The following is a 230,686-nucleotide window of genomic DNA, read 5'->3' on the forward strand; positions in this document are numbered from 1 at the left end:
TATCGGTCTTGGTATTGCCCGTAAACGCGGCTTGAAAAAGTCATTTGTCGGCGGTTCATGGCTAGCAATTCTTTCTTCTGTATTATTAGTAACATTTTTACTAACGATTGACCCGACAACAATTTCATTCAGTAACTGGGGATTTGCAACCATTGCGTTCATCGTGCTTTATAGCATGTTGAAGGGCTTCGAAAGTTTAACAGGAAATATCGTTATTCCGATGATTGCCGATTGTGCAGACTATGAAACGTATAAATCAGGACGTTTCGTTCCAGGGATGTTGGGAACAGTATTCTCCTTTATAGACAAAATCATCTCGTCTTTTGCTGCATCAATTGTTGGTATCATGCTTGCGACAATTGGATTTAAAGAAGTTTTCCCACAGGTTGGCGATACACTAACAACAGGACTTCTAGTGATGACAATTGTTCTATTCTTTGGTATTCCAGTTCTTGGAAACATTGCATCTCTAATCGCAATGAAATTCTATATATTAGATGATAAGAAAATGGAAGAAATTCAAACTCAAATTGCTGAGATTAAAGCAAAAGGTGCAGTAGACAAAATTGCCTAACCTCTTTTGTAGCATTAAAAAATAGAGGGTTCCTTTTAGAACTCTCTATTTTTCATTTTCCTTTTCGATAATGAGATGGTGTCATACCCTTAAGTTTTTTAAACACCTTTGTAAAATAATTGACGTCATTAAACCCAACCATGAGAGAAATATCTGTAATAGACAAATGATGATTGTCGATAAGGTAGATTGCTTCTAGAATCCTTTGTTCATTAATGTAATCGGTTAGACTTTTGTTTGTTTGCTTTTTAAATTGCCGCGAAAGCTCATGCGGACTTGAATCAATTGCCGCGGAGATTGTGTTTAAGCTTAAGTCTTCACTAATATTGGTTCGGATATATTCAATAGCTTTGCGGATCTTATAGTTGTATTGCTTTAGTGAAAGCTTATTAACTGCCTCACAGTATTCATTCACCATTTGAGTTTCGATTCCCGAAATTTGGTTAAGGGTAGATGTTTTTTCTATTTTGATGGCAAATTTTTCTGAAATACTATCAATGTAGACAGGATGCAATCCCCCTTTTTCAGCAGCAATCCTTAACGTTGTGTTAAAAGCGAACGACATATTTTTCCTTGATCGTAAGGGGTCATTAGGAATGCGATCAGGGAGTTTTTCTAATAAGGCAAAATCCTCTCTGATTATTTTTTCCGCTATTTCACGATCGCCTTTTTCCACTGCATACATGAGCTCATTTTGAATCTCGTAACGTTTTTCTATTGTATCAAGAGACTGTTTTGTGTTTTCTTTTAACTGATGCGAAGGAACATTATTTTCCGCTTTAGCGGGATAGGTTTTGTGTTCAATTTGTGAGTCATCCAAAGTCCATAGGTGCATCTTGGTTGTATGATACGCGAGAAATTCAGCAATCATTTTGCCTTTATAGGGTGAAATAATAGGCAAAGACGAGAAATACTCTGTCAGGATATGTTTTAAGGAAATAGGGAGATTGTTTTCGAACAATACATCCTGTATGAAAAAAGAACCAGGTTCTTCTAATAGGTAGGGGCCAGTGACAATGGTACCCAAAATATTTCTCTCTTCATCATTCACCTCGGAAGAAATATAATTAGTCCTCAAGGAGCTAGTATGAAAGACAACCGTATGTTCTGAATGATTTTCATATAAATCTAGGAGGTCTATTGGGTCGCTAAAATAGGGCTTTAATGCTGTTGGTACCTTATTGTGACCCAACTCCCATTTTATATGATTCATTGAATCAACAAAAATGGTGTCCATGTTTGAAAAGAAATAGGTAAACTGACACATTTTCTCCAATGCTTTCTCTTTCTGTAACATTCTTTCACCTCCTCTCATCTAGTACTTATTTTATCATTTTTTAGAGATTTTATATATAAATTACTACTTTGCACAAAATTGTACGAGTGGTTGTTGGTTGTTTCACATATTATAGATATATAGAAACACTTAATAATTTTATTTGTAAACGTTATCAACACGATAGCATTGGAAATTTACTATCTAAAGCCAACGTTAAGAAAGAATGAAAATCTTCTCGTTGTAAGGAGGAATAGTGATTCATGAGTCAACAACAAAAATTATTGATTTCGGGATTTTCGGATGAAATTTCATCTGATTTTAATACTCAGCTTGAAGTCGTCTCGAACCTTGGTATGCGTTATCTCTCATTACGTGGAATTGATGGGAAAAATATTGGAGATTTCACGGTCGATGAGATAAAGGAAAATGTCCTTCCAAGGCTACAAAAGTGGGGGATTAAGGTTTCATCAATTGGTGCTCCGATTGGAAAAGTATTTATTGATGATGAAGAGGGCTTTGAAAAACAAACAGTAATGCTCGAGACTCTCTGCCAAATTAGTCATCTATTAGACTGCAAATATATTCGGATTTTCAGCTTTTATATTCCTAAAGGAAAAGAAGCAGATTTCTATAAAGATGAAGTTATCAGGAAGCTTAAAGTATTTTCAGAGATTGCTGAAAAACATCATGTGATTTTACTTCATGAAAATGAAAAAGACATTTATGGTGATATTGCCAGACGCTGTAATGATATCTTGAAAGGTGTTGCTTCTCCAAGTTTTAAGGCGATCTTTGATTTTGCCAACTTTGTTCAATGTGGGGAAGACACACAGGAAGCCTTTGATTTGTTGAAGGAAGAAGTTGTGTATATACACATTAAAGATGCTGTATCCACGGACAGCCAAAACGTAGTTTGTGGAACAGGGGAAGGGAAAATCCCTGATATTCTCACACAGCTTATTGAAAACGGTTACGAAGGGTTTTTAACATTAGAACCGCATTTAGTTTTATTTGATTCCTTAAAAGATTTGGAGCTTGAGGATGCCACAGAGGTAATAAAGGATAACAAGGGACTTGATGGTGCTGGTGGTTATAAGCTTCAATATGAGTCATTGTTAAATATTCTATCAACTATAAAAAGTGAGGCGACTGTGATATGAAACAAGTAAGATTAGGTGTAATTGGAATTGGAGCTCAAGGCGGAACATATGCAGGCTTTATTGCTGAAGGAAAAGTAAAGAATATGGTTCTTGGTGCGATTTGTGATACTGATCCAGAGAAAAAAGCGATGTGTGCCGAAAAGTACCCGGATGTACCTTTCTATGATAACTATATTGATATGCTTGAAAGCGGCAATGTTGATGCTGTTGTGACCACTGTCCCACACTATCTTCACCCAGAAATGGGTATTGAAGCACTTAAGAGAGACATCCATGCGTTATTGGAAAAGCCTGCGGGCGTTTATACAAAACAAGTAAAAGAAATCAATGAATTTGCTGCGACAAAGCCTGAATTAACTTTTGCTATTTTCTTTAACCAAAGAACAAACCCACTTTATCAAAAAGTAAAAGAAATCGTTGATAATGGTGAGATTGGTCCAATTCGTCGCACAAACTGGATGATTACGAACTGGTGGAGACCTCAAGCCTATTACAATCAGAGCGATTGGAGAGCAACTTGGAGTGGAGAAGGTGGGGGAGTGCTTGTTAACCAAGCGCCACACCAAATCGATTTATTACAGTGGATTTGTGGAATGCCGAAAAAGGTATATTCGAATGTGAAATATGGTTTCCAAAGAGATATCGTCGTAGAAGATGAAGTGACGACAATCCTTGATTATGGAAATGGTGCAACAGGTGTATTTATTACTTGTACCCATGACGTGATTGGGACAGACCGTTTCGAAATTCTTGGCGATAAAGGGAAAATTGTTGTCGATGATAGCAAGAAAATTACCGTTAAGCGCTTGAAAAAGTCTGAGAATGAGATGAATGCGGAAATGAGCTGGGCAGATGCAATGAAGATCTTCATGGGAGCGGATTTAGGAGAAATCTATGAAGAAGAAGTCATTGAATTCCAAAGTGTTTGGGGTCAACAGCATATCAGTGTATTAGAAAACTTTGCCGCAAACATTTTGGATGGAACACCGTTAATCGCTCCTGGTAGTGATGGAATTCATGGGGTTGGCTTAGCGAATGCCATTCATTTATCAAGCTGGTTAGGAAAAGAAGTAGAGCTTCCAGTTGATGAAGAACTATATTTTGCGGAATTGAACAAAAAGATAGAAGCAGAAAAGAAAGAGACAGTAACACAATAATCCTATGAAAAAAAGCAAACTCCTACTCTATTAGAGAGGAGTTTGCTTATAAGGAGATGGAATGATGCTTAGAGCAGCCGTTATTGGTCTTGGAGATATATCAAACATTCACATCCCGGCAATCCAAGCGAATCCAGACGTAAAGCTTGTAGCGGTTTGTGATCTTGATGAAGCATTAAAAAACAAAGTGCCGGATGTGAATTTTTATACGAATTACGAAACCATGCTTGAAACAGATGAACTAGATTGTGTGCATATTTGTTTACCGCACTATCTACACTATCCTGCGACAAAAGCATGTGTGGAAAAAGGGGTTCATGTTTTTCAGGAAAAACCTTTAGGGTTAAACCTAGAAGAGTCGCTAGCGCTGGCGAAACTAGAGGACGAGAATAAGGAGATAAAAATTTGTATCTGCTTGCAAAATCGCTATAATGAATCGTTTGAAAAGCTGCAGGAATTGGCTAGTAGCGGACAATACGGTGAAGTTACAGGGATAAAAGGGCTTGTCGCATGGTCTCGGGAAAAATCCTATTATGATGCGAAACCATGGCGAGGAAAAATGGAGCTTGCAGGTGGAGGCGTGATGATTAATCAAGCACTACACACCCTTGATTTAATACAGCTTCTTGGTGGAGAGATTGAGTCGGTAAGAGGTTCCATCGACCAATTACTAGATTATGAAATTGAAGTGGAAGATACGGCTTCAGCTAAAATTTCCTTTAAGAATGGTGCTCGGGGAATGTTTTTTGCGACAAACGCGAACGCAAAAAATTCGAGTGTTGAACTTCAAGTTATATTTGAAAAAGGCACATTCACGATTAAAGACAGTATTCTAACATTTGCGAATCAAGACGGAAAAAAGGAACAACTCATTGAGGATACGAAAATGCCTGGAACGAAGTTTTATTATGGGGCAAGTCATGTGAAATTAATTAATCTGTTTTATCGTTCAATCATAAATGATTCTGACGACTATGTTCATGTAAAAGATGCTTTGGCCTCGATGGAACTAATCGAAGGTATTCGTCAATCTTCAGAACTGAAAAAAGAAGTGAAACTAGGAGGCATACCTGTATGAATAAAGGAAAAATTGGCGTTCAAATGATGATGCTAAAAGGCAAGGTTGAAGAAATTGGTGTTTATGAAACGATGAAAGGGATTTATGACCTGGGCTATCGTGCGGTTGAGGTTTCACAGATACCAATGACAGCAGAAAATGTTGTAGAGCTAAAAAGAGCAAGCGATGATTTTGGAATTAAGATTGCAGCGATGTCTGCTGGATTAGAACCAATGCTTCCTGGTGCGCCTGGCGAAACATTATCAAATGACTTTGATAAAATTGTGAGCGATTGCAAAGCACTTAATTGTAATTTCTTACGAATCGGAATGATGCCGTTACACTTAATGGGTGATAAAGAGAAGATCATGGGGTTCATTGATCGCGCGGAAACAATGGCAGAAAGATTAGCTGAGTATGGAATTGAATTGTATTACCACACTCATCATCTTGAATTCCAAAAGTTTGATGGCGTCTATTTATTAGATTTAATTAAGAATAATACGACGAAGCTTGGTTTTGAGTTAGATGTTCACTGGATTCAACGAGCAGGGGAAAACCCAGTGGAGTTTGTAAAACAATATGCAGGGCGGATTTCACTGCTACACTTGAAAGATTATCGAATTGGTCAAATGGATTTAAGCGAAGTGGATTTTAATGATATGGCAAAATTCATGCATATCTTTACAAACACCATTGAATTTGCGGAAGTGGGCGAAGGAAACCTTAATATTCCTGCCATTATGGAAGCAGGTCTTGAAAGTGGGGCACAATATTTCTTAGTTGAGCAGGATGATGTGTATGGCCGCGATCCTTTTGATTGCTTAAAAACATCCGCTGAAAACTTACGTAAACTAGGTTATAGTGAGTGGTTTTAAAATAAATTAGTCTATAGTAAAAAATCAGGTGTATATTAGCCTGATTTTTTACTGTTTTATGATGCTGGAGTGTCGTTTTCAATTTCAGAAACTGAAAAAATTACCTTTGGACCGTCTAACAATCGTTGGATACCCAAGGCACAAGCCCCCATGACACACGCTGTATCACCAAGATTTGATAGAACGATTTTACAATATTGACTTACAGAAGAATGTAAATGGCTTTCCAGTTTGTTGACCGAATGATGATAACTAGATAAAATCTCACTATTAATGACAACTGTTTCAGGATTATAAAGATTAATTACATTATTAAGGCCAATTGCAATATAGACAATCCACTTTTCTACTTCTTCAATCGTAGTGGTGTCCTCTTCTGCAAGTAAGGTTAAGACATCATCACGACTTAAATCTGACCTGTCTAGTACAGTTGATAAGTGTTGAATTAGACTTGTTTCAGAGGCATACTGTTCCCAACACCCCTTGTTCCCACAACTACAAGGTCTTCCATCCACTGCGACTATCATATGGCCCATCTCACCTGCATAACCGTGATATCCACTTTGAATTTCACCGTCATTGATGATTCCAGCACCAATCCCGGACGTCAAAATAATATTGAATAGATTCTTACTAGTATGGTATTGATAAACATTTTCAGCAAAAGAAGATAAATTTGCGTTGTTTTCGATTCGTATATCTAGATTGAGTTTCGCTTGTAAATCTCTCCGTAAATCTTTATCATACCACTTATACGTAGGAATAAAATGGATCCGTTCATCTTTATTCACCGTTCCATGAACTCCAATCACCACACCCGCCATTCCAAAACGAGTGTCATCGCACTGTTTCTGAAACTTTTTAATTTGCTTAATTAAGTAACTGACAATGTCTTCATAATTCGTTGTTTGGAACTTCTCCGTGTGAGTAAGAACGGGATGGCCCTGTAAATTGGCTAGTGTAAAATCAATTTTTTGATAATCTAAATCAATTCCTAATACATAAGCGGCGTTGCTATTAATGGAGAGCATAATCGGCCTTCTGCCAACTGTATGGTGTTCGGGTGTTGTTTCACATATTAACTCCTCTTCCAATAAATCTGCTACTTGTACCGAAATGGTTGCCTTGTTCAAACCAGTGATTTTGGATAGATCTGCGCGAGATATCTGCTCGTGTTCCATAATTTTTTCTAAAATGATGCTTCGATTTATTTTCTTTATAAAGGCGCCATCACCTGTAACCACAATAAGTTCCCCCAGAGTTTAGTTAAGTACAATTGTATAACCGCTAGTTTTGTATGCTAAACAACAAAGTAAATTTGTTTATTAAGTAAACTATTCCACGAAAAGGATTATAACAAATAAATCGATACAATTGTATAAATAAAAAAAGATAGCCTAGTAGATATAGGCTATCCGTGTTTAAATTACAATTATTGTTGTGAATTTCTCTTTTCAGCTAAGTCAGCAGCAAGCTGAAGGGTACGCTGTTTGTTTAATGGGTATAAGAATACAATGATTAAGAAAATCAACAAGAAGATTACGGCAGGTAATAGAGTACCTAATGTGTGGATACCGTTCAATGTTTCTTGTGTTTGTTGTCCAATAGCTGCATTGTATCCAACAAAACCAATCAAGGCACCACCTAAACCACCAGCCACTGCTTGTCCAATTTTACGTGCCATTGAATAGATAGAGTAAACTGTTGCATCTTCACGTAAACCTGTTAGAAACTCATGATAGTCGATTACATCGGTTACGAATGCCCAAATCACTAGATTGAAAATTGCATTTCCAAACATACCAATTGTTATAATACTTACAAACTGTACTGCACTAATATCTTTAAGGAAGAATAATGCTAAATAAACAACCCCTGCAAGCAACATCCCGAATGCTGCAAGTTCTTTTTTACCGAATTTTTTAACAAGCGGGCTTAAGAATGGCATTAAAACAAATACTGTACCTGATGTTACAAAGTTAATCATACTTAAGGCACCGGTATTACCAAAATAATCTTTAAATAAATAAGTGTTAACCGTTTGAATAAGCATCGTACAAACCATGAAAGTTAGAGAAGCGACAAGGATCCAAATGAGTGGTTTATTTTTCACAAGACCTTTGATGGTTTCGTTTTTCTTACCTTCTTGCTTTGGTCTTTCAGGTGCTGTAATACGCTCAGTTGTTAATTTATAACATGCCATATAGCAAGAAATTGCAAGAACGCCGAAAACGATGGCTGCCATCAACATACGATTTGGATCAATCTTATTATCAACGAACACAATCATCGGTCCAATAACTCCAATGATTAAACCTGCTGCCTGCGCTCCCATTGTTCTCCATCCAGAAAGAGAAGTACGCTCTACTGGATCATCAGTAATAACAGAAGCCATTGACCCATAAGGGATATTAACGGTACTGTATAAAGTTCCCCATACAATATAAGTCACGAACGCCCAAGCTAGATAAAATCCATCAGACATTCCTGGAATCTTAACAAACATTAAAACACCCGTAATAACAAGAGGGAAGGACATTCTAAAAATCCAAGGCTTAAACTTTCCATTTGGGGTAGTCTTTCTAGTATCAATGAAACGTCCCCATGCTACGTCGGCAAAAGCATCCCAAAGTCTAGCAATCATAAATAGGACCCCAACTGTTGCTGGATTAATATGAAAAACATCCGTATAGAAAACCATTAAGAAAATAGCGACTAGAATAAAGAAGAAATCGTTTCCAAAATCACCAAAAAGATAACCTAATTTGTCTCTCCATCCAAACGGACGAGCTTCTGTTTCTGGTGTAAGTGGTTCTGTTGGCTTAAATGCGGGCTGACCCATGATATTACCTCCAAGGTTGTTATGAATTAATTAAGTATGACTTTCGTGCCAGAAAGGCGTTAAAGTATTGGATACAGAGCTTGAAATCATTATCAAGCACTATAAAGAATGAAACTTTTAAACTCGAGATTTTAATTAATTGGTTTGGTCAACAAACTAATTAATGTATTTGTAGAATAACATCCGCATTTTCGTTCGTCAACGATTTCTTGAAAGCGGTTCAGAAAAAAATGTTTTTTGTGAACGATTTGTTACGTAAGTTAGGTAAACATTGTTAATATACGGGATAAAGCGTTGTCAATTAGTGTGTAAAAAGATGGGGATCTGTTTAATTTGAAGTGTTTAAAAAGTTGGATTAACAAGGATATCCGATTCGTTTTTGACAATACTTTATGTTTTTACGTTCGTTTCATGCTAGGTGGATAAAGTTCAAACGTAATTATTATGAGTGGAGCATCATAATAAGGGTAAACGATACTGTAAAATTCTACTATTATAGAAGAAACTGATAAAGAAAGTTGTGAATAACTCTTTTTTTAGTTTGGAAATCAAACATATTAACTTAATATTGTAAGAAGAATAACGGCTCATTGTTGGCAGTTGCACTAGAATACGTTTTGGTTGTTTTTCCCTTTGAAGTTTTTCTCATGAAATGTCTTTTACATACTTTCTTTTGATGCTTCATTTCTTTTTTTGTACTTTATGCATGTTCTCATGAAAATTTGCTGTGTCCATTATCTAAAACAATAATTTGCTAATAGCGGCAATGAGGTTGATGCACGGAGTAAATATGACTGCTGGGGGTTATTTTTCCTATTAATAAAAAAATAAAAGGATGTATATCTTTTACGTCTGAACGGTAACAATATACTTATCCACACACATAATGTTAGGAAAAGGAAAACTTTAATCCAGGTTAACTTGCGTTAAGAGATAATATCTGTTATTCTAAGGAAGAATTATTTTTGTTTGTTCGACAAGGATGTTAAGTGATCAAAAACTTTCGACCTGAAGACGTAAGCAAGGATAGTAACAAAATGTGTGGAACACACACGAGGAGGAAACAAACAATGGAACAAGGTACAGTAAAATGGTTTAATGCAGAAAAAGGATTCGGATTTATCGAGCGCGAAGGCGGAGACGATGTATTCGTTCACTTCTCAGCTATCCAAAGCGAAGGCTTCAAGTCTTTAGACGAAGGTCAAAAAGTAACTTTTGAAGTAGAACAAGGTCAGCGTGGACCACAAGCTTCTAACGTTCAAAAAGCTTAATTAACTGATAAAGACACAAAAAGACTCTCTTGTAGAGTCTTTTTTTTATGCTCTTTTTTAGGTTGCTTTATTAAGGCAAAGTACCAAGTTTGTAGATAGGAATGGATTTTGTGTAGATAGAGCCTGAATTTATGTAGATAGATACCGTAAGTTTGTAGATAGAAGCTAAATTTATGTAGATAGTTACCGTAAGTTTGCAGATAGAACGTTGAATCGTGTTGTTGGCCGCCAGATTTTGTTTTAGAATGCCACAGTAATGTCCCCAACCTTAGTAAAAACCTTCCACATTAATATCCTATAAGTAAAAATGTCTCTTTGAGGAAAATAATAAACCTAGAAGGCTTGAAATTTCTATATAAGTGTTTTATTATATAATTGTTTGATTATATAACGAATTCCTTATATGTTGGTGCCTGGAGGTGAAGAATAATGGAAAAAGATTTAGAAGGAACGGCGGGAATTCTAAAGCTGATGGGGGATAAGACAAGATTATCGATGTTGGGTCTTCTTATCAAACATGATTGTTGTGTTTGCGAGTTTGTTGAGATTTTTAAAATGTCACAGCCTGCCATTAGTCAACATTTAAGGAAATTAAAGGACGCTGGTTTAGTGAAAGAAAACCGGAAAGGGCAATGGATTTTTTATTCTCTAAACCAAGAAAATGCCTATTATCCACTTGTTCAGGATGTTATTAAGCATATCCCTGATCAAGAGGAAAAATTGATTTCCTTAGAAAAACAGGGACTACGTATTTCGTGCAACTAATGGAGGTGTGATTTTTGACTCAAACAATATTAGCTTCAATTATTTTTATCGTCACGCTCATTTTAGTCATTTGGCAACCGAAAAATCTTTCGATTGGCTGGTCCGCTTGTGGTGGAGCGGTTTTGGCCTTGCTGGTTGGTGTGGTTGACTTCGGTGACGTCCTTGATGTTACAGGGATTGTCTGGAATGCGACACTGGCCTTCGTTGCCATCATTCTTATTTCCCTAATTCTTGATGAAATTGGTTTCTTTGAATGGGCAGCCCTACATATGGCAAGGGTTGCGAACGGAAATGGCGTCAAAATGTTTGTGTACGTATCAATTCTAGGTGCACTTGTGGCTGCGTTTTTTGCCAACGATGGTGCCGCACTAATTTTAACACCGATTGTTCTGGCGATGGTGCGCGCTTTAAAATTTGATGAAAAAATGGTTTTCCCTTTTATCATCGCAAGTGGTTTTATTGCGGATACGACCTCACTTCCGCTGATTGTCAGCAACTTAGTGAACATCGTTTCAGCTGATTTCTTTGGCATTGGGTTTGTCGAGTTTGCGTCACGAATGATCATACCAAACTTCTTCTCCCTTGGTGCAAGCATCTTGGTTTTATATTTATTTTTCCGTAAAAGTATTCCGAAGAACTATGATCTTGCTCATCTGAGAAAACCGGTAGAAGCGATTCGCGATAAAAAGATGTTTAACCTATCTTGGATTGTGCTTGCGGTGCTATTAATTGGCTATTTCGCCAGTGAGTTCTTAGGTGTTCCTGTTTCCATTATTGCCGGGATTGTCGCAATCTTTTTCTTACTAATGGCAAGAAAAAGCCCTGCCGTCAATACGAAAACAGTTATAAAAGGGGCACCATGGGCAATCGTGTTCTTCTCGATTGGAATGTATGTTGTGGTATACGGATTGAGAAATGCCGGTCTGACGAACGTTCTAACGGATGTCATTCAAGTGGTAGCCGATCAGGGGCTGTTCGCAGCAACCGTTGGGATGGGCTTTATTGCAGCAATTTTATCTTCAGTTATGAACAATATGCCAACCGTCATGATTGATGCACTTGCGATTGCTGATACCAACACAACCGGTGTGATTAGAGAATCCTTGATTTATGCCAATGTCATTGGTTCTGACTTAGGTCCGAAAATTACGCCGATTGGATCTTTAGCCACCTTGCTTTGGTTACATGTCCTTAGTTTAAAAGGAGTAAAGATTTCCTGGGGAACTTATTTTAAAACAGGAATTATCCTTACGATTCCCACATTATTCATCACGTTAGTGGGACTCTATCTATGGTTATTGATTATTTCTTAAATTTTAATTTTACTAAAAAGGAGAATACATTATGTCTAAAAAAACAATCTACTTCTTATGTACAGGAAATTCTTGCCGCAGTCAGATGGCTGAAGGTTGGGCGAAAAAGCATCTTGGGGATGAGTGGGATGTGAAAAGTGCGGGAATTGAAGCGCACGGGTTAAATCCCAATGCAGTTAAGGCGATGAAAGAAGCGGGAATCGATATTTCTGAGCAAACCTCTGACATTATCGATCCAGAAATTTTAAATAATGCTGACTTTGTTGTAACACTTTGTGGTGATGCGGCTGACAAATGCCCGGTAACACCACCGCATGTAAAAAGAGATCATTGGGGATTTGATGACCCAGCAAAAGCGGAGGGTACCGAAGAAGAAAAATGGGCATTCTTCCAACGCGTACGGGATGAAATTGGGGAGCGAATTCAGACGTTTAAAGAAACTGGCAAGTAAAGGAGCAGTGCCAAGAGGGTTGCTCCTTTTGGTATTTACTAAGGGAGGCTTCGTAAATGAATAAAGTAGAAATCTTTGATCCAGCACTATGTTGTCCAACTGGAGTGTGTGGTCCAAGTGTAGATCCTGAATTAACAAGAATGGCATCCGCAGTGTTTCTTTTAGAAAAAAAGGGCTTTGACATTACGCGTTATAACCTTGCTAGCGAACCTGCAAAGTTTGCTGAAAATGAAGCGGTCAACAAAGTTCTCCATGAAAAAGGTCCTGAAGCCCTTCCGATGACGTTGTTGAACGGCGAAGTTGTGAAGCGGGGAACATACCCTACAAATGAGCAGCTTTCCGAGTGGTTTGGTGTGGCTGAAGAAGAACTAAAAGAGAAAAAAGCAAATAAGTCGATTAGCTTATTATAAGGCTTTTTTCTCCTCGAGCTATTTTGAATTAGGGGTGAAATAAGTAAGGTTGTGTATAGTTCACCGGGAAACAAGCTTATTTAGGAGAAAAGAGCTTGTAAACTTTATTAGAGAGCACAAAATAGCATATCTTGCGTTAAAATCGGCATTTGGATTTTAACAACAATCTATTGGAATACAGCCTTATAGAAAGAAGTGAAAACCATGTTTCAACCTTTTGAACCGAAAAAAGTGATTCACACCCCTTTTCTCTTTTTTACAGGGAAAGGCGGCGTTGGGAAAACTTCAACAGCTTGTGCAACGGCCGTTTCATTAGCAGACGAAGGGAAAAAGGTGCTTCTGGTTAGTACTGATCCGGCATCTAATTTGCAAGATGTTTTAGAGATTGAGTTAAGCAATACGCCTAAGCCTGTGCCTACAGTCGCAAATTTATTCGCTTGTAATCTAAATCCGGAAGAAGCGGCGAAAGCATACCGAGAAAAGGTAGTGGGTCCTTACCGGGGGAAACTTCCGGATTCGGTGGTGGCAACGATGGAGGAGCAATTGTCAGGTGCGTGTACGGTTGAGATTGCCGCGTTTGATGAGTTCACAGGTTTGCTATCGGATGCGTCTATCGTAGATAGTTACGATCATATTGTCTTTGATACGGCGCCAACAGGGCATACCCTTCGTTTGTTACAACTTCCAACAGCATGGAGTGGCTTTTTAGAGGAAAGTACGCATGGAGCTTCGTGTTTGGGTCCACTTTCAGGTCTTGCAGAGAAAAAAATGATTTACGCGGAAAGCATGGAAGCATTGTCAGACGCTACGAAAACAAGCTTAATTTTAGTAGCCAGACCGGATGAGTCCTCACTGTTTGAGGCTGACCGAGCTTCGCAGGAACTAAGGGGAATTGGCATCAACAATCAATTATTAATTGTGAATGGACTCATGGAAACCTTTATTGCTGATGATCCTGTATCGTCCTCTTTTTATGAAAAGCAGCGAGCTGCAATCAATCAGTTGCCTGAAGGACTTAAAGAGGTTAAAACGTTTTCGTTGCCTTATGTGTCTTACTCGCTGACAGGTTTGGAAAGTTTACGCTATCTTTTAAAAAATGAAACAATGCTAGCCTCACAATCTGCCGTGGAACGTAAAAATCATAACCTTCCAGGTGTAAAGGACCTAATAGCTGATGTGTCTGAAAAAGGGACGAGGGTTATTTTTACGATGGGCAAAGGCGGAGTTGGTAAAACAACTATGGCGTCTGCGATTGCGGTTGGGTTGGTTGAAAAGGGACATAAAGTCCATTTAACGACAACAGATCCAGCGGCACATCTTGAATTGATGTTTAAAAACAGTGAGAATAATCAGCTTCTGAGTATAAGCAGAATTGATCCAAAGCAGGAAGTGGAAGCGTATAAACAAGAGGTATTATCGACTGCAGGAAAAGAGCTAGATGAAGGTGGCCTAGCGTATCTTGAAGAAGATTTAAATTCGCCATGCACCGAAGAAATTGCTGTTTTCCGGGCGTTTGCTGAGGTAGTTGAGAAATCTGAAGATGAGATTGTCGTCATTGATACAGCACCAACAGGTCATACCTTGCTTTTGTTGGATGCAGCTCAGTCATACCATAAGGAATTGGCACGTACTACGGGGGACGTTCCGGAAAGTGTACAAAAGTTATTGCCTCGGTTACGAAATCCACAAGAAACAAGTGTGGTGATTGTGACATTGGCGGAGGCAACGCCTGTGCTTGAGGCAAGTCGCCTTCAAGCAGATTTAGAGCGCGCCGAAATTTCACCTCAATGGTGGATCATTAACCAGAGCTTAAATGCAACCGATACAAAGGATCCTGTGTTGCAAGGCAGAGCGGTTGCCGAAGAACAATGGATTGAAAAAGTCGAAACACAATTGGCAAAGAAATGTGCGATTGTCCCGTTAATGCGTCAAGAAAAAACGGGATATGAGCAATTGAAAATGTATAGTTGAGAAATGATGGGAGTGAGGGGATGGTTCCCCTCACTCCTCTTATTTAAAGCTTAATCCACCAATTGTTTTGTTAATCTTTCAAGTTCTTCTGTGATTTTTTCAGTATCGATTCGTTCAAATAGTGGTTCCACATTTGTTAGTTGTTGTGACCGCACCAGAACGGAACTCCAGTCGGTTTCTCTGAAATGAATCATGTCCTTAACCTTTCTGCTTGAAAAAGGAAGGAATGGTGTTAGGACATGTGCTAAATTGGCAATCAGATAAACGCAATTGGCTAGTGTTTGTTTGCAAGCGTCAGGGTCATCTTTTATCTGTAACCAAGGCTGTTGTTCGTCGAAGTATTTATTCGAAAACCTAACAAGCTCAAAGATTTTTTCCAATCCAAGTTTGAATGAGGTATTTTCAATGCAATGCCCTACTTCCTCATACAGTTGTTCCACTTTGTCCTGAATTGCAGAAGGAATATCCTTTTCTGGAACTTCACCGTCAAAGGACTTGTGGATGAATTTTAAAGTCCGATTAACAAAGTTTCCATAGGCACCCAATAATTCGCTATTGTGACTATAAATAAATTCTTTCCAAGAAAAGTCGGCATCTCTTTTCTCTGGTGCGTTGATCGTTAAGAAATAGCGTATGGAGTCTGGATGGTATCTTTCTAAAATATCTGGAACCCACACCGCCCAATTTTTACTTGTAGATAATTTTTTCTTTTCTAAAGTCAGGTACTCGTTCGAAACGATGTGTGTTGGTAATGCTGCTTTTTCTAAACCAGCCAGAATTCCAGTCCAAATGATGGAATGAAACGGGATATTGTCTTTGCCGTGTACATAATAAGACGTTGTGGTAGAATCCCAGAATGTCGAGTCATCATGATTCGTCTCTTTCGCCCATAACTTACTGGCAGTATAATATCCTGAAACAGCCTCAATCCAAACGTATATTTTCTTTTCCTCATAACCGGCCACTGGCACACTCACTCCAATGGGTAAGTCTCTAGAAACAGCTCGGTCTTGCAAGCCTTCCCTTAAGTAACGTTTTGTAAGAGAAATGGCATTATCACGCCAATTTTTATTATTCTCAGCTCCTCGCGTATACTCTTCCAATAGCGTTTGCATGGAGCTTAAGGAAAAGTAAAACTGTTCCGTTAATCTTGTGGTAGGTGGGAATCCACAAATCTTACATTTTCGATCAAGTAACTCAAGTGGCTCTAATACAGTTGAACAATAATCGCATTGATCACCACGCGCATGGGCTCCACAATTCGGACAAGTTCCTTCAACATACCGATCGGGCAAAAATTGCTGATCATTTTCACAATACGTTTGTTCAATTTCCTTTTTATAAATAAGGCCTTTTTCAAGGAGTTCTAGAAATATCTCTTGGACGATTTTGTGATGGTGGTGAGTGTCTGTTCGTGTATAAATATCGTAAGAGAATCCTAACTTTCCTAAGCTAGATTCAAATTCTTGATGGTAACGGTTTGCAATCTCTTGTGGGGAAACTCCTTCTTGTTTGGCTCTAATTGTAATGGGTGTTCCGTTACAATCACTACCTGATACAAATAACACCCTTTCCCCTTTTAGACGATAATATCTGGCTAAAATATCCCCAGGTAACAAACTTGAAATATGCCCCAGATGTAAGGAGCCGTTTGCGTATGGCCAAGCCCCACCAATAAAAATACTCATCGATCTCAACTCCCTAAAGTAATGGTAAAAACAAAAAAAACTCGTCCCTAACTATAAATAGTTAAGGACGAGGTTTGGATTCCGCGTGATACCACCTTATTTCGCAAATGGTTCACACCACTTGCCTCTGCAAGTACGGAGTAATCAATTAATCATTTTTACTCTTATACTGTGACATTGATAACGAATGCCAAATCTCGTCGTATCCTACTTATACCGAAGTATGTTCAGTACGAAGCTCAGAGACCATTGTTCAAATGACTGTTTTTGCTTCTTTTCAGCTACCGAAGCTCTCTGTGTAAAAAAAGATCATTTTACTTTTTCTCTTCATTGCTTTTATTTGATAATTATCAATATTCTATTCAATGATGGAAGTAAAGTCAATTTAAAATTATATTTTGTCTCAAGTTTATTATATTTAAACCTAAATAAAATCGAATCTTATAGAAATAATAATAGGGTATTTGATTCTAATGGAGGGTACTCATAATGAAGAAAATTACCACAAAAGAGTTAGCGCAAAAACTAAAAAATGGTGAAAAAGTAAATATCATTGATGTTCGTGAAGATGACGAAGTAGCAGAAGGGAAGATTCAAGGAGCGCGTCATATTCGATTAGGAGATTTACCAGATCGTGTGAATGAATTAGATAAAAACGAGCATTATTATATAGCTTGTCGCTCTGGTGGAAGAAGTAGCATGGCTTGTGAATTGTTAACTTCACAAGGGTATGATGTAACCAATATGACTGGTGGAATGCTTTCTTGGGAAGGTGAGGTAGAGAAAGGATAAACTGTTAGGTTCTTACCATCCATACATATTTTTATTTTTTAAAAAATGCACCATGAGTGGTTCATGGTGCTTCAAATCATTCAAGCAAGAAAACCTACATGGTTCTATGAACCTTAAATTCCTCTTTTTGTTTTCCTGTGCGAAAGATAAATAATCCTCCATAAAGCAAGAAGGTTCCTATCATTAAAATTATCCCGATATACACACTCATCATGGTTGGAACGAGAAAAGCACCTATGATAATGGTTGTTCGTGCAATTAAATCAGCACCGCTAAAGCTTGTACCAGAAAACGCAGAATATGAACCCCGTTTATCCTCTGGCATCATATTTGCTTTTTCAGCGTTGGCAATGGGAGAATAAACAAGCTCTCCAATCGTTGCGACAAGATTAAATAAAATCAATACATACCAAACATTTGCGGATGTGATGACGGTGTAGCCAATACCATAAAGAATAAGCCCAACTAAAAGCATCTTCTTCTTATCAAATCGGTCGGTGATTTTTGTGACGATAAAAGTGAATAACACAACGAGTAGCATATTTTGAATGTTTAATAGACTTAACATTCTGACACCGGCGATTTCAAATCCCCCAACATATACCGCGCGGAACTCTTCTGCTAAACGGACCCCGATATAGCTGTTAAGTGAAAACTCGGCAGCGTATATACACATCCCGCCAACAACGGCCATCACGAAAGGCTTATCTTGAAGGGCTACTTTGTAATTGTTCGCTAAATCTAGAAAGATATTTTGGTGTGTTTTCGCTAATTGCTTCACAGATGAATCTTGTAACCAAATCAGATAAACAATTGGTAAACTTGCAGATACCAAGGTGAGGATGATAAATAGAGCCAGCTGGTGATGGACATAAAAGAGCCCCCCAAGGGCTGTACCAATCGCCATCGATAAATTAACGAGCCAATAATCTAAAGCATAAACGCCTTTTCGATTTTCAGCTGTCGTAGAATCAATGATAATTGCCTGCATCGCAGGACGCCCAAGGCTACTAGAAGCCATAAACATCATATAACTTACGGCAAATAACATGATCCACTTCTGTTCAGGAATCAAGCTAATGGTCATCAATCCAAACATCAAGCTACTACTAGCAGAGGTGAAAAGTAGGACTGTTTTTCGATGGAAACGGTCCGATATGTATCCGCCGATTAAATTGCTGAGGAATCCGATAAAAACGTTGATACCTAAGAAAATTCCTGCCCAAATCGCGCCTTTATGCTGTGCGAAAAAGAGGGCCATAAAGGGCATAACCGCACTCGAGATGGCTCGATTAAAAAAAGATGTAATTAGACGAACTTTTATGTTTTGTGGGTATTCTTTCCACTTCATATTGTCAGCCCCTTTCTATTTCTTTATATTAAAGGAGACGGATAGAATTAAAAATGAACTTTTTGAATAATTATGTCCACTTTTAAAGGAGCTTAGAATGGATCGCTATTTATTGTTACTCTATAACCATATTGAATCAGGGAGTATTAAAATAGAAAACATCGCTAAGCAATTGATGCTCAGCACGAAGCAAACTCGGCGAAAACTTCAGCAATGGCAGGAGGAAGGCTGGTTAAGCTTTCAATCTGGAAGAGGACGAGGGAATACATCGTCACTTCAGTGGAAACGAAATGTTGAACAAGAATATGAACAGCTTTTTTTAAAATACTTAAGAGCGGATGCAATCAAAGAGGTGAGCAAGCTCTTATTATTAGGCTGGTCTGTTGAAACGAAACAACGATTAATGATGGCCTTTCAAGCAAAATTCGGCTTTCATCAAGAAGACCAAGATCGTCTCATGATCCCGAGGTTTTATCCGTTTTTAACGGTTCATCCGCAACAGGCAGCGGATATACAAAGTGCGAACCTTGTTGCCAATCTATATAATCGCGTCGTTACATTGCATGCTGACAATACAATTACACCCGAACTTGCTCATAGTTGGGAGTACACCGATACTTCTTTACTCTTATATTTGAGGAAGGACGTCGCTTTTCACGATGGCTCGATTATGAGAGCGGAAGATGTCGTTGATACATTCGTTAGGATGAAAAACGACGAACATTACGAAGCGCTTTGGGAGCCTATTACAACGATTACCTCACCGGCACCACTTGTAGTCAAGCTAGAGTTTCCAACAGGCTGCACATACGTTCTACAGCTTATAAGTTTATTGACAGCTAGTATTTTTAAAGAAATAAACGGTAGATTACTAGGGACAGGGGGCTTTTACCTTGCTGAGGATTCTCCTGAGAAAACCGTTCTTTGTGCCTTTAAACAATATTTTGGCCACCGGCCCTTACTTGATCGCGTCGAGTTTATTCAGGTTCCGAGGGAGTTTCAGGTAGTCTATCAGGGCGCCCATGAATCGGGGAAGATCGATACCTTCGAGGTAGAAAGTGATTCCGGATTCGGAGTGGTGGTTATGAATCCTTATCGGAAGTCAGATATGGAGCGTAAAGAAGTTAGGGAATATATTCATACCATCATCGCACAACATCGTCATGAGCTTTCAGAGGTGAATTCGCGGATTAGAGGAAATCATGAAGGCTGCTTAATAGGTTTATCGGAGTCGTATAGGATGGAGGAGAGGCCAAAGCCCAAGATGACTGGACCTATTAAAATGAGGTTTGTTAACTATACAAGCGATACCTCGCATTGGTTAAAAGATAAGCTAGAGCACGCGGGAATCGAAGTCGAAATGGAGGAAGTGACCTTTTATGATGCCATTTATAATTCTCAAATTCATTTAGATTCCGACTTGTTCATCCATGGTGAAATTTTCGAGTTGAATCAAACTTTTTCTTATTTCTTCTTTTTAAAAAACAGCTTTTCACCATTGAACATATTGATTGAACGCGACAAGCATCTGCAAAGAGAATTAGAGGCATATAGCAAGATTCCCTTTGAAAATTGGAACAAACATCACCTGCGCATAGAACAGTACTTACAAAACGTATCATTATGTGTTCCGTTATATTACGTAAAAAGACAAATTCCATTTTCTATCAACCTCATGAATATAGAAATCAAACACTTTGGGTATGTAGATTTAACGAAGCTTTGGACAAAGCCGTGTATATAATGGAAGAGTTTGCGTAGTAAGGGCAGAGTTTACGCTCCTTTCATGCATAATCAGGGTGTTTTTGTAAAAAATACCAATGATAACGATGAAAAGGAGGAAACAAATGAAGAAAATAGGTATCGTAGCTACACTCATTCTATTATCAATAGGATTAGTGTTTACATCTGCTGCTGCCCAAACAGATCCAGAGACAGAAGAAACAAAAGAGGTCAAATTGACCGACGAACAAAAGAATGAACTAGCAAAGCTCTATGGAGAAGCCTTTGAGAAAAAGAAAGAGATTATCTCAAAGTATGTGGAATACGGAGTTTTCTCAGAAGAAAAGGGAGATAAGCTGGTTGAGCACATCGAATCTCATTATAAGAAGTTAGAAGAGAATAATTATATTCCGAAGTATGGACAACACAAGCATCATCACGAAAAAGGAAAACAATAATCGACCACAGTCCTAGGACTGTGCTTTTTTTTGTTCTGGACAACGTAAATAGACTCCTGACATGCCGATGGAACCATCCATTACTAGGTCTCATATGTTGGTAAAAAAGGAGTGAGTGTATGAGCATTACTGCATTTATCATTTCTGCTATCATTGCATTGGCCATTGGCATCGTGGCAGATAAGGTATCGCCATTTGACATGCCAGGAGGCTGGGCTGGGGCCATGGTTGCTGGTTTCATTGGAACTTGGTTGGGACAGGTTTTATTTGGGGCATGGGGTCCAATTGTTGCTGGTTATGCTTTAATTCCTGCTCTAATTGGAGCCGTTATCGTTGTCATCATTGTAGGAGTAGTGGCTAGAATATTTGATTAAAAAGCGTAGGGACTTATTTATGTGCCTCAACTCATTACCGGAGTTGAGGTCTTTTTATTTTTGGGTATGGAATGCGTTAATAAAAAAACGGTTCAATTGAACTATCTTTAATATTGGTATATAGGGATAAGGTTTCAGGAAAAATATTCTAATTATGTTAAACTACCATAGAATGGAACAAAGTTAGGTCTTCAAGTGTCGATGCTTTATCAGAAGGAACGATACATGTTTACTTCCAGGTTCCGAAAACAGTAGCAGAATCAGATAAACCATTAGTGCTTACTGTGAACATGTTTGGAGAACCATTCGAAATAGATATTCGATAAAAAATGATTTATAGGGGGAAGGTTCATCTGGAGCTTAGATGGAACCTTCCCCTTCTGTTTTAAAAATCGTTCTTCTTCTATAGAAAGCTAATAGAATGTAGATGGTGTTGCCCAATAAATTTAAACAAGTGGTTAGATGTTGTTTTTAATAAAAAAGATATAGTTGTAAAATATTTCTATTGTTTTGGTAGTAGAAAAGTGTTATTCTAATTTAGCTTCTTCGGTGGCGAAGGATATTCATTCACCTCTTAAAACTTCTTTTAAAAAAGTTGTTGACGAAATGAATTGGATAATGTAATATTAATTCTTGTCGCTGATAAAATGCATCAGCACAAATTGTTCTTTGAAAACTAAACAAACAAGCGTCAACAAACAATATTTATCATGTTTCTTCTATTAATATAGAAGAACATGAGTCAACGTTTTATTTTATGAGCTAATCACTCTACATTTTATTGGAGAGTTTGATCCTGGCTCAGGACGAACGCTGGCGGCGTGCCTAATACATGCAAGTCGAGCGGATCTGAGGGAGCTTGCTCCCAAAGATTAGCGGCGGACGGGTGAGTAACACGTGGGCAACCTGCCTGTAAGACTGGGATAACTCCGGGAAACCGGGGCTAATACCGGATAATTCATTCCCTCTCATGAGGGAATGCTGAAAGACGGTTTCGGCTGTCACTTACAGATGGGCCCGCGGCGCATTAGCTAGTTGGTGAGGTAACGGCTCACCAAGGCCACGATGCGTAGCCGACCTGAGAGGGTGATCGGCCACACTGGGACTGAGACACGGCCCAGACTCCTACGGGAGGCAGCAGTAGGGAATCTTCCGCAATGGACGAAAGTCTGACGGAGCAACGCCGCGTGAGCGATGAAGGCCTTCGGGTCGTAAAGCTCTGTTGTTAGGGAAGAACAAGTACCGGAGTAACTGCCGGTACCTTGACGGTACCTAACCAGAAAGCCACGGCTAACTACGTGCCAGCAGCCGCGGTAATACGTAGGTGGCAAGCGTTGTCCGGAATTATTGGGCGTAAAGCGCGCGCAGGCGGTCCTTTAAGTCTGATGTGAAAGCCCACGGCTCAACCGTGGAGGGTCATTGGAAACTGGGGGACTTGAGTGCAGAAGAGGAGAGTGGAATTCCACGTGTAGCGGTGAAATGCGTAGAGATGTGGAGGAACACCAGTGGCGAAGGCGACTCTCTGGTCTGTAACTGACGCTGAGGCGCGAAAGCGTGGGGAGCGAACAGGATTAGATACCCTGGTAGTCCACGCCGTAAACGATGAGTGCTAAGTGTTAGAGGGTTTCCGCCCTTTAGTGCTGCAGCAAACGCATTAAGCACTCCGCCTGGGGAGTACGGCCGCAAGGCTGAAACTCAAAGGAATTGACGGGGGCCCGCACAAGCGGTGGAGCATGTGGTTTAATTCGAAGCAACGCGAAGAACCTTACCAGGTCTTGACATCCTCTGACAACTCTGGAGACAGAGCGTTCCCCTTCGGGGGACAGAGTGACAGGTGGTGCATGGTTGTCGTCAGCTCGTGTCGTGAGATGTTGGGTTAAGTCCCGCAACGAGCGCAACCCTTGTCCTTAGTTGCCAGCATTCAGTTGGGCACTCTAAGGAGACTGCCGGTGACAAACCGGAGGAAGGTGGGGATGACGTCAAATCATCATGCCCCTTATGACCTGGGCTACACACGTGCTACAATGGATAGAACAAAGGGCAGCGAAGCCGCGAGGTCAAGCAAATCCCATAAATCTATTCTCAGTTCGGATTGCAGGCTGCAACTCGCCTGCATGAAGCCGGAATCGCTAGTAATCGCGGATCAGCATGCCGCGGTGAATACGTTCCCGGGCCTTGTACACACCGCCCGTCACACCACGAGAGTTTGTAACACCCGAAGTCGGTGGGGTAACCGGGGGCAAAACTTAGCATCTTATTATATTTAAAGGAAGCTAAGTTTTGCCCCTGGAGCCAGCCGCCTAAGGTGGGACAGATGATTGGGGTGAAGTCGTAACAAGGTAGCCGTATCGGAAGGTGCGGCTGGATCACCTCCTTTCTAAGGATAATGTCGTAAGGACATTCGGAATGCGAACCTTCGGTTCGTAATAGCAAATTTAAAAATTTGCACTGTTGACTGCTTGTTTGTTTAGTTTTGAGAGTGCAATTCTCTCAAAGCGTATTTATTTGTTCCTTGAAAACTAGATAATCGTAAGTAAGAAGGCAAAAGTAAAACACACATTTGTATCGCTTTTTTCTCTCTTTTATTAAAAAGAGAAACCCTAGACTTATTGTCTAATAGAGACGAATAAATTCGTCCATAGGTTAAGTTAGAAAGGGCGCACGGTGGATGCCTTGGCACTAGGAGCCGATGAAGGACGGGACTAACACCGATATGCTTCGGGGAGCTGTAAGTAAGCTTTGATCCGGAGATTTCCGAATGGGGAAACCCACTGTTCGTAATGGAACAGTATCTTTACCTGAATTCATAGGGTATTGAAGGCAGACCCGGGGAACTGAAACATCTAAGTACCCGGAGGAAGAGAAAGCAAATGCGATTCCCTGAGTAGCGGCGAGCGAAACGGGATTAGCCCAAACCAGAAGGCCAAGCCTATCTGGGGTTGTAGGACACTCAACATGGAGTTACAAAGGAACGGGGTAAATGAAGTGGTCTGGAAAGGCCCGTCAGAGAAGGTAAAAACCCTGTAGTTGAAACTTCGTTCCCTCCTGAGTGGATCCTGAGTACGGCGGGACACGTGAAATCCCGTCGGAAGCTGGGAGGACCATCTCCCAAGGCTAAATACTCCCTAGTGACCGATAGTGAACCAGTACCGTGAGGGAAAGGTGAAAAGCACCCCGGAAGGGGAGTGAAAGAGATCCTGAAACCGTGTGCCTACAAGTAGTTAGAGCCCTGTGCATATTTCCTTCGGAAAATGCCGGGTGATAGCGTGCCTTTTGTAGAATGAACCGGCGAGTTACGATTACATGCAAGGTTAAGTCGAGAAGACGGAGCCGCAGCGAAAGCGAGTCTGAATAGGGCGAATAAGTATGTGGTTGTAGACCCGAAACCAGGTGATCTACCCATGTCCAGGGTGAAGGTAGGGTAACACCTACTGGAGGCCCGAACCCACGCACGTTGAAAAGTGCGGGGATGAGGTGTGGGTAGCGGAGAAATTCCAATCGAACCTGGAGATAGCTGGTTCTCTCCGAAATAGCTTTAGGGCTAGCCTCACGAAGTGAGAGTCTTGGAGGTAGAGCACTGTTTGGACTAGGGGCCCTCATCGGGTTACCGAATTCAGACAAACTCCGAATGCCAATGACTTATCCGTGGGAGTCAGACTGCGAGTGATAAGATCCGTAGTCAAGAGGGAAACAGCCCAGACCACCAGCTAAGGTCCCAAAGTATACGTTAAGTGGAAAAGGATGTGGAGTTGCTTAGACAACCAGGATGTTGGCTTAGAAGCAGCCACCATTTAAAGAGTGCGTAATAGCTCACTGGTCGAGTGACTCTGCGCCGAAAATGTACCGGGGCTAAACGTATCACCGAAGCTGTGGGTGGACATCTTACGATGTCCGCGGTAGGAGAGCGTTCTAAGGGCGTTGAAGCTAGACCGTAAGGACTGGTGGAGCGCTTAGAAGTGAGAATGCCGGTATGAGTAGCGAAAGATGGGTGAGAATCCCATCCACCGTATGCCTAAGGTTTCCTGAGGAAGGCTCGTCCTCTCAGGGTTAGTCGGGACCTAAGCCGAGGCCGAAAGGCGTAGGCGATGGACAACAGGTTGATATTCCTGTACCACCTCTTTATCGTTTGAGCAATGGGGGGACGCAGGAGGATAGGGTAAGCGCACTGCTGGATATGTGCGTCTAAGCAGTTAGGCTGGTAACGAGGCAAATCCCGTTACCGTGAAGGCTGAGCTGTGATAGCGAGGGAAATATAGTACCGAAGTTCCTGATTCCACACTGCCAAGAAAAGCCTCTAGCGAGATAAAAGGTGCCCGTACCGCAAACCGACACAGGTAGGCGAGGAGAGAATCCTAAGGTGAGCGAGAGAACTCTCGTTAAGGAACTCGGCAAAATGACCCCGTAACTTCGGGAGAAGGGGTGCTTTTTAGGGTGTTAAAGCCTTGAAAAGCCGCAGTGAATAGGCCCAGGCGACTGTTTAGCAAAAACACAGGTCTCTGCGAAGCCGCAAGGCGAAGTATAGGGGCTGACGCCTGCCCGGTGCTGGAAGGTTAAGAGGAGAGGTTAGCTCACGCGAAGCTTTGAATCGAAGCCCCAGTAAACGGCGGCCGTAACTATAACGGTCCTAAGGTAGCGAAATTCCTTGTCGGGTAAGTTCCGACCCGCACGAAAGGCGTAACGATCTGGGCACTGTCTCAACGAGAGACTCGGTGAAATTATAGTACCTGTGAAGATGCAGGTTACCCGCGACAGGACGGAAAGACCCCGTGGAGCTTTACTGCAGCCTGATATTGAATTTTGGTACAGCTTGTACAGGATAGGTAGGAGCCTTGGAAGCCGGAGCGCCAGCTTCGGTGGAGGCGTCGGTGGGATACTACCCTGGCTGTATTGAAATTCTAACCCGCACCCCTGATCGGGGTGGGAGACAGTGTCAGGTGGGCAGTTTGACTGGGGCGGTCGCCTCCTAAAATGTAACGGAGGCGCCCAAAGGTTCCCTCAGAATGGTTGGAAATCATTCGCAGAGTGTAAAGGCACAAGGGAGCTTGACTGCGAGACCTACAAGTCGAGCAGGGACGAAAGTCGGGCTTAGTGATCCGGTGGTTCCGCATGGAAGGGCCATCGCTCAACGGATAAAAGCTACCCCGGGGATAACAGGCTTATCTCCCCCAAGAGTCCACATCGACGGGGAGGTTTGGCACCTCGATGTCGGCTCATCGCATCCTGGGGCTGTAGTCGGTCCCAAGGGTTGGGCTGTTCGCCCATTAAAGCGGTACGCGAGCTGGGTTCAGAACGTCGTGAGACAGTTCGGTCCCTATCCGTCGTGGGCGCAGGAAATTTGAGAGGAGCTGTCCTTAGTACGAGAGGACCGGGATGGACGCACCGCTGGTGTACCAGTTGTCTTGCCAAAGGCATCGCTGGGTAGCTATGTGCGGACGGGATAAGTGCTGAAAGCATCTAAGCATGAAGCCCCCCTCAAGATGAGATTTCCCATAGCGTCAAGCTAGTAAGATCCCTGAAAGATGATCAGGTTGATAGGTCAGAGGTGGAAGCGCGGTGACGTGTGGAGCTGACTGATACTAATCGATCGAGGACTTAACCAAATTGAAAAGCGAAGGCGACTGTTCAACTTCGACAGACGTTGGAGAGCCAGCCATGCAAATCCCGGTTTTGGATTTGTTTGGATGGATCGAAACGGCCGAGAAGTTAGGAGCCGTAGCTAGACAACGATACTTGTTTTACCATTAACTTCTTACACATTATCTAGTTTTGAGGGAATAAAGATTTTTGCGTCAGCAAAATATCTATCCTTTAATTACATAGTCTGGTGGCGATAGCGAGAAGGTCACACCCGTTCCCATGCCGAACACGGAAGTTAAGCTTCTCAGCGCCGATGGTAGTTGGGGGTTTCCCCCTGTGAGAGTAGGACGTTGCCAGGCAAAACGAAAGAACAGCTGATTATCGGCTGTTCTTTTTTGTTTGTGTAGAAAAACAATAAGCCGTATTTTCCGACTGAAGATAAACCAACCTGGGGATGTTTCCTGATGCTAAGTGTTGACGCGTGAGAGCTCAGCTTCATCAGACTGTTGAAGCTGCTATCTAGTAAGGAATTTGGGAACTCCCCACTTCATAAGACCGATGAACCCGAAAACGAAGAAGGAATCAGGAAGAACCCCACTTCATAAGACCGATGAACCCGAAAACGAAGAAGGAATCAGGAAGAACCCCGCTTCATAAGGCCGATGAACCCGAAAACGAAGAAGGAATCAGGAAGAACCCCACTTCATAAGACCGATGAACCCGAAAACGAAGAAGGAATCAGGAAGAACCCCGCTTCATAAGGCCGATGAACCCGAAAACGAAGAAGGAATCAGGAAGAACCCCGCTTCATAAGGCCGATGAACCCGAAAACGAAGAAGGAACTTGGCAAAAATCCGCTTCATAGGGTTGATGAACCCGAAATCGAAGAAGAAATCAGGAAGAACCCCGCTTCATAAGACCGATGAACCCGAAATCGAAGAAGGAATCAGGAAGAACCCCGCTTCATAAGGTTGATGAACCCGAAAACGAAGAAGGAACTTGGCAAAAAACCGCTTCATAGGGTTGATGAACCCGAAAACGAAGAAGGAATCAGGAAGAACCCCGCTTCATAAGACCGATGAACCCGAAATCGAAGAAGAAATCAGGCAAAATGAAAGAACAGCCGATTACCGGCTGTTCTTTTTTGTCTTTTATAGCTTTTTCTGAAAATAGGTCATTTTTAGTTTGGATAAAAGAGAATTTTATGCTTTCCATAATATTTTAGTTTCATCATGTCTAAGTATCCAATGCTGCAAATATAGAGGAAAAAAGAGTTCTTTTTAGTGAAAAGGTTTAACACTAAATATCTTCCCCTAGAGGAATTAAAATGCTTCAAAAATTTATAGTGAATATTTTCACTTTTTATAATAAAATAAAATCTTGCGAGGAGGAAAGAGAATGAATTTATTACATACGACATGGGAGCATTTTAAACCATATTGGAGAAAGTTATTGCTTGCTTTGGTTTTTTCGTTAGTGGGCGGGGCTTTTACGATTTTGCCTCCACTACTAGCGGGGAAATTGGTGGATGAAGTCATTGAAGGAGGGGAGATGTCTTTCTTACTCTGGATTGTTGGCGGTGTTTTGACTGCTTTCTTAGGGAAGTCATTGTTTGAGACCTTACAGGAGTTTGTTCAGGTTAAAATTGGCTTGGATGTGATTACCGACATGCAGATAAGGGCCTTTAAAAAATTGCATCGTACGCCGATGTCTTTTTTTAGTACAACACCAAGAGGAGATATGTTATACCGGCTGACACATGATGTTGAGTCGATTCAAAATTTAAATAACACGGTCGTTCCACGAATTTTACAACAGGTGATTAGTGCGGTTGCGGCGTTCTCTGCCGTTTTTGTTTTATATTGGCCAGCGGCGATTGTGATGTTTGCTGTTTTTGCTATTTATATTTTACCTTCATTTAAACTTGGGAAGACGATGAGGAAAATGAGTGCCGTTCAAAGAGAGATGAGCTCTGATATGTATCATCATTTGCAAGAAAGTATTGAAAGCATTCGGCTCGTTCGAACGTTTCAAACGCATGAGCAGGAAGTCGAAACACAACGGAAAAAACTCACCGACTGGAAAACTTACTCGATTCGTGCTGCATTAATTGGAAAGGTCAATTGGCGCCTTGGGAACTTGTTTAATATCGCGACTCCTGGAGTGGTGATGCTATTAGGAGGTTTTTCAATTTGGGAAGGCAATATCTCAGTAGGTACCTTAATTGCCTGCCTGAGTTATATCCCAATTATGTTTTTACCGGTTCGTTCATTGGCTGAAAATGCGTTGACGATTCAACAGGCGATTCCAGCCTTACAACGAATCTATGAATATTTTGACTTGCCTGAAGAACACCAAGCAGATCTACCATCGTTTGGGAAGGTAAAAGGGAAAATCGATTTAGAAAACATCTGGTTTACCTACCCTTCTAGTGATAAAAAAATTTTAAAAGGCGTTTCGTTGTCATTGGAGCAAGGGAACCATATTGGAATTGTAGGCACCAGTGGTGGTGGAAAAAGTACTTTAATTCAAATTTTACTAGGGTTGTATGAGCCAGAGAAGGGGACCGTTCACGTTGACGGGAAAAATCTCTTTGAATACAACCGGAATAGTTTCCGTCAACAAGTAGGAGTAGTTTCGCAGGAAACCTTCCTATTAAATAGCACGCTTCGAAATAATCTTTTATATGGAAAAACAGACGCAACTCAAGAAGAGCTGGATCAGGCTGTGGAAGCGGCAGGATTAAAAGAGTTAATTGAATCCCTAGAAGATAAGTACGAGACAGTAGTAGGGGAGCGTGGCTTAAAGCTTTCTGGTGGTCAAAGACAAAGGGTGGCGCTTGCTAGAGCGATTCTGCGTCAGCCACCTGTATTGATTTTTGATGAAGCTACGTCTTCTTTAGATGGGGAGACAGAGGAAAAAGTTCAGGAATCGCTTGAACAATTGATACCTGGTCGGACGACGATTACGATTGCTCACAGACTGGTTACTGTCCGAAACGCAGATATAATCATTCTCCTAGATCAGGGCATGGTGGCAGAACAAGGGACTCATGAAGAGCTTCTTGCTTTAAGGGGACAATACTTTGAACTTTATAAAGCCCAATATAGCGAGTTAGAAAAGGAGATGATTGGATGAGTAAAAATAATGTCTCCGCACAACCAAAAAAACGCGATGGAAGAAGGGTCCTGAACTTCCTTAGGCCGTATAAAAAATGGGTCATTGCTGACTCAATAGTAATTGCCATCAGTCAGGTTTTTTCTGCCTTAATTCCCACACTCGCCTTGGGTTGGCTAGTGGATACCATCATCCCAGGTGAAAATCACCAGTGGCTTTGGGGGTTAATGTGGCTTTTAATCCTTTCGGGGATACTCGATTTAGTAATGATGGTCATCGATGAGTATTTTTGTCATCAAACCGCAAAGACAGTGACCAATTGGCAGAAGCTTCGCCTGTTTAGTCACTTACAGGTGTTGCCGTTTTCTTTTTACCATAACAATTCCTCAGGGGAGCTGTTAGCAAGGGTGTCGGATGACCCTGATACGCTCCACAATTTCCTTGCTTGGGAAGGGTCAACCTTCATGGCGAGCGTTCAGGGAGTGTTGATTTACAGCTTAGTGCTCCTGTGGATTCACCCATACTTAATGATCACAAGTGTTGTGTTAGGGGTTCTGTTTTATTGGGCTTCCAACTATGTTGGAGCCAGAACACGTGCTGCTTCTGCAGACGCACGCGCCGAGGCTTCCCGCTATCTTGAGAGACTACGAGAATCAGTTACAGGAATTCACTTATCACGTGTGATGGGAGTCTCGGATAATGAAGTTGAAAGTGTTGTTAGCATTAGGAATTCTTTTGTCCAACACTCGATAAAAGAATTAAAAGCAAGAATGCAATCAGTGGTTGTGATTGCAAGCTATAATGGGTTTGCTCTGGGGCTTGTCTATTTTATTAGTACATTATTAATCTGGAATGATGGTTTGACGAGTGGGCAGATGCTGACAGCGGGTGGATTGGTGACCATTGCGGCAAATGAAATGCAGAAGCTGCTACGCAATTGGCTCTCTGTCAGAAGAACAGGTCCGGCCCTAGACCGCTCGGATCTCCTTCTATCGCATCCGACTGCTGAAGCTGAAACAAAAGCGGGAATCGTTGGGGAAAGGGCTAGCGGACAGATTAGCTTAAAAGACGTTTCGTTTGCGTATCCAGGGAAGGAAGAAACAGTATTGTCAGGTGTTTCTTTTGACATCCATGCTGGTGAAAAGGTGGCATTGGTTGGACCAAGTGGTTCGGGGAAATCAACAATCGTCGACCTGTTATTCAGATTATATGATACAGAAACGGGCCGAATCGAAGTGGATGATAGGGACATCTCACAGTGGGATACAGCCTGGCTACGCTCACAAATGGCGATTGTCACACAAGATGTCCTATTGCGAAGTGGCTCACTGGCGGAAAACTTACGTATTGGAAAGCCGAATGCGACCGATGAAGAGTTATTTAAAGCTTTGCATGATAGTGGTTTAGATGATTTGGTTGCGACCTTACCTGAAGGTTTAAATACAAAAGTCGGTGAACGAGGAAGTCTTCTCTCTGGCGGTCAAAAACAGCGGCTATCCTTGGCAAGGGCGATTCTCAAAGATGCACCAATCTTAGTCTTGGATGAAGCCAGTTCAGCACTCGACCCGATTACGGAAACGAAAATCAATGAAGCCGTTTTGAAAACAGGTAAGAAGCAAACCATCATCATTGTTTCTCACCGTCTGTCTACCGTACTCTCAGCGGATAAAATTGTTGTTCTTGAGAATGGAAAAATCGTTGAAATTGGCAGCCATGTAGATTTACTTAAAAACCAAAGTGGTGTCTACACTAGACTTTTCGGAAGAGAAGCAGGAATTGGTGAGAAAACCATCAATCATTCAGGGGCTCAAGTTCTTTTGTAAAAAAACTTTTCATAAATTACTAGAATGGATGGGCCAGCTCTTATATTTGAAAAATTATGAGTGGTTAAAATGAAGCCCAGTCTTAGGACTGGGTTTTTATGATTGAAAACAAATACTATTCAAAACCCCTAATTTTAAAATAAGTGTGATAGTGTCCACACCTTTAATACAGTGAATATGGTAAAGTGGATTTATTATTTGAAATATTAAAATTTTATAAAAACTAGGAGGGGAGAAACGATTGATTGAACTCATTATGCAAAAAGCGGAGAAACTTTTTCCAGGATATTTTGCGTTAATCATGGCTACTGGGGCTTTATCCATTGGAACACACCTACTGGGGATGGAGTTCATTTCCATGCTGTTATTGTATGTTAATGTGGTGGCTTATCTTACCTTGTGGATTCTAACGCTTATTCGTTTAACCAGATATTTTGCGAAAATCGTAGAAGATGTAACCAGCCATACACTTGGTCCTGGATTTTTCACACTTGTTGCAGGTACGTGTGTTTTCGGAAGTCAATTGATCATTGTCGCAGACATGGTTACAGTAGCGACATATCTATGGGCACTTGCGATTTGTTTATGGACCATCATTATGTATACATTCTTTACAGCTGTCACTGTACGAAAAGAAAAGCCGACCATGGCAGAAGGGATTAATGGGGCTTGGTTAATCGCAGCGGTCTCAACACAATCCATTTCGATTCTCGGGACCTTGCTGTCGCCATCCATAAGTAATGGGAAGGACATCGTCTTGTTTTTTACTTTGTGCATGTACTTTTTAGGGTGTATGTTGTATCTCAACATCATGACACTTATTTTTTATCGATTCACCTTTGTAGAACTAAAACATGCTGCTTTAACCCCACCTTACTGGATTAATATGGGCGCTGTTGCCATTACAACACTCGCAGGTTCAACGCTCATCCTACATTCAAATTTTTGGACTCTACTTGAGGAAATCACTCCCTTCTTAAAAGGTTTTACACTTTTTTTCTGGATAACAGGTACATGGTGGATTCCTTTGTTGTTTATTCTGATGATTTGGCGCCATCTTTATCACCGCTATCCATTATCGTATGAGCCGAATTTTGGGGAATGGTGTTCCCGCTTGCCATGTATACAACTAGTACTTATCAATTATCAAAAGCGTTAAAAGTTCCATTTTTAACCGTCATTCCTAGCTTTATGGTGTATATTGCAATAGCGGCATGGTTAACCGTGTTTGCCGGACTGATCCACCAAATGTATGTAACAACTAAGAATCATTTTCAAGCACCTAGAAAAGAGATAGGGTTCTGAGCAGCAACATAGTAAACGGAAATATCGTCATAAACCTGCAAAGTAGATGAAGTTTGTGAAAGAGTGTCCTTTAAGTAAGGGGATTTTAACGCGATTATCCCCTTACTAAAAGAAAAGCTCAGAATGGCTCTGAGCTTTATTACTTCCTATTTACTATGTGATTTAACACTAAGAAAAAGAAGCTTGGTGTTATAAGTTATCCACCATTACTGAACTCCTCATGCTAAGCTACCATCCTTTTAAACTTCGGTTTTACTAGACGTCTTCCCAACTAAAATCTTACTCTGCTTAGATTCTAAACTAGCTTGTCCCATTACGAATCTGGCTTCAGTAACAAAAGAAAACAAGAGTGTACCCACTGCTAAATGAAGAACGGCCCATGATAGGTCTAAGGAGGTCATGATGGTTAATATACCGATTACTAGTTGAACCAATACCGTGATAGATGCAAGGATAAGCCGCCATTGAAGCTGCGATGGCCATTTTTTTATAAAGGACCAACAGGTAAGAACGAAAAGATAAATAGCAGTTAAGATGGCAAACAATCGATGTAGCGATTGAATGATTCCTGGTCCATTCTCAGCATTAGGCAGGAAAGTTGGACCGCAATCTAGCCAACCGCAACCCAGTCCATATAATTCATGTTTCGTATAAGCTCCAAATGCTAGTGTTAACAATAACAATATGAGAATGAGATTTAAATGTAAAAGGATTGATTTTTGATTCCTTGTGATAGATGGCCGGTGTCGTTTGTTTTCACCGACTGTTCTCCAAATCCAAATAAGACTAGATAAATAAATCATCGCAATAATTAAGTGGGTTGAGACGATGATGGCTGGTAAATCAAGGATAACAACTATAGCCCCCATTAAAACTTGTACGACGAGCAAACCCATCATACAGAAACCGACGATCCGAATCAAAGGGGTAGCCTTTGACTGCACGATTTTTACCAGCAATAAGACACTTGTAAGTACAAGAAAAGCACCAATTACTCTATGGGAAAACTCAATCAAGGTATCTCCTTTTAGGGTTGGAATCACTTCGCCATTGCAAAGTGGCCATTCGGGTCCGCACCCCATCCCCGACTCTGAAGAGGCGACATAGCCTCCAAAAACAATTAAAAAATAGGTCAGCAAGATGGTCATAAAAGCCAAACGTTTAATAGTCAGAATACACATCCCCCTATATTAGTAAAATGGGATTTCAATTGATTTGGGAACCTACTAGGATGAATTAAATCTCTTTATAGATTCTGAGTTTAAATTAGGTTGGTTTCTCTACGCTCTTTAAACCGGCAAAGAATCTCAATGTGATAAGAATGGTCGCAAGGACTACGAAGATGCCGCTTACGGCACCAACTTGATCGGAGAGAACCCATTCTGGCATATGTTCTGCCCATCTTCTAGGTGTGCTAATGCTTCCGGCGTAAAGAAAGGAACCAACAATTCCCGTGAAAAAAGTGAAATATAAAGAGATACTAAATGTATCAAGCCGATTATGTTTGATGGAGCCTTCTGTTTTATTAAAGTAATACATGAAGCCAAGGATCATCGCAATCACCCCCATCCCCATATACGTATGGAAGTGACCTGGTACCCATTTCGTATTATGCATAACATGGTTGACCACAATCGTGGCATCGATAATCGCTGGTATGGCCCCTGCGACCCAGCCAAACATCGCTAAGAACAAGAGACTTGAAGCAAAGTCCCATTTGATGCCAGAACGGTAAACAATCATCAAAGCTCCATAAGCTGTTACGACCATTACTGGAAGTCCATTGGCGTAAGAAAATACCTGACCGATAATCAACATCCATGTTGGAACCGCAAAGTCCATTAATAAGTGGTGCGTATAAATCATCAGTGTAAATAAAGTGGAAGCGTTCCATGCAATTAAAAAGGCTTTATTTGATTTCCATGGACGTTTTGTATATTTTGATAAAACCTCATAAACAGCGATAACGGCCATGTAGATGGTGGCGTTACAGAATACATGTCCAAATGCATAGGTCAAATGTTTGGCGAGCATTGGATCCATCCGAATTGCTGGATTTAGAATATTGATGATTGATCCAATAATGACAATTGCCCCAGCCAGTACAGCTGTTGAATTCGTAATAATCACCATGGTAGTGGCAACAACCGCAGCCGGTGGACCATACCCTTTCTTTCCTCTAAAAATATAATCCCAGCCAAGGGACTTTCCAAGGCCTCCATACTCTCTTATTAATCGTTTAGCTAAATACATATACATGATTAAATAACCGATTCCTAAAATCAACACGCCAAACAGAAACAATAACGGACCTGCAACCCCATAAAACTGTGCTGATTGAGCAGGTAAAGGATATAAAAAAGTCCAGGCATCGGAAAAATCGAATCCGAATATGGCAATTAAGATCAATACAATCCCAATTAAAGAGAGGGTAAAATTCATTAAAAAAATAACAGGATTTAGTTTTACATATTTAGATAGGAAGTACCACATAATCGCGGTCCCCCCTAGGGCAGCAATCCCGACCATTCCGATTCCATGTGCAGTCATGATTTTGTAAAACCAAACAGCTGTGATCGTGATCATCTCACCTTGATTTAGAAGCATGATAACCCCGAGAATCATCATGAGGATTAACGTGATGCTAGTAGTCATTAAATAATAGATGACCGTTTTTTTCGCCAAAGGATGGATGCTAGTTTCCATTTGCTTGTCCTCCTTCAGGTTTGACAACAATTTCTTTCACCATCACATGGTGGCCAACGGAGCAGTACTCTAGGCAGAGGATTTTATACGTTCCCGGCTTTTCAAACGTATAATAAACAGAATTCTCATACTCTGGCATCGCTTGAGTCTGGGCAACCAATTCAAGGTTCTCATCATAGAGACCAAACCCATGTGTCACGTCTTTAGCAGTAACGTTAAATTCCACTTTATCCCCAACAGTAAAGCTCTCCTCGCTCATTTCCCAGTTGTATTGAAGACCCAACACATCTACAACCTTTACTTCCCCCGATGCTGACTCCTTTGCATGGGCGCTATGGTATGGCAAATCATCTAATGTTAGAAACGTAGCAATCCCCATTACCACTACTAGTCCAAAAAAATAATACTTTCGAATAGTATAGCCCTTCTCTTGGATAGGACCGTACTTAGATGTGCGCTTCGATTCACCATATACAAAGGCAAATGCGAGCGCAAGAAGAAACTCAAAAAAAACGGTTAAATACAAAGCAATCAATTGGTACATATGTACACCCCCATTTGAAATTGAAAAACCTCCCAGTCTTCCCTTAAAACCCCAATATCCATTTTAAAACAGTAAAAAAGTGTTTTAAGTGATATAAAACATACTGTATTTAGAAATTTCTATAAATTTAAAATTTCAATTGGTTAGATAAGTTTTTAATGACAAGAGCCTGAAACACTAACTCTTTTATAGGGTGGGGGGTATTTGTGTGAATTTTATGTCTTTTTTCACCTTCTTAGTGATATACCTCACTCCAGTGATTCTCATTCGCAATTATGATGTAAGTAAGAAATCAAAGGGGGGAAATTCAATGAAAGCTACAAATGTAGAGACGCAAGAACAAGTTCAAAATGAGACCGTTAAAGTCCAGGAAACATCAAAGGTAGGTACTTGGATTTCAGTTGGAATTGTAGGAGCGGTTATCCTTGCGACTTATGTTTTGTTATACGGTTTATATATGGCTAGAGTATAGAAGGGAGAGAAATGAACATGCATTTAGATGAGAAAATTTGGCTAACGTTAAGTTTCGGGATGATTATGGTATTTATGCTTTTTACAGGCTATCAAGCAGTTGCTTTAGGAATGGGACCACCAAGTCATAAGGAAACAATTGACCCACAAAAAGTCGATCAAACAGCACCATTCGATGAGCCAGGCATTAAACAAATTGGTGAAAACGAATATGAAGTCGTAATGACCCTTCAAATCTTTAGCTTCACACCAATGAATCTTGAAATTCCTGCTGGTTCAACTGTTCACTTTACATTAACTTCAAAAGATGTTGTCCACGGCTTCCAAGTGGCAGATACAAATATTAATACAATGGTTATGCCAGGGCATATTCAAAAGATTACTCAAAAATTTGATGAGCCAGGCGAGTATTTAGTGTTATGTAATGAATACTGTGGTGCTGGGCACCAAGCAATGAGTACAACAATCACGGTTAAATAAAGGGGGGAAAGAAAATGCAACCAGCATTAAAACAAAATTCATTTAAAGAAAAAGCAAATCAAGTTTTTGGAATCAGTTTAGAAGACGCAAGAATCTCGAAATCATATTTATCAGTTGCCTTTATAGCATTACTATTAGGCGGTCTTCTTGGTTTATTACAAGGTTTAAACCGTGCAGGTGTTTTAACACTCCCTTCATGGGCGAACTATTATCAAATCTTAACCGCGCATGGCTTGTTGTTAGTGGTTGTCATGTCTGCATTCTTTACAATCGGTTACTTTTATGCCGGACTTTCTCATACATTAGGAGGCTTACTTCCTAAAGTAAGGAAGATGGCTTGGATCGGTTTTTGGATGAAGATTTTCGGTTTTGTCTTAGTCGTGATTCCGGTGTTAATGAATGAAGCATCTGTTATGTATACATTCTACCCACCACTAGCAGCGCATCCGGTATTTTACTTTGGTTTAGTCTTTATTGTATTAGGGATTTGGATGCTTTCAGCGGGTGCGTTTATCCAGGTTGCCAATTGGAGAAAGAATCACAAAGGACAACACCTTCCAATCATGTCTTTCTTTGCAACAGGTGTATTTATTCTATTAGTTGGCGCAACGGCCTTCGTTGCAGTCGAAGTATTATTTATGATTATTCCTTGGACACTTGGATGGGTCGATGGCATCAACGTTATGCTTTCCCGTACTTTATTCTGGGCGTTTGGACATACAGCCGTTAACATTTGGTATTTAACAGCTGTTTCAGCATGGTATGTGGTCATCCCTAAAATCATTGGTGGAAATCGCTGGAGTGACCTACTAACACGTATGGTGGTAATTCCATTAGTCATTATGAACATTACAGGTGGATTCCATCACCAAATCGTTGATCCTGCGATTTCAGAAGGCATCAAGTATATGCACGTATTTATGAGTTTAGCCATCGGTTTCCCATCTTTAATGACTGCTTACGCTTTATTCAGAGTCTTTGAGCGTACTGCAAGACAAAAAGGTGGAAAAGGTTTACTTGGTTGGTTCAAGAAAATGCCTTGGGGCGATGTTCGCTTCTTATCCCCATTTATCGCGATGGTTGCTTTCATTCCAGCAGGAGCAGGCGGTATCGTACAAAGTACAAACCAACTAGACCAAGTCGTTCATAATACAATGTGGGTGGTTGGACACTTTCATTTAACATTAGGAATGTCGGTCGTCATGACGTTCTTTGGAATTAGTTACTGGTTGGTTCCATTTCTTTCAAAACGTGTATTAACACCTGCCATGAACAAAGTAGGTGTGATTCAAACCATCATCTGGACTGCAGGTATGGTGATTATGGCAATTTCCATGCATATTGTGGGACTATTCGGATCACCGCGTAGAACTTCCTTCACAACATATGGAAACTTTGCTGAAACATTAGGGTGGAATCCGTATATGGCAGCAGTTGGAATTGGAGCAACATTCTTACTCATTGCTGTTATTCTGCAAGTGTACGCTGTATTTAATATGATGTTCTTTGCTCCAAAAGGCGAAACAGAATTTCCAATTGCGGAAGAAGAACCAGGCGCAGCAAAAACACCTTACTGGACAGAACGTTGGGGCGTTTGGGTTGTCCTTATGTTACTAGTGATATCAATGGCCTATGTCATCCCAATCGTTGATATGATTGTGAATGCACCTCCAGGGTCACCACCATTTAAAACTTGGTAATCTATACTTCTGAAAATGAGATAGCTCGTATTGGGCTATCTCTTTCAAATAGGGTGTGTTAATGTACATTTTTGATTTTTCGCACGTTGATTGGAGCGGAAGGCACGAAGACTCCTGCGGGAGTGCAAGGCCAAGGGAGACCCCGCAGGAGCAAAGCGACGAGGAGGCTTCCGGACTGCCCGCGGAAAGCGAAGTGCCTGGAGTGGAAATCAACAACTACGTTTAACTCAGCTTCAAATAAAAGGAAGTGATCACTTTGATCAAAAATAAGCAAACCTTATATTCTTGTCTAGTTGTTTTACTATTTGGTTTTAGTTTGTTCTTTATAGGAACAGATGGTTTCACTGCGTATACCGCAGAGACTGCGAGAGTGACGAAGCTAATTGATGAACAGCCTGAATTCCCTGAGGTCACTCTTGAGGATAGTGCAGGACGGACGTATTCGATTTCGGAGTTTGAAGATAAATATGTATTTATAACCTTTATCTATACTGGCTGTACGACTGTTTGTATTCAATTGGAACAGAATATGGCGCAGGTTTACGAAAAGATACCTAGTGAATACATGGGTAAAGAGTTTGTCTTTTTAAGTATAAGCTTTGATCCGACGAGAGATGATCCTGAGATGTTAGATAAATATAAAGATATGTTTAATAGTGATGGGGAAACGTGGCGGATGGCTAGAATTCCGAACCAAAGTGAACTAGATTCGTTGTTGGATAAATTCGGTGTAATTGTCATTCCTGATGGAAATGGAAACTTTGCGCATAATTCAGCCTTCTACTTAGTGGATGGAAAAGGGACTTTGGTGGACGTGATGGACTTTACAGAAATAGATGCAGCGGCCAATAAACTAGTTAATATGATTGAAACAGACAAGGGGGAGTAAGCAATGAATCAATTTATAGCGGGTCTATTGTTATTACTTGCGTTGATGATTCCTCCTGTCGCTAGTTTAATGGAATCGGTGATGATCATCCATATGCATATGCAAATGCCGATGCTCATCATTGCGGGATTTTTCATGGCACGATTCTTTCTAGACCGATTCCCTCAGTTCTTTGAAAAATATAATCAAAATGGGCTACCTGGAATCCTCTTATTTACGATTATAATGGTGTATTGGATGTTGCCTCGCACCATGGATGAAGCCTTAACGGTCCAAAGTGTAGAAGTCTTTAAATTTATAAGTTTACCATTTTTAGCTGGAGTGCCTTTACGTGATAGTTGGAAAAAGCTTAATAAGGTAGGGAAAAATAATCTTATTACCCTTTTTGCGGACATGTTTATCGGATTTGGTTGGTTATATATACAATCAAACGCTCAATTATGTAATAATTATCTTGTGATTGACCAAATCATCCTTGGGTGGGGATTCATTACGATGGCGATCTGTATGGTCATCTATTTAGCATATACCCTGCTTGTTGACCCTTCGCAATATGAATAGGAAGCAAAGGCTGCCACAATATAGGTAAGGTGATTTCATGAGCAAGATTGTAATAAAACGGATTTATGATGATGTTGATGGATCTGATGGGACTCGTGTTCTCGTGGACCGACTTTGGCCGAGAGGGATTTCAAAAGAGAAAGCGAACATTAGACTTTGGGCAAAAGAGGTAGCCCCAAGTACTGAGCTTCGGAAATGGTTTGGCCATCGCCCAGAACTATACCTGGAGTTTAAGGAAAGATATTTAAATGAACTGAGAACAGGTGAGGGAAAACATCCAAAACTAGTTGAACTAAACCAGTTGGCTAGGGAAGGTACCTTAACGCTTTTATATGGAGCAAAGAATACCGTTTACAACCATGCACAGGTGCTAAAAGAAGAATTAGAGCGGTTGGATGATAATGTTTATAAATAATGAAGATTCCCCTTGCCTACGCTTCCTTTAATTAGAAAAATTAATCATTGTACATTTCTTCAATACTACAGTAAGATAACAATTGAACCACTTTTCTAAGGGGAGGGTTAATATTGAGACAAGATGTAGTACCTTCTCTACAGAAGGCTCAGGGAACCACATTATCAGATACACAAAAATCACTTAGTTTATTCGCGGATATAAAAGCCCTTTTTAAAGGCCCTGTGTTAGTTGCGAATGTATTGCCAGTTTTTACGTCATTTTGGCTCGCGCTATATTTCACCGATGCTTCTTTCAGTGCTCACTGGGGTTTATTTCTCCTCACGATGATTGGAAGCACGTTGGTGATGGGTGGTGCACTCGTTTTAAACAATTGGTATGATGTTGATATTGATACGGTCATGGATCGAACGAAAAACCGTCCAACCGTAACAGGAAATATCTCGCTAAAAGCTGTATTAACGCTTGGGATTGTCCTTTCCATTTTAGGGTTTATCTTTCTATTGTTTACAACATTAGAAGCAACGATTTATGCGTTTGTAGGATGGTTCACTTATGTCGTTTTATATACAATGTGGTCAAAACGTAGATATGCCTTTAACACTATCATTGGCAGTGTTTCGGGTGCAGTTACCCCGTTAATTGGTTGGGCCGTTATCGAACCTGTTACGCATACAGTACCAATTGTGTTGTTTTTAATCTTATTTATTTTTCAAATGCCTCATACTTTTGCGATTGCTATCAGGAAGTATGATGAATATAAGGCTGCAAACGTAGCGATGCTACCAGTTGTCCGTGGAATTAAAGTGACAAAGGTACAAATGGTTCTGTACATTGCGTGTTTACTGCCATTTCCGTTTTTCCTAACATCGCTTGGCACAGCATTTATTGTGATTGCCACACTGTTGAATATTGGTTGGCTAGTGGTTAGCATCACTGGTTTTTTTATAAAAGATGATAAAAAATGGGCGTATGTGAATTTTCTATACTCCGTTAATTATATATCACTATTGTTTTTGTTGATGGTTATTGTGACGCTTGCGATTTAAAAGGCTAGGCGTATCTCTCGAAAGGATGAGATGGCCTAGCTTTTTTATGTAGGCAAAAAGTAGTATGGGTGTTTACAGAAGAAATTATCATGTGCATAATAATAAAGTGAGAAATACAGACTTTCATAGAATCATAGTAGTTGGCAAAAACATGTAGGTTAATCAATAAAGCGTAGCATGAGAATGACTTCTGCAAATGATTCTATGAGAATGGTACATATGAATAAATAGCTTTAAAGGGATGATAGAAATGACAACAAGCACGAAAGAAACAGAAAAGGCACTAACGAAAACACTTGAAGCTTTGCACAAGATGAACAACGATTTAGCGAAGAGAGATGAGACAAAAAGATGGAAACCAATTGATGGTTCAATGACGCTTAAGGAAAGTCTTAATCGCCTAGCTAAATCTGATCTGGATTCAATCCGGAAGAAGTTGGAAATTAAAAATGCAAGTACTCTAAAAAAAGCGGACTTGATTGAGGTGCTTGAGGATACCATCCCAGCACAACTTGGAGAAATCTGTAAATTACTAGATGAAGAGCGCTACGACTTATTAAAAAAGGTTGCTGAGCAGGGTGACTATATCCTAGCTCCTGACTTAGAATCAACACAATTCAACTTCTTTGAATCGTACGGAATTATGTTCACAGGGACATTTGAGGATCAGAAAGTATTGGTGATGCCACAAGAAATTGTTGAGGCACTTCTTGCAGTAGACGGTAGTGACATCCAATCGATTATTAATAGAAATACAGAGTGGATTAAACTAACGAATGGAGCTCTATACTACTATGGTTCATTAAAGCTAGCCCAATTGAGCGATGTATTGGAAACGCACTATAGTGATCAAATCCGTCTTGCTGAATACATAGATGTAATCGAGCAGGCTGTTAAGTACTACAAAGAAATTCGATTGGATAATGGCGTTTTCTCAAATGCTAGAGTCTTTGACGCGGAAAGAGTTCTTCGTGAGCACAAGATGAGAAATGAATTAGGATATTACCCATTTACAAAAGCTCAACTATTGGCTGCAGGGGAACCAGACTTTGTCGACCGCAACGAAAGCTATCTGCGATTCGTTCAATATTTAATCGGTCATTTTGAGATGACCAAAGAAGAAGCGGATATGATTGTGGAAGAATGTGTTTACGCTAAACGAATTGGAGAAGAACCCAAGGATATTCTTCAATATCTCCAAAGTCGAGTAGAAATCGAGAACATCGAAACCTTGAGGGGAATCATGGACCGAATTATCGACCTCATGAACAATACGAGAGATTGGTTCTTAAAAGGGTATACACCTTCAGAGTTACGACCGGAAACGAACAAAAGCATTCAGTCATTGCAGAGTAAGGATGCTAAAATTGTTGACTTTCATGCTAAGAAAAAGCAAAAGATTGGTAGAAATGACCCATGTCCATGTGGAAGCAACAAGAAATATAAGAAGTGTTGTGGGAAGTAGAGGAAATCAATTGATTCAAACCTGTGGGGTAAGTGCCCACAGGTTTTTCTGTTCTGTAGGCCATAATGTTTGAGTTCCTGTGTATGGATTGGAAGAGTCAACAAAAAATAAGGTGAATGAGTGTTGTTGTATTAGAAAAAATTTCACCCAGAGGCTTAAAAAGTCGTTATAATATATTTTATTTAGATAATGGGGGCTAGGTGTAATGGTAGAATTGACAGCAAACAGAATCGAGGGTTTATTCGATATCAATTGGGAACAGGTCGTGGATTATGTAATCTCACTCCTAATTACAATCCTGGTTACCTACGCAATTCTTTACGTGATTCGATTATTAATCGCACAATTTTTTAGAAGAACAAATCTTATAAGTGAGAAAAAAGAACAAACGATTGAGTCTGTCGTAAAAAATACCTCTCATTATTTAGCATTTTTCATCATTGTGTTAGCAGCGATTCGACCATTTGTGGATATCAAAGATATCTTGGTTGCTGGTGGAGTCATCGGGATAGTCGTTGGCCTAGGTGCGCAAAAAATCATGACCGATATCCTTGCTGGGTTTTTTATGATTTTTGAGGAACAATTTCAAAGAGGAGACTTTGTTCATATTAATGGGGAAATAGAAGGTGGCACAATTGAGGATTTGGGTTTTCGTGTCGTTAAAGTGCGCTTACTAAATGGGAAACTCATGACGGTTCCTAACGGAGAGATTCGAAAAGTAGAAAATGGAAACGTTGAAAAAAGAAGGATTTTTGAAAGTGTGATTGTGAGTTTTAAAGAAAATCCTTCGAGAATCGAAGCCCTTCTGCAAGAGGTTTGCGATGAATTAAATGATCAGCATAAAGAGTACCTAAAAAAAGATCCACTCACAGGGGATTACGTTGAAATCTATCAGGTACATGGGCTATCCTCCCTGGATGTTAGTCCATTAGGTTATCGCTTTTCCATTAAGGCAACCGTCAGTGATGATCACTATTTAGCGGCAGCACAACAGACAAAAAAACGATTAGCACAGAAGGTTTATGATGCAAAAATTCTGATGCCAACACAGCAAGTGGTTTTGCAACAAGCAGAGAGGGAGATGAATAGTAGGGTTTAAGAATAGGATAGAACCCCCCTATTAGTACGACCTTAGATTATAAAATAGCCTATAAAATCCTTCTAAATTATCCAACTTTATGTGATAATAAAGTTGGATAATTTAGAACTTTTAATTTAATCAATTTTCGGTGGAGTCTGTCGCACGGGATAAATGTGCCCTTGGGTGGCAGATTTTTTATTTTTTTATAATGAAATAATAACGTTTTCATACAGAGGTTAAACTGATACGAGAGTCTAATAAGTTTGCAGAGTAGTATTTTCATAAGGTACATTCCAGATCCATAAAGGTACTGTTAATGTTTTAGAACCAAAATAGAGTCATTTAGAAGGGAATGATGTTTATTTGGGTGTATTAATTTCTAAGCTAAAAGAAGTACTATCTGCTGTACTCCCGATTACTGTTATCGTCTTGTTATTGAACTTCACCTTATCTCCGCTTGATTCGTCTTTATTATTTCGATTTATTCTTGGTGCTGTCTTAATCATTATTGGATTGGCCATCTTTCTTTTTGGAGTTGATATTGGAATCACTCCTATTGGACAATCAATGGGGAAGACCATTGCAAAGTCAAATAGGATTTGGATTGTGGTTGTCGCTGGGTTATTCCTTGGCTTTTTTATTTCCATTGCGGAACCAGACCTGCATATCCTTGCAGGACAAATTGAATCTGTCACCTCAGGGCAAATAACAAAGGTAAGTATTGTCGCAATTGTCTCAATCGGAATTGCCGCACTTGTTTCATTTGGACTTGTTCGTATTGTTTACAATATACCATTGTATAAAATATTATTGGTGTTGTATTTAATTATTTTCGTGCTGGCTATCTTTACCTCACCAGAATTTTTAGCAATATCTTTTGATGCATCTGGAGCAACAACAGGTGCTTTGACCGTTCCATTTATTCTTGCCCTTGCTCTCGGGGTTTCCTTGCTAAAAAAGGATAGTAAAGCCTCCGAAAAGGATAGCTTTGGACTTGTAGCCATTGCATCTACAGGTGCGATAATATCGGTCATGATAATGAACATCTTTTCAAAAACTGATAAAATAACTGGCAGCCTGGAACATCATGAGGTTGATTCCGTTTCGATTATTGGTCCGTTTTTACAAAAAATTCCGATCCTTGCCGGTGAAGTGGCTTTAGCGCTGCTTCCTATTATTATCATTTTCTTTGTGTTTCAAAAAATTTCCTTTAAAATGTCTAGAAGATCAGTTCGAAAAATCTTAATTGGCCTAGTCTTTACATTTGTAGGTCTTGTTCTTTTCTTAGTGGGTGTGAATGCCGGCTTTATGGATGTGGGAACCACTGTCGGTTATAATATAGCCATTCTAGATAATAAGGCATATGTTGTTATAGTAGCTTTCGTATTGGGGTTCGTGACAATATTGGCCGAACCTGCTGTTCACGTTTTAACCAATCAGATTGAAGATGTGACAAGTGGGTATGTAAAGAGGAAAGTGGTCATGACGACACTTTCAATCGGGGTTGGTCTTGCTGTTGCTTTATCGATGCTAAGAATCCTAATTCCAGAGCTTCAACTATGGCATTATCTTTTACCTGGATATATGATTGCGTTAGCGATGACTTATATTGCACCTAAATTATTTGTTGGGATTGCTTTTGATTCGGGAGGTGTTGCTTCCGGGCCAATGACCGCTACGTTTATTTTGGCATTTGTCCAAGGGGCAGCGGAAGCGATCGAAGGTGCAAATGTTTTAATAGATGGATTTGGTATGATTGCTATGGTAGCACTAACACCTATAATTGCTTTACAGGTTGTAGGGTTAGTTTTTAAACTGAAATCCAAGAGAGGAGGATTAGAGAGGGATGTCGAGTAATTCTGAAATCGCCGACTTCGAACTAGTTTGTATTATTGTAAACTTTGGTTTAGGGAGTAAAATAATGCAAACAGCTAAGAAACTTGGTATTTCAGGAGGTACTGTGTTATTAGGAAAAGGCACAATAAAAAACCGCCTCTTGGAATTTTTAGCTTTAACGAATGTGAGAAAAGAGATTGTCCTAATGGTCTCTAATAAAACAACAGCCACTCAAGCTCTTGAGGAGCTTAATAAGAAATTTAAATTTGCCAAACCCAGTCATGGCATCGCCTTTACAATTCCTGTTTCAAGTGTTTTAGGAGCTAGGAGTTGTCAAAGCGGTGAGATTAAGGAAGGACGAGGTGCAGAAACGATCATGTATCATGCGATTACAATCATTGTAGAAAAGGGCAGTGCGGAGGATGTTATTGAAGCAGCGACCGAAGCAGGCTCTAAGGGTGGTACGATTATTAATGCAAGAGGCTCGGGTATTCATGAAACAAGTAAGGTATTTTCAATGGATATTGAACCGGAAAAAGAGATTGTCATGATTCTGTCGGAAAAGGATAGCACCGATGCGATTGTCGCCTCAATTAGAAAAAAGCTCAAAATCGATGAGCCAGGCAATGGCATCATTTTTATTCAAGACGTTACGAGTACTTATGGTTTATATGAGTAATTTAATTGGATGGATGACACTAAGGAGGCAGCCCTACGGAGTTTATAAGTGGTTCTCTTTTTGGGGTGCAAAAAGGCCAAAAAAGCATAGCAATTCACAAAAGAAAAAGCAGGGCAACCATATTGTGATTTGCCCTGCTTTTATCATTATTCCTACTTGCCTTCTATGATACCTAATAATAATAGAGGGAAAAATTCCGCTTAATTTAGTAAATAGCATTGAAAATAGCCTAAATAAGCGGAGAAATTCCCCCTATTAACTCGGAAAACGTGAAAATGGGGGATTTTTATTTGCAATAAGCGGAAAATCTTCCCTTATATCCCTCGAAACGAACGCCATTCTTGCAAATAAGCGGAAAATTTCCCCTTATATCCCCCGAAACGAGCTCCATTCTTGCATCTAACCGGAAAATCTCCGCTTATTTTACTTTTGGGCTGCCTTTTATTTGTTAGTGTGCTGAGCCCTTATCGAAGTTGCTGCCACTGACGTCGGCAATATTCTCTATTGCTACTAACGCATTTGGATCCGTTTCTGCAACGATGGAGCGGAGAGTGGCTAACTCTATTCTCGTAACAATCATATAAATAATCTTTTTGGGTTCATTGGAATAGACTCCTTGGCCTTGAATATAAGTCATTCCCCGACCTAATTGTTTCGTCAATAGATCAGCTAGTTCTTCAGGAACATCCGAGATAATGGTTACGGACTTTAGCTCTTCCAGACCTTCAACGACGATATCGATCATTTTAAACGCAATGTAGTAAGTAATGATGGAGTACATGGCTGTTTCCCAGCTGAAGACCAACAAGGCTGCAAGGATAAAGATAAATAAGTTAACAATCATAATAAATTGTCCAACTGAGACTGGCCGTTTTTTGCTAACAAGGATGGCGATAATCTCCGTACCATCCAAAGCCCCACCGGTCCGAATCACAAGGCCAACTCCTGTACCGAGAATAACGGCACCGATTATGGTAGCTAAGAATAAATCATCTGTGGCTGGTTCAAAATGATGAAAATAAGCCGTAAAGGCAGATAAAACAATAACTCCATATAAAGTATGTAGGGTAAACTTAGCTCCAATTCGTCGATATCCTATATAAAGGAAGGGAAGATTTAGGAGGATTAGAAAAATACTCATTGTTTGGCCGGTCATTTTGGCTGCAATGATGGAAAGACCAATGACTCCGCCGTCCAAAATATTATTAGGTACTAGAAAAAATTCAAGGCCTGCTGCCGCAATGACAGCTCCAATTGTAATCATAACCAGCTGTTTTACCTCATTTAATACCCGTTTTTTCTTTGTTAACGCCATGCTAATCAAACCTTTCTCTATCTAAGTCTTTAACATTATATACTAAATTATAATTAAATAGTGAAATTGCATAGCCTATGAGGTCAATAGGAAAGAGACAAGCATACATACAAGATTCAGTGTTGGGATTGACTGCAAAACACAATTTGCTTTAATCATCCAGAAAGGAACATATTATGCAACCTTTTACAAAGAGAGTCGTTCATATCATACAGAATATCCCTGAAGGTCGAGTGATGACGTATGGTCAAATTGCGCAAGTGGCTGGAAGTCCGCGTGCTGCCCGTCAAGTGGTGCGTGTGTTGCACTCGATGAGCAAGAAGCACCAGCTCCCGTGGCACCGTGTTGTTAATAGCAAGGGCCAAATCGCATTGCAGGATGACGAATCCTATCATGACCAGCTTTTGTCCCTTGAAAGTGAAGGCATTAAGGTTGGCCTGAACGGAGTGATTGACTTGGGAAAGTATCAGTATCAACCAGATTAAAGAAGTTAATATAGAAAAGAATGATTGAGATGAGGTAAGTGGAAATGAGTTTCCTTATTTTGTAACATGAACCGAGAGAAAACAATAAAACTGCACTCCAATTGTTAGAAACGGTCTAACAATTGGAGTGCAGTTTTTTAGTGCTGGTTTTTTTCCTTTACAGAAATAAAAAAATAAAAGTTTGAGAGTTTTGGTTTCAATCATTCGATATAGTTAATGAAAAAGCTTTTTCAAACAAAATTAGGAGACAAAAAATGAAGTGTAATGAGACGAATTTTATTAAACGATTAAAAAAACAGGATGAAGCTGCACTGGAATATGTGATCGAAAAATATTCATCTTTTGTTCATGCGATTTGTTACAAAATTTTATCTAACATTAGCACTGAGGCAATCGATGAATGCATCAATGATGTATTTTTAACCATATGGCAAAGTGCCAGTCAATTTAAGGGAAAACCTGAGGATTTTAAAAAATGGATTGGAATGGTGACAAAATACAAAGCGATTGATCGTTTTCGCAAATTGGAGAAACAACGAGCACGTGAGCAAAGCGACGAAAAGCTTCATGAACATTCAAACCATGAAGATGTACAGATGCACTTATTAAAAAAGGAAGATAGAAATACATTGTTGCTCGCACTTAGTACTTTAGCAGAAATGGACCGTGATATTTTCATGATGAAATATTCCCTTCATTTAACCTCTGCTGAAATAGCAGAGGCTCTTAACCTATCAATCCCTGCAGTGGAGAATCGATTATATCGGGGAAAGAAAAAATTAGCTCAACACACACAATTGAAGGAGCGATTTCTATGAGTCAGGATTTTAAAGATTGGCTTGATCTAGATACCAATGAAATAGAACCGAAGCCTTTAACAACGGAACAAAAAACAAAGATAAAAAAACATGTTTTATCTAAAAGCAAGAGGAAAAAGCGTTTCAATGTACGGTATTTTGCTGCCGCTGTCCTTCTTGGACTAAGTGTTGCAACCGCCAGTTTCATCACTTTCCCAGCGATTGCGAATCAACTTCCATTTGTTCAAAGCATTTTAACTTACTTTGAAGAAGATGTCCTGCCAAAAACGTATGAAGAGTTTGCTACGATTGTAAATCAAGTGCAATCGAGTAATGGGCTTGACGTTATGATTGAAAATGCGGTTTATGATGGCACGAACATCATTTTGACGTATGCGATTCAAACCGAAGCGGAGCTAGGTGATCGTCCTCGAGCAGAAGGATTTATTAATGTAGAACCAGCGAGTGGGATTGGTGGTACGGGTTCCATTGAAAGAATCAATGATACGACCTATGTAGGAATTGAGAAGGTGACCCCTCATTTTAACGGTGAAAGTCCAGAAGAGGTACTTGTTCAATGGGAGCCTGCCGCATTCGGAGATTTTCAAATGAACACAGAGATTAAAGGTGATTGGAACTTTGAATTTACCCTAAATCAATTACCAACAAATATACAGCTATTGGATCAATACACTTCACAGGACGGGCTAACATTAGTGATGAAGTCGCTTGAGCATTCGGAAATGGCTACTGTATTACGGTACAATTTTTATGTAGAAAAATCAATTTTACAAAATTGGCCATTTGTTTCGATTGAAATGGGTGGTGAAGCTAAAGATAATCTCGGTAATGTTTATCAACTGAATGGGAATGGTGGGGTTAGTTATAATGAGGGAGCTTCAAATGAATGGAGAACAACCATCTACTCCATTGACCCAAATGCTACTTCTTTAACTTTTACCCCTAAAATCTATTACTCAAAAGGATCAGGAGAATTAGTGGAAGTAAAAATGATGAAACCAGTAACCATTCAGATAGAATAGTGAATTAAGAACAAGAAGAGTCCCTGGCGTTTTTCAGGGATTCTTCTTTTGTTTGCTTCTTTATTTTAGGTGGGAAGGACGTTATCTTATTAGAAACTACAACCTGTAAAACAGTTCCAGGTGAATAATAGAATGTAAGGAGCAAGGGGGAACCCTTTTGCTTTTTTTATGGTTATTTTATAGGGGGGATATGTTAAATATAGCTGCCCACTTTTTTGCCATTATTTGAAAAAAATTATTTTTCCCCTGTTAAATAGGAAAGGATTCAAATACAATAATGGAGATAGCTGGGAAATTTTTTGCGTTATTTGAATGTTACGTACAGGGGAACAACGAGTTGAGGGGGGAAAGAAGTGAATAAAACAAAAAAAGTGATGGCAGGGATTTCTTCAACAGCACTAATGCTTGGTTTAGCAGGTTGCGGTTCCTCGGATCCATATGCTGCGGCAGACATACCACCTGCTCCGGACGACCAGGATTGCGCAGAGTGGGAATGGGATTTGGATGATGGTGTTTGGGAATGTGAAGATTCAGATTCAGGATACTACGGACATTATTATCATGGTGGAAGATACTATTCTAGTAAGCCCCTACTTTATAAAAGTAAGAGTTATTCTAGCTATAAAAATAGTTCAACCTTCAAAGGCATCAGTTCAACTGGAACATCCAGAAATTCGAGTAAGGTGAGCTCGGGCTTTGGAAGCGGCTCAAAAAGCTACGGCGGTTAATAAAATGAAAGAGGGGGATTAATAGTGAACTTATATATGAATTTTGCTTCTTATTTAGGGTTGGCAGTACTTTTATTAGTAGTGGGAACCGTTTTGTTTGAAATCACAACAACAAAAGTGAAAGAATTCAAGTTAATTTCACAAAAAAACCAGGCAGCAGCTATGTCGTTGGGGGGCAAAATAGTTGGACTTGCGATCGTCCTCGGGGCAGCAGCAGAATATTCTATTTCTCTATTAGATATGGCGATTTGGGGTGTAATCGGGATTATCTCGCAAATTATTGTCTTCATCCTTGCGGAGCTTCTTACCATTCGGTTTAGTATTTCCAAAGCGATTGAGGAAGACAACAGAGCAGTCGGGATTATGTTGTTTACCTTATCCCTTTCGATTGGCTGGATTGTGGCTAAATGTTTGTCTTACTGATTCATGGTCCTACAAACGTCCGTAAAAGAGGTGTAGAATGAAGAAACTGACCTATTTTATTCATGATGGAAAGGGCGGACACGAACCTTTCTACGAATATATCACTCCAGAAGTAGGGGTGGATGAGCTTTACGCGAGGCAGCTTTGTACTTATTTTATTATGAGGGGCAGACAGTACCAGTTAATCTCCAATGAAATGATGGAGGATGAGGATATCCTCGTAATTGAGGATGCTGGAAAAAACGTCACCGTCCTAGACGAGGGAAATTACCGCGGGAAAGGGCTTCATATCGAGTTTCGTAGATTTAGGGAAGAAGAAAACTATAAGCAGCTCGCGGTACTCCCTTGCGAAACCCATTTTGATATCATACGCTACCTTCTCAAGGATATTGTGGATGTTCCTGGAATCGGGCAGATGGAGATGACCTCCACTGAAATTGATGAGGATCGTAGTGTATATGTGATTTATGTAAAAAATATTGGGGAGATGTAACATGCCTTCCTTACCATATCATGAAAAAAGACAACAATTTTATAGGGAAATAAAGAATTTTTGGTCAGATATGTATGGGGAAGAATACGCTCTATACGACATCGCAAGGATTGGGAAAAGTGAGGTAGATCAGATTCGCCTAGCAACTGATCGGATTGGCAGGATTTTCTTTAAGGTTGCTACGCTGTTAAGAGAGGTCCCGGATGAGACTCTAGTGGAAATGGGCTTTCCCGTAGAGTCTCTTTCGTTCTTAAAATTGCAGTCTTTACCCTTTGAAAGTGTCATTGCTCGACTTGACTTGATTCGAACAGAGACAGGCTTTAAGTGTATTGAAATTAACTCTGATACTCCTACATTTATAAAAGAGTTATTTTTAATAAATAGTCTGGTTTGTAGCGAATTTCAAATGGAGGATCCGAATGCAGCGATGGCTGAGAGACTTGGGTACGCGGTTAGACTTAGTATCAACGAATGTGCGAAGCAAATCAGAAAGCCAAAACCCTATATTGTTTTTACCGCACATGAAGACAACGAGGAAGACCGCGAAACAGTCCGGTACCTTCAAGAATTAGCTGACCTTCCATCAAGATTTGTGCCGCTTCATCAATTGGAAATTGTAAAAGGGGAGGGACTCTACGATGGAGCCGGAAGTAAAATTGATATTTTATATCGGCAAACGTTCCCGATTGAAAACTTGATTATGGACGAAGATGAGGCAGGGAATAAAATTGGCTTATGGTTGCTAGAGTTGGTCGAATCAGGCATGTTGATGGTAATCAATCCACCGTCTGCATTCTTGCTGCAAAACAAAGCGGTCCAAGCCATCATTTGGGGGCTACATGAAGAAAAGCATGCCTTTTTTACCAATGAAGAACACGAATGGATTCAGGAATACTTTTTGCCTACTTTTTTTGAACCTGACTACTTTCTTCATTCAAATCTAGCTTTTGTAAAAAAGCCATCCTTTGGGCGGGAAGGCGACACAATTGAGATATTTAATGAGAACGGGGAACTTAGTTTGCAAGATTCGCAAAAAAACTATACAAACTATGTGCCAATTTACCAGAAATATGTGGAACTTCCTTCTATCCGTTTTATGAGCACAAAGGGGAAACAAACCGGTAATCTCCTGATTGGAAGTTTTTTGCTTAATGGCCATGCTGCCGCCATCGGTTTTAGAGTAGGGGAAAGGATTACGAATAATCTTTCTTATTATTTGCCTGTGGGGTTAGAGGATATGTAGGGAAGGATTTTGTTGGGATATTAGCTAGACATCACTAATATAGGGAGGAGAAAAGAGGAGAAATAATGGGAATCATATTTAGAATTCTATCAAGGTTGGTAAAGATAAAAATTTGGCATGCTTTCTTCATTGCTGTTTTGATGATTCTTTTGAGCAGTCTTTTAATGAGGTCAATTGAACCCGAGACGTTTCCGCGTTTTCTTGATGCACTTTGGTGGACCATGACAACACTTGTGACAGTAGGCTATGGAGATATTTATCCAAGCACTGATTTTGGGAAAATATTTACCATGTTGCTAATCTATACCTTTGGCATCGGTGCCATGGGAATCCTTGTCGGTAAGCTGTTTGAAAGTTTTACGTTATATCGCAGGCTTAAGGAGGAAGGGAAATTGAAATATGGAGGAAAGGACCATTATATTCTGATCGGTTCTTCAAAAGATAAACTGGAAAATGTCTTAGATGAAATATTACATAGTGGTGAAAAATGTGATGTGGTCGTTGTGGACCATGCCAGTCGCTCTCCACTTGAGCATGACAAGGTTCACTTTATAAGTGGCAATCCAGCTGAAGAGGAAGTTTTGATGAAAGCCAATATTCTTCAAGCAAAATCGGTTGCGGTTTTTTCAGATGAGGAGAACAACCACTCTGAATATGCAGATGGGAAAACCTTATTAATTGCCTCACGGGTCGAGCATTTATCCAAAAAACATCAAAAAAGCATCTATACGGTTGTGGAAATTAAAAAAGAAAAACACATGGCCTTATTTGAACACGCAAATGTGGATGAATTTATCCTTTCTGATGATTCCCTTTCACGATTAATGGCCCAGGCGGCCATCCATCATGGCTCGAGCAAGTTATTTGAACAGCTACTTAGCAAAACAGAAGGGGAAAATTTATATGAGATACGGAAAAAGCCTCATTGGGTGACTTATAAGGACGCAGCAATGGAATTATTCGAACATGGAGCGATTTTAATCTCAGATGGAAGCAATATGGACATAGCTCGCCGCCATAATGAAGAAATTCCGATGGATGCGAAAATGTTTGTGATTTGTGATGACGAGACATATAAAAAGATTGCCCGGTGAGGAAGTATTGGGACAGGGCTCCTATCCACAGCTAGTTTTGGCAGTGGGCGTTAGAGGGTGTTTGTTAAAACGTAAAAATAAGAAATAGTACCAGTGATAAACAGCTGCTCTCTTGCTTTTTTACTTGATTAACAAGGTGACAATTTTGTTAAAATTAGTAGAATCTCACTGAAAAAATGCTAGATTGTGAATGGATTCACTTGAAAATCCGCTATAAAATTATACAATAAGAGAGTAGAAAATAAGAGTTTCAGGTAGGTGACTAGAAATGAAACGAACAATCTTTGCAGTTGGTTTGGCTGCTTCGATGCTATTAGCCGGTTGTGCGTCCAACGACGAAAGCAATGTAACAGCAGAACCAGAAACAGCAGCACCAAATGAAGTGCAAGACATAAAGAAATTAGTGAATGATTATAGTGTAGGGAATATAGAAGATCAAAAGGCTGCTATTAATTCCCATCAGCTAATCGTAACGAACAGCGATGAGAGCCAGGTAACATATGATTTACCTGAAGATGAATTTTTTGTTTCAATCGCCCCGTATATTGATTCTACCCACCCTTGACAAACTCATAGCTTGACAGGTTGTCAAGGTGAATTAGTTGAAGAAGAGTTTGATGTTTTAATTGAAGACGATGCTGGCAACGTCATTCTAAACGAAAAAGTAACTTCTCAGGCAAATGGTTTTATCGATTTGTGGCTACCACGTGATAAAACGTATCAGGTAACGATAAAGCAAGAAGGAAAAGCGGCGGAGTTAGAATTCTCCACATTTGAAGGGGACGACACTTGCATTACAACGATGCAGCTAGCGTAACCCAAGTTATAATTAATTGTTTTTAACTAAATATGTAATAAAAATAGCCCAGTTCAAGTTGAAATGCTGGGCTATTTTTATTAGCAAAAGACTAGGTATCTCGCTTCTTTTTATATATGCTCGGATATGATTTAATAAGACTATACCGGTTATGATGAGTGATTAGTACATAATGTGATATATATTTACTATTTAAAATGTAATTAGAATGAGGGGGTAAAAAGTGACCATTGGGCCACGGATCTTAAAAACTGGGATAGCTGTAACATTGGCATTATATCTATGTTCGGCCTTTCAATTGGAACCTGCCATTTTTGCAGCGCTAGCGGCAACACTTACGATTCAACCTTCTATTTATCGGACCTGGAAACAAATGCTAGATCAAGTGTTGACCAATACACTCGGGGCCGCGGTTGCCCTTTTTGCCATTACTTTCCTAGGGGATAACCCGATTACCATTGGTCTTGTAATTATTCTGGTGATTTCTTTAAGCTTGAAAATAAAAATGGATAATACAATTCCCACGACACTTGTTACGGTGTTGGCGATTATGAGTGCCCCTGGAAATGAGGATTTACTGTTTACCTTAAACCGCTTCTTGATTATTATGGTGGGTACAGGCTCTGCTATGCTTGTGAATCTGACCATTTTGCCACCTAAATACAAAGAAAAGTTTCTTGTAAACGTTCAAACCACTTTTCAAAACATGTCCTTATTGCTTCGGACGGCGGTTTCAAATGAAATGACCGAAACATCGTTTCAAGAGCAAAGTAAGAGATTAAAGAAGGATATAGAAAAATTAGCAGATCAATTTCTTCTCTTTGATGAAGAAAGGGGAAAATTAGGGAACGTAAATAAAATGAATGCAAGAGAAATAGTGGTCTTCAAGCAGATGCTTAAAACATTGCAACAAGGGGAACAGCTTTTAGAGAATATTGAAGAGCACTATTTTCAAAGCAAAACCAGCAAAGAAGAAAACCAATTATTTGATTATCATATCGAACAGCTAGTTAATTACCATGAATTTTTATTATTAAAATATCAAGGAAAGATAAGGGAACAAGAACATGATAATCTAATCCTGAATGATAGTGGGGAATTCTTTGAAAAGGTCCTTGCTATTTATAATCATGATAAAGAGCAAAAACTGCGGCTAATGATCATCACATCTTCAATTGTAGACTATACTTTCCACTTGGGGCGGTTAAACAAATTATTAGCACAGGTAGAGGAAAAGGGACGGTTGTAGTGTTAAAGGACTCCACGATATATTTTATACTGGATAGCGGGCAGCACTATCATCACAAAAAAATCAGGAGATCAATCATGATCTCCTGATTTTTGTATAATGTTAATCATTTTCTGCTTTCACCTCAGGCTCCAGCTCCAGCTCCAAGCGACTAGTGTAATATCTCTTAACCTCAGATTAAGTCAAACACGAACGACTTATTTCTTTATCTTAGTCTTAGTGCTACAGTCCATACATGCTTAACGGGACGCTTGCGATTTTATTACAATCTAATAGACAACAACAGGTTGGTAAGTACTAAGATTATCATACACCTGTTTCATCATACCAGGTTGGACATTGACACAACCTCCGGAACCTGCATTCACAAAGGCATTGCCGCTCCAGTTTCCTCGCCAACTAGCATCGTGGAACCCTTGACCACTGTTTGTAAATGGTGCCCAATAAGATACATCAACCTCATAATCGGGATTGCCTACAGCACTGCCTTTAAGGGTGTATGGTGTTCTTTTATAGAGAATATACCATACGCCTGGTGAAGTTCCTTCACCGGTACTAAGTTTACCTGTAACGACATTCGTTGTAAGGACTAGCTTTCCATCTCTATATAGCCAAATCCGTTGGTCAGCAATGGATACTTCCGCATACGTATCACCAATCCCATTGTTTGTGAGCGTATCATAGCCATATCCCTCACCGCTCCAGCCATTTCCGGAAATATTTGCAGCGGAAACGGTTTCTTCGCCTTTTTCAAAAGCTTCTTTAATAAGGGCTGTTTCTTTCTTAACATCAAGTGCCCAGCCATAACCTTTTCCTTTCACAGATATGATTCCACCTGAATGAGTCTTAAAGTTAAAATCTTTCCCTAAAGTGGACTGAGCATCATTAATCTCAGCTATTTTTTCCTTGATAATGTCTGAGTTGTCAATCGTAATCTGCATCTCCTCTGTTAGCGAGGCGTTTTTAATAAGGTCGCTGCCCTTTAAAGAATGTACTTTATCCTGTACCTGATAGTTAACGGTATGGTCAAGAAGTGCTTGAATTTTATTCTTTTGGTCTTGAATGATTTCACTATCTTCTTTAACAGGAAGGAGGTATGCCGAGTTCAGACGGATTTCACTTGTATATCCTTGTTTTTCGTATTCTTCTAGAAGACCTGCAACATCATATTGCTTTCCATCCTTACTCTCGGAGACGATAATTTCCCCGTCTTTTAGTGACGCCTCTGCATTTACAGGAGCTGTTAAATCTTGATTTAAGGAAGCGAGTTTCTGTTCAAGTTCCTTCTTCAATCCTTCGCTGCGATAGGGGTCCGGTGTGCTAGGCAGTAAGGTAATACTTCTTGTCTTAAATGAAGGGAAAAATGTCCACTGGTCTTTTAACAGTTTCTTTACCTTAGGCAAATCCTCTTCTGAAAATTCCATTTGTGTATCTTTGCCATCTATAATTTGTTCATCGCCAACATAAATCTCGTTACTCATGGTTGTTGTTTGTAACGTTTCTAGAGTCTTTTCGGCAGTAAGACCACTAACTTTGACACCATTAATGGTAACATCAGCATTAAAATGGGTTGCTTGATAATAGCTAATTGCCGCCAATACGAGTGCCACAGCGATAAAAGTGATTGTGTAAAACTTCCAGCTTTTAAACCATTTAACTGATTTTTCCCGTGACCGATTCATATCTTCAACGGGTTGATTGACAGTGTTTCCCATATCCTTTTCCCACCTATTCGACTTTCTGCTACTTTTCACTTAATCTTATTTACATTTATTTTACATGATAAAAAAACATTTACTACTATTTTACTAGATAGCTTAACTGAATTTTGTCGATTTGTGTATTTTTATGAAAGTTTTATTAAAAATTTTACAAATATGAGTCAGTTAATCGTACTGTGGGTAAAACATCTAAAAATTGATTATAAATAAATTGAAAATTTGTGTAAAATAAACGAATAGTAAAATGTATGAATGAATAGGGGGAGTTATGAGTGGAGGTTTATCAAGCTACAATAACTGATTTAGCTGGGGTGTCGAATTTATTTAATTTATATCGGATCTTTTATCAGCAAGAGTCGGATTTAGAGGGTGCCCAGCTGTACATAAAAAAACGGATTGAAAGCAAAGATTCTGTTATATTTGTCGTAAAGGATAAAGAAAAGTACGTAGGGTTTACTCAACTTTATCCTACATTTTCATCAATATCGATGAAAAGAGCATGGATATTAAATGATTTATACGTAGCCGCAGAAGCGAGAAAACAAGGAGTCGGAGAAAAGCTCTTACAAAAAGCAAAAGACTACGCACTTGCAACAGGTGCAAACAGTATTAGTCTGAGTACAGTACCTGATAATCTGCCCGCGCAAAGATTATATGAGAAAAATGGATATAGACGAGATGAACAATTTTATCATTATGAACTAAGTTTGGGTGAATGAGCCTACTATAGTACTAGTTTAAGAACAAGCTTCACGGCTAGGTGAATAAAAGGAAATGTAAAAACGCTGTTGAGTTAAAAACCAACAGCGTTTTACATTTAATTAGCTGGAGATTGTTCAATAAGTTTTGAATGAAACGGATTCCTACTTACCTAAATCTTTTGTTTTTTTACAATCGGCAAAACGATATGCGATGGATAGTCTTCTTGATGATAAATGGTTTGGGTGGCGATTTTCATTTCGGTGCTGTCCATCATCGTTTTTCCTGTATTTAAATTCATGTCATAACGAGGGAAGTTACTTGATGAAATTTCTAAACGAATAGAATGCCCAGTAAGGAACACATTGCTTGTTGCCCATAAATCAATTTCTATTTCTACTACTTGATTTACGATGTTCTCAGCTTGCTTATCCCCATCGCGATACGTCACACGAGTAATTCCATCTAATAAATGAATCGCTTTCCCCTCGGGTGTAACATCAACGAGTTTTGCGGTAAAATCTGTATCCAGCACATCGGTTTTAACCCAGAGTTTTACTTTTACCGGTCCTGTTACCTCAAGCGATTCTGTCAAAGTGTCGGTTGAATATACCAACACATCTTCTCGTTCCTCAAGCTCCCGTTGATCTAATGGGCCGGTTGTATTGGTCCCAGTAAATAAGGTTCCGCCGCCATTTGTTGGAACAGGCTTAGAGGGATCATAAATGAAGCTGTCTTCTTTTTCGCTCAACGGTTGATCTACACTTAAGCTTCCATCTCCAAAGCGTGAATTTGCGTTTCCATTACTATGTAAATAGAAGGGGGTATAGGCTGTTCTTGCTAACGGCCATTCGAATTCATCTCGCCACTCATTAATACCCATAACAAATAATTTAATCGGAGCCTCTTCTTCAAAGCCGTCTGGTTCATTTTTGAGCCAATGGTTGAACCAGCGAATATGAAGTCCTGTTAAATCTTCCTTATAATCAATCCAATCGGCAGAGGCGTGAACGCCAAAGTTTCGTTCTCCTAAGACGGATTGAAACACCCCATGCGCCCAAGGACCAACTATTAACTTCTGTAGGTGGCCATTCCTCTTTTTGCTTAGTTCAGAAAAATTGTGAATTGTTGTATTCAAAAAATTATCATACCAGCCTGCAATATGATAGGCAGGAACATCAATTTTCTCGAACTTTTCACTAATACTCATTTTATTGTACTGTTCCGTCGTCAAACGATTTTGAATAAAATCGTAGAAAAACTCTGCAACGCCCAATTCTTTAAGCGGAGGCCAATCCTTCATAGGCTTATACTGGTACCAATCCTCTAACTCGTTGTAATATTGTGCCATTTTCATCATCATGGAGTTATATTGTTCCGTGTCTTGATACTTTCTACGAATTTGATCAGGAGCTACAGATTCTAATGCCCAAGTTTCAGTTGACCCGACCATATACTTGCCATTATTCTCGACAGAATCATTGCGCCAGTCTGTCAAGGTCATGGCAGGGGCAATTGCTTTTAAATGTGGAGGGCGTTCTGTGGCAGCTAATAACTGCGTAAATCCATAATAAGACAACCCAAACATCCCAACTTCTCCCGTAGAATCGGGAAGGTTCGCGGCCCATTCTACCGTATCATAACCATCCTCTGCCTCGTACATAAACGGATAAAAGTCGCCTTCAGAGTTAAAACGTCCTCTTACGTCTTGAACAATGACAATGTATCCATTTTGTACAAGTCGATTCGTGTCAAGATAGCGGTGCGAATATAAAGGTAAATCCTTATTATAGGGCAAACGCGTTAGCAGAACAGGGAATTTCCCTTCTCGATGCGGACGATAGATATCGCTATAAAGAGTCACGCCGTCCCTCATTTTGCAGGGTACGTTTTTTTCTAAAAGAATTTGTTGAAGCTCCATTACATGTCCCTCCTTGAATTGAAAAGGGGAGTATGTCCCCACCATTTTAAGAAAAATCCATCCCGGAATTTTTCAGGATGGATTTGTTTTCTCATGCAGTTTCTATAAAGCTGGCTTTTCTTCTACCTTATTTTGGAGTACATTTTTGCGCTTCTTAGTTGGGGATAACTTGTGTTCAATCCAACCCATCCCAACATCGGCGATGACGGCCATGAATGCAGTAGGAATGGCACCAGCAAGAATAATGGCTGTCCCATCCGTTGCATTCGTTCCACGAAGAATGATATCTCCTAATCCACCTGCACCGATAAAGGTACCGATGGTGGCAATCCCAATTGTAATAACCAGGGCTGTACGTAACCCGGCCATGATAACGGACATCGCAAGCGGTAATTCAACCATCCGTAAGACCTGGAATTTGGTCATGCCCATTGCTTTTCCGGATTCAAGCAAAGCCTGATCGACGTTTCGAATTCCTGCATACGTATTTTTAATAATAGGTAATAGGGAATAGAGGAATAAGGCAAATACGACTGTATTTGTCCCAAGACCCATCACGAGCATGAGTACGGCCAACATTGCTAGGGCGGGAATAGTTTGGATAATATTAGCAAGCGACATGACCCAAGGACTTAATCTATGATACCGGGCAATAAGAATCCCTAAAGGAATAGCGACAATTGCTGCGAACAATACTCCATATGCAGACATTAGGAAATGACGAAAGAATTGTTCCCACACATAGGCTCCATTTTGTGTATAGTAGTACCAGATTTCATTAATGGTTTCCATGAAACGCCCTCCTAACCTTCAAAGTAATTGTTTTCTTGTAAAAATTCTTTCGCAATAACAGAGGGCTCCCGCATTTTCCCATCTGCTTCATAATTCAATTCCTGCATTTTTTCGGTATCAATTTTACCGGACAATTTCTGAATAGCTTCTCTTAACCCTTCATGTTTCTCTAGAACGTCATTCCGTGCAACAAGGGAAGTATCATACGGAGGGAAGAAATGTTTGTCATCTTTTAGCACCTTTAAATCAAAGGACTTGATACGACCGTCAGTGGTATAAGCAAGGACGACATCCATTTTTCCGTTTGCGGCTGCTTGGTAGACAAGACCTATTTGCATTGGAAAGGCCTTGGCAAAGCGGAAACCATATTCCTCGACGAAGCCTTCGTATCCATCGCCTTTTCGTTTTAACCAAGCGTTATCTACCCCGAACTTTAAGTCTGAGACGAGTGGTTCCAAATCGGATACAGTCTCTAAGTTATGTTTTTCCGCCATTTCTCTTGTTACTGTAAAAGCATAAGAATTATCGAACCCATATGAATCAAACCAGGTTTGGTCAAACTGTTCCTGAAATTCTCGTTGAACAGTTTCTAATGCCTCAGCAGGGTCGTTTACTGGTTCCATCCCTAATGCGCCGGCAAGATCTGTCCCGGTATAACGTGTTGCAGTAATATCTACATCGCCATTCATCATGGCTTTATGCTGAACAATGGAGGATCCTAAATTATTGACCATTTCCACCTGTGCATCTGTATAGTGCTCAATCATAAGCCTCACGATGTTGCCCATTATTTGTGACTCAGAGGTTCCAAGCGTTCCAACCGCAATGGTGTTTTTTGCAGGGCCACTTAAACCTGGAAGAGCACAGCCACTTATAAAGACAGACACTGAAAGTGCTAAAATGATTAGTAAACGGTTGTTTTTCAACATTTCTGTTTCTCCTTCCTAAGCAGCTTCTTTCATTTTCTTCATTCCTGTTGGGGTAATCCAATTTTCAATTTTTCCTAAAAGCAAATCGACTAGTAAGGCTAAGATTGTTACTGGAATCGCACCAGCAAGAATAAATTCAGGCTGATAAAGGCTAAGACCACTGAAAATATAATCTCCAAGGCCGCCTGCTCCAATGTAAGCAGCTAATGTCGCCCAGCCAATAAGATAAACCGTCGATAAGCGAATACCAGCCATAATAACCGGTATGGCAAGCGGAATCTCAACGTACCGAATTTGTTCCCATCCAGTCATACCCATCCCTTTGCCTGCTTCTAGCAAACTCTTTTTGACGCCACTAACTCCTGTATAGGTGTTTCTCAAGATGGGTAGGACTGAATAGAAAAATAAAGCAATAATTGCAGGGGTTTTCCCAACCCCTAAAAGTGGGATAAAGAAGGCTAAAATCGCAAAACTTGGGAAAGTTTGAATAATGCCTAGGATTCCCATCACGATGCTTGCTCCCTTAGAAAAACGAGTGAGCATAACTCCTAGCGGAACAGCAACGATAATTCCTAATAATGCAGCAATAAAGGAAATATATAAGTGTTCCCACGTTTTATATAACATTTCGCTTCCGTAACTACTAAAAAATTGTAATAATGCATCCATCTATTTCGCCTCCCTTTTAAAGTGCGATGTCATCTTCGCCCCAGATGGAATCATAAACGATGTCAACAAGGTTCGCTCGTGTGACAATTCCAATAAGACGTTGCTCTTGATCCACGACTGGAACATACTTCATTCCATTTTTTAAAATTTTACGAACGGTATCGCGCACAAGTGTCCCTTGCTCCACGGTAAAGGCAGGGGTGACAATGTCACTTACGAGATTGGCTTTTTTCCGCTTCTGATCAATGAGTTCTACATCAATATAGCCTTGAAGGACACGCTGGTCATCCACGACAAGTAGGGAGTCCACGCGTTTTTGTTTCATGATCTGAATGGCTTCAGATAAGCTTCGATCACCTGTAATTGTGATAGGAGTTGAATTCATGATTTGTTCCACCGTTTGAATATTCGGTCTTGCTTGTACAAGACGGTCTTTTCCGATGAATTCTTCGACGAATTCATCAGCTGGATTACGGAGAATTTCATCCGGTGTATCACATTGTACGAGCTCACCATCCCGCATGATGACGATTCTATCAGCCAATTTAAGGGCTTCATCCATATCGTGGGTAACAAAAACAATCGTTTTACCCAATTTCTTTTGAAGCTTTTTAAACTCTTCCTGTAAGGAATCTCGAGTAATCGGATCGAGCGCTCCAAAAGGTTCGTCCATTAAAATGAGTGATTGGTCTGCGGCTAGTGCACGTAAAACCCCGATACGTTGTTGTTGCCCACCACTTAGTTCATGTGGGTACTTTTCAAGGTAATCAGGTGTTAAATCAACCAAGTCCAATAACTCAAGAGCCCGCGCGCGGCGCTTTTCTTCCGGCCATTTTAATAATTTTAAAACGAGTGCAATGTTCTCTTGAATGGTCATATGTGGAAATAACCCAATTTGCTGAATCACATACCCAATTTCTCTTCTTAGTTGGACCTGATCTTTGTCCATGATGTTTTCTCCATTAATATAAATCCCGCCTTCACTTGGCTCGATAAGACGGTTAATCATTTTCATTGTCGTTGTTTTCCCGCAACCACTTGGCCCGATAAAACAGATAAATTCTCCTTGTTCAAACTCTAATGTGAGATTATTAACCGCTCTTTTTCCTCCCTTATATACTTTAGAAACATGATCAAATTTCAGCATTATATGGCACCTCCAAATTTCTATCGAATGAAAGAGACTAAATATTTCCGTCAATTTTCAACACTGCTCTAGTATAATATAACATTTGTAAAATAAAAAGTTTACAAACTGCATAAATTATATGATATTCACGTAAACTTTTTATTGTACAAAGTTTAAGTTGTGGATTCCTTAAAAATCCTCCTTATTTCGCCTGTTTTTCTCTGGAATCCTCATTTCCATATCGCTGCCTGAATATGGTACATTGACACAGACATGGTATTTGGAAGGGTGATTCTTTTGAGTGAAAAACCATTAAATAAGCTCAAGAATATAGAAGACCAGTTTGTAGAAAAGATCGCCGATAATATGCACACCTATGGAGTCTCCACAACTGTCGGTCGAGTATTAGGGATTATTTATATGAATAGGAAGGCCATGACACTTGATGAGCTATCTGAAGCTACAGGAATGAGCAAGACACGCATGAGTCAAGTTGTCCGGGAAATGGTGGATCTAAATATTGCGGAAAAGGTATTTGAAAAAGGAATTCGCAAAGATCTTTATAATGTCGAACAGGATTATTACCAAACTTTCATTTCATTGTTTACATCGAACTGGCGGAAAGCAATCAATAAAAATAAGATGTTTGAGAAAAAACTATCCGCAGAATTAACGGCTATATTGGAAAATGAAACAATTAATGAAGAAACAGAGAAGAAAATCAATACTTTGTTAATAGAAACAAAAGAATGGTTGAATTACTACCAATGGTTAGCGCAGTTAGTAGAATTCTTTGAGAGTGGAGAAATCTTTAACCATATTCCGAAGCCAGAGAAAGATTGATGAAGGATAAGAGTTTTAAAAGAGAAAATGGATACTAATGCCCTTTTCTCTTTTTTTATGACTATTTTCTCAAACATTGTTGCTCTTGGATACAAAATAGGTTGGATTAAGCTTTGTTTCACTACAAAGTAGCCTTTTAATTATGAGAAAAGAGCGTGCAACCCCCTATAACGTACGAAATAGCTTATCTTGCGTTAAAATCGGCTTTAGGTAGTAAAAATCGGCTTTAAGATTTTTACAATTTTAACAATAATCTTTACGAAAACAGCCTATTAAATTTATAGAAGGAGGAGTCAAAATGTCTAAAAAAACCATCTTAACAAGTGCCGTCACGGGTGCTGGAGATACGACAAAGAAAAGTCCATATGTACCAGTAACCCCCGAGGAGATTGCGAAATCAGCTATTGATGCAGCCAAAGCGGGAGCAACGATTGCACATATTCATGTGCGTGACCCGAAAACGGGAGGAATCAGCCATGATCCAGCGCTTTTCCGTGAAGTTGTGGCACGAATCCGTGAATCGGAAACAGACGTGATTATCAATCTAACTTCTGGAGGTGGCGGTGACTGGATTCCTAGTGAAGAAGATCCAACGGTTGGCGGACCAGGTACAGATATGCAAACACCAGAAGAACGGCACGAACCAATTGGTGAATTGCTACCTGAAATCTGTACGCTTGATTGTGGAAGTGTTAATTTTGGTGACCAGCTTTATGTTAGTACAACCGACTGGCTTCGCAGACAAGCCAAGTTGATTCAGCAAAGTGGGGTTAAGCCTGAATTGGAGTGTTTTGATACAGGACATCTTCGCTTTGCCAATCAATTAATTAAGGAAGGCTTAATTGACGGAGATCCAATGTTCCAATTCTGTCTAGGCATTCCTTGGGGAGCAGACGCAGACGCAGAGACAATGCTTTACATGCGCGATCGACTTCCGAAAAATGCGCATTGGTCTGCGTTTGGAATCGGGCGGATGCAATTACCTGTAGCGGTTCAGTCCTTGCTACTAGGTGGGAATATGCGCGTAGGGCTTGAGGATAATCTTTACCTTGATAAGGGAGTTATGGCAACAAATGCCCAACTCGTAGAAAAAGCCGTTACGGCCATGAGCAGCTTAGGTGTGGCACCGATGACACCAGCAGAGGCACGCGTTCACCTCGGCCTAAAAAACCCATCATAGAAAGGCGGATTCATATGGATAATCATTCTATTAAAAAAATAACAGTAGTTGGAACAGGGGTAATCGGCAACGGGTGGATTGGTCGTTTTCTCGCCAATGGTTATGATGTTGTTGCTACAGACCCTGCAGAAAATGCGGAGGCTCGCATGCGAGCAGCCATTGATAAAGCTTGGCCAGCGATAGAAAAACATGGTATTGCCCCAGGAGCATCGAAAGACCGGTTAACGTTTGAACCTGATTTGGCAACCGCTGTTGCAGATGCAGATCTTATTCAAGAGAACGCCCCAGAGCGAGAAGGAATTAAACGAAGCTTATTAGCCGAAATTGATTCCTTCGCGAAACCAGAAGCAATTATTGCTTCCAGTACCTCGGGATTAATGCCAAGTACATTACAAGCTGACTGCGCTCGGCCGGAACGTGTGATAGTGGCACATCCATTCAATCCAGTCTATTTGGTTCCATTAGTTGAGCTTGTTGGCGGAAAAGCGACTTCCCCAGAGGTCGTAAAGGTAGCAGAACAATTCTATCATTCTATCAATATGAAGCCGCTCGTCATATCAACTGAGATTGAAGGACATGTTGCCGACCGTTTAATGGAAGCTATTTGGCGGGAAGCTCTTCATCTTGTGAATGATGGTGTTGCAACAACAGAGGAAATCGACGCGGCCATCATATACGGACCTGGACTTCGCTGGGCATTAATGGGACCGTTTTTAACCTTGCACCTTGCCGGTGGTGAACAAGGAATGAGACATATGCTTGCTCAGTTTGGACCAGCATTGAAATTACCTTGGACAAAACTTGTCGCTCCTGAGTTGACAGAAGAACTGAGCGAATCTGTTATCAATGGATGTGAACAACAAACGGAGGGGCATAGTATTTCTGAGCTCGAGCAGCGTCGTGATGACTTCCTTGTTGAACTTCAAGAATTACTAGAAAAATATTGGCCTGGAGCAAACTTAAACGGAAAAATATAAACTCTGAAGGTGTAAGGAGGAAACTCAATGACGAAAGTTAAAAATCCACTATTAATCGATTCGGTTCGTCCGGAATGGATTGATTATAACGGTCATATGACAGATTCTGCCTATGCGATTCTTTTTAGCATAGCTGTAGACCAGTTTATGGTGAAGGTTGGAATTGATGAGGACTTCCGTGAGAAAGTTAAGTACTCCATTTTTACATTAGAAACTCATTTATGCTATTTGAAGGAAGCCCATAAAGGACAGTCTCTACAAGTTAGCATCCAACTTCTTGACTATGATTCTAAAAGATTACATGTCTTTTTCACGATGGAAAATGAAAAAGGGGACCGTCTTGCGACAAGCGAGCAAATGCTAATGGGAATGAACATGGAGGACGGCCATACAGCCCCTTTCCCAGAGGAGATTCAGATCAACATCGAGGAGCTTTCAAAAGCACAAACAAACATGGAGGTTCCGAAAGAAGCAGGTCGGAAGATAGGCATTCGAAAGAAGTCGAGAAACGAATAGGGAAGAGGCTGTCCTGAGGGCAGCCTCTCTTTTTGATGTTTTTAACGTGAAAGATGGAAATTAAAATGGTCCCCCACTGTAGAATTTCAATCTATAATAACAATCTTAAAGATAACCATCAATGAAATCCAATAATTCTTTAGGTGTACTAATAATTTTGTCTGGATGAAAAGTGTTGCCGGGCTTAGTTTTTTTTCGGTGATTCATCCATATAGAATTCCATCCAACTTGTTTTGCGCCAATTACATCATTTTCAAAAGAATCTCCAATGAAAACTGTTTTCACCTTATTTAGGTTGAGTTTTTTTTCTACACTCTCAAAAGCAAGCGGATCTGGTTTAGCACTTCCAATTGCTGAAGAAATAAAAATATTTTCCTTAGGGATCCATTTAGTGAGTCCTAACTGTTTTATTTTCATTAATTGATGTTGGTAAGGACCATTTGTTAATATTCCAAGTTGTTTGTCCTTTTTATTAAGTAATTCCAGTAGGCTTTCTATTTCAGGAAACAATGTGATTTTTTTTTGATGTTCTTCATACGTTTTTTGGAATTCTATTGCTTCATTATATGAAATCTCAATTCCAAATTCCTTACAAGCAGTCATAATACGATAGGTATGTAACTCTATCAATGTGATTGTTCCAGCTTCACTCTTATTAAATAAGGTGTCGCTATGTTTTCTACTGGAAACATACAGTTCTTCAATTGGAGCATTAGTTAAATGACTCAAACTCATTTTAAACGCATTTTTAAAGGGTTGCAATTGATCATATAAAGTGTCATCTACATCAAATAAAATAGTATCCATCCTGGCAATCCTCACCTTTAAAATATTGTTTTTTGTAATTTAGTAATATGATAACATCTTTATCTCGTTCGTGTAGATAATATAAATTGCAACAATGATGTTGTAATAGCCTGTTATTAACTTAAAAATTTTAAATGATAAAATGAATACATAAGGTTAAGTAAGCGCTAACAAAGGGTTGGCAATCTTTCAATTTTGATATTAAATGGGATAAAGCAATTAGGATAAGGAGGTGCGAGATTGATTCAATTATCAAAAAGGCAATACCATTTAATAAAAACTATGCTAAGTAATCAAGAATATAAGACTGTTAAATATTACTCCGATATAATGAATGTTTCTCAACGAACTCTTCACAACGACTTAAAAGTAATCGAAAAGTTCATTAATAATTTTGATCTAATGTTGAAAAAGAAACCAAGCATTGGAATCAAAGTTAGTGGTGAAATGAATGAAAAATTGGATGTTCTAAAGTATTTAAAAATTCAGTTTGAAAATCAGGAGATTCAAGAACTCTCCCCATTAGATAGAAAAATTCAAATTACAAAAATGTTGTTGGTTGAAGAAAAAGTACTAACATACGAAGGGTTATCTGAACTCCTTTTTGTAAGTAAGTCCTCCATTGCTGCTGATATGGAGAAAATTCAATCCGAATTAAACGGACACACTGTAAAGATTAAAGGGGATCAAAAGGGAACCTATATTACCGGTACAGAATCCCAAATTCAGTATTCTTTGATGTTATTTAATGAAGAATTAGTAAAAACATCTAAAGTGGAAAATAATGTTGAGGGACCCGAAAAATTTGGGAATATATTAAAACAGTATTATCCAAGTGAAATTGTAAATACTTCCCTTAGCATAGTGAACAAAGTTGATAAAAAGTCAGCCAAACCAATTGCGGAGCATTATTTAACCACTTTATTTAATACTTTAGTAGTTCTTTGCTATAGAGCTTCAAAGAAAAAACATCATACGGAAGTAATGAATAGCCTTATATTCGATGAGGTAAAAAAACTAAAAACCTTTTTAATGGCTAAAGACATTTTAGATGATGTATTTCAAGAATTATCCATTACTTTTACAACTGAAGATATTATTTACTTAAATCAATATTTAATCGCAATTGGAATTGAATCTAGTTATAATCCATCCTTGATAACAGAGGAATATTCTACTCTTGTTGATGAAATTATTCAGAAAATGAGTAGTGTGCTGAAAGTTGATTTATCAAATGATCGGAAACTATTTGAAGGATTAGTTTCTCATATCATTCCTATGATTTATAGATTGAGGACGGGTATTACGGTTAAGAATCCCTTACTAAATGAGATAAAAGATGAATATTCAGTGATGTTGGGAGTTAGCTGGTTTGTTACCTCTATTATTGAAGAAGCATTTGAGGTCCATTTAACTGAAGATGAAGTATCGTTTATGATGGTTCATTTCCAAGCAGCATTAGAAAGAAATTCAAGTTATAAAAAAGTATTAATTGTGTGTCCAAATGGAATCGGTACATCGGAACTCATTGCCAATAAAGTGAAGCATGTTTTACCGGCTTTATGCGTAATTGAAGTTGCTCCGATTGACAGGCTATATGAAGTGAATATTGAGAGTGTTGATTTTATCATCTCAGCTATTCCAATTAGAAATACCACTAAACCGGTCATCTATGTATCGCCTTTAGTTACAAGCACGGATATCAAAAATATTATGAATTTTTACACAGATTTATTTTTAATAAAAGAAGAAAATAAGGAACCGATTGACCATTATCCTGATATTAAGTATTTAGCAAAATATTTGAATGAAGATTCAATTTTTACCAATGTAAAAATGCAGGATGAGGAAGAGGTTCTTGGTTTCTTAATCCAAAAACTAAAAGACTCAAAAGATATCATTCCTGGATTTGAAGAGTCTGTTTACAACAGAGAAAAAGTTGGAACTACAGCTCTGGATACTGGCGTTGCAATCCCTCATGGTACACCGAAATTTGTGGTAAATACAAGAATATTCATTTTAACAACGGAGGATATGATTGACTGGGGAGGAACAAAAGTCGATACAGTCATACTAATTTGTATTTCTCCAAACGATTTAAAAAACGTTAAAAATATTTTGAGTGATATTTATAAACTAATAGAAACTAGGAAAAACGTAAAAAAATATTTCTCGGATAACACGAGAAAAGGAATATTACAGCTTACGAGGGGAGGGGATAAAATTGCTGAGGAAAGAATTCATATATTTAAATAATGAACTAACAAATCGGAATGAAATCATAAGAAAAATGAGTGAAGATGTTTTTACCTATGGAATGATTATTGATGTTGATACTTATGTGAATGCTGTTTTAAAAAGAGAAGAAGAAATTCCAACTACAGTTGGTTTTGATGTAAGTATCCCTCATGGAAAATCAGAAGCAGTTACAGAACCATTTATAACTTTTATGAGAACAATGACACCTTTTGTTTGGGATGAAAAAAGTGGCGATAAAGCACAATTAATTTTTATGATTGGTGTTCCTATCGAGCAAAAAGATAAATTACATTTAAAAATTCTAGCGCAAATTAGTAGGAATTTAATGGATGAAAGCTTTAGAAATAATTTACTAGAAGCAGAATCAACGGATGAAGCCTATCGTTTATTAAAACGCATTGAAGAAAACATTTATGCTGAAGAAATGGGGAATTTATGATGAAAATTGTTGGAGTTACTGCTTGTACAACTGGAATTGCACATACTTACATGGCCCAAGAGGCGTTAGAAAAGGAATGTGCTAAGAGAGGCTATGAAGTCAAAGTTGAAACACAAGGCGGAATGGGAATTGATAATGAACTAACTGAGGAAGAAATCGCTGATGCGGATGCGGTTATTCTAGCCATTGCAATTGGAATTGAAGGGGAAGAGCGTTTTGAGGAAAAACAGGATCAAGGAAAGGTATTAACGATGGATCCTTCAAGTCTCATAAAGAATGTAGTAGATGTTGTGAATCAATTAGAAAATCTCTAGGAGGAAGATTTCTATGGCCAATAGTGCGAAAAAGGTAGGGGAAGAGCTTAAAAAAGCATTTAGTACTGGTGTGTCTTACATGATGCCTTCAGTAGTTGTCGGTGGGATATTTTTAGCCCTTGCATTAGCTTCAGGGACACCGACAGATGAAGGAATGGTTGTCACAAACCCTTTCCTTCAAAACCTAAACACAATAGGTGCTGCTGGTTTTGCCATGATGATTCCGATTTTAGCAGGGTATATCGCCTATTCCATTGCAGGCAAACCGGGGTTGATTCCTGGTATGATTGCGGGCTTTCTCGCCAATAATCCTGTTGGTGAAAGTGGTGTTCAAACGGGCTTCCTTGGGGCAATGATTTTGGGGATTGTTTCAGGTTATATTGCAAAATACGTTAAAACTTGGAAAGTTCCTATTACCATTAAAACGATTATGCCTATCCTAATCATTCCGATTATTACAACCTTTATTACCTGTATCGGATATATTTATATCTTAGCTCAACCTCTTGCTGGTCTTGTTGATGGGTTAGTCAATTTATTATCTTCAATGCAAGGCGGTAGTGCCTTAATTCTAGGGTTAGTAATTGGAGCTTTTACTGCCATTGACATGGGTGGTCCAATTAATAAAACAGTTACTGCTTTTACACTAGCTTTAATGGCTGAAGGGATTTTTGGACCAAATGGTGCTCATAGAATTGCGGTTGCAATTCCTCCGTTAGGGATGGCCTTATCAACATTTATTTCAAGAAGAAAATATAGTGAAGAAGAACGTGGCTTAGGCATCAGTGCCGGATTTATGGGGTTAATTGGGATTACAGAAGGTGCTATTCCTTTTGCAGTAAAAGATATGAAACGCGTGTTGCCTGCAATAATGATTGGTAGTGCTGTTGGTGGTGGAATAGGAATGATGCAAAATGTTAGTACGTATATTCCTCACGGCGGGTTAATTGTTATTGGGGCAGTTGACGGCAAACTATGGTATTTTCTAGCAATGTTAATAGGGACAGTTGTAACAGCAGCCATCTTACATTTCACAAAACCAGATGTTGCGGTTAAACCAACTTCTGAAAAGAAGGAAGCAAATAATAGTTTAGAGAAAAAAACGATAAATTTTTAGGAGGGAAATAATATGGTTAAAGTACCTATTAGATTAACGGTAAAGGCAATATTAGAATTACAAGATGAAAGGAAAGGTGCTACATTACTAGGGATTGGGCCAATGTCAGCAAACCTTTTAAGAGCAAGTTTTGAGTTAGCTAGAGATGAAGATTTTCCGGTCATGTTCATTGCAAGTCGTAATCAAGTTGATATGGACGAGTTGGGCGGTGGTTACGTGAATGGGTGGAACCAACATTCATTCGTAGAAGCTATTCGGAATACTGCAGAGGAAACTGGTTTTGATGGTCTGTATTATGTTTGCCGTGATCACGGTGGCCCTTGGCAGAGAGATAAAGAGAGAAATGATCATTTACCTGCAGAACAAGCGATGGAGTTTGGAAAGAAATCCTATCTTGCAGATATAGAAGCAGGCTTCGATTTACTGATGATTGACCCTACGAAAGATCCATTTGAAGTAGGAAAAGTTGTTCCTCTAGAAAACGTCATTAGCAGAACGGTTGAACTAATTGAATACTGCGAAAACGAAAGAAAAGCAAGAAACTTACCGGAAATTGGCTATGAAGTTGGGACAGAAGAAACAAATGGAGGGCTAACTTCCACTGAAACTTATGAAACTTTCATTAAGAGACTTAAAGAAGAACTTGGAAGTAAAGGTCTTCCAATGCCGACATTTATTGTAGGTCAAACAGGAACATTGACTAGAAAAACAGAACAAGTTGGAACATTCAATTTTCATAATGCATATGAGTTGGCCCAAATGGCAAATAAATATGGGGTTGGATTAAAAGAACATAATGGAGACTACCTAGATGATGTGACTTTACTGGAGCATATTCCATCTAATATTGTTGCTACAAATGTTGCTCCACAGTATGGAACAGAGGAAACAAGGGCTTATCTAAAACTAGCGGAAGTAGAACAAAGATTAAAAGATTATGGTTTAATTGATGAACCTTCTAAAGTGCGAGAGACTCTTTTAGTTCATGCAATTAAGAGTGAACGTTGGAGAAAATGGATGGTAGGAGACCAAACGAAATTAACAGTGGAAGAAATCATGAAGGACAATGACCTATCTGCTGAAATCTTAGATATTGCAGGTCATTATACTTTTAATGATGAAGAAGTAAAGGCAGAAATTAATAAGTTATATGATAACTTAAACAAAGCAAATATTGACGGGCAAAGATTTGTAGTAGACCATATTAAGCGACCTATTCGGGACTATGTCGAATGTTATAACCTAAAAGGATCAACTTCGAGAATTATAGACAAGCTACAATCCTCAGAAGTGATTCAAATAGGGTAAAGAGCTCTTTTCTCCAAGAAAAATGTCTTACTATTTGATGTGCATAGGGTTCATGATTGGTAGTCGGAAACTCTATGCATGTCAATATAGGTTGAGCATTTGGAGAATCTATATAAAATAAATTTATATTATTTACTATTTATAGTCAACTTTTGGTGTTAGTTGAACTTGAGAAAATCTCGTTATAGAAATCTATTAAATTTAGAGGATGAGTAGCATGTTTGATAAGACCGATCAATTAGGCGTTAATGCTTTACGCATGTTAAGTATAGAAGCGATTAACAAGGCAAATTCGGGGCATCCGGGATTGCCGATGGGTGCTGCGCCAATGGCCTATACATTATGGACAAAACATTTAAACGTAAATCCAAAAAATTCTAAATGGGTGAATCGTGATCGCTTTGTTTTATCCGCTGGCCATGGTTCCTCTTTACTTTATAGTTTATTACATTTAGCTGGATATGATGTGACAGTTGAAGATCTAAAGAACTTCCGGCAAATCAATAGTCGTACTCCTGGTCATCCGGAAGTTGGTGAAACGGATGGTGTTGAAGCAACGACTGGTCCATTAGGGCAAGGATTCGCCAATGCAGTAGGAATGGCTATGGCAGAAGCCCATTTGAGTGCAACGTATAACAAAGAGGGGTACAACCTTGTTGACCACTATACATACACGTTGTGTGGAGATGGAGATTTAATGGAGGGAGTTTCTGCTGAAGCAGCCTCTTTAGCAGGCCACTTAAAACTAGGGAAATTAATCGTTTTATATGATTCTAACGATATCTCTTTAGATGGTCCCACCTCAATGACTTTTACAGAAGATGTTGCTGGTCGGTTTGAAGCCTATGGATGGCATTATATTTTAGTGGAAGATGGTAATGATTTACATGCAATCTCAAAAGCAATTAAACTGGCTCAAACGGAAAAGAATAAGCCAACGCTGATTGAGGTGAAAACCGTCATCGGTTATGGTGCGCCAAACCAAGGTACAAATAAAGTACATGGAGCTCCACTAGGAGAAGTAAATACTGCCATTACAAAAGAAGTTTATAATTGGGATTACCCTCCATTTACTGTTCCTTTAGAAGTGACAGACCGTTTTAAGGAAGCCTTGATGGATCGAGGGGAAAAAATTGAAGCAGAATGGGAGGCTTTGTTTGATAAGTATAGAGTAGCCTTTCCTGAACTAGCTCAACAATTTGAGGATGCCTTTAATGGTGACTTACCAGAAAACTGGGACAATATCTTGCCGAAATATACAATTGAGGACGCATCAGCTGCTACTCGTAAAACTAGTGAAGCGACTATTCAAGCAATCGGGGCGAGATTGCCTCACTTCTGGGGTGGTTCAGCTGATTTAAGTTCCTCTAATAATACAATCCTTAAATCAGAAAAAGATTTTACCCCACAATCCTATGACGGGCGCAATATTTGGTTTGGTGTTCGTGAGTTTGCAATGGGGACGATACTAAATGGCATTATTTTATATGGAGGTACGCTCCCGTATATTGGCACTTTCTTCGTATTCTCAGATTACCTACGGCCAGCCATACGTGTAGCTGCTATCTCTAGGTTACCTGGTATTTATGTCTTTACTCATGACTCGATCGGTGTAGGAGAAGATGGTCCTACCCATGAGCCTATAGAACAATTAGACTCCTATCGGGCAATGCCAAACGTAAACGTGATTCGACCAGCTGATGGGAATGAAGTCTCACAAGCTTGGAAATTAGCAATAGAATCAAAAGAAACACCGACGATATTAGTATTGAGTCGTCAAAACCTCCCCATTCTAGAAGGTACTTTGGAAAAAGCCCCGGAAGGTGTTGAAAGAGGTGCATATGTTTTATCCCCATCAAAACGTGAAACATCAGATGGTATTTTGATGGCTAGTGGTTCTGAAGTGAAACTAGCAATCGATGTTCAAGCAAAATTAGCTGCCGAGGGCATTCAAGTTTCAGTCGTATCCGTGCCAAGTTTAGATATTTTTGAACAACAAGATGCAGAATATAAAGAATCTGTTCTACCAAGTAGTGTCCGTAACCGTGTTTCGATTGAAATGGGATCCAGCCTAGGGTGGGGCAAATATACTGGGTTGGACGGTATTAACATTGGGATTGATACATTTGGAGCTTCTGGACAAGGTGAATTAGTGATAGAGCAATATGGTTTTACGGTAAATCATGTTGTCAAAAAATATAAAGAAGCGTTTATATCAAACTTTGTAGAGGTTAACTAGTAAATTTTGTCTACTGTCAATATACTATAATGAAAATAAGGAGATAGAATTAAGTGGAGGAAAAACAATACAAGATAATAGCCGATCAAGGTATACATGCACGGCCTGCAACCGTTTTAGTACAACATGCAAGTAAGTATGATTCTACTATTAATCTCGAATATAAAGGGAAATCCGTAAATCTAAAATCGATTATGGGTGTTATGGCTTTAGGAATTGGCTATGGAGCTGAAATCAAAATTAGTGCAGAAGGTCCTGATGAGCAAGAGGCCTTGCACGGATTACAGAATTTATTGTTTTCAGAGGAATTAGCTAAGGCATAATAAGGTTGTTTATAATCTACTATTAATAGAGCTATTTTTTTGAGCTATAGATAATAAATAATATAAATTTTGAATTAAAGTAAGCCAGACAAGATACTTTTTGTCTGGCTTATTTCATAAATCTACTCGTAAATATAACTAAGTACTTCCAATGCCTGGTCAACCGTTTCTACGGTTACATTCGCCTTGTTGGATAGCTCTTTTAATGGATGAATTAATGATTCAGGTCTGATGATAATTGTTGGTTTATTCATAGCAATGGCGGTGCTTGCATCCATCGCTGTATTCCATTGCTTATACTTTTCGCCAAATAAAGCAATCACAATATCTGATTTCTGCATTAGGACCTGTGTTCTTAAATTGTTAATGTCGGATGCTACATCATCCTTATGTAGTTTACTTGGTTGTTTGCCCAATACCGCCTCGCCGATATCATCCGAGCGATCATGGTTTGTTTGAGGAGATACAAACTTCAAAGGAAGCTTCCTTTCTTCCGCTTTCAACTTCACTTCGTCTCTCCAGTTATCATGAATCTGTCCAGCTAAATAAACAGTTAACTCCATCTCTATTCCTCCCATGCTAAAATTGTCCTACCTCTATATTATCTGATTTGATAGAGTTTTCAAAGTATGCGAGTTGCGTGTTAAAAATCTATGAAATCCGATGTAGGGTCAGTGAATACTTCTTTCCCGTTCCCCTGTTAATATCTACTAACAAGTTATCATTCAAAAATATTGATTTGTGATTTATACTAGAGTTTTATGATGCGTGGATTTATAGATAAGTAGTAGGAGGTACAAACATTGATAAAACCAGAAACGATGGTTGTTGAAATAGATCATTTAGATGAAAAAGGTTCCGGACAGGCTGTTGTCTGGCGTGAAAACGAGTTGGGCAATAAGCGAAAGTTGAAATTAACTATCCCGCAAACACTGCCTGGTGAAAAGGTTCAGGTAACAGTTGATCAACCTGATCGTAAAAGAAGAAAGGCGATGCCTGAGGAAATCATCGAAATGAATGCCGATAGAATCGGACCTGCGTGTCCACATTTTGAAAAATGCGGCGGATGTGTCTGGCAGCATTGGGAATACAATGCTCAATTAAATCAAAAAACTTCCCATGTAAAACAGATGATTGAAGCACAAGGGTTCAATCCTGACCTTGTTCAAGATACAATTGGTGCCGATAATCCATGGCATTATCGAAATAAAATGGAGTTTACCTTCGCAGTGGATGGTTCACTTGGACTGCATGAACAAGGCAATTTCCGTAAAATTATCTCCCTTGAGACTTGCTTAATCGCAGGGAAAGAAATGGTTGAAGCGGCAATGGAAGTGGCTGAATGGGTGAAAGACCACCAGCTAAAGGGATATGACAAAGACTTACATGAAGGGTTGCTTCGCCACTTAATGGTTAGACAATCGTTCGCAACAGGGGAGATTATGCTAGGCTTATTTGCCACAGAATCGCCAGAAGAGCATTTAAAACAAGCGGCTGATGATTTAGTCAAGCGAATCGGTGAAAAGTTTCCTGCAGTGAAAAGCTTGATGTGGTTAGAAAACACGGATTGGGCGGACCGTACTCAATCAGAAAAGACGCATCTATTAGCTGGAAGAGACTTTATCTACGATGAAATGGATGGCTATCGTTTCCGACTTTGGTTTGATACGTTTTTCCAAACGAACCCGGTACAAGCCCAGAAATTAGTTGATATAGCGATTGAAATGGCACAACCAAAGAAAAGTGAAAAAATGATTGATCTTTTCTGTGGCGTTGGGACGTTTTCGCTTCCGTTTGCAAGCAGAGTAGGGAAACTAGCAGGCATTGAAATTGTCGAGACCTCTATTGAATCAGCAAAGCGAAATGCGCTTGATAATGGTCTTGATAACACCTACTTCCTAGCAAAGGATGCGCGCAAAGGGATTGATGAAGTATTAGAAAGCTTTGGGACACCAGAATTGCTCTTACTTGATCCTCCACGTTCAGGTGCAGGTGGGAAAGTCATGAGAAGAATTGGCCGTGCCCAGCCAGAGCGTATCGTATATGTTTCATGTAATCCAGAAACATTTGCGACAGATATTAAAGAACTAGAGCAATTTGGTTATACGTTAGAAGTCGTTCAACCAGTTGATTTGTTTCCGCATACGACACATGTGGAGTGTGTCGCGCAACTTGTTCATAAGGATTAATAAAAAGCTGTTTGGCTCAGTCACTAGACTGGGCCATTTTGTATGTAAGCTTTATGACCTAGGAGTATTTTTATCGACAATAAATGACAAATTCCGGGCGTGCCAGTGCACGGAGTACTGACAGGTACCTTCCATAAATTGGATGTCTCCTGTCACTTTTGGATTCAATAATGAATAAACCATCGTTTTCATCTCCTTGGTAGGGTAGTGTAAATAGGAAGTTCTGTGATAGGTACTTCCATTTTACAATGAAAACGATGGTCTTTTTTATTGTTTGAACCTATTTACTATACCAGGCACTCCTTCTAGCCACTTCCTCTAACTTTCCAATCCCACCCATTTCCTAAAAAATTCTATAAATATATTGAAATTAATTTGAAAATGATTCATAATAAAGAAAACGCATACAATAAATAGCCTGTTTATTAACGATTAAAAACTAACCCGTTGTTAATTTACCTTAATAAACGTGACGGCCTTTTAAAAATGAGCGATTACATTTGATCTCAAATGCAATCTGCCATTTTTAAAAGGCCTTTTTTATTTTGAAAAACGATGCGTAGCAGAAACCGGCCACTTGCAATTACCATTTTGCCCGCTGCCGCTAGCCACAAACCAAACCATTTCCATAGAATGAGGTGTTACGATGAAACTATATAAAAAAAACATTAACGGAAACGATATTCAGATAGCCGATTATCCTGGAGTGAAGGGTCCAATCGTCGCTATCCACGGCTTAACCGGAACTCACAAAAATATGCATTATTATGCAGAGAAATTTAAGGGGGAATACCGCTTTATTGCCGTTGACCTGCGTGGACGTGGCAACAGCGCTGAAACGGACCCGGAGCCATCCATTTTTAAACACGTTGAGGATATTCTCGGGCTCATTAAAGAACTTAACATTGAGAGTCCAATTTTACTGGGACACTCAATGGGAGCTTTTATCTCATCGATTGTTGCAAGCAAGCTCGAAACAGTTAAGGCTGTCGTACTCCTTGATGGAGCGGCAAAAATGTCTAATCACCAGCAAGCGATTGTCAAGCCTTCCCTAGCGCGGCTCAGCAAGGAGTATCAATCGCAGGAACACTATGTAGAAGAAATCAAAGCACTCTATAGCAAACTGGGGATCACCTGGAACCAAACTCTTCAGGAAACCGTTGAATACGAAGTTGGCCCAGTGGGAAACCATTGGGAAAACAAATCCACGGAATCTAGAATTCTTGCAGACTTCGAAAGCTTTTATCTATATAACCCAAAAGAAGTTTGTTCAAAAATATACTGTCCGGTCCTTCTCGTCTATGCAAAGGGAGAAATCGGCACCATGCCGCCGCTTTTTTACCTAAGCGACTATGAAGAGACGCAAGAATACACGAAAAATATTACAACAGTCATTTCAGATTGCAACCACTATACAATGGTCTTTGAAAACCGCTCAGACATTAATCAGTCTATCGAGGAATTTCTCCAAAAGGAGGTAAATAACTAATGAGTAAAGGCCTAGCTTACTTTAAGGAAGTGTACGATACTGTGCCCGATTGGGTACAGAAAATGCATGATTATAATCCAACCATGCTCGATACCTATACCGAAATCAGAGGAGAGGCGTTTCGTAATACAGTGCTTTCACGCAAGGAAAAAGACGTGCTGATTGCCAGCATGAATGCGGCAAGACTATACCCGCGCAGTATGGTGTACCACACAAAGGGGGCATTGGACCATGGCCTGACCATTCCCGAATTAGCGGAATATTTCCTTGTTTCTTATCTTTACAACGGTGTGAAATCACTTAAAACATCACTTGAAGCATTATCCTATGCACTCCAGCTAAAAGGGGTCTCTGTCGAGCAAGCACACCCTGAAACAACGGATGAAGTTATGGAAACCGTCCTCAGTTGGATGGGTACTGAAGATAAAAGCTTCGTAGAAGAGACCTTAGAGGTGATCAAAACAGGAAATAAACATGCAATTGAAGAGAAAATCTTACAAGATGGAACAGTCTCTACCCGCTTAAAACACTTAAATATGGTAGGAAACTTCATTATTCAATTAAGAGGGCAGGATGCAGTCCCATGGATTGAAAAAGCGAGGCAGGTAGGGGTTTCTGAAGCTGACCTAGCCGATTTGGGCTACATTTGCATCCTTACTGCCGGCATTCCAACATGGTTTGAACTTAGCGATTCCTTAGAACGGAGGAAAAATGATGACGAAAATTAAACAGGACATTCATGAAGCTCTTTCTGTCGTAAAAAATGGTGATACCGTCATGGTGGGGGGATTTGGTCTTATTGGGGCCCCGCTAACCTTAATAGATGGCCTTACAAAGCTAGAGGTAAAGGATTTAACCATTATCAGCAATAATCTGGGTGAATCAGGAAAAGGGCTCGGAATCCTCTTAAATCAAAATAAAATCAAAAAAGCGATTGGCTCTTATTTTACAAGTAACCGGGATGTCGGGGCTAAATATCAAAAAGGAGAAATCGAGCTACAATTACTTCCACAGGGAACATTGGCTGAATCGATGCGTGCTGGCGGAGCTGGATTAGGCGGCTATTATACTACAACTGGTGTTGGCACACAGCTCTCGGAAGGGAAGGAAGAACGAGAAATTAATGGCGAGAAATATATATTTGAACCGGCGATTCGCTCAAATGTTTCTTTAATTCGTGCCCGAAAAGCAGACACCCTCGGAAACCTCGTTTATTACAAAACAGCCCGGAATTTTAACCCACTCATGGCAACAGCAGCTGACATTGTCATCGTTGAAGTGGATGAAATTGTACAGCCTGGTGAACTTTTGCCAGAAGAAATTGTTACGCCTCATTTATATGTGGATTATATTGTTGAAGCGCAGCAAGTATTAACAAAGGAAGGGGTTGTAAGTAAATGAGTGCGAATTCAAGAGCGATAAGTAAGACAGAGATCCAGCATTTAATTGCAAAGCGAGCAGCAAAGGAATTATCTGGGCCTTGCACCGTCAACCTTGGGATTGGGATTCCAACCCTAGTTGCAGAATATATTCATGATGACAATGTCTACTTGCACACTGAAAACGGACTCCTAGGTGTCACGGATGTCGAAGAGCAGGACATCGACCCAAACCTTGTCAATGCTGGAAAGTTGCCGGTTGGTGAGGCGGTAGGCGCCTCTTATTTTAATAGTGCTGATTCGTTTGCGATGATTCGCGGGGGGCATATTGATGTGGCGATTCTTGGTGTTCTTCAGGTAGATCAAACTGGTGTAATTGCAAATTGGGCTGTTCCTGGTAAAAACATCATGGGAGTCGGCGGTGCTATGGATCTTCTAGTTGGTGCAAAAAGAGTAATTCTTGCGATGTCCCACACCAATAAAGATGGAAGCAGCAAAATTTTAAAAGAATGCACCTATCCAATTACATCAACAAGAAGTGTAGACAAAATTATTACCGAGCTGGCTGTATTTGAAGTCGTGGACAAAACGCTTAGATTAATTGAATTAATGCCGGGAGTCAGGATTGAAGAGGTCCGCGCGAACACAGAGGCAGATTTTATCACACAATTAGGGGATGAATAAAATGGGTATACGCTCAGTTGATATATATATACTGGATATTCCGACCATCCGTCCGCACCAGCTGGCGATGCATACGATCACGGCACAATCGATAGTAGTTGCCCGTATTATAAATGAATCCGGCTTAGAGGGATGGGCAGAAATGGCAACGATTGGTGGTGCTTCCTACGGTGAAGGGACCCCTGAAGCAATTAAGGCCAATATCGATAAATATATTACACCGCTTTTAATTGGCAAAGACCCGGCTCATTTTTCAAAAATCATGTTTCAGGTATCGAAGGCTGTAAGAGGAAATAACTTTGCGAAAGCAGTTGTTGAAGCGGCGATGATCGATTTATTGGCAAAAAGTAAAAATATACCTGCCTATGAATTATTAGGAGGCAAGATTCATGATTCCCTTCCACTTGCATGGACACTGGCAAGCGGAGATACAGCAAAGGATATTGAAGAGGCAAAAGAGTTTTTACACCAAAAACGTCACAATATTTTTAAATTAAAGATTGGTAAAGGCGATCCTTATAAAAATGTTGATCATGTCTTAAAAATCATCGCAGCCGTTGGGGATCAGGCTCGTGTTACGGTTGATGTCAACCAGGCTTGGGATGAAAAAACAGCCAATTACTGTATCGAAGCCCTAGAGGAGGGCGGTGTTTCCATGGTGGAGCAGCCGTTGCCAACATGGAATTATGAAGGAATGGCTCGCTTAACTGAACGATTCAAGGTGCCAATTATGGCGGATGAATCCGCTACTGGTCTTCACGAAATTTTTCAAATTGCTAAGCACCGCTACGGAAACTGCATCGCTCTAAAACCGTGCAAGCACGGTGGGTTGATGGAAACAAAGAAGGTTGCGGCAATAGCTGAAGGTGCAGGCTTTGGTTTATACGGAGGATCCATGATTGAATCAAGCCTGGGAACAGCCGTCTGCGCGTCTGTGTATGCGACGATTTCCGAATTTGAATTTGGAATAGAAATATTTGGACCGATGCTATATCAGGATCGTATTACTGTGAATGACCTGCAATTTGAGAACTTTGAAATCGTCATACCAGAAGGCCCCGGTTTTGGCATGGAAATCGATTTAGATAAAGTAAAGCATTATGCACGTGAATTTTCCTATAATCTAAACTAAAGGTTCCTGATTCATCAAGAGATTTGTTAAACTAATGATAGATCTCTTGAAAGGAAGTTGAAATCATGGGAATGGAAACGGTTTTTTTAACGGCTTATGCAAAGGCTCCGCAAAATACATCATTGTACGAAAATAATAAGCAAATGGGCGTTATGTTGGAGATTAATAAGCAATCACATGTTATTGTGAATGCCGAGGCAACTTTTATTACAGATCTTGCAAAAGACTATTTTAAACGGATGATTGTTGGGACGGATTTCAGCAAGGAAATCAGTCTTCTTATTAAAAATGTGGAAACAGATTTTATGATACCTTCTCAACAAGCATTGATCGTTGCATTAAAAGTCGCTCACCAAAAATATCACGATAATTTTTTACAAGAAAAATAACAGCAAAATTATACTGGGGATGATGACTTGAAAAACGTTGTAATTATTGACTCTGTACGGACAGCTATTGGGAAGTTGGGTGGAACACTTGGAAATGAAACAGTAGATTTACTTGGAGCGAAAGTCATTGAGGAATTAATTACCCGAACTGGTATGGAAAGTAGTGCAATTGAGGAAGTTGTCATGGGGCAAGCGAAGCAAAATGCGGATGTGTCAAACCTAGCAAGAGTCGCAGCGCTAAGAGCGGGGATTCCGGTCGATGTTCCAGCTTACACCGTTCATAGACAATGCGGTTCTGGTGTACAGGCCGTTAATAATGCAGCACAGCAAATTCTCTCCGGTCTTAGCGATATTATCATTGCTGGTGGAGCCGAGTCGATGAGCACAGCTCCATATTATGTAAATCAGGTGCGTTTTGGCATCAAAGCAGGGGACACCCTGTTAAAGGATCCAAATACGGCGAGTCAGCCAGGTTCACAGCCAAGAGAAGTATATGGCGATTTAATCATGGGTGTTACTGCAGAAAATATTGCGGAAAAATATTCAATTTCTCGGGAAGAGCAGGATGAGTTTGCTTTAAGAAGTCAAGTGAATGCGAAGAATGCGATTGAAAAAGGTTATTTTAATAAAGAAATCGTGCCATTTGCAATTAAAAGCAGAAAAGGAACGATCCAATTTCAAATGGACGAACATCCTCGTGAGACAACATTGGAAAAGCTTGCTGGGTTAAAGCCTGTATTTAAAGATGGCGGCTCGGTTACAGCAGGGAACTCTAGCGGTCGTAATGACGGAGCGGCAGCCTTGCTAGTCATGTCCGAAGAGGAAGCGCTTAAACGCGGCTACAAACCAAAAGCACGCATCATTGCGCAGGCGGCAGCGGGATGCTCTCCAGAATTTATGGGAATGGGTCCAGTCCATGCCACTTTAAAGGCATTAAAACAAACGAATTTAACGGTGGCTGACCTTGATGTGATTGAATTAAATGAAGCGTTTGCTGCCCAAGCTCTTGGCTGTATCAAGGAGCTAGGTTTGGATATTGAAAAAGTAAATCCAAATGGCGGTGCTATTGCAATGGGACACCCAATTGGTGCTACAGGTGCGATCCTACTAACAAAGCTACTCCATGAACTTGAGAGAACGGGCAAAAAATATGGATTAGTCACACTATGTATTGCAGGTGGATTAGGAATCTCAACAATTATTGAGAATATGCAAGTTTAATAAAATGGATAATTTTGAAAATTTTTTTATTATAGTGTTGCAAAAGTAGTAGGTTATTAGTTATACTATAATTACTAAATCGCTTACAAATTTGAATATTCAATCGCCGGTTTATTAACGATTAAAAAACAACCTTTTTTAATCTACCTTAGTAAACGAAAGGCCTTTTAAAATGAGTGTCTCCATTTTTTAATGGACGCCTTTTAAAAGGTCTTTTTTGTTGAAATTCAATGCATGAATGGGTGTAAGGTGAAATGTAAGCGTTATTAAGGCTAGGATAGGAAGGACGGGGAAATGGTAATTACGATAAGGGATATTAGTCAATCATCACATAAACAAGCAATGGATTGACTAACATTTTCATAGATTGACAAATATCGTGATTATTAACTCCGTTCGTATCGCTTTTAGGAAGTAAGGGGAAGCAATAGAAAATGTTTCCGGTGATTTTTTCGCAGTTGCTGTGCTTGATGAGGTAGTCAGAAGAGTGGATATGTTATTTAAAAAACGAAAAATGGGGGATATAAACATGAAAAATGAAAGAGTAATCAATGCATTCGAAGGATTCGTAGTAAAATTTAAAGAATTGATCAGCGAGTATGAGATTGATCATAATGACTACAGAGAGCTAGTTAATTGGTTAGACCGCTTAGGCAGAGCTGGGGAAATTCCATTGTTTATGGATGTCTTCTTAGAAACGCATGCACTACAAGAAATGTATAAAAATGTAAAGGGTACAGAACCTTGTCTTTTAGGACCTTACTACATTGATGATCAGAAAAAAATAGAAAACCCAGGGGTATTACCACAACGTGAAAATGAACCAGGTGACGTTCTATATTTTTCAGGAACAGTAAGAGATACAGAAGGGAATCCATTGGCAAACACAAAAGTTGACATGTGGCAAGCGGACACCAATGGTGAGTATTCTTATTTTGGAGAAGGCATTCCGGAAGGCAATTTACGCGGTGTATTTTACACGGATGAAAATGGTGATTTTGAAATCAAGACCGTTGTGCCAGGGAACTATGGAGTTCCAACAGATGGGCCGTCTGGTGAATTTTTAAAATGGATTGATCATCATGAATTCCGTCCTGCGCATTTACACCTATTGTTCCAACCATCGAATGGGGACCGACTAATCACACAAGTTTACTTTGAGGGCGATGAATATTTAGAAGATGATGTAGCACAAGGTGTACGTGGCAGCTTAATCACGAAATTAGAGAAACATGCTGGTGCTGAAAAAGGGTTAGATAATGATTTTTATTCATCTCATTTAAACTTCGATCTTAGATTACAGGACAAACCCGTTTTCAAAAAAACTATTGTGAATAATTGATAGTTATATAAATTAATTTAAATGAACTATCCAGAAGGGTCAGTCTCTTAAAACCTCTATATTCTGCTTTTACTCTATTAAAAAGCTCTATATATGAGGTGGTAAGGACTGACCTTTATTTTTAAAAAGAAGGTGAATAGCAGTGAAAGAAAAAAGGATATTCCCAAGATCATATTTAACTAAATTGTCAGTATTTGGTACAGTGGTTGCCATGGCTTCAGCATTTATATTAAATGGGTGTTCAACATCTGAATCTGTTTCGGCGAAGGAAAACAACAATGAGAATAAAAATCAAAATAAAAAAGTAGAGAATCTGAATGGTGAATCTAAATCAAATGTTGTATTTATCGTATTGGATGATTCAGGCTTTTCTGATTTAGGAGTTATGGTTCAGAAATCAAAACGCCTAACTTAGACTGGCTGGCGGAAAAAGGACTGCGATACAATAATGCGCATGTAACACCGCTATGTTCACCGACACGTGCTTCCCTTTTAACAGGAAGGAATTCACATGAAGTCGGAGTAGGTACAGTCACGAATTTTGATATGGGACCAGAATTTCCTAATAAGCGTGGTGCTATTAAACCGGAAGCTGGTACAATTGCTGAGGTGTTGAATGAAAACGGGTACAATACATATGCAGCAGGGAAATGGCATTTAGCTCCAACGGATCAAACTACACCAGCAGGACCATATGATAACTGGCCGCTTCAAAAAGGATTCGACCAATACTATGGCTTTATTGAAGATTCTTCTGATCAATATCGTCCAGACTTAACGATTGATAATACACAAATTCCATCGCCTATCGATGACAATTATCATTTTTCTGAAGCAATTGTTGAAAACGCTAACAGGTATATTACCAATCATACGAGTGTCCATCCAGACAAAGAATTTTTCCTATACTTGACCTTTGGCGCTCAGCACTCACCTCATCAAGTGCCGGAAGAATACAAGAAAATGTATGAAGGAGTGTACGATGAAGGCTGGGATAAAATTAGACAAGCTCGTTTTGAAGAACAGAAAAAGCTCGGCATCATCCCTGAGAATACAAAATTACCTCCTTCCAATCCAGGTATTAAACCGTGGGATGAGTTGACACCAGAAGAACAAGAGCTTTACGCTAATTTTCAGGAAACGTATGCAGGAATGTTAACGCATACAGATGAACAGGTTGGAAAGCTACTTGATAATTTGCGTGAAAAAGATCAATTAGACGATACAATGATTGTTGTCTTATCCGATAACGGAGCTAGTGCCGGGGGAAAAACAAATGGATCTGTTAGTCGAACACTGGCATTTAACGGTATCAAGGAATCACTTGAAGACAACCAAAAATATAAAGATATGCTGGGCAGTCCAGAGGCAGGAACGGATTATCCAACAGGATGGGCTCAGGTAAGCAATACACCATTCAGCCAATATAAAAACTCTGCCTTCGCCGGCGGAATTAATACACCATTAATTGTTTACCACCCGGAATTAATTGAGGATCCAGGTTCAATCCGCACACAATATGTAAATGTCAGCGATATTACGCCTACTGTCTATGACATTCTAGATGTTAAACCGCCAAAAGAAATCAAAGGTGTCAAGCAAATGGATATCTCTGGACAAAGTTTCAAGAATACATTGACAAATCCTAAGGCAGAAGGCAGGGAGACTCAGTATTTTGAAGTTTCCGGCAACCGTGCCATTTATCATGATGGGTGGAAAGCCTTCACAAGTCATAAAAAAGGCGATGATTTTGAGAATGATGAATGGTTCCTTTACCATGTAGAGGCAGATTTCTCTGAAACAAATAACCTGGCAGCCGAATATCCAGAGAGATTGAAGGAGCTTCAAAAGTTGTGGTTTAAAGAAGCGGAAAAATATGGAGCTCTGCCATTAACAGATATTTTTATTGAAGGGTTCTTATCAGTTCCTTCTGATACATTACGAGCAAAAAATGAATACACGTATTACCTAGGAATGGACCGGTTGACTGATTCAGCAGTCGCTCCAATTATCAATCGTTCCTATGAAATCACGATCCCAATCGAACGGGAGAATACGACACAAGAGGGTGTTCTTCTTGCACACGGCGGTTTAGAAGCGGGATATACGTTCTATATTCAAAATAATAAAGTGTTCTATGAGTATCGAATTGGGGAAAGAGGCTATAAAATTGAATCGAATATGGACGTCCCTACTGGAGAATCGGTGATCACGTATCAATTTGATAAAATGGGTTCTCATAAAGGAGTTGGAACTCTTTATATCAACGATACCAAAGTGGGAGAAGTCGAGCTGGAAAATACACAGCTATACAAGATTTCCTTTGAAGGTCTTGATGTAGGCAAGGATACAGCTTACCCTGTCAGCCAAGCCTATGCAGATCAAGGTGAATTCGAATTTAAAGGGAAGTTAGTCAAAGTGCATTATAGCCTTGGAGATGACGCAGAGTTTATCGTACCAGGGAAGTAAATTGAACAACCGGTGGCAGAATCTTTTGTCACTGGTTTACTACTTTTTATGAGAGGAAAAGGAATGGATAAAACAATAGAAAAAGCAAAAAACAACTTTCATATGCTAGCGAAACCGTCAGGTCCAATTTGTAACTTAGATTGTCATTATTGCTTTTATACGGAAAAGGTGTCGCTTTTCGAACCGAAAACTCCTTTTCGTATGTCAGAGGAGACACTTGAGAACTTTATTAAAAATTATATACATGCCCAGGATGCTGAGGAAATTCCTTTTGTATGGCAAGGGGGAGAACCGACTTTAATGGGCTTGAATTTTTATAAAAAAGTCGTTGAACTCCAAAAGAAACATGCCGCTGGAAAGAGAATCACCAATTCCCTTCAAACAAACGGAACACTGTTTACAGATGAATGGTTTCCTTTTTTAGCAGAAAATCAATTTTTAGTCGGTTTAAGCTTAGATGGTCCAAAAGAGATCCATGACCGTTATCGTGTAGATCGAGGGGACAAGCCAACTTTTGACCGGGTGTTAAATACTCTCCATAACTTGCAGAAGTATGGCGTGCAATACAATGTGTTGACATGTGTCACCAATGAATCTTCCAATCAAGCATTAGAAATCTATCACTTTTTGAAAAACGAAGGTGTTGAATATATTCAATTTATTCCGATCGTAGAGAGAATAGCAGATGAACAGGCCAAAGAATTAGGCCTGAGACATGCTACTCCTGCTTCAGCCGCAGAAGAAGACATACATTTAGCACCATGGACTGTAGACTCTGAGAAATATGGAGACTTCCTCATTACGATTTTTGAAGAATGGGTCAGAAATGATGTGGGAACTGTCAATGTAATGAATTTCGAAAGTTCATTAGTATCATGGATGGGACTTCCGGCGACCGTCTGTATTTTTTCAGAGACATGTGGGAAAGCAGCCATCATTGAACATAACGGGGATGTGTATTCTTGCGATCACTTTATGTATCCGGACTTTAAGCTTGGGAATATCCAAAATCAAACCTTTAAGGAAATGATGGATTCTATCCAGCAGTTTGAATTTGGCCAAGCGAAAAAGTCAACATTACCGAAGTATTGCCAAACTTGTGAAGTAAAGTTTGCCTGCCATGGAGAGTGCCCAAAACACCGTTTTTTGACAACACCTGATGGTGAACCAGGATTAAACTATTTATGTCAAGGCTATAAAAAATATTTCCATCATATTCACAGGTATATGAAGGTCATGGTCCAACTCCTTGAAAACGGCATGCCAGCAGCAAAAGTAATGGATGTTATTAAAAATCCAATTGTTGTGTTTAAAGAGTAAATTTGAACACAAATAAATTACCAATTGAGGATAAACTTCTAATCGGACTCCCATTAAGGATGTCCACTGCATGTCCCAACCCTTCGGTTAAAGGATGGCTTTCCTTAAATCTAATCTCTTGTTTAGGATCTATGATTGTTATAAAGTGATATTACAGTACCACTAATCAATTTTTATAACGCTGAGGTTAATCGCAAATTAGAAAAAATCAATTTTAAAATGTACGGAGCTGTATACTTGGGAAATTGTTCCTCAAATATACTTAAATTGTTGCTCTAACTCACCAGCACCTCATGTGTTGCCACATACACTCTGGACATGTGGAGTGTGTGGCGCAACTTATATTGAAAGAAGAATAAGTTGTGTTGCCCACATACACGCTGGACTTATGGAGTGTGCGGGAAAGCTTGTTCATAAGGATTAATAAAAAGCTGTTTGGCTCAGTCACTAGACTGGGTCATTTTGCTGTAAGTCTGTATGAACTAGGGTCGACAAAAAATGGCATATCTCGAGTCGTGATAGGCACTGAGTAATTTTTAAACAAATTAGAGGTTTGTTTTTATAAACGCCATAATAACCAAGTTACCTCAGCTCTTCCGGAATTAACGAGCATAGATGTGCCAAATTAGCCGATTTTGGATGGTGAACTCATTGCTCCAAATAAGGGGGATTTTTTGATCACCGAGGACTAAACTTTTACGGAGTTTTGTTTCAATGAGAAATCGACACTACTAATCAATATATCTTCTTGACAACCATTTTAAGAATGTTAAGATAATACTGAAATGAGTTGGAAAACTTAATATTTTTCACCACTAGGGGTGCCATCATAATGGCTGAGATTAAAGTGTGACTTTAAGACTCTTAGAACCTGATCTGGTTTATACCAGCGTAGGGAAGTGGGATAGAGGAAATTTTCTTGTTTAATTTTAATATAATTTCCATAAAAACCACTTTCTTTATTCAAAAGGAAAGTGGTTTTTTTATTCCACTTGGCCTCGCATAATACTTATTTTTGGAGGGGTTTTATGACATTTTCACAGCAGTTACGACAAGAAGTAGATACGATTTGGGAGGCAAGCTTTCAGCATCCTTTTGTCAAAGGAATTGCGGATGGAAGCTTATCACTGAAAAGCTTTCGCTATTACGTGTTACAGGACTCTTATTATCTTTCTCATTTTGCAAGAGTGCAAGCATTTGGAGCGGCCAAGGCACCAGATTTACATACAACTGCCCGCTTGGCTGTACATGCACAGGGAACAGCCGAAGCTGAACTGAAACTACATGCTAATTTTTCCAAACAATTAGGGATTACTGAAGCTGAACTAGCGAAATTTAAGCCTGCTCCTACTGCATATGCCTATACCTCTCATCTTTATCGTGCAGCATGTGTTGGTCAACTCGGTGATATTATTGCAGCATTACTCCCTTGCTATTGGCTTTATGATGAAATCGGGCAGCGACTAAAAGGTATGACACCAAAGGAACCGATCTACCAAGAATGGATTGCTGCATACGGTGGTGAATGGTTTCATGAAAAGGTTATGGAACAAATCAACCGTATCGATGAGATTGCTGAGAAGGTAACGGAATCAGATCGGGAGCGGATGTCCGAGCTTTTTGTGATTAGCAGTCAATATGAATACTCGTTTTGGGACATGGCTTATCGACAAGAAGAATGGCCCATCGAGAAACAAAATTCCATCATCAACAGCTAAAATGGATGGGGCAAAATGACTGGTTTCCTCAATATTTGAAAAGAATGAAACTAGATTAAAAGGTTGTATGTCTGAGGTTATCAGACTTAAGTGTGGGTTGATATCAAATTCTGAGATTCTATCAAACAAACCTATCTGGGAAAGGAGTACGATCAAATGATTACGAAAGAGGACATTCAAAACCAGATGATTCAGGCAGTTGAAACCGTAAAAAGGACAAATCCTATGGCAGGGTCGATTACCAACACGGTAACGATCAATTTTGTGGCTAATGCACAGCTTGCCGTCGGGGGATCCGCTGCTATGGTTTATCTGCCCGATGAGGGTGAATTTTTGGCAAAGGCCGGAGGAGCCACCTACATAAACGTCGGTACGCTTCTCACAATCTATGAGCAGACTCTACCTCATACAGCAAAAACTTTGCATGATATGGAGAAGCCATGGGTCTTAGATCCAGTTGCAGTAGGTATTGGCTCGCTGAGAACTCAACTGTTACAGCAGTTTAAAGAGTATAAACCCAGTGTGATTAGAGGAAATGCTTCGGAAATTATCGCATTGGCTGGTTTGTGGGAGTTGGACGGTGGTACGGATGTATCCAATGTCCGAGGAGTGGATTCTACAGATTCAGTAAGCACCGCAAAGGCTGCAGCTGTTGCGTTGGCCAAATGGACAGGAGGGGCTGTTGCCGTATCGGGCAAAACGGATTTAATCACCGACGGTTCCGTCATTGCCATCTCTCATGGAGGGTCGCACTTTATGGAGAAAATTACTGGGTCAGGATGTTCATTGGGTGGAGTCGTCGCGGTCTATGCAACAGCCACCTCGCCGTTTATTGCGGCGCTTACTGCAACTGCAGTCTACAATTTAGCTGGAGCCCGTGCTGGAAATAAGGTGGATGGGCCCGGAAGTTTTCAGGTTCAGTTCCTTGATGAACTGTATAAAGCAACCGCAGCGGATATAGGAAACAATCCATTTGAAATTGAGGAGGTTTAATCTATGAATACACTAATTGCCGTTGCAATCGCGCCTTTCGGCAAAGGTGAGGAACTTGCATCTGAGATAGCCGAAGTGGTGAAAGTCATTCGTGAGTCAGGCTTACCACATCATACAACTTCCATGTTTACAGAGATTGAAGGGGAGTGGGATGAAGTGATGAAGGTTGTAAAAGACGCAACGTTTGTCCTTGCCGCCAAAGGAATCCGTACGGAAGTGGTTCTCAAGGCAGATATACGGCCTGGGTTTACGAACATGATGAATACAAAAGTCGTTAAAGTCAACGATATTTTAGGAGGACAAAATGAGCATTAGAAAAAATATTGATATTTCAGCATACCTTGTTGTGGGCCCTGAGAATACAAAAGGCCGGCCCGCTGTGACAATCATTAAAGATGCAATTGAGGCAGGGTTTACATGTGTACAAATCCGTACAAAGGTTGCCTCTGCAATTGAATTGATTCAGTTGACCCGTGAAGCTTCCGAGGTAATCGAACAAGCTGGCAAGTCGGATGAAGTTGCGCTGCTCGTGAATGACCGCCTTGACGTAATCCTAGCTGCAAGAAAACAAGGGATAAAAGTTGATGGAATCCACGTTGGACAATCGGATATCCCAGTGGGTGTCTGTCGGGAATACTTAGGCGAAGATTCAATCGTGGGCTTATCAGCCAGAACGCATGAATTATTCGAGTATATCAAAACAGTAGATGTCTCTCAGATTGACTATTTTGGCGCTGGACCGCTGCATGAAACGAAGACAAAACCGGACTGTGGCCTGGATTTGGATGGAAAAATAGTGATTAGAAGTTTGGACGAAATTTCTGAGCTTGCTAAAATCAGCCCAATTCCGGTCGTAATCGGTGGCGGTGTTAAGCTTGCCGATATCCCTCCGCTTGCACATACCGGAGTGGACGGCTTCTTCGTGGTGTCCGCTGTAACAGAGGCTGATGATCCAAAGTTGGAAGCTACTAATCTAGTTAAAGCTTGGAACTTAAATAAGCTTAACCCAATCAGTAAATAAACTAGTAAACTTATCATTTTTACACATAAAGTAGTATTCATGCTTTTTTAAAAGAGAATCTATATAAAAGATTTAATAGAAAATTGGGGTACCACCTTTTGCCACTAGATAAAAAGCTGTGTATACAGCGGGATGGAGGGAGAAATGAAGACAGCATTAACAATTGCAGGGAGCGATTCCTCAGGAGGCGCCGGCATCCAGGCAGATATTAAGACAATGACCGCAAATGGCGTATATGCCATGAGTGCAGTTACTGCGCTTACTGCTCAGAATACAACTGGTGTTACGGATATCGTGGAAGTTACTCCAGAATTCTTAGGCAAACAGTTGGATAGTATTTTTACTGATATCTATCCGGATGCGGTGAAAATTGGCATGGTTTCATCAGCTGGACTGATTAAAACGATATCAGAAAAGCTGAAGTTTTATCATGCAAAAAACATTGTTGTAGATCCGGTAATGATTTCCACTAGCGGTTCAAAGCTTCTTCAGGATGATGCAGTGGAAACGTTAAAGAACTACATATTTCATCAGGCAATTTTATTGACGCCAAATATTCCGGAGGCTTCTGTTTTATCAGGAATACCCATTGTAAATGAAGCCGATATGATTAAAGCGGCAAAAATCATCAGTAATGAATACGGATGTGCCGTTCTATGCAAGGGTGGACACAGCATAAACGATGCTAATGATTTATTTTATTGGGATCATAAGTACAGTTGGTTCATAGGGGAGAGAATTGACAATAAAAATACTCATGGAACTGGGTGCACCTTATCCAGTGCCATCGCATCAGGTCTCGCCAAGGGCATGGATTTGGAACTATCGATTCAATTAGCGAAGGAATATGTATCAGGTGCATTGGGGGCAATGCTTGATCTGGGAAAAGGTAGTGGACCGCTTAACCACACATGGAATATCTATAAGAGGCAAAAAATACAATGAGGGAATGTTTTTAAAAATAAATAGGGTCGTATAGTAAGTGAAACAAACTGATTTTGGGTAGGGGAATAATGAGGGGGTCCCACCCATTTGTTGCCACATACACTGTGGACATTTGGAAGGTGTAGCAAAGCTTGTAATAAATATGATGTATTTGGCGCAGTAGATTCATACTGGGCCGTTTTTTTTGCACCCAAGCATGAGTTGGACCAGACCACTTAGTCGATAAAAAGATGCTGATTTCCTCATCTGGAATCTGAGCGTCCGCTCTTATCGGTTGTGTAGTTCAGGTTAAGCACCGATCTTATAAAATAGAAGGAGAAATTTCCCTTAATTAATAAATAGTACTGAAAATTAGCCTAAATAGAGGGAGAAATTCCGCCTATCGACTCGAAAAACGTGAAAATAGGTAATTTTGCTTGAAATAGGGGGAAAACCTTCCCTTATATACCCCGGAACGAGCTCTTTTCTGCATTTAACGGAAAAATATCCCCTTATTTTACTATTGCTGTTACTAAATTAACGACAAGACTCCTTCATTTATAAGGAAGTGAAATGAAAACCATCGCGAGAATTCGGGCTGTACTGGGAAGTTAGTGATTAAAATAAAATTCTATTTTAACTCGCGATAAAATAGGTTGTCAATAAGAAATTTGCAATATTTTTTAAAAAATGTTATAATTGTCTTACAATTGTTTTTTTACATCGTATTCCGAATTCCGCTGTATTTTATGCAGATGAATGATGGATACGTTTTTTTAATATCCTTTTTTAAACCGAAGAAATATCCAAACAGTTGTGTGAGCTTTTAAGGTAAGTTAGTTGAATAAAATGCTCAATTTACTATCTATTAGTAACGGAGCTTTTTCTACAAGGAGGACTAGAATAATGAATCTAATCAATAAGAAAGTTACACACAAGCGTTTTGGCATGGGGAGTATCGTCCAACATAATGATTCTAGTATTGAAATACATTTCGCAACGGAAACTAAAAAGTTTGTTTACCCTGATGTATTTGGAGAGCACCTAATATTACATGATAAGAGTGTTGCTAATTCACTTGAGAAGATTATACAAAAAAAGGAAATGGAACGAAAGGCAGAGGAATGGAAGAAGGAAGAGGAAAAAAAACTACAACGAAAAAACCAGGAACTTCGCTTAGAACATGAAAAACTTATGAAAAAACATAAACTTCATCCCGAATCACAAATGGTTTTTTGGTGTGACACAGAAGAACAGAGTCGTTCTCTTTCAGAGTGGCAGGTTTTTTCAGGCGAAATAAAAAGTGGTACGAACAAAGGGAAGCCAAATAAACCTATCCGTTTGCACCAAAATAGCGCTGTCCTGTTAACAGCAATCGATTCCGACATACCTGAAAAAGACAGACGTATCTTGGGTGTCTATATGGTGAATGAGGAGTTTATCGGTAAGCTTTGTGAAGATGGAAATATTCCTGCTCATTCAAAATACAGACTCCAACTTACAGAACAGGAATCGGATCAGATGCTTTTCTGGAAATATTACGTAAATGAAAAAACCCCTCATAAAATGACATGGAATACAGGCAAATACCGTTATTTTGATAATTTATGGATGGCTCAAATTTTGCTTGATATCGTTTCGTTGAAAAGTGACCCAAAGGAACGAGAGTTGGCACAACAATTTTTTGAACATTATTGTAAAATGAATCAGATAACAGATCGAGAGTTACCAAAGCCTGATGGCGCATTAATGCGTATTTAGATGTTAGCCCAAAGATAATAAGGATGCCAGGAGACGGACAAATTTCATTTGAAAAAGAAGGCAACTAACCCTTGTGGGTGTTGCCTTTTTCGTTTCCTGAAATGTATGAACACTTTCATTTGACTGACTCCTGGAAACTGGGGGCTGACAACTTAGGGGCAAAAGAACCATTTTTACGTTATTGAAAAAGTAGGAATTGACAGTACCGATCCTTTACCCGTAAAGTTGCTTATGATGCAAATTAAAACGGAGGAGAACAAATGCAATTTATTAATAATTTACTACTGGATATGGAACTAGATCCTAGATTAGTAGAATATCTTTCAATTATTATCAAGGTCCTGCTAATAGGGCTTATCTGTATCGTCGCAAATTTTATTTCAAAGAAAATCGTGATCAGGATTATTACTCGTATCGTGACAAACTCCAAGGTCAAGTGGGGTAAAATCATTTTGGACAGAAAGGTTTTTCGAAAGTTGTCCCATATTGTTCCTGCGGTTATTATTTATTCGTTTTCTTCAACCTTTCCAAACTATCAATCAATCATCGAGAAATTGGCGATTGCCTATATCATTATTGTCGGGTTAGTGTTTATTCAAAGCTTACTAAATGCATTGAATGACATTTATCAAACCTTTGAAATATCCAAGGTTAAGCCTATTAAAGGATATATTCAGGTGGTTAACATAATAATTATGACTCTTGGGTTCATCTTAGTAATCTCGAATCTAATAGGGAAGAGTCCTCTTATTCTATTAAGTGGGTTTGGTGCTCTCTCGGCCGTTTTGATGTTAGTTTTTAAGGATTCGTTATTAGGATTAGTGGCAGGAATTCAGTTGACTGGCAATGATATGGTTCGGGTTGGTGACTGGGTTGAAATGCCAAAATATGGAGCAGATGGTGACGTTATTGATATTTCTTTAAATACTGTAATGGTTCAAAACTTTGACAAAACAATAACCATGATCCCAAGTTATGCCCTTATTTCTGATTCTTTTATAAACTGGAGAGGGATGGAAAACTCAGGCGGTCGACGTATCAAGCGCTCTTTGTACGTAGATACAAGCAGTATCACATTTTGCACCGAGGAAATGATGGAGAAATTCATAAAAGTTCAGTACCTTTCCGACTACATCATTCAAAAGGAAAGGGAAATTACCGAGTACAATGCCAAAAATCAAATTAATCGGGAAAATCCTGTGAATGGTAGGGCCTTGACCAATATTGGTGTTTTTAGGGCGTATATCAGCAATTACCTCAAAAATCACGAAGGAATCCATCAGAATATGACCTTAATGGTTAGACAGCTGGCTCATAGTGAACACGGGTTGCCAATCGAAATTTATGCCTTCACAAATTCCGTCCAGTGGGACGTGTATGAAACGGTGCAATCTGATATCTTTGACCATCTATTTGCCGTTGCACCAGAGTTTGGACTTAGAGTATTCCAGAATCCATCTGGCGCTGATTTAAGGAATAGGGTAGAAGAATCAAGTAACAAAGCCTTGGTTGGCGAGAGAAGCTATTGATAATCAATCCCCGATAAAAAACCGACTGTTTAAAACACAAAGTCGGTTTTTTCTCATTAAAAGGAGACTTTTTTGATTGTGCAGAGATGTGGAGTTAAAAATAAACATGCGATTTGGTGAAAATAACCATTTACAATCAGTTTGATAAAAAGTGCTTAAGCATGGTATAAGTGTAAAAGAAGCAGGGACATTCTGCTTTTTAATTTTGGGATAAGGGGTTGGCCTGGTATCCCATTATGAGAGGATTTGAATTAAAAATGAACGATAATTTTTGGCGTGATTTACCACGACCTTTTTTTATACTGGCACCAATGGAAGATGTAACTGATGTTGTTTTTCGTCATGTAGTAAGTGAAGCAGCAAGACCTGATGTGTTTTTTACAGAGTTTACAAATAGTGAGAGTTATTGTCACCCAGATGGAATTCAAAGTGTGCGTGGGCGTTTGACTTTTACAGAGGATGAACAACCAATTGTTGCCCATATTTGGGGGGACAAGCCTGAAAACTTTCGACAAATGAGTATTGGGATGGCGGAAATGGGCTTTAAGGGTCTAGATATTAATATGGGCTGTCCTGTACCGAATGTGACGCAGAATGGCAAGGGAAGTGGCCTTATTCGTCGTCCGGATGTTGCTGCAGAATTAATCCAAGCAGCAAAAGCAGGAGGATTACCCGTAAGTGTAAAAACTAGGCTAGGTTTCTCGGAGGTAGGCGAATGGCAGGACTGGCTAAAGCACATCTTAAAACAAGACATCGCGAATCTTTCCATTCATCTGCGGACAAGAGAGGAAATGAGCAAAGTAGATGCTCATTGGGAGCTAATCCCGGAGATTAAGTACCTTCGTGACCAGGTGGCACCAGATACCCTTTTGACGATCAATGGGGATATTCCTGACCGTCAAACGGGCTTGCAACTCGTGGAGCAATATGGTGTTGATGGGGTGATGATTGGGCGTGGTATTTTCGCTAATCCATTTGCCTTTGAAAAAGAAAAGAAGGAGCACAGCAGTAAGGAATTGCTTGATCTCTTAAGATTGCACCTGGATCTCCATGATCAATATGAGCTACGTTCGTACAAGGCTCTGCATCGCTTTTTTAAGATTTATGTTAAAGGATTTCGAGGGGCGAGTGAATTAAGAAATCAATTAATGAACACAGAGTCATCCGATGAAGCCCGTGCCTTGCTCGATCTCTTTGAGTCAAAGTATCTTGATGGAATGGGCGAACAGTAGAGGTGTCTCAATTCAAGGTTAAGCGCGACTTTGGTTAAAGAAATTATTTTCCATACTTTTGAAAAAACAGAAAAATGTTATTTCCAAATGATAAGATTTATCGTACAATGAATGAGACAAATTCATATTCGTTTCGCACTAGGGGAGCTGTAAGGCTGAGAAGTAGGTGAAATTCCTGCTGACCCTCATGACCAGAACTAGGTAATGCTAGCGTTGGGAAGTGTAAGTGACTTCATTGTTTTACTGTATATTCTTTTATGACATTCACTGCATCTCCCTATTTGGAGATGCAGTTTTTTGTGTTTTTTTGGAGTGTACGCAACCTGACCTAAAGGCGAAACGGAAGTAAAATGAAAAATCAGGAGGATGGTAGAATGCAAGGTTTAAGTTGTGGAACAAGTAGAATCGTAGGGTGTCGTTTTTCAGTCTATCCTATGGCAGACAATTTTGTGGATGTGATTTTAGGGGCATTAAAAGAGGTTGATACAAGCAAGGTTTGGATGGAAACAGATGATGTCACAACATGTATTAGAGGGCGTAGTGAACACGTTTTTGATGTGGCCAAGGCTATCTTTATCCACGCAGCTAAAACGGGTGTTCACGTTGTTTTTAATGGTACATTTTCTGTTGGGTGCCCTGGAGATAGTGAAGGGGATAGTTATATGTCAGAAAATGATGAGCGCTTGAATGAAGAAGCATCAAGCAAAGAAAAAGTGGAGGTAGCGACTCAATTTGCTCTCTACCCAATGAACAATCCAGATTATATGCAGATTATTGCTGACCAGGTAGAGGTGGCGAAGGATCACGGAACGTTCACCAAGGGGATTCATTATGCGTCTCGCCTTGATGGGGATGCAAATGATGTGTTTAAAACCCTTGAGCAATCCTTTGTGAATGCGTCTAAAACCCATGAACGTAGTCACGTAACGATGACTGCAGCCATCTCGGCAAACAGCCCATCAAAAAAGGACAAATAAAGTGAAGCTTCCACCAGTGGGGGCCTCGTCCCCACTGATGGGTGAGGTTTTTAAAATACTTTTTAAGGAGTTCATCAAAATGACAACTAAATGGAATTTACGTGAAATTGTTCTTATGGCGATACTTGGTGTCGTATTTGCTGTCATATACCTATTCTTTTTCACCGTTGGAACGGGTATTACCAACATCCTAACACCATTTGGCTTAGGGCCTTTTGGATATGAAGTGATATTCGGGATTTGGTTTATTGTCTCAATTATTACGGCCTACATCATTCGTAAGCCAGGAGCAGCACTTATCTCTGAAACAATTGCCGGGGGTGTTCAAGTCCTATTAGGTTCACCAGCAGGTCCGATGTTAATCGTTTCAGCTTTTATTCAAGGACTGGGTGCCGAAGCTGCTTTTGCTGCAACAAAATATCGGAAGTATTCTACAGTTGTTCTTGTTGCGGCAGGCGTTGGACCAGCTGTAACTAGCTTTATCTGGGGCTTGTTTCATTCTGGAAATATTGCATTATCCCTTCCGCTGCTTAGCGCGATGCTAATTGTTCGGGTAATCAGCGGAGCCTTGATAGCTGGTTTGTTAGGAAAGTGGATCACGGAAAGATTAGCAGACACGGGTGTGTTAAGAAGCTATGCGCTTGGAAAGGAGTGGCAGTCAAAACGTGAGCATAAAGCATCATAAGCCACTTATTTCAGTAGAGAATTTCTCGTTTGGCTATGATAACGACAAGGAGCCGCTACTAAAAAATCTGACATTAATGATTCATCAACAAGAAAATATTCTTTTGATCGGACCAAGCGGTTCTGGTAAAAGTTCACTATCTCTTTGTTTAAATGGCCTTTATCCTGAAGCAGTTGAGGGGTATGCAAAAGGAGAAATTTTTTATAACGGAACGCCTTTGAGTCATTTTAAAAAGGGAGAAATCAACAAAGAAATTGGGGTTGTTTTTCAAGATCCTGAGAGTCAATTTTGTATGGTTACGGTCGAAAATGAATTAGCGTTTACGTTAGAAAATATCCATGCACCACGAGAAGAGATGACCGGAAAGATTGACGCCATTTTAAATGCCGTTGGGCTTATCGAAGAAAAACATCGACCAATCCATGAATTATCAGGTGGGAATAAGCAAAAGGTAGCCCTTGCCTCTGTTCTGCTTTTAAATCCTAGGTTATTGATCTTGGATGAACCGACAGCAAACCTAGATCCAGCTTCCCGGTTTGAGTTTATTGAATTAATCCATTCGTTAAAACGAGAGCGGGGTTTTGCACTGTTCATTATTGACCATCAGGTAGATGATTGGCTTCCTATGGTGGATCGTGTGATGGCCATCAATAGAGATGGAAGCATCTTTTTAGAAGGATCACCAGAGGATGTGTTTTATAACGAAGCCGAAAAGTTAAAAGAACAGGGGATTCATATCCCTAGAATCGTAGAAACCGTTCTTGAAGCCCATGGAGGAAAGGTCCCTGAAGCCAATCGTCCCTTAACTGAAGAGAACTTAGGATTATGGATTAATTCCAATGGACATACTTTGAAATCGAATGATAGAAAAGTCCAAACCGGTGGCAAAAGTGAAGTTTTATCAATAAGGAATGTCTCGTTTTCAAGAGGGAAGAAGTCGATTTTGAAAGAAATGAACCTTTCACTATATTCGGGAGAACTAATTGCCATTGTCGGTAAAAATGGGGCCGGGAAGTCGACGTTATTGCAGGTAATGTCAGGAATTTTGACGCCCAAAACAGGAAGTCTTTTGCTTTTAAATAAAAAGTATGAAGCGTGGTCAGAGCATGAAATGAGAAAGGTCATGGGCTATGTGTTTCAAAACCCTGAACACCAATTTATTACGGATACTGTTTACGATGAAATGGCGTTTGGAATGAAGCTAAACCGTGTAAATCAGGACAAAATCGAGCAAAACGTCAACCAACTGCTCAAACGCTTTCATCTAACATCACATAAATGGAGCAATCCCTTTGCTTTAAGTGGTGGACAAAAACGGCGTTTAAGTGTGGCGACGATGTTAGAGGATACACCAAGTGTTTTACTGTTCGACGAACCGACATTTGGCCAGGATGCACAAACAACGGAAGAATTAATGAACATGATTCAAGCGTTACAAAAACAAGGGACAGCGATTGTATTCGTTACTCACGACATGGACTTAGTCGACAAGTATTGTGAAAAAGTGTATGTCGTGAACGGAGGGGAAATGAGCTTCAACGGTCAACCGGATGAACTTTGGGAAAGACCGGAAATACTCGATGAAGCGAAACTAAGACTTCCTTTCCGAGTTAGAGTCAATCAGTTGCTTGGAAACCCTAATCGAAACGAGAAAAAACGGGGAGTTGTGCGGGCGCATGCTAACATCCATTAATCCAACCATGAAGGCTTTTGCTATATTGATTCCAGCACTGCTCTTAGCGTTTACGTTCGATCCGCTGACACCGTTTATCTATTTCGTATTCACCGTTGCCGTGACCTTTCTCTTTAGCGATGTGGCTTTCAAGCGATGGATCGTGATTTTTTCACCTTTTCTTTTATTAGCCTTAAGCTTTGCTTGGATGACGATGCTCCATCCTAGCGATGCTTTTTCAGGTGGGGACGTGTTATTTTCCATTTGGTCGTTTCAAGTCACATCAGAAAGTTTTTGGACTGGAATTTCATTAGGCTTACGTTCTCTTTCTTTCGCAGCGTTATCTTTATTGTTTATCTTAACGACCGACTCCACAAAGTTTATGTTAAGTTTAATGCAGCAATGTAAGCTGCCGCCAAAAATAACTTTTGGGATTTTAGCGGGTTATCGATTCCTCCCGACTTTTCGTTATGAGCTTCAAGTATTGAGGCAAGCCCATCGCATTCGGGGTGTAGGGAGGGCAAAAGGGGTGAAGGAGCGTTTGCATCAGTTTCGGCGCTATGCAATTCCTCTTCTAGCCAATGCGATCCGGAAAGCAGAGCGAGTAGCTCTTGCGATGGAATCAAAAGGATTTACCGGAGAAACTGACCGAACACATTATCATGAAATGACCATCCATAAACGTGACTGGGTGTTTGTTAGTGTTTTTTTTGTAATGGTTTTTCTGAGTATGTATTTGTCTTATCAGCTTGGTTTTTTAAATATTTTCGGGAAATCTTTTTAAGGATTAAAAAGAAGGCAACGAACCCCCTTGAGGGGCGTTGCCTTTTTACATTTCTTTTAATAGACTGCTCAATGTAAAGTTGATTATGTGAAAATATATTAATGTCTATTAAGTCCTCTTTCAAATGCTGCAAGATGGTTCATAGAGGCATTACGTAGTTGACTAAAGACAATTCTTACATCATTCGGGATGTTTAGCGATAAAAAACGATCGTACATTGATATGTTTTCTAGTTCCCCTTGAACGCCTGCAGCATATGCAGCCTTAATATTTTCTGGAGTTGTAACAAAGGACTGAGAAATATCATTAGGTAATGGGACTTGATACCGTTCGAAAAGGGGTAATAATGCAGTAATATGTCTCTTTTCTGCTTCTCTAATCTGTACAAAAGTCCTTACATTGCCAAAGGTTCCAATAATGTTATTATATCTTGCTTGTGCCAAATACTCGTCCTGAAGGGCATAAGTCAACATTTGTGGTAAGGACAGGGATGAAGCGCTTAAAGCTCCTTTAGCACCATAGTTTTCAATTTGTCTATTAGGATGTGTACCCCGGGAATTTTTTGAAGAAAAAAACAAAAACCATACCGCGTGATTTTGTTCATCTGATGCTGCACGTCGAAATCTATCTTTAATGGTAGGATCCTGTGCTTTATCTGAGATGTCTAGATAAAAATCTACAGCCTCTTGTTCATCTTTAAAGGCAAATTCAATGCCTGCTCCATATTGATTTGGGCAATCCTCGATGACCTGATAAGATGGCTGTCTCCCTGTTAAAGTCGTATAAATTCTACTGAATTCTTCAAGATGTCTTTTTTCATCTTTTTGGATTTCAAGTATTGTGTTTTTTTCATCTTGTGTTGGTGCCATGTTGGCCAATTTCTCGTAACAAGCAACAGCACTATACTCGGCATTAATTGCTTTTTGGATATCAGGTACTAGTCGCGTATCAGGTGCTGTCCGGTCAAAATTATAATAAGACGGAACATAATAGTGTTGATTTGAATACATGATTGTCCTCCTCCTGTGTAACTTTCAACATATTTTATGCTTTGTTGATTTATAGGTTCACTTGTCATAAAACCGTCAATTACAAAACTATAAAACTAGAAAAATAGTTCTATAATAAAACTAAGGAGATGATTCTATGGAAGCAGGTTGGAGCTTGAAATCAAATGAGGAAATGTTTGGGGTTCGTAAAGAGGCTGAGAAACAATTTCCAATGATGTTAAACAATGACGAGTTGGAAGGTTCAGCAGCGTTTTTTAAAGGCTTGGCTGATGAAACCAGGTTGAAAATTATTTCCTTATTGTGGCTGGAAGACTTGTGTATGTGTGGAATTGTCGCTGCATTAGAAGGAGCCAGTTCCACTATCAGCCATCATCTTAAAATTATGGAAAAAGGCGGAGTGATTGAATCTAGGCGCGAGGGGAAGTTTACGATTTATCGTGTAAACAAACTGAAACTCACACCAGTCTTCCCTCTTCCAAACAAATAACAAAGTATTCGTTTGGCTAAACAATTTTAGGGAGATGGGTACCGTGATTATTTTTGAATGGTTTAACAGCCAGCTGCTCAAAATGGAGTGGCTATATAATTTAGTTACGATACTAATAGAAAAAGGCTTTGGGCTGGATTCCACTAGTAGAGTCGGGGGAAGTATTCACTTCTTTATTTATGACGTAATTAAAATCTTTATCTTGCTGTCTGTGCTGATTTTCATCATATCGTATATTCAAAGCTTCTTTCCACCCGAGAGAACAAGGCGAATATTAAGTCGCTTTAAGGGGCTTACAGCCAATATTTTAAGTGCGTTACTCGGAACCGTTACTCCATTTTGCTCTTGCTCATCCATTCCGTTGTTTATTGGGTTTACAAGCGCGGGGCTCCCAATTGGAGTGACCTTTTCATTTTTAATATCCTCGCCATTGGTTGATTTAGCCTCCGTTATTTTACTTGCGAGTATTTTTAACTGGCGGATTGCGATTGCTTACGTTGTGGTTGGTCTTGTTCTTGCTGTTATTGGGGGAACGATTATCAGTAAATTGAAGCTTGAGAAGTATGTTGAGTCGTTTGTGTTTAGTAATCAAATGATTAGTGCGACTCAAGAAGAGTTGACCACCCGTGACCGAATCGAGTATTCAAAGGCTCAGGTCGTAGAAATCATCCAAAAGGTGTGGTTGTATATCCTGATTGGTGTTGGCATTGGAGCTGCAATTCATAACTGGATTCCTGAATCGATCATCACTGCATTGCTTGGTCAGGATAAATGGTACTCAGTTCCGTTAGCAACTATCATAGGAATTCCGATGTATGCAGATATATTTGGGACACTTCCAATTGCAGAAGCCTTGGTTGCGAAAGGGGTAGGTGTTGGCACTGCTTTAGCATTCATGATGAGTGTAACGGCACTTTCACTTCCATCGCTCATCATGTTGAAAAAGGTTGTCAATACCAGATTATTAGTCATTTTTATTGGGATTGTCACAATCGGGATTCTGCTTATTGGCTATGCGTTCAACACCTTTGGTCATTTATTGTTGTAAAGGGTAGAAAGAATATTATTATGAAGGAGAGAGTATGGCATGATTATAAAAATTTTAGGTACAGGATGTAAAAAATGTGTTCAATTAGGTGAAAACACGGAAGTGGCGCTTAAAGAGCTAGGGAGAAAAGCTGAAGTCGTGAAAGTAACAGAGATTCCGGCCATTATGGCTTATGGCGTTATGTCTACCCCTGCATTAGTCATTGATGAAAAAGTAGTTTCTGCAGGCAAGGTTTTGAAGCCGAAAGATATTGTTAAAATTCTTGAGAAATAAGGTGCAAGAATTCTAGGTTGAATAGCTAATCAGTACAAGTATACCGGAATAGTCACAGGTTGGTAAAAACTGTTAAATAAAAAGGATAAATCACTCACAAAAGTTGGCATACAATATTTTGTGAGTGTTTTTTTGTTGTATTTTCTAAAACTGCTAACCTCTGAAACATTTACGGATTATCTCATTGATAATAAGGGATAGGTATATTTTAGAAGTAATTCATTACTAGGAAACAGCTATAGAGCGAAAGTTAGTACTATTTGCATGCTTACTAAATAATTTTATATTTGATTCATCAAGCATTTGGTGATATATATGATTCAGGGAGTCTCCTCAAGGGAAGGCAAATCCATTTGTAAGGGTTTAATCTAAGCTCTTTAGAGAGGAAGAATTTGGTTTTCAATTTTGGCTTTTAGTTGTTCGGGAGCTTTGCGAAAGTACTTCTCACTTTTCACCAGCTTTTAAATAATTTATAATTATCATATAATAGTAGATATTTGAACAATTTAGACAGAGAATGTGTGGGAGGAAATAATGACCTTCTCGGTTACGCCTGCACTTTTTCTGCAAATTCTAGCGATAGGGTTGGTAAAAAATGAGCAACTTACAGAAAAAAACAGACGTTATCTTAATTGGCGCAGGTATCATGAGCGCGACTTTAGGGTCTTTACTGAAAGAGTTAGCACCAGAATGGGAAATCAAAGTATTTGAGAAACTTTCAAAGCCAGGAGAGGAAAGCTCTAACGAATGGAATAATGCTGGAACGGGGCATGCAGCACTTTGCGAACTAAACTATACAACAGAAAATGCAGACGGATCTATTGATATTAGCAAAGCTATTTCGATTAACGAGCAGTTTCAGATTTCTAGACAGTTTTGGTCTTATCTGGTAAATAGCAATCTCATTCGTAATCCAGAGGATTTTATCAGAGCCATCCCGCATATGAGTCTAGTACACGGTGAGGAAAATGTTGCTTTTTTAAAGAAACGTTTTAAAGCGCTATCAGATATTCCTCTTTTTCAAGGGATGGAATTCTCCGATTCTCCTGAAAAACTGAAGCAATGGTTGCCATTGGTCATGGAAGGGCGTACATCAGATGAACCAATAGCGGCAACAAAAATTGACTCTGGAACCGATGTCAACTTCGGGGCCTTAACACGCATGCTTTTCGACCACTTAAAGAAAAAAGACGTCGAGATGAACTATAATCAAAGTGTTGAGGATATTAAACGTTCTAGCGACGGATCCTGGGATGTGAAAGTAATTAACCTCATAACCGGTCAAGTCGAACATCATAAGACAAAGTTTGTCTTTATTGGCGGTGGGGGTGGAAGTCTACCGTTACTTCAAAAAACCGGTATTCCTGAATCAAAACATATCGGAGGATTCCCTGTTAGTGGATTGTTTATGGTATGTAACAACCCGGAAATTGTTGCACAACATCATGCAAAAGTATATGGGAAAGCAAAGGTCGGTGCACCGCCAATGTCTGTTCCGCACCTTGACACAAGATATATCGACAATAAAAAATCGTTGCTGTTTGGACCGTTTGCCGGCTTCTCACCGAAGTTTTTAAAAACGGGTTCGAATATGGATTTAATCGGGTCCGTTAAACCGAATAATGTTTTAACCATGTTGGCGGCAGGTGCAAAAGAGATGTCCTTGACCAAATACTTGATTCAGCAGGTCATGTTAACAAAGGAACAGCGCTTGGAAGAATTACGTGAATTTATCCCGAACGCTAAAGCGGAGGATTGGGATCTAATTGTAGCAGGCCAACGTGTTCAAGTAATTAAAGATACTGCAGAAGGCAAAGGAACGCTACAATTCGGTACGGAAGTAATCACTTCTGCGGATGGTTCGGTCGCAGCGCTACTAGGCGCATCTCCAGGTGCATCTACTGCTGTTAACGTAATGCTCGAGATCATTAACAAGTGCTTCAAGGAACAAATGCTAGAGTGGGAACCAAAAATCAAAGAAATGATTCCGTCTTATGGCGTATCTTTAATGGAAACCCCAGACCTACTACACAAAGTGCATACTTCAACAGGACGAACGCTTGGCTTAAGTAAGAGAGAGCCGGTTTTTAGTTGAAAAGAGCAGGGTCTTTTAATCACATTTTAAAATCATTCGTTCACGTTGAACCTTTAGTCCTTTTATAGGATTGGAGGTTCTTTTTAATAGGTTCGAAAGAGAGGTAAGATGACGCATGGGACGGAGGGACAGGTTCATTGTCCCAGATACCCTCAGACCTCTTTTTTTGGATATTAGTAAGACTGTAAAAAATTTCTATTGATTTCATAATAGAAAGGATGGTATTCTATTTTAGCTGCTTCAGACAGCAACGAAAAAAACTCATCAAAATACTTTTTTGATAAAGTGTTGACGAGTTGGTTTTTATGATATATAGTAAGTATCTGTTGTTGATGACAGCAACGGATTCATTAAATAAATTATATTAAAATAATATTTTAGTTGATTTATTGAAATGGATATGATATATTAATGAATGTCGCTTCTGAGCGGCGCTAAAGTGAATTGTTCTTTGAAAACTAAACAAACAAGCGTCAACAAACAATATTTATCATGTTTCTTCTATGATTATAGAAAAACATGAGCCAACGTTTTATTTTATGAGCTAATCACTCTTTATTGGAGAGTTTGATCCTGGCTCAGGACGAACGCTGGCGGCGTGCCTAATACATGCAAGTCGAGCGGATCTGAGGGAGCTTGCTCCCAAAGATTAGCGGCGGACGGGTGAGTAACACGTGGGCAACCTGCCTGTAAGACTGGGATAACTCCGGGAAACCGGGGCTAATACCGGATAATTCATTTCCTCTCATGAGGGAATGCTGAAAGACGGTTTCGGCTGTCACTTACAGATGGGCCCGCGGCGCATTAGCTAGTTGGTGAGGTAACGGCTCACCAAGGCCACGATGCGTAGCCGACCTGAGAGGGTGATCGGCCACACTGGGACTGAGACACGGCCCAGACTCCTACGGGAGGCAGCAGTAGGGAATCTTCCGCAATGGACGAAAGTCTGACGGAGCAACGCCGCGTGAGCGATGAAGGCCTTCGGGTCGTAAAGCTCTGTTGTTAGGGAAGAACAAGTACCGGAGTAACTGCCGGTACCTTGACGGTACCTAACCAGAAAGCCACGGCTAACTACGTGCCAGCAGCCGCGGTAATACGTAGGTGGCAAGCGTTGTCCGGAATTATTGGGCGTAAAGCGCGCGCAGGCGGTCCTTTAAGTCTGATGTGAAAGCCCACGGCTCAACCGTGGAGGGTCATTGGAAACTGGGGGACTTGAGTGCAGAAGAGGAGAGTGGAATTCCACGTGTAGCGGTGAAATGCGTAGAGATGTGGAGGAACACCAGTGGCGAAGGCGACTCTCTGGTCTGTAACTGACGCTGAGGCGCGAAAGCGTGGGGAGCGAACAGGATTAGATACCCTGGTAGTCCACGCCGTAAACGATGAGTGCTAAGTGTTAGAGGGTTTCCGCCCTTTAGTGCTGCAGCAAACGCATTAAGCACTCCGCCTGGGGAGTACGGCCGCAAGGCTGAAACTCAAAGGAATTGACGGGGGCCCGCACAAGCGGTGGAGCATGTGGTTTAATTCGAAGCAACGCGAAGAACCTTACCAGGTCTTGACATCCTCTGACAACTCTGGAGACAGAGCGTTCCCCTTCGGGGGACAGAGTGACAGGTGGTGCATGGTTGTCGTCAGCTCGTGTCGTGAGATGTTGGGTTAAGTCCCGCAACGAGCGCAACCCTTGTCCTTAGTTGCCAGCATTCAGTTGGGCACTCTAAGGAGACTGCCGGTGACAAACCGGAGGAAGGTGGGGATGACGTCAAATCATCATGCCCCTTATGACCTGGGCTACACACGTGCTACAATGGATAGAACAAAGGGCAGCGAAGCCGCGAGGTCAAGCAAATCCCATAAATCTATTCTCAGTTCGGATTGCAGGCTGCAACTCGCCTGCATGAAGCCGGAATCGCTAGTAATCGCGGATCAGCATGCCGCGGTGAATACGTTCCCGGGCCTTGTACACACCGCCCGTCACACCACGAGAGTTTGTAACACCCGAAGTCGGTGGGGTAACCGGGGGCAAAACTTAGCATCTTATTATATTTAAAGGAAGCTAAGTTTTGCCCCTGGAGCCAGCCGCCTAAGGTGGGACAGATGATTGGGGTGAAGTCGTAACAAGGTAGCCGTATCGGAAGGTGCGGCTGGATCACCTCCTTTCTAAGGATAATGTCGTAAGGACATTCGGAATGCGAATCTTCGGTTCGTAATAGCAAATTTAAAAATTTGCACTAAGCGAATTTTTAAATTCGCACTGTTGACTGCTTGTTTGTTTAGTTTTGAGAGTGCAATTCTCTCAAAGCGTATTTATTTGTTCCTTGAAAACTAGATAATCGTAAGTAAGAAGGCAAAAGTAAAACACACATTTGTATCGCTTTTTTCTCTCTTTTATTAAAAAGAGAAACCATAGACTTATTGTCTAATAGAGACGAATAAATTCGTCCATAGGTTAAGTTAGAAAGGGCGCACGGTGGATGCCTTGGCACTAGGAGCCGATGAAGGACGGGACTAACACCGATATGCTTCGGGGAGCTGTAAGTAAGCTTTGATCCGGAGATTTCCGAATGGGGAAACCCACTGTTCGTAATGGAACAGTATCTTTACCTGAATACATAGGGTATTGAAGGCAGACCCGGGGAACTGAAACATCTAAGTACCCGGAGGAAGAGAAAGCAAATGCGATTCCCTGAGTAGCGGCGAGCGAAACGGGATTAGCCCAAACCAGAAGGCCAAGCCTATCTGGGGTTGTAGGACACTCAACATGGAGTTACAAAGGAACGGGGTAAATGAAGTGGTCTGGAAAGGCCCGTCAAAGAAGGTAAAAACCCTGTAGTTGAAACTTCGTTCCCTCCTGAGTGGATCCTGAGTACGGCGGGACACGTGAAATCCCGTCGGAAGCTGGGAGGACCATCTCCCAAGGCTAAATACTCCCTAGTGACCGATAGTGAACCAGTACCGTGAGGGAAAGGTGAAAAGCACCCCGGAAGGGGAGTGAAAGAGATCCTGAAACCGTGTGCCTACAAGTAGTTAGAGCCCTGTGCATATTTCCTTCGGAAAATGCCGGGTGATAGCGTGCCTTTTGTAGAATGAACCGGCGAGTTACGATTACATGCAAGGTTAAGTCGAGAAGACGGAGCCGCAGCGAAAGCGAGTCTGAATAGGGCGAATAAGTATGTGGTTGTAGACCCGAAACCAGGTGATCTACCCATGTCCAGGGTGAAGGTAGGGTAACACCTACTGGAGGCCCGAACCCACGCACGTTGAAAAGTGCGGGGATGAGGTGTGGGTAGCGGAGAAATTCCAATCGAACCTGGAGATAGCTGGTTCTCTCCGAAATAGCTTTAGGGCTAGCCTCACGAAGTGAGAGTCTTGGAGGTAGAGCACTGTTTGGACTAGGGGCCCTCATCGGGTTACCGAATTCAGACAAACTCCGAATGCCAATGACTTATCCGTGGGAGTCAGACTGCGAGTGATAAGATCCGTAGTCAAGAGGGAAACAGCCCAGACCACCAGCTAAGGTCCCAAAGTATACGTTAAGTGGAAAAGGATGTGGAGTTGCTTAGACAACCAGGATGTTGGCTTAGAAGCAGCCACCATTTAAAGAGTGCGTAATAGCTCACTGGTCGAGTGACTCTGCGCCGAAAATGTACCGGGGCTAAACGTATCACCGAAGCTGTGGGTGGACATCTTACGATGTCCGCGGTAGGAGAGCGTTCTAAGGGCGTTGAAGCTAGACCGTAAGGACTGGTGGAGCGCTTAGAAGTGAGAATGCCGGTATGAGTAGCGAAAGATGGGTGAGAATCCCATCCACCGTATGCCTAAGGTTTCCTGAGGAAGGCTCGTCCTCTCAGGGTTAGTCGGGACCTAAGCCGAGGCCGAAAGGCGTAGGCGATGGACAACAGGTTGATATTCCTGTACCACCTCTTTATCGTTTGAGCAATGGGGGGACGCAGGAGGATAGGGTAAGCGCACTGCTGGATATGTGCGTCTAAGCAGTTAGGCTGGTAACGAGGCAAATCCCGTTACCGCGAAGGCTGAGCTGTGATAGCGAGGGAAATATAGTACCGAAGTTCCTGATTCCACACTGCCAAGAAAAGCCTCTAGCGAGATGAAAGGTGCCCGTACCGCAAACCGACACAGGTAGGCGAGGAGAGAATCCTAAGGTGAGCGAGAGAACTCTCGTTAAGGAACTCGGCAAAATGACCCCGTAACTTCGGGAGAAGGGGTGCTTTTTAGGGTGTTAAAGCCTTGAAAAGCCGCAGTGAATAGGCCCAGGCGACTGTTTAGCAAAAACACAGGTCTCTGCGAAGCCGCAAGGCGAAGTATAGGGGCTGACGCCTGCCCGGTGCTGGAAGGTTAAGAGGAGAGGTTAGCTCACGCGAAGCTTTGAATCGAAGCCCCAGTAAACGGCGGCCGTAACTATAACGGTCCTAAGGTAGCGAAATTCCTTGTCGGGTAAGTTCCGACCCGCACGAAAGGCGTAACGATCTGGGCACTGTCTCAACGAGAGACTCGGTGAAATTATAGTACCTGTGAAGATGCAGGTTACCCGCGACAGGACGGAAAGACCCCGTGGAGCTTTACTGCAGCCTGATATTGAATTTTGGTACAGCTTGTACAGGATAGGTAGGAGCCTTGGAAGCCGGAGCGCCAGCTTCGGTGGAGGCGTCGGTGGGATACTACCCTGGCTGTATTGAAATTCTAACCCGCACCCCTGATCGGGGTGGGAGACAGTGTCAGGTGGGCAGTTTGACTGGGGCGGTCGCCTCCTAAAATGTAACGGAGGCGCCCAAAGGTTCCCTCAGAATGGTTGGAAATCATTCGCAGAGTGTAAAGGCACAAGGGAGCTTGACTGCGAGACCTACAAGTCGAGCAGGGACGAAAGTCGGGCTTAGTGATCCGGTGGTTCCGCATGGAAGGGCCATCGCTCAACGGATAAAAGCTACCCCGGGGATAACAGGCTTATCTCCCCCAAGAGTCCACATCGACGGGGAGGTTTGGCACCTCGATGTCGGCTCATCGCATCCTGGGGCTGTAGTCGGTCCCAAGGGTTGGGCTGTTCGCCCATTAAAGCGGTACGCGAGCTGGGTTCAGAACGTCGTGAGACAGTTCGGTCCCTATCCGTCGTGGGCGCAGGAAATTTGAGAGGAGCTGTCCTTAGTACGAGAGGACCGGGATGGACGCACCGCTGGTGTACCAGTTGTCTTGCCAAAGGCATCGCTGGGTAGCTATGTGCGGACGGGATAAGTGCTGAAAGCATCTAAGCATGAAGCCCCCCTCAAGATGAGATTTCCCATAGCGTCAAGCTAGTAAGATCCCTGAAAGATGATCAGGTTGATAGGTCAGAGGTGGAAGCGCGGTGACGTGTGGAGCTGACTGATACTAATCGATCGAGGACTTAACCATTTATTGATATAAATAGTTTTACCTTTACTTCTTACACATTATCTAGTTTTGAAGGAACAAAGTTTTTTGCGACAGCAAAATATCTATCCTTTAATTAAATAGTCTGGTGGCGATAGCGAGAAGGTCACACCCGTTCCCATGCCGAACACGGAAGTTAAGCTTCTCAGCGCCGATGGTAGTTGGGGGTTTCCCCCTGTGAGAGTAGGACGTTGCCAGGCAAAACGAAAGAACAGCTGATTATCGGCTGTTCTTTTTTATTTTTGCTGTTCCCAACAAGCAGTATATGCTAATTGCTAAAGACCCCAACCTAAGTAAATGTCCTGACGCTCATTAGTTGACGTGAGTGAGATTGACTTATTCATAATACTTTTCAAGGGGACAACCTATTAACAAACAGAACTTGGATATGTGGAGGGCGAATGAATGAAGGTTCTATCGATGATTCAACCCTGGGCAAGCCTTTTTGTCCGTCGAGAGGCAAAATATGAATCAAGGTCATGGAGAACAAATTATCGAGGACCTTTGGCGATACATACTAGTAAAAAAATAAATAAGGCAGTTTGTGGACATGTAGCCATACAGTCGTTACTAGGGAAGCATGGGTACACAATAGAGAATCTTCCAACTGGCATGATTATAGCTGTATGTAGACTTGAAAGTTGTTTGAAAGTAACCAAAAATTACGAGACATGGGCTACCGTAGAAGATAGAAAAAGTGTTTCGCGAAATGATTACTTTCTGGGTGATTTTAGAGTGGGTGGATACGCCTGGGAAGTTCGAGATATGAGAGTTCTTGATGAGTTTTTCTCATCTAAAGGAAAACTTGGATTATGGGAGTATTCTTTATGAATTTTTCCTCCTAACATAGCGAGGAAACCTGCTCCTCGGGTAGACGAGCCAATCTCCAGCAAGACAACCGTAGAATGCACTTCATAAGACGTATGAACCCGAAATCTAGCAGGGACCCGGAAGAAACCCGTTTCATAAGTCGGTAAACTGAAAAGGCAAACAGGGCTCAATTAAGCTTCTTCGTAAAAGGCCTATTGATGAACTTCAACTACTTTATAATTTCTCCCCAGTATTTCGCCAATCCGCTTTTTGGACTCTATAACCTTACACCATCATGAATAACGTTGGCTGTGATTTTTTCAGTCGGAAAAAGAAGTTGAAACTCCTTCACACTCCTTATAAGCTGGGGTTTAATTTAAAAGAACAATTGCTAGTTGTGGTCTATAAAAATCGAGGAGAGTTGAGGGACGGATGAAACTCTATTGTATAAATGTTATCGTGAAATTTTTGGCGGGTTCATGCCTAAAATGAAAACATTTTGTGTCTGAATACAATTTTTTTGTAGAGTACCCAAAGGAGGACCATAGTTATCATCCTGCTCACTTCTTGTTGTTCTAGTGAATCAATCCTATCTTACGCAATTGCAGGGATGAAATTAAAAATAGCGCTCTATAAGTGTGGTATTTAAATAAAAGTATCCGATAGAAAGTAACACAAAAAGTCGGATGGTTTCCATGAATTCCTGTTAATCTATGGATATAGGAGGTCAGGGAATGGATTCGCTAAGAAATATGAATAGTGCCATAGAGTATATTGAAGATCATCTAACGAATGAGGATATCGATTATAAGGAAGTTGCGAGGATTGCTCTTTGCTCAGAGTACCATTTTAAAAGGATGTTTTCATTTCTGGCTGGGATTCCATTATCAGAATACACTCGTCGAAGACGGCTAACACTTGCTGCTTTTGAGCTTCAAAACAGTGACATTAAAATCATAGATGTGGCTGTTAAATATGGGTATAACTCACCTGATGCTTTTACGAGGGCTTTCCAAAGTTTACATGGTGTGAATCCATCAGAAGCGAGACACACTGGTCGTCCATTAAAGGCTTTCCCGAGAATGGCCTTCCAATTGTCCATTGAAGGAGGAAGAGAAATGAATTATCGCATTGAAGAAAAACGCAACTTTCATATTGTTGGAATTATGGACAGAGTTCCGATTGTTTTTCATGGGGAAAATCCAGCAATCACAGCGATGTGGAAAAGGTTAGACATGGAGAAGATAAAGAAATTAAAAGAGCTTTCGAATGTAGAACCTCTTGGAATTATCCAGGCATCTACGAACTTTTCAGAAGGACGAATGGAGGAAACAGGGGAGCTTGACCAATACATTGGGATTGCGACAACGAAGGATAGCCCGGAAGGATTTACTCAACTAGATGTTCCTTCCTTAACATGGGCAGTATTTGAGTCGGTCGGTCCTTTTCCAGAAACAGTGCAGAGCACCTGGGGGCGAATTTATGCTGAGTGGTTCCCATCTTCAAGCTACCAACAAATTGAAGGACCAGAGATGCTAAGTATAAAAACTAAAGATCTAATTTCGCCAATGGTTCAAAGCGAAATTTGGATTCCCGTCCAGAAAAAATAGCGAGTTAGGAAACGAATTCTTCAGCTTTCTGCTAGGTAAAACAGGCAAATGCTATCGAGTGATCAGCTTGGTAGTTAGAGACGGAGGGACGGTACCTTGTCTCATGTAAAATCCTTGTGAAGGTTGTGGAAACAACCTTCACAAGGATTTTTGACTTTGCATGGGCTTTTCTCTTTTATTAAGTATGTTAGTAGATGGTAAATATATGACCCTTGTTAGGTATCAGAGCCAAGGCTAATTCCAGCTAGGATGTTAGGGAGCGCTGGCCTGATAAATTTCTCCGGTGGGACATTACTATTTCTCCGCCATTCAACAGAAGCTCCGTACATGCCCCAGCTTAATATTACCGCTGTAAGTTTTAGTGTTTCGTCTTCTTCTGTTTTATTTTGTACTAACAATCGTTTATAAAAAATAACTTCAAGTTGTTCACGGATAATCCTGGCAATCGTATCTTCATAACCGCGATGACAACGGTTGGATAGCGCCCCTTGAAAATTCGTAATAGCCAGGAAGATATGAATCATACAATCCTCATTAAGTTCATTTTCCTCGATAATATTCCTATCTAAATTTATCAACAATACTTCAGATAATACCTTTTCCAGTAAATCATAGATATCCTCAAAGTGATAATAGAAAGTGGCACGATTAATCATTGCCTCTGTTGTAATATCCTTAACTGTAATATCCTTGAATTCCTTTTTACTAGAAAGTTCAATGAATGAATCCATGATTAATCTGCGGGTACGAAGAACTCGGGGGTCTGTCTTTGCTTGGCTCATACCGAATTTCCCTCCTCTTTTTCAACAATTTCCTGTATGTGTTGGATAAACAACAAATCCGTTGAATTATTGGTGTAGATTGTTTTCATTATTTACTAGAATGGCATTATAACGCAAATGGGACGCCTTCAATACGTCCAATATAAAGCAAAGGGGAGAAACAAGTTGAAAAACAATAATATGATGTGTGATTTGGAAACAGGTGTATGTGGGGAAGTTGAAGGTGATGAAATGCAGTTCATTGATTTCAATCAACCAAAGAAAACAGTTGAACTTTATTATGTGACGGACCCAATTTGCTCCCATTGTTGGGCACTTGAACCCGTTCTTCGCCGGTTTATCGAGCAGTATGGAGATTATTTTCACTTCCATACGGTGATGGGAGGATTGCTGGAAAAATGGGGAGACGGACCAGTTGATCCGGCAAATGGAATCTCAGGACCTGGGGACGTTGCTGGTCATTGGAGAGAAGTGGGGGAATCTTCTAGGATGCCAATTGATGGATCCCTTATGGTAACTAATCCAGTTCAGTCATCGTACCCACCTTCTCGTGTATTTAAAGTCATTCAACAACAACATGATGATGGGAAGGCATTTGAATATCTGCGTCGTGCCAGAGAAACGCTTTTTGCCTTTAATCAAAATATTGCCAAGAAGTCCGTTATGATTGAAATCGTCAATAAGCTTGGGCTTAATGGTGAAGCCATTGTAACTGAAGCAGAAGGTCCAAACGGACAACAATTATTAAATGAGGATTTTGCTCTTACGAGAGACCTTGGTGCCAGAGGATTTCCGACTATTATAATGGTTAATGAAGAGAACAAAGGGATTAAAATTGTAGGTGGGCGCTCGTTTGAGTCCTATGTTGAAGGTTTAAAGCAAGTTCTAAAGAAGGACGAATTACAACCGAAACCACTACCTTCTCTTTCTAGCTTACTTGAAAAAGAAAGACTTTTATTTTCAAAAGAAATTGAAGTGATGTATGGGGTTGAGAAATCAGAGATGAAATCTTTTATTGAAAAAGAACTTTCAGCTAATTGTTATCAAGTGAAGGAAATTTTAGGGGAATTCTATTATACAACAACAAAATAAATAGGAGATATGAACCAGTTAAAAAATAAATTTACTATTAAAAATCCCCTTCGCTTTTTAGAAGGGGATTTCCTACATTTATTAAACTGATTTTCGATCTTCGAATGGGAAATCATCCTCTAAGCGACGTCTTCTTAGCAGACCGAAAAAGTTTTCAATTTCGCGTTCGGCACTTTCGAGTGAATCAGAACCGTGAATGACATTTTCTTCTTTGCTATTAGCAAAATCACCACGAATGGTTCCTGGCAAAGCCTCAGTTGGACTTGTTTTTCCAATCATGAGACGCGATACCTCAATGATATTTTCACCTTCCCACACCATAGCAAAAACAGGACCAGATGTTATGAAGTCGACTAATTCACCAAAAAATGGCTTATCTTGATGTTCCATATAATGATACTCCGCTTTAGAGCGGTCCATTGTCATAAGCTCCGCATTTAATAAGCTAAATCCCTTTTGTTCAAAGCGCTTGATAATTTCTCCCGTTAGCCCTCGTTTCACCCCGTCAGGCTTTACCATGATAAATGTGCGCTGTCGTGTCATACAATCACCTCTAAAAATTTAATTTTATCAGAACCAGTTGAAAGAACGCTCTAGCACCGACTTTGATTCTGCACACTATCATTATGGGAATAAATGAAAAATTTCAAACCTTCCTTTCTACATACCAATAGGCAATGGGACATGGGTACGTGAATATCCAGGTTTAGATACAACTCTCTTTCAGGTAAAAAAGACTAGTAAACTGGGTTATCTTTCCAATAAGGAAAATAGTTTAGGTAAAATTTACCAATTTTTTAATAATTTAAAAGGTTCAAATTATTCATTTAAACCATTTGATTTTATTCTATAATATTGTTTACCAAATTAATTAGGGGGTCGAAATAATGAAGAAAAAGGTGATTGCACCTGTTGTTTTATCATCAGCGTTATTGTTTGGAGCTGTCCCAATGAGCAGTGTGTTTGCAAACTCTGAGACTACTGTAAGTAGTGTACAAGCTCAAAAAGTATGGAATGAGAAGGCAAATGTTCCTGTTTTCGTCAAGGAGGAGCATGCAGAGAAATTCTCAGCTAGTACTTCTAGTAATGCATTAAACTATCTAAAGAAAAATGAATTGAAAACAGGAGTTAAAAACGCGGATAAAAACTTAAAGGTAAAAAATGTTGCGAAAGACGAATTAGGCATGACTCATGTTCGTTTTAACCAAGCGAAAAATGGCGTTCCTGTAGAAGGAGCTGAAGTCATTGTTCATTTTAATAAGAACGACGAAGTGGTAGGGGTAAACGGTAGAGTGAATCAAACTCTAATTGACGATACATTGGATACGACTGCTTCCCTCAGCGCAGCAGAAGCCCTTGAAATTGCGAAATCTACTGTAAATGCGCCTGAAGAATTTACATACAATCCGACAGCAGAACTTGTTGTTTATCCATTTGAAGGTAAAAACCACACCGCCTTTAAAGCGAATGTGAACTTCATGGGAGATGCACCTGGTAACTGGTTTGTTTATGTAGATGCAAACACTGGGGATGTTATCGACAAATACAATGGCATCATGCATGCAGACGAAATTAAAACCCAAAAGGGAGCAGGATTAGGTGTACATGGAGAACATCGAGAACTGCATATCTCCCATGTTAAGGAAGATCAATCAGGCACACAATTCGCATTAGCGGACTTTTCCCATCCAAATCTTGAGGGCATTTTGACTTACGATTCTAAAAATGATGGAAATACTAGAAATGATACTCTATTCACTGGGAATTCTGCTTCTTTTATGAGCGATTATGACCGTGCCGCTGTAGACGCACATTATAACTCCGAAAAGGTATATGAGTATTATCTGAATGAGCATGGCCGCAATTCCCTCGATGGTGAAGGAATGGCAATCAAATCATATGTCCACTATGGAAATAACTATAACAACGCATTCTGGAATGGCGCTTGGATGACCTATGGAGATGGAGATGGTGAGTTCTTTATTTCCCTCTCTGCTGGACTTGATGTTGCCGCACATGAAATGACTCATGGTGTTATCTCTAAAACTGCAAATCTGCAGTACCGCAATCAATCTGGTGCTCTAAATGAATCAATTGCTGATATCTTTGGTGCACTTGTTGACGATAGTGATTGGGAAATGGGTGAGGACATTATGGCACCAGCTGCGAAAGCGGACGGTGTAACAAGATTGCGTAGTTTAAGTGATCCAAACAGTGTCGTTGTAAGCAACGCAGCTAGGGCGGCGTATGCTACAGATGATAGAAAAGTTTACCCTGATCACATGGATGAATATTACGATATGCCACTTAATGTAGATAATGGTGGTGTTCACGTGAACTCATCAATTACAAACCATGCGGCCTACTTGATTGGTGAAGAAATTGGTAGAGAAGCGTTAGGAAAAATCTTTTATCGTGCACTAACCGTTTATTTAACACCAACATCTAACTTTAGCGATGCACGTGTTGCTGTTGTTCAGGCTGCAACTGACCTTTATGGTGAAGAAAGCGCAGAAACAGCTGCAGTAAATGCTGGATTTGACGCAGTAGGAATCTACTAAAATAGGAAGAACTCTTTAAGGCTACACCCCAATAAATGGGGTGTAGTTTTTTTGATGTTGGGAGATGTAATCCTACACGACTTATGGGGATTTTTAAGGTGGGTACGTGCGCTCTCTGTGGCGTAAATGTACTATTGAACAGGAAAATCCATATACATAGACTAAAAGTAAAATGGGAGTAGACGTCCTTGAAAAAACAAAATCCCTTGTATAGATGGGTTGTATTTGGTTTAGTCTTGTTCACTTATTTATTCATGTCGGCTCAAAGAACGGCTCCAGGATTAATTACAAATGAAGTCATGCGGGACTTTCAGGTTACCGCCTCAACGATTGGATTACTGGCCAGTATCCAATTTTTTGTTTACACAGGTTTGCAAATTCCGATGGGAATTTTGGCTGATCGGTATGGACCCAACTTTTTCCTCATTATCGGTGCCATTCTCACTGGCATTGGTACGGTCATATACAGTCTCGGGACTCATGAGTTTGTTTTGTTTTTTGCCAGAATTCTAACTGGGATAGGGGATGCAACAATCTGGGTCAATATGGTGTTAATTTTGGGCCGATGGTTTAATGCGAAGGAATTTACGCGGTTAATCGGCGTCGCTGCCATGACGGGAAGCCTGGGTTTTCTGTTAGCGACTGTCCCACTATCAGCTTTGATTGACTTCGTTGGCTGGCGTACAGCATTTTTTTTAACAGGGGTAGTATTGTGTCTATGTGGCATTCTTTTATATTTTGTACTCGTTAAAATTCCGAACCATTCGATCATTGTTAAAAAGGAAATAAAGCGGGAGAAAACGATGGTCCTGCTAAGGAGAATTGTGTCGAATAGACAATCCTGGGCTTTGTTTCTTTGTCACTTTGGACTGGTCGGAACGTATGTAGGCTTTATTGGATCGTGGGCTGTTCCTTATGGGATGAATATGTACGGAATGACCCGTTCAGATGCGAGTCAGCTTGTGTTAATTGGTTTAGTTGGTGCGCTGATTGGTGCTCCTTTATCTGGATACATTTCCAGCCGGTTAGGAATGATTAAACGACCTTATATTATGGTACATCTAATGATTGTATTTTGTTGGTCGATGTTTCTTTTCACTAATGCGAATCCGTCCGTTCATTTCCTCGTTATCCTTTTCTTTGTGATTGGACTAATGTATGGGGCAAATGCCTTAACCTTTGCTACCGTAAGGCAATCTTTTCCGCTCAATGAATCTGGTATTGCCTCAGGTTTTGCGAATACAGGTGGATTTCTGAGTGCTGTCTTGCTACCGACGATTTTTGGATTGGTATTAGATCATTTTAATGGATACTATTACGGATTTATCACCCCGGTTGTGTTCTCAATGATTGGGTTGGTTGGCGTATTGATGATAAAAGAAAAACGACAAGAGGAGAGTGTAAAGCAAAGCTCGCCGTAGGTTTTGGATGAATTTTAATAGATGAGAGGGGAACACCTTATGGTAGTTCCCTGTTTCTTCTGCTCAGTTAAAGACCTTGTCAATCTTAGGTTTATCATAATCTAAAATCCAGTTATGATAGGTTTTATATAAATCTCTTCTTGTTTCGGGTGATGTTGCCAATACATCACAACCGCGATCATCATAAACGTGAAAAATCGTTTTAGTGTTGTTATTAATGAAATATACCCTATGAAAAAGGCTAGGTCTGACTCCTAGGTCCTGATTGCATATTGCTTTTAACAAAGATTTGTATGTAAGTTCATTTGTTTTACATAATAAAGTAAATCTATGTGTTTTATATGTTCCTTCATCGTTATCCTCAGGAAAGATGTAGGGCATCAGTTGATGCTTTAACCTATACAATAACGATTTTTCAACAAAGGGTGAAAAGTTGTTTAGTTTGCGTCTAAGGCTTTTCGTTGTATGAAAATGATTTACATCCAATACGACAAAGATATCATCCGAAGGAGAATGTAAGGCTTCAAACAAAGTAATCGCCCTTTTATAACACTCCAATAGATAAGAATTGGTAGGATCATCATATTCCCTTTTCCACTCTACTCCAAGTTCAAACCGTATCCCAATATCCCAACTGTAAAATAAAGGTGGTTTTAGTTCTAAATTGGGGAATGTTTCGTCCATAAAATCGTTTAAGAGCATCCCAACACCTCATAAAATTAATCTTTCATCTAGAGCCTTGATACGGTCTATTGATAATAAGTCTGTATAACTTCTGGACTCTAAGTTTAGTTAATTGTAACAAACTAGCAGCATAGATAATATAAAACCAGATTCAACAGATGTTTACGAAAAACTATATTAAAAAAGCTTGCAAACTTAAAAATTATTTGCTAATCTGTATGTGTAATCGGTTACACATACGAGGTGAGAAAGTGGCAACCATTAAGGATGTAGCAAAAAAAGCCGGAGTATCAGTGGCGACGGTATCTAGAGCAATCAATGGCAAAGGGTATGTTCATGAGGATACCAGAAAGCAAATTGATGAGGCAATTCGCGAACTGAATTATAAACCAAATGAAGTGGCTCGTTCACTCTTCAATAAAAAGTCCCGTTTAATTGGACTTATTTTACCTGATATTCGCAACCCATTTTTCCCAGAATTGGCTCGGGGAGTGGAGGATGAGATGCAGGAACACGGTTTCAGGCTGATCATCGGAAACGCAGACGAAAAACTGGAAAAAGAACTCGATTATATTGAGACGTTTAAACAAAACAATGTAATCGGTCTCATATCAGCAACGACAAATCAAGTATTGGCTCATTACGAAAATCTTTCTTTTCCGCTCGTGTTGCTCGACAGAACTTCGGATGAGCACCCTTCGGTCTATGCGAACGGCTTGGACGGGGGAAGGCTGGCGGCGAAAGAATTGGTGAATCGAGGATGTAAGCGGATTAGTGTGCTGAAGGGGCCTGTTGAAACCCAGACGGCTCGAGACCGTTTTAAAGGAGCGGTCGATGAACTTTATACCGCAAATGTTCATTTCGATGTGATGACAACTTCTTTTGCTTTTCAAGAGGCGGAATATTGGGCGAAGGAACTATTCTCGAAATATCCTGATACGGATGGGGTCATCGCCAGCAATGATGTCGTGGCCGCTGCAGTTCTTCATGAAGCGCACCGGTTAGGAAAGCAGATCCCAGAAGAGTTGCAAATCATCGGTTATGATGATATCCCATTCAGTCAATTTTTATATCCGCCCTTATCAACTATAAGGCAACCTGCTTATGAAATGGGAAGGGAAGCCGCGAAATTATTGATAAAGTTTATGGACGGAAAAAAGGTGGAGAACAAAAACATTCTGCTACCTGTTCAATTCATTGAAAGACAAACCACAAGAAAGGTAGAGAGAAATGACTAAACTTGTTGTAATTGGAAGTTCTTCTATGGACTTGGTTGTAACGGCCGACAAGCGGCCCGAAAAAGGAGAGACCCTCCTTGGACAATCATTTAAAACGGTACCAGGTGGGAAGGGGGCCAACCAAGCGGTTGCAGCCTCTAGGTTGGGCGCCGAGGTGTACATGATTGGTTGTGTCGGTGAGGATGAGTTTGGAAAAATCATTCTAGATAATTTTAAAAAGAATGGTGTTCATACGAACTATGTGAAACCGGTTACACATATAGAGACCGGAACAGCCCACATCACCCTAGCGGAAGGCGACAATAGCATCATCGTTGTCGAAGGGGCAAATCGATATGTAACACCTGAATACATTGAAACTGCCTTAGATGTGATCTTATCGGCAGATATGGTCCTTATCCAACAGGAAATTCCGGAAGAGACGGTTGAATATGTTGCTCAAATTTGCCATGAAAAAGGGACTCCGCTGCTATTGAACCCTGCACCGGCAAGACCTGTCAGCCAGGCTGTTATCGAAAAGGCAACGTATATTACGCCGAATGAAACCGAGGCGGGTGTCCTGTTTTCAGGCGAAGAACCAAGCGAAGCAATGAAAAAGTTTCCTAATAAGGTTTTTATAACTGAAGGGAAAAAGGGTGTTCGTTTCCATGACGGCGTGAAAGAAGTACTTGTTCCTTCTTATCCGGTCGAGGCAGTGGATACCACTGGAGCGGGCGATACCTTTAATGGTGCCATTGCGGTTGCTCTTTCGGAAGGGAAAAGTCTGCAGGACAGTCTTGCTTTTGCAAACCGAGCTGCGTCTCTTTCAGTAACGAAATTTGGAGCTCAGGGTGGAATGCCAACGAGAGCCGAAGTAGAAGGGAGCTTGTAGAATGAAAAAGCATGGCATCTTAAACAGTTCGATTTCAAAGGTTCTTGCAGACCTTGGACATACAGATTATATCGTGATTGCGGACGCAGGTTTACCTGTTCCGCAAGGAGTTCTTAAGATTGATTTAGCGTTAAAAGCAGGAACTCCTTCCTTTCAAGAAGTAGTTGATGCAATTGCCGATGACATGGTGATTGAAAAAGTGGGAATCGCTTCTGAAATCCATGGTGCAAATGTGGAGGCAGCTACTTATATAACGGAAAAGTTTTCGGAAATTGATAGATTGGAAGTTTCGCATGAGGAATTGAAAAGGTTGACTGGACAGGCGAAAGCGGTAATCCGCACCGGGGAAGTCACGCCATATGCGAACTGTATTCTTTATTCGGGCGTATTTTTTTAATTAGAAGCTGAGGTGATCAACATGCATATTACCATGCAGGGAATTTATAAAGCGTTCGGAACAAACCAAGTGCTAACAGGGGTGGATTTCGAGTTAAAAGAAGGCGAAGTTCATGCACTGATGGGGGAGAATGGCGCAGGAAAGTCGACGATGATGAATGTGCTGACCGGCCTTCATTCTCTTGATAAAGGAAAGATTACGGTTGACGGGAGAGAAACATATTTTAAAAGTCCGAAAGAAGCGGAGCAAGCAGGGGTTACCTTTATTCATCAAGAACTTAACATCTGGCCGGAAATGACCGTACTCGATAATATGTTCATTGGCAAAGAGCCAAAAAACGCTTTCGGTTTAATCGATTCAGCGAAAATGAAAAGGCTTGCAACCGAACAGTTTGCGAGATTGGATGTTTCATTGCCTCTTGATCAAGAGGCAGGGAGTTGTTCAGTTGGGGAACAGCAAATGATTGAGATTGCTAAGGCATTGATGACCAAAGCAAGAGTCATCATCATGGATGAACCAACGGCAGCTTTGACCGAACGTGAAATCAAAAAACTGTTTGAAGTGATCTCTTCATTGAAAAAAGAAGGAGTCTCCATTGTTTACATCTCACACAGAATGGAAGAAATTTTTGCGATTTGTGACCGAATTACGGTGATGCGTGATGGAAAAACAGTGGACACAAAACCGATACCGGAAACGAATTTCGAAGAGGTTGTGAAGAAAATGGTCGGGCGTGAATTGACAGACCGCTTCCCGCAACGAAATTCAATTCCAGGTGAAACCGTTCTTGAGGTGAAAAATTTAACAGGGAAGGATTTTCGGAATGTCAATTTTTCCATTCGTTCCGGTGAAATCGTTGGTGTTTCCGGTTTAATGGGGGCAGGAAGAACCGAAATCATGCGCGGCATCTTTGGGTTAGATGCGCTTGAAAGTGGCGAAGTGATTTTAAATGGTAAGAAAGTGACCATTAAAAATGCCAACCAAGCCGTTAACCTGGGGATTGGTTTTATCACAGAGGACCGTAAAGACGAGGGTTTGGTACTGGACTTTTCGATTAAAGACAACATTGCGTTGCCGTCACTACACAGCTTTGCGCCAAAAGGACTCATAAAAGAGAAAGACGAAAAGAATTTCGTTGAAATGCTAATTAAACGACTTACCGTTAAAACTGAATCAGCTGACACAAGAGTCGGTGATTTGTCAGGAGGAAATCAGCAAAAGGTTGTTATTGCGAAATGGATTGGCATCAGCCCGAAAGTATTGATTTTAGATGAGCCGACACGAGGGGTCGATGTCGGAGCCAAGCGAGAGATTTACCAACTGATGAATGAACTGACTGATAGAGGAGTTGCCATCATCATGGTTTCGTCGGAATTACCTGAAGTACTAGGGATGAGCGACCGAATTTTGGTTGTTCACGAAGGCAAAATCACAGGAGAACTGCCAAAAGAAAATGCAACACAAGAAAACATTATGACACTAGCAACAGGAGGCCAGTGAAATGAAAGCAAACAATGAAGTTTTAAATGGTAGCAAGGGGAACCTCCTCCAAACAATCACACAAAAACTTGGTCCTTTCCTTGGGCTATTAATCTTAGTTATTTTTGTTTCAATCATGAACCCAAGCTTTTTAGAGCCACTTAATATCCTGAATTTATTACGTCAGGTTTCAATCAATGCCTTAATTGCTTTTGGGATGACGTTTGTTATTTTAACTGGCGGAATTGACTTATCCGTAGGGGCAATTCTTGCTCTATCGAGTGCGTTAACGGCGGGAATGATTGTTTCCGGCATTGATCCGATGCTTGCGATTTTAATTGGAGCTCTTTTAGGGGCAATCTTTGGAGCAGTGAACGGTCTCCTAATCACAAAAGGAAAAATGGCTCCGTTTATCGCGACGTTAGCAACAATGACTTTGTTCAGAGGACTTACACTTGTTTATACAGAAGGAAATCCGATTACAGGATTAGGCGATAATATACTATTCCAATTATTTGGTCGAGGCTATTTTCTAGGAATACCTGTACCTGCGGTGACGATGATCGTAACGTTTGTTGTGCTATATATTCTTCTTCATAAAACACCGTTTGGTCGTAAAACATATGCGATTGGTGGAAATGAAAAGGCGGCGTTGATTTCTGGAATCAAGGTCCCACGTGTGAAAGTTTTGATTTACAGCTTGTCTGGTTTTCTTGCTGCTTTAGCGGGAGCGATTTTAACATCTCGTCTAAACTCAGCGCAACCGACGGCAGGGGAATCGTATGAATTGGATGCGATTGCAGCAGTAGTTTTAGGTGGGACAAGCCTTTCAGGGGGGAAAGGAAGAATCTTTGGGACGATGATTGGGGTATTGATCATCGGTGTCCTCAATAATGGTTTGAACCTTCTTGGCGTATCGTCCTTCTATCAACAGGTTGTCAAAGGGATTGTTATCATTATTGCGGTGTTACTTGACCGTAAAAAATCAGCCTAGGAGGAGACATAATGAAAAAATTATTGGCTTTATTTTTAACGTTATCACTTGTCGTTTTATCCGCCTGCTCGATGGAACCGCCTGCCTGGGCGAAGCCAGACCGAGATGGAAAGGATCTAGAAGATTTGAAAATTGGGTTGTCGGTTTCGACGTTAAATAATCCGTTCTTCGTATCGTTGAAGGATGGTGTGGTAAAAGAAGCAGAAGCGCTAGGGATTGAAGTGAAAATTGTTGATGCTCAAGATGATTCTGCAAAGCAAATCAACGACGTGGAAGATTTAATTCAGCAAGGTGTCGACGTGCTGTTAATCAACCCAACGGATTCTGCGGCAATTTCTACTGCGGTTCAATCGGCGAACAGCATTGGCATTCCTGTAATCACACTTGACCGTTCTGCTGATAAAGGCGAGGTTGAAGCGTTGGTTGCTTCCGATAATGTCAAGGGCGGCGAAATGGCGGCTGAATATATCGTTGAACAACTTGGTGAAGGCGCGTTAGTAGCGGAACTAGAAGGAGTTCCTGGTGCATCCGCGACACGTGAGCGTGGAACAGGTTTCCATAACATTGCCGATGAAAAGTTAGAAATCGTTGCGAAACAAGCAGCTGATTTTGATCGAACAAAAGGGTTAAATGTTATGGAAAACATCATTCAAGCAAACCCAGACATCAAAGCCGTTTTCGCTCATAATGACGAAATGGCGCTTGGTGCAATTGAAGCGATAAATAGTTCAGGCAGAGACATCATGGTGATTGGGTTTGATGGAAATGACGATGCCCTTAAAGCCATTGAAGCTGGTCAACTTGAGGCGACCGTTGCTCAGCAGCCAGATCTCATTGGACAGCTAGCCGTTCAAGCAGGGCTTGATGTGGTACAAGGGAAAAAAGTAGAGAAGAATATTCCAGCACCGTTGAAGCTAGTTACAATTAATGAATAAAAAACTTTAAAAACGAATGGGGGCGACCTTATTCGTTTTTTTTATGGGTCAAATGATGAAAGCTTGCTCCCAAAGAGGGGGGCTATTTCCGATAATGGGAGCAAGGGTAAAGGCAGCATGAAGTACCTTTGTGCTGCCTTTCATTTTGGTAGATTGTGAAGGTTGGTCGCAAGGTCATGATAAAAACGATAAAGGTCCTTGAATCCAATATTATCAGCGCTTCCGATTCCGATGAAATCGAAATGGTCCCAACCATTATGAACGGGAACCCAATTCCAAACTCCTTGTTGCGCATCTCCGTCATAGCGCTTATGAGGATGCCCCATTGGATATTTTGCTGACGAGACACTGACAATACCATCATTCGGCCACCATGTCTCATCAATAACAGGTTCGGGGTTATTTCTTTTATACGAACCAATAAAGAAACTAGAGTTTCTCATTAAAGGATTCATTGATAGCCTAGGAATTGAACGACCCGTATAGTGTTCCTTGTAGGTTGCTTTCCCAGTATAGGAAAAGTAATAAACGTCAGGGTGCGTGTTCACCCATTGGTTGATTTCTGCTGCACCCCAGGTGGTCAAGTCATGAGAGCTGATATCCTTACTATCCCAAACGGAACTCTTGTAGACTCGTTCTATATACATTAAAAACGATTCCCCGAGCTTACGCCTCAGTCCCCAGTGGTCAAGCTTATAATCATAGACAAGTGTTTCGGTATTTGCTCCTGTTAGACTTGCAGCTCTAAGAATCATTTCTTGCATGAGCGGGGCAAGGCGTTCCTCATCCGCGAATGTGGAACCGTTATGAGGCGTCCCAATCGTTGTCACACTATGAACCCAATCTTTTCCGCCTTCGAATAAGGGGGAAAGACCATCTTCCGGATGCTCGCGGTAGTGTTGTCTTTCTGCTTTAGAGCCATTTTTAAGCAGTTCAACAAGAGTTCTTGCTGTTTGACCGCCCATGCTATGGCCAATTAAATGAATCTTATAATCTGCATCCCATTGTCTGTAGATCCCGGCATAGGTCCGTCCGTAGCGGTTGTGACCATATTTTTTTGCATGAGCGGCCCCGTAGTCTACCGTTCCACCTTTAATGTAATAATAAAGCTCGACAGCTCGGTCATAATTGCTTGAAACAGGACCCACTGTGGCGGTATAGGTGATGTGTCCAGTTTCATTCAGATTACGTTCGACGTCTTTAACGCCACCCCAATAGTTAATTCCTGCCATTTCGTCCTTTCCCCAGCCAGTCAAGCCATGAACGAGTACCAGGGGAAACTCATTTCCGGTGGTTTTCCCGGTGTCTTTCCTAATCGTAGCAAAAGGCAGGGTACAAAGACTAGATATCGGTAAAGCGTTTGCAAAACAAGAAGATAAAAGCTGTGCCAAACCCAAAACCCCCTTTATTCTATTAAAATACTCCAAGATTGTATTTTCGCTATGAATTCATTGAAAACCTGCTAGATATAGAAAAACACTTTTATCTAAATGGTTGAGTGATTCAGTTCATGGATTCAAGATCGTACCATGTATAATAAAAAAAGGGAAAACCCTCTCAGGACTTATACCCGTAAGATAGTAGGGAAGAGTTCATGAGAAGCTTGCTTAAGGACAAAAACCTGGTAATAAATCAAAAAAGTGTCCATGAGAGGCCCGCTCAAGGACAAAAACCTGGTAAGAAAGCAAACAAGTGTCCATGAGAGGCCCGCTCAAGGACAAAAACCTAGTAATAAAGCAAACAAGTGTCCATGAGAAGCCCGCTCAAGGACAAAAACCTAGTAATAAATCAAAAAAGTGTCCATGAGAGGACCGCTCAAGGACAAAAACCTAGTAAGAAAGTGAAAAAGTGTCCATGAGAGGCCTGCTCAAGGACAAAAAACAGGTAAGAAAGCAAAAAAGTGTCCATGAGAGCCCGCTCAAGGACAAAAACCTAGTAAGAAAGCAAACAAATGCCCATGAGAAGCTCGCTCAAGGACAAAGACCTGGTAAGAAAGCAAAAAAGTGTCCATGAGAAGCCCGCTCAAGGACAAAACCCTAGTAAGAAAGCAAAAAAGTGTCCATGAGAAGCCCGCTCAAGGACAAAAACCTAGTAAGAAAGCAAAAAGTGTCCATGAGAAGCCCGCTCAAGGACAAAAACCTAGTAAGAAAGAAAAAAAGTGTCCATGAGAGGCCCGCTAAAGGACAAAAAGCTAGTAAGAAAGCAAAAAAGTGTCCATGAGAGGCCCGCTCAAGGACAAAAACCTAATAAGAAAGCAAACAAGTGTCCATGAGAAGCTCGCTCAAGGACAAAAACCTAGTAAGAAAGCAAAAAAGTGTCCATGAGAAGCCCGCTCAAGGACAAAGACCTAGTAAGAAAGTAAAAAAGTGTTCATGAGAGGCAGCTCAAGGATGAGATTGTATGAGTGGATGAATCGGTCCGTGTTAATAAAATTATTGAGGTGATGGTAGCCTATGACAATGGTGAAAGAGTATCCAAAACTAGAAACGGATAGAACGATTCTTCGTGTTTTAACGCAGAATGATGCCAAGGAGGTATTAAAGCATTTCTCAGATCCTGTTGTCACAAGGTTTATGGATATTGAACCGTGTAAGGATTTAAATGAAGCAGAAGAAATCATTCAATATCATGTCGATGATCTTGGCTATAGATGGGGAATAGTTGAAAAGGTCCATGGTGGTTTTATTGGGACAATTGGCTTTCATTATCTTAGACAAACGGATGAAAAAAAAATTATTGCCGAGATTGGCTTTGATTTATCGAAAGGTTACTGGGGAAAAGGATATATGACAGAGGTTATAAAGGCTGTCATTTTATTTGGGTTTACAAGAATGGGGCTTGATGTAATAGATGCAACCGTTGAACCCAATAATGAAAAGTCAATTAAAATCATGGAAAAGTTCGGGTTTAAAAGGGACGTTGAATTGAGAGAACAATTATTATACTATTCTTTACACCGGTTGGATAATAAACCAATATAATTTTAAAAAAAACAGAAGGCTAGCCACTAGAATGAAGGGTGCGCTAGCTTTTTAAATGAGAGGCAACTGACAATGTTTGCTAGTGTTATTATTTATGTAATTTGTAGGACCTTTAGGATAGGATAACCTGTTAGAAATGTAGGAGTTAAACTATACGAAGTAGAATAGTTACTTTTAGGTTGATTTCGCTAATAAGTTTGAGGAAAGAGCCTAAAATAAGTTGTGAAAGTGGTGTTTAAATGACGGTAGTTCCACCGAGCTTAGCGAGATTGATTGATGGATATTCATGGGAACAAATTACCATTGGTCATTCTGAGGCAATGACATACTTATTGAAAGACATAGCCGATAATCAGTATCTAAAAATACAACCTATTCATTCTATAGAAAACCTCTTTGATGAAAAAGAAAAAATAGAGTGGTTACAAGGGAAGCTCTCAGTACCGGATGTCCTTTATTATGGAAAGTATGAAGCAAACGAATATTTACTAGTTTCCGAAATAAAAGGAATCAACGCTTCCGATAAAAGCTATGAAGCGGACATACGGTTATTGATGCAACTTTTGGGTGCAGGGCTAAAAACATTTCATAGTTTAAGTATCGAAAATTGTTCTTTTGATCAAAGATTAGAAGTGAAATTGGAAGAGGCAAAAAGAAGAGTTGATAATGGACTGGTTGATGAAGAAGATTTTGATGAGAAAAGAAAAGGTTTAAAAGCAAAGGAGCTGTATAAAGAACTGATTTCAAATAAACCAAATAATGAGGATCTAGTCTTTACTCATGGTGACTATTGCTTACCGAATATTATTATAGATAAGGGGAAGGTAAGTGGCTTTATCGATCTGGGAAGAGCAGGAGTTGCCGATAGATATCAAGATTTAGCTCTAGCAATAAGGAGTATTACTAGTAATTTTGGTAGTGAGTATATCCCTTTTTTTCTAAAGGAATATGGTTTAAAAGAATTAGACGAAACAAAGGTAGCATATTATCAACTGATGGATGAGTTTTTTTGAGATAGGGCTACATTGGTGTTCTTTTAAAGCTTTTACTTCAAGCTACGAAACAAAAGATAAGTATTTAAAGGGATGAATAGATTGAAGAAATTTTCAAAAAGGAATTTAGTATTAATAGAAGTTTTACTGGTCATCGTAGCTTTTTCAATCTTTTACTTCTGGAATAGTGATGAAGTGAAAAAGGTTGAGGAGGAAAAAACAGTACTAATCTTAAGTGAAAATGATTTACATGAACAATTGCCCCTGACAAAGAGGGTGGAAGAGGACGATACAAAACTTGAAACGATTGCTTATCGTTTATGGTATGATTTGATGGCAAACTTTAAGGATAGTGGTCAACTTACTCATGCTTCTTTTACTAGATTTCAATTTTTAGAGGGAGACGATGAGGCCTTTAAAGTTGCTGTAATTTTCCAAGTGCAGCTAGGAGAAGATGTGCAAAAAACGAATTGGGGTAAGGTTGAGGAGGACCGATTTCTTCGTGGTATGGTATGGGAGTTGAACATCAAGAAAGCGGAGGATCGAACATATACGTTAGAAACGATCGAGAAATTAACAGATCCTTATGTTGGGTTACCACCTGTTCAGGATAGCGAGGATTATAGAAATGAAGTGGGTATACCAGAGGTGAATGAAGAGCACAGGTATGAAATTGTCGATGGTAGATTAAAAGTGACCTATAACAACGGGGGAGATTGGGTAGAGGTACCGGTCAATATTGAGGAACTTTTTGAAGGGGATTATAATGGAACGACAAGTGAATTGATAGATGGAAGTTATGTCATACATCCGGAAAGAACCGCTTTTGTTATTGGTGGAAATGAAACGGTGCGCGTACTACTTTCCACTGACCAAGGGAGTACATGGGAGGAGGTTTTCGTAACGGATGAGTTGCCAGGTGTTCGGTTGCGCTATTTAGGCTTTACCTCTGAACAGGATGGGTATCTCATCGTCACAGGTTATCGGACAATGTCTAGTGAAGGACATGTAGTTTTTAAAACAAATGATGGTGGCCAATCATGGTATAAGATAGAGTCAGTAACGGAGACAATGTCATTGGTTACAGATGCTGGGTTTATCAACAATGAAATAGGGTTTCTTTCTTTTGGTTCATTCAATTGGGAAGGTCAACCACCAAGACCATGGCTCTACCGTACGGGTGATGGGGGAAACACTTGGGAAGAAGTTGCGGTCCCGATTCCAGACGAATACAAGGGATATTTTACAGAAGCAGAAGTACCGGTATTTAATGAAGATCAAGGAACATTACTGGTGAATCAAGGACCAAATGGGGATTATTTAGGAGGGAATCTACTAGCGAAATTCACTTCTGAAGATAAGGGCAAGACCTGGACGTTTGCCGGCTTGGTGGACGTGGACGGAGTACTTGGGTTTTAATTGCTTTAGAAAACGGAAGCTTCACGACAATTTAATTTATCATCCTGTAAAAGTCTAAGGGTCGAGGGTGTTAGGCAAAATCGCCCTCTCTACCTATTGTTTACTCATTCTGATTTTGATCATATTATTGGGTACGGAGCTTTTCCAGAGGCGAAGGTAATCGCCAGTCAAGCCTTCGACAGTAAATCAGATCAGAAAAAAGAGCGAATCGTCGAAGAAATTAAGAGTTTTGATGATGAGTACTATGTCTCAAGGGATTATCCTATTTCATTCCCAGAGGTAGATTTCCCAATAAAGGGAGACGAACATTGTATGCAAATCGGACAGACAACATTAACTTTTTTTCAAGCCGCTGGTCATAATGATGATGGCCTTTTCACGATCATTGAACCATTTGGTATCTTGATTGCAGGAGACTATTTTTCTGATATTGAATTTCCTTATATTTATTTTAATAGCAAAGAATACGAGAGAACGATTAGAAAATTGGATGATATTCTTACAAAGTTTACTATACAGCTGCTGGTTACGGGTCACGGCAATCCGACAAGAGACCGGTCTGAAATGAAAAACCGAAAACAGGTGTCACTTGATTATATAGAGAAAATGCGGGAATTTGTGATAGGAAACGATGAATCGGGCAGCATGGAATTAATTGAAGACTGCAAATTTCCTAGGAATATGAAGAAGTTCCATAAACAGAACTATTCTTTATTTGAAAAAGAACATTTAAATGACGATAAAAAACGCTGTTGATGTCAAAGTCAACAGCGTTTTTTTAGTATCAGGTTTTTAAGTTTATACATACCGATTGCGCCCGGATAACATCCCAAATACCATCACAACCATAGAAACGACAATCAGGGCAGTAAGGGGGAAGGTCCACAAATGGGTGAGATCATATAAATACCCAATAAAAAACGGTCCGACGGCTGCAAGTAGGTATCCTGTGGATTGAGCCATTCCGGATAATTCTGCTGCCTGACGGCCATTCCGAGCACGAAGGCCAATATAGCTGAGGGCCAATGGGAAACTGCCACCCAAGGCGAGTCCGATTAAAATAATACTTACAATTAAGATGGGATAGGAGGTTCCTAGCAATAATCCCGTATATCCTAATACTGAGAAACAACTCAACGCGAACGAAATCCATACTTGCGATTGGAAACGTCCTGCGAGCATAGGAATGAAGAAACTAGCGGGTAACCCTACTAATTGAGTGAGAGAAAGCATCCATCCTGCGGTTTCCATACTCATTCCCTGACTTTGTAAAATTTCCGGTAACCAAGAAATCGTGACATAAAATAAAAAGGATTGAAACCCCATAAAGATGGCTATTTGCCACGCAAGCGGTGAACGCCAGATTGTACTCGAACTAGGGACGACTTCTTTTATGACACTACGATTTTTTTGATTTTGTTTGAAAAGGAAAATCCACAGGATGATCGCGACGACAGCAGGAATCGCCCACACTACTTGAGCCCCTTGCCACCCCAGGTTTAAATCCACTGCTAAAGGAACACTAATTCCAGATGCTAAGGATGCGATCAATCCCATCGAAGTGGAATAGACACTGGTCATTAATCCGAATTTCTGTGGGAATTTATCCTTCACTACCGCTGGCAAAAGAACATTTCCGATCGCGATACCTACCCCAACTAAAAAAGTCCCAGTGAACAGGAGGGTGGCTGTTGGGATGGATCGAATGAGAATGCCAACGAATAAGGATGTTAATCCAAGTAATAATGTCATCTCATTTGTTAGTTTAGTTGCTATTTTAGGAACAAGCGGTGACATCACAGCGAAAACGACTAGGGGCAGGCTCATCAATAATCCTGCGCTCCAGTGGGCAAGTCCAACATCTTCCTGAATCATGCCGACCAACGGTCCTAAGGAGGTAATCGCTGGGCGTAAATTAAAGGCTACAAGCACAATCCCCGCTATGAATAAATAAAGGTAAGTGTTTTTTGGATTGACTTTTGATTGCGATAACTCCAAAGAAGTAACTCCTCTCCAAATGTTAAACCTTATAAATTATAGCATAATAGGAGAAATGGGGAGGGTTTCCATTTTTCTTACGCTTGGGCTGATGTTTTTTTGCTGTTTTAATTTGGATTACATCATACGTTAATTGGTATTGTTGCAACCCATCCACGTGGGACAATGTACCTGTCCCCTTGTCCCTACTTCTTTTCTTTGTTGTATTGGTCGATTCCTTTTTTGAAGATCTCCAGGATGATGTCGTGTTGGGTTTTGCTGACGATGTGGTTTTTAATTTCGTTTAATTCAGCGACCAAATCAGCATCAAGATGGAGGTTGACGGTTTTGCCTTTATCCTTTGGGGATATTTCGAGTGCACCGGCTTTTTCTTTGACTTGACCATGTACAAGCATTTCTTCTGTGAACATGGCTTTCTCTGGGATGAATATCCGCTCGCCTTCAAAGAATATTTCCGTTAAGTCTTCCTTAAAGGAGATATCAATCGGATTATTGGCGTCTCGATTTGCTTCTCTAATTTTTCGAGCGGTCTCCTGGTTTGGTACGTTGTTTTCGAGCCTAATTTTTGCTTTCATCTATATTCACATCCCCAGTGGCAAGAGTTAAATCTCGCTCATTCATTTCTTTTAAAATTTCAAACGTGCCTTCGATTTGAATCGTATATAGAAACTCTCCTTTATTAAGCTGGTAGTCAACTACGATGCCAATCGTTTGACTATCATCAGGATTCATTATCTGAACACGATCAAGTATATCGAATTCAGGCAATAAAAATCCTTTTTCATATAAGAAGGTAAATGCTTGTACTTTAGGGTAGACGAAGCGTTTCTTTCCTTGTTTGGATTGAAGTGCCCAAAACTTTTCTTTTTCGTCAATTACATCACCTAAATAGCCCTCATCCGCCCACCTTTTTATCGTAGACATATTTACTTTTTTACCGACTTTTTTATAAATCAGATCAACAATTTCCTTAGAAGAAACATATTTTGTTCGTTCTTTTTCTTGTTCATCTAATGCGCTTAGTTCTTCCCGTAATTGAGTCAGTTCTTCTTGGTATGCCTTTATTTTTTCTTCGATTGTTTTTATGTTGTCTTCTAACGCAGTCCTTTTCAACCTTGTTCACTTCTTCCCCTAATAATCTTTCCGAAAATTAAATCTACCCTTATTTTACAATAAATGAGTGAAAAAAATAATTTTTTTGAATCAATTTTAATTTAATGTGAACTTTAATTTTCTAACGAAAAAATCAAGATATATAAACAGATGGTTTGGATATCAAAAACAACTAATCATTATTTGATTTAATATAAAGTATAATATAAATGCAATCAATAGTATTGACAACTAATTATTGATATCATACTATTATTTTAAGAATATTAAGACAAAAAAGGAAGCCGCAAAGTACTAAACAGGAAGCAATGGAGGGATTCCGTAAATGAAAGTTTCAGAAAAAACCAAAAACTTAAAAAACCTTATTGGTGAAAACTGGACAACATCGTCGACTGGCCAAACGTTTGTAGTGACAAATCCAGCTGATAGCAGAATGGAATTAGGAATTTGCCAGCAGTCAAATGAGCAAGATGTCTTTGAGGCGGTGGAAGTAGCGAAGAAGGCATTGAAAACGTGGAAAAAAGAAGCGGCGCCGGAACGCGGACAATATATTTTACGTGCTGCTGCTTATATTGAAGAGCGGGTAGATGAGTTTATTAATCAATTAATCTTAGAAGTTGGGAAATCCTATGCGGATGCAAAGGCAGAAGTCATCAGGACCATTCGAGCGATGAGGTACTTGGCAGGGGAAGCTGAGCGATTAACAGGGGAGACGATTCCTTCATGGGACAAAGAAGTCATTGGTTATACAAAGCGAGAAGCAATTGGAGTCGTCGGAATTATTACTCCTTGGAATGTTCCACTCGCGATCGCGGCTTGGAAAATTGCCACCGCTCTTTCATGCGGATGTACGGTCATTTTTAAACCTTCCAGCCAAACTCCAATCGTCAGTTCCTGGTTAGTGGAAGCTTACAGAGAAACAGGGTTGCCAGCTGGTGTGATTAATTTTGTTACTGGGCCAGGGTCTTCAGTGGGGAATGCAATTGCCAACCATCCTGATATAAAAGCCATCTCTTTTACCGGTTCAAATGGTGTTGGTGTAGCAATCAATCAACTCGTTGCAAAACGGGGAGCGCGTTTCCAAGCAGAAATGGGTGGGAAAAACCCATTTGTCGTGTTGGAAGATGCGGATTTGGATTTAGCAACGGATCACGCAATTGCCGGCGGATTTGGGGAAAGTGGCCAGCGCTGTACCGCCACAAGTCGGATTATTGTTCTAAGGTCGATTGCGGAGGAATTTATCGCCTTGCTTAAACAGAAAGTGGAGAACCTGAACGTGGGCAATCCAATCGAAGAAGGAACACAAATGGGTCCAGTGATTGACGAAGGTTCCATGAAGAGTATTTTGGACTATATAGAGATTGCTAAAAAAGAAAACGGAGTATTGGTAACAGGAGGAAAACGCTTGACAGAAGGCGATTATGCTCATGGTTATTTCGTAGCTCCAACGGTTTTTAGAAATATCACTCCTGATATGACAATTGCTCAGGAAGAAATCTTTGGTCCGGTCATCAGTGTGATGATTGCGGAGGATTTTGAACAAGCAATGGAATGGGCGAATAACGTCGAGTACGGGTTATCCTCGACGATTTACACAAATGATTTGGAAAAATCAATGCAGTTTATCAACAATATTGAAGCTGGGTTTACCCATGTGAATATGCCTTCTACCTATAGCGAGCCACAGTTCCCGTTTGGCGGCATTAAAGGGACAGGAATAGGTGGATATCGGGAAGTAGGGAGTACAGCGATTGATTTTTATACAGAGTACAAAACGGTTTATATCAAGCCGCACGGAAATAAGTAAGGAGGGGATTGTATGCATTTAAACCGCGTGAAAAATAAGAAGATATCCTTAGATGATTTAAGAGTGAACTTTAACGAAATTGAACCTGCTTTAACTCAAAAGGAAGCAATGGATGAAGCCAACCGCTGTCTTTACTGTTATGACGCACCCTGTATTAAAGCTTGTCCAACAGACATTAACATTCCATCTTTTATTAAGAAAATTGCCTCTGGTAATTTGAAGGGATCAGCAAAGGTCATCATGGAAGCAAACCCTGTCGGTGCGAGCTGTGCGCGCGTTTGTCCAACAGAGGAATTATGTGAAGGTGCCTGTGTCCTAAATGATGCCTCTCTTCCAATCATGATTGGAAATCTCCAACGACATGCAACCAACTGGGCAATTCAAAACAACCAACAGTTATTTAAAGCGGGTGATGCCAATGGAAAATCAGTCGCGATTATTGGTGGTGGTCCTGCAGGTTTATCTGCGGCGCGTGAATTAGCCCGTATTGGATATGAAGTGACCATTTACGAAGCAAAAGAAAAAGCTGGCGGCTTGGATACACATGGGATTGTTTCCTTCCGTTTGCCTCAAGAAGTCTCTTTATGGGAAGTCGAACAAGTTGAAAATCTTGGAGTTACGATTCATACGAATACCATGGTTGGAAGGGATATCGCGGTAGACGAAATTCTCACTAACTATGATGCTGTGATTCTAGCAATTGGAATGTCAAAAGTGCCGATGCTTGGCATCGAAGGGGAAGAGGCGGAAGGCGTGCATGATGCGATTGATTTCGTCGAAAACACGAAGACTCCTCCGCTCGACCATCAATTTATCGGCAAGAAAATCGTCATCATTGGAGCCGGAAATACAGCCATTGATGCGGCAACCTGTTCTGTACGCCTTGGGGCCGGAGATGTAAGGATGGTCTACCGTAGAACAGAAGCGGAAATGACGGCTTACGAGTTTGAATACGAATTTGCCAAGCAAGACGGTGTGGAATTCCGCTGGCTGACACAACCAACGAAAATTGTGACAGACGAACATGGCAAAGTGAGAGCATTACAGTGCGTGCGGATGGAACTAGGTGAGCCGGATGAATCAGGCCGTCGTCGCCCAATCGAAGTACCAGATTCAGAGTTTACGATGGAAGTAGACGCCGTAATCAAAGCGATTGGCCAAAGTCGTTATGTATCTTTAATTGAGGAACTTGGTTTAGAACATAACCGTGGCATCGTAAAAATTAATCAAGAAACACATGAGACATCCAATCCAAAGGTTTACGCTGCAGGCGATGTGATCTTTGGGGATGGTCAGGGAGATGCAATGGTTGTAACAGCCGCTCAACAAGGGAAGTTAACGGCACATGCCATTCATCAAAAATTCATTTCAGCAGATAAAGTGGCAGTTGAAAATGCATAAGTCAATTTTAAAATAGGCAGGAGGAATTTGAATGGCAGATTTACGTGTAAACTTTGCCGGCATTAAAGCGCCGAATCCATTTTGGTTGGCTTCAGCTCCCCCAACCAACTCAGGCTACCAGGTGCAAAGAGCCTTTGAAGCAGGATGGGGCGGAGCCGTGTGGAAAACACTAGGGGACCCAATCTTGAATGTATCTTCTCGTTTTGCAGGAACGAGTTATAACGGACAGCGCGTGGCTGGTTTTAACAATATTGAGTTGATTACCGATCGTCCATTAGAGGTCAACTTAAAAGAAATCTATGAAACGAAAAAGAGATTTCCCAACCATGCGGTCATTGCTTCACTAATGGTCGAGCCAAACCAAAAGGCTTGGCATGAAATTGTCAAAAGAGTTCAGGATGTTGGGGTCGATGGGTTTGAATTAAACTTTGGTTGTCCTCACGGCATGGCTGAGCGCGGCATGGGTGCAGCTTCTGGTCAGGTTCCTGAGTTAGTGGAGAAACAAACGTATTGGGCAAAGGAAGTCGCAGAGGTACCAGTAATCGTTAAGCTCACACCGAATATTACCGATATTACCTCAACCGCTTATGCAGCGGTCCAAGGTGGGGCTGATGCCATCAGTATGATTAATACGATTAATAGTTTAGCAGGAGTCGATCTTGATTCTTGGAACACGATTCCAAACGTTGCCGGCAAAGGGGCACATGGTGGGTATTGTGGGCCAGCTGTTAAGCCAATTGCCTTAAATATGGTCGCCGAATGTGCGCGTAACCCTGAGATCAACGTTCCGATTTCCGGAATGGGAGGAGTATCCGACTGGAAGGACGCAGTTGAATTTATGCTTATGGGTGCTGGCAGCATCCAGGTTTGTACCGCTGCGATGCATCATGGCTTTAGCATTGTTGAGGATATGATTGATGGATTGAACAACTATCTCGATGACAAAGGGATTGTGAACTTAGATGGAATTGTCGGAAAGTCTGTTGAGAAGTATTCAGACTGGGGCAATCTTGATTTGAATTACAAAGTCGTAGCACGCATTAACAATGATACCTGTATCAACTGTAACAAGTGTCATATCGCCTGTGAAGATACCTCCCACCAATGTATCGATATGCTTAAGGATGAATCTGGGAAAGCGATGCTTCGTGTCCGTGAAGAGGATTGCGTAGGTTGTAACTTATGTTCAATTGTTTGTCCGGTGGATGGAGCGATTGATATGATCGAAATTCCTAACGGCGAACCGATGACATGGAATGAACGCCAAGCAGCTATTAAACTTACGGTCTAACATAGGTAACTAGTTAAACAGAAGGAGGAAATAATAGATGAAAAAATTAATCAAAAACGGAGTAGTTGTAACAGCAGCCGATCAATATGAAGCAGATGTACTAATTGAAGATGGAAAAATTGCAGCCATTGGGAAGAATTTTTCCGAAAATGTAGATGAAATCATCGACGCAAAAGGCGCTTATTTATTCCCAGGTGGAATTGATCCACATACCCATCTGGAAATGCCCTTTGGTGGAACTGTAACAGCGGATGACTTTGAAACAGGGACCATCGCTGCTGCTTACGGTGGAACAACAACCGTGATTGACTTCTGTTTAACAGATAAAGGGGTACCACTAAAGAATTCAATTCAAAAATGGCATGATAAATCCAAGGATAAGGCTGTCATTGACTACGGCTTCCATTTGATGGTGAGTGAGGTAAATGAAAATGTCTTAAATGAACTCCCAACCATTATTGAAGAAGATGGAATTACCTCTTTTAAAGTGTTCATGGCTTATAAAAATCAATTCATGGCGGATGATGAAACATTGTTCCGTACCCTTTTAACAGCGAAAGAACATGGTGCACTTGTTATGGTCCATGCTGAAAATGGCGATGTTGTCGACTATCTCGTTAAAAAAGCTCTTGCAGACGGAAATACGGACCCCATTTATCATGCGTTAACAAGGCCTCCTGAAGCAGAAGGAGAAGCGACTGGAAGAGCGGCAGCATTAACAGGCCTTGCGGATTCCCAGTTGTATGTCGTTCACGTTTCCTGTGCGGAAGCGGTAGAGAAAATTGAGGCGGCACGTAAAAAAGGCTTGCATGTCTACGGAGAAACTTGTCCGCAATATCTAGTGCTTGATCAATCTTATCTGGAGAAGCCAAACTTTGAAGGTGCGAAGTATGTATGGTCGCCCCCACTTCGTGAAAAGTGGAACCAAGACGTATTATGGAATGCACTGAAGAGCGGTCAGCTTCAGACATTAGGTTCTGATCAATGTTCGTTTAATTTTAAAGGCCAGAAGGACCTGGGAAAAGGTGATTTCTCTAAGATTCCAAATGGTGGCCCAATTATCGAAGACCGTTTCAGCTTGTTCTACTCTGAAGGGGTAAAAAAGGGCCGCATCTCCATCAATCAATTTGTTGATATTGTCTCTACACGCATTGCCAAGTTGTTTGGATTGTTCCCGCAAAAAGGAACGATCGCGGTTGGCAGCGATGCTGATATCGTCATCTTTGATCCAAATGCAGAAAGAACCATTTCGGCTGAAACGCATCATATGAACGTGGACTACAATGCGTTTGAAGGAATGAAAGTAACCGGAGAACCAATTTCTGTTTTATCACGAGGCGAGTTTGTTATTCGCGATAAAGCATTTGTTGGAAATCCTGGAAGTGGGCAGTATTTAAAGCGCAAACGCTTTGAGAGAGCAACCGCCACAACAGCTCAGAAGGTATTGCAATAGCGTAATGCCTAACAGAATAGGAAGGAACTAGTTTCTTAGAGTGAAGCTAAGAGGATAAAAGGAAGGAGCTTTCCTTCCTTTTATTCATCCTCATGACCTTCGTTCGATACTTGAGTTTTAAAAGGAGTGATGTCATGAAGAAAAAAAATCAATATCTAAAGTCTCCAGATTTACTCCCGATCGCCCATAAGGAGAGGAGCATTGGGACATTTGGCTTCTCGATGATGTGGATTGGAATGGCTGTGGTGTTAGCGGCCTTCGCACTCGGGGGGACGGGGGTACAATCAATCTCGTTACTATGGGTTTTACTTGCTTCCCTTGTGGGCTGCTTTATCATTGGCGTGTTTATGGTCTTAATTGGCGATATCGGGATTGAACATGGCATTTCCTTTCCAATTTATCTCCGTGCTCCATTTGGAATTGTTGGAACCCATATCCCATCCTTGCTGCGAGGATTGGCCGCCTCCATTTGGTTTGGGATTAACTCCTATTTCGGTGCAGCCGCCATCAATGGAATTTTAAATGTGTTAACCGGTTTTGATAACTGGTTCGTTTGTTTTTTAATTTTTGTCGTTGTTCAGGTGATCAATACATCGATTGGAATCAAAGCATTGGAAAAATTTGCGGACTTGGCAGCGCCAATCCTTATCCTCATTTCCATTTGGATGTATTTTGCTCTTGTCGATCAAGCAAATGTATCTGACCGTAATGTTTGGACATGGGTAGAGAGCCCTGTAACAGGGGTAGCTTTGTTTACAGCCTTTATGACGGTTATGGTTGGAAACATGGGATATTGGTCTACACTAGCTGCTGACTTTTCAACGCTTTCACGTTTTATTAAAGCACCTAAATTTGAAAGAAACTGGTTTAAACGCAATAAAAGCACCTTAGTTGCAACACTCATTGCCTTGCCTTTAACTCAAACAGGAATGGTCCTGATTGGAGGCTTAGGGTATATTGCCCTTGGCAATTATGATCCAATTGTGGCGATGCAATCTACCGCAAGCGGAATCGTGTTAGCCATCTTACTCTTAATGATTGTCTTTGCCCAATGGTCAACCAATACAACTGCGAATCTCGTGCCAGCAGGGACGATTTTTTCAAATATTGGTGGACCGAAAGTCCCTTTCTATATTGGGGTTTCGTTAGCTGGAATCATTGGGATTGTGACGCAACCATGGCAACTATTCGCGTATTTGCTGCCATTTCTAAATGTAACCGGGGGACTTTTGTCAGGAATTGTCGGTATTATTTTTGCAGATTATTATTTAGTCCGCAAGCGTCGGGTCAATGTTCCAGATTTGTATGAATTGGATGGGCAATATAAATACCATATGGGAGTCAATTGGGCTGGGATGATTTCCTGGGTAATCAGTGGAATACTGGCAATCACATTCGCCACATATTCCTTCTTTGTGGGATTCTTGGTTGGAGCAGCTTGCTACTATGTATTAACGAAATATTGGTGGTTTAAGAAATATAAACAGGCTGAATTAATCAATCCTAGCGATGAGCAGTATTTAGGGATTACCGTTGGTCGCGATTGGGTGATTGAAACAGAAGAATCAACCGAAACAATCGATCAGCCAGTTGAAACAGGTACGGCGAGGGTTTAAGTTTTCAGAAGATTATAAAATGAAGAGGTGTGTGGGTGTACACAATTAGTTGATTGAGTCGAATGAACAGCCCCAGGTTTAATGAAGCCTAAAATATATCAGAACATGGAGGGAGTTACATGTCATCTTACAAAGAGTTTTTAGAAGAAAAAGAGAAAATTGATAGGTTGCTTCAAAAGGATTATGAAATCACAAGGGTACGTGAAAATTTAAGTGGTGCATTTGTAGAATTCACAAACTCGAAGAATCCGGATGAAAAGGTTGAACTTCAGTTTTTGACGGCAGATGCTAGAAAATACTTTTCCTCTATTATTATAGCGAATCAGAAGAAGAGTGCTGTTCGATAAGAAACTTAGATTTAGTCATGAATAACAGAGCCAGGAAGTTTAGTTAGGAGGGAAAAGCATGCAAGTTCAAACAGAGAATCAGCGTTTAATTGAAAAGGATAAAGAACATTTATGGCATTCAATGAGTCGGTTTAATCCAAATGGGAATCCAACGATTGCGGTAAAAGGGGAAGGGTCCTGGTTTAGCGATATGGATGGAAACCGTTATTTAGATGGGGTTTCCGGTCTGTGGTGTTTAAATCTAGGGCATGGCCGTAAAGAGATTGCTCAAGCGGCATATGAACAAATGTTGAACCTTTCTTATTTCCCACTTACTTTAAGTCATGTACCAGCGATTGAACTCTCGTCTAAGTTAAGTCAATTATTAAAAGGATCGTATACCACCTATTTTTCCAATAGTGGGTCTGAAGCGAATGAGGTAGCGTTTAAGATTGCTAGGCAATATCATGTTCAAAATGGCAACCCTGGGAAATATAAATTTATTTCAAGGTATCGTGCGTATCATGGTTCCACTCTGGGGGCTCTGAGCGCAACAGCTCAGGCTAATCGAAAAGACAAATATGGTCCAAGTGCCTCCGGTTTCCTTCATGTTCCACCACCATATAGCTATCGCAATACGTTTGAGGATGATTTGGCAGCTGCTGAGTATATAAAAGAAGTCATTAATTGGGAAGGCGCAGACACGGTGGCCGGAGTGATTTTAGAGCCAATGATCTCAGGTGGGGGTGTATTGATCCCATCGAAAGAGTACCTGACAAGAGTCGCAGAAATCTGTAAAGAACATGATGTTTTGTTAATTGTCGATGAGGTGGTTTCAGGGTTTGGTAGAACCGGGGAAATGTTTGGTTTCATGCATTCAGAAGGGGTGCAACCAGATATTGTCACAATGGCGAAAGGATTAACCTCGGGCTATATGCCATTAGGCGCAACAGCTGTTCAATCTTATATCTATGAGAAGTTTAAAGAGACTGGAGACAAACAGCACTTCCGTCATGTATCCACATTTGGTGGACATCCAGCCGCTTGTGCTGTTGCCTTGAAAAATATTGAAATCATTGAAAACGAAAAAATCGTTGAGCGAGTCTCTGAGCTAGGTAGTTCCATTTTAGGGGAGCTACGCAATCTAGAAAATCTCGATTGCGTTGGTGAAGTTCGTGGGATTGGTTTTCTTTACGGAATTGAACTTGTTGCAAACAAGGAAACGAAAGAACCTGCTGCAGAGGCGTTATCAGGGAAAATCATCGCAGCATGTAAAGAGCAAGGACTCATCATCGGTCGAAATGGCGACACCATTCCAGGCTATCAAAATGTGTTAATCCTTGCGCCGCCTTTATCTTCCACTGTAGAGGATTTACGCTTCCTTGTGGATACGGTGAGTGCGGTTATTAAGGAACATGACCAGAAGTAAATGCTTCTGAAGGTGAATTGATTAAGGACAGGCGAATAGCCTGTTCTGTTTTTTCATAGATAGGAGATAGCTAGAAAGGTCACGACTCTTTTTTTAGAAGATTGATATTAAAGACAAAATCAATTTCGATGCTTTCTACTTGCTTGGCTTGGTCGTACAGAACATAATAAATGAGCTCATCATTTAAATGATAAATGATTCCGTCATAGGAATGATGGAAGAGGTAATCTTGAATCACCTGTCCAATCTTTCTAGAGGTTTCGATGCTAGGTTCAATCGTCTCCTCGGACTCCGTAGCTAAACTAGGGTTTTGATCCAACTTCCAGTTTAAGGCTTCTTTCCTTAAACGGGATTCGCTATATTTGTAGTTAAGGATAAACGGACGAACTAGGTGGATTTTTTGTTTGAGAATAACCGCTTTCTCATCGTTTTCTACCTCTGCGTGGCAAAAGGCATACTTTGCAGCAAGCTCTTGGTCGTTGACAAGATAAAGTCCCTGACCGAAAGATGAGCGGGCTGCAACTCCATTCAGAAAGTCCCTAGACTCTGTACGGTCATATCTTTGGTTTTTTATAACTTCTTGCGCCTCATGAAAGCTAACTCCTCGATAGGCGGTTCTCTTCATTCAACAACATCCTCCTTCTTTGCACATAAAAGTTGGTGGTACCAGTATACAGCGAGCTCCGAAGTATAAACGAAATCAATAATCATTTTAAAAAATCAATTTGAAAGCGCATACATAATCGTAGTTTTCAAAAAAGATAGTAGAATCTAAAGGGATTTTAAGATTTGCTTGCGTGCTTTTTTCATTCTTGTAACTCTGAGATGTCAACTTAAGGATTAGTATGGTTTTAGGATAGCAAGCAATGATTCTTTTAACCATCAGTATGTTAGGTATTATGACAATGTTTTTTTGAAAAAGGCTGTTTTCGTAAAGATTGTTGTTAAAATTGTAAAAATCTTAAAGCCGATTTTTACTACCTAAAGCCGATTTTAACGCAAGATAAGTTATTTTGTACGTTATAGTAAGTATGCAAGCTCTTTTCTCTTATTAAAATGATATTTTTTAGAGAAACAAAGGCTCATCCATCCTATTTTGTATCCAAAAGCAACAAAGTTTGAGAAAAGAGCCTTGAAAAAAAAAGAAACCTTCTCTTTCTATATTAAACAAAAAATTCAGAATTTCTAGTATTTTTTAATAAAAAGTGTAAAAAACAGCAAATAATTCCCTCAAGAAACCAACTTGAGGGAATCAATAGGCGCGTCAAGTACTCACAGATTCTAAGAATACAAGATTGCCGGATAAATTTTAGATGAAAACCATTTGAATCAGGTAGGTTACAGGATAACAGTGTCTAAAGCTTTATGAACGGGTACATAATCGAAGCCCAAATCATCTGCGACGGCTTTATAGGTAATTGCTCCACCAACTGTATTGACTCCGAGCTCCAGCGCTTTATTTTCAGCTATTGCACGTTTGAACCCTTTGTTGGCAATTTGTAGTGCATAGGGCACGGTCACATTCGTTAACGCCAAAGTAGACGTCCGTGGAACAGCGCCTGGCATATTCGCAACTGCATAGTGGACAACACCAAACTTGTTATAAGTAGGGGCATCATGGGTCGTAATGGCATCTACCGTTTCGAAAATGCCTCCCTGATCAACGGCTACATCGACAATGACCGAGCCAGGAGACATCGTTCTAACCATTTCCTCCGTGACTAATTTTGGTGCTTTTGCTCCCGGAATCAATACCGCACCGATAACCAAATCTGAATTTTTAACTGCCTCGGCAATGTTTAACGGATTAGACATTAAGGTTTGAATGCTTGAACCAAAGATATCATCAAGTTGGCGAAGACGATCGGCATTCAAATCAATAATGGTTACATCCGCTCCAAGACCTATTGCGATTTTTGCAGCATTGGTACCAACCACTCCACTGCCAATAATGGTCACTTTACTTCGTGATACACCAGGGACACCACTTAAAAGAACCCCCTTGCCACCCTTAGGCTTCTCAAGGAATTGCGCACCAATCTGGGAAGCCATGCGACCTGCCACTTCACTCATTGGAGTAAGAAGGGGAAGGGTGCGGTTCTCGGCAACGGTTTCATAGGCAACAGCGGTCATCCCGCTTTTCAATAGGGCATCAGCTAGTTCTGGCTCAGCGGCCAAATGTAAGTAGGTGAAAAGGATCGTATTCGAACGAAAATGATGGTATTCAGATTGAATCGGTTCTTTTACTTTCATAACCATATCGGCTTTAGACCAAACATCTGCTGCTTTTTGAACGATTTGTGCACCGGCTTCAATATAATCTTCATCGGCAAACCCACTGCCAAGTCCTGCGTCCTGTTCAATGACTACTTGGTGACCTGATTTCAAGAAAGTGGCTACTCCCGCAGGGGTAAGGGCAACCCTATTTTCATTGTTTTTAATTTCCTTAGGTATCCCGATTAACATCTTGATTTCCTCCTTTATTATAAACACAAATCGTATGGACGTTTCCTCCTGGGAAGCTGGAGGAATTGTTTAATAATACAAAAAATAAATACTTTGGTTGTGCAATTATTAATTAGTTAAACTAAATATTAATTGCGTAAAAAACCGGAGATCCTGAAGGAGGATTTCCGGACTTCTATGAGTTTCATTCCTATTTGGATAAAAGGGAAAGTACGGTTTCTAATACGACATTCACGCCTTTTTCGCAGTCTTCCCAACTCGTTAATTCCTCTTCACTATGGCTTTTTCCGTTGACACTAGGGGTAAAAATCATTGCGGACGGAATATAGCTCTGAATAAATTGGGCATCATGTCCTGCGCCACTCACCATTCTCTTATAGGAATAGCCTAAAGTTTTTGCAGCTTGTTCAACCGCGTTAACTACTTCTTCGTCAAACCAAACGGTATCGCGGCCCCAAAGCTTTGTTGCTTTAATTTCACAGCCTTCATTATTTGGAGACTGAGTTAGGCTGTGAACGATTTCTTCGACCTTTTGAATAGTAGCTGGATTTTTGTGTCTTGCTTCAAGAGTGAAGACGACTTTATTTGGAATGACGGTATGAATACTAGGGTAGACGTTCAACCTTCCCATTGTATAAACCAAATCGCTATCGAGTTTATTTAATTTTTTCCGAGCTTCTGTAATTAAATTATTTGTTGCAAAGAGGGCATCTTTTCTCATCGGCATTGGTGTTGTACCGGCATGGTCAGATTCACCTGTTACTTCGATTTCATAACAACACATTCCTAGTACACATTCAACAACACCGACATTCAGATTTTCATGCTCAAGGATTGGGCCTTGTTCAATATGAATTTCTACAAAAGCACTAGCTTCTTTTAAGCGGTTTGCTTCATCGCCTTCGTAGCCAATGGATTTTAACGCTTCACCGAACTTTATTCCGTTTTTATCTGCGCTTTGCAGCATTTTTTCTTTATCGAATTTGCCTGATAACACCCCAGATGCCATCATCGATGGTTCAAAACGGGCGCCTTCTTCATTTGTAATATTGGCAATGGTAATCGGAACCTTTGGCTTGATTTTATGGTCTACCAATGTACGTACAACTTCTAGCCCTGCAAGTACTCCAAGTACGCCATCGAAACGACCGCCTTTTTTTACGGAATCAAGATGGGATCCAATGACAATAGGCGGCTTATCTTCTGTTCCTTCTAATGTAGCGTACATGTTCCCCATGTCATCTACTTTTACCTCCAAGCCCAGTTCCTCACAGCAAGAACGAAAATAGTTCCGAGCTAATCGATCTTCTTCAGATAAAGAAAGACGCGTTACTCCGTTGTTTTCAGTCCGTCCAAAATTAGCAAATTCTTCAAGAGTCAGCTTCAATCTTTCGCCATTAATCAAGATTTTCTGCTTTTGCATAATTGCACTCTCCCTCTTTATATTTACTTTCTTTATATGTATCAAAAACATATAAAGTAATTATTAATTTAATAATAACATAAAATATTTTATTTTTCTGCCACTTTTCAGAATATTTATTAAAAAATGCGGATTGGAACATAGATACTTTTCGCTTCGGTAATTTTCGACATAATGAAGTGATTAATTGTTTGTTTATTAAGTATTAAATATTGTATCAATCTTATAAAAGTAATTGAATAAACTGATTTTTTATAATATTATTAAAGCAATCTATTTTTGGTGACTATTGACAATGATATTTTTTTCTTTGAGTGGCTTCACCGTCACGCTTGAGGAAATGAAGGCTTTGAGCGGCAACCCACTATCAAAATTATCTAGACTTTCAAAAAGAACATAAAAGGGGGCTGTAATTAGGATAAAGTCGACCATATACAAAGTAAGGAGTGGATGACCCAATGAGGGTGACCATTAAACGGACTGAAAAGGACGGCAAAATTACGCTGCAAGAGAGCGGTTCCTTTGCAATTGTTACGATAAACCGTCCAGATTTAAAAAATGCGTTAACCAATAGAATGTGGGAAGACTTAGCGGCTATAGGAAGGCGGATTCCAGAAAATCCAAAAAACAAAGTGGTAATTTTACGGGGAAGTAAAAACCATTTTACGGCGGGATCGGATATCAAGCAATTTAACAATCTTTCCATACAAGAAGCGAACCAGGCCTTCAACGTAATGGAAGAAGCGATCTCTACTTTTGAAAAGATTCCCTTGCCTACGATTGGTGCCATCAATGGACCTGCGCTGGGAGCAGGCTTTGAACTAGCTCTTGCCTGCGATATCCGTATTGGGACCCCTAATACCTTAATGGGAATTCCGGTGGGAAGACTTGGGATTACTTTGAACCAAGCATTCGCCAAGCGGATTGCTGATTTAATCGGCAAAAGTCGGACGATGGATCTTGTTTATACAGGTCGCTTACTAAAACCAAAAGAATGCTATGACTTAGGGTTACTAAATTACCTCCTTGAAGAAGAGGAAGATATCAATTCGTTCACGATTCAAATTGGGAAGAAAATCATGGAACAGTCACCAGCTTCTGTTTTGGCTATTAAAAGATCTGTATCCTTTAACAACCCAACCATTTCGATTCCGTGGGAAACGGGTGTAAGTTCAAGTCTGGATCCGATTGATTTCCCTGAAGGGGTTCGTTCATTTGTCGAAAAAAGAAAACCAAATTTTCAAAGGAGACCATTCTAATGCAACCATTAACAGGAATAAAAGTCATTGACTTAACCCGAATCTTAAGTGGTCCATATTGTACGATGACGCTAGCAGACCTTGGTGCAGAAGTGATTAAAATTGAAACACCAAACGGGGACGATACCCGACAATGGGGTCCACCATTTATTCAAGATGAAAGTGCCTATTTTTTAAGTGTGAATCGAAATAAGAAAAGCATGATTTTAAACTTAAAAGAAGCAGAAGGAAAAGAGGTCTTTTTCAAACTGATTGAGGATGCAGACGTTGTCGTTGAAAACTTCCGTCCGGGAACATTAAAAAAGCTTGGCATTGACTATGAGGTGTTAAAGCAACACAACAAAGGAATTATTCTAGCTTCGATTTCAGGCTTTGGTCAAACTGGGTCCTATTCGCAAAAACCAGGCTATGATATTTTAGCACAAGGAATGGGTGGGTTAATGTCCGTAACTGGTGAGCCTGGACGCCGGCCTGTCAAAGCAGGCTTCTCCATAGCCGATGTTGGTACGGGAATGTGGGCTGCATTTGGCATTCTTGTCGCTTTACATGAACGACACCGTTCTGGGGAAGGGCAGTGGATTGATACGTCCTTACTAGATACGGTGGTTTCATGGCAAACCTACTTAGCTGGTAATTATTTTGCTTCTGGGAAAAACCCACAACCATTAGGGGATGCACATCCAAATATCGTTCCTTATCAAGGATTCGGAGCTTCGGATGGCCATTTTATCGTTGCCGTAGGGAATGATCATCTATGGGAGAAATTTGTAGAGGTTGTTGGACTTCGAAGCTTGAGGGATCCTAAATACGCAACCAACCCACAACGTGTTGAACACCGCGAAGAGTTGATTTCACTTTTAGATGAAGTATTTCAGACTAAAAAAGTGGATGAGTGGCTTACTTTATTTGAACTGGGGAAGATTCCGTGTGGACCAATCAATTCTATGTCTGATATCTTAAATGACTCCCATCTGCTTGAGCGAGAAATGGTTGTTGAAAAAGATCATCCTACACTTGGTAGCATCAAAATGCTCGGTATTCCTGTGAAATTTTCAAGAACACCTGGCGAAATTAAAACCGTTCCACCTCAGCTGGGCGAGAACACCACGGAAATCCTCAGTAACTTAGGATATAGTCAAGAAAAAATTAAACGTCTTAACGATTTGAATATTACAGCTTCAGAGAAAGCAAAGGTATAAGTTTTATAGTAAAGGATACTGGTTTTAAATGACGGAAAATTATAAAAATAGAAAAAGAGGGTGTAAGGAATCGTTTGTATTGATTTCTTACATCCTCTTATTTTCTATTTTAATCCTAGGATTACTCGGACAGGCTTGAAATTTGTGGGGAATTTCTAGGTTTGAAGGCCCTTTCTATTTTAGTGTTGTTTTCAAACCGTATACTAGAAACATAAATATTGATAGAATCCAACTCAATTTCAACAATCGAGTGCAAGGATTCCATCATGCTTGCTTGAATATCTTCAATGCCTTGAACAATGTTTTGATTTTGTTGTGAAATGAATTCAATTTGGACAGCTAGTTTAGGAGTATGTTCAAAACGATAATAAATATTGCTTACTTTTCCAACCGACGGTAAATCCCTGCAAGTATGCAAAATAATATCTTTTATCACATTTTCATAGATAGAGATGGTTCCTTTTGTGAAGTTAGGTTGGATGATGGTATTTTCCCCAATAAAGGTTTGCTGCTTGGAGAGTACTTTCTTGCCTTTTTGTATCAACTTTTTTAGGCGGTTGGGCTCAATTTGGACATGGGGAATTGGAATCACGTGCTTTTCCTGTGTCTTCCTTACAAATAGCGCCATTTTAATTTCAGTACTTGTCCTTACCTCGGTCACATCAATGTACTGATCAATCTTTCCTAACTCTAGTTTTTGAGCAATCTGATCGACCATCTTTATTGAGGTACCAACAATGAGGATCTTTTGTAAAGACATATGTAGGATGGCATTAACGACTTCTTGCCGATGATCTTCATGATGAAAAGTGGCTCGTTTGATGGCACGTATAAAGTTGTTTTCATACTTTGCCGAGGTTCCTGCTATTTTTCTACCATTTACAATCAATAAACCATCATCAATAAAAGCGGGTATCCCTTTATCATAGCAATATTGGAGAATACTGGTGCTTTTACCGGTGCCACTTTTTCCAACTAAAGCATAAACCCTCATCATTTACCCCCTTGAAGTGATCTCCCAAATATTTTTGGTAAAGGAGAATGGCCAACCATTTTTAGTCATCCATATTGAATGGGGCAACCTTTTTACCAAATCCAAGTTAGGTAATAATAATCTTCTAATGGCCCTCACCATTCTACTGGCGATACGTTGTAATATGTATATCAATAAAGTTCAGAATAGTCAACCTACTGGTGGATTTTTACAAAGATTATTTTCTCTCTAATTTGGGTGGCCTATAGCCTTGCCCCTAGGCTTGCCACTAGTTTCAAATCCTCGATAAAAAGTGGCCAAAGGTTAGGACGTCTCCTTACCGCCAAAGGATGGTACGCAACGGTTGTTTGGTATCCATGGACATCATGTACTTTGCCTCGTAACGATTTAACATCAACTTCTGAATTTTGAAAGAAGGATTGAACGGCAACATTCCCCAGGCAAACAATCATCCTTGGTTGTTTTGTTTGTAACTGCTGGGTTAGGTGATTCATGCAGACTTGTCGTGTTTGTTCCTTATCATAGGCTCGAGTAGGTTTTCTTTTTAATATAAAGGTTACGTAAAGGTCTTCAATTTGTATTCCAACCTCATGGGCTGCTTTTTGTAATGTTTGTCTTGTCCCACAGGCGAACAGTTTGTTGTCACGATCTTCGCGAGCGCCGGGATTGTCTAAGACAATCATGATTGGAGCTTCGGGATTTCCTTCACCCCAAATCATTCGTGATCCATGCTTATATAGTCCGCATTCAGAACAATTTTTTAAATGTTCAGGTGTCGGCTCTTCTGGCCATAACGATGCGCAAAAATCAGTCAAGATAACTCCTCCTTATTAGAATCATTGACTTGTATAAGATGCCCAATTTTCAGCTGTGTTACTTTCATTCTTCGCATGCCCGTTTCAATTCTGGTACGACAGTGTACCTAACCCCCATATTCCCCAAAAATTTACAAACATAATGGTTGAGTTTTCCCTAAAGCGGGATTAAAATCTATAAAGTGTTCAAAAATATCTTGAAGGCCCAAACTATAATAATCATCAGTAATTTGGTCCTGGACAGTAAGTTAATGACTGACTGGGAGTTAAATTGAGAATGAAGAAGCAGGAAGGATTTTGGTATGAGTAAAACAATTGAGAAAAGGTCAACGATTGTAGCGTTGTTGTTAGCGGGTACGTTCATCGCTATTTTGAATCAGACCTTAATGATTACAGCGATTCCACCTATTATGGAGGAAATGAATATTACCGCAAACAGTGCCCAATGGTTAACGACTATTTTTATGCTTGTAAATGGAATCATGATTCCGGTTAGCGCCTTTTTATTAGAACGATTTACGACAAGACAGTTGTTTATTACAGCTATGAGTGTGTTCGCCCTTGGGACACTAGTTGCTGGGCTCGCTCCTAATTTTGGTGTTTTATTGCTTGGACGGGTGATTCAATCGAGTGGAGCGGGTGTTATGCTTCCGCTCATGCAAACAGTGTTTTTTATGATTTTCCCAGTCCATAAGCGGGGAGCAGCAATGGGTTTAGTGGGGCTAGTGATTTCCTTCGCACCTGCCATCGGCCCAGCTTTATCTGGATGGGTCACGGAGCATTACTCTTGGAGAGTGTTATTTTACATCATTTTCCCAATTGCTTTAATTGATATTATCATTGCTTCAAAAGTATTAAAAAATGTCACAGAAGTGAGTCGACCAAAAGTCGATGTTTTTTCTATCATGTTATCTTCCTTAGGTTTTGGTGGTTTGCTGTTCGGTTTTACAAGTGCAGGGAATACGGGGTGGCTTGCACCGGTGACACTCTTGTCACTTGCTGTAGGGGCTATTTCGCTATTAGTCTTTATTTTAAGGCAATTCCGCTTGGCCCACCCAATGCTTGAATTCCGCGTCTTTAAGCAGTCATTGTTCCCACAGGCAATTGTGATTGGGATGATTACGTTTATGGGCTTAATTGGAGTTGAAACCATCATCCCATTATTTATGCAAAATATGCGGGAATTTACCGCGTTCGAAGCCGGTCTGGCCCTACTACCTGGCGCATTGATTACGGGGCTATTATCGCCGATAACAGGTCGAGTGTTTGATAGAATTGGTGCCAGATGGCTCGTCATTACAGGGCTAACAATCATGACAGGGGCTTCTTTCCTGTACATCAATCTAGGGCCAACCACTTCCTTTACTTATATTACTATTGTTTATTCTTTAAGGATGTTTGGTATGTCCATGGTGATGATGCCAGTCTCAACAGCAGCGTTAAACAGATTGCCTAAACATTTAATTGCTCATGGAGCGGCCATGGACAATACATTAAAAATGGTGGCGGCATCGGTTGGAACGGCTGTTTTAGTAACAGTCATGACGACAACCGCCTCAACTGTAGAAGCAAGCCCAGCCATTCCATATCCAGACATTCACGGTGCCAATATTGCCATGATGGTGGTAACCGGCCTATCGGCTGTTGCTTTGCTTTTATCTTTTACAATAAAAGATTGCAAGCCTAAGACTGCTGGTGAACCTCAGTTAAATGAAGTGGAAGAGCAGTAATAAATAGATAGATGAAAAAGCGGGTGCTGTTATCTTTTCCGAGACAGTACCCTTTTTTAATTTTCCGGTTCATAAGGTTATGGACCGGGTATCTAGCATGGACTAACCTATAAGCACGTAACGACACACTTGTAAACCAAAAATTTACAAAATCAGACATGCTCTTTAAGCTATAATGAACAGAAGGAAACGATCATTCCTTTCATCTTTAGGAATGTATAGTAAAAACTAAGAGATAGGAGGGAAGCCTATGAAAATTGTGATTGCCCCCGATTCGTTTAAAGAGAGTCTATCGGCTTCTGAAGCTTGTCAGGCCATTGAGTCTGGTTTCAGGGAAGTCCTGCCCGATGCTGTTTACCAAAAGCTGCCGATGGCTGATGGTGGAGAGGGTACTGTTCAATCCCTAGTGAGTGCAACAGGTGGGACCACTGTTGAAACCTATGTAACGGGTCCTTTAGGAGAAAAGGTTCTAGCTTTCTACGGAATGTTAGGGAATGGGCAAACAGCTGTGATCGAAATGGCAGCGTCTTCAGGCTTGCATCTAGTACCGGCTGAGGAACGGAATCCACTCCTAACAACAACGCGGGGATTGGGTGAATTAATCAAGTCTGCCTTAGACCAAGGAACCACTCATCTCATCATTGGTTTGGGAGGAAGTTCAACTAATGATGGGGGAGCTGGAATGATTCAAGCCCTTGGCGGGAGGCTTCTTGATGAATCTGGGGAGGAAATTGCTCCAGGGGGAGGCGGACTGTCTAAGCTCACCTCAATTGACCTTTCAAACGTGGACCCAAGACTAAAGTCTGTAAAAATAGAAGTGGCATGCGACGTAGACAATCCTTTAATTGGTCCAAACGGGGCATCAGCTGTATATGGGCCTCAAAAGGGTGCTACTCCCGAAATGATTCAAGAGTTAGATGAAAATCTCACTCACTTTGCGAATGTATATGAAGCACTTTTAAAGAAATCGTATCGGAATCATCTAGGTGCAGGGGCAGCAGGAGGCCTCGGAGCCGGATTAATGGCGTTTTTAGCTGCTGAATTAAAAAGTGGTGTAGAGATTATATTAGAAGCCGTTCACTTCGAGGACCACATTAAGGATACTGACCTTGTCATTACCGGGGAAGGAAGAATAGACGCTCAAACCATTTATGGCAAAACGCCAATTGGTGTTGCGAAGGCAGCAAAAAAGTATGATATTCCTGTCATTGCTTTGTGTGGGAGTTATACAGAAGATAGCAAGATTGTACATAATCATGGCATCGACGCCTTATTTACGATCGTTCCGGGTGTCGTGACTTTACCAGAAGCTATGAATCACGCTGCGCTTTATATGAAGCAAACGGCTCGGAATATTGCGGCAATGATAAAAATGAGAACAGAGAGGGGTTAAGAGTCTTTTTTGTATCTTGAAATACAAAAACATACTATCAACTATCATTTTCACTTGCTATACTAAAAGAAAATCAATCTATACATGAAGGAAGAATTTCCGGTGATGAGAACCATATTGATCGTGGAAAATCTTTTTAGGTGCCGACTTAAGGGATACAAACTTGAGCGGAGCTAATTTAATTGGTAGTGTTTTTCTGACTCAAGTACAGATGAAATTGGCAAAACGGGATTGTCATACCCAATTACCACCCCATTTAACTTTTCCTAAACATTGGGGAACTAAAATAAAGGGGCGGGGGATAGGTCACCCCTTTTATATACAATACTTCTGATGTAGCGATCCTTATAGGGATTGCTTTTTTATTTACTCGTGGGTGAAGCTAGAATATTTGTGGAGTTTTGGAGCCAAACCCCTAAGGAAACACTATCCCAGTTTTGAAATAGTTTTTTTGAGGTTTTAATTTTGGGGGTCTCTGTGCCGTAAAACACTCCACACAAGTGGAGTGTTTTACTAGTAAGAAAAGGTTAAAGTATTCTTTTATTTTTAAATAGATCATTAAATATCCAAATGCAACCTGGAAAATGATTTTAGTACTAACGTCATTTGTAATTTTCGATATATTTTAAATATTGTATTAGTATTGAAGTGGTGGTAAAATGAAGCAAAAGTGAAATAAAGTTTACGTAGTGAAATAATTCTCAAGGTTTTTTCGTAGAAGAAGGAGGCAAAACCAAATGCTTGCATATGTCTATAGTTCGACTCACCAAAAAGCGGATCTAATGGAAGTTAGTACGCCTGAACTTTCCGAAGGGGGAGCTGTCATTAAAGTGCTTGCCTGTTCCATTTGCGGGACAGATTTACGAACCTATCGTTATGGAAGTAAGAAACTGGACGATGGAGTTGTCCTTGGGCATGAACTAGTCGGTCAAATCATTCAACTTGATGAGAACGTGAAAGATTTTCACGTTGGAGATGTGGTTTCTATTGCACCAGCAATTGGTTGTGGGGAATGTCGTAGTTGTCAAAAGGGCTTTACCAACATGTGTGACCAATTAAAGACGATTGGATTTCAGTTTGATGGTGCGTTTGCGGAGTATATGGCAGTCCCTAAGCAAGCATTTCAAATGGGAAATGTCTATCGTTTGCCAGAATCAGAGGACTATTCTATTTATACACTCAGTGAACCATTGGCCTGTATCATAAATGCCCAATCGTTTTTAAAAATCACAAAGGGCGATACGGTCGTGATTTTCGGATCTGGCATCATCGGTTGTATGCATGCCGAACTTGCACTTGGTTCTGGGGCAGATCGAGTCTTTTTAATCGATCATAATGCCAATCGAATCCAAGAGTTAAGAAGGATTTTAGATGGCGTTGATTTTCTCAACCCAAAGGAAACAGATATTTTTGAAGAGATTAGTAGAAAAACAGAAGGCAATGGGGTAGATGTTGCGATTATTGCCTGCTCATCAGGTCAAGCCCAAGAAGATGGGATGAACCTACTAGGAAAACATGGACGAATTTCACTATTTGGCGGTCTACCTGGAGAATCTAATGGGTTTATCGATAGCAATTTAGTCCATTATAAAGAAATTAGTGTCTTTGGAGCGCATGCTTCTACACCGGAACAAAACAAACAGGCGATGGAAATGATTCGAGATGGTGTGATTCATGCAAGAAATTATACGTCCTTTCAATATCCATTAGGAGAGATTGATAAAGCGTTTCAAGACGTGGATGCACGGAAAATTATCAAAGCAACGATTGTAAACAACACGATTTAAGATAGGTGCGAGTCTACGTTTCTGTGAATTTATGAAGGGGGCTGGGAAGATGAAAGAAACTTTATTATTGGCGGTAGATTTAGGAACAAGCTTTATTAAAACAGGCGTATACAATACGGAGAGCCAGTGTATTGCGGAGGCAATCGTCCCAGTTAAAGATTATCGTCCGGGACCAGGAGTTTTTATTCAAAAAGGGGAGGAATTGTTTTCCTCGGTGATTTCTTGTATTAAAAATGTGAGTGAACAGTTGGGGGACAGGGCAAAACAGATTGAAGCCATTTCTTTCACTGGTCAAATGTCTGGGTTTATGGGTGTCACGAAGGACTGGGAAGATGTAACAACTTGGTCTTGTTCCCTTGACTCACGCTATATGCCATACGCAGCACGTCAAATGAAAGAATTAAAGAATTCGTTTTTAGAGATTAGTGGGACGAATTTCCCGCAAATGGCACCGAAATATGAATGGTTTAAAAACGAGTTCCCAAGCGAATCAAAGAAAATCGCTAAATATTTAATGATTAGTGGGTATGTGATTGGCCGCCTTGGGGATCTACCAATTGAAAACGCTGTCATAGACCGTTCCTTTACTTCTTGGACGGGTCTAGCTGATGTGAGGAAAGATCAGTGGTCAGATGAAATATGTACGGCGATTGGACTGGATAAAGACTATCTTCCACAGATCGTTCAATCAAATTATATTTGCGGTTATCTTTCTAAAGGTATGGCTCAAGAAACAAACCTACGAGCCGGGATCCCTCTTGTGTCAGGGGCAGGAGATAAAGTGGCTGGATGTTTAGGGACAGCGACAGTGGAACCAGGTCAGATGGTTTTTGAAGCGTCATCCTATGGAGAAATAAGCTGTTGTGTGGAAGAATATCGCCCAGATTTGGTAGACCGAAGACTGGATGTTCTCCCGTCTGCTATTCCAGGCGAATTCTATGCAACCCATTTTATTGCGGGTTCCGGTATCACGCTTGATTGGTATATCAATACATTTGTCCGTCAGTCCGGCGAAGACTTATCTAAGGCATTCAGTCGCTTAGAAGAAAAAGCAAAGCTCCTTGAGCCTGGTTGTGATGGAGTGATGGCAATCGGTCTTCTTGGGGGTAGTTCGATGCCACTAGATGGTAGTTTACGAGGTTCATGGATGGGCTATGACTGGAGTCACAAGGCGGAACATTTCTACCGCTCATTGTTAGAAAGCTTTTCCTACGACTTTACTCTAGCCATGCAAAGCATTGACCGTTTATATCCAGAATATGACCTCTCCGAAGTGAGGATGGTAGGGGGCGGAGCGAAGTCCTCTATTTGGCCACAAATGAGTGCCGATGTTTCCGGAAAGACTTATAGTACTTTGAATCGCGGTGATATCAGTATGTGGGGCGCTTCTATTTTAGCGGGAAATGCAATTGGCGTGTTTCCAAACATGAAAGAAACAGCCAAAAAATTTGTGAATGTTTCCAAGTCCTACACTCCTAGTCCAAATGCAAGTCTCAAGTATCAAAAATTTATGGACTTATATAAAAACTATATGGTCGAGTTACAGGGCTTTTATAAAGGGATCCAAGAGGTTAATTCATTAGGTTGAGTGGTTTGTAGTGAGAAAATAAAAATTCAGAAAATTCTTGATTAATAAAACGTTATTGGTTAGAATTTAATTATGAACATTTGATTACAAGGTGAACATAATTTCAAGTCACATGTAGGAGGGGGCAATATTAGGTTTAAGGGACTTTTTAGATTGTTAGTGTGATCCGAAAACAATCAGTACCTAAAACCCTACCATTGTAGTTCGGTTGCTAAGTGTGATTTGTAAGCGGTTTATTTCTTGGGAAGGTAAATACTTGTTTTCCATTGCAAGCACATTGAAAAAAGGGGGAGAAATTATGACACTTAAGAAAAAGGTTTACTTACTGTTAGGGATTGTCGCATTGGTTTTTAGCTTGGTTGCTTGTTCATCAGGTTCCTCAGAAAGTTCTTCTGGTGAACCAGGTGGTGAAGCGAAGGAAGGCGAACTGACGAAAGTCGGAATGACGGTAATGACGTTAAATAATCCGTACTTCGTAAGGTTTAAGGAAGCATTAGAAGAGCAAGCAGAAAAACACGGCTTTGAAGCTATTGTCCAAGGTGCGGATCTAGACCTTGCTAAACAACAGGCACAAGTTGAAACCTTTATCCAGCAAGGGGTAGATGTCATTTTTTTAAACGCCGTTGATTCTCGGGGTGTCGCGGCAGCCGTTCAACAGGCAAAGGCAGCGAATATCCCAGTAATTGCTGTGGATGTAGGGGCAGATGGTGAGGTAAATGCAACCATTACGTCAGATAACTTCGAAGCCGGTAAGCTTGCGGGTGAATATGTAGTAGAAAAACTTAATGGAGAAGGAAATGTCGTGTTAGTAAATGGAACACCAATCACGGCGATTTTCGACCGTATCGATGGCTTTAAGGCAGCACTTGAAGGGACAGATGTTAAAATCATCACCGATCAAAACGGTGAATTAGACCGTGATAAATCGTTTAGTGTTATGGAAAATATTCTTTCTTCTCACTCAAAAGGTGAAATTGATGCGGTCTTCGGTGTAAATGATCCGACTACAATTGGTGCTTATTTAGCAGCTCAATCAGCTGGTAGAGATGACTTTTTCTTTGTTTCTGTAGATGGCTCTGAGGAAGCAGTTAATTTCATCAAAGAAAGCGATCAGTTTGCCCAAACATCTCAACAGTTTCCAGGAAAAGAGATTGAAAAGGCTGTTGAGATTGCGAAGCAAATACTAAAAGGAGAAGAAGTCGAAGAGGAAATTTTGGTTCCAGTATCTTCAATTTCTGATGAAACGGTTGATACATTTGTACCTGAATTTTAATTCCTATAGTGAAGAGCGGTTATCTAACCGCTCTTCCTTATCACTCTTATAAAAAGAGAGGTTGAAACGTACAATGATTTCAAACGAAGTAATCCTAGAAATGAAAAACATTACGAAAGAGTTCCCCGGAGTAAAGTCACTAGACTCTGTGGATTTTCAACTCCGAAAAGGAGAGGTATTGGCCTTAATCGGTGAAAATGGAGCCGGGAAATCCACCTTAATGAAGGTTATCGCTGGGATATACAGCCCTGATACTGGTGAGATGATCTATAAAGGGAAACCAGTTAAGTGGAATAGTCCGATGGATGCAAGAGAAAATGGGATAAGTGTCATCCACCAAGAGTTGCAGCTAACTCCCAATTTAACAGTTGGTGAGAATGTCCTCATGGGGTCACCAATTCCAAAAAATCGGTTTGGTTTTATTCAATGGAGTTCCGTCTATGACAAAGCAAAAGGGCTACTTGAATCGATTGGTTCGGACCTGAATCCGCGTACACTGGTTTCTGAATTAAGCATTTCTCAAAAACAAATTGTCGAGATTGCCCGGTCTATTTCTATTGATGCAGACATTATTATCATGGATGAACCTAGTGCCACTTTAACAGGGAAAGAAATTACAAAGTTGTTCGAATTAATTAATCTATTAAAATCAAAAGGCATCGCGATTATTTATATTTCTCATCGTATGGAAGAAATCTTTGAAATCTCGGATACATGCACAGTCTTACGCGACGGTCAGTTTATTGATCAGAAACAGACAAAGGAAACGAATGAACGCGAAATTGTCCAGTTAATGGTGGGGCGAGATGTTTCTTACATTTATGAAAATAAGAAGCAAGCGTACGTACGCTCCAGTTCTACGCCACTTTTGGAAACCCAATACCTGTCTGATGGGAATACACTTAAGAATGGTTCAATCAATGTTTATCCAGGAGAAATCGTTGGCCTATCTGGTTTAGTTGGATCTGGAAGGACCGAACTTTTAATGTCAATCTTCGCAGGATCTAAAGCTAGACGTGGAAGTATTTTCATGAATGGTCACGAAATTAAGGTAAAATCGCCTCGAGATGCCATTCAACAGGGAATTGCACTTGTCCCGGAAAGCAGGAAGGAACAAGGTCTTTTTCTTCAATTAGGAGTAGATGAGAATATCAGTGTCCTAAAACTAGACGAAACATCGTCTGCTGGATTTATAAAAAAGTCTACCAAAAAGAAATTGGAGAAAGAGTATAGTGAAAAATTATTGGTGAAAACCGCAAGCCTTCAAAATCATATTGGAAATCTAAGTGGTGGGAATCAGCAAAAAGCGATTATCGCAAGATGGTTGACGATAAACCCAAAAATCTTAATGCTTGATGAGCCAACTAGGGGAATTGACGTTGGTGCGAAATCAGAAATTTATTCCATTATAAATGATCTTGCGAAAGAAGGATTTGGAGTGATCGTTGTATCATCTGATTTACCTGAAATTCTTCATCTGTCCAATCGGGTCTTTGTTATGCGGAATGGGGAAGTTGTGTCCGAATTGTCGGGTGAACAAATCAATCAGGAAACAATTATGATGTATGCGACAGGGGGGCAAATGAATCATGAACCTATTAGTTAGTAAACAGGAAAAAGAAGTACCAAAGAAAATCGACACATTTAAACTCTTTGATCGACTAGGAATCATTTTTGTAACATTAGGTTTGGGAATTTTATTTACCATTCTATCTTCTGACTTCTTTACTTGGTCCAATATCATCAATATCATGCGTCAAACTTCTGTTAGTGCCATTTTGGCGGCTGGAATGACCTTTGTTATTTTAACAGGGGGAATTGACTTATCAGTAGGAGCAATCGTCGCATTAGCCGGGGTTTTTGGAGTATTTCTGTCATTGCATGTGGCAGCACCTATTGCCATAATTGGTGGAATCTTAATTGGGGCACTTGCTGGTTTTATTAATGGCATCTTAACGGCCAAGATGAAGTTACCACCCATTATCGTTACGTTGGGAAGCATGACCTATTTACGAGGAATTGCTTATATCATCACCGGTGGGTATCCTCTCGTCTTAACGGCACAGTCTTTTAAGGACCTTGGAAGTGGTTTTTTTGTTGGGATTCCGGTCCCAATCTATATTACAGCCATCGTATTTATTCTCTCTTATATCGTCCTTAAGTACACAACGTTTGGACGAAATATTTATATGATTGGCGGAAACGAAGAAGCGTCACGATTAACAGGGATCAAGGTTGAATCCCGTTTAACTTGGGTTTACACAATCAGTGGGTTATTTGCGGGACTTGCTGGTGTCATTTTGGCGGGGAGATTGTTTACAGGCCAACCAAATATCGGTACAGGATATGAACTCGACGCGATTGCTGCCGTTGTGTTAGGCGGTACTAGTTTAGCTGGTGGGGTAGGGACCATTGTTGGAACACTATTTGGAGCCTTGTTTATGGGGATTCTCTCAAATGGACTCACCTTGTTAGATGTTCCATACTATTGGCAACTTGTCATTAAGGGAGCAGTCATCGTCCTTGCCATCTACGTGGATCGTATTCGTCGAAAAAATGCAAAATTGTAAATAAGAAGGGATGAGAATTTTGTTCAATAACTCGGGAAGTAAATCCTTTTCGGGGTTAACCAAAATTTGGTATACTATACCCATAGGTGAACAAAAGTTGGATGATTGAACAAAATTTCCTAAGAAGGTGTTTCTATGTATGAGTTTAATGAGTTGGTTAAAATATCAAAAATGTACTATGAGATGGGGATGACGCAGAAAGAAATTTCAGAAGTTTCTAAGCACTCGCGACCAACCATCAGTCGGATGCTTGAGGCAGCGATGGAAAGAGGAATTGTTAGGGTGCAAATTGAGTACCCACTTGACTCTATTTATGAGCTGGAAGAGGAGATTAAGAACAAGTTTCATTTAAAGAAAGTGTTTGTAGCCCCTACGTTTGTGGAGGAAGATACACTAATTGTTCAGGATGTTGGAAAAGCATTAGCAAATTATTTAACTGAGATATGTAGACCAAACGATATCCTGGGTATTTCTTGGGGAACCACACTTGGCGTTGTATCAAATTATTTACCTAAGAGAAGGATTAATGGCTTGAAAATAGTTCAATTAAATGGAGGAATTCCGGTTAACTCTTACTCCAATGGTTCGTTTGGACTGTTAGAGAAATTCTCTGAAGCCTTTGAGGGGCAGTTTCATTTGTTATCTGCTCCAACCATCGTAGATTCAGAGGAAATAGCGAACTCCATTTTATCTGATTCAAATATAAAACAAGTCGTTGACCTTGGCAAGAAAGCGAATATTGCTCTCTTTGGGATTGGGAGAACACACTATGAATCTGTTTTATACAAGAGTGGTTATTTTAAAACGGAAAGTTACGACCGTTTGATTTCGAAGGGAGCAGTTGGTGATATTTGTTCGCGTTTTTTTGACATCAATGGAGACCTTGTCGATTCTGAATTAAACCGGAGAACAATCGGATTACAATTAGAAGATTTGCAGGAAAAGGAACATTGCATTGCAATGGCGGTTGGAGCTAAAAAAGTAAAAGCTGTATATGGTGCGCTCCAAGGGAATTATTTAAATACCCTTTTCGTAGATGAACATTTGGCGAGGAAATTATTGAGTTATAAGGAGGAGTAATGAATGAAGGCCGTTAAATTATATGAACCTGGTAATCTTAAAGTGGAAGAAGTCGAAATTCCAACGATTAAAGAAGATGAAGTCTTGTTAAAGGTAAAGGCTGTCGGGATTTGTGGGTCAGATATTCCGCGGGCATTGGTTAAAGGGGCATATTATGAAGGCTTGACACTTGGTCATGAATTCTCAGGGGAAATAGTAGAGTGTGGGACGGATATAAAGGATTGGAAAATTGGGGATCGAGTAACTGTAGCCCCGTTAGTCCCATGTAGAGAATGCAACTCTTGTAAGGAAGGAAGGTTCTCATTATGTGCTTCCTACAATTATTATGGTTCAAGAACAGATGGAGCGATGGCTCATTATATTAAAGTGAACCATCAAAATCTACTAAAATTACCTGATAACATTTCCTATGAAGCCGGGGCAATGGTCGACCCTGCTGCTAATGCAGTACACGGTTTGTGGAGAGGAAATCTAGCAGCAGGAGATACAGCTGTTGTCATCGGCTTAGGTGCAATTGGACTATTTGCCGTGCAATTTGCTAGAGAAATGGGAGCCGACAAGGTGATTGCGATTGATATTTTTGATGAAAAATTAGAAATTGCTAAAGAGTTGGGTGCAGATGTCATCATTAATTCAATGCAAGAAAAGCCTGAAGAAGTACTTTCAAATCTTCAAATTGATATGGTGCTAGAAACGTCAGGATCGCCAATCGCGCAAAATCAAGCGGTCTTAATAGCCGGTAAGGTAGCAAGGGTCGTTTATTTGGGAATTTCCAACCGAGAGTTAACTCTTTCAGCGAATGCAGTGAACCGCTTAATGAGGAATGAAATTCATCTAAATGGTTCATGGAACTCCTTTTCGAATCCATTTCCAGGTAAAGAATGGACCTATTCGATTCAATTAATGGCAGAGGGAAGAATCAATACCCATTCCATCGTTTCCCATCGATATAAATTGTCAGAAACACCTAATGTGTTTGAGAAAATCAAGAACAAAGAAATTGTTTTTAATAAAATCTTAATCCTCCCAGAGAGAGAAGAGTAAATGGAAAGAGGTACTATTCTTGACGATGCGAGTGAAGGAGGAATTGAAACTAATGTCGAAAGAGGAAGCGAGAAAACAAGCAAACGTCCTTGAGGGAGATACTCAGGAAGCTAGCATCCAAACTCAATCTTCAGCGCAAATTGCTGGCATGATTGATCATACATTGTTAAAGCCAGATGCAACAAGAAATCAAATCATGCAGCTATGTAAGGAAGCAAAAGAATATAAGTTTGCTACTGTATGTGTGAATCCATACTGGGTAGCCACTGCTTTCAACGAATTGCAAGGAAGCAATGTCGGGATAACGACGGTTGTTGGGTTTCCGCTTGGTTCAACGACCACTTCGAGCAAAGTATCGGAAGCGCATGAAGCGATTGAAGCTGGTGCAACAGAAATTGATATGGTTTTAAATATTGGTGCGTTAAAATCAGGTGATGTTGATATAGTCAAAAAGGATATAGAAAAGGTTGTTCTAGCATGCAAAAATCGAGCAATCGTAAAGGTTATTATTGAAACTGGTTTTTTAACACAAGAAGAAAAGATAGAGGCATGTAGTTTAGCAAAGTCAGCTGGAGCTAATTTTGTAAAAACCTCTACAGGGTTTGGCCCAGGAAAAGCAACGCCGGAAGATATCGCATTAATGAGAAAGACTGTTGGACCCGAAATGGGCGTTAAAGCATCGGCAGGCATTCGCGATATCGAAACCGTCCGTCGTCTAGTTCATGCAGGTGCAACTCGAATAGGCGCAAGTGCCAGTATTGACATCATCAATGGCAATAAGGCAGAAGGTAGTTATTAACTATCTATCATCCAGTTTACCTTTCTTAAAATACTCAGTACCGTAAACCCAAATGAGAGGTTTACGGTATTTTTTTTAACGGAAATAACGCATAAACAAAAAAATAACAAATTTACTATTTTTATATTCAAAAACAAACAAAAGTATAATATAATGAAACGGAAGATAACAAGACAGACAAACGGGGGGATTCGGATGGTAAAGAATTACTGGGATTCTAATAAAGCAGCACAGGTAGAAAAAGGGGTAGAAGAGCTAGTTTATCGTTCAAATTTAATTGGATCAGATCGTGCCGTATGTAACTGGGGTGGCGGCAATACTTCCATGAAGACAATCGAGAAGGATTTTCGCGGTCGTGATATAGAGGTAATGTGGGTAAAAGGAAGCGGTTCAGACTTAGCAACAATGAAAGCGCATAACTTTACTGGGTTAAACTTAGAAGATATTCGTCCACTTATCGAACGGGATGAAATGTCTGATGAGGACATGGTTGCATACCTTACTCATTGTATGATTGACAGCAAGCACCCAAGAGCATCGATTGAAACACTTTTACATGCGTTCTTGCCATTTAAACATGTTGACCATACACATCCAGATAGCATCATCAGCATTTGCTGTGCAGATAACGGTAGACAAATCGCTGAAGAAATCTTCGGGGATCGGTTTGTTTGGGTACCTTATGTACGCCCTGGTTTCACCCTCTCAAAAATGATTGCTGAAGGGGTAAAAAATAATCCAAACGCAGACCTAGTACTAATGGAGAAACATGGGTTAGTTGTCTGGGGAGAAACAGCTGAAGAGAGCTACAACAAAACGATTTCTGTTATTAATGAAGCGGAAGCATACATCAATAGCAAAATTAAAGCTGACGCTGTATTTGGCGGACAAAAATATCAATCTCTTTCGGATGACGAAGCGAAAGCGATTTTAGCAAAAGTACTACCAGTTATTCGTGGAGCAGTAAGTGATGAAAAGAAAATGATTCTAACCTATGACCGCGGAGAAGATGTACTAGAATTCGTAAACAGTGCGAATGCGGCAGAGCTTTCTCAAGTTGGAGCTGCTTGTCCAGACCACCTTGTTCATACAAAGCGTGTTCCTTTGTATATCAACTGGGATCCACAAACAAGGGACGTTGAAGCTTTGAAAGAAAGCATCAAGGCAGGAGTCGAAACGTTCAAAGAAGAGTACAAAGCATACTTTGAGAAGAATAAAAATGAAGGCGACAAAATGTTTGAACCAGCTCCACGTGTTATTTTGATTCCTGGACTTGGTATGGTGAATACAGGAAAAGATACGAAAAATGCAGGTGTGAGCGAAGCGCTTTACCACCGTGCAATTGCGGTTATGAAGGGCTCAACAGCACTAGGAAACTTTGTATCTCTTAACGAGAATGAATCTTATAATATCGAATATTGGCCACTAGAATTATATAAATTAAGCTTAGCTCCAGCTGAAGCGGAATTCTCTCGTAAAGTTGCGTTTGTTACTGGGGGAGCTGGTGGAATCGGAAGCGAAACATGTCGCCAATTTGTCTCTGAAGGCGCGCATGTCGTCATTGCTGACTTGAATCTTGAAGGTGCAGAAAAAGTAGCGGCAGAGATTAACGAGCAATACGGTGAAGGCCGCGCTCTTGCCGTAAAAATGGATGTGACGAAAGAAGAGGAAGTTCAAGCTGCGTTTGACCAAACTGCGTTAACCTATGGTGGAGTGGACATCATTGTCAACAATGCAGGTCTTGCTACATCAAGCCCAATAGATGAAACAACACTTCAAGAGTGGAACCTAAACATGAATGTATTAGGAACTGGGTATTTCCTAGTTGCGCGAGAAGCATTCAAACAAATGAAGCAGCAGGGTATTGGTGGGAACATGGTGTTTATCGGTTCTAAGAATTCTGTTTATGCAGGTAAAAACGCAGCAGCTTACAGTTCTGTTAAAGCTTTAGAAACTCACTTAGCTAGATGTATTGCAGCAGAAGGTGGAGAGTTTGGCATTCGCGTCAACTCTGTACTTCCAGACGCAGTTCTACAAGGGTCAGCGATTTGGGGTTCAAACTGGCGTAATGAGCGTGCGGCAGCGTACGGAATCGAGCCAGATCAACTAGAAGAACATTATCGTCAGCGCACGACACTAAAAGTGAATATTTATCCGAAAAATATTGCTGAAGCGATTGCCTTCTTTGCATCTTCAAAATCAGATAGAACAACAGGATGCATGTTAACCGTAGACGGCGGGGTACCTGCAGCATTTACCAGATAATAAAACTGGGAAAAGATGGCTCCTTAAGTGCAGGAGGCATCTTTTTTTGTTGTGTGAAAAAACATGGTTGCTTTTTATACCATTGACTGGAGCAAAGGAGTTTATGAAGAAGTTCAAGTGCCAAGATTATCTAGTTATTTCGAAAAACTACACATAAGGCTTTTGATAAGGCGTTCTGTGGAATGTTATGATAAATTATGATAGGGCTATCCACAGGAGGAACAAGTGTGCATGGAAGTGAATCATAAACTTCTCGATCAACTTTTGATTTTAACTGAAGAAGAGAAAGAGATTATTGAAGAAAGAAAAAAGGTCACAAAAGAGCTGTACACAAGTAAGGCGCATTTTATTATAGAGAGCGAGAAATTTTTAAATAAAGACAAAATGATTATGGTTCGGAAGCACACAAGGTTTGTTGATTTTCCTTTACATAAGCATGATTATATTGAGATAAACTATGTGTTTAATGGGGAATTAAGGCAGAGGGTCGGCGGGAAAGAGATTACCCTAAAAAAAGGTGAGCTCTTACTATTGAACCAGCATATTGAGCATGAAATAAAGGCAAGCAACCGGGAAGATATTGTCATCAATTTTATCATCAGGCCAGCCTTTTTTGAGTTTATTTTTTCCTATTTGAGTTCAGGAAATATCGTGAGTGACTTTTTGGTTAGTAGTTTATACAATCACACACAAAACGGACAATTTCTTTATTTTAAAGTAGCAGAGGTTGAATCTCTTCAAGGGATCATTGCAAAAATATTGGACGAAATGATGAACCCTTCAACTTTATCGGAATCGATTATCAAATTGTATATGGGTTTATTTATTATTGAACTCATCAAGAATTCGGAGAAGGTCGAAAAGAATGTGGAGGCTTCCTTGCAGCATTTCTTGGTGGTAGAAATCCTTACTTACATAGAAGCGCAATATAAGACGGCCACTTTAACGGAATTAGCGAATAAGTTAAACCAGCCGCATTATGCGCTAAGCAAAACGATTAAAAAGGCCACTGGGCACACGTTTAAAGAACTGCTTCAAGAACGCCGTCTCGCAAAGGCGAAGGAATTGCTTGAAGGGACCAATCTACCTGCATCCTTGATTGCAGAAGAGATTGGTTATGATAATATTAGTTATTTTTATCAAATTTTCAAAGGGAAATATGGTCAAACACCAAAAGAACTAAGGGACCAATCAAAAAGGTAGTAACTTTATTTTGGGATAATACTCACAAAATTTATTGCTCTAATAAGATGGAATTCGGTATGATAAAGAAAGTAAGAAATGATTTCTTTGAGATCATTCAATTTTATTTCAAAAATTGTTTGGATTTTTGGGAAAAGCATGTTTAATCACGTTAAAACCACAATAATGATACGATTAACTAAAAAATCCAACAAAATATGTTGTTTTTATGTTATATTTATGTGGGATGCAAACTAATTAATTACTTACTTACTTTAAAAGCCCAAATAATAGGGGGTGTGACAAATGAATAAAGAAGGCAATTCTGGTAGAGGCTCCTATTTATATTTAAATGACCGCCAGCAGAGTATTATGGATATGATTGAAAAAAAGGGGTCTGTTAGGGTTTCTCAACTAAGCAAGCAGTATCAAGTGAGTGAGGAAACCATTAGAAGAGACCTCGAGAAATTAGAAGTAGACGGATTGGTTGATCGCATCCACGGTGGAGCGGTTCGGAAGGATCCTCAAGATGGGATGGAAATTCCGGTTATCAAGAGGCAGGAAACGAACATTCAAGAAAAAGAAATGATTGCGAAAAAGGCTGCTTCATTCGTTGAAGATGGAGACATCATTGCGATTGATGCCAGTACGACCGGCTTGCAAATGACGAAATACTTAAAAGGTAAAGCATTTACCGTCATAACTAATTCAATTCCTGTTACCTTGGGATTGATTCAAGAGGAAAACATTCAGGTAATTGTTATCGGTGGTTATGCCAAGGGAGAATCAATGTCCCTAGTAGGGAACTTTGCCGAGAGGGTTATCCGTGATTATCATGTGGATAAATTCTTTTTCTCTTGCATGGGGGTTGATTTTGTTCGTGGTGTCAGTGAAATCCATGAAGCACAAGCTCTTGTAAAAAAACAAATATTTGCTATATCAGAAAAATTATATCTTCTAGCTGATCATAGTAAATTCGGTGAAAAATCATTGGTTCGTCTTTGTGGGTTAGGAGATATTGATAATTTAGTAACGGATAAGAAAGTTTCAATCGATAAAATAAGAGAATTAAACCAGTTGGGAATAAAGGTTTTTGTTGCCGAAGAATAAACTTGAATGATAGATGAGGGACAGCTGTACGAATTGTATAGCTGTCCTTTTTTTGTTTTTTAATTCTTTTGATTTATAAATTTATTGAAAACGCTTAATCTGTGTAAACTCATATGTAGCAAGGGAAAGGGCAGGTTTTGTGTTGTTTTTTTAAAAAAAACATTTACTTTTTTGGGGAAAACCACAAAAAATATGTTGATAACCACAATATGCGTTGCTATAATGAGGTTATAAAATTCAAAAAACTATAACAAGTCTAAAATATATAGGCAATTTCAGCTATGGTAGTAGTTATAAAATTAGCAACATCCTTTCATATATTTTTTAGACTAAAAGAAAGCGTTAACAATAACAGAATGACTACACAAGGAGTTGAATGACATGGCAAAGATAGGTCCGTCCCTTATGTGTGCAGATATGGGGAATTTGAAAGACTCAGTCAATAGATTGGATAACGGGAAAGTTGACTTCTATCATTTTGATGTTATGGATGGGAGCTTTGTCCCAAATTTTACGATGGGTCCGGATATGATCAAAACGTTGCGTCCTTACTCTGCAACACCTTTTGATGTCCATTTGATGATTCAGGAACCTGAAAGATATATAGACTTGTTTGCTGATGCTGGTGCCGATATGATTAGTGTCCACGCTGAAGCAACCATTCATTTGCAGCGGACACTTCAATCGATTCGCAATAGAGGCTTAAAAGCGGGGGTTGCTCTAAATCCTTCTACTCCACTTAATGTTTTGGATTATGTGTGGGACACTGTGGATTATGTGGTATTGATGACTGTTAATCCTGGTTTTGCCGGCCAAAAGTTTATTCCACTTACATTTGATAAGATTGCTCAACTGAAAGAATTGATTACACAAAAAGGACTGGATATCGAAATCCAAGTGGATGGAAATATCAGCTATGACACGATACCAAAAGTATTGGAAAAAGGTGCAGACATGTTGGTATGTGGAACGTCTAGCTTGTTTAAAAAAGATAAGTCGTTAGAACAAGCTTTAGTAGAATTGCATGATTTTCTTAATTCATTAACCGGAAAAAGCAAAATTAACTCCTGATATAAAGCGGAAGGAGAAGAATCTATGAGCATAACCGTTGTCGGTAGTATAAACCTAGATGTTGTGGCATTGACAGACCGATATCCAGAACGAGGACAAACCATCTTTGGGAAAAAAATTAATTACTTTTCTGGGGGAAAAGGAGCGAATCAAGCAACAGCTGTTGCAAAGTTAGGGAAGTCTGTTCGTATAATTGGCTCAGTCGGGAACGACATCTATGGAAAGAACTTGATTACTAGTTTGCAAGAAAACAAGGTAGACACGACTTTTATTAAAAAATCGAATTCTTTAGCGACTGGAACATCAATCATTACGATTGACCAAACGGCTGAAAATACGATGTTGGTATTAAAAGGGGCAAACGACGATTTATTAATTCATGATATTGAAAGCGCGTTCAGTGAAATAAAAGACAGCGAGGTGTTGCTGGTTCAAATGGAGGTTCCTCAAGAATCAGTTATCCGAGCGATGCAGTTGGCAAAAGAAAAAGGAATGTTTGTCATTTTAGATCCAGCACCTGCAGAAGGAATCACCATAAAAGCTTTAGATTATGCCGATCTAATCACCCCGAATCGTCAAGAAACAGAGCATTTAACTGGTATTGATGTTACCGACATTGACAGTGCTCTACAAGCGGCGAAAGCTTTTGAGAAAATGGGCGTTAAAAACTCTGTCATCAAAATGGCTGACAAAGGGTCGGTTGTTTATCAAAGTGGACAGTGGGAGTACATTGAATCGATTCAGGTTGAAGCGGTTGATACAGTTGGTGCAGGAGACTCGTTTGCTGGGGCATTGGCTTGTGGCGTAATTGATGGTCATGATTTGGTTTCGGCAGTGAAATTTGCCACGATTGTTGGGGCACTAAAGGTCACGAAATTGGGTGCTCAATCTGTTCCGACCCTAAGTGAGGTTAAAGCGTTTTGTGAAGAAAGAGGACTTAAGCATTACTTGTTAGAGACGGCGTTATAAAAGAGGAGGGATCGTTTTGAGCGAGTATTTATTACAAATGAAAAACATAAGTAAAACGTTTCCTGGTGTAAAAGCATTGGATAATGTGGAGTTAGAGATAAAAAAAGGCGAAGTTCACGCCCTAATCGGTGAAAATGGTGCTGGTAAATCCACACTCATTAAGATCTTAGCTGGGGTATATACGTCTGATCCAGGGGCAAAGTTTTTCTTTGAAGGCAAGGAAGCGGAAATTTCTAAACCATTGGATGCAACGATGAAAGGGATATCCATCATTTATCAGGATTTGAGCTTGTTCCCGAACTTATCGGTTGCAGAAAACATCTACATAGGTCGCGATAGCCATAAAAAGCCTTGGACAAAGGTAAATTGGAACCAAATTAAGAAAATCGCAACCAAGGCTTTAAAAGAATTGGATATGGATATTGATCCTAGTACTCCAGTTGAACAATTAAGCATTGCTCAACAGCAAATGGTTGAAATTGCGAGAGCCCTGGCTTTCGATTCAAAGCTAATCGTCATGGATGAACCAACTTCTTCTTTATCTGCTGGAGAAGTGGAAAAGTTATATAACGTTATCGACAAGCTGAAAAAACAAGGAATTTCCATTATCTTTATTAGTCATAAATTAAAGGAATTGTTTACCGTTTCGGATCGATTCACAGTATTGCGTGATGGGAAATTTGTTGGTAGCTATGATGCACAAGATATGACGGAGCCGAAATTAATTCAATTAATGGTTGGCCGAAATGTTACTTATGAAAAGAACCAAGCGACGGTTGAGGTTGGAGAAACGATTTTTAAAGTCAACCAACTTTCGAAGGAAGGAAATTTCAAGGACATCTCCTTTGAGCTTAGAAAAGGCGAGGTATTGGGGATTACTGGTCTAGTTGGTTCAGGTCGTACTGAACTTGCTCAAGCAATTTTCGGGGTTAATAATCCGGATTCTGGAAGTATTGAATTGTATGGTAAACAGCTTTCCATCCGTCATTCCGCGGCTGCTGTAAAAGAAGGCGTTGCCTATATACCTGAGGCAAGGCAAACACAAGGATTAGTACTCGAGCAGTCGGTCATCAATAATATTTCCTTACCGATTATCACAAAACTTAAAAATAAATTTCGTCTAACGGATCGTAAACAGGAAGTGAAGCTTGCAGAGGAATATGTAAAAACACTTGATATTCGCCCTGCACTGCCTCATTTAGATGCTGGTAATCTATCAGGTGGAAATCAGCAAAAAATTGTTATTGCGAAATGGTTATCCACGAAACCTAAAGTTATTATCTTTGATGAACCGACAAACGGAATCGATATTGGGGCAAAAACAGAAATTCATAAACTCATGCGTAAGCTAGCGAATGAAGGCATTGGGGTCATCATGATTTCTTCCGAGCTTCCAGAAATATTGGCTGTTAGCGATCGAATCCTTGTAATGCGTCATGGACGAATTGCCGGGGAACTAAATGTTGCTGAAGCAACACAAGAAAATATTATGCACTATGCACTCCAAGGTAAGGACAGTGGAAAGGCTCCAAGCTTTGTAGCTGAAACCAACCAGATGAGTCAGGGGGTATAGAGATGAAATCCATCATAAAACAAAAAGAATTCAGTATATTCGTCATCGTCGTTTTACTCAGCATTGTCTTGTCATTTGTGAGTCCTGTATTTTTAACCTTCGAAAACTTTTTAGATATTATTGAAGGTAATGTTGTGATGGCTATTTTAGCCGTCGGAATGACATTGGTCATCATCACTGGAGACATTGATGTTTCGGTAGCAGCTGCTACAACTGCAGTAGCGGTTATTATTGGTAGCCTGTTTGGGTTCTTGCCAGACAGCTGGATTTCGATTTTAATCTTATTCTTAATTGCTCCAGTTATCGGGATTATCATTGGAGCAATTAATGGAATGCTAGTTTCAAAGATTAAAATTCCAGCGATTGTTGTAACATTGGGAACGTTAAACATTATCAATGGTTTAGTCTTGTATTTGACGAATGGTCAGTACTTAAATAGTACAAACTTTCCTAAACCGTTTTTAACCTTTGCAAACTTTGAGTTATTTGGAATACCAATTTTAATTTATCTTCTAACTGCTGTTGCAATCCTAACTTGGTTTATTTTAAAACATACTTTGATTGGACGATCAGTGTTAGCTATCGGAGGAAAATCTCAATCGGCTGTTCGTGTTGGAATTGACTTCGATAAAGTAAAACTCTTCGTGTTCGCTTATATGGGCTTTTTGGCTGGGGTTGCAGCGATTGCGCAGACAGCTTATACGAAGGCTGTTGATCCGAATGGATTATTAGGTGTTGAGATGATGGTTATTGCAGCCGTTGTATTAGGTGGAACCAATATTCAGGGTGGACGAGGTTCCATTCAAGGTACACTTTTAGGCGTTCTCCTCTTAGCTATCATGCAAAACGGAATGATTTTGGCACATATCGATACTTTCTGGCAAAAGGTTGTAACAGGAGCAATTATCGTTATCGCGGTATCGTACGACCAGATTAGCTATAGAAGACAACAGGCGAAATTAGCCAAGATAGAAGTAGAGGCATAGGGGGGAGAAGTATGAAGCTTTCAAAGGAAAGTGTGTTAGGACTAATTGCAATTGCTACGATTCTATTAATGAGTTTAATAGCACCGGGTTTCTTATCATCTAACAATATTAATAACTTGATGTTTCAGCTCCCTGAATTTGGATTATTTGCATTAGGGATGATGGTTGTTGTTATTACAGGAGGAATCGACCTCTCGATTACGTATATCGCGGCATTATCTGGGGTTGGCGCTGCACTAATGTTGATAAATGGATATCCCATTGTCTTAGCCATCCTAGTAGCAATTATTTTCGGTCTAGCTTGTGGTGCATTTAATGGTTTCATCGTTTCGAAAATTGGGGTATCTCCGATTCTTGTGACGATTGGTACATGGGTTCTATTTGAAGGTATCATCCTTGCGATTACAAAAGGACAATCAATCTCTGGTTTTAGTGAAACCTACTCGCTGATTGGAAACGGATACTATATGGGACTTTTCCCATTGTCCATCCTCATTTTCGCTTTCTTTGTCATCGTAACAGCTGTTTTACTGAATAAAACAGGCTGGGGGCGAAGTGTATATATGTATGGTAGCAATGAGGTCGCAACCTTATTCTCCGGAATTCGAAACAATCGTGTTGTCATGAAGGTTTATCTATACGCTGGGTTACTTGCTGCGATTTCGGCAATTATCATGACTTCTCGTTACAATTCAGTCAAAGTTGACCTTGGATCATCGTATCTCCTCCAAAGTGTGGCGGCAGCTGTACTAGGTGGAACGAAGATTCAAGGAGGATATGGAAAAGTAATGGGGACCGTTTACGCGGTGGTTATTTTCTTGACACTGTCAAATGGTCTGAACTTACTAGGTGTACACAGGGCGATTGTTGATGTCTTTATTGGAGCCATCCTTATCTCGGTTCTAACATTGAATTTCTTCTCTGATAAGTTCAAACAGAAAAAAGAGACAACAAAGGCATCAAAAGTTGCTTAATAAGAGGACATGCCTAACGTTGGGATTTTCTCATCTTTAAGCAATCCTTATTCCAATGGTTGTAAGCATTATCTACAGTGGTTTTTCCCTAGTTGATCTAGGTAAAACATAAAAAAAAAACAATCCTTAAGGGGGAAAATGCTCATGAAAAAGTTTGTAAAGACTTTAATGACGGGTGTGTTTGCTGCAGGACTTTTGGCTGGCTGTGTTTCTGGTAGCGGTGGAAGTTCAAGTGGTGGAGAGGCTGAAGGCGGAGACAAAGCTGCTAGCGGTTCAGATAATGGCGAATTAGCGATTGCCGTTGTACCTAAGCTTGTAGGGATTCCATACTTCAATGCATCAGAAAAAGGGGCCATCCAAGCGGGTGAAGACCTTGGCGTTGATGTTCAGTATACAGGTCCAACACAAGCTGACGCAGCTGCACAGGTAAAAGTAGTTGAGGACTTAATTTCTAAGAACGTAGACGTGATTGCGATTGCACCAAATGATCCTGCATCAGTTGACCCAGTTCTAAAGAAAGCAAAAGACCAAGGCATTCACGTTATTGACTGGGATACACCAGCAAACAAAGACCTTGTTGAATATTCTGTAAAGCAAATTGATGATGATGTTTTCGGTCGCCATATGGCTAAAAAGTTAGTGGAAGCAATGGGTACTGAAGAGGGTGAAATCGCAATTTTAACAGGTGGTCTGTCTGCTGCTAACCTTAACCTTTGGATTGAGGCTGCTCAGAAAGAATTCGACGAAAACTATCCTGGAATCAAAATTGTCACTGAAAAAATCCCTACAGAAGAAAAGCAACAGGTTGCGTATCAAAAGACTCTTGATTTAATGAAGTCTTATCCGAACCTAAAAGGAATTCTTGCTGTTTCAACTCCAGCTCCACTAGGTGCGGCACAAGCTGTACAGGAAAAAGGCATGCAAGATAAGATTTCAGTTGTAGGATCTGCACTTCCAACTGACTCACTTCCATTCTTGGAGGATGGCTCTCTAGATACAGCTGTTCTTTGGGATCCAGGTAAATTAGGTGCTCTTACTGTTGCAGTTGGTAAAATGATTGCTGAAGGTGTAGAGATTACAGATGGTATGGAAGTTGAAGGCGTTGGTCAAATCTCAGTATTAGAAGATGGAAAGTCCATCATCATGGGACCTCCAGCTGACTTTACAAAAGACAACGCAGCTGATTTCAATTTCTAAGAAAAAATTCATATGAAGACCTTGATGTCCCGAAAGTGAGTGCCACTCACTTTTGGGACTCACTTTTATCTACTCTTACTAACGATGATTCCCCCGCTTAAAACAACCTCTTCTAACGAGATTGCCCCATTTAATAGGAAAGATCCATAGGGTGTACAGATGATAACCAAAAAGGAGGACCAAACATGAAGTTACAAAACTACCAATTAAAAAATGAAAAAATCAAAGATGCATTTTTAAAGCTAAAATCAGAACAGCCCGAACTATTTCAGGAGAGGCTGAAATTATCTTGGAGCAATTGGGGATTTGGTCTTGAGACTCTAGAAGAGTCCATTATCCGTTTAAAAGAAGCGGGACTTGAGTACATTGAACTTCATGGCAATCATTATGGAGACGACCTTGGATACGATGTCGAGGAAACACTCTCATTATTAAAGAAGTACGATATGAAGGTATCTGGTGTTTGTGGGATGTTTTCAGCTGAAAATGATCTTTCTAGTAATCTTCCAAGTAAAAGACAAGCTGCAATTAGTTACATAAAAAGAGAACTTGCTTTTACGAGTGCGGTCGGAGGAGAGTATTTGCTTGTTGTTCCTGGTGCGGTTGGACGCCCTAATGCATACGACGATACTGAGTTTGAACGAAGCATTCGGACACTAAGAGGTTTAGGAACCTTGTTTGCAGAAAGCGGAGTCAAAGCGGCAATTGAACCAATTCGCTCCGCAGAGGTCAGCTTTGTCCATACCGTTGCCGATGCGAAGAACTATATTGAAGCAGTGGATCACGAAGCAATTCAACATATTAATGGAGACATTTACCATATGCAATCCGAGGAAGCGCATATTGGTGAAGCCATTATTGAAGCGGGTAATCGGTTAGTGAACCTTCATCTAGCAGATAGCAATCGAGGGGCACTAGGAGAAGGGTTCATGGATATTGATACCATCATTATGGCTTTATATCTCATCGGCTACAATCAAGGAAATCGTTTCTTGACTCCGGAGCCACTAGGACCAGGAGGAGATCCGTACCCGGCGATGAATTCAATCCCGGATAAGCGAAAGCTCGATCATTTAGTACGTCAAACAGCAACCTATTTTAGGGAAAGAGAGAACGAGCTATTGTCTTTATAAGACTATCAGTAGGTTAAGCGGTATCATCGTCTCGAAACAAATGTGGGAAGGGGAGATTGTGTTGTTAGAAGCATTAAAGCGTGAAGTGCTCGAAGCCAATCAGGCATTACCGAAGGAAGGATTGGTTACGCTTACTTGGGGAAATGTAAGTGGCATTGACAGGGAAAAGAATCTTGTGGTCATAAAACCAAGTGGTGTCCCTTATGACCAATTAAAAATAGAAGACATGGTTGTCGTTGATTTAGAAGGAAATGTCGTAGAGGGTAAGCTAAAACCATCTTCTGACACGCCGACTCATTTAGTTTTATATAAGCATTTTCAGGATATCGGCGGGGTGGTGCACACTCATTCTCCTTATGCAACGAGCTGGGCGCAAGCAGGGAAAGGGATTCCGGCATTAGGAACGACCCATGCTGATTATTATTATGGTACTGTTCCATGCACAAGGCCGATGACAAAAGCGGAGATTCTCGGAGAATATGAGCTGGAGACAGGAAATGTCATTATTGAAACGTTTGAGAAGGTGAATCCAAATGAGATTCCTAGTGTACTGGTGCATGGTCATGCTTCCTTTACCTGGGGGAAAAGCGCAATGAAAGCAATCGAAAATGCGGTTGTTTTAGAGGAAGTAGCGAAAATGGGTCTTTGGACAATCCAATTGAACAACCAAGTACCTCCGATGGATCAATCCCTTTTAGACAAACATTATTTACGCAAACATGGGGCATATGCCTATTACGGACAGAACTAAACAGGGGGAGAAGGCAATGACAAAAAAATATGCAATTGGTGTAGATTACGGAACACAGTCAGGCCGGGCTGTTTTAGTTTCCTTAGAAGATGGCACAGAATTGGCGGATCATGTAACCCCATATTCGAATGGCGTAATCGATGAGAAGATACCTGAATCAGGTGTAGAACTAGGCTTTGAATGGGCGCTTCAGGACCCGAATGATTATATCCAAGTGTTAAAACAATCGGTTCCTGCGGTAGTAAGAGAATCAGGGGTAAACCCAGAAGATGTAATCGGAATGGGAATTGATTTTACTGCTTGTACAATGCTTCCAATTGATGGACAGGGAGAGCCTCTTTGTTTTAACACAAACTGGAGAGAGAATCCACATAGCTGGGTAAAGCTCTGGAAACACCATGCCGCTCAGGCGCATGCGAATAAATTGAATAACATCGCTAATGAACGAAATGAAAAGTTTTTAGCTCGTTATGGTGGGAAGATTTCCTCTGAGTGGATGATGGCGAAAGCGTGGCAAATCCTTGATGAGGCACCGGAAATTTATGAGGTAACGGACCAATTTGTCGAAGCGGCTGACTGGGTGATTTCGAAGTTGACAGGCAATTTGCTACGAAATAGCTGTACCGCTGGATACAAAGCGATTTGGCATAAAGAGGAAGGCTATCCAAGCAAGGAATTTTTTAAAGCATTGGACCCTCGCTTGGAGGATTTAACAGAAACCAAACTTCGCGGCGAGGTTGTGCCACTAGGGACAAAAGCAGGTCAGCTAACAGAAGAAATGGCTGAAACTCTTGGCTTAAGTCCAAACGTCGCAGTTGCTGTGGGCAATGTAGATGCACATGCTTCTGTCCCAGGTGTTGGTGTTGTCACACCTGGAAAACTCGTGATGGCGATGGGAACTTCAATCTGTCATTTGCTTCTAGGTGAGAAAGAAGTCGAGGTCGAAGGAATGTGCGGCGTCGTTGAGGACGGGATCATTCCGGGGCTGTATGGATATGAAGCAGGGCAATCGGCAGTTGGAGATATTTTTGAATGGTTTGTGAACCACTCTGTTCCAGCATATGTTGTCGAAGCAGCGAAAGCAGACGGTGTTGGCCTTCATCAATGGTTGGAGCAAAAAGCAGCCGAGTATAAGCCAGGGGAGACAGGTTTACTAGCGCTAGATTGGTGGAATGGAAATCGTTCCGTATTAGTCGATACCGAGCTAAGTGGGGTCATTTTAGGTGCAACATTGCAAACCAAACCGGAGGAAATGTACCGTGCCTTACTAGAAGCGACTGCATTTGGCACAAGAAAAATTGTCGATGCCTTTCATGAAAAAGGTTTACAAGTAGATGAATTGTATGCGTGTGGCGGGCTTCCGCAGAAAAATAAATTATTAATGCAAATCTATGCGGATGTCACAAATCGTTCGATTAAAATTGCCGCTTCCAAGCAAACACCAGCCTTAGGAGCTGCGATGTTTGGTGCAGTAGCCGCTGGAAAAGAAAGCGGTGGATATGACAATATTATTGAAGCGACAGAAAAAATGGCACGGATTAAAGATGAAACCTTTGAACCGATTCCGGAAAACGTAGCATTATATGAGCAACTCTACCAGGAATATTCAAAACTCCATGATTACTTTGGTCGTGGTGAAAATAAAGTCATGCATCGATTAAAATCAATTCGGGCAAAAGTTAGCGAGTAAATGGAAAGTTTCTAGATAAAGAGAGGTGGTTCTATTAAAAATGGAACTGCCTCTTTTTTATACGAATATAACATGGGGTTCTGGATCATCCTGTCGTTATGTGCTCCTAGTTCCGATGCTAGTCCATTTTTATCTCGAAGCTAAAACAAGTGATGTCCTCTTTTTAATAGGAAAGGTCTAGGGAAATCCCGTTTAATCTTGAAAAACCGTCTTCTTCCATTTTAAAGACTCACAGATGTTCAAGGTGACAGTGTTAGTGTGTGTGCAAATAACGACAATGAATTTGTCTAATTACGTTATTGGCATTTGCTAACTTTCTAGTATGATAGAGATATGAGTAACCGCTTACAACAGAAGGGTGATTTGAATGATAAAATGCAGTATTGCTGTTGATATTGGTGCTTCTAGCGGTCGATTAATCGCAGGCTACCTCGAAAACGAAGTATTAAAGCTACAAGAAATTCATCGATTTGAGAACAAGCTTGTTCGAAAAGGGACTTACTTTTGTTGGGAGATTGGTAAACTCTTCGAGGAAATTAAAGAAGGTGTTCATCAATGTCACCGACTAGGGTTGCAACCGGAAAGCATTGGGATTGATACTTGGGCGGTTGATTTCTTGCTACTTGATGAAAAGGATCAACCCTTAACAGATGCAGTGTCCTACCGTGACCCAAGAACGGATGGAATGATAGAAGAAGTGTCGAAGCTAATTCCGAAAGAAAGGCTTTATTCAAAAACCGGCATTCAATTCCAGAAGTTTAATACTATTTATCAACTTTATTCCATCAAACAAAACAATCCTGAGGTTTTAAATCAAGCAAAAACATTTTTGATGATTCCTGATTATCTCAATTTCTTGTTAACTGGGAAGAAAGTAAATGAATATACAAATGCAACTTCAACACAACTCGTGAATGCCCATACGAAAGAATGGGACGAAGAAATAATCACGGAACTTGGATTGAATCACGAAATGTTTCAAGAAATTCAAATGCCTAAAACCGTACTTGGTACATTGAGGGAAGAGCTCGTTTCAGAGTTTGGTTTTGATATGAAGGTAATTCTTCCAGCGACACATGATACGGGTTCAGCCGTTGTTTCGGTTCCAGAACAAGAGGACACGATTTACATCAGTTCGGGGACATGGTCGTTGATTGGGGTAGAGAATACCCAACCTATTTGTACCCCAGACGCAATGAACTACAATTTTACCAATGAAGGCGGAATGGATTATCGCTTCCGTTTCCTTAAAAATATTATGGGGCTTTGGATGATTCAAGAAGTGAAGCGAAACTACAATAGTCAATATTCTTTTGGGGAACTTGTTGAATTAGCCAGACAAGCGAAAGACTATAAAGCCATCATCAATGTAAACGAAGACCGCTTTATGAAGCCAGAGAATATGATTCAAGAGATTATCGCAAGTTGTTTGGCGACTGGTCAACTCGCGCCAGAAACGCCTGGAGAAGTGGCGAAATGTGTGTATGACAGTTTGGCCGCCAGTTATCAAGAAGCGATAAGCCAAATTGAAGGGCTGGTCGGAAGGACATTTAAGCAGGTTAACGTCATTGGCGGTGGTTGCCAAAATGAGCTGTTAAATGAATTGATTGCGAATGTGACAAATAAAGAGATTCATGCTGGTCCAGTAGAAGCCACTGCAATCGGGAATCTTAGTGTGCAACTCATGGCCCTAGGACACATCGAAGATATTTCGAAAGCTAGAACCATCATTAAACATTCATTTGAGATGAAAACCTATTTACCTAGTAAAAACCAAATGTAACCGAAAAGGAGATAAACAAATATGACAGTAGAAGCGAATTATCAATATGCGAAAAGTCTTTACGAAAAATGGGGAATTGATGTTGATTCCGTTTTAGAAAAATTACAATCTGTACCGGTTTCCATTCATTGCTGGCTAGGCGATGATATTGGTGGGTTTGAAGTAAACAAAAGTGAATTGTCAGGTGGAATCGATGTTACTGGAAATTATCCAGGGAAAGCGAGAAACCCTGAAGAATTACGGCAGGACTTAGAAAAGGCGATGTCGTTAATCCCAGGAAAGCATAGGGTTAACCTGCATACAATCTATGCGGAAACAAATGGCGAAGTGGTCGAGCGTGACCAAGTGAAACCAGAGCATTTTAAAAACTGGGTGAACTGGGCGAAGGAACAAGGATTGGGGCTCGATTTTAACCCAACACTATTCTCTCATCCAAACGCAGCAGATGGTCTAACACTTTCTCATCCAAACCCAGAAATCAGAGAGTTCTGGATTAATCACTGTATTGCTGCACGCCGAATTGGTGAATATTTTGGAAAAGAACTTGGTACTCCTTGTTTAACAAATATCTGGATTCCGGATGGATACAAGGATGTCCCAAGTGACCGTTTAACACCAAGAGTTCGGTTAAAAGAGTCATTGGATCAGATTTTTGCCGATGAAGTGGATGAAAGATACAATGTCGATGCGATTGAAAGCAAATTATTTGGAATTGGTTCAGAGTCTTACGTTGTCGGTTCACATGAATTTTATCTTGGTTATGCTTTAAAGAATAATAAGTTATGCTTATTGGATACAGGACACTTCCACCCGACTGAGACGGTATCAAATAAAATTTCATCGATGTTGTTATACAGTGATCAGCTTGCCTTGCATGTGTCACGTCCGGTTCGTTGGGATAGCGATCATGTGGTTACATTCGATGATGAGCTAAAAGAGATTGCTCTTGAGCTTGTACGTAATGATGCATTAGACAAAGTTAAAATTGGACTAGATTTCTTTGACGCGAGTATCAATCGGATTGCTGCTTGGACGATTGGAACTAGAAACATGATCAAAGCATTGCTGTTTGCGATGTTGACGCCAAATGATTATTTAAAACAGCTCCAAGAAGAAGGGAATTTCACCGAGCGATTAGCTCTTTTAGAAGAATTCAAAACGTATCCGTTCAGTGCGATTTGGGATTACTATTGCGAGAAGATGGACGTTCCTGTAAGAGAATCTTGGTTAGACGAAGTAAAAGCCTATGAAGAAGAGGTTTTATCAAAGCGTTAATAAAGAAAAAAGAAGGTGGGCCAACTTTTAAAGTGGCCTGCCTTTTTGTTATTCAAAAAATATGTTATATTTAATTTATAAAATTAAAAGTAAAAGTAAATAAAACAACATAAAACCAAAACTATTAAGTGGGGAAGGGTGTAGCGGAGTGCTTGTTGCGGAAAGACAGCGAAAGATTGTGGAATTGGTCAATGAAAAGTTGAGCATTAGGGTTACGGAGCTAAGTAAAATATTCTCTGTGACGGAGGAAACGATTCGTCGAGACTTAGAAAAGCTTGAAAAAGACAATTTATTAATGAGAAGCCATGGGGGAGCGGTTAGCTTAGAAAAAGATCAATCAGAAACATCCTACTTAGAAAGAGAAATCACCAATGCAGCTGAAAAACGAGCAATTGCCATGGAAGCGATTAAGTCAATTGAAGCAGGAGATCAAATTGTCTTAGATGCCAGCACAACGGCTTGGTACATGGCAAAGGAACTTCCAGACATGCCATTAACAGTTGTGACAAACTCCATAAAAGTATCTATTGAGCTTAGTAAGAAAGAGCAAATCAGGGTGATTTCTACTGGAGGATCGTTGTTGTCGCAGTCTTTATCCTTTGTGGGACCACTAGCGGAACGTTCTTTAGGCATGTATCATGTTAATAAAGCCTTCCTTTCATGTAAAGGCGTCCATCTTGAAAAAGGCTTGAGTGACTTTAATGAATTGCAAGCTTTAGTCAAAAAGCAAATGATGGAGATTGCAGACGAAACCGTACTGATGGTGGATTCAAGCAAATTTGGAGTTCGTTCTTTTTCACAAATTAGCTCACTTTCGAACATTGATTGTGTCATCACGGATGCAAAGATCGAGGAGAACATCAAGAGACAGTTAGAAGAAAAACGAATTAAAATTACGATTGCTAATTAAATAACAAAGCTACAGATCAATTTGAGGATTGGTCTGTTTTTTTTGTGAGATAACATGCCTTTTTCTTGTCAATAGATAAAAACAAACAAAGGCATGGCAAAATTCAAAACAAAACAAAAATAAACAAAAAATATATCTGTTTTTATGTTGTTTTATTTTGATTTTAGGTTTATGATAAGTACATAAGAAACAGACATAAAAGAACTTGAAAAACAAGTCTTATATAAATAGGAGTGAAGGAACTATGATTACAACGATAGTTAGAAATCCGATCGTAACAGCACCATTTTTACAAGAAATGGTGGAAACAACTTCTAACCTTTACCGCTTAGGTTGGGATGAGCGGAATGGCGGGAATATTAGTTATTTATTAAATGAAGAAGAGGTTCGTCCATACTTGGATCTTGATCATGTGGTTCGCACTGTTCCAATGAACTTTGATGCTTCAGCTCTTGCTGGTAGATATTTCATAGTTACAGGTTCAGGGAAATATTTCAAAAATGTGGAGAAAAAACCTAGTACACACTTAGGAGTCATCCGTATTGCTGCTGATGGCAAAGGCTATGAAATTCTTTGGGGATTTGAAGATGGAGGGGTTGCAACAAGCGAGCTGCCAACCCATTTAATGAACCATATGCAGCGCTTATCAGTTGATCCAAACCATCGCGTTATCATGCATTGTCACGCAACAAACCTTATTGCCATGACGTTTACCCATAGCCTAGAGGAAGAAGCTATGACAAAAACTCTTTGGGAAATGTGTACAGAATGTCTTGTCGTATTCCCAGAAGGTGTCGGCGTTATTCCATGGATTGTTCCTGGAACAAATGAAATTGGCGAAGCAACAGCAGAAAGAATGAAGGATGTCCGAATTGTCCTTTGGCCGCATCACGGTGTTTTCGGAGCAGGTACGACCATGGATGAAACATTTGGACTGATTGAGACGGCTGAAAAAGCAGCAGAGGTTTACACCATTGTTTGTGCCCAAGGCGGAAAGAAACAAACCATCACTGATCAGCAATTGCAAGACCTTGCAGATGCATTCAATGTGGTTCCTAGGGAAGGGATTTTAAAGCTGTAAGCTGGAATTTTTATAAATATTACTCATAAAAAGAAACGCAGGCAGTTGTATCATGAAGGGACACGGATTGTCCCTTTATTTACAAATAATTATGTGAAGTATTGAACAAACTGTGAACGATTTTAAGGAGGAAGAAAAATGGGTGTTTATTATGTGCCAAGTACGAATCTGATGGGTATTGGATGTTTAAAAGAATTAGCTCCTTTAATTAATGATTTAGGATATAAAAAAGCACTAGTGGTGACAGATCAATTTTTAAGTCAGTCCGGAATTGCTGGAAAAGTACTAGCTGAACTAGATTCAATACAACTTGATTATGTTGTTTTTGATGATGTAAAACCAAATCCTACCGTTGAAAATGTATACGCAGGCTATGATGTCCTTCAAACCAATCAATGCGATTTTATTATTTCGATTGGTGGTGGTTCTCCACAGGATGCAGCGAAAGCAATGGGCCTATACGCAACAAATGGGGGAGATTTACGCAACTATGAAGGTGTGGGGAAAACGAAGAATAAATCTCTTCCAATTGTCGCGGTCAATACAACAGCAGGAACTTCTAGTGAATTTACGATTAACTATGTAATCACTGATAAAGAGCGCGAAGTGAAAATGGTAATGGTGGATAAAAACAGTCTTGTCACGATTTCTGTGAACGATCCAGAATTAATGGTTGATAAACCAGCCTCATTGACCGCAGCGACTGGAATGGACGCGTTAACCCATGCGATTGAAGCGATTGTTACACCTGGTGCCTATGCGGTCACAGATGCAACGGCACTGGCAGCGGTTGAATTGGTGTTTAATTATTTGCCTCGTGCTGTGAAAAATGGACATGACCTCGAAGCGCGTGAACAGATGACCTACGTGATGTTCTTAGGTGGAATTGCCTTTAATAATGCGGGTCTTGGCTATGTCCACGCCATGGCTCATCAGCTTGGTGGTGTTTATGACTTGCCGCACGGTGTATGCAATGCGATGCTTCTGCCGATTGTTGAAAGAGAAAATGCAAAGCGTGATCCAAGGAAATTCCGTGCAATTGCCAAAGCAGCTGGAATTTCTGTTGAAGGGAAAACCGATGAGCAATGCGCAGAAGAAGTGATCGAGGCGATTAAGTCGCTAGCAAAAGAAGTCGGAATCCCAACGAAACTTTCTGAGCTAGGTGTGACCGAAGTGGATTTAAATAAACTAGCCGATAATGCTTTAAAGGATGCATGTGCACCAGGAAACCCATTCATGCCTACAAAAAAAGAAACCATTGCGATGTTTGAGGAGATTTTATAATAATAAAAATCATGCGGTACTTCCAGGAAACCTTATGGGAGTATCGTTTTGTTTTTATTCAGGGAGGATTTAGTCGAGAATTAAAAGCAAGCGGTTGAGTGACAGAGGCACTGTTTTCAGTGATTGATGTTTGATTTCCTTGTCAATCAAAATTGAAACCTATTCTAGTTTCAAAACGTTAATATAAATATTAAACAGATGGAGCTGAAAAGGATGGAGTCTAGGGACCAATTATTAAAAGAGTTAAGTTTGATAGAGAAGTGGGAAAAGGATCAAAAAGGGCTATGGTTTTGGGAACGTCTTGGTCGTCTCCCTTTTAAAATGCTCGATATGCTTACGCCGAAATTCATTCAGGATAAAATCGGGACCTTGTTAGACGAGTTGGGAAGTTATATTCAAACCGGTGGACAATATCTGTCCAGTGAAAAATCTATTTTTCATTTTATTGAAAAAAAGACAGGTCAACAAATCAACCAGTTGGCTGATATTCAGGACATTCCTGTTTTGGTGATGAAGCAGGCTGCGCTTGACCTTGGGGAACAACGAAAAAAGGTTGCGACCGTTCAGGGAGCTAGTACAGGGATTGGCGGTATTTTTACCCTAGCCATCGATATTCCAGCTGTGCTTGGAATTTCCTTAAAAACGTTACAGGAAATCGCGATGATTCACGGCTATGATCCGAATGACAAGGCAGAAAGGGTTTTTATCATTAAATGCCTGCAATTCTCATCAGCTGATGTGGTTGGTAAACAAGCGATTATAAATGAACTCTCCGACTATGGTAAAAGTGACAAGCAAACGCGGGAAGCGATTTCCCAGCTACAAGGATGGCGCGAAGTCACGGTAACCTTTACGGAACAATTTGGGTGGAAGAAATTATTTCAAATGATTCCGGTTGCTGGCATTCTTTTTGGAGCCTTCGCCAACCGTTCGATGATTAGCGATCTAGCAGAAACCGGCACAATGCTTTATCAAAAACGGAGGATCGTTGAAAGACTTGGGGAAGGTGGGGATGGGGAATGAACCACACTGCCTGTTGGTGCCCCTTCTTCTATTACTTCTACCTAGATAGGTCATCAATACTGAGTATTGGAGACCTTTCTACTGTTCTTTTAACCAAGATAGGTCATCAATACTGGGTATTGGAGACCTTTCTACTATTCTTTCGACCAAGATAGGTCACCAACACAGGGCATTCGTGCCCCTTCTGCTGCTCTAGACTCATGTTCAGTGACCATAGTAAGGAAACATCGACAAGTATGGGAACTGAGAAGCTTCGTCAATGCCTATAGTAAGGAAACATCGACAAGTATGGGAACCGAGAGACCCTGTCAATGCCCATAGTCCTGATATTTCAGCGAGTATGGGAACTGAGAGGACCTGTCAATGCCCAAAGTCAGGAAGCAACAGCGAGTATGGGAACTGAGAGGACCTGTCAATGCCCATAGTAAGGAAGCAACAGCGAGTATGGGAACCGAGAGACCCTGTCAATGCCCATAGTAAGGAAACATCAGGGAGTATGGGAACTGAGAGGCCGTGTCAATGCCTATAGTAAGGAAACCCCAGTGAGTATGGGAACTAAGACCCCCTCAATGCCCATACTAGGTTCTTTAAAAATTATAGGCAAAGAGCCTGCTCGTTCGAGGTTCTCTGGAAAAACAATTCTTCGTGTTATTCCCTCATTCACCACCATTACCACCATGACAAAAAATTAAATAGAGGAAAACAGCCAGGAAAATAGAATAGTAGTGTAAGCGCTTTCTATACTTCTCTGTTATAACTTCTAAATAGATTTTAGGAGGTAGATTGATTAGTGACAAGGAATCAAGAAGCTCGAGTTTTTGATGCTGTAGTGGTTGGGGCAGGTTTTTCAGGTTTGTATATGCTTCATCGTCTGAGAGAGTTAGGTTACTCTGTTCGCGTCTATGAGGCGGGGGAGGATGTTGGTGGGACATGGTATTGGAACCGTTATCCAGGCGCTCGCTGTGACATTGAAAGTATCTACTATAATTATACTTTCTCAGAAGAGTTGCGAAATGAATGGACATGGTCATCCCGTTATGCGGAACAACCAGAGATTCTTCGCTACATAAACTTTGTCGCAGATAAGCTAGACCTACGTCGAGACATTCAGTTCAAGACACGCATCACAAGTGCTACTTTTAATGAAAAGAACAAAAATTGGGACATCCAGACTGGCGATGGCAACACAATCACAGCGAAATATTTCATCACAGCGTTAGGCTGCCTCTCAGCCTCCAATACTCCAAACTTCAAAGGCATGGATCGTTATAAAGGAGAATTGTATCATACGGGAAAGTGGCCACATCAGAAAGTAGATTTTAAAGGAAAGAAAGTCGGAATCATTGGAACGGGTTCCAGTGGAATTCAGGCGATTCCCGTTATTGCCCAAGAAGCAGAACATCTTATCGTATTTCAACGCACACCTCAGTATAGCTCCCCAGCAGAAAATCATTCTTACGGCCCAGAATTTCTTCAAACAATAAAAGAGAATTATCATAAAATTAAGCAGCAAATGATTGCCTCTATGCATGGAGTCCCATCGATTCCAAGAGACACTCCGGCGCTAGACGCCTCACCAGAGGAACGCCAGCGAGTGTACGAGGAGGCATGGGAAAAGGGTGGACTTTTTACCCTGATGTATACCTACAATGATCTTGGCTTTGTAGAGGAAGCGAATGATACGGTCGCAGAATTCGTCCGTTCTAAAATCGCCCAGACCGTTGAGGACCCTGAGGTGGCTGAAAAGCTAATGCCATCCTACTATTATGGGACAAAGCGGCCGATTATTGACACAAATTACTTCCAAACGTACAACCGAAAGAATGTCACCCTTGTGGATATCAAGTCCAATCCTATTGAAGAGTTGACCCCAGAAGGATTAAGGACGACAGAAGCCGAGTATGAATTTGATGCCCTTGTATTTGCCACAGGATTTGATGCGATTACCGGTCCATTTTTTAAAATTGATATTCGTGGCAAAGATGGAATCTCTCTTAAAGAGAAGTGGGCAGGAGGCGCTGATTTAAAAACATACCTTGGAATCGCAACGGCAGGTTTTCCAAACATGTTCATGATTACTGGACCTCAAAGCCCATCGGTGTTAAGCAATATGTTGGTTTCGATTGAACAGCATGTAGAATGGATTGCCGATTGTATCGAATACCTTCGTGAAAATAATCTAGAAACCATTGAGGCGATTGCTGAGGCAGAAATGGCTTGGAGCCAGCAATGTAAGATCATTGCCGAAATGTCGCTTGCTACGAAAACAGATTCTTGGTATATGGGCGCAAATATTGAGGGGAAACCAAGAGGTTTTATGGCTTTTCTTGGAGGAGTGGGGCTTTACCGTCAAATTTGTGATGATGTAGCCGCCAAGGAGTATGAAGGGTTTTCTGTTTCAACTTCTTCTAAAATTTTGCCTAAAGAGAGAAAGAAACTAAATAATCTGGAGGGAACAGTTATGACAAAGCTTGATCCACAGGCGAAATTTTTATTAGACCAAATGGCGGCCGCTGGTGGTCCAGCAATGGAGACACTGTCACCTGAAGAAGCAAGACTTTCGGCTGATTTTAGTGCGATGGCCGGAATACCAGAAGAAGTAGGAAAGGTAGAAGACAGAAGAATTCCGGGACCAGGTGGTGAAATCCCTGTTCGTATATATACACCAGTTGGCGAAGGTCCTTTTCCAGCTTTGGTTTATTATCATGGCGGAGGCTGGGTCATTGGCAATCTCGACACCGTTGAAGTTCCATGTCGCCTCTTAACCAATCGGGCCAATTGTGTGGTCATCTCGGTCGATTACCGACTAGCACCAGAGCATAAATTCCCGGCAGCTGCTGAAGATGCTTATGCCGCTGTTCAATGGGTAGTCGACAATGCTTCTAGTATTGGGGTAGATTCCACAAGGTTAGCCGTTGGCGGGGACAGTGCCGGAGGGAATCTAGCAGCGGTTGTCGCACTGATGGCAAAAGACAAAGGCGGGCCGTCCATCGCCTATCAAATGTTGATTTATCCAGTAACGAACCACAATTTTGACACTCAATCCTATAAGGAAAACGCAGAGGGCTACTTTTTAACGAAGGACACTATGGAATGGTTCTGGAATCATTATCTTCGGAATGAAGAGGACGGTAAAAATCCATACGCTTCACCGCTTCTCGCAGAAGATTTAAGCGGCCTACCGCCTGCACTTGTGATTACAGGAGGATTCGATCCACTGCGTGACGAAGGCGAGGCCTATGCCGAACGATTAAAAGCAGCGGGTGTTACGGTTGAAGCTACTCGTTATGACAGTATGATTCATGGATTTTTCTGGCTGCCAGGCATGTTACTACAAGGCGATAAAGCCATCCATCAAGCAGCAAATACATTAAGGGAGGCATTTAGTTCGGTGGAAACATCTAGGTAATGATTTTTTTAAGGACGCTGGGTCAGTACCTCACTTCATTAAAACGTTAATGGAGCGGGGGACTGACCCCGTTTTTGGCCCCGTTTTTACCATAAATGCACAGTGAACCTACCCTATGTTAGTGAAATGAGCGTCATTTCTTGGCCTCTTTTTCCTTCAAGTGTTAGTGTTGCCGTTTTTCCTTGCAGGTTAAACAATTCATTTACGAGATTGCCTGAGGCCTTCGCTGCATATGTATTGCCATCGTTTGTGATAAAACGAAAAGTTCCGTTACGGTCGATTCCAGTAATTTGAGCTGTGATCTTTAATTGATTAGTAGTTGCCGTGGTGCTCGATGGTATTTTGATAGTTTGACCGATTTTCAGTTTCGTCGGATCAATTGTTTGATTTAGTTCTTGAATAGAAGAGACCGATATCCCAAATGCTTTCGCGATTTTTGTAAAAGTGTCTCCTCTTTTTATGATATAAGTAGAAGAATCGGTATTCGTTTGTGTCTTTACAGTGGGAGTTGGGCCAACTGTCGAAGAGACCTGGATTTTTTGACCGATTCTCAACTTTGTTGGGTCTACTGTTGGATTAAGTTTTTGGATGGAAGAGACTGAGACGCCAAACGCTTTCCCGATTTTTGTAAAGGTGTCCCCGCTTTTTACTATGTAAACCGATGAATCGGTAATGGTTTGATTGTTTTTATATGTATCGTTTTGACTCATATCTTTTATGGGCTCGTTCGTAGTTAAATAGGTTTCACTAACAAAGGCTGGTTTACCATTTAGAAAAATTTTAGCCCACCCGTTCATAGATGATTGCACAAAAACAGGATCATGTAATTGTAACGTCCCTAATACAGGACTGCTCGTGGAAGCTGCTTCTCTGATTCTTAACGATGAAGCTGTTACATACATTCTTTTTTCTTGAGATAGGTTGCTAGTTGTTTGGGTTGATTTTGAGCCACCTGTAAGATAATTGGCACTTACGTAATAAACTCTGCCTTGGTTTAAAATGGCAGCCCACCCATTTTCAATAAATGACACTTTGACTACATCTTCTTTTTTATATTTTCCAACAATACTGCTATTAGTAGTTGGCTTAGACCGAATATTTAGGATGGATGCAGTTACAGTTTTGTCCTGTACTTTTGGTAATAGAATTTTTTTGCCGTTAAATGAAGAAAGCCCGTTCGCATCTAATATCTGTTGTGCCGTAACTCCGTGTTCTTGGGCAATCACTTCAAGTTTATCGCCACTTTTTACTGCATAAGTGTATTCCGGAACAAATGCTGAGGTTGAGGTGGATGCAAAAAATCCAAAAACAACGGTAAATATCCCTGAAACTATCAGTTTTTTTAGAGGCTGTTGCTGAATCCAATGATGAACCTGTAACACGTATGTATTCCAATTTTCGCGAATATCTTTTAGGAATCCTTTCACATCTAACACATTACGAATATCAAAGGAACTTAAGTTATGATAATACTCACGTTTTTCCATTCTCGAAGTAAAAACTGGCTCTCTTCTTGTTAGCTTGTTCTTTCCGTGAGTTTCTCTCCTAATCCTTGTTAATTCTCCATTAACGAATAATTCCTGCGTCATAATACCATTTCTCCTACTCTCTCTTTATTTTTATATAGGGATATGTAATGGCGACTCCTTAAACCTTCTCTTTAACGAAATGACAGTCATCCTCTGTTTTGTTCTCCCCCTTATTATCATTCGAAGGTTAATGTCATTTTTTGTCGCAAATTTGTTTTATTAAAAAAATATTTGTAATAAGTAAGAAATAAATAGAAGGGAAGGGGCACAGTAAATATATTTTCCGATATGCGACTGAGAACGCTTGCTGAGTCAGGAGGATAAATGAAAGAAACAGTCTTTAGGATGATAAGCTCATTCTTCGGAAACAAAAAAGTAAAGAAATAGCCCCATCCTATCGGTGGATGGGGAGAAGGCTATCCTGTATACGGGTAAGTTTTGATTAGTATGTCCATGTCAAAAAATAGAATATGGAGTCATTTTCTTTGACCAATACTCCTTAGCAATTTTTATGAAATCATTTGCTGCATGACTCAGGTAACTTCCTTTTTTGTAACTTGCATATATTTCCCATACTGGATGTTGATTGAGTGAAAAATAGGAGACCTGGGAGCTGTCTTTGGCATAGGTAATGGGAAAGATGGAACAACAGATGCCTTCTTCGACCATATTAAATAGATTATGACAGCTTCGTGTTTCCAAAAGAATATGGGGAGATACGTTTTCTTCTATAATAAGATGATCATATAATTCTCTTAGCGTAGAGCCTTTTTGCATGATAGCAAAAGAGTCACTTTCCAAGTCTTTTAAGCTGATTTTCGGAAGCTTTTCGCCAATCTTTCCTCCTAGCTTTCCAAGAGGATGGGTGTTAGGGACACCCAAAATAATTTCTTCCGAACAGATATGGATATACTCATCATTGGATTTCTGAAAATCCTGTAATGTTAAGAACCCAATGTCAAGATTCCCCATAGAAACTTCTTCTTGTTGTTTCCTGACAGCCAGTTCAATCGTTTCAATTTTAATAGTAGGATACTTTTTATAAAAAGTTGGATAGATGGCCGCAAACATTTCTGGACCACGTTCTGGGGTTAATCCGATGACCAATTTCCCTTTTTTTACATCAATGATATCGTTGATGGTGTTGTAGGTATCTTTTTTGATATGGACGATTTTTTTTGCATTTTCAATATACACTTTCCCAACATCCGTCAGTTGCCAATTCGTTCTCGAGCGAACGAACAGCTGTGTTCCAAGCTCTTTTTCTAGCCGTAACAGCTGTTGATTTAAAGCTGACTGCGTGATATAAAGTTTTTCCGCGGCTTTCGTTATATTGTTCTCTTCGGCGATTTTGATGATATATTCTATCTGTTTGATATCCATGGAAAATGCTCCCTATTACTCTTAATTTTTCTTAGAGAAGTCTAAAAGTTAACACTTTTACTTTTAGATAGTTTCAGATTACGATGTTTTTAAGGAAAGTACAACCTGGATATGAGGAGGAATAGCCATGGGTTTCAATCATTTTATTAAAATACATGAAAATGATAACGTTTCCATTACTGTAAATGCCATTTCAGCAGGGACTGTCATCATGGATGATGTCGTTGCGAACGAGAATATTCCCCAAGGTCATAAAATTGCTTTAGTAGATATTGCAGAAGGCGAGGCCATCATCCGATATGGAGTGATTTTAGGATTTGCCATACAATCCATCCGTAAAGGTGATTGGATCAATGAGAATATGCTACAGCTTCCAACTCCACCTTCACTAGATGAAATGGAATTTGCAACCAATCTGGTAACCGATTTGCCTGAGCCACCTGTAAAAACATTTATGGGGTATCCTCATCCAAACGGTGGGTTTGCAGGCACGAGAAATATATTGGGCATCATCACAACGGTACAATGTGTGACTGGTGTTTTAAATAATGCCGTAAAAAGAATCAAACAAGAATTACTTCCACTTTATCCGAATGTAGACGATGTTGTCGCCATTAATCATGCCTATGGCTGCGGAGTGGCGATCAATGCCCCGGAAGCCGCTATTCCAATTCGAATGATGCGGAACATGGTCAAACACCCCAATTTTGGTGGAGAAACAATGGTGATTTCATTGGGGTGTGAGAAACTCACATTAGAAATGCTATTAGACGAACAAGAGATTTTACCCGAAAATGTGTTGATTTTACAAAATGTAAACGGCCATGATGCAATCGTTGCGGAAATGATGTCGATGGCAGATTCAAAACTAAAAAAATTAAATGAACGTAAGCGTGTGGAACTTCCTCTTTCCGATTTATGTATCGGGTTACAGTGTGGGGGAAGTGATGCTTTTTCTGGTGTGACAGCCAATCCAGCTGCAGGCTATGCGGCTGATATGTTCGTTCAAGCTGGTGCGACTGTGATGTTTTCGGAAGTCACCGAAGTTCGCGATGGTGCACATATTATTGGGGAACGGTGTGTGAACGAGGAAGTTGGTAGAAAGCTAGTATCTGAGATGAAGTGGTATGATCAATATTTAGAGAAGGGCCAAGTAGATAGAAGTGCCAACCCTACTCCCGGAAATAAAAAAGGCGGATTATCCAATATTGTAGAAAAAGCGATGGGTTCGATTGCGAAGTCAGGTACTTCTCCAATTGTTGAGGTGCTTTCACCTGGGGAAAGGCCAACGAAAAAAGGGATGATTTTTGCAGCAACCCCTGCAAGTGATTTTGTATGTGGCTCATGTCAATTATCGAGTGGAGTTACACTGCAAGTATTCATGACAGGACGCGGTACACCATATGGTTTGGCAGAGGCACCCGTGATTAAGGTGTGCAGTCGTAATAATTTGAAAGATATGTGGGGAGATTTAATTGACGTGAATGCGGGTCCGATAGCCACAGGAGAGGCAACCATTCAAGAAATTGGGACTTTGCTATTTCATGAAATGATTGAGGTTTCAAGTGGCCGAAAGCAATGTTTGGCAGAAAAATATGAGCTTCATAACGATTTTACTATTTTCAATCCAGCTCCGATAACTTGATGAGATTTTGATAGTGTGACAATTTATCGAAACTACTGTATGCAATCGTACAGTAGTTTTTAATTTTCCAACATTGATGTAGGTTTCTGTCGGTTTTTAGGGTAATATTGAGTAAATATTTATTGAAAACAGGGGGGATGGTAGATGAGAATTACTTCTGAGTTAGCACACCCGATTATTTTAAGGCTTAAGGCTCTATTAGACTATAATATTAATATTATGGATGAAGAAGGGTTAATTGTAGCAAGCACGGACCCAAACAGAATGTATCAAATACACCAAGGGGCCTTAAAGGTGATTAAAACAGAAGAACAAATCGTCATCTACCCTGTTGACGAAAGCTTGTATTTAGGTTCAAAGCCCGGAGTCAACCTGCCAGTGAAACGTCAAGACCAGATTGTTGGAGTAATCGGAGTTACAGGCCATCCAGATGAGGTCATGAAGTTTGCCACAATTTTAAAAGTCACCGTTGAAGTCATGCTGCAAGAGATGGAGTTACTTAGTAAACTTCACTATGAGAATAAGATAATGGAGAACTGGGTATTAGACCTTGTTCATCCTTATGAATTAAACTACGCAAAACTCGAAGCAGATGGAAAGCATTATTTAGACCTGAATTTTGAAGAAGAAATCTCCGTTTTCCTTATTCGTTTTCCAGATTTAAATAGACGAAATGTAGGCGGAAACAATAGCGTGCCATTAAAAAAGGACCAACGTTTGAATCAAATTAGAGCCCTTATTCCAAAGATTTCCTTTTCAGCCTTTCTTGATGATGAGCATTGTTTAATCGGAATCCCTCATATGAAAGAAAATTATCCTTCAGTTGCTCGGTCCATTAAGGGCTATTTCACGAGCCATAAGCTGACTGTTCAAATAGCAATTGGGCATGCTTATCGTGGAATTAACGGCTATCGTAAGTCTTATTTAGAGGCTTCTGATAGTTTGAGGCTGTTGGACAAGTTCCCTAATGACGATCAGATTGCCCATATTTCCGAGTGGGGATTTGTTAACCTTCTTCAACAAGTACCGAAAGATCGGTTAGAAAGTTTTCATGAACAATATTTAGGGGGAAAGCAGTGTCTGAATGAGGAACAATTAGAGACATTAAAGGCGCTGTTTGATCATGATCTAAATATGAAGCATACTGCCGAAGCACTTCATATTCACCGGAATACATTGTTGTACCGTTTGTGTAATATTGACAAACAAACAGGCTTAGATCCAAAAAGTTTCCATGATGCGATGATTCTAAGGATTCTAATGGTGGTTGAAAAAATCACTGATAATTAGAAATAGTGCAAATGCACAATTTCTAAATCTAAAAAACTAGAAAACTTTGTGTAAGGCTCCGATGAAAACGCATTCATAAATATAGTTTAATAAAGATGTACTTAATACTCTTAGAAAAAGGTGGGGAAAATGAAAATCGTCATTGCTCCCGATTCCTTTAAAGGTAGTCTCACAGCTTTAAAGGTTGGGACCATTATCAAAGAAGCATTTAGTAAAGAACTCCCAGATGTAGACTTAGAAGTTATTCCCATGGCCGATGGAGGTGAGGGAACACTAGATACACTCATCTTTGCGACGAATGGAATCCGTGAAAAGCTAACCGCTTCAGGTCCTCTCTTAAATCCAGTTGAGACAGAGTATGGAGTTTTAGGGGACAATAAAACGGCTGTGATTGAAATCGCTGCTGTATCCGGATTGCCAATGGTCCCACCGAACAAACGGAACCCAATCTATACATCAACATATGGAATCGGTGAAGTCATCAAAAAGGCCCTGGAAGATGGCTATCGTGAATTGGTCGTAGGACTTGGGGGAAGCTCAACCAATGATGGTGGACTTGGAATGCTTCAAGCCCTTGGTGCTAGATTCTTAGATGAAAACGACGAATTATTGGCTCCGTTTGGAAGCGCTATCTTCAAGGTAAAACGTGTAGATTTTACCGACCTGCATCCATTGCTGAAGGAGGCAAAATTTACAATCGCTAGTGATGTAAACAATCCGTTAACCGGACCGAATGGTGCAACGTATGTTTTTGGACCACAAAAAGGCATACAAGAAACAGAGCTTGAAGCTTTTGATTTAGCAATGGAAAGATATGCGAGTTTAGTAGAGAATCAAGTCGGATTAGACCTGAAAGATCAGGAAGGTGCAGGAGCCGCGGGTGGGTTAGGATTTGCTTTCTTAATCCTCAATGCAAAAATTGAATCTGGTTCACAGATTGTCGCAGACGCAACAGGATTACAAGAAAAAATCGTGAATGCCGATTTTGTGATTACCGGCGAAGGACAAAGTGATTATCAAACCTTACTCGGAAAGGTTCCGTCTTTTATCTCGAGCATTGCGAAAGAAGCAGGTGTGAAGACCATCCTTCTTTCTGGCAGTTTAGGAAAAGGGTATGAAGCTTTATATGACCATTTTTTAAGTTGTCACTCAATCGCAACAGGACCTATGAGTTTAGGAGAATGTATGGAAAATGCTGAAATTCTTCTATATAACCAGGCGAGAAATATTGCTTTATTGATAAAAGGAATTTCGGAAGATTGTCAGAATCAAGTTTCCAACTAGAAGTCATTTCATACTTTACTAATCGTAAGCGTTTACACTAATCTGTGTTAGGAGGGTAATAAAATGAAAAAGATTTGGGTATTTGCACTAATTTTAATGTTGGGTACGGTACTAGCTGCTTGTGGTGGCAGCTCAGATGTTTCAAATGAAGCAGAAGGTTCTGATGATTCGAAAGTAGATGTCTCTAGGGTCAGGGTGTTAATTGGATCAAGCTCTACTGGTGGAGATACTTATCAAAACGCAGATGCTGTTACTAGATATTTGGAGAAAGAACTAGACACCAATATGAAAGTGGATGCAGTTGGTGCTAATCGTGCGTTTGATGAACTTGCAAAGGCAAAAAATGATGGTAGTACGGTTATGTTCTTCCATGATATGTCCTATCTAGGGGTAGAGTATGGTAGTTTCCCAGAAGAATATTCATTAGATAATTGGAAAGTTGGACCAATTGTTGCAATAAATCCAGGGAATGTTTTCTTAGCAAAAGCAGATGCACCTTTTAACACAATGGTAGAGGCTGCTGAATGGTTAAAGGCAAATACAGATGAAACACTCACGGTTGCAATTGAAGCAGGTGGCGTTTCCCAAATTAGTTTTGATGGTTTCTACATCTGGGCTAAAGATACTTATGGCGAGGAAGTATCTAGTCGAATTAAAGCTTATATCACTGGTTCCCAAAGTGACAAGGATCAGGCTTTATGGGATGGAAATGTTGATATCATTCATGGAGCAATCTCATCCAATGTTCAATACACTGAAGATGGTGTCGAAGATAAAATTAAAATGAAATTTTTAGGAGTTACTTCAAAAGAACGAGTGGAAGGCTATGATATTCCAACCTTTGCTGAGCAAGGCATTAAAGTGAATGGACAAGATTTTGTGTTCGCAAAAGAATACTTCTTCTTACTTCCAAAGGATATTGATGAAAGTTTCGCAAGCAAGTTAGATCAAGGAGCGGCAAAAGTCGTTGGAAATGCGGACTATGCAAAGGATTTGGGTGTTAACGCTTTCTATGTAAATCACTACTCTTTGGAAGAATCTCAAGCCTATTTAACTGAAAAAAGAGACTTCATGAGATATATCATTGAAAATGGTGCTGATTTAAACGAAATTACAGCCAATTAATTAAATTATGAGGAAGTATCACGATTTGAAGTGATTCTTCCTCATCTCCACCTAGCAAAAATGGACTGAAGATGGGAGCAGGTGAGATCATGAAAGAATTGTTAACAATCGATATTAAATACGATGAATACCATATCATTTTTCCGAAGATTATCATGGGTATTCTCATTTTATTAGTAGTATTGATGTTAATTAAGGCCCTAGTAAAAAAAGTAAGAGATGGTGGTTTGACTCAGTTCAAATTTAAATTCTTTGAGGAAAACTTTGACAAATTGAAACTGTTTGGAACTATTGGGCTCATTGTTGTGTATGTGTTCTTCTTGGAGATTATTGGTTTTATTGCTTCTAGCATTGTATTCATGTTCTTGTTAACGATTTTGTTAAGAGGGAACTTCCAACGAAATACGATCGTTATTTCCGTTATAAACTCTGTTACAACCTCTGTATTGGTTTGGTTTTTCTTTGGATACTTATTCGATATCACTTTACCGTAAAAGGCGGTGACCATTCATGGAAGCGTTTGAAATATTAACGCCATTATCAATTATCCTATGTATACTGGGGGTCTTTGTTGGAATCATCTTTGGGGCAATCCCAGGAATGACGGCAACAATGGCAATTGCAATTTTCCTACCAATCACCTATGCATTGGATTTAATCGACTCTCTTGGCTTGTTATTAGGTTTATATGTTGGGGGCATTAGTGGTGGCTTAGTCCCTGCAATTCTAATGAATATTCCTGGAACTCCTTCTTCCATTTGTACGACCTTTGATGGTTATCCAATGACCCAGAAAGGTCAAGGGGAAAGTGCATTAAAGGTTGGAATTACGGCCTCACTTATTGGAGGGGTATTCAGCTTAGCGATTTTATATTTCTTTGCACCGGTCTTAGCATCCGTGGCGATTGACTTTTCATCCGTTGAAAAGTTCTTGATTATCTTATTTGCTTTAACGGTGATTGCATCACTTTCAAGTGGCAGTTTACTTGGCGGAATCTTCAGCGGATTTCTTGGTGTATTTATCAGCTTAATTGGTTTCTTTGCCGATAATAATCAACTACGCCTTGTCCCTTCTTTTCTCGAAAATGATTTGTATTATGGATTCGCCTTGCTTCCAGTCTTAATCGGCTTATTTGCCATCACGCAAATTCTTCAGGAAGCAGAAACAGGAATGAAAACAGCAAATCATCAAAAGTTTGAATTTGATAAAAAGGATAAGTTCTCTTTTAAAATTTTTAATGGGCAATGGATCAATACTTTACGTTCCTCTGCGATTGGTACCTTTGTTGGGATTCTACCGGGGGTAGGTGGAAGTGCTGCATCGATTCTCGCTTATTCTCAGACGAAAAACTTTTCAAAGAACCCTGACCGCTTAGGAAAAGGGGAGCCAGAAGGAGTTATTTCCAGTGAGGCTTCTAATAATGGACTTACTGGTGGGGCATTGATTCCACTACTATCATTAGGGATTCCAGGGGATAGTACAACGGCTGTATTAGTTGGAGCTTTCTTGCTTCAAGGAATCCAAGTAGGCCCACTTTTTATAACCCAAAATCCTGATTTGTGGAGTGGGATTGTATGGGCACTATTGGTTGCCAATATCGTTATGTTCGCTTTAATGTTCTTAGCCATCAAGTACATGGCAAAGATTGTTTTTGTACCAAAGCAAATCATTTATCCAATCATCATCGTGATGTGTGTGGTTGGGGCTTATGCAATCAATAATGGCGTATTATTTGATGTTTGGACGCTCGTACTATTTGGGCTTGCAGGTTTTGTATTTGCAAAGATTGGAATTCAGGTTGCTCCATTCTTAATCGGGTTTATTTTAGGGAAAGACTTAGAAAAATACTTTATTGACTCATTAAAAGGTAGCGGTGGAGATTTAACGATCTTTTTTACAAAAGGACCAATCGCGATTGTGCTTTGGGTACTCATCTTTGCATCGATTATTTTCTCACTCTATCAATCTTGGAAAAGTAAAAAAACAGGTAACGATATCAGAAATGCCGCTTAGGCGAGTAAGTAGATGAAATAGGAGGCTTTAATATGTTTCAACCGAAAGGAATTATCCCTGCATTAGTAACACCGATGGATCGTAATGGAAACTTGCTAGAGGATGGTCTTCGTCAGGTGATTGATTACACCATTGAGGGTGGAGTACATGGTGTGTTTGTCCTAGGAAGTACAGGCGAAATTTATGGATTAGATGCAAAACAAAAACAAAAGGTGTTAGAAATCACGGTTGATCAAGTGGCAGGGCGTGTTCCAATCTATGCCGGAGCGAGTGAAATTACCACGAAAGAGTGTATCAAGACAACGCAGCTAGCAGAAACGATTGGTGGTATTTCTGCAGTATCGGTCTTAACTCCATATTTCATTACACCGAATCAAGAGGAATTGAAGGAACATTATAAAGCGATTGCTGACTCTACGAATCTACCAATCATACTTTATGGGAACGATGAGAAAACGAATGTCAGTATCACTCCTGATACAGCTGTAGAACTTGCTGATGTCGAAAACATTGTCGCCATTAAAGATAGCAGTGGCGATATGACAAAGATGGGTGAGTATATCAGAAGGACTCGAGATAAGGAATTCACTGTATTAGCTGGCAGAGATACGTTGATTTTCGCAAATCTTTGTTACGGAGGCACAGGTGGGATTGCCAGTACAGGAAATGTCGCACCAGCGATTGTCTCTGGAATTTATGATGCCTATGTCGCAGGGGAATTTGAAAAAGCAAGAGAACTTCAATACAAACTGGCTCCATTACGTTTGGCCTTTGGGTTGGGAAGCTTCCCAGTTGTCATGAAAGAGGCTTTAAATCTTGTAGGAATCAATGCTGGAGTTACCCTAGGGCCTATAAATGAGATGAGTCCACAAAATAGAGAAAAGCTGATTCAAGTGTTGAAAGAATTAGATTTATATCAGGTTAGAGTCTAACGGAATTTTGAAGGTTACGAGATTATTATTAAAAATAATTAATAGGGGTGTTTAGATATGAAAGTCGGATTTATCGGATTAGGAATTATGGGCAAGCCAATGAGTAAAAACTTGATTAAAGCTGGATATGAATTAATCGTTCTCGATCGCAATCAAGCAGTAACAGATGAATTGGTAAGCTTGGGTGCAGATCTAGCTTTGCTACCAAGTGAAATCGCACAAAAGAGTGATGTGGTGATTACGATGCTTCCTAATTCCCCACATGTGAAAGAAGTAGCACTTGGTGAAAATGGCTTGATTGAAGGGTTTACAAAAGGAAAAGTGTTAATCGACATGAGTTCGATTGCTCCGCTTGCGTCTCAAGAAATTGCTGCAGCTCTTTTAGTGAAAGGGGTAGAAATGCTAGATGCCCCTGTTAGTGGTGGGGAACCAAAGGCAATCGATGGGACTCTTTCGGTAATGGTCGGCGGAAACAAAGAAGTGTTCGACCAATATTATGACTTGATGAAAGCAATGGCAGGATCTGTTGTGCATACTGGTAAAATTGGTGCGGGAAATGTAACGAAATTAGCGAACCAGGTCATCGTGGCTCTTAATATTGCAGCTATGTCCGAAGCTCTCGTATTGGCAACAAAAGCTGGTGTGGAACCAGAATTGGTGTATCAAGCGATACGTGGTGGGTTAGCAGGTAGCACCGTGTTAGATGCAAAGGCACCATTAGTGATGGATCGAGAGTTTAACCCAGGCTTCCGAATTGATTTGCATATTAAGGACTTACTGAATGCATTAGAAACGGGCCATGATGTGAGTGCTCCGCTGCCGTTAACAGCTTCCGTTCTAGAAATGATGCATGGATTGAAAGCAGATGGATACCAATTTGAAGATCACTCTAGTTTAGTTAAACACTATGAAAAATTAGCTAATGTTGAAGTTTCTAGGGAAAAGGTTCATTCATAATATCTATCTGGATTACATTCTACTGAAGATTTTTGAGGAGTGATCAAACAATGAGCTCAACCATGACAAAAGTAGGTACTACGCCAGTTATCACAGAAATGTCAGTCGTTCCGGTCGCTGGACATGATAGCATGCTCTTTAATTTGAGCGGAGCGCATGGTCCTTATTTTACAAGAAATATTGTCATCTTAAAAGATAGCAGTGGCAACACAGGTGTTGGGGAAGTTCCTGGCGGAGAAGGCATTCGCAAGACGTTAGAGGATGCGAAGGCACTGGTAGTCGGTGCTTCAATCGGCAATTATAATAATATCCTAAATCAAATGCGGAAAACCTTTTCGGACCGTGATTCGGGTGGTCGAGGATTGCAGACGTTTGATTTGCGAATTACCATCCATGCCGTAACGGCAGTTGAAGCCGCTCTATTGGATTTGCTAGGAAAGCATTTGAATGTTCCAGTTGCTGCCTTGCTTGGGGAAGGGCAGCAGCGTGACAAGGTTAAGACGCTAGGTTATTTATTTTACATTGGCGATCGCAATCGAACAGATCTTCCTTATTACAGCAATCCAGATAGTGAGGTTGAATGGTATCGCATCCGTCATGAAGAGGCGCTGACTGCAGAAGCAGTCGTTCGTCTAGCGGAAGCTTCCCAGGAACTTTATGGCTTTAAAGATTTCAAGCTAAAAGGTGGAGTTTTAGAAGGTAAGGAAGAAGTAAAAGCGATTCGTGCCTTGGCCGAAAGATTCCCTGATTCACGGATTACGTTGGATCCGAATGGTGCTTGGTCGTTAGAGGAAGCAGTGAGCCTATGTAAAGATTTACATGGAGTTCTTGCTTATGCGGAAGATCCTTGTGGAGCAGAAAATGGATACTCTGGTCGCGAAGTGATGGCTGAATTCCGTAGAAGAACGGGATTGCCTACGGCGACAAATATGATTGCGACCGATTGGAGACAAATGGGGCATACCATCTCCCTGCAGTCTGTTGATATTCCACTTGCGGACCCACACTTCTGGACGATGCAAGGATCAGTCAGAGTGGCGCAAATGTGTCATGAGTGGGGCTTAACATGGGGTTCTCATTCCAATAACCATTTTGATATTTCCTTGGCGATGTTTACTCATGTAGCGGCTGCTGCTCCTGGGGACATTACGGCCATCGATACACATTGGATTTGGCAAGAGGGCATTGAGCGCTTAACGAAGGAGCCAATGAAGATTGTTGACGGTCATATCGCCATTCCAGATAAGCCGGGATTAGGGATTGATGTGGATATGGACCAAATTGAAAAGGCACATGAGGTTTATAAAAATATGGGATTAGGTTCGCGCGATGATTCAGTTGCGATGCAATTCTATATTCCAAACTGGACCTTCAATAATAAGAAACCATGTCTTGTGCGTTAATATAAGAACGTCGAAATCCTCTAGTTTGAGCTGAGGATTTCGACGTTTTTTTACGTATGTAAATGATTTGAAAACAAGGGTATCTCTTTTAGCCTAGTAACAGCATCTCCTAGTATCGCTTCATTCTGGGTCAGCGCAATTCGCACGAAGCCTTCGCCCTCGCTTCCGAATGCACTCCCCGGTGTTACCACGATTCCGGCTTCATCGATTAATTTATACGCAAATTGAGTGGATGTAAAAGCCTTTGGCACTTTAGCCCAGACAAACATCGATGCCTTTGGTGACGTTACTTCCCAACCTAACTTATTTAAGCCACCGACGAGGACATCTCTTCGTTTTCTATAGATGCTGCGTAATTGTTCACTAAATTGAGCGGAGTTGTTCAAAGCTGCAATCGCTGCTTTTTGTACGGGTAAAAATATGCCATAGTCTAGATTGGACTTTAAGCGATTTAAACCATCTATGATTTGTTGGTTGCCGACCATGTAGCCAATTCGACAGCCAGCCATATTAAAACTTTTAGAGAGGGAATTAAATTCAGCGCCTACTTCTTTAGCGCCTTCAACAGATAAAAAACTAATCGGTTTATCTTCATAATAGAGCTCCGAATAGGCGAAATCATGAAGGACGATAATTTGATTTTCTTTTGCAAACTGAACGACTTCTTCAAAAAATTCCTTTGTGGCTAAGGCTGGAACTGGGTTTCCAGGGAAATTCAGAATCATTACCTTGGCTTTGTCACTAATCTCTTTAGGAATGTTGGATAAGTCCGGTAAAAAATGATTTTCTTCTCTCAACGGCATTTTATACGGGGACGCGCCAGCCAAAGAAATCCCTGCATCATATGCCGTATAGCCAGGGTCAGGAACAAGAATCATATCACCAGGATTGGTCAGCACCATCGGTAAATGGACGATCCCATCCTGAGAGCCCATCACTGTTAACACTTCATCATCAGCAGTAAGGTGAACACCAAATTGACGATGATAATAGTTGGTAATGGCTTGATGAAGCTCTAGGGTGCCGGTCAGCGAATAGCCATATTGATAAGGATCTTGCACACCTTTTTGTAATTCTTCCATAACAAAATCAGGAGGCGGCAAGTCAGGACTGCCGATACTGAGGTCGATTAGATTTTTTCCTTCTTGGATTTTGCGTTTCTTATAGTCTGCTAGTTCACTAAAGATGGATGTTTGAAAATCATTCATTTTATCTGACAAGGTTATGTTCAAAAGAAACCACTCCTTAATTTAAATAAGCAAAAATTAGTTGGTTTAAAAAATTTAAATATGGAAAACTATTTTATGTATATTGCTAATTTTACCACAACTTTTGGTACCTGACCCCCGGTGAGGGAAAGCGTTAGTGTGGTGTGGGTCAGACACCATCTTCTAGGTTTAAGGTGGATTCCTAGACATCGGCGTTCTTTTCGTTTTACGATTATGGGAGAGAGTTAGAAAGGGTGAAGATAATGAAAGTTCTTATTGTTGGTGCCAATGGGCAAATTGGAAAGCATCTGGTTTCATTCATACAGAATCATGACAATCTAGAAGCAAAAGCAATGATTCGCAACCAGGAGCAAGCGTCCCTTTTTAAAGATTTGGGTGCGGAAACGGTCGTGGTGGATTTGGAGCAAGACATTGATCCAATTGCAAAAGCGGCTGAAGGAGTCGATGCGATTGTCTTTACGGCAGGCTCTGGCGGACATACGGGGAAAGACAAAACGATTATGGTTGATTTAGACGGTGCTGTTAAAACGATTGAGGCAGCAAAGAAGGCTGGTGTGAAGCGATTTATCATGATTAGTTCTTTCGATACTAGACGTGAAGCCATCCAGGCGGCGCCGCCGAGCTTTGCTCCATATGTTGCAGCAAAACATTATGCAGATGAATGGTTAAAATCAACAGACTTGGATTATACAATTATCCATCCTGGCGCCCTCACAAATGAGAAGGGAACAGGCCAAATAGAGGCAGCCTTCGAAGTGAGGAGAAATGAAATCCCTCGAGAAGACGTGGCAAGTGTCATCGTGGCTTGCTTAGAAAATGAGCAAACAATCGGCAAGGAGTTTCAGGTAGTGAAAGGAACGAAGGAAATTAAGGATGCAATCGGTTCACTTTAAGGGAAAGTATGGGGGAAATTCTCCTTTACTGAGACACTCGCTAAGGGGGATATAGTCGGTAGGATTGATCCGTTTTTTTAGAATGATGTAGGTCAGAATAATATCTATCTTCGAATCGGAACATCCATATGTGGGTGTTCCAATTCTTTTTCGCTTCTGTTTCCTATGTATTTTAGAGGTATAACCAAGTATTCTTATGCAAAGCCATTAATCTAGGGGCTTGGGATTGCGAGGTATGCTAAAGTAGTTATGTGTAGATAAGTAGAGTGCACAAAACCTATCGATTTAGGGGGAAGAGATGAAAAAGTGGGGAGTCACTTCTGTTGTATTAGTATTGGTTATCGTCTTAACCGTTTATTATTTCAATACAAAAGAAGTATATGGAAATGATAGAGATTCCATCGAAAAGGTGATTTATTCGATCGAAGGTTATGAAGATCAGCAAATCGAAATTTTGGATATTCAAGATTTTAACGATTATCGATTTGTAGGATTTTTATCGAACAATCATCCATCATACGTTGAATTCTATAAAAATCACAAAGGAAATTATGAATGGAGACATATAGAAACGGACAGTAATGACTCATTAGGTTTTTTCCTTCCTTTCATTCATGATGATTTAAACATGATGGTTGTAACGAATTACGAAAATGAAATCGCTAAAATTCAAATAGATGTGAATGGAGAAAGCGTAGAACAAGAATTTACTCCTCTAAATGCTTCGGTCACCTGGATTGAATTACCTCAATCAGATTCTAGAGATTATGAGTTTAAAAATTATCGATATTACGATAACGACGGTCATTTAATTTTTGGAGAATAGGATGTAACTACTAAACTTTGTAGTTGGTTACGAACGAATCTGTAAAGGGTGAGAAGACCAAGGACTAGGGAGCAAAGGCAAAGGCAAAAAAGGAGATACATAATGTTCAATCAAAAAAGACTAAGAGACTATGGGGTTATAATCGGGCGTTTAGAGCCGGGGAAAAAGAATGCAATTACTGATGTCGAAGGAGTCACCGTCGGTCATGTGACACTAAGTGATAACGACAAACAAACAGGTGTCACAGCGATTCTGCCGCATCAAGACAATATTTTTAAGGAAAAACTGATTGCTTCTAGCCATGTTATTAATGGGTTTGGCAAAACGATGGGGACCATTCAAATGGCAGAGTTAGGCACGTTAGAAACGCCGATTATTTTAACAAATACTTTAAATGTCGGTACAGCAGCAGACGCATTGATTGACTACATGTTAGAGCAGAATCCTGAAATCGGCCGAACAACTGGAACGGTTAATCCTGTCGTTGCGGAATGCAATGATATGCTTTTAAATGATGTCAGAGCAAAGCATGTGAAGTCGGAAGATATCATTCAAGCGCTAGAAAATGCCTCAGTGGAATTTAAAGAAGGAAGTGTTGGAGCGGGAACTGGGATGCTCTGTTATTCCTTAAAAGGTGGGATTGGTTCTGCCTCGCGAATGATGGAGTTGTCACATGGCAAGTACACAATCGGTGTATTGGTCTTATCCAACTTTGGTATCTTGAGCGATCTTGTTATAAACGGGAAGGCAATCGGACAAGAATTAAAGGAAGCTATTCTTGAATCATATAAAGAGGAAGACAAAGGGTCTATTATTGTGATTGTTGCGACCGATTTGCCTTTATCGGAAAGACAACTAAATCGAATCATCAAACGATCAATTACAGGATTATCGAGAACGGGTTCGATTATCACAAACGGAAGTGGCGAGATTGTGATTGGGTTTTCAACGGCACAAAAGATTCCGCATGAAAAACCAAAACACTGTTTAACACTGTCCATGATTCATGAAGAAGAAATGGACCTCGCATTTAGAGCAGTAGGGGAAGCGACCGAAGAAGCGGTGTTAAATTCATTAGTTACCGCCGAGGCGGTGGTTGGTCGTGATGGGAATACACGGCCTGCCTTTAAAGATTTGATTGAAAAGTTTAGTATGTCATTAATGTAAAAAGGACCTAGGTTTAAACTGGTAATAATCGATTTTTAGATTTAATTACAAGAGAAGTTTCTTCGTTGCATCGCAAATTTGCGGTGCATTTTTTTAATAGATCTGAACAGGGAGTTTGCGCTTTTATTATAAAAAAGATTAGAAATATTCTGACTTAACACAGTTAATGATTTATAATTTAATTAAGCAATATAAAATGGTTGCCATTAGGGGCGATGAAGATGAGTAAAAAAATGTTTATAGCCATACTCAGTTTAGCGTTAGTCGGAGTAATGTATTTTGCAGCATTCCGTCCTGCCAAACCTGCTCATACAGCTATTAATACGATACCAGTTACATCCCTTGAAGAAAGTATTTGCGAAAACGTGGCAGCACAGTTTGGTGATTGCAAAAGAATTCTTTTGTTTGACACTAATTCCAATTTAGTTTTTGCCGAAAGTAGTTCGGGAATCATCCCTGTACTGACAAATAATGAGTTTACGGAATTTAAAAAGTTTATTACTCCAATGATGGATTTCCAAGAGTTTCGCGAGGAGAAAGCGGAGAGAGGACCGATAGACTGGCGAGTGGACAATGTTCAGAAAGATTTTTCTGTAATATACGGTTTTGCCGAAGACGATGCAAAGACCATCGTCATCAACAGTGAAGGCAATGTCCAGCCTAACAGGTTTTATATCAGAGATAACTTGTGGGTTTGGTATGTTGCTATTCAAAAAGATAAAGTGGAATTGCCAATTGAGGTAACGGTTTATAATGCAAATGGTCAGGTGATTTACGGTGGAGACTAATGCTTGGTAATTTTTGATTATATGCAATCTTAAAATAGAGCATCGGTGAAAGAATAGCTTGGGAGCAGAAAAAAATCTGTTTCCAAGCTATTCTCGTTTTCGTTCTAATTTTTTTTGTAATAGAGCTGATAAGTGAAAATAATACGAACTATAATTATTTTTAAGGGAAAAATCGTTCGTTAATTATGGTAATGTCCCCTTGAATTTAATATGTGTATAAGATATTATAAGCAAAAGGCAAACGATAAGGGGGATTTTAAGTTGTCTGGCATCCAGAGAAAAAAAGTAATGTTACTTGGTTCAGGTGAACTTGGCAAAGAGGTAATGATCGAGGCTCAACGTTTGGGAATTGAGGCCATTGCGGTCGATCGATATGAACATGCTCCTGCTATGCAAGTCGCGCATCGTTCTTATGTTGTGGACATGCTTGATGGAGAAGAACTTCGCAGAGTCATTGAACAAGAGAAGCCTGATTTGGTGGTTCCAGAAATCGAGGCAATTGCAACAGGAACCTTAGTTGACCTCGAGAACGAAGGTTTCCATATTGTACCGACGGCAAAAGCCGTAAACCTGACGATGGACAGAGAAGGCATTCGTCGTTTAGCTAGCGAAGAACTAGGTTTGCCAACAGCAAAATACGCTTTTGCAAACACGCTAGAGGAATTAAAAGTGGCTGTAAGGGAAATTGGGGTACCTTGCGTAATCAAACCGATTATGAGTTCTTCGGGAAAGGGGCAAAGTGTTTGTCGTTCGCTTGAGGAAGTTGAACAGTCTTGGAATGAAGCCATTACCGGTGGGAGAGCCAATAAAAACCGCGTGATTGTGGAAGAGTTTATCCACTTTGATTCAGAGATTACCTTGTTAACCGTTCGTTCAAGTTCTGGTACTTCCTTTTGTCCTCCAATTGGGCATGTGCAAAAGGATGGGGACTACATCGAATCCTGGCAACCGCATGAGATGTCAGAGGAACAACTCCTCGAAGCGCAGGCGGTCGCGAAAACAATCACCGATGCTCTTGGTGGCTATGGACTGTTTGGAGTAGAATTATTTCTTTCAGCTACTGGTGTTTATTTTAGTGAAGTGTCGCCACGACCACATGATACCGGGATGGTAACGATGGCCACACAAGATTTGTCTGAATTTGCGTTACATATTAGAGCGATTTTAGGCTACCCGATTCCACAAATTCAGCTATGGAAACCTGGTGCAAGTCATACGATTAAAGCTCGGGAAGAAAGAAAGGTTTACGAAGTGACTGGAATTTCCGAAAGTTTAGCTGTCCCGAATACACAAGTTCGCGTGTTTGGAAAACCAGAAACAAAAGTTGGGCGACGGATGGCGGTCGTATTAAGCAATGGAAATTCGGTTATAGAGGCAAGAGAGAAAGCAAAGTTGGCGGCTTGTAAACTAGTGGTTCGCTATGATGACGCAAACAGTAAAAAAAACAACTAGACAATAGGGAAAGAAGGACGGATGGATGAAAACAAAAAATCGTTGGTTAATCGCTCTATCGGCAGTTGGGATTCATATTTCAATCGGTTCAGTTTACGCTTGGAGTGTTTTTACAAAACCCCTTCAACAACAAATGGGCTGGGGGTTGAAGGAGATTTCCTTTACGTTTAGCTTGGCGATCTTATTTTTAGGATTATCGGCAGCCTTTTTAGGACATTTTGTTGAGAAGTTTGGTCCGCGAGCCGCGGGAACCTTAAGTGCGTTGTTTTTTGGTACAGGGGTGGCTGGGGCAGGGTTAGCGATTCACCTAGAATCATTGATGTTACTATATTTATTTTATGGAATGATTGCTGGAATTGGGTTAGGAGTCGGTTATATTACACCTGTTTCGACGTTAGTTAAGTGGTTTCCTGACCGAAGAGGTTTAGCAACAGGGTTGGCAATCATGGGATTTGGATTTGCTTCGATGATTTCAAGTCCGATTATGAATTTTTTAATTGAAACGTACGGCATTTCTAATACCTTTTATCTCCTTGGTGCGTCTTATTTCATTATTATCTTTTGTTCTGCACAGTACCTTGCACCCCCGAAAGCCGGCTGGGTTCCGAAGGGGATGGAAGCAGCAGGGGAAACTTCAGGGAATGTGAAACTGAAAGCAGACTTGCGTCAGTTAACAGCAAATGAAGCAGTTAAAACGAGACAGTTTTGGGCTTTATGGGTGATGTTATTTATTAATGTCACTTGTGGAATTGCCATCCTTGCTGTTGCATCGCCGATGGCCCAAGAACTAGTTGGAATGTCGGCGGCTGGGGCAGCGACAATGGTTGGAATCATGGGGTTATTTAACGGAGGCGGAAGAATTGCATGGGCATCCATCTCTGATTACATTGGAAGACCCAATGTTTATACGATATTTTTTGCTTTTCAAGTTATAGCCTTTTTCTTGCTTCCCAATCTTACAGTCGGTTTGCTATTTTCGATTACGGTTTACTTGATTATGACTTGTTATGGTGGTGGATTTGCCTCTATTCCGGCCTATATTGGCGATTTGTTTGGAACAAAGCAACTCGGTGCTATTCATGGATATATTTTGACCGCTTGGGCTGCTGCTGGTCTTGCAGGACCAATATTTGTATCTTGGGTGAGGGAAACAACAGGAAGTTACCAAGGAACTTTAGTCATTTTTTCAGGGATTTTTATTTTAGCTCTTGCGGTTTCTCTTCTCATACGTCTTGATATTAGAAAATTAAGAGTGGCCAACGAAAAGCAATTCATCAAAAATGCAGGGTAGGGTTGAACCAATATCCTTCGCAACCAAAAAAGGCTGTTGCTACAGCCTTTTTTTGGTTGGGTGATAACTGCTTTAGTAATTAGGCAACGTATAGGATTTAACCATCGGGTAATGCGAGTAATAGGATAAACGTGGTTGAAACTAGCAACAAGAAGATGCATTTGAATTATTCTCTTCAACATCTGCCTTTGTGTAAAAAAACTCCCACTCGTTCCCATCCGGGTCGTGAACCCAAAATTTGTCTTGGCGAGCGTAACAACATGTGGTGTTTATTTCCTCTAATTGTGATAGAATTCCATTTTCGGCAAGTCTATTCTTATGTGCCATTACCTCTTCTGTGCTTTCAACTTGAAACCCAAAATGACCAACCTGATTTCCGCTTACTTCATCTCGTAGATTCAGCGTAAAGTTTAATCCTGGCGTTTCAAGTAGGAACTTAGCATAATCAGCTTTTTCCTTAACGGGTTTCGTACCAAATAATTTGCTATAAAACTCAATGGATTTTTCTAAATTTGTGATGTTTAGGCCAACGTGTACGTATTTCATATCATTTTCCTCCTAGTATTCAATTTATTTTGATTTAATATAACTAAGCTAACTTCAACAGCAAACTTCGGAACTACTGATTTTACAGCAATTTGACCTAGAGACTACGGACCTCTTTTGTGTTTGTTTTTTCTGTAGTGCATGTAAGAAACTTTTATAGAATGGTTTGTTATTCTTGGTCAAATATCTATTCGCTGATATTTCTTTCTCCATTTCTTCTTTTTTCATTTCATAATAATATTTTAATTCCATGTCATTAAAGTACATCTAACCCTCTCCTTTTACTTGTATTATACAAGTATTTATTTAGTTAAAAGAGCAAGTGATGATCCTTGCTCAAATTAACGGTTTACAACAAACAGTTGATTTTGACATTGCTTCATTTAGAAGCTTTATTGATTTTATGACCATTTCTTTTTCGAACTCACTCATATTTGAAAACACTTCGTTCAGATATTCGTTCATATCGGCATCAATCTTTGCTGCAACATAGTTTCCCTGCGTAGTTAGCGATAGTTGAGATACACGTCTATCTTCAGGGAGGGGCGTTTTCACAACCAGTTCCATTTTAACAAGCGTTTGTATTTGCCGGCTAAAGGTAGTGATATCCATCCCCAATGTTTCAGCCACCTGTTGCATAGAAGGTTTGTGATTGCGCAGAATTTCATAAAGAATATGACTTTGGACAAGGGATACATCATTACTACCGATTTGACAACAATTTTTATTCAATAGACCAAAGCGCCTTGTCATTGTTTGAAATAACTCTCTAATATTTTCCATTTCTTCCACCTCTAATTTATTTATACGTGAATTATTTGTAAAATGCAACCTTTTGCCGAAAATATTTTTTTAGGTTTTGGGGGAATCAATCCAAGGATAAAAGGAGACTGGTAACCACGGTGAATAACTAAGTGTTCAACTAAAAAATGGTGCCAAGCATCCCTGCGTATAATTGAGATCATGGCACCATACTGTTTAGATTTTTATTTACTGGAGGTTGCTTGCCGCTCTGGTACTGATTGTAAGAATGCTTGTAGCGATTGTTTATTCTGTGGAAAATCGATTTCTAGTACATCCCCAAGAGTGTCATGGTGTTTATTTTCAAAACTTCCATCTTCGGGGATGCGTAAAGCTTCAATTTCTCTCGTTTCTTTTGTTAAAACATCTTTCCCAATACTCAATAAGGTAGAAGTGTGAATATTTGTATCGATGTATGTATGTAACAGATTTAAAAGTTCGGGAAGTTTGGCCACACTTTGTAGACCTACAGCTTCTTCTTTTAGTTTGGAGATGACTTCTTGTTGTCTTTGTACACGACCAAAATCGCTTAAGCGATCCTGCCGAAAACGAACATATCCTAGCAATTCTTTCCCTTGCAATTGCTGCTTGCCTTTTTCTAACGTCATCTCGATTCCATCAGACATCTCATAGGGGATATCTACTTCAATTCCATTGGGAACAAGAAGATCAACCGCTTTTTCAAATCCTTCAAAATCAATCATCGCATAATAATGGAGGTTTACCCCGAAATTTTCCTTAATCGTTTCACGTAATAATTCAGGACCACCGAAAGTGAAGGCAGCATTCAATTTTTGCTGTCCATAATTTGGGACCGAAACAAGCATATCACGCATAAGCGAAATAAGTTTGATTTGGCGAGATTGAGGGTCATAATGGGCAATCATAATCGTATCTGTGCGAGCGTGTTCTTCCCCGCGGGAGTCACTTCCTAATAACAGAACATTCACTTCATCTAGTGTATCTTCCTCTCCTTGAAAGACTAAATTGTCTTCTCCCTTATACGAATTGTTGGATTCGTCCTTCTTGAATGGTTGATTAATACTTTTTACCGCGCCTTCTATGGATTGAATGATAGTAAATAGACCCACCATAAAGATTCCAAAGAGAAGAAAGACGCCAACAACTCTACCCCACTTTACTTTAAATCTTCTCTTTTTTCTCCGTGACAAAACGTGCACCCCATCTAGCTAAAGTAGTAGAGCCAATAACAATATCCCCGTGTTCCCGAAAGAGAATCGACATATTCCTACAACTCTTGGAGTATCATTATTTCATAAATTAATTTCAGCCTATTGAATATCAGATTACAATTTGATGACAGCGATAGGTTACTAATCCCAACATAAGGGGGGAGGGGCAGAGGGCGGTACAAAAAAATAGTGCCAGGCAACCCTCTCCATATAGTGGGAGGTTCCTGGCACTATTTTTTTACCTATAATGATGAATAGTTGCACTTTAGGTTTAATAAACCATTTTGGGACAAGGAACCTGTCCCCTTGTCCCACCCTTGTGGTATAATTTCATTAGTCTTAATAGTCAGAAAAGTATAGAGGAGGAACATGATTTGGAGCATATTTTGGTGGATACGCAAAATGGGGTTCGGACATTGACACTTAATAGACCTGAGCGTCTTAATGCGGTTAATGATAAACTTAGCACGGAGATTATTCAGGCTATTGCTGAGGCCTCAGCTGATGATGAGGTCCGTGTTGTCGTGATTACTGGGAGTGGGAGAGGATTTTGTGCTGGTCTTGACTTGATGGATTATTCGAAGCGGGATGCGTCTACAGAGTCTCGGCATAAAAAGTTGGATGACTTGGGTTGGGTTGGTCATCAAGCGTTAGGGATTGTTCATTGTGACAAACCGGTTATCGCGGCCATTAATGGAATTGCTGCTGGGGCAGGACTCGCATTAGCTCTTGCCTGCGACATGCGCTTTATGTCAGAGGGGGCAAAGGTAACAGCTGGATATATTCGGCGTGGTCTCAGCCCAGATGCGGGCATGACTTATTTTTTACCGAGATTGGTGGGACAGGCGAAAGCTGCGGAATTGATCTATACAGGTCGGGACATCCTTCCGGAGGAGGCAGAACGGCTTGGGTTAGTGAACGGGATCTTCCCTGAGGAACAATTTCAAGAACAGGTGATGAGCTTTGCGAGGACATTAGCGGAAGGACCACCGGTTGCGATGACGCTTTCGAAAAGATTGCTTGCCGCCAGCCAGGATACAGATTTAACGACCATTCTAAAACAAGAATACTCGTCGATAAAAGTATGTTTTGGAACGCAAGATGTCCAGGAAGGTATTCAAGCCTTCGCCGAAAAAAGAAAGCCTGTTTTTAGAGGGAAGTAGTTTTCGCAACAAAGACACCTATTTGTTTCATGATTCGAAGAAGAATCTTCATGTATTGATGGAGATTCTTTTTGTATTTTAAATGTCCTTATACGTTAAAAATAGCTCATGTTTAATTGTGACCAAGCTTATGTTATAGTAAAAACTTAGGATAATTACGACAACTTTTGCTCATAATTGAACGGATGCCAAAAGCCTCCGCCTAGCGATAAATGATGGAGGGATAAGAAAATGAATAAACGATGGACAATTGATAAAATTAAAGAATTTGTTGAGAACAATTCGGAAAGTAAATTACTTACGACGGAGTATCACGGCTTTTCTCAAAAGTTATTATTTAAATGTTCATGTGGGAGCAATTTTGAAAAGACCTTTAAGAAATTTAAAGATAATCACCAACGTAAATGTGACGAATGCCAACCACCAAAAACATCACGCTAAAAAAACTGCCGATTTCAATTGAATAAAACGATAAGTGATGGCGTTAATCCGAGAAGGGTTAACGCTTATTTTTTTGAACGAAGCAGATACAAATGGAAGTGGTGTGCCTGTACAAAGCTATAGTAAATATAAACCAGAAGGAGGGGGAAAGTTATAAGAAGGAACCTCTGAAAAAATAATTAAATCATGTTAAGGAACGGAGGAATGACTATGGCTGTTGAGGCTCAAGAGACACGATACTGTGAAAATTGTAACGTAGAAACACTCCATCAGGCATATGAAGATGCTCTGGAAATAGAGTACCGTTGTGTAGAATGTAATGAGAGGACGGAGATTGTTAAGTCTTTCTTTTAACATTCATATCAGGACCAAATCCATATGTCAGGGGAGCATTTGCTCCCTCGTTTATGGAAAAACCGTCTGCAATCCGTTCTGAAAAATGTTTTCATCAAATTTAGAGAGGTATTCGCTCAAAGGAAAACCTTGATAAAACTTTATTTTTTATCTATTTTTCACCTCTACTGACTAGGGAGTTTGGGAATTCACGTCCGCCCTCATCACGTATGATTGATGTATAATGGTTTTACGTTTAGATAATTAAATTAAAATTAAGTTGGGGAGTTACTAGGGAAGAGTATGAAGAGATACAAGCTAAAAAAGAATTTTAAAGGGATTAAAAGAGGTACACAATTCTATTTGATTGCAGAATCTGAATTCATAGGGATAAAGGAGTTTGTCTTACGCTCAGAAGACTTATCGCAGCGGCTTTCTATTAATGATAGTGAGTTGCGAAAGAATTTTTACCTTTTAAGAGAATAAGGTTAACAGCATAAAATGAAATGGGGTTGTTGACAAATAGGAGATTACGTTTTATTATTATCTCATATTCAAGATAACTTAATTCGAGATTAACGGAACCAAGATTTATTCTAGGAGGTGATTTAATGGAGAGGATATGTACGAACTTGCCCTTTTTAGTCTTGATGCAAACATCTAAAAGAGTGCATGATCGAATTAAGGAAGAAATGACAAAAAATAAGTTAAGTATTACTGAATTTTCTGTTTTAGAGGTCCTTTACCATAAAGGGAGGCAAACGATTCAACAAATTGGAAAAAGCATATTGATTTCTAGTGGTTCAATGACCTATGTGATAGATAAGTTGGAAGAGAGAGGCTTGGTAAGTCGTAATGCCTGTCCAGATGACCGACGCGCCATTCATGTTCTTTTAACCGACCAGGGGAATACAGTGATGAATGAAATCATGCCAACCTATCATGAGTTAGTTTCAGATATGTTTGGTTCACTTAGTGATGATGATGCAGAAACCTTTGTGCAGCTTTTAAGAAAAGTTAAGGAAAGAGTTTAAATTTTTTTTGGTAAATATCTCGATTTGAAGATAAATGAATTCAAAACAAATGAGGGGGAACTTAATTATGATAGATGTTGGTTTGTTGATGATAAGATTGGTGATTGGTTTGTTATTCGTGGGTCACGGCGCTCAAAAATTGTTTGGTTGGTTCGGTGGTTACGGATTAAAAGGTACAGGTGGTTGGTTTGAATCGATTGGACTGAAACCAGGAGTAACGATGGCACTATTTGCAGGATTAGCAGAACTCGTTGGCGGTGTTTTGTTTGTGTTAGGACTATTCACTCCACTTGCTGGAATCATAATTGCTGGAACAATGATAATGGCAATCATTAAAGTGCATGGTGCAAATGGATTATGGGCAACATCAAACGGGTACGAATTTAATTTAACATTGCTTGTTGTTGCGATTGGGATCGCTTTAATCGGTCCAGGTCAGTATGCTTTAGATACATTTTTATTCTAATATATCTCGAATTAGAGATTCTTGGATTTAGATAAAAAGATGGAGACTTTAATCTTATAAGCAGGAAAAAAATAAGGTACAACCAAATCCTACAATTTAAAGGAGTGTTAATCAATGAGGAAACAAACAATGGGGATTCACCATATCACAGCCATTGTCGGTCACCCGCAGGAGAATGTCGATTTCTATGCCGGTGTATTGGGTCTGCGTTTAGTGAAACAAACGGTTAACTTTGATGATCCTGGTACGTATCACCTTTATTTTGGAGATGAGGGTGGAAAGCCGGGAACAATCATTACGTTTTTCCCATGGGCGAATGCTTATCAAGGGAAGATTGGAGATGGCCAAGTAGGGGTTACTTCTTATGTTGTTCCAAAAGGAGCCATCTCATTTTGGGAAAAGAGACTTACAAAGTTTAAAGTTTCCTTTTCAAAAATGGAGCGGTTTGGAGAGCAATCTATAGGGTTTGATGACCCGCACGGTCTTCACTTGGAAATAGTCGGAAGAGAAGAAGGGGAAACGAATACTTGGTCCTTCGGAGAGATAACACCTGAAGTGGCGATAAAGGGTTTTGGCGGGGCAACACTGTTATCGGCACAGCCTAACAAAACAGGTGAATTATTAGAAAAAGTCATGGGGCTTGAGTTCGTCGGGAAAGAAGGAGACTTCGCTCGTTACCGTTCGACTGCAGATATTGGAAACATTATTGACCTAAAATTATCCTCAATTGGACGTGGGCAAATGGGGGTTGGAACCGTGCACCATATTGCCTGGAGAGCCATTGATGACCAGGATCAATTGGATTGGCAACGGTATGTGGCAGCCAATGGATATGGTGTGACTTCCGTAAAGGATCGTAACTACTTTAATGCGATTTATTTTAGAGAGCATGGTGAAATTCTCTTTGAAATTGCCACAGACCCACCAGGATTTGCTCAGGATGAATCGAGTGAAACGATGGGAGAGCAATTGATGCTACCAGCACAGTATGAATCACATCGTGAACAGATTGAGAGAGGTTTGCTTCCGTTTAAGGTTAGAGTTTTAGATTGATTAGGAACTAGGAAGCAAGCTGATGTTGCCGACATGGCTTGAATCAAAAAGAGAAGAATTAAAGGCGACCTTACCTGCTGTTATGGTGCGATGAAGAAAGGAGATGCAAAATGAAACACGTATTTCAAAAAGGGAAAAACCCTTCTAAACCGACGCTATTATTGCTACATGGAACCGGAGGAAACGAGTTAGATTTGCTCCCGCTTGCAGGCAAAATTGACGATGAAGCAAACGTATTGAGTGTTCGAGGAAATGTCTTGGAAAATGGAATGCCTCGATTCTTTCGAAGGTTGGCTGAGGGCGTATTTGATGAAGAGGACTTGATTTTCCGTACAAAAGAATTAAATGAGTTTCTCGATGAGGCTGCGGAAAAATATGAATTTGACCGTGACAATATTATCGCCATTGGCTATTCAAATGGAGCGAATATCGCAGCTAGCTTATTGTTCCATCATCAACATGCACTAAAGGGAGCGATTCTCCATCATCCAATGGTGCCAAGAAAAGGAGTGGAACTTCCAAATTTAACTGGAAAGTCCGTGTTTATTGCCGCAGGAACAAATGACCCGATTTGTTCACCGTTGGAATCATCAGAATTACAGGATATGTTAACAAAGGCGAAAGCAAACGTTGCTCTTCATTGGGAAAATCATGGTCATCAGCTTACACTTACGGAAGTAGAAGCTGCCGCACAGTGGTATAAGAAAATTTAAATAAATCATAATAATTAATGGAGGATTCATCATGTTTAAAACAGAAATAGGCGCATTTATTTTACGAATTACATTGGGCGTAATCTTTTTCATTCACGGGTTAGTAAAATTTCAAGATGGGATAGAGAATACAGTCGGTTGGTTTACAAGCATTGGTCTGCCAGGATTCTTGGCCTATGCAGTTGCGGGTATCGAATTAGTTGGCGGACTTGCGTTAATCATTGGGATAGGAACAAGAATTGTGTCAGCTTTGATTGCGATCATCATGATTGGGGCAACGCTTAAGGTTAAGCTCTCTCTTGGGTTGCTAGGAAATGGCCAAATGGCTGGGTATGAATTAGATTTAGCATTTTTGGCTATGGCTATTTATCTTGCCATCAATGGAAGTAAAATGCTCTCTGCTGGACAATTAATCTTTAAAAAAGATTCAACCAGCTCGACTTCAAAAGCCGCTTAATTTTATTTTATTGAGGAAAGCAAGAACCTAGAGGAGGAGTACGAAAATGAGTTTTTTATCTAAATTATTTGGAAAACCAAACATAAAGGAGACAGAGAAAATGGAAAAGGTTAAATTAGCAGTCGTTTTTTACAGCATGGGTGGAACAAATTATCAACTATCAAAATGGGCTGAAGAAGGAGCAAAAGAAGCAGGTGCTGAAGTTAGAGTCTTAAAAGTACAAGAATTAGCACCTGATTCTGTGATTGAGGGAAATGAAGTGTGGAAAAACACAGTAGATGCAACAAAAGATGTTCCAGTAGCAACAGGGGATGATATTGAATGGGCGGATGCCATTATCTTTAGTGTTCCAACTCGATTTGGAAACATGCCTTCGCAAATGAAGCAATTCCTAGATACTCAAGGCGGACTATGGGCAACAGGCAAAACAGTGAACAAGGTAGTCAGTGCGATGACGTCTGCACAAAATCCACATGGTGGTCAGGAAGCTACACTTCTTTCATTGTATACATCCATGATGCATTGGGGCGCGATTATCGCGACTCCAGGTTATACCGACCCTGTTCTTTTTGCAGCAGGGGGAAATCCATACGGCACAAGTGTAACAGTTGGCCAAGATGGCAAAATGATTGAAGATGTTCAAGCAGCGGTTAAACATCAAGCTAAACGTACGGTGACTGTGGCGGAATGGGTTAAGAAGGGGAATCAATAGAGTCGAAGAAATCTAGTGGGACAAGGAGCAGGTATTGAATCTGACTCTTTGTCCCGCTTTTTTTACTTCAAATAATTTTCATACTTAGGGTACTTTGGAATATATGTACCACCCCCAGCCAGAGGTTTCTTTGTTTCAACATCATATACGGCATATCTACCTTTAAACTCTTTTTCTGTATCCTTAAAGGAAAAAAAGAAATAAACTTGCCTGTGTGGACTAATCGTCTGATGATAATTTATATCTATATCAGGGTAGGTATAGTGAATATTCGCGTCCCAAGTTATATAATCAAACTCTTCCACTTCATGAAACAGTACCTTTTTTCTAATATTCACTGATGCATCAGGAATTTCTTTGAAAAGAATTGTATCCAGGCCATTTTGCATATGTATGTTTCCCTTATATAACCTCTGATTTCTTTTGTAAAATTCCTGGTTTACAGGATATTTTCTTTCCCTCAATGCTTGATAAAATTCATCTACTGTTTCAGTAAACACTTCACCCCTGTTTTCAGGATGAAGATAGTTCACGCTTTCTAACCTGTCATTCTCCACAACCTCTGCATGTACGTTCGTCCCGATAATCCCGACAATAAGAAAAATGCTTAAACAAAACTGACATAAGACGAATAAAGCTTTCATGGAAATAAAGATCCTCCTCTTTAGTGCAACAATGTTGGAGTATTATTCCCTAATGTGAAAAGGAAAATTATTAGCGATCAGAACCCCGTTTCTCATTTTTGTCTCCTAGTGGATACTGGGACAATGAACCTGTCCCCTTGTCCCTGGCGAGAGAAAAAACACTAAATTTACGTTCTGTTCATATTTCCCTTACAATGAATCGTTACAATGAAAGTACATTAGTCGAGGGGAGAGAAGTAGATGAGAACAAAATGGGCCCATCACCTGTATCAAGTTGAATGTGACTTGTTTTTATCTATTAACAATCGTTTTGACCAGAAAAAATTAAATGTATTCTTCCACAAAATCACCCATCTCGGTGGAGCGACCGCAACAATTAGCCTGCCTATCCTCTTCATGTTGTGCTTTGATTTCCCCCTGAAGATATGGGGATTTGAAATGGCATTTGCGCTTCTATTCAGTCATCTCTTCGTAGTCATTATGAAAAAAATTTACCCTAGAACCCGTCCATATCTCTCTGTAGCAAATGCTAGAGTGGTGCATAATCCACTTCAGGATCATTCCTTTCCATCTGGGCATACGACTGCCATTTTCTCGATTATTACTCCTTTAATCATTCATATGCCGATACTAAGCCTTTTTCTATATCCGCTTGCGTGTTGCGTCGGTATTTCTCGTGTATTTCTTGGTTTACACTATCCCTCAGATGTATTAGCTGGTGCATTTGTAGGTACGTTTTTTGGGGGATTAGCCATCTACATTTTTTAGGAAAAGTGAAGGGGGAAAACACATGAAAATTGCGTTTTTTACTGACACCTTTACTCCTCAGGTAAACGGAGTGGCTCGAACATTTCAAAGGTTTGCCGAATATTTAGATGAGAAGAGGATTGAATATCGCTTTTTTGTACCAGAGACAGATGAAAATCTGTTCTCCACGCAAATATTCAGATTTACAAGCATACCCTTTTTTATCTACCCGGAATGTAGATTGGCACTTCCTAATGTCATTCATATCAAAAAAGAACTCGAAAAATTTCAACCCGACTTAATCCATATCGCAACTCCATTTAATATGGGGTTAACAGGGTTAGTCTATGGAAAGAAACTAAACATTCCAATGGTTGGCTCCTACCATACTCATTTTGATCGATACTTGGAATATTATGATTTGCAATTTCTTTCTAGCTTCATGTGGAGATATATGAACTGGTTTCATCAATCCTTTGAGAAAACATTCGTCCCATCTATGGAAACCAAAAAAGAGGTGGAAAGCAAAGGCTTTTCAAATGTTCATATATGGAGTAGGGGTGTCGATTGTGATACCTTCCACCCGTATTTTTCCTCCTATAGATTAAGAGAGAAGTATAAGATCAAAGACCCTTTTTTATTGAGCTTTGTTGGCCGCTTAGCACCTGAAAAGGATCTCGATCTATTAATGAAGGCTGCTCACCAACTTCCTGAATCCATAAAAGAGAAGGTTCATTGGCTGATTGCCGGGGATGGTCCACTTTTGGAAGAATTACAAAAAGAAAAACCTCCCAATATGACTTTTGTAGGATATTTAAAAGGTGAACAGTTAGCTGAGTTGTATGCAGCTTCTGATCTCTTTGTCTTTCCTTCGACCACAGAAACGTTCGGAAATGTTGTTTTAGAAGCAAATGCTTGTCGGACAGCTGTCATTGGGGCAAGAGCAGGTGGGGTCCAAGAAATCATTCGTCATGGAGAGACTGGTTTATTATGTGAACCAAGAAGTGTAGAGGATATTGTAAATAACATATGTCGTTTGATTGATCATCCATCCCTGTTAAAGCGGATGGGGTTGGAAGCTAGGAAATTCTCTTTAAGCCAATCGTGGGATACCATTTTTTCAGATTTATTGCTTCAGTATGAGGAGGTTATTGAACATAATCAGCAGTGCAAAGTAGCCAATCTCTAAACTTGTTAAATGAATGAAAAATCAGCATAGGATTTTAACATCAATCTTTACGAATACAGCCTTTTGAATAGGATGTGTTGAGGAATGGTTAAAAAAATCTGCATGAATGTTCTTATCATTATGGCTTATTTATATTTAAGTTAAAAAAGTTTATTTGAACTAATATAGTACTAGGGCTGATTATCCCTCGCTTAAATTGTGGGTTAGTCATAATAAGCTTTTAAGGTGACAGTAGGCATCTCCTGTTTATTGGGAGAGGCCTGTCGCCTAATAATGAAAAGAAGTCATCACATCTAAACCGGTATACATCTGGGACAAGGAACCTGTGCCCTTGTCCCTATTTTTTTTTGAGCTTTTTCCGAACAAGGGAGATTAAGAAGAGAAAAGGGATGTAACCAAAAAGAAAGGTAAGTCCACTATAATCGACAATTTTGACCATAAGATGGGAATATTGGATTGCGGTCAATTGGTTATTCACAAAATGAAATATGGCAAGTAAACCAACTAATAGATAAGTCGGTTTCGCCTTTGGGATTGTCAATTTGATGGACCTAATGGCCGACCACAAATAGATACAGATCACAGGCATCACCACTAAGAGCCATGTAAAAATGAATATAAACTCAAACCGCTCTAGAATTGGAAACTGAATGATTTTAATCATGGTCAAAATTGGCCATTCTAAATGTTCCAGCTTTTCTTGCGTAAAAAAGACAAAAGCAAAAAGGGTGAAAAAAGTATATAAAAAAGTGGTAAATAATAATGCAAAATGCCCCCATTTGGTCGACTTTTCGCGATCTTTAATGAATGGAAAAAAAACGAGTACATTTTCAAATCCTAAATAGATTGGTGCCGCCTCTTTCGAAGAGATTAAATAGTCCTTCACTCCGTATTGAAACAGAGGGATGAGATGGGAATAGTTAGCGTAATCAAGTAAATATAAAAGTGAAAGCAACAAGAAACTTGGAATAACGACTCCCCAGTAAGCAATGGCCGTTATAACCCTAAATCCTCCCACTACAATATAATAAATAAGAGCAGAAAATAGTAATGAGAATTCCCAGCTAGGGATTCCATCAAACACCCAAATCTGGAGAATATCAATATAGGTGTATAAAACGTATAGACTGAGGAGCGAAAAATAAATCGCCAGTATGAGATTTAACAGTCCACCAATGACCTTTCCAAACACATCTCTATGGAAGGAGAGGATGTCACCAGCACTTGCTTGCTTCAAGATAGAGAGCATCATTAAAAAGAGAACATGCATCATTAAGCCTAAAGCTAAAACGGGAATCCAGGCATCATGGCCTGCTCCCTTAATAATATTGGATTGAAATTGTAAAAAAAGTACCCCAGTTTGTGTACTTTGCATCAAAAAGAATAGAAAGTAGGGCGATACCATTTTATTTGCTTTTACCATCGAGTTCATAAGAATCCATCCTAATTAAGCTAGCCTTCAAGGCCAGAATGTAAAATTACCAAATTTACGTTTACATGGATTGGTAAGGTTGAATATAGCTCATAAAAGGATTCCTCCTCCCAAGTCCTATCCTTAGATCGGACAATACTTCCAATTCCAAGGGGGTCAACCTCATTTTCTTGAAAGGTTGTCAGTAACTTCCCAATCTCTTTTTCTAAGTTTTCTTCAATTAACTTCTGCATCTCCGTTACAACTTTCGTTTGTTCTACATCAAATCGATCTGGATACTGTGTAAGAGTCATTTGGAGTTGTAAACGAAGATTTAATTTTTTCTTTTTTTGATCCCAATCCCAATTGCTTTTACTGTGGAAGGCACGGGCCGTGATAACTTCACTTTTGTTGTTCTTATTAAGCACCATTTTATAGGTTGCTTGTGTGCGTTTATCTTCAATAAATGAAAATAAAGTGGTTTGATCGGGATTTAATTGGAGCTTTAGTTTGTCCTTCTTAAAAATCCCTAACCCATCAATCTTTACTTGATCCTTGTCGTCAATCGTTACCATCGGCACATAAGCGTCCACTCCCTTTCCATAAAAGTTATTTAAAAATTCATGAAGGTTCATATTGGGAAGATACTGTCCCTGCATATTCTGTTGGATTCGCTCAGCTAAGGTAAGTGATTTTTCCTTTTTAAATGTGTTCAACGTATTCCTAGCAGAATCTGTAGAAATAACGATTTGAATATGAGTCCCAAGCTGAGGGGTAAGGATAAATCGTTCCACCATATCTTCAATGCCTGCTTCGGCATAGCTTTTCCCGAATACCAAAACCCTGATTTTTGCCAGTTCAACTGGTGTACTGGTATGGGTCGACATTTTTGGTACAAAAAGAACACTAGTCGATGCTTTTTCTTCCAGCGCTTGAATCTGTTCACCGTCTTGGCTTTTGGTGTAATCAGGTATGAGCGCCGTCCCGGCTAATTCACCATCCTCTGCTAAATCGAATCCAAAAACATGAACAATACTAATTTTATCGATAATTCTTGTTCGTGTGCAGCCAAAAAGACTAACGAAACAAACCAAAATTAAGCAAAAGACTTGATACTTTTTCCATTTTTTCATGATAATTCAGCCCTTAATAAAAAATTATTCCGTATTCAGCCCTTCTTCGGGGTCTTTATCTGCAATCGGAGAATATCTCTTTACACTCAAAGGTCTCAAATACCAAGGACGTTTCGCATATTTTATATGGTTGGGTCTTACAAATGAACCGGTAACTCCACCCCTTCGATAAGGATAAAGCGGCAGTAAAAATGGAACTCCTAATGATTTTAGTCGAGCTAAATGTGCGATTAAAAAGGTCAAGCCTACATAAATACCTAACCCTCCCCACACAGCTGCGAGTAAGATAAACGGGTAGCGTAATAACCTTACCGCGTTTGACATTTTATAAATAGGTGTTGTAAAGGAAGACAACGCGGCAAGGGCAACAATAATTAATAAAATAGTACTTGTAAGGGCTGCTTCAACGGTTGCCTGTCCAATTACGATTCCACCGACAATTCCAAGGGTTTGGCCAATTTTTGTTGGGAGCCTTGCCCCTGCTTCTCTTAGGAGGTCAATGGTAATCTCTAAAAATAGCACCTCGATAACAGGAGGGAAAGGAACATTCGCCCGTGAAAAGATAATCGGACCTAATAAATCCTTTGGAATCACTTCAAAATGAAAGGTTAAGATTGCGATATAAAAGGCACTGGCGAAAATCGAAAACAACATCCCAAATATCCGAATTAATTTAAAAAACGACGCAATGACCGATGGAAGGAAGAAATCCTCTGGGTTTGAAAAAAACTCCATCAAGGTGACCGGTCCGATGATTGCATAAGAAGATTTATCACTAACCACAACAACTTGACCTTGCACGAGTGATCCTACTGTTCTGTCTACTCGCTCTGTTGTGATAAATAAAGGAAAAGGGGTTCTAGTATTGTCGGATATCATTTGTTCTAATTGTGTATTATCAAAGGAGATATCGACATCTAGTTCCGTAAGACGTTGTTTCATCGTGTTTACATATTCCGGATTGGTAACCCCATCTAAATAGGCGATTACAACCTTTGTCTTTGCCCTTGTACCTATCGTCATCTCTTCAAAAATAAGGTCAGATGAATGTAGGTGGTCTCTTATTAAATGAAGGTTTGTCGAAAGGTCCTCAATTAAACCAACTTTTGGTCCAATCACACTAAATTCATTTTGAGTATCATTGGTTTCGCGTTGACCCAATCGAGCATAACTAATATTCAGGAGTGCGTATTCCTCTTGTTTGTCCTTAAAATAGACGGCAACCGAACCGGTGTGAAGGGCTTTTTCAACCTCCAGGTACTCCTTAGTGATTTTAATCCCTTCAATTGGAATTATATTCGTTAAATCAGAGAGCTCTTTTATTTCAGACGCTTTT

At 40.2% G+C, this 230,686-nt stretch carries 199 protein-coding genes, 6 rRNA genes, 2 pseudogenes, 2 riboswitches and 1 other annotated feature (2 of these 210 running past the window's edge); of the genes and pseudogenes, 167 read left to right on the forward strand and 40 right to left on the reverse strand.

The features are described from left to right. On the forward strand, nucleotides 1-574 hold the final stretch of the coding sequence (locus LG336_RS06190; RefSeq protein WP_404331695.1) for an MFS transporter. It extends 893 nt beyond the left edge of the window; the window shows 574 of its 1,467 coding nt (coding positions 894-1,467); its start codon lies beyond the left edge, outside the window; the stop codon is at nucleotides 572-574. A gap of 52 nt (nucleotides 575-626) precedes the next feature. Here LG336_RS06190 and LG336_RS06195 read toward each other — a convergent pair whose 3' ends face one another. Further along, the gene (locus LG336_RS06195) at nucleotides 627-1,871 is read right to left on the reverse strand and encodes a helix-turn-helix domain-containing protein (RefSeq protein ID WP_404331696.1); all 1,245 of its coding nucleotides are present in this window, start codon (nucleotides 1,869-1,871) and stop codon (nucleotides 627-629) included. Between the two features lie 242 nt (nucleotides 1,872-2,113). On the opposite strand from LG336_RS06195, the gene LG336_RS06200 reads away from it, so the two are divergent. The 4 genes from LG336_RS06200 (at nucleotide 2,114) to LG336_RS06215 (ending at nucleotide 6,105) form a co-directional block, all read left to right on the forward strand. After that, the gene (locus tag LG336_RS06200) at nucleotides 2,114-3,013 is read left to right on the forward strand and encodes a sugar phosphate isomerase/epimerase family protein (RefSeq protein WP_404331697.1); all 900 of its coding nucleotides are present in this window, start codon (nucleotides 2,114-2,116) and stop codon (nucleotides 3,011-3,013) included. After that, nucleotides 3,010-4,170, forward strand: coding sequence for a Gfo/Idh/MocA family protein (locus LG336_RS06205; RefSeq protein ID WP_404331698.1), 1,161 nt, complete (start codon nucleotides 3,010-3,012; stop codon nucleotides 4,168-4,170). The genes LG336_RS06200 and LG336_RS06205 overlap by 4 nt, the downstream gene beginning before the upstream one ends. Nucleotides 4,171-4,234: 64 nt before the next feature. Then, nucleotides 4,235-5,248: a Gfo/Idh/MocA family protein gene (locus tag LG336_RS06210; RefSeq protein ID WP_404333106.1), complete on the forward strand. Its 1,014-nt coding sequence runs from the start codon at nucleotides 4,235-4,237 to the stop codon at nucleotides 5,246-5,248. After that, nucleotides 5,245-6,105, forward strand: a complete 861-nt coding sequence (locus LG336_RS06215; RefSeq protein WP_404331699.1) for a sugar phosphate isomerase/epimerase family protein — start codon at nucleotides 5,245-5,247, stop codon at nucleotides 6,103-6,105. The genes LG336_RS06210 and LG336_RS06215 overlap by 4 nt, the downstream gene beginning before the upstream one ends. 56 nt (nucleotides 6,106-6,161) lie before the next feature. On the opposite strand, the gene LG336_RS06220 is transcribed toward LG336_RS06215, so the two are convergent. Beyond that, complete coding sequence (locus LG336_RS06220; protein WP_404331700.1) at nucleotides 6,162-7,349, reverse strand: ROK family protein; 1,188 nt, start codon at nucleotides 7,347-7,349, stop codon at nucleotides 6,162-6,164. Between the two features lie 188 nt (nucleotides 7,350-7,537). Next, nucleotides 7,538-8,947, reverse strand: coding sequence for an MFS transporter (locus tag LG336_RS06225; protein ID WP_404331701.1), 1,410 nt, complete (start codon nucleotides 8,945-8,947; stop codon nucleotides 7,538-7,540). Nucleotides 8,948-10,017: 1,070 nt separating this feature from the next. Here LG336_RS06225 and LG336_RS06230 point away from each other — a divergent pair. The 6 genes from LG336_RS06230 to arsA all read left to right on the forward strand — a co-directional run bounded on the left by LG336_RS06230 (nucleotide 10,018) and on the right by arsA (nucleotide 15,128). Further along, nucleotides 10,018-10,218: a cold-shock protein gene (locus tag LG336_RS06230; RefSeq protein WP_090750445.1), complete on the forward strand. Its 201-nt coding sequence runs from the start codon at nucleotides 10,018-10,020 to the stop codon at nucleotides 10,216-10,218. 429 nt (nucleotides 10,219-10,647) lie between these two features. Beyond that, complete coding sequence (locus LG336_RS06235; protein ID WP_404331702.1) at nucleotides 10,648-10,983, forward strand: ArsR/SmtB family transcription factor; 336 nt, start codon at nucleotides 10,648-10,650, stop codon at nucleotides 10,981-10,983. A 14-nt stretch (nucleotides 10,984-10,997) separates the two neighbouring features. Next, nucleotides 10,998-12,296, forward strand: coding sequence for an arsenic transporter (locus LG336_RS06240; protein ID WP_404331703.1), 1,299 nt, complete (start codon nucleotides 10,998-11,000; stop codon nucleotides 12,294-12,296). 31 nt (nucleotides 12,297-12,327) lie between these two features. After that, entirely contained in the window at nucleotides 12,328-12,747 is a 420-nt protein-coding gene (gene arsC, locus LG336_RS06245; RefSeq protein ID WP_404331704.1) for an arsenate reductase (thioredoxin), read from the forward strand. 56 nt (nucleotides 12,748-12,803) lie between these two features. Further along, nucleotides 12,804-13,157 carry an arsenite efflux transporter metallochaperone ArsD gene (arsD, locus tag LG336_RS06250; RefSeq protein WP_404331705.1) on the forward strand — a complete coding sequence of 118 codons (354 nt, stop codon included), beginning with the start codon at nucleotides 12,804-12,806 and terminating at the stop codon, nucleotides 13,155-13,157. A 204-nt stretch (nucleotides 13,158-13,361) separates the two neighbouring features. Further along, complete coding sequence (gene arsA, locus LG336_RS06255; RefSeq protein ID WP_404331706.1) at nucleotides 13,362-15,128, forward strand: arsenical pump-driving ATPase; 1,767 nt, start codon at nucleotides 13,362-13,364, stop codon at nucleotides 15,126-15,128. Nucleotides 15,129-15,178: 50 nt separating this feature from the next. On the opposite strand, the gene metG is transcribed toward arsA, so the two are convergent. Continuing rightward, on the reverse strand, nucleotides 15,179-16,816 hold the full coding sequence (gene metG / locus LG336_RS06260) for a methionine--tRNA ligase (RefSeq protein WP_404331707.1): 1,638 nt from the start codon (nucleotides 16,814-16,816) through the stop codon (nucleotides 15,179-15,181). Nucleotides 16,817-16,876: 60 nt separating this feature from the next. Beyond that, nucleotides 16,877-17,156: a binding site (T-box leader), on the reverse strand. 149 nt (nucleotides 17,157-17,305) lie between these two features. Between metG and LG336_RS06265 the strand changes: the two genes are divergently transcribed. After that, a complete protein-coding gene (locus LG336_RS06265; RefSeq protein ID WP_404331708.1) occupies nucleotides 17,306-17,608 on the forward strand; it encodes a rhodanese-like domain-containing protein in 303 nt (100 codons plus the stop codon). Between the two features lie 94 nt (nucleotides 17,609-17,702). Here LG336_RS06265 and LG336_RS06270 read toward each other — a convergent pair whose 3' ends face one another. Next, nucleotides 17,703-18,959 carry an MDR family MFS transporter gene (locus tag LG336_RS06270; protein WP_404331709.1) on the reverse strand — a complete coding sequence of 419 codons (1,257 nt, stop codon included), beginning with the start codon at nucleotides 18,957-18,959 and terminating at the stop codon, nucleotides 17,703-17,705. Nucleotides 18,960-19,056: 97 nt separating this feature from the next. Between LG336_RS06270 and LG336_RS06275 the strand changes: the two genes are divergently transcribed. The 12 genes from LG336_RS06275 (at nucleotide 19,057) to LG336_RS06330 (ending at nucleotide 33,335) form a co-directional block, all read left to right on the forward strand. Beyond that, a complete protein-coding gene (locus LG336_RS06275; protein WP_404331710.1) occupies nucleotides 19,057-20,703 on the forward strand; it encodes an ABC transporter substrate-binding protein in 1,647 nt (548 codons plus the stop codon). A gap of 103 nt (nucleotides 20,704-20,806) precedes the next feature. Continuing rightward, on the forward strand, nucleotides 20,807-21,139 hold the full coding sequence (locus tag LG336_RS06280) for a YckD family protein (RefSeq protein WP_404331711.1): 333 nt from the start codon (nucleotides 20,807-20,809) through the stop codon (nucleotides 21,137-21,139). A gap of 119 nt (nucleotides 21,140-21,258) precedes the next feature. Continuing rightward, entirely contained in the window at nucleotides 21,259-21,513 is a 255-nt protein-coding gene (locus LG336_RS06285) for a GlsB/YeaQ/YmgE family stress response membrane protein (RefSeq protein WP_404331712.1), read from the forward strand. Nucleotides 21,514-22,291: 778 nt separating this feature from the next. Next, nucleotides 22,292-23,890, forward strand: a 16S ribosomal RNA gene (locus LG336_RS06290). 264 nt (nucleotides 23,891-24,154) lie between these two features. Continuing rightward, nucleotides 24,155-27,113: ribosomal RNA gene (locus tag LG336_RS06295) — 23S ribosomal RNA — on the forward strand. 1 nt (nucleotide 27,114) lies between these two features. Beyond that, the gene (locus LG336_RS06300) at nucleotides 27,115-27,258 is read left to right on the forward strand and encodes a hypothetical protein (RefSeq protein WP_404331713.1); all 144 of its coding nucleotides are present in this window, start codon (nucleotides 27,115-27,117) and stop codon (nucleotides 27,256-27,258) included. Between the two features lie 75 nt (nucleotides 27,259-27,333). Then, a 5S ribosomal RNA gene (gene rrf, locus LG336_RS06305) occupies nucleotides 27,334-27,449 on the forward strand. The 16S, 23S and 5S rRNA genes sit together here, the layout of an rRNA operon. Nucleotides 27,450-28,089: 640 nt before the next feature. Then, on the forward strand, nucleotides 28,090-28,257 hold the full coding sequence (locus LG336_RS06310) for a hypothetical protein (protein ID WP_404331714.1): 168 nt from the start codon (nucleotides 28,090-28,092) through the stop codon (nucleotides 28,255-28,257). A gap of 231 nt (nucleotides 28,258-28,488) precedes the next feature. Then, nucleotides 28,489-30,228 carry an ABC transporter ATP-binding protein gene (locus tag LG336_RS06315; RefSeq protein WP_404331715.1) on the forward strand — a complete coding sequence of 580 codons (1,740 nt, stop codon included), beginning with the start codon at nucleotides 28,489-28,491 and terminating at the stop codon, nucleotides 30,226-30,228. Continuing rightward, complete coding sequence (locus LG336_RS06320) at nucleotides 30,225-32,030, forward strand: ABC transporter ATP-binding protein (protein ID WP_404331716.1); 1,806 nt, start codon at nucleotides 30,225-30,227, stop codon at nucleotides 32,028-32,030. Before LG336_RS06315 ends, LG336_RS06320 begins: the two co-directional genes overlap by 4 nt. A gap of 241 nt (nucleotides 32,031-32,271) precedes the next feature. Then, on the forward strand, nucleotides 32,272-33,189 hold the full coding sequence (locus LG336_RS06325) for a tellurite resistance/C4-dicarboxylate transporter family protein (RefSeq protein ID WP_404331717.1): 918 nt from the start codon (nucleotides 32,272-32,274) through the stop codon (nucleotides 33,187-33,189). Then, nucleotides 33,150-33,335 carry a hypothetical protein gene (locus LG336_RS06330; protein WP_404331718.1) on the forward strand — a complete coding sequence of 62 codons (186 nt, stop codon included), beginning with the start codon at nucleotides 33,150-33,152 and terminating at the stop codon, nucleotides 33,333-33,335. The genes LG336_RS06325 and LG336_RS06330 overlap by 40 nt, the downstream gene beginning before the upstream one ends. Nucleotides 33,336-33,574: 239 nt before the next feature. Here LG336_RS06330 and LG336_RS06335 read toward each other — a convergent pair whose 3' ends face one another. The 3 genes from LG336_RS06335 to LG336_RS06345 all read right to left on the reverse strand — a co-directional run bounded on the left by LG336_RS06335 (nucleotide 33,575) and on the right by LG336_RS06345 (nucleotide 36,585). Next, complete coding sequence (locus LG336_RS06335) at nucleotides 33,575-34,516, reverse strand: heme A synthase (protein WP_404331719.1); 942 nt, start codon at nucleotides 34,514-34,516, stop codon at nucleotides 33,575-33,577. 85 nt (nucleotides 34,517-34,601) lie between these two features. Next, nucleotides 34,602-36,041, reverse strand: coding sequence for a cbb3-type cytochrome c oxidase subunit I (locus LG336_RS06340; RefSeq protein ID WP_404331720.1), 1,440 nt, complete (start codon nucleotides 36,039-36,041; stop codon nucleotides 34,602-34,604). Beyond that, complete coding sequence (locus LG336_RS06345) at nucleotides 36,031-36,585, reverse strand: cytochrome c oxidase subunit II (RefSeq protein ID WP_404331721.1); 555 nt, start codon at nucleotides 36,583-36,585, stop codon at nucleotides 36,031-36,033. The genes LG336_RS06340 and LG336_RS06345 overlap by 11 nt, the downstream gene beginning before the upstream one ends. A gap of 310 nt (nucleotides 36,586-36,895) precedes the next feature. Between LG336_RS06345 and LG336_RS06350 the strand changes: the two genes are divergently transcribed. The 11 genes from LG336_RS06350 to LG336_RS06400 all read left to right on the forward strand — a co-directional run bounded on the left by LG336_RS06350 (nucleotide 36,896) and on the right by LG336_RS06400 (nucleotide 47,211). Then, nucleotides 36,896-37,057: a hypothetical protein gene (locus LG336_RS06350; RefSeq protein WP_404331722.1), complete on the forward strand. Its 162-nt coding sequence runs from the start codon at nucleotides 36,896-36,898 to the stop codon at nucleotides 37,055-37,057. Between the two features lie 11 nt (nucleotides 37,058-37,068). After that, nucleotides 37,069-37,536 carry a cytochrome c oxidase subunit II gene (locus tag LG336_RS06355; RefSeq protein WP_404331723.1) on the forward strand — a complete coding sequence of 156 codons (468 nt, stop codon included), beginning with the start codon at nucleotides 37,069-37,071 and terminating at the stop codon, nucleotides 37,534-37,536. 14 nt (nucleotides 37,537-37,550) lie between these two features. Continuing rightward, the gene (locus LG336_RS06360) at nucleotides 37,551-39,236 is read left to right on the forward strand and encodes a cbb3-type cytochrome c oxidase subunit I (protein ID WP_404331724.1); all 1,686 of its coding nucleotides are present in this window, start codon (nucleotides 37,551-37,553) and stop codon (nucleotides 39,234-39,236) included. Between the two features lie 256 nt (nucleotides 39,237-39,492). Next, nucleotides 39,493-40,125, forward strand: coding sequence for an SCO family protein (locus LG336_RS06365; RefSeq protein WP_404331725.1), 633 nt, complete (start codon nucleotides 39,493-39,495; stop codon nucleotides 40,123-40,125). A 3-nt stretch (nucleotides 40,126-40,128) separates the two neighbouring features. Further along, on the forward strand, nucleotides 40,129-40,686 hold the full coding sequence (locus LG336_RS06370) for a hypothetical protein (protein WP_404331726.1): 558 nt from the start codon (nucleotides 40,129-40,131) through the stop codon (nucleotides 40,684-40,686). 37 nt (nucleotides 40,687-40,723) lie between these two features. Further along, nucleotides 40,724-41,101, forward strand: a complete 378-nt coding sequence (locus LG336_RS06375) for a DUF488 domain-containing protein (RefSeq protein WP_404331727.1) — start codon at nucleotides 40,724-40,726, stop codon at nucleotides 41,099-41,101. A 113-nt stretch (nucleotides 41,102-41,214) separates the two neighbouring features. Next, nucleotides 41,215-42,150, forward strand: coding sequence for a heme o synthase (cyoE, locus tag LG336_RS06380; RefSeq protein ID WP_404331728.1), 936 nt, complete (start codon nucleotides 41,215-41,217; stop codon nucleotides 42,148-42,150). Between the two features lie 250 nt (nucleotides 42,151-42,400). Further along, nucleotides 42,401-43,615, forward strand: a complete 1,215-nt coding sequence (locus LG336_RS06385) for an SEC-C metal-binding domain-containing protein (RefSeq protein WP_404331729.1) — start codon at nucleotides 42,401-42,403, stop codon at nucleotides 43,613-43,615. Between the two features lie 205 nt (nucleotides 43,616-43,820). Further along, the gene (locus LG336_RS06390; protein WP_404331730.1) at nucleotides 43,821-44,714 is read left to right on the forward strand and encodes a mechanosensitive ion channel family protein; all 894 of its coding nucleotides are present in this window, start codon (nucleotides 43,821-43,823) and stop codon (nucleotides 44,712-44,714) included. 345 nt (nucleotides 44,715-45,059) lie between these two features. Next, nucleotides 45,060-46,553: a DUF1538 domain-containing protein gene (locus LG336_RS06395; RefSeq protein WP_404331732.1), complete on the forward strand. Its 1,494-nt coding sequence runs from the start codon at nucleotides 45,060-45,062 to the stop codon at nucleotides 46,551-46,553. Then, nucleotides 46,543-47,211: a P-II family nitrogen regulator gene (locus LG336_RS06400; RefSeq protein ID WP_404331733.1), complete on the forward strand. Its 669-nt coding sequence runs from the start codon at nucleotides 46,543-46,545 to the stop codon at nucleotides 47,209-47,211. Before LG336_RS06395 ends, LG336_RS06400 begins: the two co-directional genes overlap by 11 nt. Before the next feature lie 448 nt (nucleotides 47,212-47,659). On the opposite strand, the gene LG336_RS06405 is transcribed toward LG336_RS06400, so the two are convergent. Next, nucleotides 47,660-48,526: a YitT family protein gene (locus tag LG336_RS06405; protein WP_404331734.1), complete on the reverse strand. Its 867-nt coding sequence runs from the start codon at nucleotides 48,524-48,526 to the stop codon at nucleotides 47,660-47,662. Nucleotides 48,527-48,702: 176 nt separating this feature from the next. Between LG336_RS06405 and LG336_RS06410 the strand changes: the two genes are divergently transcribed. The 10 genes from LG336_RS06410 (at nucleotide 48,703) to LG336_RS06455 (ending at nucleotide 56,898) form a co-directional block, all read left to right on the forward strand. Continuing rightward, nucleotides 48,703-49,011, forward strand: a complete 309-nt coding sequence (locus LG336_RS06410; protein ID WP_404331735.1) for an MGMT family protein — start codon at nucleotides 48,703-48,705, stop codon at nucleotides 49,009-49,011. 254 nt (nucleotides 49,012-49,265) lie between these two features. Beyond that, nucleotides 49,266-49,829 (forward strand): sigma-70 family RNA polymerase sigma factor, encoded by a 564-nt coding sequence (locus tag LG336_RS06415; RefSeq protein ID WP_404331736.1) that lies wholly within the window; start codon nucleotides 49,266-49,268, stop codon nucleotides 49,827-49,829. Continuing rightward, nucleotides 49,826-50,851: a DUF4179 domain-containing protein gene (locus LG336_RS06420; RefSeq protein ID WP_404331737.1), complete on the forward strand. Its 1,026-nt coding sequence runs from the start codon at nucleotides 49,826-49,828 to the stop codon at nucleotides 50,849-50,851. The genes LG336_RS06415 and LG336_RS06420 overlap by 4 nt, the downstream gene beginning before the upstream one ends. 353 nt (nucleotides 50,852-51,204) lie before the next feature. Beyond that, nucleotides 51,205-51,579: an aminotransferase yhxA gene (locus tag LG336_RS06425; RefSeq protein ID WP_404331738.1), complete on the forward strand. Its 375-nt coding sequence runs from the start codon at nucleotides 51,205-51,207 to the stop codon at nucleotides 51,577-51,579. Between the two features lie 36 nt (nucleotides 51,580-51,615). After that, nucleotides 51,616-52,002 carry a DUF350 domain-containing protein gene (locus tag LG336_RS06430; RefSeq protein ID WP_404333107.1) on the forward strand — a complete coding sequence of 129 codons (387 nt, stop codon included), beginning with the start codon at nucleotides 51,616-51,618 and terminating at the stop codon, nucleotides 52,000-52,002. Nucleotides 52,003-52,039: 37 nt separating this feature from the next. Then, nucleotides 52,040-52,495, forward strand: coding sequence for an RNA helicase (locus tag LG336_RS06435; protein WP_404331739.1), 456 nt, complete (start codon nucleotides 52,040-52,042; stop codon nucleotides 52,493-52,495). 1 nt (nucleotide 52,496) lies between these two features. Beyond that, nucleotides 52,497-53,738, forward strand: coding sequence for a glutathionylspermidine synthase family protein (locus LG336_RS06440; protein ID WP_404331740.1), 1,242 nt, complete (start codon nucleotides 52,497-52,499; stop codon nucleotides 53,736-53,738). A 65-nt stretch (nucleotides 53,739-53,803) separates the two neighbouring features. Further along, nucleotides 53,804-54,832 (forward strand): ion channel, encoded by a 1,029-nt coding sequence (locus LG336_RS06445; RefSeq protein WP_404331741.1) that lies wholly within the window; start codon nucleotides 53,804-53,806, stop codon nucleotides 54,830-54,832. Between the two features lie 268 nt (nucleotides 54,833-55,100). Then, the gene (locus LG336_RS06450) at nucleotides 55,101-55,649 is read left to right on the forward strand and encodes a CueP family metal-binding protein (protein ID WP_404331742.1); all 549 of its coding nucleotides are present in this window, start codon (nucleotides 55,101-55,103) and stop codon (nucleotides 55,647-55,649) included. A 223-nt stretch (nucleotides 55,650-55,872) separates the two neighbouring features. Beyond that, the gene (locus tag LG336_RS06455) at nucleotides 55,873-56,898 is read left to right on the forward strand and encodes an aromatic acid exporter family protein (protein ID WP_404331743.1); all 1,026 of its coding nucleotides are present in this window, start codon (nucleotides 55,873-55,875) and stop codon (nucleotides 56,896-56,898) included. A 269-nt stretch (nucleotides 56,899-57,167) separates the two neighbouring features. Here LG336_RS06455 and LG336_RS06460 read toward each other — a convergent pair whose 3' ends face one another. Continuing rightward, nucleotides 57,168-58,613: a L,D-transpeptidase family protein gene (locus tag LG336_RS06460; protein WP_404331744.1), complete on the reverse strand. Its 1,446-nt coding sequence runs from the start codon at nucleotides 58,611-58,613 to the stop codon at nucleotides 57,168-57,170. Between the two features lie 278 nt (nucleotides 58,614-58,891). Here LG336_RS06460 and LG336_RS06465 point away from each other — a divergent pair, with 278 nt between their 5' ends. Next, nucleotides 58,892-59,338 (forward strand): GNAT family N-acetyltransferase, encoded by a 447-nt coding sequence (locus LG336_RS06465; protein WP_404331745.1) that lies wholly within the window; start codon nucleotides 58,892-58,894, stop codon nucleotides 59,336-59,338. A gap of 152 nt (nucleotides 59,339-59,490) precedes the next feature. Here the strand turns inward: LG336_RS06465 and LG336_RS06470 are convergent, their stop codons facing one another. From LG336_RS06470 to LG336_RS06490, 5 genes are all read right to left on the reverse strand, one after another. Beyond that, entirely contained in the window at nucleotides 59,491-61,239 is a 1,749-nt protein-coding gene (locus tag LG336_RS06470) for a CocE/NonD family hydrolase (protein ID WP_404331746.1), read from the reverse strand. A gap of 102 nt (nucleotides 61,240-61,341) precedes the next feature. Beyond that, nucleotides 61,342-62,031, reverse strand: a complete 690-nt coding sequence (locus tag LG336_RS06475) for an ABC transporter permease (RefSeq protein ID WP_404331747.1) — start codon at nucleotides 62,029-62,031, stop codon at nucleotides 61,342-61,344. 11 nt (nucleotides 62,032-62,042) lie between these two features. Then, complete coding sequence (locus tag LG336_RS06480) at nucleotides 62,043-62,960, reverse strand: osmoprotectant ABC transporter substrate-binding protein (RefSeq protein ID WP_404331748.1); 918 nt, start codon at nucleotides 62,958-62,960, stop codon at nucleotides 62,043-62,045. A gap of 15 nt (nucleotides 62,961-62,975) precedes the next feature. Beyond that, nucleotides 62,976-63,629, reverse strand: a complete 654-nt coding sequence (locus LG336_RS06485; RefSeq protein WP_404331749.1) for an ABC transporter permease — start codon at nucleotides 63,627-63,629, stop codon at nucleotides 62,976-62,978. Between the two features lie 16 nt (nucleotides 63,630-63,645). Next, nucleotides 63,646-64,776 (reverse strand): betaine/proline/choline family ABC transporter ATP-binding protein, encoded by a 1,131-nt coding sequence (locus tag LG336_RS06490; protein WP_404331750.1) that lies wholly within the window; start codon nucleotides 64,774-64,776, stop codon nucleotides 63,646-63,648. Nucleotides 64,777-65,031: 255 nt separating this feature from the next. On the opposite strand from LG336_RS06490, the gene LG336_RS06495 reads away from it, so the two are divergent. From LG336_RS06495 to LG336_RS06510, 4 genes are all read left to right on the forward strand, one after another. Further along, a complete protein-coding gene (locus tag LG336_RS06495; RefSeq protein ID WP_404331751.1) occupies nucleotides 65,032-65,601 on the forward strand; it encodes a GbsR/MarR family transcriptional regulator in 570 nt (189 codons plus the stop codon). Nucleotides 65,602-65,899: 298 nt separating this feature from the next. Then, the gene (locus LG336_RS06500; protein WP_404331752.1) at nucleotides 65,900-66,781 is read left to right on the forward strand and encodes a 3-keto-5-aminohexanoate cleavage protein; all 882 of its coding nucleotides are present in this window, start codon (nucleotides 65,900-65,902) and stop codon (nucleotides 66,779-66,781) included. A 14-nt stretch (nucleotides 66,782-66,795) separates the two neighbouring features. Further along, on the forward strand, nucleotides 66,796-67,758 hold the full coding sequence (locus LG336_RS06505) for an L-carnitine dehydrogenase (RefSeq protein ID WP_404331753.1): 963 nt from the start codon (nucleotides 66,796-66,798) through the stop codon (nucleotides 67,756-67,758). A 27-nt stretch (nucleotides 67,759-67,785) separates the two neighbouring features. Further along, the gene (locus LG336_RS06510) at nucleotides 67,786-68,274 is read left to right on the forward strand and encodes a thioesterase family protein (RefSeq protein ID WP_404331754.1); all 489 of its coding nucleotides are present in this window, start codon (nucleotides 67,786-67,788) and stop codon (nucleotides 68,272-68,274) included. 105 nt (nucleotides 68,275-68,379) lie between these two features. On the opposite strand, the gene LG336_RS06515 is transcribed toward LG336_RS06510, so the two are convergent. Beyond that, on the reverse strand, nucleotides 68,380-69,081 hold the full coding sequence (locus LG336_RS06515; protein ID WP_404331755.1) for an HAD family hydrolase: 702 nt from the start codon (nucleotides 69,079-69,081) through the stop codon (nucleotides 68,380-68,382). A 240-nt stretch (nucleotides 69,082-69,321) separates the two neighbouring features. Between LG336_RS06515 and LG336_RS06520 the strand changes: the two genes are divergently transcribed. The 7 genes from LG336_RS06520 (at nucleotide 69,322) to LG336_RS06550 (ending at nucleotide 77,080) form a co-directional block, all read left to right on the forward strand. Next, the gene (locus tag LG336_RS06520; RefSeq protein WP_404331756.1) at nucleotides 69,322-71,337 is read left to right on the forward strand and encodes a BglG family transcription antiterminator; all 2,016 of its coding nucleotides are present in this window, start codon (nucleotides 69,322-69,324) and stop codon (nucleotides 71,335-71,337) included. Beyond that, nucleotides 71,306-71,779, forward strand: a complete 474-nt coding sequence (locus LG336_RS06525; RefSeq protein ID WP_404331757.1) for a PTS sugar transporter subunit IIA — start codon at nucleotides 71,306-71,308, stop codon at nucleotides 71,777-71,779. Before LG336_RS06520 ends, LG336_RS06525 begins: the two co-directional genes overlap by 32 nt. Then, nucleotides 71,776-72,093 carry a PTS fructose transporter subunit IIB gene (locus LG336_RS06530; protein ID WP_404331758.1) on the forward strand — a complete coding sequence of 106 codons (318 nt, stop codon included), beginning with the start codon at nucleotides 71,776-71,778 and terminating at the stop codon, nucleotides 72,091-72,093. Before LG336_RS06525 ends, LG336_RS06530 begins: the two co-directional genes overlap by 4 nt. 13 nt (nucleotides 72,094-72,106) lie before the next feature. After that, entirely contained in the window at nucleotides 72,107-73,210 is a 1,104-nt protein-coding gene (locus LG336_RS06535; RefSeq protein ID WP_404331759.1) for a PTS fructose transporter subunit IIC, read from the forward strand. A gap of 12 nt (nucleotides 73,211-73,222) precedes the next feature. Then, nucleotides 73,223-74,518 carry a class II D-tagatose-bisphosphate aldolase non-catalytic subunit gene (locus tag LG336_RS06540; protein WP_404331760.1) on the forward strand — a complete coding sequence of 432 codons (1,296 nt, stop codon included), beginning with the start codon at nucleotides 73,223-73,225 and terminating at the stop codon, nucleotides 74,516-74,518. A 217-nt stretch (nucleotides 74,519-74,735) separates the two neighbouring features. Next, on the forward strand, nucleotides 74,736-76,757 hold the full coding sequence (tkt, locus tag LG336_RS06545) for a transketolase (protein ID WP_404331761.1): 2,022 nt from the start codon (nucleotides 74,736-74,738) through the stop codon (nucleotides 76,755-76,757). Nucleotides 76,758-76,810: 53 nt separating this feature from the next. Further along, a complete protein-coding gene (locus tag LG336_RS06550; protein ID WP_404331762.1) occupies nucleotides 76,811-77,080 on the forward strand; it encodes a phosphocarrier protein HPr in 270 nt (89 codons plus the stop codon). 122 nt (nucleotides 77,081-77,202) lie between these two features. Here the strand turns inward: LG336_RS06550 and LG336_RS06555 are convergent, their stop codons facing one another. Further along, on the reverse strand, nucleotides 77,203-77,643 hold the full coding sequence (locus tag LG336_RS06555) for a YtoQ family protein (protein ID WP_404331763.1): 441 nt from the start codon (nucleotides 77,641-77,643) through the stop codon (nucleotides 77,203-77,205). A 258-nt stretch (nucleotides 77,644-77,901) separates the two neighbouring features. Here LG336_RS06555 and rlmD point away from each other — a divergent pair, with 258 nt between their 5' ends. From rlmD to LG336_RS06675, 24 genes are all read left to right on the forward strand, one after another. After that, nucleotides 77,902-79,269, forward strand: a complete 1,368-nt coding sequence (rlmD, locus tag LG336_RS06560; protein ID WP_404333108.1) for a 23S rRNA (uracil(1939)-C(5))-methyltransferase RlmD — start codon at nucleotides 77,902-77,904, stop codon at nucleotides 79,267-79,269. A 646-nt stretch (nucleotides 79,270-79,915) separates the two neighbouring features. Further along, nucleotides 79,916-80,758, forward strand: coding sequence for an alpha/beta fold hydrolase (locus LG336_RS06565; RefSeq protein ID WP_404331764.1), 843 nt, complete (start codon nucleotides 79,916-79,918; stop codon nucleotides 80,756-80,758). Then, complete coding sequence (locus LG336_RS06570) at nucleotides 80,758-81,486, forward strand: carboxymuconolactone decarboxylase family protein (protein WP_404331765.1); 729 nt, start codon at nucleotides 80,758-80,760, stop codon at nucleotides 81,484-81,486. The genes LG336_RS06565 and LG336_RS06570 overlap by 1 nt, the downstream gene beginning before the upstream one ends. After that, nucleotides 81,473-82,159: a CoA transferase subunit A gene (locus LG336_RS06575; protein ID WP_404333109.1), complete on the forward strand. Its 687-nt coding sequence runs from the start codon at nucleotides 81,473-81,475 to the stop codon at nucleotides 82,157-82,159. Before LG336_RS06570 ends, LG336_RS06575 begins: the two co-directional genes overlap by 14 nt. After that, a complete protein-coding gene (locus LG336_RS06580; RefSeq protein WP_404331766.1) occupies nucleotides 82,156-82,821 on the forward strand; it encodes a 3-oxoacid CoA-transferase subunit B in 666 nt (221 codons plus the stop codon). Before LG336_RS06575 ends, LG336_RS06580 begins: the two co-directional genes overlap by 4 nt. A 1-nt stretch (nucleotide 82,822) precedes the next feature. Beyond that, nucleotides 82,823-83,953, forward strand: coding sequence for a muconate cycloisomerase family protein (locus LG336_RS06585; RefSeq protein ID WP_404331767.1), 1,131 nt, complete (start codon nucleotides 82,823-82,825; stop codon nucleotides 83,951-83,953). A 65-nt stretch (nucleotides 83,954-84,018) separates the two neighbouring features. After that, nucleotides 84,019-84,342 carry a DUF3870 domain-containing protein gene (locus LG336_RS06590; protein ID WP_404331768.1) on the forward strand — a complete coding sequence of 108 codons (324 nt, stop codon included), beginning with the start codon at nucleotides 84,019-84,021 and terminating at the stop codon, nucleotides 84,340-84,342. A 27-nt stretch (nucleotides 84,343-84,369) separates the two neighbouring features. Continuing rightward, entirely contained in the window at nucleotides 84,370-85,563 is a 1,194-nt protein-coding gene (locus LG336_RS06595) for a thiolase family protein (protein ID WP_404331769.1), read from the forward strand. A gap of 529 nt (nucleotides 85,564-86,092) precedes the next feature. Continuing rightward, a complete protein-coding gene (locus LG336_RS06600; protein ID WP_404331770.1) occupies nucleotides 86,093-86,905 on the forward strand; it encodes a dioxygenase in 813 nt (270 codons plus the stop codon). Between the two features lie 142 nt (nucleotides 86,906-87,047). After that, nucleotides 87,048-87,320 carry a hypothetical protein gene (locus LG336_RS06605; protein WP_404331771.1) on the forward strand — a complete coding sequence of 91 codons (273 nt, stop codon included), beginning with the start codon at nucleotides 87,048-87,050 and terminating at the stop codon, nucleotides 87,318-87,320. A gap of 20 nt (nucleotides 87,321-87,340) precedes the next feature. After that, a complete protein-coding gene (locus LG336_RS06610; protein WP_404333110.1) occupies nucleotides 87,341-89,374 on the forward strand; it encodes an arylsulfatase in 2,034 nt (677 codons plus the stop codon). Between the two features lie 63 nt (nucleotides 89,375-89,437). After that, nucleotides 89,438-90,694, forward strand: a complete 1,257-nt coding sequence (locus tag LG336_RS06615) for an anaerobic sulfatase maturase (protein ID WP_404331772.1) — start codon at nucleotides 89,438-89,440, stop codon at nucleotides 90,692-90,694. An 807-nt stretch (nucleotides 90,695-91,501) separates the two neighbouring features. Beyond that, nucleotides 91,502-91,609, forward strand: a riboswitch (TPP riboswitch). A 113-nt stretch (nucleotides 91,610-91,722) separates the two neighbouring features. Further along, a complete protein-coding gene (tenA, locus tag LG336_RS06620) occupies nucleotides 91,723-92,412 on the forward strand; it encodes a thiaminase II (RefSeq protein WP_404331773.1) in 690 nt (229 codons plus the stop codon). Between the two features lie 156 nt (nucleotides 92,413-92,568). Continuing rightward, on the forward strand, nucleotides 92,569-93,405 hold the full coding sequence (gene thiM, locus LG336_RS06625) for a hydroxyethylthiazole kinase (protein ID WP_404331774.1): 837 nt from the start codon (nucleotides 92,569-92,571) through the stop codon (nucleotides 93,403-93,405). A gap of 3 nt (nucleotides 93,406-93,408) precedes the next feature. Then, nucleotides 93,409-93,720: an MTH1187 family thiamine-binding protein gene (locus tag LG336_RS06630; RefSeq protein WP_404331775.1), complete on the forward strand. Its 312-nt coding sequence runs from the start codon at nucleotides 93,409-93,411 to the stop codon at nucleotides 93,718-93,720. Next, the gene (locus LG336_RS06635; RefSeq protein ID WP_404331776.1) at nucleotides 93,710-94,426 is read left to right on the forward strand and encodes a thiamine phosphate synthase; all 717 of its coding nucleotides are present in this window, start codon (nucleotides 93,710-93,712) and stop codon (nucleotides 94,424-94,426) included. Before LG336_RS06630 ends, LG336_RS06635 begins: the two co-directional genes overlap by 11 nt. A 144-nt stretch (nucleotides 94,427-94,570) precedes the next feature. Beyond that, entirely contained in the window at nucleotides 94,571-95,371 is an 801-nt protein-coding gene (gene thiD, locus LG336_RS06640; RefSeq protein WP_404331777.1) for a bifunctional hydroxymethylpyrimidine kinase/phosphomethylpyrimidine kinase, read from the forward strand. Nucleotides 95,372-96,256: 885 nt separating this feature from the next. After that, nucleotides 96,257-97,111 carry a malate synthase gene (locus LG336_RS06645; protein WP_404331778.1) on the forward strand — a complete coding sequence of 285 codons (855 nt, stop codon included), beginning with the start codon at nucleotides 96,257-96,259 and terminating at the stop codon, nucleotides 97,109-97,111. Between the two features lie 260 nt (nucleotides 97,112-97,371). Further along, on the forward strand, nucleotides 97,372-98,640 hold the full coding sequence (locus LG336_RS06650; RefSeq protein WP_404331779.1) for a mechanosensitive ion channel family protein: 1,269 nt from the start codon (nucleotides 97,372-97,374) through the stop codon (nucleotides 98,638-98,640). A 257-nt stretch (nucleotides 98,641-98,897) separates the two neighbouring features. Further along, nucleotides 98,898-99,872: a tRNA dihydrouridine synthase gene (locus LG336_RS06655; RefSeq protein ID WP_404331780.1), complete on the forward strand. Its 975-nt coding sequence runs from the start codon at nucleotides 98,898-98,900 to the stop codon at nucleotides 99,870-99,872. A gap of 130 nt (nucleotides 99,873-100,002) precedes the next feature. Beyond that, nucleotides 100,003-100,108, forward strand: a riboswitch (TPP riboswitch). Nucleotides 100,109-100,246: 138 nt separating this feature from the next. Next, complete coding sequence (locus tag LG336_RS06660) at nucleotides 100,247-100,849, forward strand: YkoF family thiamine/hydroxymethylpyrimidine-binding protein (RefSeq protein ID WP_404331781.1); 603 nt, start codon at nucleotides 100,247-100,249, stop codon at nucleotides 100,847-100,849. Between the two features lie 79 nt (nucleotides 100,850-100,928). After that, complete coding sequence (locus LG336_RS06665; protein ID WP_404331782.1) at nucleotides 100,929-101,534, forward strand: ECF transporter S component; 606 nt, start codon at nucleotides 100,929-100,931, stop codon at nucleotides 101,532-101,534. Then, complete coding sequence (locus LG336_RS06670; RefSeq protein ID WP_404331783.1) at nucleotides 101,515-103,227, forward strand: ABC transporter ATP-binding protein; 1,713 nt, start codon at nucleotides 101,515-101,517, stop codon at nucleotides 103,225-103,227. Before LG336_RS06665 ends, LG336_RS06670 begins: the two co-directional genes overlap by 20 nt. Then, on the forward strand, nucleotides 103,211-103,990 hold the full coding sequence (locus LG336_RS06675) for an energy-coupling factor transporter transmembrane component T family protein (protein ID WP_404331784.1): 780 nt from the start codon (nucleotides 103,211-103,213) through the stop codon (nucleotides 103,988-103,990). The genes LG336_RS06670 and LG336_RS06675 overlap by 17 nt, the downstream gene beginning before the upstream one ends. Nucleotides 103,991-104,088: 98 nt before the next feature. Here the strand turns inward: LG336_RS06675 and LG336_RS06680 are convergent, their stop codons facing one another. Continuing rightward, nucleotides 104,089-105,000 carry a ferritin family protein gene (locus LG336_RS06680; protein ID WP_404331785.1) on the reverse strand — a complete coding sequence of 304 codons (912 nt, stop codon included), beginning with the start codon at nucleotides 104,998-105,000 and terminating at the stop codon, nucleotides 104,089-104,091. A 136-nt stretch (nucleotides 105,001-105,136) separates the two neighbouring features. On the opposite strand from LG336_RS06680, the gene LG336_RS06685 reads away from it, so the two are divergent. The 9 genes from LG336_RS06685 (at nucleotide 105,137) to LG336_RS06725 (ending at nucleotide 116,741) form a co-directional block, all read left to right on the forward strand. After that, a complete protein-coding gene (locus LG336_RS06685) occupies nucleotides 105,137-105,487 on the forward strand; it encodes an ArsR/SmtB family transcription factor (protein WP_404331786.1) in 351 nt (116 codons plus the stop codon). A gap of 34 nt (nucleotides 105,488-105,521) precedes the next feature. Further along, nucleotides 105,522-106,535: a permease gene (locus LG336_RS06690; RefSeq protein WP_404331787.1), complete on the forward strand. Its 1,014-nt coding sequence runs from the start codon at nucleotides 105,522-105,524 to the stop codon at nucleotides 106,533-106,535. 39 nt (nucleotides 106,536-106,574) lie between these two features. Further along, nucleotides 106,575-106,808: a thioredoxin family protein gene (locus LG336_RS06695; RefSeq protein WP_404331789.1), complete on the forward strand. Its 234-nt coding sequence runs from the start codon at nucleotides 106,575-106,577 to the stop codon at nucleotides 106,806-106,808. 595 nt (nucleotides 106,809-107,403) lie between these two features. Further along, a complete protein-coding gene (locus LG336_RS06700) occupies nucleotides 107,404-108,903 on the forward strand; it encodes a malate:quinone oxidoreductase (protein WP_404331790.1) in 1,500 nt (499 codons plus the stop codon). 555 nt (nucleotides 108,904-109,458) lie between these two features. After that, nucleotides 109,459-111,057 (forward strand): 16S ribosomal RNA (locus LG336_RS06705). A 287-nt stretch (nucleotides 111,058-111,344) separates the two neighbouring features. Further along, nucleotides 111,345-114,303, forward strand: a 23S ribosomal RNA gene (locus LG336_RS06710). 102 nt (nucleotides 114,304-114,405) lie between these two features. Next, nucleotides 114,406-114,521, forward strand: a 5S ribosomal RNA gene (rrf, locus tag LG336_RS06715). 205 nt (nucleotides 114,522-114,726) lie between these two features. Next, nucleotides 114,727-115,152, forward strand: coding sequence for an ASCH domain-containing protein (locus LG336_RS06720; protein WP_404331791.1), 426 nt, complete (start codon nucleotides 114,727-114,729; stop codon nucleotides 115,150-115,152). A 713-nt stretch (nucleotides 115,153-115,865) separates the two neighbouring features. Beyond that, on the forward strand, nucleotides 115,866-116,741 hold the full coding sequence (locus tag LG336_RS06725) for a GyrI-like domain-containing protein (protein WP_404331792.1): 876 nt from the start codon (nucleotides 115,866-115,868) through the stop codon (nucleotides 116,739-116,741). A 215-nt stretch (nucleotides 116,742-116,956) separates the two neighbouring features. Here LG336_RS06725 and LG336_RS06730 read toward each other — a convergent pair whose 3' ends face one another. Further along, nucleotides 116,957-117,523 carry a TetR/AcrR family transcriptional regulator gene (locus tag LG336_RS06730; protein WP_404331793.1) on the reverse strand — a complete coding sequence of 189 codons (567 nt, stop codon included), beginning with the start codon at nucleotides 117,521-117,523 and terminating at the stop codon, nucleotides 116,957-116,959. 165 nt (nucleotides 117,524-117,688) lie between these two features. Between LG336_RS06730 and LG336_RS06735 the strand changes: the two genes are divergently transcribed. Then, nucleotides 117,689-118,615, forward strand: coding sequence for a DsbA family protein (locus LG336_RS06735; RefSeq protein WP_404331794.1), 927 nt, complete (start codon nucleotides 117,689-117,691; stop codon nucleotides 118,613-118,615). A gap of 81 nt (nucleotides 118,616-118,696) precedes the next feature. On the opposite strand, the gene ndk is transcribed toward LG336_RS06735, so the two are convergent. Further along, on the reverse strand, nucleotides 118,697-119,158 hold the full coding sequence (gene ndk / locus LG336_RS06740) for a nucleoside-diphosphate kinase (RefSeq protein WP_404331795.1): 462 nt from the start codon (nucleotides 119,156-119,158) through the stop codon (nucleotides 118,697-118,699). 344 nt (nucleotides 119,159-119,502) lie between these two features. Between ndk and LG336_RS06745 the strand changes: the two genes are divergently transcribed. Together LG336_RS06745 and LG336_RS06750 are read left to right on the forward strand one after the other, a co-directional pair. Continuing rightward, a complete protein-coding gene (locus tag LG336_RS06745) occupies nucleotides 119,503-121,176 on the forward strand; it encodes a M4 family metallopeptidase (protein ID WP_404331796.1) in 1,674 nt (557 codons plus the stop codon). A gap of 188 nt (nucleotides 121,177-121,364) precedes the next feature. After that, the gene (locus LG336_RS06750) at nucleotides 121,365-122,597 is read left to right on the forward strand and encodes a nitrate/nitrite transporter (protein WP_404331797.1); all 1,233 of its coding nucleotides are present in this window, start codon (nucleotides 121,365-121,367) and stop codon (nucleotides 122,595-122,597) included. Nucleotides 122,598-122,660: 63 nt separating this feature from the next. Here LG336_RS06750 and LG336_RS06755 read toward each other — a convergent pair whose 3' ends face one another. Further along, nucleotides 122,661-123,299 carry a DUF3885 domain-containing protein gene (locus LG336_RS06755; protein WP_404331798.1) on the reverse strand — a complete coding sequence of 213 codons (639 nt, stop codon included), beginning with the start codon at nucleotides 123,297-123,299 and terminating at the stop codon, nucleotides 122,661-122,663. Nucleotides 123,300-123,532: 233 nt separating this feature from the next. Between LG336_RS06755 and LG336_RS06760 the strand changes: the two genes are divergently transcribed. Genes LG336_RS06760 through rbsB form a run of 6 tightly spaced genes read left to right on the forward strand, consistent with a single transcriptional unit; the run spans nucleotide 123,533 to nucleotide 129,195 of the window. Next, nucleotides 123,533-124,519, forward strand: coding sequence for a LacI family DNA-binding transcriptional regulator (locus tag LG336_RS06760; RefSeq protein ID WP_404331799.1), 987 nt, complete (start codon nucleotides 123,533-123,535; stop codon nucleotides 124,517-124,519). Then, nucleotides 124,512-125,390 carry a ribokinase gene (rbsK, locus tag LG336_RS06765; RefSeq protein ID WP_404331800.1) on the forward strand — a complete coding sequence of 293 codons (879 nt, stop codon included), beginning with the start codon at nucleotides 124,512-124,514 and terminating at the stop codon, nucleotides 125,388-125,390. Before LG336_RS06760 ends, rbsK (LG336_RS06765) begins: the two co-directional genes overlap by 8 nt. A 1-nt stretch (nucleotide 125,391) precedes the next feature. Continuing rightward, complete coding sequence (gene rbsD, locus LG336_RS06770) at nucleotides 125,392-125,787, forward strand: D-ribose pyranase (RefSeq protein WP_404331801.1); 396 nt, start codon at nucleotides 125,392-125,394, stop codon at nucleotides 125,785-125,787. Between the two features lie 21 nt (nucleotides 125,788-125,808). Beyond that, nucleotides 125,809-127,287 (forward strand): sugar ABC transporter ATP-binding protein, encoded by a 1,479-nt coding sequence (locus LG336_RS06775; RefSeq protein ID WP_404331802.1) that lies wholly within the window; start codon nucleotides 125,809-125,811, stop codon nucleotides 127,285-127,287. A gap of 1 nt (nucleotide 127,288) precedes the next feature. Next, nucleotides 127,289-128,260, forward strand: a complete 972-nt coding sequence (gene rbsC / locus LG336_RS06780) for a ribose ABC transporter permease RbsC (protein ID WP_404331803.1) — start codon at nucleotides 127,289-127,291, stop codon at nucleotides 128,258-128,260. An 11-nt stretch (nucleotides 128,261-128,271) separates the two neighbouring features. Next, nucleotides 128,272-129,195: a ribose ABC transporter substrate-binding protein RbsB gene (gene rbsB, locus LG336_RS06785; protein WP_404331804.1), complete on the forward strand. Its 924-nt coding sequence runs from the start codon at nucleotides 128,272-128,274 to the stop codon at nucleotides 129,193-129,195. A gap of 140 nt (nucleotides 129,196-129,335) precedes the next feature. On the opposite strand, the gene LG336_RS06790 is transcribed toward rbsB, so the two are convergent. Then, nucleotides 129,336-130,586, reverse strand: coding sequence for an esterase/lipase family protein (locus LG336_RS06790; protein ID WP_404331805.1), 1,251 nt, complete (start codon nucleotides 130,584-130,586; stop codon nucleotides 129,336-129,338). Nucleotides 130,587-131,648: 1,062 nt separating this feature from the next. On the opposite strand from LG336_RS06790, the gene LG336_RS06795 reads away from it, so the two are divergent. The 4 genes and pseudogenes from LG336_RS06795 to LG336_RS06810 all read left to right on the forward strand — a co-directional run. Next, nucleotides 131,649-132,176 (forward strand): GNAT family N-acetyltransferase, encoded by a 528-nt coding sequence (locus LG336_RS06795; protein ID WP_404331807.1) that lies wholly within the window; start codon nucleotides 131,649-131,651, stop codon nucleotides 132,174-132,176. A gap of 239 nt (nucleotides 132,177-132,415) precedes the next feature. Next, nucleotides 132,416-133,189, forward strand: coding sequence for an APH(3') family aminoglycoside O-phosphotransferase (locus LG336_RS06800; RefSeq protein ID WP_404331808.1), 774 nt, complete (start codon nucleotides 132,416-132,418; stop codon nucleotides 133,187-133,189). A gap of 81 nt (nucleotides 133,190-133,270) precedes the next feature. Beyond that, complete coding sequence (locus LG336_RS06805; RefSeq protein ID WP_404331809.1) at nucleotides 133,271-134,587, forward strand: WD40/YVTN/BNR-like repeat-containing protein; 1,317 nt, start codon at nucleotides 133,271-133,273, stop codon at nucleotides 134,585-134,587. 48 nt (nucleotides 134,588-134,635) lie between these two features. Next, nucleotides 134,636-135,343 (forward strand): annotated as a pseudogene (locus LG336_RS06810) (MBL fold metallo-hydrolase); the annotation flags it as partial. Between the two features lie 42 nt (nucleotides 135,344-135,385). Here LG336_RS06810 and LG336_RS06815 read toward each other — a convergent pair. The 3 genes from LG336_RS06815 to LG336_RS06825 form a co-directional block, all read right to left on the reverse strand. Next, entirely contained in the window at nucleotides 135,386-136,585 is a 1,200-nt protein-coding gene (locus tag LG336_RS06815; RefSeq protein WP_404331811.1) for a CynX/NimT family MFS transporter, read from the reverse strand. A 185-nt stretch (nucleotides 136,586-136,770) separates the two neighbouring features. Continuing rightward, on the reverse strand, nucleotides 136,771-137,160 hold the full coding sequence (locus LG336_RS06820; protein WP_404331812.1) for a hypothetical protein: 390 nt from the start codon (nucleotides 137,158-137,160) through the stop codon (nucleotides 136,771-136,773). Next, entirely contained in the window at nucleotides 137,144-137,698 is a 555-nt protein-coding gene (locus tag LG336_RS06825; RefSeq protein WP_404331813.1) for a hypothetical protein, read from the reverse strand. The genes LG336_RS06820 and LG336_RS06825 overlap by 17 nt, the downstream gene beginning before the upstream one ends. A gap of 325 nt (nucleotides 137,699-138,023) precedes the next feature. Here LG336_RS06825 and LG336_RS06830 point away from each other — a divergent pair, with 325 nt between their 5' ends. From LG336_RS06830 to LG336_RS06860, 7 genes are all read left to right on the forward strand, one after another. Continuing rightward, nucleotides 138,024-139,505 (forward strand): aldehyde dehydrogenase family protein, encoded by a 1,482-nt coding sequence (locus LG336_RS06830; protein ID WP_404331814.1) that lies wholly within the window; start codon nucleotides 138,024-138,026, stop codon nucleotides 139,503-139,505. 12 nt (nucleotides 139,506-139,517) lie between these two features. Continuing rightward, on the forward strand, nucleotides 139,518-140,906 hold the full coding sequence (locus tag LG336_RS06835; RefSeq protein ID WP_404331815.1) for an NAD(P)-dependent oxidoreductase: 1,389 nt from the start codon (nucleotides 139,518-139,520) through the stop codon (nucleotides 140,904-140,906). A 31-nt stretch (nucleotides 140,907-140,937) separates the two neighbouring features. After that, nucleotides 140,938-142,197, forward strand: a complete 1,260-nt coding sequence (gene preA, locus LG336_RS06840) for an NAD-dependent dihydropyrimidine dehydrogenase subunit PreA (protein ID WP_404331816.1) — start codon at nucleotides 140,938-140,940, stop codon at nucleotides 142,195-142,197. Between the two features lie 37 nt (nucleotides 142,198-142,234). Further along, entirely contained in the window at nucleotides 142,235-143,650 is a 1,416-nt protein-coding gene (gene hydA, locus LG336_RS06845; RefSeq protein ID WP_404331817.1) for a dihydropyrimidinase, read from the forward strand. Nucleotides 143,651-143,784: 134 nt separating this feature from the next. Beyond that, nucleotides 143,785-145,266 carry an NCS1 family transporter gene (locus tag LG336_RS06850; RefSeq protein WP_404331818.1) on the forward strand — a complete coding sequence of 494 codons (1,482 nt, stop codon included), beginning with the start codon at nucleotides 143,785-143,787 and terminating at the stop codon, nucleotides 145,264-145,266. A gap of 119 nt (nucleotides 145,267-145,385) precedes the next feature. Continuing rightward, a complete protein-coding gene (locus LG336_RS06855; RefSeq protein ID WP_404331819.1) occupies nucleotides 145,386-145,613 on the forward strand; it encodes a hypothetical protein in 228 nt (75 codons plus the stop codon). 58 nt (nucleotides 145,614-145,671) lie between these two features. Further along, on the forward strand, nucleotides 145,672-147,021 hold the full coding sequence (locus LG336_RS06860; protein ID WP_404331820.1) for an aminotransferase: 1,350 nt from the start codon (nucleotides 145,672-145,674) through the stop codon (nucleotides 147,019-147,021). A 79-nt stretch (nucleotides 147,022-147,100) separates the two neighbouring features. Here LG336_RS06860 and LG336_RS06865 read toward each other — a convergent pair whose 3' ends face one another. From LG336_RS06865 to LG336_RS06875, 3 genes are all read right to left on the reverse strand, one after another. Further along, a complete protein-coding gene (locus LG336_RS06865) occupies nucleotides 147,101-147,646 on the reverse strand; it encodes a hypothetical protein (RefSeq protein ID WP_404331821.1) in 546 nt (181 codons plus the stop codon). Between the two features lie 713 nt (nucleotides 147,647-148,359). Next, nucleotides 148,360-149,487 (reverse strand): alanine dehydrogenase, encoded by a 1,128-nt coding sequence (ald, locus tag LG336_RS06870; RefSeq protein ID WP_404331822.1) that lies wholly within the window; start codon nucleotides 149,485-149,487, stop codon nucleotides 148,360-148,362. 190 nt (nucleotides 149,488-149,677) lie between these two features. Next, nucleotides 149,678-150,910 (reverse strand): Zn-dependent hydrolase, encoded by a 1,233-nt coding sequence (locus tag LG336_RS06875; RefSeq protein WP_404331823.1) that lies wholly within the window; start codon nucleotides 150,908-150,910, stop codon nucleotides 149,678-149,680. Between the two features lie 458 nt (nucleotides 150,911-151,368). Between LG336_RS06875 and LG336_RS06880 the strand changes: the two genes are divergently transcribed. Together LG336_RS06880 and LG336_RS06885 are read left to right on the forward strand one after the other, a co-directional pair. Next, on the forward strand, nucleotides 151,369-152,169 hold the full coding sequence (locus LG336_RS06880) for an enoyl-CoA hydratase/isomerase family protein (RefSeq protein WP_404331824.1): 801 nt from the start codon (nucleotides 151,369-151,371) through the stop codon (nucleotides 152,167-152,169). Next, nucleotides 152,169-153,368, forward strand: coding sequence for a CaiB/BaiF CoA transferase family protein (locus LG336_RS06885; RefSeq protein ID WP_404331826.1), 1,200 nt, complete (start codon nucleotides 152,169-152,171; stop codon nucleotides 153,366-153,368). Before LG336_RS06880 ends, LG336_RS06885 begins: the two co-directional genes overlap by 1 nt. A gap of 121 nt (nucleotides 153,369-153,489) precedes the next feature. On the opposite strand, the gene LG336_RS06890 is transcribed toward LG336_RS06885, so the two are convergent. Both LG336_RS06890 and LG336_RS06895 read right to left on the reverse strand, forming a co-directional pair. Then, complete coding sequence (locus LG336_RS06890) at nucleotides 153,490-154,365, reverse strand: hypothetical protein (protein ID WP_404331827.1); 876 nt, start codon at nucleotides 154,363-154,365, stop codon at nucleotides 153,490-153,492. 239 nt (nucleotides 154,366-154,604) lie between these two features. After that, nucleotides 154,605-155,177, reverse strand: coding sequence for a uracil-DNA glycosylase (locus tag LG336_RS06895; protein WP_404331828.1), 573 nt, complete (start codon nucleotides 155,175-155,177; stop codon nucleotides 154,605-154,607). A gap of 302 nt (nucleotides 155,178-155,479) precedes the next feature. Between LG336_RS06895 and LG336_RS06900 the strand changes: the two genes are divergently transcribed. From LG336_RS06900 to LG336_RS07045, 30 genes and pseudogenes are all read left to right on the forward strand, one after another. Continuing rightward, on the forward strand, nucleotides 155,480-156,907 hold the full coding sequence (locus LG336_RS06900) for an MDR family MFS transporter (RefSeq protein ID WP_404331829.1): 1,428 nt from the start codon (nucleotides 155,480-155,482) through the stop codon (nucleotides 156,905-156,907). 250 nt (nucleotides 156,908-157,157) lie between these two features. Continuing rightward, nucleotides 157,158-158,300 carry a glycerate kinase gene (locus LG336_RS06905; RefSeq protein WP_404331830.1) on the forward strand — a complete coding sequence of 381 codons (1,143 nt, stop codon included), beginning with the start codon at nucleotides 157,158-157,160 and terminating at the stop codon, nucleotides 158,298-158,300. A 133-nt stretch (nucleotides 158,301-158,433) separates the two neighbouring features. Beyond that, nucleotides 158,434-158,634: pseudogene (locus tag LG336_RS06910) on the forward strand (pentapeptide repeat-containing protein); the annotation flags it as partial. 403 nt (nucleotides 158,635-159,037) lie between these two features. Continuing rightward, nucleotides 159,038-160,087: an alcohol dehydrogenase catalytic domain-containing protein gene (locus tag LG336_RS06915; protein ID WP_404331831.1), complete on the forward strand. Its 1,050-nt coding sequence runs from the start codon at nucleotides 159,038-159,040 to the stop codon at nucleotides 160,085-160,087. A 49-nt stretch (nucleotides 160,088-160,136) separates the two neighbouring features. Next, nucleotides 160,137-161,675 carry an FGGY-family carbohydrate kinase gene (locus LG336_RS06920; RefSeq protein ID WP_404331832.1) on the forward strand — a complete coding sequence of 513 codons (1,539 nt, stop codon included), beginning with the start codon at nucleotides 160,137-160,139 and terminating at the stop codon, nucleotides 161,673-161,675. Nucleotides 161,676-161,973: 298 nt separating this feature from the next. After that, a complete protein-coding gene (locus tag LG336_RS06925) occupies nucleotides 161,974-162,948 on the forward strand; it encodes a substrate-binding domain-containing protein (protein ID WP_404331833.1) in 975 nt (324 codons plus the stop codon). Between the two features lie 73 nt (nucleotides 162,949-163,021). Beyond that, nucleotides 163,022-164,554: a sugar ABC transporter ATP-binding protein gene (locus tag LG336_RS06930; RefSeq protein WP_404331835.1), complete on the forward strand. Its 1,533-nt coding sequence runs from the start codon at nucleotides 163,022-163,024 to the stop codon at nucleotides 164,552-164,554. After that, nucleotides 164,538-165,518 (forward strand): ABC transporter permease, encoded by a 981-nt coding sequence (locus tag LG336_RS06935; RefSeq protein WP_404331836.1) that lies wholly within the window; start codon nucleotides 164,538-164,540, stop codon nucleotides 165,516-165,518. Before LG336_RS06930 ends, LG336_RS06935 begins: the two co-directional genes overlap by 17 nt. Before the next feature lie 135 nt (nucleotides 165,519-165,653). Beyond that, nucleotides 165,654-166,598, forward strand: coding sequence for a sugar-binding transcriptional regulator (locus LG336_RS06940; protein WP_404331837.1), 945 nt, complete (start codon nucleotides 165,654-165,656; stop codon nucleotides 166,596-166,598). A 3-nt stretch (nucleotides 166,599-166,601) separates the two neighbouring features. Further along, nucleotides 166,602-167,642: a galactitol-1-phosphate 5-dehydrogenase gene (locus tag LG336_RS06945; protein ID WP_404331838.1), complete on the forward strand. Its 1,041-nt coding sequence runs from the start codon at nucleotides 166,602-166,604 to the stop codon at nucleotides 167,640-167,642. A 148-nt stretch (nucleotides 167,643-167,790) separates the two neighbouring features. Then, nucleotides 167,791-168,441, forward strand: a complete 651-nt coding sequence (gene deoC / locus LG336_RS06950) for a deoxyribose-phosphate aldolase (RefSeq protein WP_404333111.1) — start codon at nucleotides 167,791-167,793, stop codon at nucleotides 168,439-168,441. A gap of 195 nt (nucleotides 168,442-168,636) precedes the next feature. Beyond that, entirely contained in the window at nucleotides 168,637-170,706 is a 2,070-nt protein-coding gene (locus LG336_RS06955) for a bifunctional aldolase/short-chain dehydrogenase (RefSeq protein ID WP_404331839.1), read from the forward strand. A 231-nt stretch (nucleotides 170,707-170,937) separates the two neighbouring features. Next, nucleotides 170,938-171,909, forward strand: coding sequence for a helix-turn-helix domain-containing protein (locus LG336_RS06960; RefSeq protein ID WP_404331841.1), 972 nt, complete (start codon nucleotides 170,938-170,940; stop codon nucleotides 171,907-171,909). Nucleotides 171,910-172,194: 285 nt separating this feature from the next. Next, nucleotides 172,195-172,998 carry a DeoR/GlpR family DNA-binding transcription regulator gene (locus LG336_RS06965; RefSeq protein WP_404331842.1) on the forward strand — a complete coding sequence of 268 codons (804 nt, stop codon included), beginning with the start codon at nucleotides 172,195-172,197 and terminating at the stop codon, nucleotides 172,996-172,998. A gap of 381 nt (nucleotides 172,999-173,379) precedes the next feature. After that, nucleotides 173,380-174,069, forward strand: coding sequence for a ribulose-phosphate 3-epimerase (gene rpe, locus LG336_RS06970; RefSeq protein ID WP_404331843.1), 690 nt, complete (start codon nucleotides 173,380-173,382; stop codon nucleotides 174,067-174,069). A gap of 24 nt (nucleotides 174,070-174,093) precedes the next feature. Continuing rightward, nucleotides 174,094-175,038 carry a ribokinase gene (rbsK, locus tag LG336_RS06975; protein WP_404331844.1) on the forward strand — a complete coding sequence of 315 codons (945 nt, stop codon included), beginning with the start codon at nucleotides 174,094-174,096 and terminating at the stop codon, nucleotides 175,036-175,038. 16 nt (nucleotides 175,039-175,054) lie between these two features. Then, nucleotides 175,055-176,611, forward strand: coding sequence for a sugar ABC transporter ATP-binding protein (locus LG336_RS06980; RefSeq protein ID WP_404331845.1), 1,557 nt, complete (start codon nucleotides 175,055-175,057; stop codon nucleotides 176,609-176,611). Between the two features lie 2 nt (nucleotides 176,612-176,613). Beyond that, nucleotides 176,614-177,597 (forward strand): ABC transporter permease, encoded by a 984-nt coding sequence (locus LG336_RS06985; protein WP_404331846.1) that lies wholly within the window; start codon nucleotides 176,614-176,616, stop codon nucleotides 177,595-177,597. A gap of 11 nt (nucleotides 177,598-177,608) precedes the next feature. Next, complete coding sequence (locus LG336_RS06990; RefSeq protein ID WP_404331847.1) at nucleotides 177,609-178,571, forward strand: ABC transporter permease; 963 nt, start codon at nucleotides 177,609-177,611, stop codon at nucleotides 178,569-178,571. Nucleotides 178,572-178,715: 144 nt separating this feature from the next. After that, nucleotides 178,716-179,768: an autoinducer 2 ABC transporter substrate-binding protein gene (locus LG336_RS06995; protein ID WP_404331848.1), complete on the forward strand. Its 1,053-nt coding sequence runs from the start codon at nucleotides 178,716-178,718 to the stop codon at nucleotides 179,766-179,768. 185 nt (nucleotides 179,769-179,953) lie between these two features. Next, the gene (locus tag LG336_RS07000; protein WP_404331849.1) at nucleotides 179,954-180,901 is read left to right on the forward strand and encodes a sugar phosphate isomerase/epimerase family protein; all 948 of its coding nucleotides are present in this window, start codon (nucleotides 179,954-179,956) and stop codon (nucleotides 180,899-180,901) included. A gap of 61 nt (nucleotides 180,902-180,962) precedes the next feature. Further along, on the forward strand, nucleotides 180,963-181,652 hold the full coding sequence (araD, locus tag LG336_RS07005; RefSeq protein WP_404331850.1) for an L-ribulose-5-phosphate 4-epimerase: 690 nt from the start codon (nucleotides 180,963-180,965) through the stop codon (nucleotides 181,650-181,652). Nucleotides 181,653-181,668: 16 nt separating this feature from the next. Beyond that, the gene (locus tag LG336_RS07010) at nucleotides 181,669-183,342 is read left to right on the forward strand and encodes a ribulokinase (protein WP_404331851.1); all 1,674 of its coding nucleotides are present in this window, start codon (nucleotides 181,669-181,671) and stop codon (nucleotides 183,340-183,342) included. A 367-nt stretch (nucleotides 183,343-183,709) separates the two neighbouring features. Continuing rightward, nucleotides 183,710-185,125 (forward strand): rhamnulokinase, encoded by a 1,416-nt coding sequence (gene rhaB / locus LG336_RS07015; protein WP_404331852.1) that lies wholly within the window; start codon nucleotides 183,710-183,712, stop codon nucleotides 185,123-185,125. A 21-nt stretch (nucleotides 185,126-185,146) separates the two neighbouring features. Beyond that, on the forward strand, nucleotides 185,147-186,400 hold the full coding sequence (gene rhaA, locus LG336_RS07020) for an L-rhamnose isomerase (RefSeq protein ID WP_404331854.1): 1,254 nt from the start codon (nucleotides 185,147-185,149) through the stop codon (nucleotides 186,398-186,400). 148 nt (nucleotides 186,401-186,548) lie between these two features. Continuing rightward, complete coding sequence (locus tag LG336_RS07025) at nucleotides 186,549-187,310, forward strand: DeoR/GlpR family DNA-binding transcription regulator (protein ID WP_404331855.1); 762 nt, start codon at nucleotides 186,549-186,551, stop codon at nucleotides 187,308-187,310. Between the two features lie 244 nt (nucleotides 187,311-187,554). After that, nucleotides 187,555-188,391, forward strand: coding sequence for a rhamnulose-1-phosphate aldolase (gene rhaD, locus LG336_RS07030; RefSeq protein ID WP_404331856.1), 837 nt, complete (start codon nucleotides 187,555-187,557; stop codon nucleotides 188,389-188,391). A 138-nt stretch (nucleotides 188,392-188,529) separates the two neighbouring features. Further along, nucleotides 188,530-189,675, forward strand: a complete 1,146-nt coding sequence (locus tag LG336_RS07035; RefSeq protein WP_404331857.1) for an iron-containing alcohol dehydrogenase — start codon at nucleotides 188,530-188,532, stop codon at nucleotides 189,673-189,675. Nucleotides 189,676-189,888: 213 nt separating this feature from the next. Then, nucleotides 189,889-190,698 (forward strand): EcsC family protein, encoded by an 810-nt coding sequence (locus tag LG336_RS07040; protein WP_404331858.1) that lies wholly within the window; start codon nucleotides 189,889-189,891, stop codon nucleotides 190,696-190,698. 790 nt (nucleotides 190,699-191,488) lie between these two features. After that, the gene (locus LG336_RS07045) at nucleotides 191,489-194,107 is read left to right on the forward strand and encodes an alpha/beta hydrolase fold domain-containing protein (RefSeq protein WP_404331859.1); all 2,619 of its coding nucleotides are present in this window, start codon (nucleotides 191,489-191,491) and stop codon (nucleotides 194,105-194,107) included. A 113-nt stretch (nucleotides 194,108-194,220) separates the two neighbouring features. Here LG336_RS07045 and LG336_RS07050 read toward each other — a convergent pair whose 3' ends face one another. Continuing rightward, the gene (locus LG336_RS07050) at nucleotides 194,221-195,696 is read right to left on the reverse strand and encodes a LysM peptidoglycan-binding domain-containing protein (RefSeq protein ID WP_404331860.1); all 1,476 of its coding nucleotides are present in this window, start codon (nucleotides 195,694-195,696) and stop codon (nucleotides 194,221-194,223) included. A gap of 396 nt (nucleotides 195,697-196,092) precedes the next feature. Next, nucleotides 196,093-197,019, reverse strand: a complete 927-nt coding sequence (locus LG336_RS07055) for a LysR family transcriptional regulator (RefSeq protein ID WP_404331861.1) — start codon at nucleotides 197,017-197,019, stop codon at nucleotides 196,093-196,095. A gap of 127 nt (nucleotides 197,020-197,146) precedes the next feature. On the opposite strand from LG336_RS07055, the gene garD reads away from it, so the two are divergent. The 9 genes from garD (at nucleotide 197,147) to gudD (ending at nucleotide 207,668) form a co-directional block, all read left to right on the forward strand. Beyond that, nucleotides 197,147-198,664, forward strand: a complete 1,518-nt coding sequence (gene garD, locus LG336_RS07060) for a galactarate dehydratase (RefSeq protein WP_404331862.1) — start codon at nucleotides 197,147-197,149, stop codon at nucleotides 198,662-198,664. Nucleotides 198,665-198,808: 144 nt separating this feature from the next. Then, nucleotides 198,809-199,954 (forward strand): CdaR family transcriptional regulator, encoded by a 1,146-nt coding sequence (locus LG336_RS07065; RefSeq protein ID WP_404331863.1) that lies wholly within the window; start codon nucleotides 198,809-198,811, stop codon nucleotides 199,952-199,954. 129 nt (nucleotides 199,955-200,083) lie between these two features. Then, nucleotides 200,084-201,238, forward strand: coding sequence for a glycerate kinase (locus LG336_RS07070; RefSeq protein WP_404331864.1), 1,155 nt, complete (start codon nucleotides 200,084-200,086; stop codon nucleotides 201,236-201,238). A 63-nt stretch (nucleotides 201,239-201,301) separates the two neighbouring features. Then, nucleotides 201,302-202,363 carry a tripartite tricarboxylate transporter substrate-binding protein gene (locus LG336_RS07075; protein ID WP_404331865.1) on the forward strand — a complete coding sequence of 354 codons (1,062 nt, stop codon included), beginning with the start codon at nucleotides 201,302-201,304 and terminating at the stop codon, nucleotides 202,361-202,363. 89 nt (nucleotides 202,364-202,452) lie between these two features. Then, complete coding sequence (locus tag LG336_RS07080; RefSeq protein WP_404331866.1) at nucleotides 202,453-202,857, forward strand: tripartite tricarboxylate transporter TctB family protein; 405 nt, start codon at nucleotides 202,453-202,455, stop codon at nucleotides 202,855-202,857. Nucleotides 202,858-202,873: 16 nt separating this feature from the next. After that, a complete protein-coding gene (locus LG336_RS07085; RefSeq protein WP_404331867.1) occupies nucleotides 202,874-204,376 on the forward strand; it encodes a tripartite tricarboxylate transporter permease in 1,503 nt (500 codons plus the stop codon). 32 nt (nucleotides 204,377-204,408) lie between these two features. After that, nucleotides 204,409-205,308 (forward strand): 4-hydroxy-tetrahydrodipicolinate synthase, encoded by a 900-nt coding sequence (dapA, locus tag LG336_RS07090; RefSeq protein WP_404331868.1) that lies wholly within the window; start codon nucleotides 204,409-204,411, stop codon nucleotides 205,306-205,308. Between the two features lie 57 nt (nucleotides 205,309-205,365). Further along, nucleotides 205,366-206,265, forward strand: coding sequence for a 2-hydroxy-3-oxopropionate reductase (garR, locus tag LG336_RS07095; RefSeq protein WP_404331869.1), 900 nt, complete (start codon nucleotides 205,366-205,368; stop codon nucleotides 206,263-206,265). A gap of 50 nt (nucleotides 206,266-206,315) precedes the next feature. Continuing rightward, nucleotides 206,316-207,668: a glucarate dehydratase gene (gene gudD / locus LG336_RS07100; RefSeq protein ID WP_404331870.1), complete on the forward strand. Its 1,353-nt coding sequence runs from the start codon at nucleotides 206,316-206,318 to the stop codon at nucleotides 207,666-207,668. A 50-nt stretch (nucleotides 207,669-207,718) separates the two neighbouring features. Here the strand turns inward: gudD and LG336_RS07105 are convergent, their stop codons facing one another. Continuing rightward, nucleotides 207,719-208,900, reverse strand: coding sequence for an LL-diaminopimelate aminotransferase (locus tag LG336_RS07105; RefSeq protein WP_404331871.1), 1,182 nt, complete (start codon nucleotides 208,898-208,900; stop codon nucleotides 207,719-207,721). Nucleotides 208,901-209,139: 239 nt separating this feature from the next. Between LG336_RS07105 and LG336_RS07110 the strand changes: the two genes are divergently transcribed. The 6 genes from LG336_RS07110 (at nucleotide 209,140) to LG336_RS07135 (ending at nucleotide 215,314) form a co-directional block, all read left to right on the forward strand. Then, on the forward strand, nucleotides 209,140-209,790 hold the full coding sequence (locus LG336_RS07110; RefSeq protein ID WP_404331872.1) for an SDR family oxidoreductase: 651 nt from the start codon (nucleotides 209,140-209,142) through the stop codon (nucleotides 209,788-209,790). Nucleotides 209,791-210,088: 298 nt separating this feature from the next. Continuing rightward, the gene (locus tag LG336_RS07115) at nucleotides 210,089-210,616 is read left to right on the forward strand and encodes a hypothetical protein (RefSeq protein WP_404331873.1); all 528 of its coding nucleotides are present in this window, start codon (nucleotides 210,089-210,091) and stop codon (nucleotides 210,614-210,616) included. A 102-nt stretch (nucleotides 210,617-210,718) separates the two neighbouring features. Further along, nucleotides 210,719-211,783, forward strand: a complete 1,065-nt coding sequence (locus LG336_RS07120; protein WP_404331874.1) for a P1 family peptidase — start codon at nucleotides 210,719-210,721, stop codon at nucleotides 211,781-211,783. Between the two features lie 221 nt (nucleotides 211,784-212,004). Beyond that, on the forward strand, nucleotides 212,005-212,571 hold the full coding sequence (locus tag LG336_RS07125) for a hypothetical protein (RefSeq protein WP_404331876.1): 567 nt from the start codon (nucleotides 212,005-212,007) through the stop codon (nucleotides 212,569-212,571). A 288-nt stretch (nucleotides 212,572-212,859) separates the two neighbouring features. Continuing rightward, nucleotides 212,860-214,023, forward strand: a complete 1,164-nt coding sequence (purT, locus tag LG336_RS07130) for a formate-dependent phosphoribosylglycinamide formyltransferase (protein WP_404333112.1) — start codon at nucleotides 212,860-212,862, stop codon at nucleotides 214,021-214,023. 25 nt (nucleotides 214,024-214,048) lie between these two features. After that, the gene (locus tag LG336_RS07135) at nucleotides 214,049-215,314 is read left to right on the forward strand and encodes an OFA family MFS transporter (protein ID WP_404331877.1); all 1,266 of its coding nucleotides are present in this window, start codon (nucleotides 214,049-214,051) and stop codon (nucleotides 215,312-215,314) included. A 141-nt stretch (nucleotides 215,315-215,455) separates the two neighbouring features. Here the strand turns inward: LG336_RS07135 and LG336_RS07140 are convergent, their stop codons facing one another. From LG336_RS07140 to LG336_RS07150, 3 genes are all read right to left on the reverse strand, one after another. After that, nucleotides 215,456-215,860, reverse strand: a complete 405-nt coding sequence (locus LG336_RS07140) for an ArsI/CadI family heavy metal resistance metalloenzyme (protein ID WP_404331878.1) — start codon at nucleotides 215,858-215,860, stop codon at nucleotides 215,456-215,458. A gap of 336 nt (nucleotides 215,861-216,196) precedes the next feature. Further along, nucleotides 216,197-216,643 carry a MarR family winged helix-turn-helix transcriptional regulator gene (locus LG336_RS07145; protein WP_404331879.1) on the reverse strand — a complete coding sequence of 149 codons (447 nt, stop codon included), beginning with the start codon at nucleotides 216,641-216,643 and terminating at the stop codon, nucleotides 216,197-216,199. 203 nt (nucleotides 216,644-216,846) lie between these two features. Then, nucleotides 216,847-217,842: an LCP family protein gene (locus LG336_RS07150; RefSeq protein ID WP_404331880.1), complete on the reverse strand. Its 996-nt coding sequence runs from the start codon at nucleotides 217,840-217,842 to the stop codon at nucleotides 216,847-216,849. A 386-nt stretch (nucleotides 217,843-218,228) separates the two neighbouring features. On the opposite strand from LG336_RS07150, the gene LG336_RS07155 reads away from it, so the two are divergent. The 8 genes from LG336_RS07155 (at nucleotide 218,229) to wrbA (ending at nucleotide 224,226) form a co-directional block, all read left to right on the forward strand. Then, nucleotides 218,229-219,017: an enoyl-CoA hydratase/isomerase family protein gene (locus LG336_RS07155; RefSeq protein WP_404331881.1), complete on the forward strand. Its 789-nt coding sequence runs from the start codon at nucleotides 218,229-218,231 to the stop codon at nucleotides 219,015-219,017. A 231-nt stretch (nucleotides 219,018-219,248) separates the two neighbouring features. Beyond that, nucleotides 219,249-219,458, forward strand: a complete 210-nt coding sequence (locus LG336_RS07160; RefSeq protein ID WP_404331882.1) for a hypothetical protein — start codon at nucleotides 219,249-219,251, stop codon at nucleotides 219,456-219,458. Between the two features lie 944 nt (nucleotides 219,459-220,402). Continuing rightward, entirely contained in the window at nucleotides 220,403-220,825 is a 423-nt protein-coding gene (locus tag LG336_RS07165; RefSeq protein ID WP_404331883.1) for a MarR family winged helix-turn-helix transcriptional regulator, read from the forward strand. Nucleotides 220,826-220,892: 67 nt separating this feature from the next. Continuing rightward, on the forward strand, nucleotides 220,893-221,291 hold the full coding sequence (locus LG336_RS07170; RefSeq protein WP_404331884.1) for a DoxX family protein: 399 nt from the start codon (nucleotides 220,893-220,895) through the stop codon (nucleotides 221,289-221,291). A 114-nt stretch (nucleotides 221,292-221,405) separates the two neighbouring features. Beyond that, complete coding sequence (locus LG336_RS07175) at nucleotides 221,406-222,344, forward strand: ring-cleaving dioxygenase (RefSeq protein WP_404331885.1); 939 nt, start codon at nucleotides 221,406-221,408, stop codon at nucleotides 222,342-222,344. 110 nt (nucleotides 222,345-222,454) lie between these two features. After that, the gene (locus LG336_RS07180) at nucleotides 222,455-223,057 is read left to right on the forward strand and encodes an alpha/beta hydrolase (RefSeq protein WP_404331886.1); all 603 of its coding nucleotides are present in this window, start codon (nucleotides 222,455-222,457) and stop codon (nucleotides 223,055-223,057) included. 31 nt (nucleotides 223,058-223,088) lie between these two features. Next, nucleotides 223,089-223,514: a DoxX family protein gene (locus LG336_RS07185; RefSeq protein ID WP_404331887.1), complete on the forward strand. Its 426-nt coding sequence runs from the start codon at nucleotides 223,089-223,091 to the stop codon at nucleotides 223,512-223,514. A gap of 100 nt (nucleotides 223,515-223,614) precedes the next feature. Next, a complete protein-coding gene (wrbA, locus tag LG336_RS07190) occupies nucleotides 223,615-224,226 on the forward strand; it encodes an NAD(P)H:quinone oxidoreductase (RefSeq protein WP_404333113.1) in 612 nt (203 codons plus the stop codon). 62 nt (nucleotides 224,227-224,288) lie between these two features. On the opposite strand, the gene LG336_RS07195 is transcribed toward wrbA, so the two are convergent. After that, a complete protein-coding gene (locus tag LG336_RS07195; protein WP_404331888.1) occupies nucleotides 224,289-224,870 on the reverse strand; it encodes a hypothetical protein in 582 nt (193 codons plus the stop codon). Nucleotides 224,871-225,110: 240 nt separating this feature from the next. On the opposite strand from LG336_RS07195, the gene LG336_RS07200 reads away from it, so the two are divergent. Further along, nucleotides 225,111-225,638, forward strand: a complete 528-nt coding sequence (locus LG336_RS07200; protein ID WP_404331889.1) for a phosphatase PAP2 family protein — start codon at nucleotides 225,111-225,113, stop codon at nucleotides 225,636-225,638. Between the two features lie 22 nt (nucleotides 225,639-225,660). After that, complete coding sequence (locus LG336_RS07205) at nucleotides 225,661-226,806, forward strand: glycosyltransferase family 4 protein (protein ID WP_404331890.1); 1,146 nt, start codon at nucleotides 225,661-225,663, stop codon at nucleotides 226,804-226,806. Nucleotides 226,807-227,143: 337 nt separating this feature from the next. Here LG336_RS07205 and LG336_RS07210 read toward each other — a convergent pair whose 3' ends face one another. The 3 genes in view from LG336_RS07210 to LG336_RS07220 are tightly spaced (at most 24 nt apart) and all read right to left on the reverse strand, a layout consistent with a single transcriptional unit that may run on beyond the window. Continuing rightward, nucleotides 227,144-228,238, reverse strand: a complete 1,095-nt coding sequence (locus LG336_RS07210) for a GerAB/ArcD/ProY family transporter (protein ID WP_404331891.1) — start codon at nucleotides 228,236-228,238, stop codon at nucleotides 227,144-227,146. A 20-nt stretch (nucleotides 228,239-228,258) separates the two neighbouring features. Beyond that, nucleotides 228,259-229,350, reverse strand: a complete 1,092-nt coding sequence (locus LG336_RS07215; RefSeq protein ID WP_404331892.1) for a Ger(x)C family spore germination protein — start codon at nucleotides 229,348-229,350, stop codon at nucleotides 228,259-228,261. Between the two features lie 24 nt (nucleotides 229,351-229,374). After that, nucleotides 229,375-230,686, reverse strand: partial view of a spore germination protein gene (locus LG336_RS07220; protein WP_404331893.1) — the 3' portion only. 212 nt of this gene lie beyond the right edge of the window; the window shows 1,312 of its 1,524 coding nt (coding positions 213-1,524); the start codon falls outside the window, past its right edge; it ends in the stop codon at nucleotides 229,375-229,377.

The sequence above is a fragment of the Mesobacillus maritimus genome, assembly GCF_044803185.1.
Lineage (GTDB): Bacteria > Bacillota > Bacilli > Bacillales > Cytobacillaceae > Mesobacillus_B > Mesobacillus_B maritimus_B.

Coding starts and splice junctions, on each gene's coding strand:
- LG336_RS06590 (WP_404331768.1), top strand. CDS start 84,019: ATGGGAATGGAAACGGTTTTTTTAACGGCTTATGCAAAGGCTCCGCAA.
- LG336_RS06570 (WP_404331765.1), top strand. CDS start 80,758: ATGAGTAAAGGCCTAGCTTACTTTAAGGAAGTGTACGATACTGTGCCC.
- rlmD (WP_404333108.1), top strand. CDS start 77,902: ATGGTTGTTGAAATAGATCATTTAGATGAAAAAGGTTCCGGACAGGCT.
- LG336_RS07165 (WP_404331883.1), top strand. CDS start 220,403: ATGGAGAGGATATGTACGAACTTGCCCTTTTTAGTCTTGATGCAAACA.
- LG336_RS06535 (WP_404331759.1), top strand. CDS start 72,107: ATGGCCAATAGTGCGAAAAAGGTAGGGGAAGAGCTTAAAAAAGCATTT.
- rpe (WP_404331843.1), top strand. CDS start 173,380: ATGGCAAAGATAGGTCCGTCCCTTATGTGTGCAGATATGGGGAATTTG.
- arsC (WP_404331704.1), top strand. CDS start 12,328: ATGTCTAAAAAAACAATCTACTTCTTATGTACAGGAAATTCTTGCCGC.
- LG336_RS07195 (WP_404331888.1), bottom strand. CDS start 224,870: ATGAAAGCTTTATTCGTCTTATGTCAGTTTTGTTTAAGCATTTTTCTT.
- LG336_RS06230 (WP_090750445.1), top strand. CDS start 10,018: ATGGAACAAGGTACAGTAAAATGGTTTAATGCAGAAAAAGGATTCGGA.
- rhaA (WP_404331854.1), top strand. CDS start 185,147: ATGACAGTAGAAGCGAATTATCAATATGCGAAAAGTCTTTACGAAAAA.
- LG336_RS06830 (WP_404331814.1), top strand. CDS start 138,024: ATGAAAGTTTCAGAAAAAACCAAAAACTTAAAAAACCTTATTGGTGAA.
- LG336_RS06875 (WP_404331823.1), bottom strand. CDS start 150,910: ATGCAAAAGCAGAAAATCTTGATTAATGGCGAAAGATTGAAGCTGACT.
- LG336_RS06565 (WP_404331764.1), top strand. CDS start 79,916: ATGAAACTATATAAAAAAAACATTAACGGAAACGATATTCAGATAGCC.
- LG336_RS06885 (WP_404331826.1), top strand. CDS start 152,169: ATGCAACCATTAACAGGAATAAAAGTCATTGACTTAACCCGAATCTTA.
- LG336_RS06985 (WP_404331846.1), top strand. CDS start 176,614: ATGAAATCCATCATAAAACAAAAAGAATTCAGTATATTCGTCATCGTC.
- LG336_RS06360 (WP_404331724.1), top strand. CDS start 37,551: ATGCAACCAGCATTAAAACAAAATTCATTTAAAGAAAAAGCAAATCAA.
- LG336_RS06795 (WP_404331807.1), top strand. CDS start 131,649: ATGACAATGGTGAAAGAGTATCCAAAACTAGAAACGGATAGAACGATT.
- LG336_RS06860 (WP_404331820.1), top strand. CDS start 145,672: ATGCAAGTTCAAACAGAGAATCAGCGTTTAATTGAAAAGGATAAAGAA.
- LG336_RS06510 (WP_404331754.1), top strand. CDS start 67,786: ATGACGAAAGTTAAAAATCCACTATTAATCGATTCGGTTCGTCCGGAA.
- LG336_RS06630 (WP_404331775.1), top strand. CDS start 93,409: ATGAATACACTAATTGCCGTTGCAATCGCGCCTTTCGGCAAAGGTGAG.
- LG336_RS07070 (WP_404331864.1), top strand. CDS start 200,084: ATGAAAATCGTCATTGCTCCCGATTCCTTTAAAGGTAGTCTCACAGCT.
- LG336_RS06955 (WP_404331839.1), top strand. CDS start 168,637: ATGGTAAAGAATTACTGGGATTCTAATAAAGCAGCACAGGTAGAAAAA.
- LG336_RS06505 (WP_404331753.1), top strand. CDS start 66,796: ATGGATAATCATTCTATTAAAAAAATAACAGTAGTTGGAACAGGGGTA.
- LG336_RS06530 (WP_404331758.1), top strand. CDS start 71,776: ATGATGAAAATTGTTGGAGTTACTGCTTGTACAACTGGAATTGCACAT.
- LG336_RS06925 (WP_404331833.1), top strand. CDS start 161,974: ATGACACTTAAGAAAAAGGTTTACTTACTGTTAGGGATTGTCGCATTG.
- rbsB (WP_404331804.1), top strand. CDS start 128,272: ATGAAAAAATTATTGGCTTTATTTTTAACGTTATCACTTGTCGTTTTA.
- rbsK (WP_404331800.1), top strand. CDS start 124,512: ATGACTAAACTTGTTGTAATTGGAAGTTCTTCTATGGACTTGGTTGTA.
- LG336_RS06965 (WP_404331842.1), top strand. CDS start 172,195: ATGAATAAAGAAGGCAATTCTGGTAGAGGCTCCTATTTATATTTAAAT.
- LG336_RS07175 (WP_404331885.1), top strand. CDS start 221,406: ATGAGGAAACAAACAATGGGGATTCACCATATCACAGCCATTGTCGGT.
- LG336_RS06330 (WP_404331718.1), top strand. CDS start 33,150: ATGTATACAACTAGTACTTATCAATTATCAAAAGCGTTAAAAGTTCCA.
- LG336_RS06385 (WP_404331729.1), top strand. CDS start 42,401: ATGACAACAAGCACGAAAGAAACAGAAAAGGCACTAACGAAAACACTT.
- LG336_RS06480 (WP_404331748.1), bottom strand. CDS start 62,960: ATGTTGAAAAACAACCGTTTACTAATCATTTTAGCACTTTCAGTGTCT.
- LG336_RS06675 (WP_404331784.1), top strand. CDS start 103,211: ATGCTAACATCCATTAATCCAACCATGAAGGCTTTTGCTATATTGATT.
- LG336_RS06900 (WP_404331829.1), top strand. CDS start 155,480: ATGAGTAAAACAATTGAGAAAAGGTCAACGATTGTAGCGTTGTTGTTA.
- LG336_RS06720 (WP_404331791.1), top strand. CDS start 114,727: ATGAAGGTTCTATCGATGATTCAACCCTGGGCAAGCCTTTTTGTCCGT.
- garR (WP_404331869.1), top strand. CDS start 205,366: ATGAAAGTCGGATTTATCGGATTAGGAATTATGGGCAAGCCAATGAGT.
- arsA (WP_404331706.1), top strand. CDS start 13,362: ATGTTTCAACCTTTTGAACCGAAAAAAGTGATTCACACCCCTTTTCTC.
- LG336_RS06445 (WP_404331741.1), top strand. CDS start 53,804: ATGGGAATCATATTTAGAATTCTATCAAGGTTGGTAAAGATAAAAATT.
- LG336_RS07180 (WP_404331886.1), top strand. CDS start 222,455: ATGAAACACGTATTTCAAAAAGGGAAAAACCCTTCTAAACCGACGCTA.
- gudD (WP_404331870.1), top strand. CDS start 206,316: ATGAGCTCAACCATGACAAAAGTAGGTACTACGCCAGTTATCACAGAA.
- LG336_RS06730 (WP_404331793.1), bottom strand. CDS start 117,523: ATGAGCCAAGCAAAGACAGACCCCCGAGTTCTTCGTACCCGCAGATTA.
- LG336_RS07120 (WP_404331874.1), top strand. CDS start 210,719: ATGTTCAATCAAAAAAGACTAAGAGACTATGGGGTTATAATCGGGCGT.
- LG336_RS06960 (WP_404331841.1), top strand. CDS start 170,938: ATGGAAGTGAATCATAAACTTCTCGATCAACTTTTGATTTTAACTGAA.
- LG336_RS06865 (WP_404331821.1), bottom strand. CDS start 147,646: ATGAAGAGAACCGCCTATCGAGGAGTTAGCTTTCATGAGGCGCAAGAA.
- LG336_RS07145 (WP_404331879.1), bottom strand. CDS start 216,643: ATGGAAAATATTAGAGAGTTATTTCAAACAATGACAAGGCGCTTTGGT.
- LG336_RS06940 (WP_404331837.1), top strand. CDS start 165,654: ATGTATGAGTTTAATGAGTTGGTTAAAATATCAAAAATGTACTATGAG.
- LG336_RS06320 (WP_404331716.1), top strand. CDS start 30,225: ATGAGTAAAAATAATGTCTCCGCACAACCAAAAAAACGCGATGGAAGA.
- LG336_RS06485 (WP_404331749.1), bottom strand. CDS start 63,629: ATGGATGCATTATTACAATTTTTTAGTAGTTACGGAAGCGAAATGTTA.
- LG336_RS06700 (WP_404331790.1), top strand. CDS start 107,404: ATGAGCAACTTACAGAAAAAAACAGACGTTATCTTAATTGGCGCAGGT.
- LG336_RS06935 (WP_404331836.1), top strand. CDS start 164,538: ATGAACCTATTAGTTAGTAAACAGGAAAAAGAAGTACCAAAGAAAATC.
- rbsC (WP_404331803.1), top strand. CDS start 127,289: ATGAAAGCAAACAATGAAGTTTTAAATGGTAGCAAGGGGAACCTCCTC.
- LG336_RS07135 (WP_404331877.1), top strand. CDS start 214,049: ATGAAAACAAAAAATCGTTGGTTAATCGCTCTATCGGCAGTTGGGATT.
- LG336_RS06235 (WP_404331702.1), top strand. CDS start 10,648: ATGGAAAAAGATTTAGAAGGAACGGCGGGAATTCTAAAGCTGATGGGG.
- LG336_RS06435 (WP_404331739.1), top strand. CDS start 52,040: ATGAAGAAACTGACCTATTTTATTCATGATGGAAAGGGCGGACACGAA.
- LG336_RS06210 (WP_404333106.1), top strand. CDS start 4,235: ATGCTTAGAGCAGCCGTTATTGGTCTTGGAGATATATCAAACATTCAC.
- LG336_RS07205 (WP_404331890.1), top strand. CDS start 225,661: ATGAAAATTGCGTTTTTTACTGACACCTTTACTCCTCAGGTAAACGGA.
- LG336_RS06440 (WP_404331740.1), top strand. CDS start 52,497: ATGCCTTCCTTACCATATCATGAAAAAAGACAACAATTTTATAGGGAA.
- LG336_RS06500 (WP_404331752.1), top strand. CDS start 65,900: ATGTCTAAAAAAACCATCTTAACAAGTGCCGTCACGGGTGCTGGAGAT.
- LG336_RS06995 (WP_404331848.1), top strand. CDS start 178,716: ATGAAAAAGTTTGTAAAGACTTTAATGACGGGTGTGTTTGCTGCAGGA.
- LG336_RS06855 (WP_404331819.1), top strand. CDS start 145,386: ATGTCATCTTACAAAGAGTTTTTAGAAGAAAAAGAGAAAATTGATAGG.
- LG336_RS06945 (WP_404331838.1), top strand. CDS start 166,602: ATGAAGGCCGTTAAATTATATGAACCTGGTAATCTTAAAGTGGAAGAA.
- LG336_RS07215 (WP_404331892.1), bottom strand. CDS start 229,350: ATGAAAAAATGGAAAAAGTATCAAGTCTTTTGCTTAATTTTGGTTTGT.
- rbsK (WP_404331844.1), top strand. CDS start 174,094: ATGAGCATAACCGTTGTCGGTAGTATAAACCTAGATGTTGTGGCATTG.
- LG336_RS07085 (WP_404331867.1), top strand. CDS start 202,874: ATGGAAGCGTTTGAAATATTAACGCCATTATCAATTATCCTATGTATA.
- LG336_RS06745 (WP_404331796.1), top strand. CDS start 119,503: ATGAAGAAAAAGGTGATTGCACCTGTTGTTTTATCATCAGCGTTATTG.
- LG336_RS06575 (WP_404333109.1), top strand. CDS start 81,473: ATGACGAAAATTAAACAGGACATTCATGAAGCTCTTTCTGTCGTAAAA.
- LG336_RS07000 (WP_404331849.1), top strand. CDS start 179,954: ATGAAGTTACAAAACTACCAATTAAAAAATGAAAAAATCAAAGATGCA.
- LG336_RS07115 (WP_404331873.1), top strand. CDS start 210,089: ATGAAAAAGTGGGGAGTCACTTCTGTTGTATTAGTATTGGTTATCGTC.
- preA (WP_404331816.1), top strand. CDS start 140,938: ATGGCAGATTTACGTGTAAACTTTGCCGGCATTAAAGCGCCGAATCCA.
- thiM (WP_404331774.1), top strand. CDS start 92,569: ATGATTACGAAAGAGGACATTCAAAACCAGATGATTCAGGCAGTTGAA.
- wrbA (WP_404333113.1), top strand. CDS start 223,615: ATGGAAAAGGTTAAATTAGCAGTCGTTTTTTACAGCATGGGTGGAACA.
- LG336_RS06555 (WP_404331763.1), bottom strand. CDS start 77,643: ATGGAGTTAACTGTTTATTTAGCTGGACAGATTCATGATAACTGGAGA.
- LG336_RS06645 (WP_404331778.1), top strand. CDS start 96,257: ATGAATCTAATCAATAAGAAAGTTACACACAAGCGTTTTGGCATGGGG.
- LG336_RS06470 (WP_404331746.1), bottom strand. CDS start 61,239: ATGGAGCTTCAACAAATTCTTTTAGAAAAAAACGTACCCTGCAAAATG.
- LG336_RS06460 (WP_404331744.1), bottom strand. CDS start 58,613: ATGGGAAACACTGTCAATCAACCCGTTGAAGATATGAATCGGTCACGG.
- LG336_RS07035 (WP_404331857.1), top strand. CDS start 188,530: ATGGGTGTTTATTATGTGCCAAGTACGAATCTGATGGGTATTGGATGT.
- LG336_RS06430 (WP_404333107.1), top strand. CDS start 51,616: ATGAATTTTGCTTCTTATTTAGGGTTGGCAGTACTTTTATTAGTAGTG.
- rbsD (WP_404331801.1), top strand. CDS start 125,392: ATGAAAAAGCATGGCATCTTAAACAGTTCGATTTCAAAGGTTCTTGCA.
- LG336_RS06345 (WP_404331721.1), bottom strand. CDS start 36,585: ATGTACCAATTGATTGCTTTGTATTTAACCGTTTTTTTTGAGTTTCTT.
- ndk (WP_404331795.1), bottom strand. CDS start 119,158: ATGACACGACAGCGCACATTTATCATGGTAAAGCCTGACGGGGTGAAA.
- LG336_RS06195 (WP_404331696.1), bottom strand. CDS start 1,871: ATGTTACAGAAAGAGAAAGCATTGGAGAAAATGTGTCAGTTTACCTAT.
- LG336_RS06905 (WP_404331830.1), top strand. CDS start 157,158: ATGAAAATTGTGATTGCCCCCGATTCGTTTAAAGAGAGTCTATCGGCT.
- LG336_RS06410 (WP_404331735.1), top strand. CDS start 48,703: ATGCAACCTTTTACAAAGAGAGTCGTTCATATCATACAGAATATCCCT.
- LG336_RS06265 (WP_404331708.1), top strand. CDS start 17,306: ATGAAGAAAATTACCACAAAAGAGTTAGCGCAAAAACTAAAAAATGGT.
- LG336_RS07185 (WP_404331887.1), top strand. CDS start 223,089: ATGTTTAAAACAGAAATAGGCGCATTTATTTTACGAATTACATTGGGC.
- arsD (WP_404331705.1), top strand. CDS start 12,804: ATGAATAAAGTAGAAATCTTTGATCCAGCACTATGTTGTCCAACTGGA.
- dapA (WP_404331868.1), top strand. CDS start 204,409: ATGTTTCAACCGAAAGGAATTATCCCTGCATTAGTAACACCGATGGAT.
- LG336_RS06475 (WP_404331747.1), bottom strand. CDS start 62,031: ATGGAAACCATTAATGAAATCTGGTACTACTATACACAAAATGGAGCC.
- rhaB (WP_404331852.1), top strand. CDS start 183,710: ATGATAAAATGCAGTATTGCTGTTGATATTGGTGCTTCTAGCGGTCGA.
- LG336_RS06515 (WP_404331755.1), bottom strand. CDS start 69,081: ATGGATACTATTTTATTTGATGTAGATGACACTTTATATGATCAATTG.
- LG336_RS07110 (WP_404331872.1), top strand. CDS start 209,140: ATGAAAGTTCTTATTGTTGGTGCCAATGGGCAAATTGGAAAGCATCTG.
- LG336_RS07210 (WP_404331891.1), bottom strand. CDS start 228,238: ATGAACTCGATGGTAAAAGCAAATAAAATGGTATCGCCCTACTTTCTA.
- LG336_RS06335 (WP_404331719.1), bottom strand. CDS start 34,516: ATGTGTATTCTGACTATTAAACGTTTGGCTTTTATGACCATCTTGCTG.
- LG336_RS06835 (WP_404331815.1), top strand. CDS start 139,518: ATGCATTTAAACCGCGTGAAAAATAAGAAGATATCCTTAGATGATTTA.
- LG336_RS06585 (WP_404331767.1), top strand. CDS start 82,823: ATGGGTATACGCTCAGTTGATATATATATACTGGATATTCCGACCATC.
- LG336_RS06415 (WP_404331736.1), top strand. CDS start 49,266: ATGAAGTGTAATGAGACGAATTTTATTAAACGATTAAAAAAACAGGAT.
- LG336_RS06600 (WP_404331770.1), top strand. CDS start 86,093: ATGAAAAATGAAAGAGTAATCAATGCATTCGAAGGATTCGTAGTAAAA.
- LG336_RS06205 (WP_404331698.1), top strand. CDS start 3,010: ATGAAACAAGTAAGATTAGGTGTAATTGGAATTGGAGCTCAAGGCGGA.
- LG336_RS06355 (WP_404331723.1), top strand. CDS start 37,069: ATGAACATGCATTTAGATGAGAAAATTTGGCTAACGTTAAGTTTCGGG.
- garD (WP_404331862.1), top strand. CDS start 197,147: ATGGGTTTCAATCATTTTATTAAAATACATGAAAATGATAACGTTTCC.
- LG336_RS06615 (WP_404331772.1), top strand. CDS start 89,438: ATGGATAAAACAATAGAAAAAGCAAAAAACAACTTTCATATGCTAGCG.
- LG336_RS06755 (WP_404331798.1), bottom strand. CDS start 123,299: ATGCTCTTAAACGATTTTATGGACGAAACATTCCCCAATTTAGAACTA.
- LG336_RS06660 (WP_404331781.1), top strand. CDS start 100,247: ATGCAAGGTTTAAGTTGTGGAACAAGTAGAATCGTAGGGTGTCGTTTT.
- LG336_RS06725 (WP_404331792.1), top strand. CDS start 115,866: ATGGATTCGCTAAGAAATATGAATAGTGCCATAGAGTATATTGAAGAT.
- metG (WP_404331707.1), bottom strand. CDS start 16,816: ATGAGTATTTTTATTGGTGGGGCTTGGCCATACGCAAACGGCTCCTTA.
- LG336_RS07140 (WP_404331878.1), bottom strand. CDS start 215,860: ATGAAATACGTACACGTTGGCCTAAACATCACAAATTTAGAAAAATCC.
- LG336_RS06685 (WP_404331786.1), top strand. CDS start 105,137: ATGGAAGCAGGTTGGAGCTTGAAATCAAATGAGGAAATGTTTGGGGTT.
- purT (WP_404333112.1), top strand. CDS start 212,860: ATGTTACTTGGTTCAGGTGAACTTGGCAAAGAGGTAATGATCGAGGCT.
- LG336_RS06215 (WP_404331699.1), top strand. CDS start 5,245: ATGAATAAAGGAAAAATTGGCGTTCAAATGATGATGCTAAAAGGCAAG.
- LG336_RS07055 (WP_404331861.1), bottom strand. CDS start 197,019: ATGGATATCAAACAGATAGAATATATCATCAAAATCGCCGAAGAGAAC.
- LG336_RS06400 (WP_404331733.1), top strand. CDS start 46,543: ATGTCGAGTAATTCTGAAATCGCCGACTTCGAACTAGTTTGTATTATT.
- LG336_RS06820 (WP_404331812.1), bottom strand. CDS start 137,160: ATGAAAGCAAAAATTAGGCTCGAAAACAACGTACCAAACCAGGAGACC.
- LG336_RS07065 (WP_404331863.1), top strand. CDS start 198,809: ATGAGAATTACTTCTGAGTTAGCACACCCGATTATTTTAAGGCTTAAG.
- LG336_RS06920 (WP_404331832.1), top strand. CDS start 160,137: ATGAAAGAAACTTTATTATTGGCGGTAGATTTAGGAACAAGCTTTATT.
- LG336_RS06280 (WP_404331711.1), top strand. CDS start 20,807: ATGAAGAAAATAGGTATCGTAGCTACACTCATTCTATTATCAATAGGA.
- rhaD (WP_404331856.1), top strand. CDS start 187,555: ATGATTACAACGATAGTTAGAAATCCGATCGTAACAGCACCATTTTTA.
- LG336_RS06340 (WP_404331720.1), bottom strand. CDS start 36,041: ATGGAAACTAGCATCCATCCTTTGGCGAAAAAAACGGTCATCTATTAT.
- LG336_RS07080 (WP_404331866.1), top strand. CDS start 202,453: ATGAAAGAATTGTTAACAATCGATATTAAATACGATGAATACCATATC.
- LG336_RS06635 (WP_404331776.1), top strand. CDS start 93,710: ATGAGCATTAGAAAAAATATTGATATTTCAGCATACCTTGTTGTGGGC.
- LG336_RS06850 (WP_404331818.1), top strand. CDS start 143,785: ATGAAGAAAAAAAATCAATATCTAAAGTCTCCAGATTTACTCCCGATC.
- LG336_RS06665 (WP_404331782.1), top strand. CDS start 100,929: ATGACAACTAAATGGAATTTACGTGAAATTGTTCTTATGGCGATACTT.
- LG336_RS06225 (WP_404331701.1), bottom strand. CDS start 8,947: ATGGGTCAGCCCGCATTTAAGCCAACAGAACCACTTACACCAGAAACA.
- LG336_RS07125 (WP_404331876.1), top strand. CDS start 212,005: ATGAGTAAAAAAATGTTTATAGCCATACTCAGTTTAGCGTTAGTCGGA.
- LG336_RS06800 (WP_404331808.1), top strand. CDS start 132,416: ATGACGGTAGTTCCACCGAGCTTAGCGAGATTGATTGATGGATATTCA.
- LG336_RS06990 (WP_404331847.1), top strand. CDS start 177,609: ATGAAGCTTTCAAAGGAAAGTGTGTTAGGACTAATTGCAATTGCTACG.
- LG336_RS06690 (WP_404331787.1), top strand. CDS start 105,522: ATGGGTACCGTGATTATTTTTGAATGGTTTAACAGCCAGCTGCTCAAA.
- LG336_RS07170 (WP_404331884.1), top strand. CDS start 220,893: ATGATAGATGTTGGTTTGTTGATGATAAGATTGGTGATTGGTTTGTTA.
- tenA (WP_404331773.1), top strand. CDS start 91,723: ATGACATTTTCACAGCAGTTACGACAAGAAGTAGATACGATTTGGGAG.
- hydA (WP_404331817.1), top strand. CDS start 142,235: ATGAAAAAATTAATCAAAAACGGAGTAGTTGTAACAGCAGCCGATCAA.
- LG336_RS06315 (WP_404331715.1), top strand. CDS start 28,489: ATGAATTTATTACATACGACATGGGAGCATTTTAAACCATATTGGAGA.
- LG336_RS06680 (WP_404331785.1), bottom strand. CDS start 105,000: ATGTATTCAAATCAACACTATTATGTTCCGTCTTATTATAATTTTGAC.
- LG336_RS06695 (WP_404331789.1), top strand. CDS start 106,575: ATGATTATAAAAATTTTAGGTACAGGATGTAAAAAATGTGTTCAATTA.
- LG336_RS06495 (WP_404331751.1), top strand. CDS start 65,032: ATGGTATTTGGAAGGGTGATTCTTTTGAGTGAAAAACCATTAAATAAG.
- LG336_RS06405 (WP_404331734.1), bottom strand. CDS start 48,526: ATGGCGTTAACAAAGAAAAAACGGGTATTAAATGAGGTAAAACAGCTG.
- LG336_RS07200 (WP_404331889.1), top strand. CDS start 225,111: ATGAGAACAAAATGGGCCCATCACCTGTATCAAGTTGAATGTGACTTG.
- LG336_RS06930 (WP_404331835.1), top strand. CDS start 163,022: ATGATTTCAAACGAAGTAATCCTAGAAATGAAAAACATTACGAAAGAG.
- LG336_RS06580 (WP_404331766.1), top strand. CDS start 82,156: ATGAGTGCGAATTCAAGAGCGATAAGTAAGACAGAGATCCAGCATTTA.
- tkt (WP_404331761.1), top strand. CDS start 74,736: ATGTTTGATAAGACCGATCAATTAGGCGTTAATGCTTTACGCATGTTA.
- LG336_RS07050 (WP_404331860.1), bottom strand. CDS start 195,696: ATGACGCAGGAATTATTCGTTAATGGAGAATTAACAAGGATTAGGAGA.
- LG336_RS06655 (WP_404331780.1), top strand. CDS start 98,898: ATGAACGATAATTTTTGGCGTGATTTACCACGACCTTTTTTTATACTG.
- LG336_RS06285 (WP_404331712.1), top strand. CDS start 21,259: ATGAGCATTACTGCATTTATCATTTCTGCTATCATTGCATTGGCCATT.
- LG336_RS06390 (WP_404331730.1), top strand. CDS start 43,821: ATGGTAGAATTGACAGCAAACAGAATCGAGGGTTTATTCGATATCAAT.
- LG336_RS07075 (WP_404331865.1), top strand. CDS start 201,302: ATGAAAAAGATTTGGGTATTTGCACTAATTTTAATGTTGGGTACGGTA.
- LG336_RS06275 (WP_404331710.1), top strand. CDS start 19,057: ATGGATCGCTATTTATTGTTACTCTATAACCATATTGAATCAGGGAGT.
- thiD (WP_404331777.1), top strand. CDS start 94,571: ATGAAGACAGCATTAACAATTGCAGGGAGCGATTCCTCAGGAGGCGCC.
- LG336_RS06540 (WP_404331760.1), top strand. CDS start 73,223: ATGGTTAAAGTACCTATTAGATTAACGGTAAAGGCAATATTAGAATTA.
- deoC (WP_404333111.1), top strand. CDS start 167,791: ATGATTGATCATACATTGTTAAAGCCAGATGCAACAAGAAATCAAATC.
- LG336_RS06775 (WP_404331802.1), top strand. CDS start 125,809: ATGCATATTACCATGCAGGGAATTTATAAAGCGTTCGGAACAAACCAA.
- ald (WP_404331822.1), bottom strand. CDS start 149,487: ATGTTAATCGGGATACCTAAGGAAATTAAAAACAATGAAAATAGGGTT.
- LG336_RS06420 (WP_404331737.1), top strand. CDS start 49,826: ATGAGTCAGGATTTTAAAGATTGGCTTGATCTAGATACCAATGAAATA.
- LG336_RS06200 (WP_404331697.1), top strand. CDS start 2,114: ATGAGTCAACAACAAAAATTATTGATTTCGGGATTTTCGGATGAAATT.
- LG336_RS06890 (WP_404331827.1), bottom strand. CDS start 154,365: ATGATGAGGGTTTATGCTTTAGTTGGAAAAAGTGGCACCGGTAAAAGC.
- LG336_RS06375 (WP_404331727.1), top strand. CDS start 40,724: ATGAGCAAGATTGTAATAAAACGGATTTATGATGATGTTGATGGATCT.
- LG336_RS07160 (WP_404331882.1), top strand. CDS start 219,249: ATGAATAAACGATGGACAATTGATAAAATTAAAGAATTTGTTGAGAAC.
- LG336_RS06650 (WP_404331779.1), top strand. CDS start 97,372: ATGCAATTTATTAATAATTTACTACTGGATATGGAACTAGATCCTAGA.
- LG336_RS06270 (WP_404331709.1), bottom strand. CDS start 18,959: ATGAAGTGGAAAGAATACCCACAAAACATAAAAGTTCGTCTAATTACA.
- LG336_RS06880 (WP_404331824.1), top strand. CDS start 151,369: ATGAGGGTGACCATTAAACGGACTGAAAAGGACGGCAAAATTACGCTG.
- LG336_RS06370 (WP_404331726.1), top strand. CDS start 40,129: ATGAATCAATTTATAGCGGGTCTATTGTTATTACTTGCGTTGATGATT.
- LG336_RS06350 (WP_404331722.1), top strand. CDS start 36,896: ATGAAAGCTACAAATGTAGAGACGCAAGAACAAGTTCAAAATGAGACC.
- LG336_RS06490 (WP_404331750.1), bottom strand. CDS start 64,776: ATGCTGAAATTTGATCATGTTTCTAAAGTATATAAGGGAGGAAAAAGA.
- LG336_RS07010 (WP_404331851.1), top strand. CDS start 181,669: ATGACAAAAAAATATGCAATTGGTGTAGATTACGGAACACAGTCAGGC.
- LG336_RS06915 (WP_404331831.1), top strand. CDS start 159,038: ATGCTTGCATATGTCTATAGTTCGACTCACCAAAAAGCGGATCTAATG.
- LG336_RS07040 (WP_404331858.1), top strand. CDS start 189,889: ATGGAGTCTAGGGACCAATTATTAAAAGAGTTAAGTTTGATAGAGAAG.